Here is a 230,170-nt window from a genome sequence, read left to right as displayed (position 1 = left end):
CCCACGTCAAACACGGCCAGTTGCTGGCCAGGATCGACGACCGCATCTATGCCCAGCAGCTCGAACAGGCCAGGGCGCAGCTGCAGACCGCGCAGGCCAACCTGTCCAACTGGGACCAGCAGCGGCATAGCGCCGATGCCACCATCGCCGAACAACGCGCCGCACTGAGCAGCAATCAGGCCCAGCGCGACCGCACCCGCTCGGCGTATGCGCGCGCGCAGCAGCTGGCCGAGCAGAAACTGGTATCCGAACAGGATCGCGACACCGCCTTCGCCGCACGTGCGCAGGCCGATGCCGGCGTGGCACAGGCGCGTGCCGCCGTGCAGGCCGCCGAGGAGAACGCACGCAGCGTCACCGTCAATCGCGCCGCCCTGGAAGCGGCGGTGGCCAATGCGCAAGCGGCCGTGCAACTGGCGCAGATCAATCTGGACAACACGCGCATCCTGGCCCCGCGCGATGGCCAGCTCGGCCAGCTCGGCGTGCGCCAGGGCGCCTACGTCACCAATGGCACGCAGCTGATGTCGCTGGTGCCGGACACGTTGTGGATCGTGGCCAATTTCAAGGAAACCCAGATGGCCAAGATCCGCATCGGGCAACGCGCCAGCTTCACCGTGGATGCGTTGGACAATGCGCGTCTGCACGGCCGTGTGCAGGAAATCTCCCCGGCCGCCGGCTCGGAATTCAGCGTATTGCCGGCCGACAACGCCACCGGCAACTTCGTCAAGATCGCCCAGCGCATTCCGCTGCGCATCAGCGTCGATCCGGACCAGACGCTGGCACCGCGGCTACGCCCGGGCATGTCGGTGGTGGTGGCGATCGACACCGACAGCGCGGTCGACTGACGCGACACAGCCGCTATCATGCGGTGATGTCGTCCCTGTCCCCATCCTCGCTGCACTGGCAATGCCTGCGCTTCGACCAACTGAGCACCACGCAGTTGTACACGCTGCTGCGGCTGCGCTCGGATGTGTTCGTGGTGGAGCAGCAGTGCGCGTATCCGGAGCTGGATGGCAAGGACAGCCTGCCGGGTGTGCTGCATCTGCTCGGCAGCACCGACGACGGTGCGTTGGCCGCCTATCTGCGCGTGCTACCGCCCGGTGTGAGTTACCCCGAGCCGAGCATCGGCCGGGTAGTGATTGCCGCCACGCAGCGCGGCCACGGCTTCGCACATGCATTACTGCTGGAAGGCTTGCGGCTGGTGCACCGGCAGTGGCCCGCCAGCGCCGTGCAACTCGGCGCGCAGGCGCACCTGCAGGCGTTCTACGCCGCACACGGTTTCACGCCCTCGTCCGCACCGTATCTGGAAGACGGCATTCCCCACATCGACATGCTGCGTCGCGCCGACGCCGCCACCCAGGAGCCTGCATGATCACCACCCCCGACTACCGCGCACTGCTCGACACCGCCATTGCCGAAGCCCGCCAGGGCCTGGCCGAAGGCGGCATCCCGATCGGCGCGGCGCTGTACCACAACGACGGACGTCTGCTCGGTTGCGGCCACAACCGCCGCGTGCAGGAAAACGATCCCTCCGTGCACGGCGAGACCGATGCCTTCCGCAAGGCCGGCCGGCAACGCCGCTACAAGGACACCATCATGGTCACCACGCTGGCGCCGTGCTGGTACTGCAGCGGGCTGGTGCGCCAGTTCAATATCGGCACCGTGGTGGTCGGCGAGTCGGTCACCTTCCAGGGCGGCGTGGCCTGGCTGCGCGAGCACGGCGTCACTGTCATCGACCTGCAGAGCCAGGAATGCATCGACCTGCTGGGCGGCTATATCTCGGCCAACCCCGACGTGTGGAACGAGGATATCGGCGAGGACTGAGCGGTTTGGCTGCAGAGCGCTTGATCTGCGGCTTGGCTGCGAGGCCCTTGCCCGCCCACCATCGCAGGACACGCCGCAAGTACGTCCATGTAGGCTCTTACGCGGCATCCATGCCGCGTAAGGTCCCGCGACGGTGGGCGGGCAAGCACCAAGTCGAGATGGTCGGTGTGCTTGCTTAAGAGCAGCAAGGGCAGTGCGTGATGCACGCCGTGTCCCTGATGCGCCGGCTCGAAGTCCGACACACGTTCGGCAAACAGCTTTTCACGCGGCCACCGACCAACTCTCTAGTGCGGTGCCCTCGCCGTCAGAGGATATAGCGGCTCAGGTCGGGGTCCTGCACCAGTTCGCCGAGCTGCGCATCGACGTAGGCCGCATCGACCGTGACGCTCTGGCCGTCGCGATCCGGCGCCTCATAACTCAGCACATCGAGCAGACGCTCCAGCACTGTATGCAGGCGGCGCGCGCCGATGTTTTCCTGCCGCTCGTTGACCTGCGCGGCGATCTCGGCAAGGCGCTCCACCGCATCCGCGCCGAAGGTCAGGCGCACGCCCTCGGTCTGCAGCAGGGCTTCGTACTGCTTGATCAACGCCGCCTTTGGCTCGGTGAGGATGCGCACGAAATCGGCCTTGGTCAGCGCGGTCAATTCGACACGGATCGGGAAACGGCCCTGCAATTCGGGAATCAGATCGCTGGGCTTGGCCAGATGGAACGCGCCGGAGGCGATGAACAGGATATGGTCGGTCTTGACCGTGCCGTACTTGGTCGACACGTTGGAACCTTCCACCAGCGGCAACAGATCGCGCTGCACGCCTTCGCGACTGACATCGCCGCCGTTGGAGCCGGCTTCGCCACGCTTGGCGACCTTGTCGATCTCATCGATGAACACGATGCCGTGCTGCTCGCAGGCTTCGATCGCCGCCGCACGCACGTCGTCTTCGTTGACCAGCTTGCCGGCTTCTTCTTCGATCAGCAGCGGGCGCGCGGCCTTGATGGTGAGCTTGCGCTTCTGCGACTTGCCGCTGCCCAGGTTGGAAAACATCTGCCGCAGCTGCTGGCCCATTTCTTCCATGCCCGGCGGGGTCATGATGTCCATGCTGGCGTTGACCGCCACTTCCAGCTCGATCTCGCGCTCGTCCAGCTCGCCGCTGCGCAGCATGCGGCGGAACTTGATGCGGGTGTCGTTGTCCTGCGCCGAGGGCTCGTTGCGCGCCGCTTCCGGATCGAACCCGATCCCGGCCGCGCGGCGTGGCAGCAGCGCATCCAGGAGGCGGTCTTCGGCGCGTTCTTCGGCCTGGTTGCGCACGCGCACCTTGGCCTGTTCGCGATACAGCTTGACCGAGGTGTCGGCCAGGTCGCGAATGATCTGTTCCACATCCTTGCCGACATAGCCGACTTCGGTAAAGCGCGTGGCTTCCACCTTGACGAACGGCGCATTGGCCAAGGTGGCCAGACGCCGCGCGATCTCGGTCTTGCCGACGCCGGTCGGGCCGATCATCAGGATGTTCTTGGGCATCACCTCGTTGCGCAGCTCTTCGGGCAGCTGCATGCGGCGCCAGCGATTACGCAGCGCGATGGCAACCGCACGCTTGGCATCGTGCTGGCCAACGATATGACGGTCGAGCTCCTGCACGATTTCGCGCGGAGTCATGGTTGAGGTATCGGAATTTGGCATTGGGGATTGGGGATTCGTAAAAGCGGAGTAGGAACGATCGATGCGTGTCCGGGCGCAGGGAAAGGAGTGCTTTTGCGAATCCCCAATCCCAAATCCCGACTCACAGCTCTTCGACCACCACATTGCGATTGGTATAAATGCAGATATCGCCGGCGATGTTGATCGCTTCGGTGGCGATGGTCTTGGCATCGAGTTCGGTGTGCGCCAGCAGCGCGCGGGCAGCCGACAGGGCGTACGAACCGCCCGAGCCGATGGCGATGATGCCGTCTTCCGGTTCGATCACATCGCCGGTCCCGCTGATGATCAGCGAGGTTTCCTTGTCGGCGACCGCAAGCAGCGCCTCAAGCTTGCCCAGGCGGCGCTCGGTGCGCCAATCCTTGGCCAGCTCCACGGCGGCACGGGTCAGTTGCCCATGCTTGTCGAGCTTGGCTTCGAACAGCTCGAACAGGGTGAACGCATCGGCGGCGGCGCCGGCAAAACCGGCCAGCACCTGCCCCTCGCGGCCGAGCCGGCGCACCTTGCGCGCATTGCCCTTCATGACGGTGTGGCCGAGGGTGACCTGGCCATCGCCGGCAACGGCGACATGCCCACCACGCCGAACCGAAATGATGGTGGTGGCGTGAACGATGTTGGGGTTCTGGCTGGGGTCCATGGGTCCTCCGGGGGTTTCCAATGAGGTGGGGACGCCCCTGCCGGGTTCAAGCATGCTGCGCGCATGTGGCGCGGGCGGCTGATGCAGCGCGCTCAGACGGCAGACAGCATGCGTCTGCGCTCCCGGCACGCAGCGATTGAGCAGCCGCACACGAGAACGATTGGGAGCGTGGTGTGCGCTTCGGGATGAACCGGGTGATCGTCGCCGGCGCGGAGACGCTGCTGCGCAAACCTGTCACCGCAGTATGCGGCCGTCATATGCGCATCACTGCAAGAAACGCTCCGGCCCGAATAACCATGCAGGCCCGCGCATGGATCCGCGTACCTCTCCGAATGGGAGAGCGGCTCAAGAGCGGCGATTCGCACGCGGCGGTACTTCAGAGAAGTGGTTAACCGCCAAGCGCAACACACGCCGCGCCACTCACTCAGCAGCTTTCTTGCGCCTGGCGCGCGGATGCGCAGCGTCGTAGACCTTGGCCAGGTGCTGGAAATCCAGATGCGTATAGATCTGCGTGGTGGCGATGTCCGAATGGCCGAGCAATTCCTGCACGCCGCGCAGGTCGCCGGAGGATTCGAGGATGTGGCTGGCAAAGCTGTGCCGCAGCATGTGCGGATGCACGTCCTTGAACATGCCCTGGCGCACCGCCAGTTGCTTGATGCGGATCTGTACTGCACGCTGCGAAATCGCACCGCCGGCGCGGCCGGGGAATACATGGGTGTCGGCACGCCCGCCGCTGTCGCGCAGCCAGTCCCGCAGCGCGCCGATCGCATGCGAACCTACCGGCACCAGGCGCTGCTTGCCGCCCTTGCCGAGCACCATCACCAAGCCGCTGTCCAGATCCAGGTCGCGCCAGCGCAGCGCGCAGAGCTCGCTCAGGCGCAGCCCGGATGAATAGAACAGCTCCAGCAAGGCGCGATCGCGTAGGCCCAGCGGCGCGTCGGTGGGCACCTCGACCAAACGCACCGCTTCATCGGCATCCAGTACCTGCGGCAATTTACGCGGCGCCTTGGGCGCACGCAGCGCCGCCGCCGGACTTGCGGCAATGCGGCCATGCTTGAGCAACCAGGCGTAGTAACTGCGGCATGCCGACAGACGACGCTGCAGGCTCTTGGCCGACAACCCGCGTCGGTGCTCGGACGCAACGAACTGCCGCAACTGTGCGCTATCGAGCTGCGCCACATCGTCGATGGCCTGTTCGCCGGCCCAGCCCACCAACGCGGCAAGATCGCGCTGGTAGGCATCCAGCGTATGCGCCGACACCTGCCGCTCGACCTGCAGATATCCCAGGAAGTCGTCGACCGACGCCACCTCAGATTCCTCGCTGCCGCACCATCGGCGCGGCCATCCAGCGCAGGCTGCACGCATCGGCGCACCCTGCACGGCGCATCATGTGTCGAAGCGCTGCAAGGCTACGCCCAGGGACTCGCCCATCATGCGCAGGAACAAGGTGCCCATGCCGGGATAGAAACGGTTGGCGTCGCTGCTGCCGACCGCAATCAGGCCGATGCCGGGCAACGGCAGCAGCGCGGTAGATTGCACGTTGGCAGCCTGGTCGGCGTACAGCAGCGCGTGTTTTTCTGCCTGCAGGCGGCCGCAGATCGGCTCGCCGTCGCTCAGGCAATCGCGGAACGGGGCAAGCCGTGCATCGTCGGCGGCGATGATCTGCAGCCAGTCGGCCTCCAGGCCGGCGACCGGCTTGAGCAACACCAGCCGCACCAGTTCGCCATTGAAATCTTCCGCCAGCGAGGCGGCCATCGCCTTGAGCGTGTCGGCCGCGCTGGTCTGGCGCATCAGCGCCAGGGTCAGTTGATGCGTGCGTACCGCCAGGCGCTCGTTGTCCTGCGCATTGTGGCCAAGCTCGTGCAGGCGCCGCGACAGTTCGCGGTTCTTGTCGCGCAGCACTTCCAGCTGATAGGTGGCCAGCGAGGCGGTGGGGCCGTCGTCGCGCGGCACCAGCAGACTCACCGCCAGATCCGGGAACTGCTTGAGGAAGGTCGGGTGGCGCCGCAACCAGGTTGCCACTTCGTGCGCGCTGAATTTATCCGTGTTCTCGCTCATCAGTTCCACTCTCCATCGAAGACGAACACGGCCGGACCGGACATCACGACGTCCTGTTGTTCGCCGGCCCAACGGATGCGCAGCGCGCCGCCGGGCAAGGACACCTGCACGTCGCGCTCGACACGGCCACGCTGCATCAGCACCACCGCCGCCGCGCAGGCACCGCTGCCGCAGGCCAGGGTTTCGCCGACGCCGCGTTCGAACACACGCAGGCGCACATGCGTCGGGTCGACCACCTGCACAAAGCCGACGTTGACCGAATCGGGGAACGCGGCGTTCTGCTGCAACAGGCCGCCGACGCGTTCCACCGGCGCCGCCTCCACCCGCCCCACTTCCACCACGGCATGCGGGTTGCCCATCGACACCGCGCCAAAGCGCACGGTTTCGCCATGCACCGGCAGCGCGTATTCCTCGCGCGCATGCGCAAAGCCGGCCAGCGGGATCTGCGTGGGCTCGAACTGCGGCACGCCCATCGCCACCGCATAGGTGCCGGCGTCCAGACGCTGCACGCGGTGGGAGGTGAACGGGCTATCGATGACGAAGTCATCGCCCTGCGCGGTGCCGTCGCGCACCAGCCAGGCCGCCACACAGCGCGCGCCGTTGCCGCATTGGCGCGCGGCCGAGCCGTCGGAATTCCAGATGCCGTAGGCGGCCACCGCCTCGCTGCTGCGCGGGGTTTCGATGGTCAGGATCTGGTCGCAGCCCACCCCGAAATGGCGATCGGCCAGGCGTGCGGCCAGCGCAGCATCCGGCGGCGGCGTGCCGTCGCGCAGGTCCAGCAGCACGAAATCGTTGCCGGCGCCATGCATTTTGGTGAAACGCAGACGCCCGCTGTGGCCGTCAGCGCTCATTGCCGCTGCTAGCGGGCTGGTCGGTGGTGGGTGCGGGCTGCGTATCGGTGTTCACCGGCGCAGGCGCAGGCGAGGACTCATCCAGCGGTTGCGGCGCGTCCGGCGGCTGCAGCACGGGCTGGGCTTCCACCGGCACCGGCTTCTGCGGCATTACCAGCGGGCCCTTGTTGCCGCAGGCGGCAAGCAGGACAAAGGTCGCACCAATCAGTGCGAGACGAACAGACGGTCGGGACATGATGCTCATGGCCGAAGTATAGCCAGAACACCCTGACTGCCGTGCGCTCAGTGCGCGCTGGGCAGCGCGCGCGGTGGCGGCTCGGGGCGCAGCCACAGCCAGATCGCCACCACCGCCATGCTGCCGATCGACAGGCATTTGACCCAGAACACCGGCACGCACCACAGCATGATGCCGGCGCAGACGGTCATGGTGAGCGTGGCCATCCACTTGGCCTTGCGGCTGACCGCGCGATAGGTCTGCCACTCGACGATTGCCGGGCCGAAGCGCGGGTGCGAGAGCAGCCAGTTGTGCAGGCGCTCGGAGCCGTGCGAGGCCGCCCAGGCGGAAATCAAAATGAACACGGTCGTCGGCAGGCCTGGCACGAAGATACCGACGATGCCGGTCGCCAGGCTGGCGTAGGCCAGCAACCACCAGGCCCAGCGGAATCGAGTCGGTCGCGTCATGGGTAAATGATACGGCCAGCGGGCGCCGAGATGGTCCGGGCATCCCCTTCTCGCACCGGGAGAAGGGGCCCCAAACGGCGGATAAGGGGACGTCTGCACGCAGGATTGGGCGGGTTTTGCTTACCAATCCCCAATCCCGACTCCCCAATCCCCGCCCCTCAACTACTTGACCCCGAGCTGATCCAGCACAAACGCATACGACTCGGCGAGTTCGCGGTAACGGCGGAAGCGGCCGGACTTGCCGCCGTGGCCGGCTTCCATGTTGGTGCGGAAGACGATCGGCTGGGTGCCGGTGTTGTCGTCGCGCAGTTTGGCCACCCACTTGGCCGGCTCCCAGTACTGCACCTGCGAATCCCACAGACCGGTGCCGACGAACAGGGCCGGGTAGGCCTGCCTGGTCACGTTGTCGTACGGGGAGTAGGACAGCATGTAATCGTAATAGGCCTTCTTTTCCGGGTTGCCCCACTCGTCGTATTCGTTGGTGGTGAGCGGGATGCTGGCATCGAGCATGGTGGTGACCACGTCGACGAACGGCACCTGCGCGACCATCACGCGATAGTCCTGCGGGGCCATGTTGGCCACCGCGCCCATCAGCAACCCACCGGCGCTGCCGCCGGAGGCGGCAACGCGATCCTTGGCGGCATAGCCCTGTTCCACCAGGCCGCGGGTGACGTCGATGAAGTCGGTGAAGGTGTTCTTCTTGTGCAGCAGCTTGCCGTCGTCGTACCACTGGCGGCCCATTTCCTGGCCGCCGCGGATGTGCGCGATGGCATACACCACGCCACGGTCCAGCAGGCTGATCGCCGGCAGATTGAAGGCCGGGTCCATCGACATGCCGTAGCTGCCGTAGGCGTACTGGAACAACGCCGCAGTGCCGTCCTTCTTGAAGCCGCGCTTGTACACCAGCGACACCGGCACCTTGACGCCATCGCGCGCAGTTACCCAGACGCGCTCGGTGACGTACTTGCCGGCGTCGTAACCGATCACCGGCTGCTGCTTGAGCAGCTTGCGCTCGCCAGTCTGCGTATTGAGTTCGTACGTCGTTGCCGGCGTGGTCAGCGAGGTATAGCTGTAACGCAACCACGCGGTGTCCGGCTCGGAATTGACCGCCAGGCCCATCGAATACGCAGGCTCGTCCGCCTTGACGTACTCATGACTGCCATCACCCTTGAGCAGGCGTACGCGTTCCAGCCCGCCGGAGCGCTCTTCGATCGCGGTAAACCCGTCGAACAGCTCGAAGTTTTCGATATAGACCTTGTCATCGTGCGCCACCCAGTCGGTCCACTGCTTGCGCGTGGTCGCATCGGTGGGTGCGGTCACCAGCTTGAAATTCTTGGCGCCATCGGCATTGGTGCGGATCACCCAACGGCCATCGAAATGCTCGGGGTGATATTCGACATCGCGCTCGCGCTTGGCCAGCAGGGTGAACCGCTCGGGATTGTCGGCCGGCGCATAACGCGTCTCCGACGACACCGTGCTTTCCACGCCGATGGTGATGTACTTGTCGTCGCGGGTACGGCCGATGCCCATGTAGAAGCTGTCGTCCTTCTCCTCGTAGACCAGCACGTCGTCCTTGGAGGGCGTGCCCAGCACGTGTTTCTTCACCCGCACGGTGAGCAGCGTTTCCGGATCGTTTTCGACATAGAACAGGGTCTTGTTGTCGTCGGCCCAGACCACGTTGGCCGACACGCCTTCCACCGTATCGGGGTAGATCTCGCCGGTGTCCAGATTCTTGAAGCGGATCGTGTACTGGCGACGGCCCACCGCATCGTCGGCCCAGGCCAGGATGCGATTGTCCTGGCTGACTTCCGCATCGCCGACGCTGAAGTAGCCCTTGCCCTGCGCCATCTGGTTGACGTCGAGCAGGATCTGTTCCGGCGCGTCCATGCTGCCCTTGCGGCGCGCCTGGATCGGGTAGTCCTTGCCGGCCTCGAAGCGCGTGTAATACCAGTAGCCACGCTCGCGATACGGCACGCTGGCGTCGTCCTGCTTGATGCGCCCGACAATCTCGGTATACAGCGTGTCTTCCAGCGGCTTGAGCGGCGCCATCACCGTGTCGGTGTAGGCGTTCTCGGCGTTGAGGTAGGCCAGCATCGCCTTGTCCTCGCGCTTGTCGTCGCGCAGCCAGTAGTAGTCGTCGCTGCGGGTGGCGCCGAACGGGGCCTTGACCACATGCGGACGCTTGGCCACGTCTGGTGGCGACGGGAGAGCTGCGAAGGCGGAAGAAACAGATGTGGTCATCAGGCTGGCGATCAGAAGGGCGAGGACAGGCTTCATCAGATTGGGGTCCGTTGGATGAACGCAATGCCATCCCAGCACCCGAGTGTGGAAGAGCCCGGCCGGGAGCGTCATGTGCCCGAGGTCATGCTGCTCTATCCTCTTCGGTATGGACTCCCTACATTCGCATGCCCCCCGCTACAGCCGCCGCAGCCAGGACATCGCGCCGTTTCATGTGATGGCGCTATTGGCGCGCGCCAATGCGCTGGAACAGGCCGGCCACGATGTGATCCACCTGGAGATCGGCGAACCGGATTTCACCACCGCCGCACCGATCGTCGCGGCCGGACAGGCCGCACTGGCGGCCGGACACACCCGCTACACCGCCGCCCGCGGCCTGCCCGCGCTGCGCGCCGCCATCGCCGGGTTTTACGCGCAGCGGTACGGCTGCGCTATCGATCCGGAACGCATCCTGGTCACCCCTGGCGGCTCCGGCGCATTGCTGCTGGCCAGCAGCCTGTTGGTCGACCCGGACAAACACTGGCTGCTCGCCGACCCCGGCTATCCGTGCAACCGGCATTTCCTGCGCCTGGTCGAAGGCGCCGCGCAACTGGTGCCGGTCGGCGCAGACACCGATTACCAACTGACGCCAGGCCTGGTCGACGCCTGCTGGAACGCCGACAGCGTCGGCGCACTGGTCGCCTCGCCGGCAAATCCCACCGGCAGCGTGCTGTCGCGCGCGCAACTGGCCGGCTTGTCGCAGGCGCTGCATGCGCACGGCGGCCACCTGGTGGTGGACGAGATCTACCACGGCCTGACCTATGGCATGGACGCGCACAGCGTGCTGGAAGTGGACGACAGCGCCTTTGTGCTGAACAGTTTTTCCAAGTACTTCGGCATGACCGGTTGGCGCCTGGGCTGGCTGATCGCCCCGCCCAAGGCGGTGCCAGAACTGGAGAAACTCGCGCAAAACCTCTACATCAGCGCCTCGACCATTGCGCAGCACGCAGCGCTTGCATGTTTCACGCCAGAGAGCATCGCCATCTTCGAAGCACGCCGTGCCGAGTTCCAGCAGCGCCGCGACTATCTGCTGCCCGCGCTGCGCCAGCTTGGCTTCAACATCGCCGTCGAACCGCAGGGTGCGTTCTATCTGTACGCGGATATCAGCGCATTCTCGGACGATGCCCAGGCCTTCTGCGCACACTTCCTGGAGACCGAGCATGTCGCCTTCACTCCCGGTATCGACTTCGGCCACCACCGCGCCAATCAGCACGTCCGCATCGCCTATACGCAGAGCCTGCCGCGTCTTGAGCAGGCGGTGGAGCGGATTGCGCGTGGTTTGCAACGTCTTTGATCGAACCAGCGCCAGTGCGCACGGCGCCTCTCGTCGAGCAGCGCCTGGACGTGGCCGCAGGTTCACTGCCTCGATGTAAACAGCCATGACTGTGATTTGTCGCTGCTTTTGCACTGCTGTTTGTGGGCTTGCCTCGCCCTGCAGCGAACCAAGCGCCGCAGCCACGCGTGGCTGCATGGGCACCCTGCTGGGCCGTAGCCAGTGGCGTGCGCACGTACCCTCATCCGCCCTTCGGGCACCTTCTCCCGATGGGAGAAGGAACCAACAAAAAGCCCTGGACCATTCGGCCCAGGGCTTTCTTCAACGCAGCACCTGATCAAGACAACTCGAATTACCGAGCTGCCTTGGGTCGGCAACTCAATCCGCCAGCCGCTCCCACAGGAAGCTGTAGGCCAGCGCCGCCATATGCGCGGCCTGTGCGTTGTTGGCCGCGCCGCCGTGGCCGCCTTCGATGTTTTCGTAATAGGTCACGTCCTTGCCGGCCTCGATCATCTTGGCGGCCATCTTGCGCGCGTGGCCCGGATGTACGCGATCGTCGCGCGTGGAGGTCAGGAAGATCACCGGCGGATAGGTCTTGCCCGGGTCGAACAGGTGGTACGGCGAGAAGGTCTGGATGAACTTCCAGTCGTCGGTATCCGGGTTGCCGTACTCGGCCATCCACGAGGCACCGGCCAGCAGATGGCTGTAGCGCTTCATGTCCAGCAGCGGCACCTGCACCACCACCGCGCCGAACAGCTCCGGATACTGGGTCAGCATGTTGCCGGTCATCAGCCCGCCGTTGCTGCCGCCCTGCACACCCAGATGCCTGGTCGAGGTGATCTTGCGCGCGACCAGGTCCTTGGCCACCGCAGCCATGTCTTCATAGGCCTTGTGGCGGTTCTGCTTGAGCGCGGCTTGGTGCCAGCGCGGGCCGTATTCGCCACCGCCGCGAATGTTGGCCACCACGTAGACGCCGCCCTTCTCCAGCCAGGCGCGGCCCAGTCCGCCGGAATAATTGGGCGTCATCGAAATCTCGAAACCACCATAGCCGTACAGCAGGGTCGGCGCGCTGCCATCGAGCTTCAACGCCTTGGGGCGCACCAGGAAATACGGCACGCGGGTGCCGTCCTTGCTGGTGGCAAAGTGCTGCTCGATGCTGTCCTTGCCGGCATCGAAGAACGCCGGCATGGCCTTGAGCGGCTGCGGCGCGGTACCCACCTCCACCCACGACAAGGTGGTCGGGGTCAGGTAGTCGGTAACGGTCAACCACAGCGCGTCGCTGTCGTCGCTGTCCACCGCGCTGACGTCGACGGTGCCGAACGCCGGCGCACCGACGAAGGCGCTCTTCTTCCAGCCATCCTGCCCAGGCGTGATCACGCTCAGGCGGTTCTTGACGTCTTCCAGCACGTTCAACACCAGGTGCGAACGCGTCCAGGCGATACCTGCCAGCGAGGTGCTGTCGGTGGGCTCGAACAGCACATCGAAGCTGCGCTTGCCGGCCATGAAGTCGTCAAAGCGCGTCGCCAGCAGCGAGCCGGCCTTGTAGGTCTTGCCGGCCACGGTCCAGGGTTCGCGCAGTTCCAGGGTCAGCCATTGCCGCTTGACCGACTTGCTGGCCGAGTTGGGCGCATCCACCTTGACCAGCTTGCCGTCGGCACCCTTGAGATACAGCTCCTCGTTGTAGAAGGCCAGCGTGCGGCTGACGAAATCGCGCTCGAATCCGGGCGTGTCGTCGTGCATCGCGGCGATGTACATGTCAGTCGGCTTGCCCTCGTACACCACCGTGGCGGCGCTGAGCGGAGTGCCGCGCTTCCACTGCTTGGCGATGCGCGGATAGCCGGAGCTGGTCATCGTGCCGGCACCGAAATCGGTGAACACGTAGACGGTGTCCTGGTCGATCCAGCCCAGCCCGCCCTTGGATTCGGGGCGGAAGAAGCCGTCCTTGACCCACTGCTTGCCGGCCAGGTCGAACTCGCGGGTGACATCGGCATCGGCGCCGCCGCGCGACAGCGCGATCAGGCAGCGCTGGTAATTCGGGCGCAGGCAGTCGGCGCCGTGCCAGACCCAGTTCTCGCCTTCGGCCTTGTTGAGCGCATCCAGGTCCAGCACCGTTTCCCACTTGGGCGCCGGCTTGCGGTATTCGTCCAGCGTGGTGCGCCGCCACAGGCCGCGCTCGTGCTGCTTGTCCTTCCAGAAGTTGTAGTAGTACTCGCCGATCTTCTGCACGCCGGGAATCTTCGCGTCCGAATCCAGCACTTCGCGGATGCTGGTCTCCATCTGCTTGAAGGCCGGCGAGGCGGCCAGGCGCGCCTCGGTCTTGGCGTTCTGGGCCTTGACCCAGTCCAGCGACTTGGCGCCGGAAACATCTTCCAGCCAGGCGTAGGGATCGTTGGACACGGCGGTTTCCTCTGCAGAGACGGCGCCAGCGGTGATCAGACCGGCAACCAGGCAGATCGAGGCGAGTTTGGACATGAATGTTTCCGGGAGAACGAACGCCGGGAACGTAGCATAGCCCTCCGCCGCCCGACCCTGCCGAAGGTCAGGCCGCGCGCGCCTGTGCTGCCGCGCGCGAAGTGCCACGTCGGCGTTGCGCCTGCGGCCCGCGCCGACGTGGCGCACCGCGCCGCGCACCTGGCCGCATCAGGGCCGGCAACGCGAACCGGTGCAGGCTCCACCAGGCCAGCATCGGCATGCCGACCAGCCATAGCGGCAGCCAGCCGATCCACTCGCTGTGGCCGCGCGCGGCTGGCCACACCAGCACCAGGGCCAGGCCGGCCAGGGCGATCTGCCGGACCGGGCGCAGCACGCGCGGGTCGGGACGTTCGGAACGACGGGAAGGACGAATCGACATGGCGGCACTCCGTGGCAGGAAGGATCAGGACAGGCCGGCAGGATTGCCTGCGCCCATCTCACCGACTGCGACCTGGCGGCGAAAACCGGAGAGACCGCCTTGCCGGGTGCCGGCGCCGCAGTTCGACAACCACCGCCAGGCCACCAACCGGGTCCGCTTCCGCACCCGGACCCGGGCGCCCGGTTGCCGCGTCCGAGGCAGCCGCGTGCGCCAGACCCGACCGTTGACGCGAACTTGCCCCCTGCATGCGGTAGTGTGCTGCTCCAACTGCCCCTTTGTGATGTTGCGATGCGCCTGACCGTTACGATCGCCCTCGCTTTTCTGTTCGTCCTCGGCCTGCCCGTGGCATCCGCCAAGGACGCGCCTGCCAGCGAGCCGGCGGTCGATCTGTCCAAGATCATGGGCACCTGGTATGTGATCGCACGCATGCCCAACCCGGTCGAGCGCGGCCACGTCACCAGCCGCGACGAGTACACCCTGGTCGAAGACGGCAAGGTGGCGGTGCGCTATGTGTACCGCGAGGGCTTCGGCGAGCCGGAGAAGGAGGTCAACGCGCGTGCCTCGGTGGATGCCGAGAGCGGCAACCGTGACTGGCGGGTATGGTTCTACAAGGTCATACCGGCCAAGCAGCGCATCCTGGAGATCGCACCGGACGGCTCGTGGATGCTGATCTCCTACCCCGGCCGCGACCTGGCCTGGATCTTCGCGCGCAAGCCGGACATGAGCCGCGACCAGTACCGCAAGCTGGTCGACAAGATGCGCGACGACTATTCCATCTACACCGACAAGCTCAAGCGCGTGCCGCAGCTGCGCGAGCAGGTGGACCGCCTGGGCTTTGAAGTGCCTAACAAGCGCTGACATTGGCGGGCCGGTCGGTTACCCGGCCGGCGTCGAGTGTTCCAGCCGTCAGCCGACTGGATGCGCCGGTCGGGGAGACCAAGCGCGCGGCGTCGCGGCCGACACCGATCTCCACTTCATGTGCCGGCCTCCTGGCGCGGTATCCGGATGCAGCGCACAACACCGACGCGCGCAACCGGCGATGGCCATGTCAGCACGCCGTGGGGGCGCCGAATCAGCACCTCACTGCGCGCGGGCACCTGTCGCATGACGACTCGCACCCCGCGCTACGGCCCGGCCACGCTCAGTCGTAATTGCTCAAGGCCAACGACAGCAGCGCCTTGGCCTGCTCGCGCAGCGAGACCGGCTCGACGATCTCCGCGTCCGAGCCGTAATGCAGCACGTCCATCAGCAGTTCGCGCGAGTTGCTGTACGGCACTTTGAGCTCGTAACGGCCATCGGCCAGAAAGCGGCCCTGCTGCTTGGAGTGCCAGTGCTCGTCGGCGACCCAGCGCGCGGCCTTGGCACTGAACACGATGGTCGCCCAGCCCTTGGGCGCGCCGGAAAAAATGCCATAGCTGGCCGCCAGCTGCTCGTCCAGCTCGCTGTCGGGCACATCGCGCGGCACGCTCTCGAGCAGGCGTGCGTGATTAATACGGTCCACCGCAAAGCTGCGCACGCCATCGCGGCCGTGGTCCCAGGCGTCCAGGTACCAGTTGTCGCGGTAGTGGGTGATACGCTGCGGGGACACCGTGCGCTTGGTCGATTCGTCGGTGGAACGGGCGCGGTAGTCGAAGCTCAGCTGCTTGCGCTCCAGCACGCCGGAGGCCACGGTGCGGAAACTGGCTTCGTCCAGCTTGCGGCCGCGGTGCGGAATCACCCGCACCCGGTCCACCGGCCATTGCGACACGCCGGCCTGGGCGGCCAGCAGCCCTTCGATGCGTTGCTGCAGCGGCGCCAGCATCGAGGACAACACCCCGCCACCGGTGCGCGCCAGCAGTTGCTGGGAGGCCAGCAGCGCATGCAGCTCTTCCGAACTCAGCCACAGGCCGGGCAGTTCGAAGCGGTCGCTTTCGCCGGAGAGATAGCGGAACCCCGATTCGCCGTCGCCTTCCACCGGCGCCATCAGCGCATCGCGCAGAAACGCCAGGTCGCGGTACACGGTTGCGCGGGAACAGCTCAGCTCATCCTGCAGCCGCGCCACCGTGACCGGGTAGCGTGCCGATTTGAGCAAGCGATGCAGGGAGTTGATGCGTTCGTAGCGGTCCATGCGTCGATTATGTCCGAGTCTTTGCGTGGCAGGGTGAGCGTCGCTGTACACCGGCAATCATGCCTGGATCGGCGCCGCCACTGCGGGCGGGCGGGCCGCGGGCCTGCAGCGCGCGCAGGCCGGGCCTGGTTGCGATGCGCCAGTCGCTGCCGTTGCGCAAGCCGACGCCCGAACCCCTTCTGAAGCGCGGCGTTCACTTACTCATGACGCAGCCGCTCAGTCCGTTATCATGAAATCGCTTCCACCCTCTTTCGCCCCCTGTCCTCCAAAGCGAGCCGCCCATGTCCCGCCGTGCCCCGTTGTCTGCCCTGCTGCCGCTGTTGTTGATCACGCCCACCGTCTGGGCCCAGGCAGTCGCACCGGCCCCGGCGGACCCTGCCGCAGCCGTGATGCCGTCGCCGTGGGGTGGGAGCAGTGGCGAGCTCGGCTATGCCGCCGCCCACGGCAACAGCACCACCGACAGCCTCAATGGCCGGATCCGCCTGCGCTATACCGACGGCGACTGGATCCACAGCCTGGATGCCACCGCGCTGCGCTCCAGTTCCGAATACACCAACACCAACGACGACGGCAGCACCTCGCGCGAGCGCCAGACCACTGCCGAGCGTTACACCGGCAGCGCCGGCAGCGCGCTGCAGTTGGGCGAGCACCGCCAGCTCACCGCCACCGGCCGTTACGAACACGACGACTTTGCCACCTACGACCGCCTGGCCACCTTCGGTATCGGTTACGGCACGCGCCTGATCGATGCCGACCGGTTCTACCTGGATGCGCAGATCGGCCCGGGTATCCGGCGCGCGCACAACAGCGACGAAGACCGCAACGAGACCGGGCTGATCGGGCGCGGGCTGTTCGACCTCAAGTACACCGTCACCGACAACACCGACCTGATCAACACGCTGCTGGTGGAATCGGGTGAATACAACACCTACGCGCAGAACGATTTCGGCGTGCAGGTCAGCATGAACTCGCACTTCGCGCTCAAGGCCGCCTGGCAGATGCGCCACAACAGCGAGGTCAGCGACGGCGACAAGAAGACCGACACCCTGACCACGGTCAACCTGGTCTATACGTTCAAGTAAACACCCGCGAGCGGTAGGAGCGGACCTGGCCGCGACAGGCTTTCCCGGTAAAGCCTCTCGCGGCCGGGGCCGCTCCTACGAAGAGCGCAGCTTGCCGAAGAGGCCCCTGCGCGACGCGGCGGTCAATGGGCCCAGACATTCGACTACGCAACCGCGAGCGGTAGGAGCGGACCTGGCCGCGAGGGCGTTCCCGGGAGAGCCTCTCGCGGCCGGGGCCGCTCCTACGAGGAGCGGGGGTTGCGTGGGGGCGGGCATTGCGTGCGTCGCGGCCAGGTCTGGAGCTTGCGCCTGGGCGTCGATGTCGGTCGCGTTACACGTTGACGCGACGGCGCGTTACAGCTCGGCCAGCAGCTGCGCGGCGCCCTTGTCGAACAGGCCTTGCGCGACCAGGCGGCCGAGGGCCTCGGTGTCGTCAGCGCTGCCGTGCGCCTCGGCGTGGATCAGGCGTCCATCGCTGGCGCTGCCCACCATGCCCTGCAGGAACAGGCCCTGCCCTTCCCAACGCGCGAATGCCGCCACCGGCACATGGCAGCTGCCGTGCAGCGCGCGATTCATCGCCCGCTCCGCTTCCACGCAGGCGCGCGTGCGGCCGGCGTCCAGCACCGCCAACAGGCCATGGATGCGCGCATCGTCGCCACGGCACTCCACCGCCACCGCGCCCTGGGCCGGTGCCGGCAGCCAGTCCGGGACGTCCAGACGCGCGGTGATGCGCGCATCCAGTCCCAGCCGCTGCAGGCCGGCGCAGGCCAGCACGATGGCGTCGTAACCGCCGTTATCGAGCCTGGCCAGGCGGGTGTTGACGTTGCCGCGCAGGTCGATCAATTCCAGATCCGGGCGGGCCGCGCGCAGCTGCGCCTGACGTCGCAAGGAGGAGGTACCCACGCGGGCGCCCAACGGCAGCGCCTGCAGGTTGGCATAGAGATTGGACACCAATGCGTCGGCGGCATCGCCGCGCTCCATGATCGCCGGCAGCACGAAGGGCGCGTCCAGCTCCATCGGCACATCCTTGAGCGAATGCACCGCGCAATCGGCCTCGCCGCGCAGCATCGCCAGCTCCAGCTCCTTCAGGAACAGGCCCTTGCCGCCGATCGCGGCCAGCGAACGGTCCAGCACCTCGTCGCCGCGGGTGCTCATCGGCACCAGCGCGACCTCCAGCCCGGGGTGGTGCTGGCGCAGCGCGGCGGCGACGTGTTCGCTCTGCCAGAGGGCGAGCGGGCTCTTACGGGTAGCGATGCGGAGCGTGGTCATCGGGCCATTATCACGGACCGGGCGCGTAACTCCTACCTGGAGCGCACGCCGGCGCCCGCAGCACAGTGCCGCGACCGAGCAACGCACCTCAGCACACGTGACAGGTCACGCACTAACGCAATTGCTCGCGCAGGCTGGCCACGCAGCGGCGGCTCACTTCCAGCGGGTGCGGCACGTTGCGCAGCACCGCGTGCACCTGGCCATCGCCGCTGCGGCGCAGTTCCACCAGTTCGGCGCGCGCGACCAGGCAATTGCGGTGGATGCGCACCAGGCGGTCGGCGAATTCGTCTTCCAGCGATTTGAGCGACTCTTCGATCAGGTCCTCGCCGCGGGCGTGGTGGACGATGACGTACTTTTCCTCGGCCTGCAGGTAGCGGATGTCGCCGATGGCGATCAGCCGCAGGCTGCCACGCAGGCGTGCGCACAGATGCGTGCGCAACGGCGGCGGCGTGGCGCTGGGCGCCCGCCCGGCCAGGAAGGTGGCCACCTTTTCCAGTGCGGCGGCCAGGCGTTCGGGGCGCACCGGTTTCATCAGGTAGTCCAGCGCGGCGGCATCGAAGGCCGACAATGCGTGCTGGTCGTAGGCGGTGCAGAACACCACCGCCGGTTGCGGCTGGCTCTGGCGCAGCAGGCGCGCGGTTTCCAGGCCGTCGACGCCGGGCATGGCGATGTCCAGCAACACCAGGTCCGGATGCAGGTGATGGCACTGCTGCAGCACCTGCTGGCCGTTTTCGGCCTCGCCGATCACTTCGACATGCGGATGTTCGCCCAGCAGCAGGCGCAGGCGCTCGCGCGCCAGCGGCTCGTCATCGGCGATCAGCACCCGCACTTGCGTGGCCGTCATGGACATCCCCTTTCGCTGCAGCGACTCCCCCGTCACGACAGCGGCAATGTGATCTCACAGGCATAGTAGCCCTCGGCCCAGCTGGCCGCCATCCGTGCCCCGGCCCCGAACTGGAACGCCAGCCGGTGCGAGATGCTGGCCTGGGCATGCCCGGCCCCGGCCACCAGCGGCAACTGGGTGCCCGGCTGCGGGGCCGGATTGACGATACGGATCTGCAACTGGTTGCCGCGCTGGCGCAGCGACAGGTACAGCGTGCCGCCCTCGGGCATGCGCGAGACGCCGTGCAGCACGGCGTTTTCCACCAGCGGCTGCAGCACCAGGCGCGGCATCGGCAGCTCCCACGGCAACGGCTCCTGCCGGTGCCAGCGCACCTGCAGGCGCTCGCCCAGGCGCAGCGATTCGATCGCCAGGTAGCGTTCGGCCAGTTCGCATTCGGCACGCAGGCTGGACATGCCTTCGCCGGCACCGAGCGCGGCGCGGAACAGATCCGACAGGTCCAGCACCGCCTGCTCGGCCACCACCGGGTCGCGGCGCAGCAGGCTGGCGATGAGATTCATGCTGTTGAACAGGAAATGCGGACGGATGCGTGCCTGCAAGGCATCGGCCTGGGCACGCGCATTGGCCTGCACCTGCGCTTCCCAGCGGTCGCTGACGTAGAAGTAGCGCAATGCCAGCGCGGTGATCAGCACCACCGTCGCCGCGCTGCCCAGGGTGAAGCGCCAGAAGCCGACCAGGGGACCGAGCGGGGCCTGGTCGAGCGCCGCATACAGGGCGTGCACGATTCCGGCGCCGAGCATCGCCACCACCGCGGCGATCGACAGCGCGGCCAGCCCGCCCACCCGTGGCGGCAGCCGCGACAACGCCGGCCGCAGGACGCACAGCAGCACGCTGACCGCCAGCGCCAGCCATAGCGCCAGGCCGCTGGCAGAGACAAAGCGCGACAGGGTGATATTGCGCGCCGCACCGGCGTCGGGCACCAGGGTCACCACCAGCACCACCAGTTCGGCCAGGCCCAGCATGGCGCCCAACCGCGGCAGCCGGCACAGGTCCGGCATCCAGGCGGTCTGGGGCGCGTGCTGGGCCATGGCCTCAGGCGGCGGTGAAGCGCGCCTGCATCCAGGTGCGCAAGGCCTCGATTTCTTCCAGGCAGACCTGGTGGCCCATCGGGTAGGTGTGCCAGTCCAGTTCGAAACCGAGCGTGCGCAGGGTCTGCATGCTGGCCTGGCCGGCACCGAACGGCACCACCGGGTCGGCGGTGCCGTGGGCCATGAACACAGGTTGGCGGGCAGCGACCGGCTGCAGCTGGCTGGCGGCCGCCGCCGGCTCGGGCAGATAGGTGGACAGGGCGATCAACCCGGCCAGCGGTACGCTGCGCTGCAGTCCGACCGCCAGGGTCACCGCGCCGCCTTGCGAGAACCCGGCCAGCAGCATGCGCTCGGGGGCGATGCCGCGGGATTGCTCATGGGCGATCAATGCCTCGACCTGGGCCACCGATTCGGCGATGCCGGCCTTGTCGGCGCGTGTGGCGAAATCCATGCCGACGATGTCGTACCAGCCGCGCATGCGCACGCCGTTGTTGATGGTGATAGGGCGGATCGGCGCATGCGGAAACACGAAGCGCAGCGCCGGCCAGTCCGGGCGCACCAGTTCCGGCACCATCGGGGCGAAGTCGCTGCCATCGGCGCCCAGGCCGTGCAGCCACAGCACGGTCCATTGCGGGTTCGGTCCGGTCTCGCGTTCGATCACTTCCAGCATTGTGCAGCTCCGCTTGCGGGCCGAGCATTATGCCTTGCGCCATCGGTCAGACCGATCACGGGCCGGCCGAGCCGGACAGCCCGACCGCTCTCGCCGCTTGGTGCGCGCCGCTGCCCGGCGCGACAGACGCGCAGATCGCAACGCGCACCGATCCAGCCATGCGCCGCCTGCGCGCTCAGATCAGCGACGGCTCCAGCGCGGCGGCACGGCGCAGCTCGGCCGCACGCACCAGTACCTTGGGCGGATCGAGCTCTTCGGGAATGCAGAAGATGCCGGCGCGGCGCAGGGCCAGGCCGGTGCGGCGCAACGAGGTCACAGCCACGACCGGGATCGACACCGCCATGCCCACGATCACCGGTGCCATCCAGGCCGCCAGCGATGGCGACACCGTATAGGCCACCGCGCCCATGAACAGGCCGAACACGGTCAGCCCGCCGTAGCTGCGCAACAGCGCCGGCCACGACAGCTTGCCGTCGTCGCGCACCTGCGCATCCCAACCCGAATCCTTGCCGGCCAGTACCTCGAACACGCCGCGCGACTGCAGGTACATCACCACCGGCGCCATCAGCGCCGCCAGCACGGTTTCCAGCAGGATGCTCAGCAGCGCGCGGATGGCGCCGCCGCAGGCGCGCAACTCGCGCGGGTTGAGCAGCAGCGCGATATAGCCCAGCAGCTTGGGCGCCAGCAGCACGAACATGGTGCAGACGAAGATCCAGATCGCGTTGCCCTGGCTGCTGCCATGCCAGTAACGGGCGGGCGAGAACGGCAGGTCGCCGGCCAGATCGATCCCGCCACCGGCCAGCGGAATGCCGATGCCGATCAGCATCAGCAGGCCCCACATCGGCGCAGTGAAGTAGTGCCCGATGCCGATCAGCATGTGCATGCGGCTGATCCAGTGCAGGCCCTTGGCGCCCACCACCTTGGCGTGCTGCAGGTTGCCCTGGCACCAGCGACGGTCGCGGATCAGCAGGTCGGTCAGCGTGGGCGGGCCTTCCTCATAGCTGCCCTGCAGGTAGGGCACCATGTGCATGGCCCAGCCGCCACGCCGCATCAGCGCCGCCTCGACGAAGTCGTGGCTGAGCACATGCCCGCCGAACGGCTTGCGCCCGCGCAGCGACGGCAGGCCGGCGTGATCGGCGAAGGCCTGGGTGCGAATAATGGCGTTGTGGCCCCAGTAGTTGCTCTCGGCGCCATGCCACCAGGCCACGCCAAAGGCGATGATCGGCCCGTACACGCGCCCGCCGAACTGCTGCATGCGGGCGAACAGGGTCTGCCCGTTGACCACCGCCGGCAGGGTCTGGATCAAGCCCACGTCCGGGTTGTTTTCCATGCCGGCGACCAGCCGCACGATGGTGTCGCCGGTCATCACGCTGTCGGCGTCCAGGATCAGCATCTGCGGGTAGTTGCCGCCGAAACGGCGCACCCAGTCGGCGACATTGCCGGCCTTGCGCGCGGCATTGTCGGCGCGGCGGCGGTAGAAGATGCGCCCGTGTCCGTCGACGCGGTCGCACAGCTCGTTGTACACCAGTTCTTCGGCACGGCCGATGTGTTCGCGGGTGGTATCGCTGAGCACGAAGAAGTCGAAATGCTCCAGCTGGCCGGTTTCGGCCACCGATTCGTAGATCGCCTGCAGGCCGGCCAGCAGCCGGCGCGGGTCTTCGTTATAGGTGGGCATCAGCAACGCGGTGCGCGTGTGCAGGGTCGGCAGCGGCGCTTCCGGGTCGATGCCGAGCTTGCGTCCGGCGCGCGCCACCACGGTGACGAAACCGGCCACCGCGCTGGCGAAGGACATCGCGATCCAGGCAAACAGCAGCACGAACAGGCCGAGCAGGCAGCCTTCCAGCACGCTGAGGCCATCGGGCCACAACACGCTGAGCATCACCCACACCGCCACGGCGGTAGTAGCGAAGGTGCCGCCGATCAGATAGAAACGCCGCAAGCCGATGCCGACCGGCGCGGTGCGCTGATGCGGCACCTGCAGACGGCCTTCGCGCAGGGATTGCTCGGGCATGGCCAGCGGCGCTTCCGGTGGCAGCGTGGGCTGACCGGCGTCGAGGGCGGAAACGGGGAGAAGATCGGTTGGTGCGGGGGAAAGAGTCACAGTGCCGTCCATCAAGGCTGCCCGCCGCACGATCGCGGCAGTGTGGGCTGACGCGGGAGATCCCTACCCGCTACGCGTGGCGACGTCGCCGCATGCACCGCAGTCCGGGCGAGCCCGGCAGTGCGGGACCACGTCGCAGAATTGGCAGCTCTAAGACCACTCCGATGCACAAGCTCTCCTGGCTGCGACGATGACGTCGCGGCTCATCTTAAAGAATCGACCGTTAAAGGAAACGAAGGCCGCGCTGCAGTCTTCGCCCCACCCGACGAGGACCGCGCGGCAGACTACGCCGCAGCGACCGAACGCTACCCCAACAGATTGCAGCCTGGCACGCGTGCTGTCACGGGCGGCAAACCGCACTGTCATGTCAGACAACTGCAAGTGATGTGCCAGAGCCTGCAATCGGTTGCAGCGCCAGCCTGCCGGCGCGCGCGATCAAGGCGATGGGCTGAGCGCATCTAAGGCATTCTGTCGCGCGTCATGGTGGATCGGAATAAGCGATGTCGGGCTTGGCCCACGTCGGCGCAGTGCACGAAGGCTGCGTTGCGCCTGTAATCGCCGGCAAGGACACCGCACCGGGGAGTTGGTCGGTGGCCAGGTGAAGAGCTGTTGGTCGAGCGATGGATATCGGACGTTAGGCCGCATCGTTGAATGCATCGTGCATTGCTTGCACCGTGCCCACCGACCATCTCCGGTGGTCCTTGCCCGCCCACCGTCGCAGGCTCTTACGCTGCATGGATGCCGCGTAAGAGCCTACACGGACGTACTTGCGGCGTGTCCCGCGAGGGTGGGCGGGCAAGGGCCTTGCAGCCAAGGCGCAGATCAACTGCTCTGCGCCTTCGTCTCTCGCCCGTGAGTGAGCACTGGCCCAAGGGATCAACCCTGCTTTCAGCCGCTCTGCGAGCGACGCATGCGTGGCACCCGAGCGCGCGCAGACGCCCGCGGCCTCGGCCTTGAACTAGCCGACCAGACCTGCAAGCACCGGGCACATGGCTGTAGGCAGGAGGCGGCATGCGCACATGCCGCATCGAACAACAGCAGCGCCGCCTGACGGAAGCGCTGCCGCTGTATCGGCCGGTGTTACTTACGCGCAGCCTCGCTGGCGTCGCGGGTGGCGCGGAACTCCGAATCGTTGCTCCAGTTCGGCCACTGGCGCGAATCGGCCAGCTGCTGGCCCAGCGCGTACAGCACGCCCAGATCGCGCGCGGCGCCGGCGAAGGTCCAGTCCGGCTTCCACTCGTCGCCCTGCTGGTGATAGCGCTTAGCGGTGTAGTCGTCGGAGGCGGCCTTGCCCGCGGCCACGCCGCCCACTTCCCAATCCTGCCCGGCCGCATACGACAGCGCCGGCACGCCACGCTTGGCGAAGGAGAAATGGTCCGAGCGGAAGAAGTACCCCGCCTGCGGCTTGGGATCGGGCGTGTAGCGCAGCTTCCACTGGCCGGCGACGGTCTTGAGCTGATCGAGCAATTCGAGTTTTGCGGTGCCGTAGATGCCGAAATCGCGCGATGGTACGAACGGGCTCATGCCGTCCATGTTGATCACCGCCACGGTGGTGTCCAGCGGATACAGCGGCTTGGAGGCGTAGAACTCCGAGCCCAGCAGGCCCTTTTCTTCGGCGGTGACCGCCAGGAACACCACCGAGCGCTGCGGCTTGGGGCCGGCGGCAAAGCCGCGCGCCAGCTCCAGCAGTGCGGCGGTGCCGCTGGCGTTGTCCAGCGCGCCGTTGAAGATGGTGTCACCGCGTGCGTCCGGCTTGCCGACGCCGATGTGGTCCCAATGCGCGCTGTAGATCAGCGTCTCATCCGGATGCGTGCTGCCTGGCAGCCGTGCGACCACGTTGTGCGAGGTGATCACGTCGGATTTGACCTGGTAGCTGGCGCTCAGCCCCTGGCCCTTGAGTTCCACCGGCTTGAAGCCGCGCGTCTGTGCCTGCTTCTTCAAGGTGTCGAAATCCAGCCCGGCCTGCTTGAACAGGTCGGCGGCCAGATCGCGCTGGATCCAGCCTTCCAGGGTGGGATGCGCGGCACGCGGGTTGTCGCGCACCACGTCGAACATGGTGTTGGTGTTGGAGCTGGCCACGGTGTCCCAGCCATAGGAAGCGGGTGCGGTTTCGTGCACCACCAGCACGCCGAGCGCGCCCTGGCGGGCGCCTTCTTCGTACTTGTAGGTCCAGCGGCCGTAGTAGGTCATGCCGGCACCGTCGAAGGCGCCCTTGCCGGTTTCGAAATCCGGGTCGTTGATCAGCACTACCGCGATCTTGCCCTTCAGGTCCACGCCCTTGAAGTCGTCCCAGTCGCGCTCCGGCGCCTTGACGCCGTAGCCGACGAACACCAGCGGTGCGTTGGCGATGTCGACCTTGGACGAGCCGTCCAGCGCGGCGCGGATGGCGATCTGCTTGCCCTGGGTCAGCGCCTGCGGCTTGCCGGCGTGCTGCAGGGCGATGGTCGGCGTGCCGACGATATCGGCGCGGCGCAGCGGCACCGCCTGGGTCCAGGCGCGCTTGCCGTCGGTCAGATCGCCGCCCGGCTGCAGGCCGGCGTCGGCGAACTGTTTGCTCAGGTAGGCAATGGTCTTTTCCTCGCCGGCGGTGGCCGGGCCGCGGCCTTCATAGGCATCGGAGGCCAGCTCCTTGACGTCGCGCGAGATGCGCGCGCCATCGAAGCTCGGCGTCGCCGCCATCAGTGCGGTCGAGACCGCCATCGCCAGCATTCCCATTGCAACGCGTTTGGTAACAACTCGCTTCACTGCAGCACCCAGGTAGTGTCCGAACAGCCCTGGAGTGTAGCCACTGCGGCGTTCGATCGGCTATGCACGACGACAGGCGATGCCCGCCGTCGCGCCAGCGCCACTGCCGCTCAGAACAGGTCGACGCTGCCGACCTGCTGGGCGACCTGCTGCATCCTTCCGCTGGCCACCAGTTCGGCGTAGACCTCGGTGCGATTGCGGCCGTGCTGCTTTGCCCAGTACAGCGCCTTGTCGGCCTCGTCGAGCAGCTGGCTGATCAACTGGCCGTCAGTGAGCTCGACGATGCCGGTACTGAGCGTGACCTTGCCGACCTGCGGAAACACCTGCTCGGCCACCGCCATACGGAAGCGCTCGAACAGACTCACCGCGGTGTCGCGGTCCACGCCGCGCAATACGATCACGAACTCTTCCCCGCCGAAGCGGAACAGCAGATCGTCCTGGCGGAAGCAGCGCTGCATCAACTGCGCAACCAGCAACAGCACCTCGTCGCCGTACAGGTGGCCGAAGCTGTCGTTGACGCGCTTGAAGTGATCGATGTCCACGATCCCCAGCCACACGCCTTCGCTGGCCGCTGCATCCGCACCACCGGCGAACAGGCGCAGGATCACATCGTCGAAGGTCTTGCGGTTGCGCAGGCCGGTCAACGCATCGCGCTGGGCATCGTCGAGCAGGCTGCGGTAATTCTGGAAAAAGCGCGCAAAGCCCTGCAGCATCACCTGTTCGGCGGCGCCGGGTGCGCGCGAGCCGCCCACGCGCAGGCAGGTGCGGATGCCGCGTGCCTCCATCATCGGGTACACCAGCAGCGCGCGGCCGTCCTGCTGCAACTGCACCACATCGCCCGGCCCATGCAGATCGGCCAATTGCGCGCGCATCTGCGCGTCGTGGATGTCGGCCACCGTCAGCGACAGCCGGCCATCCTCGCGCAGCCGCGTTTCGGCCATGGTGCGGCCGTCCGGTGCGATACGCAGCAACGACAGTTCCTCGGACGCGCAGACCTCGCGCATGGTGCGCAGCAGACTCAGGTCGAGCAGATCGGCATCGCGGATGGCGGTCAGGTCCACCATGCGTTCCAGCAACGGTGCCGTGGTCATTGCCGCACCATCCCGCGGGCAGACGCAGGCCCGCAGCGCCGGTCACGGCACGCGGGCACACCTCTCGGGCTGGAACGCACTGGCATCACGACGGGTTACCGGCAGTCTCGATGCCGGTTCATCGGCGCTGAACGCGCGAACTTGAGTCCGCCCGCCGGCCGGCGCAGCGCACGGCCAGCCGGCGTACACGGATGTGCAGGCGCACAACCGGCCGGCGCACCAGCGCGCTTACGGCAGTGCGGACTCCAGCGCATCGTCGCCCAGCGCGTGCGCCTGCATCAGACGCCGGCTGCCGGCATTCAGCCCTTTGACCTGGACGTCCAGCCCATGATGACGCAGCCGCTGCACCACCTTGTCCAGCGCCGCCACCGCGGTGATGTCCCAGAAATGCGCGCGGCCGACGTCGATCACCACTGCGCGGCCAGGCACCTGGCGCGCGTCGAAGGCGTCGATGAACACGTCGGCCGAGGCGAAGAACACCTGCCCGCGCACGTGGTAGGTACGCACGCCGTCGTCGCCGTCGCTGTGCGTGATCTGCAGCAGCCCGGCCACCTTGAAGGTGAAGAACACCCCGCTCAATACCACGCCCACCGCCACCCCGGCGGCCAGATTGCGGGTGACCAGGGTCACCGCCACGGTGGCCAGCATCACCACGCTGGAGGTGCGCGGATGGGTGACCACGGTGCGCAGCGAACGCCAGTCGAAAGTCTCGGCCGAGACCATCACCATGATCGCCACCAGCGCGATCACCGGTACCTGCGAGACCCACGGCTTGAGCAGCACCATCAGGATCAGCAGGAACACCCCGGCGAACAGGGTGGAGAGACGGCCCCGCCCGCCGTATTTCACGTTGCCCACGGTCTGTCCGATCATGCCGCAGCCGGCAATGCCGCCGAACAGGCTAGCAGCGGTGTTGGCCAGACCCAGCCCGGTGCACTCGCGGTTCTTGTTGCTCGGGGTGTCGGTGAGTTCGTCGACCACGCGTGCGGTCATCAGCGATTCGAGCAGCCCCACCATCGCGATGGCCAGCGCCGGCAGGGCGATGATGCGCAAGGTCTCCAGCGTCAGCGGCACCGCCGGCCATTGCAGGACCGGCAGCGCGTTGGGCAGCTTGCCCAGATCGGCCACCGTCTCCAGCGGCAGGTGCAACGCTGAGCCCAGCCCCGTCAGCACCAGGATGCACAGCAGCGGCGAAGGGATTGCCGACACGCCCGGCAACGGCAGCCGCGGCAGGCCGTAGATGATGAGCAGGCCCAACGCCAACATGCCCCAGGTGGCCAGGTTGGCGTGCTGCAGATGCGGCAGCTGCGCGGCGAAGATCAGCACCGCCAGCGCGTTGACGAAGCCGGTGCGCACCGAGCTGCTGACAAAACGCATCAGCACGCCCAGCCGCAACAGACCGAACAGGATCTGCACCGCACCGGCCAGCAGCCCGGCCGCCAGCAGATAGGGCAAGCCGTGTGCGGCCACCAGCGGTGCGGCCACCAGGGCCACCGACCCGGCCGCAGCGGAAATCATCGCCGGGCGGCCGCCGAAGAACGCGATGACAATCCCGATCACGAACGACGCGAACAACCCCACTTGCGGGTCGACGCCAGCCACGAACGCAAAGGCGATCACTTCGGGAATCAGCGCAAAGGTAGCGACCGCACCGGCCATCAGTTCGCGCGCAGGCGAGGCGCGCCATTGCGCCAGTTCGGCACGCAGAAAGGACATTGGAAGACACTCCGGGGACAGAAAGGACAGCCTGCGGACAGGCGACAGCGGCGATAGTGTGCGCGAAAGCGACCCGGCCCGCAGCCTGCGTGTGACCGGTGCGGCAATGCGCCTTTCTGTGGTCCGGATCACGCCAAACGATGCGGCTGCGGACCAAGATGCCCCCCTCACCGGGTTCGGGTGTCGAGCCGGGTTCGCTAGGGAGATCACCATGTCCATTTTCAGGACTGCCAGTACGCTCGCACTGGCCACCGCGCTGGCGCTCGCCGCCGCACCGGCCTTCAGCTACTCCATCAGCAACAACAAGATTGTCGACGACAGCGGCAAGGTGGTCCAGCTCAAGGGCGTCAACGTGTTCGGCTTCGAGACCGGCAACTATGTCATGCACGGTCTGTGGGCACGCAACTGGAAGGACATGATCAACCAGATGCAGGGCCTGGGCTTCAACGCCGTGCGTCTGCCGTTCTGCCCGGCCACCCTGCGCAGCAGCACGATGCCGACCAGCATCGATTACAGCCTCAATGCCGATTTGCAGGGCCTGAGCTCGCTGCAGATCCTGGACAAGGTGATCAACGAATTCAACGCGCGCGGCATGTATGTGCTGCTGGATCACCACACCCCCGATTGCGCCGCCATCTCCGAGCTCTGGTACACCGGCTCGTATTCCGAAGCACAGTGGCTGGACGATCTGCGCTTTGTCGCCAACCGCTACAAGAACGTGCCCAGCGTGATCGGCCTGGACCTGAAGAACGAGCCGCACGGTGCCGCCACCTGGGGCACCGGCAACGCGGCCACCGACTGGAACAAGGCCGCCGAGCGCGGCTCGGCCGCGGTGCTGGCGGTGGCGCCGAAGTGGATCATCGCGGTGGAAGGCATCACCGACAATCCGGTCTGCTCGACCAACGGCGGCATCTTCTGGGGCGGCAACCTGCAGCCGCTGGCCTGCACGCCACTGAACATTCCGGCCAACCGGCTGCTGCTGGCGCCGCATGTGTACGGGCCGGACGTGTACGCGCAGGCGTACTTCAACGACAGCAATTTCCCCAACAACATGCCGGCGATCTGGGACCGCCACTTCGGCCAGTTCGCCGGCACATATGCGCTGCTGCTGGGCGAATTCGGCGGCAAGTACGGCGAAGGCGACGCACGCGACAAGGTCTGGCAGGACGCGCTGGTGAAGTACCTGCGCAGCAAGGGCATCAACGAGGGCTTCTACTGGTCGTGGAATCCCAACAGCGGCGACACCGGCGGCATCCTGCGCGACGACTGGACCAGCGTGCGCGAAGACAAGATGGCGCTGCTGCGGACGCTGTGGGGCACGGTGAGCAGCACCACGCCGACGCCTACTCCCACTCCGACGCCCACGCCAACTCCGACACCGACGCCGACGCCCAGCGGCAGCTTCAGCACCAAGGTGAGCGTGGACAGCCAGTGGAACGGTGGCTACTGCAACCGCGTGCAGGTCACCAACACCGGCACCGCCAGCGGCACCTGGGCGATCGCGCTGCCGGTCACCGGCACTGTCAACAACGCCTGGAACGTCACCTGGTCGCAGAGCGGCAGCACGCTCAAGGCCAGCGGGGTGGACTTCAACCGCACCCTGGCCGCCGGTGCGACGGCCGAATTCGGCTTCTGCGCGGCCGGCTGATGCAATAAGGCGGGCACGCGGTGCGTGTCCGCTATTACCTCGCAAGCTGCCGACAGTCTGCAAATCACCAATGTCGCGTCGCCCACCGATCGCTGCATCGATGCCCATGACCTTGTAGGAGCGCCCCCGGGCGCGATGAAGCATCATCGGTAACGCCCCATCGCGCCCGGGGGCGCTCCTACATTGCAGCTGCCGCAAGCGAACGCTGCCGCAATTAGCATTCAACCCGCATGTGAATCAGCCGCTATTCATGACATAGCGCCCTACGCGCGTTCTGGATGCCGTTGCCATGCCTGTTGTCTCCCTGTTGCGCCGTCACGTTGCCAATCTCCCGCTTACCCGCAAGTTCGTGCTGTTGTGCAGCTTGTTGACGGTGGGCGTGATCCTGCTGGCAGTGGCCGCGGCCCGCCTGCAATACCTGGACCTGATCGAGGCGCGCAAGCTCAGCGTCAAGACCGAGGTGGAGATGGGCCTGACCGTGATGCAGCACTACGCAGACAAGGCCAAGGCCGGCGAGCTGACGGTCGAACAGGCCAAGGAAGCTGCGCGCACCACGCTGGCCGACATGCGCACCAACGACGGGGTGGATTACTTCTTCATCGTCGACCCGCAGATGCGCATCCTGATGCATCCCAAGCGCGCCGTCGGCACCGACATGAGCGACTACAAGAGCGATGCCGGGCAGTACGTCTATCGCGACATCAAGACGGCGATCGAGCGCGGCGACGGCTTCAGTTACTACGACGCGCCCAAACCGGGCAAGCAGGAACAGCTGCCCAAGATCAGCTACGCCAAAACCTTTCCGGCCTGGAACTGGGTGTTGGTGATGGGCGTGTACGCCGAGGACATCCAGGTGCAGGCCTGGGGCTTCACCCGCACCCTGACCCTGATCGGCGGCGCCTTGGTGGCGATGGTAATCGGCCTGTGCTGGTTGATCGCCTCGGCGATGGCGGCACCGCTGCGGGCGGCATCGCGTACCGCAGAGGCGATCGCCTCGGGCCGCTTCGACAACGATATCCGGGTCGAGTCGCGCGACGAAACCGGCCAGCTGATGCACAGCATGCAGCAAATGCAGACCCAGTTGCAGCGCTTCAACGGCGAGATGCAGACCATGATCCGCCTGCAGCAGGGCGAGAACATCGCGCACCGCATTCCGGAGGATTTCCCCGGCGATTACGGCACCCTGGCGCATGGCGTGAACACGGTGGTGTTCGAGCATCTGGATGCCATCAACGAGGCGATGGACCTGATGGGCGAGTACGGCCGCGGCGATCTGCGCCGCGACATGCGTCGTCTGCCCGGCCAGCGCGCCGCGCTGCACGAAGCGCTGGACACGGTGAAAAGCAACCTGTCGGCGATCAACAGCGACATCGCACGCCTGGCCGACGCGGCCGCACGCGGCGATTTCTCCGCACGTGGCGAGCAGGCGCGCTACCAGTTCGCATTCGCCGAAATGGTGCAGGCATTGAACCGCCTGATGCAGCAGGCCGATGCAGGCCTGGACGATGTCGGCCGCATCATGGCCGCGATTGCCGATGGCGATCTGTCGCAGCGGGTGGAATCGCATTACGAAGGCGCATTCGGCCGCCTGGCCAATGCAGCCAACCGCACGGCGATCCAGCTGACCACCATCGTGCAGGGCATCCAGCACTCGGCCGAGATGATCAACACCGCCGCCGGCGAGATCGCCAGCGGCAATGCCGACCTGTCCACGCGTACCGAGCACCAGGCGGCGAACCTGGAAGAAACCGCCGCGTCGATGGAAGAACTCACCTCCACCGTGCGCCAGAACGCCGACAACGCGCGCCAGGCCAATCAGCTGGTCAAGGGCACCGGCGAAGTGGCCGAAAGCGGCGGCCGCGTGGTGCAGGAAGTGGTCAGCACCATGCAGGCGATCACGCAATCGTCGGCACGGATCTCCGACATCATCGGGGTGATCGACGGCATCGCGTTCCAGACCAACATCCTGGCCCTGAACGCGGCGGTGGAAGCGGCACGCGCCGGCGAGCAGGGTCGCGGATTTGCGGTGGTGGCCACCGAAGTGCGCGCGCTGGCGCAGCGTTCGGCCGGTGCGGCCAAGGAGATCAAGCAGCTGATCTCCGATTCGGTGGAAAAAGTGGCGCAGGGCTCGGACCTGGTGCAACAGGCCGGCAGCACGATGACCGAGGTGGTCAGCTCGGTGCAGCGGGTGACCGACATCATGGCCGAGATCACCGCCGCCAGCACCGAGCAAAGCGCAGGCATCGAGCAGGTCAGCACCACGGTGATGCAGCTGGATGAAATGACCCAGCAGAACGCGGCGCTGGTGGAAGAAGCCACCGCTGCGGCACGCAGCATGGAAGACCAGGCGGCGGATTTGACCCGCGCAGTGGCAGTGTTCCGGTTGGTGCCGGAGCAGGCTGCGCTGACGCAACGGCGCTCGGTGGTACAGGCGGCTTGATGGATGGATGTAGAGCGCCTCTCCCTGCGAGCGCGAAGGCACGGCATGCGCGCCACTGGCGCGCGTGACGCAAACGCGGGCTGGGGCGCGGAGCGGGGATTCGGGCAAGCGTGCCCGAAAGCCGCATCTGCATCAGAACAAGCGCGTCATCGAATCCAAAAAAGCTGACCAGACCGCAGATCAGCAGACAGCCGCACAACGTGCACGGCTCACAACCATGCATACCGACTATCCCGATGGGTCCTTGCCCGCCTACCGTCGCGGGACCTTACGCGGCATGGATGCCGCGTAAGCGCCTACAAGGACGTACTTGCGGCGTGTCCTGCGATGGTAGGCGGGCAAGGGCCCTGCAGCGACATCACAGATCCTCCGCGCTGCAACTGAGCTATCCGTATTGCAAGTCGGTCGAAGTGCAATGCTCTAGAGCAACCAAGACTTCGACTCGCGGCGGCGTTGAGACTTGATTAGGTGCTAGGTCAAACGTTCGGTGAGTTGAGCGCGCGGCGCCCTCACCGCTCGCGGGACACGCCGTGAATCCGTCCATGGAGGCTCCTTGGCGGCATCCATGCCGCCAAGGGTCCCGCAATCGGCAAGGACACCGCGCGAGAGAGCTGGTCGGCTGCTTTCTTGAAAAGCTCGCCGACTTGCACTGGGAAGATGACCCGACGCGCAATTATCCGAACAGCGCTTACAGCACATCGCTTGTGTCATGCACACCGACCATCTCAACTGGTCCTTGTCCGCCCACCGTCGCGGGACCTTACGCGGCATGGATGCCGCGTAAGAGCCTACACGGACGTACTTGCGGCGTGTCCTGCGATGGTGGGCGGGCAAGGGCCTTGCAGCCACGCTGCAGATCCGTCGCTTACAACTGAGCTATCCGTATTACCCACGTCGATCGAAGCGCACTGCCTAGAGCAACCAAGACTTAGACTCGTGGCGGCGTTGAGGCGTGATGCCTAATTCAAACGCTCAGTGGGTGTTGGGTAGGCCGTACCCTCATCCGCCCTGCGGGCGCCTTTTCCCGGCGGGAGAAGTGGTGTTGCTGCATGCGCTGCGTCAGCGCGCGGCGTCGCGTCCGGCGGTGGCACTGCCGTGGCGGGCGCGTTTGACGGCGTACATCGCTTCGTCTGCCGCGTGCATCAGGCTGGCAGCGTCGGCTTGCTGGCCGTGTTGCCAGGCGACGCCGATGCTGGACCGGATCGGCAGATGTTGCTCACCGAACATGGCACCCGCCGCCGATGCGGCGCGGATCCGGTCTGCCACGGCGGCACATTCGGTCTGCGGATCCTGCAGGTTGTCCAGCAGCACCACGAATTCGTCGCCGGCCAGGCGTGCTACCAGATAGCGGCCTTCGGCCGCCTGCTGCAGGCAGCGGCCGAAGGCGACCAGCACTGCGTCGCCGGCGCGGTGGCCGTGGACATCGTTGATGCGTTTGAAGCCGTCCAGATCCAGGAACATCACCGCGACCGCGCACTGCCGCTGTTGCGCCTGGGTCACCGCAACCTGCAGCGCCTCGGACCAGGCGTGGCGATTGGGCAGGCCGGTCAGGGCGTCGCGGGTCGCACGCTCGTGCATCAGCCGATGCAGGGTCTTGTGCGCGGTGACATCCTGCGCCATCAGGAAGAATCCCTGCGCCTGCGCCGCTGCGCCCTGCATTTCCGGCACCAGGGTGATTTCCACATCGCGCGGTGTCGCGCCACCACGCAGAACGTGTTCGAAGTGGGCCCGCTGCCCGGCGCTCACCTGCGCCAGCGCAGCGCGCGCCTCCGCACCGAGCTCCTCGCCCAGTACCTGGGTGATCGCGCAGCCGACCAGACTGGCCGGCTCCACGCCGAGCCAGTCGCGATGCGCCTGGTTGGCGAACAGGCAGCGCTGCGCGGCATCGTAATGTCCCACCAGGGTGGGGGTGGCATCACTGATCGCACGCAGCCGCGCTTCGCTTTCGGCCAGGCGCTCGGCGGCGACATGGCGTTCGGTGACGTCCTGGATCTGCGAGACGAAATGCACCGGCGCGCCGCTGCTGTCGCGCACCAGCGACACCGACAGCTGCGCCCAGATCACCGCGCCCTGCTGACTGATGTAGCGCTTGGCCAGGCTGTAACTGTCGCGCTTGCCGTCGATCAGTTCCTGCACCAGGCGCAGGTCCATGTCCAGATCGTCGGGGTGAGTGATGGTCTGGAAGGTGGTGCGCAACAGCTGCTCGCGCGGATATCCCAGGATGCTGCACAGCGACGGGTTAACGTCGCGCCAGTCGCCATCCAGCGAGACGATCGCCATGCCCTGCGGGGCGGTTTCGAACGCACCGCGGAAGTGCTCGGCCGCCAGCTGCGCGGCGGCCTGCGCCTGCAGCTCGGCGGTGACGTCGATGGCCATTGCCAGGTAGCCGGACAGCCCCTGCTGCGCGTCGTGGATGATGTTGAAGCACAGCCTGACGCGCCGCAGTCCGCCGTCCTTGCGCACCAGGGTCCAGATTTCTTCTTCGAGCAGGTCGCCTGCAGCGGCGGCGGCCAGCTTGATGTACGACGGCGGCGACAACGCCAGCGTGGCCATGTGCCGCTCCAGCTCGGCCGGCAGGTGGAACTGCGCCGGGCAGCGGCCCAACACCTCGTCGGCCGCGTAGCCCAGCAGGCGCTCGGCGCCGGGGTTGAACAATTCGATGCGCCCGTTCGGATCGAACGCGATGATCGCCACATCCTGCGAGGCGTCCACCAGCGACTGCAGGCGTGCGCGCTCGCCCGCCAGCGCAGCCGAGGCATCGCGCAACTGGGTGATGTCGTGCATCACGCATACCGCACCCAATGCCGCGCCCTGGTCGCTGACCACCGGGTCGGCATTGCACAGCACGCTGCGTGCCGGCTGGCCGGTGGCGCGGATCACCATCTCGGCATTGCGCACGTGCTCGCCGGCCCAGGCGCGCACCAGCGGGATGGCGTCGGTGGGCAGCAGCGCACTGCCGTCGGCGTTATAGAGATCGAAGTGCTGGGCCCATTGCGTCGGCGGCAACAGGCGCGGATCGGTGCCGTGCCATTGCCGTGCGGCGTGGTTGAACTCATGCAGCAGCCCGTCGCTGTCGCAGGACACCACGCCGTCGGGCATGGCTTCCAGCAAACGGCTCAGGGTCTGCCGCTGCGCCTGCGCAGCCAACCGGTCGCGACGCGCCTCCAGTTGACCGACGGCCTGCCGCGCCAGGCGGATCAGGCCTTGCTTCTGGTTTTCGTCGAGCAGCCGCGATTGGGTGCTGAGCGTGCACAAGGTGCCGTAGGCATAGCCCTCACGGCCGACCAGCGGCACGCCCGCATACGAGCGCACCCCTGGCGCGGCAGTGACCAGCGGGTTGCGCGCGAAGCGCGGATCGGCCGCCGCATCGGGCACTTCCAGCAGCTCGGTCCCCATCACCGTGTAGGAACAGAACGACATCGCGCGCGGGGTACCTTCCAGATCGGTGCCACAACGCGCCTTGAACCACTGGCGGTCGGCGTCCAGCAGCGACACCAGCGCCATCGGGGCGCCGGTGATGTGGGCCGCCAGCCAGGCGATATCGTCGAATTCGGCCTCCGGCTCGGTATCCAGCACCCCCAACCGACGCACCGCCTCCACGCGCAAGGCGTCGTCGGCGGGAATGGGTACGGGCGGCAACAGGACGGTCATGGCGTGATCGGCGGGCAACGTCTGGGCAAGGTAGGTCGCCCCAGGTAACGGCGAGGCGATGATCAACTTGAGCGCGTGCGCCGGGCCTGCTGGCGGGCCGGTGGTTGCCGCACCCCGCCCGCGCCGGCCCGGGCGTCCCGTCGCACGCCGCCCTGCCGGCAGCCGCACCGGCCCCCCTGCCGGACAGCATTTGCGACACCGCCGGGCAGCCACTACCCTCGGCCGATTGTCCTGCTCTGGAGTGTCACATGCTGCGTCCGCTGTCCCTGTTGATCGCCGGTGTGCTCGGCGTCGCTGCCGGTACCGTTGCTCCCGCCGTCGCTGCCGCCCCGGCCAGCCTGTCCAAGCCCGCGGCCAGCAGTGCCATTCCCGAGATCGGCTACACCCGCTTCACCCTGCCCAACGGCCTGACCGTGGTGGTGCACGAGGACCACAAGGCGCCGGTGGTGGCGGTGAGCATCTGGTACCACATCGGTTCCGGGGACGAGCCGGCCGGCAAGACCGGCTTTGCGCACCTGTTCGAGCACCTGATGTTCTCCGGCTCGGAGAACAACAAGGGCAGCTTCTTCGCGCCGCTGGAAAAGGTCGGCACCACCGACATGAACGGCACCACCTGGTTCGACCGCACCAACTATTTCGAGACCGTGCCGACCACCGCGCTGGACACCGCGCTGTGGCTGGAATCGGACCGCATGGGCCACCTGCTCGGCGCGATCGGCCAGGAAGAACTCGACACCCAGCGCGGCGTGGTGCAGAACGAGAAGCGCCAGGGCGAGAACCGCCCCTACGGCCGCGTGGACCAGAACATCCTGTCCAACCTGTTCCCGGCCAACCACCCGTACCAGCACGACACCATCGGCTCGATGGAAGATCTGGACGCGGCCTCGCTGGCCGACGTCAAACAGTGGTTCAACGACAACTACGGCGCTGCCAACACCACCCTGGTCCTGGCCGGCGACATCACCGTGGCGCAGGCGCGTGCCAAGGCGCTGCAGTATTTCGGCGACATCCCGTCCGGCAAGCCGGTGGCGCGCCAGCAGCCGTGGGTGACCCCGCTGGCCGCGCAGAAGCGTGGCGTGCAGCACGACCACGTCTCGCAGCCGCGCATCTACCGCACATGGGTTGCGCCGCAGCTGGGCAGCGATGCGGCGATCCAGCTGGACCTGGCCACCACCGTGCTCGGCGGCGGCAAGACCTCGCGGCTGTATCAGCGCCTGGTCTACCAGGACAATCTGGTCGATGACGTGTCGGCGGCGATCCAGCCGTTCGCGCTGTCCAGCCAGGTGCAGATCCAGGCCGACGTGAAGGACGGCGTGGACCCGGCCAAGGTCGAGGCGATCATCGACGAGGAGCTCAAGAAGTTCATCGCCCAGGGCCCGACCGCCGACGAGCTGCAGCGCGCGCAGGTGGCCTACCGCGCCGGCTTCGTGCGCGGGCTGGAAAAGGTCGGCGGCTTCGGTGGCAAGGCGGTGATCCTGGCCGAGGGCCAGGTCTACCGCGGCGACCCGGGCGCCTACAAGCAGGATCTGCAGCGCGGCCAGGCCGCCACCGTGGACAGCGTCAAGCAGACCGCCGCCACCTGGTTCGGCAAGGGCGACTATCTGCTCACCGTGCTGCCGGCCGGCAAGGACTTCGACCCCGCCGCCGAAGACAAGGCAGTGGTCGCGCGTGGCGAAGAACCCGGCAAGCCGGCGCCCAGGCTGCCGGCCGCCGGCAAATACAAAACCACCGCCTCCACGCTGGACCGCAGCAAGGGCGTGCCGCAGACCAGCCAGTTCCCCGACCTGAGCTTCCCGCAGCTGCAGCGCGGCAAGTTGAAGAACGGCGTCGAGGTGATCCTGGCCGAGCGCCACACCATCCCGGTCACCCAGGTGGAACTGCTGTTCGATGCCGGGTATGCGGCCGACCAGGGCAACAAGCTCGGTACCGCCAGCTTCAGCGCCGCGCTGATGAACGAGAGCACCGCCGCGCTGGATTCGGTGGAAGTGGCGCAGCGTCGCCAGCGCCTGGGCGCCATCACGGCGGTCGGCTGCGATCTGGACAGCTGCAGCGCCTCGCTGGATGCGCTCAACGACCAGTTGCAGCCGTCGCTGCAGCTGTTCTCCGACATCGTGCGCAACCCGGCCTTCAAGGCTGCCGACATCGAGCGCATCCGTGGCCAGTGGCTGGCCGGCATTGCGCAGGAGAAGACCCAGCCCAACAGCCTGGCGCTGCGTGCGCTGCCGCCCTTGCTGTTCGGCCAGAACCACCCCTACGGCATCCCGCTCACCGGCAGCGGCACCGAGGCGGCGATCAAGAGCCTCAACGCCCAGGACCTGCAGGCCTTCCACCGCCAGTGGCTGCGTCCGGACAACCTGCGCATCCTGGTGGCCGGCGATACCACGCTGGCGCAGATCATCCCGCAGCTGGATGCCGCCTTCGGTGACTGGAAGGCGCCTGCCACGCCGTTGCCGAAGAAGAACCTGGTCCAGGTCGCCGCGCAGCCCAAGCCGCGCGTGTACCTGATCAACCGCCCGGATGCGCCGCAGTCGGTGATTCTGGCCGGCCTGCTCGCACCGTCCACCAAGGCGCCGGACAACCTGGCGATCGGCGTGGCCAATGGCGCCTTCGGCGGCACCTTCACCTCGCGCCTGAACATGAACCTGCGCGAGAACAAGCGCTGGGCCTACGGCGCCGGTACCCGCATGCTGGATGCGCAGGGCCAGCGGCCGTACATGTTCTCCGCGCCGGTGCAGACCGACAAGACCGCCGAGTCGGCCAACGAGATCCTCAAGGAGGCCACTGCAATCATCGGCGACAAGCCGCTGACCACCGACGAGATCGAGAAGATCAAGAACCAGCGCATCCGCGCCCTGCCCGGCAGCTTCGAAACCACCGGCGCGGTGCTGGGTGCGATCGAAGGCATCGTGCAGTTCGACCGCCCCGACGATTATGTGCAGACGCTCAAGCCGCGACTGGAAGCGATCGACCAGCCGGCCGCGCAGAAGGCCATCAAGGAAATCATCGCGCCCAATGCGATGACCTGGGTGATCGTGGGCGACCTGAAGAAGATCGAAGCCCCGGTGCGTGCGCTCAAGCTGGGTGAGGTGCAGGTGCTGGACGTGGACGGCAAGCCGGTCAAGCGCTGAGGCTGGTCAGTCGCACACCGACGGCGCGGCTTTCGAGCCGCGCCGTTTCCAGATCCGCGTACGCAACGGTGCGTGCGCGTATGAGTCGCCGGTGCCTGCGTGCAATGCGCAGGCATCACACTTGGGTTTGAAATCTCGCGCCGGCGCTTCAGTCCGCCGGTTGCATGTCCCCTAGCCTGCGCAGCGCGGCGGGGATGCGGATCTGAATCCGCCCTGCAGGCTGTGCTCGGGCGCATGGCAAATCCACGCGGCGTTATCGATGGTGCCGGTATCGTGGCCTCTTTCTCGCTCGCGCTTGTCCGACTTACCCGATGAAGCAAATGCCCCCGGCTGACGAAGCCTCCCGCCAACAGGTCCTGGACGGCTATCGCATCGTCGACAGCCTGCCCGAGGACACTTACCAGGACGTCGTGCAGGTGGCGGCCTCGCTGTGCAACACGCCGATCGCACTGATGTCGCTGGTCGATCGCGACCGCCAATGGTTCAAGGCCCAGCTCGGTCTGGGCATGCAGCAGACCGACCGCAGCCAGGCAGTGTGCGATCACGCCATCCGCAGCCCCGAGCAATTGATGGAAGTGCGCGACCTCACCCAGGACAGCCGTTTTGCCGATGTCTCTGTGGTCACCGGCGAGACCGGCGCGCGCTTCTATGCCGGCATGCCGCTGGTCACCTCCGACGGGGTGGCGTTGGGCACCGTCTGTGTGCTCGACACCGAGCCGCGCACGCTCACCGACACTCAACGCACCGGGCTGCAGGCACTGGCGCGCGTCACCATGCGCCTGCTGGACGAGCGCAAGCGCGAGCTGCAGCTCGAGCGCGAGGCGATCCTGCAGCCGGTGGCACCGGCGGCCGCCGATGCCGGTTATTACCTGGTGATCCTGGAAGTGCAGGAACTGGCCGCGCTGGCCGAAAAACAGAGCGAGCGGCTCCTGGGCCGCGCCTTGCAACAGCTCGACCAGGCCCTGGCCGCGCAGGCGCAAGCCAACGGCGACAGCGTGGACCGCGTGACCGACAGCGCCGAATTCATCGCGGTACTGCGCGATCCCAATGCCGAGCAGAAGCTGCAGCGCCTGCGCGACATCGCCCAGCAGCAGCACGCGCACGGGCTCACGGTGCTGATCGGCCAGGCGCAGGCAACCCGTGGCGACGAGCCGATCGGGCAAGTGTTCCTGCGCGCGGAAGTCGCGCTGAGTGTCGAGAAAGACCGTTACCGCCAGAGTCTGGCGCAGGACGGCCTCAGCGCCTGATGCAGCGCGGGGCGACAGTCCGGCTGCCGGCTGATCCGCCGTTTCATGGACCTGCCCTCACAACTCCCGCTGCGCGCCTCCAACCGCGCTTGCGTCGCAGGCGCTCCGAGACACACGCGCGCTTGCCGCGAAAGCCGTGCTTTCTTACCCCGGCGGGAGGGGGCTCTAGTCCCGATACCTGACGAAGACTGCCTTACTTCTTCAATCAATCAGTTGCCAACGCCAGGTTTGGCTGCAGGGCCCTTGCCCGCCCACCATCGCAGGACACGCCGCAAGTACGTCCGTGTAGGCGCTTACGCGGCATCCATGCCGCGTAAGGTCCCGCGACGGTGGGCAGGCAAGGACCAGCCAAGATGGTCGGTGTGCATGGTTTTAAACGAGGCAACCAATCAACTGTCTGGTGCGGGACCCTTGGCGGCATGGATGCAGCCAAGGAGCCTCCATGGACGGACTCACGGCGTGTCCGCGAGCGGTGAGGGCACTGCGCAATCGACTCACTCGCGGTCACACGTCAACGCTGCGAGTGTGATCGATACGTTGCCGCCATCGGTACAGCCTTAGAGAGGTTTTGCCCGCCACTGCTGGTCAGCTGCACCCAACCGCAGCCACTGCCCCACTCACCCGATCGCACACTGCTTCAACTGGCGGTCCGCGTACCACAGCGCGCGACGGGCCAGATCGTAGGCGCTGTCGGCCTGGCGCGGCAGCATCTGTGCGGCCATCACCGGGTCGGCGCCGTTGTTCAAGGCGTGCTCGGCACGCTCCAGATCGCCCAGGTGCGTGCGCACCGGCGACAACAGGGATTTGCGTTTGGACGCATCGCAACGCGCGCTGCGCTGCTCCAGCGCGGCCAGCGCCTCGCGGATGCGGCGGCTGGCTTCGCCCTTGAGATCGGGCGGTGTCTCGTGCGCGATCGGCGCGGCCTTATAGGCATCGCCGGTCGCCTCGCTGCCCATCTCGGCCTGATTGCCCGCCAGCGCGGGGTTGAAGCGCACATCCGGCGGTGGTCGCGCCTTGGCCACCTGCGTCTGCGGCCCGTTGAGCATGTCGTTGAACTTCTTCATGCCGCGATTCATTTCCTGCATCGCCACATCGCCCAGCGTGCCGTCGCTCTTCCAGTCCTTGGCAAAGCGCGTGTCCTGGTATTGCACCGGATTGACCCGTTCCATCACGTTGCGCGCCTTGGCCTGCGCGCGTTCGTCGGCCATGCCCGGTGGCACCGCGGCGCCGGCTTGCGCTATCGGGTCGACCTGCGCATCGCGCGGCATGCGCAAGCGGCCTTCGCGGGTGTAGAGCTGGGCCGCCATCGATTCGCCAGCGGGCGCGTTGGCGGCCGCCACCTGCCGCTGCGGCGGTGGGGTGCGTGTCGGCGGTGGCGCACTGCGCGCGGATGAGGCCGCGGCAGGGGCCGCGCGCGGTGTGGAGTCGCGTTGCTGCGGCGGTGTCGCCGGCGCCGGCAGCGTCAACTGCGGGCGCGGCACGAAATACACCTGCAAACTGTCGTCGTGTCGCACCGTGTCGCGTGGCGGTGGCATATACAGCAACAGACAGGCAAGAAAGAACAGGATGGCGCCCGTGCATGCGACAGCGGCGACATGCGGGACAAGCGTTTCCTTCCTGCGGGTAATCACAATGCGGGAGACCGATGAGATGAGAGATGCGCACGCTGCACCGTGAACCCGGTGCAGGACGCGCAAATCTAGCGGGCGTGGCGTTTGCGCGCGTTTGAAATTCGTTGTTTGGGCCGCAGGCGCCAGCCGCCATTCACATTAGCGAGCGTGGCGGCCGACGCCCGCTGCTTGCCGACAGGCATTGCCCTGCCCTGGCGGCATGGATCCTGCAGGCTGTGGCGGCGGACGTTCGCCCTACATCCGGTCGATGCCGACTGGCCAGGGTGCCGGCCACACATGCTCAGCCATCCTCCGGGCGGTACAGCCGCTGGCAGACCTCGCAGAAAAACGCCCGTCGCCCGGCCTTGCCCAGGTGCTTTCGATACTGCAGCGGCGCGCCGTCACGCGGGCAGCTGGTTTTCGTATGCACCTGATAATGCTTCTTCAGCACGAAGGCCTTTTTCCAGGTGTAGAAGTCGAAGCTATAGTCGCGCGCCTGGGTGACCAGCTCGCCGAGCTTGCGCGCCGGCAATGCGCCCACCGTGCTTTCCGGATGCACACGGATGCGATGCAGCACTTCGTTCTTGATGATGTTGCCGACGCCGGCAAAGATGGTCTGGTCCAGCAACGCATCGGCGGCCAACATGCCGGGTGCGGCGCGCAACTTGCGCCGTGCCTGCGCGCCATCCCAGAGCGGGTTCATGACATCCGCCGTCCAGTCGTAGACCTCGTCCAGCGGGCGCTCGATGAACTGCACCGAGCAGGCGTAGAAATTCAACCGCTGGCCCTTGGAAAACTCCAGGCGCAGACGCGGCACCGCATTCGGCTTGTCCTCGTCGATGCGATAACTGCCGAACAACAGAAAGTGGATGCGCACGCTGAACTGCGCACACTCGATCAGGAAGTGCTTGCCCCAGCTGCGTAACGCCAGCACCTTTTGCTGCTCCAGCCGCGCGATGTCCTGCTTGCTGTTACCGGACACGCGCAGGATCTTGCGGCCGACAAACGCTTCGGTCTGCTCGCGCAGGATGACAAGGGAAGGACCTTCTGGCATGTGCCCAGTATCGAAGTCGTCAGTGAGTCGGCCGTGAGCGCAGTGCACACGCAACGCTGACACGCGCGCATGCATAGAGTGCTGCCCACCCGTCTTGCGTACACCTCATGCAGGCTCGTTCATCCATCACCCTGCCGCGCGTGCGCTGTGGCTGCGCAGGCTGGTCGATCCCGGCCGCCGACCGCGCCGCATTCGGCGATGGTGCCAGCGTCTTGCAGCGCTATGCCACACGTTTTGATGCGGTGGAAATCAACTCCTCGTTCCACCGCCCGCACCGTGCCAGTACCTATGCACGCTGGGCCGACAGCGTGCCGGAGGATTTCCGCTTTTCGGTCAAGCTGCCGCGCAGCATCAGCCACGATGCACGCCTGCAAGGTACCGGTGCATTGCTGGATGCCTTCCTTGCCCAGGCCGGTGCGCTGGGCACGCGACTGGGCTGCCTGCTGCTGCAACTGCCGCCCAGCGCTGTGTTCGATGCGCCGGTGGCGGCCAGGTTTTTCGCCATGCTGCGGCGGCGCTGGGACGGCGGCGTGGTGTGCGAACCGCGCCATGCCAGCTGGTTTCTCCCGCAGGCACAGGCGCTGCTGGCACGCCACCGCATCGCACGCTGCGCCGCCGATCCGGCGCCGGTGCCGGACGCCGCCACACCGGGTGCGACAGCCGGCCCGCAGTACTGGCGCTGGCATGGCGCAGCGCGCATCTACTACAGCAGCTACGACGACAGTGCGCTGCAGACACTGGCCGACGCGGTGCGCAACGCAGCGCACCCGCAGGCAGAACGCTGGGTGATCTTCGACAACACCGCCGCCGGGCTGGCGGTGCCCAACGCGCTGCAGCTGCAGCGTTTGTTGCAGACCGGTCGGCCGCGCCAAGGCTGACGCATAAGGACAGCAAGCCGCCTGGCTTTGTTCGGCGTGCCACCGGTGCGTCCACGCCGCTGCAATCGGTCAGGCGAGCAAGGCCGAGCTGCCGCCGGCCAGTCCCCACGCGCGCCGGCTGCCGTGCACTGGTAGTGCCGCCCACCCGCCGCGCACTGTGGCGCGCATCTTGCAGCGATGTCGGCAATCCGACGCGGTCCGCACGTGGCTCAAGCTGCCTCGATCCGGGCCGATAGGCCTGAATCGGCAACGCAACCCGCGCAACCACCTGCAGCACCGCGCCGGATCACCTTGCTGAATCCAGTCGTCTCCGTGCGAAGCCTGTCGGCCTGCCGACACCGTCGTCCGGCCCCGCCCGCCACTTCGGTCGTTTACCATGCCGCACGTCACTGCCCGTTCTGGAGATGCCATGAGTTCTGCCGCGCCCCCGTGCTGCACGTCGCTGCTTGGCCTGTCGCTGAGCATGTTCGTGGCGCCCTGCACGCTGACCGCCGCGCCCATGGACACTCCGGTCGTCAACGCACCGGCGGCCACACCGCCCACGCCCGACCTGGCCTACCCGGAGCTGTTCCAGGCGGTGCAGAGCGGCGAGCTGTTCGACGACCAGAAGCATTTCGTCGACTTCCTGCCGCTGCGCGACCCGGCGCTGATCAACGCCGACTATCTGGCGCAGCACGATCACCCCGGCTTTGACCTGCGCAAGTTCGTGGACGCCAATTTCGAAGAGTCGCCGCCGGTGCAGACCGACGCGATCCGCCAGGACACCGCGCTGCGCGAACACATCGACGAGCTGTGGCCCAAGCTGGTGCGCAGCCAGACCCACGTGCCGCCCTACAGCAGCCTGCTGGCGCTGCCGCATCCGTACGTGGTGCCGGGCGGGCGCTTCCGCGAGGTGTATTACTGGGATTCCTACTTCACCATGCTGGGCCTGGTGAAGAGCGGCGAGACCACGCTCAGCCGCCAGATGCTGGACAACTTCGCCTACCTGATCGACACCTACGGGCATATCCCCAACGGCAATCGCAGCTACTACCTCAGCCGCTCGCAGCCGCCGTTCTTCTCCTACATGGTGGAACTGCAGGCTGGCGTGGAAGGCGAAGCGGTCTACCAGCGCTACCTGCCGCAGCTGCAGAAGGAATACGCCTACTGGATGCAGGGCAGCGAAGACCTGCAGCCCGGCCAGGCCGCGCGCCATGTGGTGCGTCTGGCCGACGGCAGCCTGCTCAACCGCTACTGGGACGAGCGCGACACCCCGCGCCCGGAAGCCTGGCTGCACGACACCCGCACCGCCGCCGAGGCCGGCGACCGCCCGGCCGCCGAGGTCTACCGCGACCTGCGCGCCGGCGCCGAGAGCGGCTGGGACTACACCAGCCGCTGGCTGGCCGATGGGCAGAACCTGCGCACCATCCGCACCACCGCCATCGTGCCGATCGACCTGAACAGCCTGCTGTATCACCTGGAGCGCACCCTGGCCCAGGCCTGTGCGCAGCCGGGCGCCGAGTGCGCGCAGGACTATGCGGCGCTGGCACTACAGCGCAAGCAGGCCATCGATGCGCACCTGTGGAATGCGGCCGGTTACTACGCCGACTACGACTGGCAGACCCGCAAGCTCAGCGACCAGGTCACCGCCGCGGCGCTGTATCCGCTGTTCACCGGCCTGGCAACCGACGCGCACGCCAAACGCACCGCCAGCACCGTGCGCGCGCGCCTGCTGCGCCCCGGTGGCCTGGCCACCACCGCAGTGAAGACCGGCCAGCAGTGGGACGAGCCCAATGGCTGGGCACCGCTGCAATGGGTGGCGGTGGACGGCCTGCGCCGTTACGGCGAAGACGCGCTGGCGCGCACCATCGGCGAGCGCTTCCTCACCCAGGTGCAGGCGCTGTTCGCGCGCGAGCACAAGCTGGTCGAAAAATACGGCCTGGAAGCCGATGCGGCCGGCGGTGGCGGCGGCGAATACGCGCTGCAGGACGGCTTCGGCTGGACCAACGGCGTCACCTTGATGCTGTTGAACCTGTATCCGGACACCGCGACCAAGCCGGCGCCGGTCAAACGCGTGCGCAAGCCCGAAGCGGCCACGCGCTGAGCGTGCGCCAGCCGCTGCCGGGCATGCCCGGCGGCGCTGGCAGCCTCGCGGTTCTGGCAGTCGGCAACGCCAGCGGATCGCTGCAACAAACATCGCCTGATCGCTGCGCCAGTGCAGCGCGCAGCAGCGTGTTCGATTGATTGCTGCTACTGCACCACCGGCCATGCACTGCCGTCATAACCCAGCCGGTTGATGCCCAGGCGCGCGTCGCCGCGGTCGTCGTAGTAGTGGTAGACCAGGATGTCGCCGTCACCATCGCGGAACACCGATTGCCCGCCCGGCCCATGCATGCTGCCCAACCCGGACTGGATCACCGTGCCGCCACCGTTGCGCATGTCCACACCGGCGCGATCCAGGTACGGCCCGGTCACCGAGCGCGCACGCCCCACCGCAATCTTGTAGGTGCTGCTGGCGCCCTTGCAGCACGCATCGAACGACACGAACAGGTAGTACCAGCCATTGGCCTGCTGGATGAAAGGCGCCTCCACCGCGCCCGGGGACGGCCGGCTCGCCAGGCTGTAGCGCGTCGTGTTGCCGGACAGCTGCTTGCCGGTGCCGGGGTCGAGCTGGATCAGCTTGATCCCCGACCAGAACGAGCCGAACGCCAACCACCACTTGCCATTGCCATCCACCACCAGATTGCCGTCGATGGCGTTGTAGTCGTCGCTGCTCTTGGAGGTGTAGACGATACCTTGATCCTTCCACGAGCCAGGCTTGCCGGTGCTGCTGCTGGCAAGCGCAATCGCCGAGGTATTGGTGGCGAACTTGGAGGCGGTGTAATACATCAGATACTTGCCGCCGTGGAAGGACACATCCGGCGCCCACAACTGGTTGTCCGGGTTGTAGCTGCGTACCCAGCTCGGCATGCTGCTGAAGATCGCGCCCGCATTGCTGAACTTGGTGCGGTCGGTACTGGTGACCACACCCGTGGTGGCATAGATGTAGTAACGCCCATCGCTCAGCTTGAGCATCGACGGGTCGTGCACGATGGTGTCGCCGCTCACCACACCCGGCCCCACTGCCGCTTGCGCGGCTGCGCTATGCAAGCCAGTGGCAGCAGCGGCCAGGGCCAACAGCGACGCAATCGCGCCACCACGCAGCGACATTCCAGACCTGCCACCTTCCACTCGACTGCCACCCACAACGCGCATCGCCCCACTCCTTGAACAACGTAAAGACGTTTTCTGTAGGAGCAATCTAGCCCGGCAACAATGCCACGAATCCGACGCCGATCTCAGAAGCGTTGTGCAAACCGAGCGGTTGTTTTATTTGCGACGTGCCTTCGTGCCGAACTGTGTAACGCAGCTGGGATTGCATACGTCGGAACGTGGCGCGCACAGAGTCACTGCACCAGTGGCGTATCGGCGTCATCTCTTCATCGCAGTGCAGTGCGTCGATGCCAACCCGCATCCATGACGCTGCAAAAAGCTGCAGTACCACTTCGCCACCACGCATAGATCCTGATGGAGGGTCGCCTGGTTGTAGCAGTCATCGCGCGCGACGCGCTGACTGAGCACCATGTGCGCCGCAACATCGGCGCGCCATCTGTGCAGACGCACAGCGACGCGCACACCAGTATGCTTCGAAGATACAGGCCTGCCGCGTATCATGCGCACTCTTTCACCCTCCAGGACGGACCCATGGCCGTACGCACGCTCAACGAATTTCTCGCCCATTCCAAGGAAAAGGATGTCAGCCCCGATCCGTTCGAACTGGAAAATCCGCACCTGCTGGAGGTGCGCCTCGACGGCATGGTGTGGTCCAAGGCTGGCGCCATGGTCGCACGCACCGGTAACGTCAAGTTCACCCGCGAGGGATTGCTGGAACAGGGCCTGGGCAACCTGCTGAAGAAGGCGGTCAGCGGCGAAGGCATGCAGCTGATGAAGGCCGAAGGCCAGGGCCGGGTGTATCTGGCCGACCTCGGCAAGCTGGTGACCTTGTTGCGTTTGAATGGCGAAGCGATCTTCGTCAACGGTAACGACGTGCTGGCGTTCGAATCCGGCGTCGAGCACAAGATCACGATGATGCGCAAGGTGGCCGGCATGCTGTCCGGCGGCCTGTTCAACGTGCGCCTGAGCGGCCACGGCATCGTGGCGATCACTTCGCACTACGAGCCGCTGACCCTGCCGGTCACCGCCGCCAGCGGCCCGGTGTTCACCGACCCCAATGCCACCGTGGCCTGGTCGGGCACGCTGTCCCCGGAGTTGGTCACCGACGTGTCGATCGGCACGCTGTTTGGCCGCGGCTCGGGCGAAAGCCTGCAGATGCGTTTTGCCGGCGAAGGCTGGGTGGTGGTGCAGCCGTACGAGGAAGCCAGCTTCCAGGCCAAGGGCTGATCCAGGCCGCCCGGCAGCAATTAACAATGCGCATCGCCTGGTTGCACGCTGCGCAGCGGGGCAGTTTTCCGGTCACGGCGCAGTGCGCAGTGACAGCTGCGCATCCCAGCCCCCCCTGTAGGAGCGCCCCCGGGCGCGAGGGCCTTCCCGGTAACGCCGCGTCGTCCCGGTAACGCCGCATCGCGCCCTGGTGCGCTCCTACGGGTTTCCTGCAGTCTGCCGCGCGCTGCACAGCTACCGGGCTGCCCTAGCCTGGCATTGCGTAGTCACACCACCGTAGGCAACAGATGATTGCGTTGACGGCACCTCGTAGGAGCGCCCCTGGGCGCGAGGGCCTTCCCGGTAACGCCGCATCGTCCCGGTAACGCCCCATCGCGCCCAGGTGCGCTCCTACGAGTTTCCTGCAGTCTGCCGCGCGCTGCACAGCTACCGGGCTGCCCTAGCCTGGCATTGCTTAGTCACGCCACCGTAGGCAACAGATGATTGCGTTGACGGCACTCTGTAGGAGCGCCCCTGGGCGCGAGGGCTTTCCCGGTAACCCCGCATCGCGCCCTGGTGCGCTCCTACGGGGTCTCCTGCAGTCTGCCGCGCGCTGCGCAGCTACCGCGCTGCCCTAGCCTGGTATTGCGTAGTCACGCCACCATAGGCAACAGATGATTGCGTTGACGGCACCTCGTAGGAGCGCCCCCGGGCGCGAGGGCCTTCCCGGTAACGCCATATCGCGCCCAGGGGCGCTCCTACGCGTTCCGGCTCTGATGCATCACACCCAGCCGCGCTTGCGGAACCATGCCAGCGGCACCAGCATGCTCAGCACGATCACGCCCAGCGCCCAGTAATACGCGTCGTGCCACTTGAGCTCTGGCATGTAGGCGAAGTTCATGCCCCAGATGCCGACCAGCACGGTGGGCGGAATGCCGACCACCGAGGCCACCGCCATCACCTTCATCACGTTGTTCTGGTCCATGTTGATCATGCCCAGCACGCTGTCGAGCAGGAACTCGATGCGGTCGTCCATGTGCTGCTGGAACTCGCTCAAGGTGGTCAGGTCCTTGTGCAGCAAGCCGATGCGTTTGGCCGCATCGGCACCGAACCAGTCCGGCGCAGCGCCATCCAGATAGGTGACCAGGCGCAGCAGGCCTTGCCCGGCATTGTGCAGCCCGCCCAGACGCCGGCCCATGCCTCCGACCTGATGCAGCATGCGCTCCAGGTCCTTGGTTTTGTGCGGGTTGTCGAACACCTGCCGGGTGGTATCGGTGACCTCGGCTTCCAGCGATTCCAGCCGGTCTGCCAGGCGCCCCACCAACTGGTCGAAGATGCGCAGCAGCAGATCGTCGGCGCTATGGCAGGGCTCATGCGCAAGACGCGCGGCCACCGCATCCAGCGAACCCATGTGCTGCTCGCGAAGGGTCACCAGCATGGTCGGCGACAACGCAAAGCCCAGCGGCGCAGTCGGGCCATCGTCGTCCTGAAAGCGCGGCACGTTGAGAAACAGCACCTCGCCCTGGCGCCGCACCCGGCTGGAGAATTCGATCTCGCCGATGGCCGCACGATCCGGCAGCGCAAAGCCCACCTTGTCTGCGGCCTGCGCCAGTTCTTGCGCACTGGCCTGGCACAGGTCGACCCAGCACCCTTGCGTGTGCTGTGTTCCGGCAATCGGGTGCGTCGTGATCATGCGATGGGCCGTGGCGATGGATGGCGGCGAGCATCCCGTTCCACCCGATCCGCGTCAACGTCGCGCGCAAAACGCGCTTAGCTGCCAGTGGCCTTTATCGCAGCGCCGTGCAGCCACAGACGCCAAGGCCCCGCGGTGCGGGGCCTTGATGAGGTCTTCGGTGGATGTCTTGGCTGATATGCGCGCTCAGCCGCTGCGCGTCTGCTGCCGCTTCACCGCATAACCGATTGTCAAGATCAGGAACCACACCGGGCTGGCCAGCAAGGCCTGGCGCGTGTCGGCCTGCAAGGTCAACAGCACGATGACGAAGGCGAAGAACGCCAGGCACACGTAGCACATCAACACGCCACCGGGCATCTTGAACGCCGATGCCGCGTGCTGCTCGGGCCGCTTGCGCCGGTACGCGATGTAGGCGCACAGGATCAGCGACCATACGAACATGAAGAGCACCGCCGACAAGGTGGTGACCAACGTGAACGCAGTGACCAGGTTCGGGATCAGGTACACCAGCATCGCGCCCAGCAACAGGCACAGGCAGGAGAACAGCAGGCCACGTGCCGGCACCGCTGCACGCGAGAGCTTGGCAAAGCCCTTGGGCGCATGCTGCTCCTCGGCCAGGCCGTAGAGCATGCGGCTGGTGGAGAAGATGCCGCTGTTGGCCGACGAGGTGGCCGAGGTCAGCACCACGAAGTTGATCAGGCTCGCCGCCGCCGGCACGCCGGCCAGCACGAACAGCTCCACGAACGGGCTCTTGTCGGCCACCACCTGCCGCCACGGCGTCACCGCCATGATCGCGATCAGCGCCAGCACGTAGAAAATCAAAATGCGCACCGGGATCGAGTTGATCGCCTTGGGCAGGTTGCGGCGCGGGTCTGCGGTTTCCGCAGCGGTGGTGCCGACCAGCTCGATGCCGACGAAGGCGAACACCGCGATCTGGAACCCGGCAAAGAAGCCGCCAATGCCCATCGGGAACATGCCACCGTCGTTCCACAGGTTCGACAGCGAGGCCACATTGCCCGACGGCGAGCGGAAGCCCCAGGCCACCAGCCCGGCGCCGGTGAGGATCAAGGCGCAGATGGCGATGATCTTGATCAGCGCGAACCAGAACTCCATCTCGCCGAACAACCTGACCGTCACCAGGTTCAGGCTCAGCAGCAACAGCACGCACAGGATGGCCGGGATCCACGGCGCCAATCCGGGAAACCAGAACTGCGCATAGGCGGCGATCGCGATGACGTCGGCGATGGCGGTGATGATCCAGCAGAACCAGTACGTCCACCCGCAGAAGAACCCGGCCCACGGCCCGAGCAGATCGGTGGAGAAGTCGATGAACGACTTGTACTCCAGGTTGGACAGCAGCAGCTCGCCCATCGCGCGCATCACGAAGAACAGCATCGCGCCGATGATCAGATAGACGAACAGGATCGACGGGCCAGCCAGGCTGATCGTCTTGCCCGAGCCCATGAACAGCCCGGTGCCGATCGCGCCACCGATGGCGATCAGCTGCAGGTGGCGATTGGACAGGCTGCGTTGCAGATGATCGGGCGCGGACGGATCGGACATGGGGCACGGCACCGGCAAGTGAACAAGCCGTCAAAAATACGAGATCGCGGCAGCGCGCACCAGCGGTTTGCGCTGCGGCGCCGGGTAGGCCGCAGCGTGCGCAGGCGAACCGTGGTTGGCTTGCCCCATCGTGGTGCGCTGCATATCCGTGCGTCCACCGCTGCGTTCATTGAGGAACCACAGCCATCGGGGATGCGCGCAACGCATCGCCGGAGCAGTCATCGCCCTGCCTGGCACTGGTGCGTTGCAACGCTGTCCACTCGCACAGCACACGCACATGCACTACCAGGGCATGAGCACAGCCTTTCCACCACGTCCGCAGCATGCCTGCCGTTACGTCCGTCACCCGCGCAGCGCAGCATGACCACCGGCCGCTGTCGATGCATCAGCGCACACCGCCGACAACCGCGGCGCGGCATCCCGCACAAACCGCGATCCCCATTCCAGTGCGGCCGCTCGCCTGCCGCGGCTCCCACACTCCTGCCCGCTTCCTTGACCCGGCGCACGGACCGCAGATGACCATCGCTGGTCTCCTGCGCGGGCCATCCCTCAGGACACTCCCATGCGCTCTCATGCCCATCTGCTGCTTGGCCTGGCCTTGCTGACTCCCGTGACCGCACTGGCCGTGCAGGTCGACACACGCGGACACCTCACCGATGCGCGCGGCCAGGCGCTGCAGGTACGCGGCGTGACCTGGCCCGGCTTCGATCGCGCGGCGCTGGCGGCTACCGGACTGCGCAGCAATACGCTGCAGCAACTGCTGGATCAGATGCAGGCATCGGACATCAATACCGTGCGCGTGCCGATCTGTGCGGCAACCCTGCAAGCCAGGCCGGTGGCCGCCGCCGAGGTAGCCGGCGACCCCGCGCTGGCTGGCCTCACGTCCCTGCAGTTGCTCGACGCCGTGGTGCGCGCCAGCACCCAGCGTGGCATGCAGGTGCTGCTCGCCTTTGCCGATAGCGCTTGCGACGATGCATCGCCGCAGTTGGGTACGCAGCACGACGCCTGGATGGATGGCCTGGGCCTGCTTGCGCGCCGCTACGGCAGCACCGCTGGCGTGCTCGGGATCGACCTGGGCAGCAGCGGCTACCGCAATGCCAACTGGGCGGGCAATACGGCAGACACCGACTGGAACCGCATCGCTACGCGGGCAGCGGCCGCAGTGCTGAAGCAGGCGCCGGCCTGGGTGATCGGTGTGGAAGGCGTGGGCAACGACGCGCTCTGCAGCGATTCCGCACGCAAGGCCGCCGGCAGCAATCTGCAGCCGCTCGCCTGCGTGCCGCTGCGCATTCCGCGCGCACATCTGCTGCTGATGCCGAAGCTGGCCGGGCCGGATCGCGACGCGGCGGACGCGTTTGCAGCGGCCGACTTTCCGCGCAGCCTGCCGGCGAGCTGGCAGCGCGACTTCGGACAATTCTCCGCCGATCACGCGGTGCTGCCGGTGAGCCTGGGCGGCGGCCTGGGCGATGGCGATCCACGCGACCGGGCATGGCAACACGCATTGAGCGGGTATCTGCGCAACACCGGCATGCGCAGTGCCGTGCTCGGCAGTTGGGAGGTGGGCAATGCCAACAACGGTGGCCTGCTCGCCAATGATGGCAACCCGCGTGCCGACAAGCTGCAGGTCCTGCATCAGGCCTGGGGGCTGACGAGCGCCAGCGCCGCCACGCCATCGGCAAAGACGGCCGCTGCGGCGGATGCCAGCAAGGCCACTGGCTGGAACAGCACCTTCACCGGCACCGCGACCTATACCGGCTCCGGCTATTCCGGCGGTGCGGTGCTGCTGGATCCGATTCCGAGCAATGCCTTCATCACCGCGCTCAACCCCACCCAGATGAACTTCGGCGGGGTCAAGGCCGCACTGGCCGGCGCCTATCTGGAAGTGACCGGGCCCAAGGGCAAGACCGTCGTCTACGTCACCGACCTGTACCCGGAGGGCGCATCGGGCGGCCTGGATCTATCGCCCAACGCGTTCGCGGCCATCGGCGACACCGTGCAGGGGCGCATCCCGATCAGCTGGAAGATCGTGCGCGCGCCGACCACCGGCAACGTGCAATACCGTATCAAGGAAGGCAGCTCGCGCTGGTGGGCCGCGATCCAGGTGCGCAATCACGCCTACCCGGTGGTCAAGTTCGAAGTGAAACAGGGCAGCAGCTGGAAGAGCCTGCAGAAGATGGACTACAACCACTTCCTCGGCGAGCAGCTCGGCAACCAGCCCTTGTCCATTCGCATCACCGATATCCGTGGCAAGGCCATCCTGGACACGATTCCTGCGCTGCCGGAAGACGGCAACAAGCCGGCGTACTTCGAACCCGGGCATGTGCAGTTTCCTTGACGAGGGCATCGCGCCCTCGGCAATCTGGCTTTGGAGCATCCAACGGTGCTGAAAGAGTCTCAGTACCGGCTGCGCATACCCGGTGGCTACTCAATTGCTCTGTTAGCCGCTCTCACCCACCCGCATCAACCACCCGCAAGCCCGCCACCGACGCGGCCGGGCAATGCCTGGTCGTCGTCTTCTTCCAGATCGCCCACCTCCTCGCGCAAACCGCCTTGCTGCGGGGTCTGTTCTTCCAGCGGGATTTCGTCTTCATTGGTATCCGGATCGGGCGTGCCGTGTGCCGACAGCCCGGCAATGGCGGTGGTCATCGGACGCGCAGTGCGTGGATTGAGCTGCATGAGGTGACTCCGATCGGTTCGAGTGAAGCACCGACAGTGCGCATCGCAGCGCTACCGCACCGTGATCCCGGGCAGGATCGTGCTGACATGCCGTTGACGTCGGCCACACCGCATTGGCCACGACTATCATGGCCGCAATTTTCCGAGGCCACGTCATGCGCCATCGCATCTGCCTTGCGTTCCTGCTCAGCTGCGGCCTTGCGCACGCAGCCGCGCCCGAGCCTGCCTCACGCCTGGATGCGGTGCTGCAATCCGGCGTGCTGCGGGTCTGCACCACCGGCGACTATCGCCCCTACTCGTTGCTGCGTGCCGACGGGCAGTTCGAGGGCAGCGATATCGCCCTGGCGCAGTCGCTGGCCGGCAGCCTGGGCGCGCGCGTGGCGTTCGTCCGCACCAGCTGGCCGCAACTGATGCCCGACCTGCTCGCCGATCGCTGCGACATCGCGGTCGGTGGCATTTCGGTCACCTTGCAGCGGCAACGCCAGGCCAATTTCAGCGCGGTGCTGGATGTGGACGGCAAGATTCCGCTGGTGCGCTGCGCCGACCAGGCGCGTTACCGCAGCCTGGCGCAACTCAATCGCCCCGAGGTGCGTGTGATCGAACCGCCCGGCGGTACCAACGAGGCCTTCGCGCGCCAACAATTGCCGCGCGCGCACCTGCGCCTGTTCGCCGACAACACCACCATCTTCCAGGAGCTGCTGCAGCAGCGCGCGGACGTGATGATCACCGACGCCTCCGAAGCGCTCCACCAGCAGGCACGCCTGCCCGGCCTGTGCGCAATCGCACCGGAGCAGCCGCTGCAATACGGCGAAAAAGCCTTCCTGCTACCGCGCAACGACCAGCCCTGGAAAGCGTACGTCGACCAGTGGCTGCACCTGAGCAAGGCCAGCGGCGAGTACGCGCGCATCGTTGAAACCTGGCGCGCACCGCGCAAGGGATCCACTTCGCCCCCGTAAAAACCGGGATTGGGGAGTCGGGATTGGGGATTGGTAACGGCGTCAAAGCGTGTTGTCGCTGGTGTCACTTGCCGCTGCCAATCCCGAATCCCGATTCCCCAATCCCCGCTCTCAAACAATCTTCGTCCGCCGCCACCACCGCGACACCTGCTCCTCGCGGATCAGCGTGAACAGGCCCGCGCCCAGAATCAGTGCGATGCCGACCGCCATCGGCCAGTCCAGGTGGTCGTGGAACAGCAGGTAGCCGAAGGCGATCGCCCACAGCATCTGGCTGTATTGGGTGGGCGCAACCACGCTCACCGGCGCCATGCGCGTGGCATACATCAGGCAGATCGCTGCCAGGCCGGCAAGCAGGCCGTAGCCGGCCAACAACCCCCACTGAGACAGCGTGGGCCAGACAAAGGTCGGCAACATCATGATCCCGCCCATCACCAACGGGCCGATCACCCCGGCGCCGTACAAGGTCAGGCGTTTTTCGCTATGCCCGGCCATGCGCAGCGTGATGACCGAGATCGCACCGACCAGGCCACACACGATCGCAGCCACATGCCCGTGGGTGAGATGGCGAAAGCCCGGGCGCAGCACGATCAATACACCGATGAAGCCGACGATTACTGCCGACCAGCGCCGCCAGTGCACTTCTTCCTTGAGGAACACCACCGACAGCACGGTGACGAAGATCGGCATCAGGAAGATCAGCGCAAACGCCTCGGCCATCGGCAAGGTGGTGAACGCAATCACCGAGGTCAGATTGCCGATGGCACCGGTGAGCGCACGCAACAGCCACAGGCTGGGTTGCTTGGCCATCACCAGTTCGCGCAACCGGTCGTCCGGCTTCTTCAAAAATGGCACAGCCACCAGCATCAGCAGCGCACCGAGAAACAGCACTTCGTAGACCGGCAGCGTGCCTTCCAGCAGCTTCACGAACGCATCGCTGATCGAATAGGCCGCATAACAGGCAAACCCCAACAACACACCCTTCAGCATTGCCGATCCTCCACGGTTGGCGCCAATCGGACAACATGTCGATGGGGGCAAGCGCGCAGTATGCGGTGCGGCGTGCGTCAGAGGAATCGGCGCATGCATCCGGGCACGACGGCTCATGCATCACCACCGGCATACCATTGCAGACGGCCCGCCGCCCCACGTCGCTGCAGAGACCGCCGCTGCGCCGCCGCGCCATCATGCCGGCGGTGCGCTGGATGCGCATGCGTGATGGGGTCGGTTACGATGCCAGTCCATCCCTCGCACCAGCAGCGCGCGTGACGCGCGCCCACCAGACCAGCGACTCGTGCCCCACTACTCCGGCCCATTACTCATTTCCTCCGATGCCCAGGCGCTGCTTGCCGCGCGCGGCAGTGGTCTGACCCAATGGACCGGCTCGCTGGACCTGGGCCGCAGTACCGGCACCGCGCAGCTGGATGCGCAGACCTGGCAGTGGCGCGGCAGGGGCTACCCGTATCCGGGCAAATTCAAGGAGCGCACGCTGTACTTCTGGGACGGTGATGATTTCGCCCCGATCTCGCGTTTCAGCGGCGCGCTGATCAAGCTCGTTCCCACCGAATGGGGTGCGCCCACCTTCGAGATCGATGGCATCAAGATGCTGCCGTCGGCGCAGCTGTCGCCGTTCGACGATGCGCGCCGCAAGGTGGCGCTGGTCGACCCGCGCGGCAAGATCGTGCTGGATACCTGCGGTGGGCTGGGCTACTTCGCCGCCTGCTGCCTGGAAGCCGGGGTGGCGCAGCTGCACTCGTTCGAAAAGAATGCCGACGTGCTGTGGTTGCGCACGCTCAATCCCTGGTCGCCGGACCCGGACGATGCCGCCTACGGCGGACGCCTGCAGCTGACCCACGCCGATATCTCGCAGCACATCACCACGCTGGCGGACGATTCGGTCGATGCCATCCTGCACGACCCGCCGCGCTTCGGCATTGCCGGCGAACTGTATTCGCAGCTGTTCTACGACCAGCTGGCGCGGGTGCTGCGGCGTGGCGGGCGCCTGTTCCATTACACCGGCGCGCCCAACCGGCTCACCAGCGGGCGCGATGTGCCCAACGAAGTGAGCAAACGCCTGAGCAAGGCCGGCTTCAGCACGCAACTGGCGCTGGATGGTGTGCTGGCGACGCTGCCGGCACGGCGCTGATTGCAGGATGTTTGCCGCAACCGAAAACGCGCCGTCATTCGCCGCCAGCTGCCTGTCGACGCTGCACGCGAAACCGCAATGCAGCAGACAGATGCCGACCCGGGTGCTGGCCGTCGCTGTCTGACTGAAGTGCGGCCTGCGTGCCAGCCACGCCTGACCAGCAAACGGATCTGCGATACTGCAGCGCCCACGACAAGGACGTTGCATGCGCATCCGCTTTCCGACCTGGTTGCTCGCCGCGCTGTTGGTGATGACCGGCGCACACGCGCAGACCGCGCCGCAGACGTCGCCGCCGCCGCAGCCCATGTCCGAAGTCACCACCCGCCATCCGGTGATCACCGCGGTCCTTTCCGGGCGTACGATTCGCCTGGGCGAACACGCCGGCAAGTGCGCAATCCTGCGCGATGACGAAGTGCTCCCGCTGGGCATCGGCACACCGTGCTACTTCAGCACCAATCGCCAACACGGCGCCCAGGTGCACCACTTCCACGGCAGCGACATCGTGCTGGTGCAACATGCCCACCCCACCTCTGCGCCGGACTGGGATATCAAGCTGTACGGGGCGATCTGCGCGTTCGAAGCGCAGGCCGTGCGCGAAGTCGATGGCGTGCTGGAACCCGGCAGCGTCGCCACTTCCTGGCACTGTGACCCGACCATGGGAGGCGATCAGAAGCAGTTCGTCTACAGCTATGACACCTGGCCCAAGCGCGAGACGCAGCCGCCATCACGCAAGCAAAAGCAAAAGCAGACACAGCCCTGATGGCCACATGATGCGCAGGCATCGATCGGCGCAAACGGTTGCCACGGCCTTGTGACCCGACGGCTGATCAACCCCGTGTACCAAACAGCGGCTTGCCGCACGCCTGCGCAGCCGCGTCGTCGTCGACAGCACGGCACCGCAGTTGCGCATGCTGTGCAACCACCGCGCAGCTCATCGCCTGCCGCGTCGGTACGTCGTCCAGGCAACGTAGGTGAACCAGGCGATGAGCGCCAACGGCACACTGGTCAGCAACGCATCCCAGCAGACGGCGATCCAGAACCGCTGCGGGTCAGCATCCGCGTAGAAGATCCTGGTCGGCCGGCCGCGGATGACGCTGATATAGCGCCCCGTGACGATCGCCTCGAGCACCAGCCACAGCCGCATGCAACAGGCGATCGCCACGACAACGGCTCCCCCGCCGATGATCCATTCGTGGATCCGGGACGCTGCGGGAGCTGGCGCAGGTGGCGGTGATTTGGGCCGCTTCTTTTTCACGCAGGCATCGGTTCGATGGTGGCGGCGCAGTGTACGCGCAGCGCAACCGGCCGAGGCCATCCATCGCACGCATGCAACACCTGGTGGGCGCGCAGCGAGCGCATGACACGCACCTGCCGGCTGCATGCGGCCGCTATACTGATGGCGCAGCGCACTCGCTCAGAGTGAATGGAATGCTCCACGCTGCATTCGTCTCAGGGAAGATGGCCAGCAACAGTGCAACATGGATTGTCCGGGCGCTTCCTTGGGGTTTTTGCCGTCTTCGCCATGCAGTGGCAACAACGGCCTCGTACCAAGGATCTTTCGCTTTGAAGACGTTCACCACTTTCCTGCTTGTCTCTCTCAGTCTGCTGCTGTCCGCCTGCGGTGGAGGTACCACCACCGGCGCCTCCAAGCTCTCCTCCAGCGACTACCTGCTGCACAACATCTCGGTCTGGAATGGCGCGGTCACCATCATCGACCCGTGGGTGTCGGGCGATCGCGGGCAGAGCCTGGTGGCCGATGCCATCGCGCACAAGCCGCTGGACAGCTACAAGACCGCGCTGGGCAGCCAGCGCAAGGCACTGGCCGCCAACGCGCAGGCCAATACCGCCATGGCCGCGGGCGTGCCCGACAACGCCAAGGACCTGGACGGCAAGCTGTCGGCCTACCTCAAGCGTGCCGACGCGATGATGGCCGCGCTCGAACGCGTGGCGGCCCTGCCCAACGGCTACGGCAACGCCGAGCTGGCACCGTTGGCCAAGGATCTGGAAACCGTGTCCACCCAGCTCAACGCTGATATGGAAGCGCTGAATACCGCGCAGCGCGCGTACGCCAAGCAGCACAAGATTGCGATGCAGGAAGTCAGCCAATAAGCAGCGCAGCATTGGTTTCCCCTGCAGGCCGGCATGGTCTGCAGGGGCGATCGCAACACGCCGCTCAGCTGCTCAGACCGAACATCAACGAGCGATGCGTTGCCACGCCGGCCATTGCGCCGCTGGCAACCGCAAAGGCGATCGATGCCGCCGGGTTGGCCACATCGCCGCAGGCAGCGATACCCGGCACCGAGGTGGCCTGCATGGCATCCACCGCGATATGACGGCCCAGCGGCCCATCGCTGGTGCTGCATCCCAGCGATGCGACCAAGGCACTGAGTTCGGTCTGAGTGGTGATGAACAAGCCATCCAGCGCGCAGACCTGCCCATCGCGTAACACCAGCTCCAGCACGTCGCCATCGCCTTGCAGCGCCGCCACTGCACCGCCCACCACCTGCACGCCACGTGCCTGCAAGTGCGCGTGCTGCGCCTCGTCCAGCACCACAGCGTCGTTCAAGAACAGCTGTGTTGCGCCCCAGTCCGGCAGCATGGCCGCCTGATGCACCGCAAAGGCGGAGGTGGCGAGCACGCCGATGCGGCCCTGGCCCAGCTCATAGCCGTGACAGTACGGGCAGACGAACACCTGCGTGCCCCATCGCTCTGCCAGGCCGGCCAACGCCGGCAGACGATCGACCACCCCCATCGCCAAAACAAGGCGACGCGCGGTATGCGTGGAGCCATCGGCCAGCGTCACCTCGAAGGCTTCCGCCTCGCCGCGTAGCTGTATCACCTGGCCGTCGGCCCATTGCACGCTCGGATAGGCCAGCAGCTGCGCGCGTCCGGTCTCGGCAATCTGCGCAGGCGACGCACCGTCGCGGCCGAGAAACCCGTGTGAGGTGGTGGCAAAGCGATTGCGGCGCTGGCCGCTATCGATCACCAGGACCGCCCGCCGTGCACGCGCCAGCTGCAGCCCGGCCGACAGTCCGGCATAGCTGCCGCCAATGATGATCACGTCGTGCTGCATGTCCGCTCCCGGTTGAAATCCGCTTTATGTACTTTTCGATGTTACATGAAAAGACCGGCGATTCAACCGCGCTGTACTGACGTTGCTACCTGCTCGATGGTTGAAGGATTGCGTGTGCGACCGAGGGGTGATGCGCTGCCCGCTGTCGCGATTGTCGTGATCGGCTGCGATTCGCGTCATCGCCTGAAAGCAATGGGCAGTGCGGCGTGGCGGTGCTGCGCGGGTGCGCATATACGGCCACGTCAGGAAACGACAGCGTCCTGGCAACTGTGCCTGGCTAAGCGCGCCCTGTCTGCGATCGATGCCGACCGGCTGCCGCAAAGCGCATGCATACGCGCCGCACGGGACTGCAAGCGCAGGCACACCGCGCGCCTGCCATCCCGGCTGCACGCCATGTACAACGGCGTATGCAACAGCTGGTGTGCGTCAGCGCCTGCGTTTGCCTGTCGGCGAACCGGCGGGCAGCGCGGCCGCCGTGCACAGTGCATCGAACTCGTCCGCCAGCGTTGCCAGCGTCACCGTGCCCAGGCGCTGCAGCAACACGGTTTGTGCCTCGGCCAGCGCGTCGGCGATGGCTGCGTTGACCACGCGCTCCACGCCACACTGCGGGTTGGGGTGATCGGCGCCGATCGCAAACAGATGCGGGCCGCCCACTGCACGGTGCACGTCCAGCAATGTCACCTGGGTCAGGTCGCATGCGATATGCCAGCCACCGTTGTGGCCCTTGCTCGACTGCACGTAGCCGGCAGCGCGCAAGCCGGCCATGGTCCGACGCACCACCACCGCATTGGTCGACAGCATGCCGGCGATCTGCTCGGAGGTCATCGGCTGCTGGCTTCTGGCCATGTGCAACAGCACATGCAGCATGCGGGAAAGGCGGCTATCGGTTCGCACGCGGTCTCGGTTCGCTCAATCGACGGAAGGCAACGTGGCAGCGCCACCGCACGATTGTGCCGCAGCCCCGCGCAGATGTCGCAGCCGGTGCCGCGCAGCCGCGCATGCGGCAGTCAAACCACCGCCCATTGATCGCGCCCGGCGGTCTTGGCGGCATACAGCGCAAGATCGGCCTGCCCCAGCAGCACATCCAGGCCGCTCCCCGCAGTGACGCTCACCGCGCCCATGCAGAAGCGCACTGGCTGGTTGGCGGGCAGGCCGGCGATCTCGATCGCGGCCACCGCGTTGCGCAGCCGTGCGAACACCGCCGGAATCTCCTCTGCGCTGCAGCCCGGCAGCACCAGCAGGAACTCTTCGCCGCCCAGCCGGCCCAGCCGATCCTGCGTGCGCAGCGCCAACCTGGAGGCGCTGGCAAGCGCCTTGAGCACGGCATCGCCGGCGGCATGCCCATGCATGTCGTTGATCAGCTTGAAGTGGTCCAGATCGATCAATGCCAGCATGCACGGGACCTGCGAGCGCACCGCCTGCTCGACCTGCTGCTGCGCCTCGGCGCGAATGGCGCGGCGATTGGGCAGGCCGGTGAGTTCGTCGCGCATCGCCAACCGCGAGAGTTGCCTTCGATGGCGCGCACCGAAGGCCAGCACCACCAGCGCGCCCAGCAATAGCAGGCAGGCCGCGCAGAGCGCAATCCACAAGGCGCGTTGCCCGGCTTCGCGGGCCTGCAACGCCAGTTGCGCGGTCTCGCTGCGGCGGCGCAGCTCGGCGGTTTCCGCGCCACGGCGTGCATCTTCGTAACGCGCCTGAAGGCGCAGCATCACGGTATCGCGCTGGCGATCCAGGCTCTGCGCGCGCAGCGTGTTGGCGCGCTGCAGTTCCTGGTAGGCCTCGGCATGCCGCCCCTCCGCTGCCAGTGCCTGCGCAATGGCATCGAGCAGTCGCGCGCGCCGCACCAACGGCAGATTGGGGTCGTCCGCTGCCCGGGCCGCGATGATCTCCATGCCGAGGCTGCCGGACTTGAGCGCGGTCAATGCCTGCAACAACACCGCATGGCAGGCGGCCACGCGGCCGACATTGCCCTGGCGTTGCATCAACGGCAGCGCCTCGCGCGCCATTGCCAGTGCTGCAGCGGCATCGCCGGCGTCGATCAGCACCTCGCTGGCGCTAGTCAATGCCGCGGCCACGCCGGCCTGATCGCCCAGCTCGCGGCTGAGCGCCAGTGCGCGCCTGAAATGCAGCAGCGACGCGTCCGGCTGCTGCGCTGCCAGCGAGGTGCCGTATTCGTATTCGATCAGGCTGCGCTGGAAGCGTGCCGGCTGGCCGCGCAGGCGCGCCAGGGCGCGCAGCAGATAGTCTTCGGCGTCGTTGTCTTCTGCCGAACGACCACCCACGCGGCTGGCCAGCGAGCCCAGCTGGGTCAGGGCATCCAGCTCCAGGCTCAAGTTGTGTTCGCGCACCGCGCACTGGTAACTGGCCTGCGCCGCGTTCCAGGCCTCGTCGCTGCTGCCGGAGGCGAGCATGCTCCACATGTCGACCGCTTCGATCTCGCACAGCAGATCGTTACGCCCCAGCGCGCGCGCCTGCTGACGCAGCGCTTCCAGCCGCGCCAGCATGCCGCGGTTGGGGCTCTCGCGCACATCGCTGAGCGCCTGCACGATCGCCAGCCACAGCTGCGCCTGCGCCGCGTTGCCGCGCACCCGTTCCAGCATCGCATGCGCCTGGGCCAGGACTGTCTGGCGGCGCTCGGTCTCTTCCAGCGAAATCAGCACCCGCGCCTGCGCCAGCAAGGCCCAGAACTGCGCATCGGCGTCGCCATCGCTGCGGGCACGCTCGAACGCGGCCTGGGCGGCCTGCAGGGCGGCCCTGGGGTCGTCGATCGCGGCGGTCTCGATGCTCTTCCACGGCTGCGGCTGCGCCCACAGCATCGCGCTGAACAGCATTGCAGCCATCCCCACGGCCATGCGCCGCCAGCGTGGCGTCGCACTGCTCATCGACACCTCACGGCGACGATGAGCCACACCGCATGGCTGCCGTGCACAGCAAGCGCCGCCCGGCCCGCATCGGGTTTGCTGGTTGCTGCGGCACTCGAGCTCTCCCATGGTTGGCTGGCAGTGGAATCGGGGCGATGTCGGCGTCTGACTGACGCCACTTCGATGCAAAAACACGCGGTCATGATGACCGGCGAACACGGCAGGTCATGTGATCGCCACGCTATGCGTCAAGATCGATAGCGGCCTGCATGCAGCGGGCTTGAATCGGCCCGCAGATCGCATGACCGCGGCCTGCGGCCGTGCTCCTTGGCAAGCGCTGCGCCCCGGAGGGCGACCCGCGCCGTCGTGGCTGCTGCACATCGCCACATGCAACCACCCCGCGCCAGCCACGTAAACTGCGGCACGGCACCTGCCGCCGCCCCCCGGATCCTGGAGACGCCGTGACATCCCGCCTGCCCCGCCTGCTCACGCTGCTCGCCGTCGCCTTGCTGTCGGCCTGCGCCACCCAGGCGCCGCGTGCGCCACAGCGCTCCCCGGACGCGGTCAAGGCCGACATCGCGCGGCGCCTGCCGGCCACGCTGGGCGATCGCAACGGCTGGGCCGACGATGTCTACGTGGCGCTGTCCTCGCAGGGGCTGGACACCAGCGCTGAGCACATCTGCGCGGTGCTGGCGGTGACCGAGCAGGAGTCGACCTACCAGGCCAACCCGGTGGTACCCAATCTCGGCAAGATTTCGCGTGCCGAGATCGACCGCCGCGCCAGCGCGCATCACATCCCCGGCTTCATGGTCGATGCCGCCCTGCGCATCGACTCGCCCGACGGCCGCAGCTATGCCACGCGCATCGCAAGCGCGCGCACCGAGCAGGAGCTGAGCCGTATCTTCGAAGACTTCACCGGCAGCGTGCCGCTGGGCGCGCGTTTGTTCGACGGGCTCAACCCGGTGCATACCGCCGGGCCGATGCAGGTCAGCATCGCCTTTGCCGAGCAGCATGCCGAGCGCTACCCGTATCCGCCCGGCGACTCGATCCGCCACGAGGTGTTCAGCCGTCGCGGCGGGCTGTGGTTCGGCACCAGGCACCTGCTCGGGTATCCGGCCAGTTACGACGCCCTGCTGTACCGTTTTGCCGACTTCAATGCCGGCTGGTACGCCAGCCGCAATGCCGCCTTCCAGGCGGCGCTGAGCAGGGCCAGTGGCATCGCGCTGACCCTGGACGGCGACCTGCTGACACCGGGTGCCAGCCTGGATGCGCCCGGCGGCACCGAACGCGCCGCACGCGCCCTGGGCAGCCAGCTGGCGATGAGCGACCGGCAGCTACGCCGCGCCCTGGAAGCCGGCAACTCTGCCGATTTCGAAGACACCGCGCTGTATCGCCAGGTCTTCGCGCTGGCCGAGCGCAGTGCCGGCAAGCCGCTGCCGCGCGCGGTGCTGCCCGGCATCACGCTGGAAAGCCCCAAAATCACCCGCACCCTCACCACCGCCTGGTTCGCGCAACGCGTGAACGAGCGCTGGAAGCGCTGCATGGGCAAGTAAGCGACTGGCTTGCCGCGCTGCGAGCACTGCCTGCGCTGCGCACCGCCATCTCATTCCCCGCTCAGGCGACTGGTCAACACATCGCCGACAACAGGGCCATGTTCCACCTTGCCATCGCTGCCGCGTTGATAGTTGATGCCGACCCGACACGCGGCAGGGTGCATCTCCCAGACCCAGCCATACAGGGCGCGCCCGGTGTCTGGCGGCGAGCGCAGCGGCATGTTCATGCGCAGCCCATCGTCCTGGCCTCGGTCCAGTGTGCACATGACGGTGCCGGCGCCGTCGTCTTCAGCATCCGGGTCGACGTCGTCCACATGGGTGATGGTGGCGATGATCGCTTCGGCAGTCACCCGTTGCTGTAACGCGCGTGGAAGATCGGCAAGCGGGGGCGCAGCGCGTCCACCGGATGGCTCCTCGACAAATGCATCGCCCAACCCCACCTTGCGAAAGTAGTATTCGCTGCGACCCAGCGTTTTCGAGCCATCCATGGCCGTTGCCATGTCTGCCAGCTCGTCGGCGCGCAGCAGGAACATGTCGGTCCCCGAGCGCATGACCACCAGCTGCGCATCGTTGGCATCGCTACCACTGGAGTCGCTGCGCAACCGAATATCGAGCGTCACCTGTTCGTCGCCAATCTCGGTCTGCGTTACCGCGTAGCGGCCCGCATACGCACGCACATCGGTGCGTGCAAGGCTGCGATGATCGATTTTCCAAAACAGTAGGCGATACTGGCCGTTGGGCTCGAGCGCCAGCATGCGATGCCAATCGATATACGACGAAAGGTACACGCCGTGCAGGTCGTTGCCGGACTGTGGCGCGTTGAAGAGGCCCTCGAACATGGAGCGCTGCGCTGCGGGCAATGCCTCGCCATTGGTCGTAGGTGCATCGGCGACGATTGCAGGGCCGTCGACAGCATCGCGAAGCCGGGTGTGCAGCGCCAACGCATCGACCTTGTCGACCCGCAACATCTGCATCGAAAACAACATCTGATCGATCTCGTAGACCTCGCCCGCAGCCAGTGCGCCGCACTCTTTGCGCGCGGCGGCGAGCAGGGCCGATGGGATCAGGGAGTCGCAGAATTCCGCCTCGCACAGGGACTGGTTGAAGAAGTCGTCCAGGCTCCAGGTCAGGTCAGCGGCGGCTTTGGAGACCGGGTCCAGGTAGACCACGTCTTCGTCGGTGGCGGTCAGCTTGCGGTAGTACAGCAGCGCGCCGAAGGGGGTGAGCGAGATCGGAATACGCCGCACCGCATCGGGTGGCGAGACGATCCAGCGATCCAGCACCGGTTGCCATTGCCGGGGGTCGATCAGCGCGAGTTGCATGTCGCCATAGTGCCCCAGTCCTTTTTGGCGCCAGAGTTCAAGCAGGCTGGCGGGCAGCAGCGGCGCATATGCGGCAATCAGGTCCGCCGGGGCAGGCTGCGTCTTGCGCGGCGGGTGCGCCTTGATAAAGCGGGACAGTGCCAAGCGGCGGAACCATGACATCAGACGGCCTCCAGTCAACGTTACGTGCGTGCAGTAAACCCAAATCGTGCCGCATGGCCCTGTGTGGACGCCGGGAAGCGGAGTTCATGCCGGGACATTCCCGCAGTCAGTGGCTGGCCGAGCACCGGCGCGCGTGCAGTCCACGGGTGTGATCTCCCTCGATGGGCATCGCGCTCGACGAACCTCATCGGTCACGCTGTGGCGGTGCCGGACCGGGCGATGCGCTCGGCAACCGCTCCACCACAGGCCCGCCCCGCGTCGGCCGCCGAAACGCGTGCGGCCCGCCCCAGTCGACAATGGCGCGAACACGACTTCTGGCAGAGGCGCCCGGCCCCTCTGGCGGGTAGCATCGGACGGTCGCGCCGACCGCGTTGCGCGCTCCTTTCGTCCCGGAGAGTCTTTCATGCCCACCCCGTTGCCGTTGCGGCAGCTGTTCGCCGCCATCGCCCTGGCCACTCTGCCGGCACTCGCCAGCGCACAGACGCCTGCCGTGACCGAGGCCGACTACGCCCGCGCCGAGCGCCTCACCAGCTATCTGGCGCAACCGTTGGTCGATCACCAAGCCACCCGCATCGACTGGCTGGACGCCACCCACGTGGTCTATGTCGACCACGATGCCAAGGGCAACCAACTGTTGCAGCTGGACACCGCCACCGGCAAGAGCGCGCCGATCTTCAAGCAGTCCGCGCTGGTCGCCTCGCTCAATACGCTGCTCAAGACCGGCGACAAGCCGCTCAAGGCCGACACCTTCGCCCCGGTGGTCAAGCGCACCGCCGATGGCCGCTACCGCCTCAACGTGCGCGACACCGCCGTGGTCTGCGATGCGCGTGCGCGCTGCAGCAAGCTGTACGCAAAGGACAAGGCCGAGCCGGGCGTGCTGTCGCCGGACAAGCGCAGCGAAGCCTTCATCCGCAACTGGAACCTGTGGGTGCGCGATCTCGCCAGCGGCCAGGAGACCCAGCTCACCCGCGACGGCGTGGAAAACTTCGGCTACGCCACCGACAACGCCGGCTGGCAGCACAGCGACAACGCCATCGTTGCGTGGTCGCCGGACTCGCGCAAGATCGCCACCTTCCAGCAGGACCAGCGCAAGACCGGCGACATGTACCTGGTCAGCACCAAGCTCGGGCATCCGGAACTGCAGTCGTGGAAATACCCGCTGGCCGGCGACAAGGACGTGACCATGATCGAGCGCGTGGTCATCGACGTGCCCACGCGCAGCGTGCTGCGGCTGAAACTGCCGCCCGACCAGCACCGCTCCACCCTGTGCGATGACGTGAGCTGCTCGCCGGGCCTGTGGGACGATGTGAAGTGGGCGCCGGACGGCAAGACGCTGGCCTTCGTGTCCACCTCGCGCTTCCACAAGCAGGCCTGGTTGCGCATTGCCGATGTCGCCACCGGCGACGTGCGCACCGCCTTCGACGAAACCGCCAAGACCTATTACGAAAGCGGCCAGGTCGCCGCCAACTGGGCGTACCTGCCCGGCAGCAACGAGGCGGTGTGGTTTTCCGAGCGCAGCGATTGGGGCCAGCTGTATCTCTACGACCTGGCCACCGGCAAGCCCAAGCGCGCGATCACCACCGGCGAGGGCAACGTCACCGAACTGCTGCGCGTGGACCCGGTGACGCGCACCGCGTGGTTTGTCGGCGTCGGCCGCAGCCTGGGCGTGGACCCGTATTACCAGCAGCTGTGGAAGGTAAGCCTGGACGGTGGTGAGCCGGTGCTGCTCACGCCAGAAGTCGCCGACCACAGCATTGCGCTGGCACCCGATGGCGCCCGCTTTGTCGATACCTACTCCACCTCGGTCACGCCGCCGGTCACGCTGCTGCGCGATGCCGGCGACGGACGCACGGTCAGCACGATCGCCACTGCCGACATCAGCCGCCTCAAGGCGGCCGGCTGGGTGCCGCCGGAGCCGATCACGGTCAAGGCGCGCGATGGCAAGACCACGCTGTATGGCTTGATGTTCGAGCCCAGCAACTTCGACCCGGCGCGCAAGTACCCGATCATCGATTACGTCTATCCCGGCCCGCAGACCGGTTCGGTCCGCGGCCGCAGTTTCCTTGCCGGCCATGGCGACAATCAATCGCTGGCGGAGCTGGGTTTCATCGTGGTCGCCATCGACGGCATGGGCACACCGTGGCGCTCCAAGACCTTCCACGACACCTGGTACGCCAACATGGGCGACAACACCCTGCCCGACCAGGTGGCCGGCCTGAAGGAACTCGGCCAGCGCTATCCGTGGATCGACCTGGGCCGCGTCGGTATCTGGGGCCACTCCGGCGGCGGCAATGCATCCACCGCCGCGATGCTGCGCTACCCGGACTTCTTCAAAGTGGCCTGGTCGGAAAGCGGCAACCACGACAACCGCGGCTACGAGGACGACTGGGCCGAGAAGTATCACGGCGAGCACATCGTCAACAAGGACGGCAGCTCCAACTACGACGACCAGGCCAACGCCACCCACGCCAGCAAACTCAAGGGCAAGCTGATGCTGGTGCACGGCACCCTGGACGACAACGTGCCGCCGTATCTCACCCTGCTGGTGGCCGATGCCCTGATCAAGGCCAACAAGACCTTCGACATGCTGATGCTGCCCAACGCCAAGCACGGCTATGGCGAGCTCACCCCGTATGTCAGCCGTCGCCGTTGGGACTACTTCGTGCAACACCTGCTCGGCGCCACGCCACCGGCCGACTACCAGATGAAGCCGATGCCCAAGAACTGAGCGCACGCACGCAAGGCAGCCGGCGACCTGAAGGCCCCTGCCACGTAGGAGCGGCCCCGGCCGCGACACTCACCGATCGCTGCGCAGCTTGGCCGCACGTTCCATCCGGACAACGCCGGATGGAACCACCACCCGCCTACTTCGCCGTACTGCCACCCAACTGCGTGCTCAGGAACGCCAGCAAGCGGGTGTAGTATTCGCGACGATGCGGCTCGGTGTAGAAGCCGTGGCCTTCATTGGGGAAATACAGCGCCTCCACCGGCACGCCGGCGCCTTTCAGTGCGCGCTCCATGCGCTTGGTGTGTTCGATCGGCGCACGCTCGTCCTTGCCGCCTGCCGCCAGAAACACCGGCACCTTGATCTGCCTGGCCAGCATCACCGGCGAGCGTGCCGCCAGGGTGTCGCGGGCGCCCAGCCAGTCGCCGGTCCAGTTCTTGGCCCAGCGCGCGTAGCGCGCGGTGTCGCGCGCCATCATGTCCAGATCGTAGACGCCGACATAGCCGGCGGCGCAGCGATACAGGGCCGGCTCCTTCGCAACACCCATCAGCGCAGCGTAACCCCCGTAGCTGGCGCCGTAGAGACAGATGCGCGAGGCATCGGCCACGCCTTGCGCGATCGCCCAGCGGGTGGCGTCGGTGAGATCGTCCTGCATGCGCCCGCCCCACTCCCTGGCGCCGGCCTGGGTGAAGGCACGCCCGTAATTGGCCGAACCGCGGTAATTGACGCGCAGCACCGCGTAGCCCGCGGCGGCCAGCAGTTGCGCCTCGTCATCGAACTCCCATTTGTCGAAGACATCGAACGGCCCGCCGTGCGGCATCACGATCAACGGCAGCGGCGTGCCTGCCTCGGCATGCAGCGGCTGGGTCAGATAGCCGTGCAACTGCAGGCCATCGCGCGCCTGGAAACTTACCTGCCTGCTCGCCGGGACGGCATCGGGCGGGAACCACTCGCGGCGGCTGAACACGCGGTCGGCATGCTTGCTGACCGTATCGAACAGGTAATAGTCGCCGTTATTGCGATCGCTCCACACATACACCAGCACCAGACGACGGTCGCGGGTGGCCGAGGTGATGTAGACCGCGTTGCCGTCGAAGGCTTTTTCCAGACTGCGGTAGAGCCTGGCCGTCGGCGACTTCTCGTCGAAAAAGCGGTTGCGCACCCGGTCGCTCATGTAGGACGCGCCGATCGGCGTGGTGCCGTCCAGATCGCGCAGGATCCGGTAGGGGTCGACGGTGTCGTCGTGCAACAACGGCGTGGATTTGCCGCTGGCCGGGTCCCATCCCACCAGCACATCGGTGCCGCTCGCCTGTTCCACCTGCAGATAGGCCTGGCTGCCATCGGCCGCAAAACCGAGCGGAAATTCGCGATGCCCGCTGCTGGCGGCATCATTGACCAACCGCCACGGTGCGGCATCGTCGTCGCGGTAATACAGCTTGCTGACGTTGCTCACGTCGGCGCCGTTGGCAAAGCGGATGCGTCCCTGCTGATCGGTCACGAAGTTTGCGCGCCGCACCGGCGAGGTCGCCACGGTACTGCGCCGGCCGGTCTGGATGTCCAGCTTGTCGATGCGGATGTTCGGGTCGCCGACGAACGGGATCGTCGACACCAGGATGTTGCGCGGATCGCCCGGCAAGGTATCGAGCATGAACGTGCCTGGCTCCAGGTCCATCTTCAACTGCACGCCGTTGATATCCGGATTGGTGCCATAGGGGCTGGCCAACAGGCGGCCATTCTTGCCATCGGCGTCGATGGCATGCAGCTGGCCGATCGCCATCGGCTCGTCGCGCGACCCCAGCCGCTGCGCCATCGACACCACGATGCGGTCGTCGCTGGCCCACCAGAAATCGTCCACCACGCTATTGGCGCCACCGGTGACTTTCGCGGTGGCCACCTTGTCCTGACGCCGTACGATGCCCAGCACGGTGCGATCTTCCAGCGGCATGGTGAGTGCAAAATACTCACCCGTCGGCGAGATCTTGATCCGCTCGAACTGGTCGCTTTTGAGATAGGGCGTCAGATCCAGCGGTTGCGACGGCGTCTGCGCGCGAGCCGGCACTGTGATGGTCATTGCCACTGCCAGCGCGGCAGTCGCCACCCTCATCCAATAATGCATTGCGACACTCCGCCTCTTCCTTGGTCCGCCTATGGTGGCAAAGGCGGTTTGTGGAGTCCATCGTCTGGCGCGGTGCCATGCAAAGCACGCGGCATCAATGTTGCTTGGCCTGCGCCGACATGCTCAGGTACCGGCGCGTGCGCGCGGGCCCAACAGACCGATACGCCGGAACCACATTTCCAGCGGCACCGTCACCAGCGGCGGCAACGCGGCCAGCAGGCTCAGCGCCCACGCCCACCACGGCCAGCGCAAGCGCAGCGCGGCAAGCACGCTGACCGCCACATAGAACAGGAAGGCCGCGCCATGCAGGCGCCCGAACAGCCACACCACAAGCTCGGTGGTGTGCGTGCCGTACTTGAGCAACATGCCGAGCAGCAACCCGGCCCAGGTCAGCCCCTCGATAAAGGCGGCCACCGCAAACAGCCGGCCGATCGGCGACAACGCAGAAGAAGCACGCATGCAACACTCCAGACGGACAGGGATTGCCGCGACGCGATGGCGGCGGCGACGCCCGCTGGCAGTTGCATTCTACAGAGCGCATCGCGCATCGGCAGCCGGCCCGCGTTCCTGGCGATAATGGTGGCCCTTGCACCACCTGCCGGCCTCCCATGCGCACCCTCTTCTTGCTCGCCGTGCTTGCACTGGCACTGCTGCCCACCACCTCCATCGCCGTACAGCTGCAGGACGGCGACTTGCTGTTCGTCACCGCCGCCCGCACCGGCCTGAGCGGTGCCATCGACGATGCCACCGCCAGGCAGGATGCCCCCAGCTTCGATCATGTGGCACTGCTCGCCCATGACGGTACCGGACAGGTGCTGCTGCACGCAGACGAACAAGGCTCGCGGCAGCAGCCGCTGCAGGCATTCGTCGAAGAAGCCAACGCCAAGCATCGGCAGATCCATGTGTACCGGCTGACGGAAGAACAGCGCAATGCGATTCCCGGCGCCATCGCGCAGGCACGGCGCATGCTCGGCAAGCCTTACAACCAGACCTACGTGCAGGACGACAACAGCTACTACTGCTCGGACTTCATCGAACGCGCGTTTCGCGCCCAACACGTGTTCGTCCTGCAACCGATGAACTTCAAGAACCTGCAGACCGGCAAGATCTCGCAGTACTGGACCGACTTTTACCGCAGCAAGGGCATGGACGTGCCGCAAGGCCTGCCCGGCACCAACCCGAACGATATGGCGGCTGCTCCCGTGCTGGCGTATGTCGGTCGTTTGAATTGATGCGCGGGAATGCCGGCGACAACAGGCGCCTGCTTCGCCAATAAGCTAGTGCAGACGCTGCGCGCGAGACAGTATCCGTCGCTGCAGCTGGAGCTGGAGGTGCTCAACGACGAAGATCACCTGAGTGTCGCGCCGCGCGGCATCACCCATGGGCTGAAGTTCCTGTTGGGCACCAAGGCTCCCTGAGTGCAATGCCGCGCGCCTGGTTGCGCGACGCAAGCCGATACATTCCCGGCGGCGCATCGCAAGCGCATCCAGTGCCGTGTGGGCGCCGCCAATGCACGGCATGCACAAGCTCTTGCCAACGCCCATACATGCGCCGGCCTAGTGTGTGCACATCCATACAGCGTGCCGCACGCAGTGCATTCCGCCTGCGATTGTTGAGCACACGCAGAGGTGTACATGGCTTTGATTCATTCCATCCTGATGGGCGCCGTCGCCGGCATGCGCTCGATGACGCCGCTGGCGGCGGTGACCAATGCTGCGCGTACCGGCAAGCTTCCTGCCGACAACGGCGCACCGCCGCTGCTGGCCAATCCGCTGGCGTCGGCCGGCATGCTCGCGCTTGCCGGCGGCGAACTGGCAGGCGACAAGATGAAAACCGCGCCCGACCGCATCGTGCTGCCCGGCATGATCGCGCGCATCGCCACCGGCGTGATCGTCGGCGCGGCCCTGGCTCCGCGCCATCAGCGCGGCGTCGCCGCACTGCTGGGAGCGTCCACCGCAGTGGCGGCCGCCTACCTCACCTTCAACCTGCGCATGCGTGCGATCGACCGCTACGGGCAGACCAGCACCGGCGTGGTCGAAGACGCGATCACGGTAGGCGCGGCGACGTTGATCATGCGCGATGCGGCCAAGCACTAGCGCGACGTCCCTCACCTAAGCCTGTCGCCCACTGCAACCACAGGGCGTGCTATGGCGACGGTTGTTCCACCGTCGCCATAGCGAAGCGATGACCCAGTGCGCGGTCGCGCTGCGGCAGTCGCAGCGGTGCAAGTCTCACAGCCTACGCAGGCCGGTAGATCGCACAGAGCTTGTTGCCGTCCGGGTCGCGCACGTAGGCCAGCCACACCGGCCCCATGCGGCTCTCACGCACGCCCGGTGGATCTTCGATGGACACACCACCTGCCGCCACCGCAGCGTCATGGAATGCCTGCACCTGCTCGGGCGAGCCGCAGCTGAAGCCCACGGTGGCGCCGTTGCCGCTGGTCGCGGGCGCATCGTTGATCGGCTCGCTGACAACGAACGTGCTGCCGGCATGGCGATAGAACAGGCGCACATGACCAGACCCGGCTGGGTTAACCAGTGGCTCCGCCGCACCGAGGACGCCGCCGAGCACCGCATCGTAGAACTGCCTGGATCGCGCGATATCGTTCGATCCCACCATCACATGATTCAGCACGCATCACTCCTGTTCGTATCGAAGGCGCACAGCTTAGGGCAGCACGTGGATATCCGGCAGCATTCGGCGAATAGCTGCATCAGCCGCCACGCCCGTGCGGCGCCTGCAGATCCAGCACCGGCCCCAGCGGCACGATACCGGTGGGGTTGATCATGTCGTGACTCTGGTAGTAATGGTGCTTGATGTGCTGGAAATTCACCGTGTCTGCGATACCCTGCATCTGATACAGCTCACGCAGGTAGCCGGACAACTGCGGATAATCGGCAATGCGCCGCAGGTTGCATTTGAAATGGCCGACATATACCGCGTCGAAACGCACCAGCGTGGTGAACAGGCGCCAGTCCGCTTCGGTGAGCCGGTCGCCACACAGGTAGCGCTGCTGGCCAAGGCGCGCATCGAGCCAATCCAGGCTCTCGAATAGCGGTACCACCGCCTCTTCGTACGCAGCCTGCGTGGTGGCAAAGCCCGCCTTGTACACGCCATTGTTGACGGTGTCGTACACGCGCGCATTGATCGCATCGATCTGCTCGCGCAGCGGCGCCGGATAGAAATCGCCGGGCGCAGCGCCGACCGCATCGAAGGCGCTATTGAACATGCGGATGATGTCGGCCGACTCGTTGCTGACCACCGTGTTGCGCTCGCGATCCCATAGCACCGGCACGGTCACGCGCCCGGAATACTGCGGATCCGCCTTCAGATAGACCTCGTACAGATGCTGCGCCTGGTGGAGCGCATCGCCCACCACGCCCGGCCCTGGCGCAAACGTCCAGCCCTGCTTGCCCATCAGCCAGTGCACCACCGACACGTCGATCATCGACTCCAGGCCTTTCAGGCGCCGGAAGATCAATGTGCGATGCGCCCACGGGCAGGCCAGCGACACATACAGGTGATAGCGCCCGGGAGCGGCCTGAAAGCCACCGTCCCCATGCGGGCCGGGGCTGCCATCGCGCGTCACCCAATTGCGGAACTGCGATTGCGAGCGCTCGAAACGCCCACCGCTCTTGTCGGTGTCGTACCAACCGTCCTGCCACTTGCCATCGACCAACAGGCCCATGCTGCCTTCTCCGCTACCACAATAGGCCGCAACCCTAGCCCAGCCGGTCTGGAGAGTGCGTGAGCGGCCGTGGTGGCGTGAGCGGACGCGAGCAGCCAACAGCGTTTGCAGACCGAAGACCCAACGCTGCAAGGCAACAGGAGCCCCGCGTTGCCATCGGCCGGCAGCGCAGGCTACCTGGCAATCACCGACGTGCCGGAAGGCACCATGTAGCAGGCCTGCGCCTTCTTGCAGGCATCGGCATTGAGTTCGGCGATCTGGCTGGCCAGGTACTGCTCGGGCGTCAGGCCCATGCGGTTGCGGTATGCATTGTCGGCATCGGCCTTGGCGACCTGCTCCTGCTCGCGTTGCCGCTCTGCGGTCGTCGCCTCGACCAGCGTCTTGACACGCTGTTGCTGCGCAGCGGTGAGGTTCATCTGCTGCAACACGTCCGGATTGGGGCGCGCGCGTCCGAGCGTGATGTTCTGGATCTGGATCGGCAAGCCTTGTTGCTTGACCAGCGTACTGACGTTCTGGGTGACCGAATCGTCGATCTTCCTGGCGGTATCCGGATCGCTCATCATCTTGGTCATGTCGTAGCGCTTGACCTGATCGCGCACGATGGACGCGTACTGGCTGGCGACATTGTTCTTGAACCAGTCCTGCCCAAACCCGGACAGCAGCAAGGCCGGGGCGGTGATCCGGTACTGGATCTGGGTCGAGAAGTCCAACAGGATATTGTCGCTGGAGGAGAAATCGTCGAAGGCCACCTGCACGGTTTGCGGGGTGACATCCACATACGACGCAGAGGTGGTCAACCAGGTGTACGTGCGCCCGGGATCACGCACATCGTCCAGGCGGATGCCCCCCTTGCCAAAGAACAGCGGTTTATCCACCAGCACGGCCTGTTGCCCCGGATCGGGCGAGACCACCGTACACGCACAGAGCAAGCCGGCCAGCCCGAAAGCCAGCATGGAATTCTTCATCAATGTCCCCTTGAATGGACGGGCATGAGGCCCCTCCGGTGTGGTGAAAGATTATCCAATCCGGGATGCGATCGCACCCCGGCCTCCCGTATGACGGGCGGCAACACGCCGCTGCATGCAAACACGTGCACACAGGCCTTCCAGCCGCGTGCTGAGAGCTGAACCGGGCGCACGCCCTGCGCGGCGATTGGATGCATCCCCGGCAGCGACGCCCTCACCGTCGCAACCCATCCAGCCCTGTCATTGGCGCGCGCACCCAAGGATCGGCGAAAATAGCTGCGGTCCGGACGCTCCGGCCTGCGGCGGCAGCGGTCCAGGCCAGCGTGGCCGCTGACCCCCATCCATCGCGTCCACCGCGCCGCCCGCTGCATGCGCTCCGCCTTCTGTCGCTCTTTTCCGGATCCATCTTGAACACCAACGTCCCACCCCCGCCCGCCGACGACCTGCCCCTGACCGACCGCCTGCGCGCGGCGCTGGACCTGCTGGAGGCCATCGATGCCGACCGCAGCGTGCTCGACACGCTGCCCGAGGCCGACCGCGTGCGGCTGCACCAGGTGGTGGCCAGGGTCTATCACCCCGAGCCCAAGGCGCGGCGGCAGCTGCTCAAGCAGCGCGAGCGCGAGCGGCATCAGGAGAAGGTGCGCAAGGCCGAAGCGCTGCTCGAGCAGCGCGGCATCCGCGCGCTGCGGCGCAAACCGGTGTTCAGCACGCCCAACTTCTTCCCGCCGCATGCCGCCGGCCTGCACGACGCGCACAACGGCCAGAATGCCACTGCCGCACCGGAGCCCACGCATTCGCCGGAACTGCGCCACTGCTACGTCTGCAAGCAGAAGTTCACCCAGCTGCATCATTTCTATGACCAGATGTGCCCGGCCTGCGCCGAGCTGAACTACTTCAAGCGCACCGAAACCGCCGACCTGCGCGGACGCGTGGCGCTGCTGACCGGCGGACGGGTCAAGATCGGCTACCAGGCCGGTTTGAAGCTGCTGCGCGCCGGCGCGGAACTGATCGTCACCACGCGGTTTCCGCGCGATTCGGCCGCGCGCTATGCGCAGGAGCCGGACTTCAACGAATGGGGCCATCGCCTGCAGGTGTTCGGCCTGGATCTGCGCCACACCCCCAGCGTAGAAGCGTTCTGCAGCCAGCTGCTGGCCACCCGCGACCGGCTGGACTTCATCATCAACAACGCCTGCCAGACGGTGCGCCGCCCGCCGCAGTTCTACGCGCACATGATGGCCGGCGAGACCGCCGCGCTGCATGAGTTGCCGGAAACCGTACGCAACTTGGTCGGCCATTACGAGGGCCTGCGCACGCCCGAACTGCTGCGCGATGCCTCGGCAATGGCGCTGCCGGCGGTGCACGGCCGCGGCCTGGACGGCGCCGACGGCCTCACCCGTGCTGCCGAGTTGTCGCAGGTGGCGTTGCTGGACGATGAGCTGGTCGGCCAGCAGCACCTGTTCCCGGATGGACGCCTGGATCAGGACCTGCAGCAGGTGGATTTGCGCGGGCGCAACTCCTGGCGCCTGCTGATGGACGAAGTGCCCTCGGTGGAACTGCTGGAAACCCAGCTGGTCAACGCCATCGCGCCCTTCATCATCAACGCGCGGCTGAAGCCGCTGATGCTGCGCACGCCCGAGCGCGACAAGCACATTGTCAACGTCTCGGCGATGGAAGGGCAGTTCTACCGCAACTTCAAGACCACCCGGCATCCGCATACCAACATGGCCAAGGCCGCGTTGAACATGATGACGCGCACCTCGGCGGCCGATTACCAAAACGACGGCATCCACATGAACAGCGTCGACACCGGCTGGGTCACCGACGAGGATCCGGCGGACATCGCCGCGCTCAAGGTTCAGCAGGAACGCTTCCACCCGCCGCTGGACATCGTCGACGGCGCCGCGCGCATCGTCGACCCCATCATCCACGGCGCCAACACCGGCGAGCATGTGTGGGGGCAGTTCCTCAAGGACTATGCGCCGACGGATTGGTAAGGGCTTTCAGTCGGCAGGCGCCTGCACCGGCGCCTGCTGCGAATGTTGCCGCCATGTGCATAACGGCCGAGCTCCCTTGTCGCCCCATTGACTGCACCGCCGCTAGTGTCACGGTCAATCAACCGAGACGCCCACATGACAGAGCACGGCAAGCCCAATCCGATCATCGACACCCTCTCCAACGTCATCGGCGCCATCCGTGCCGACGACGACATGCACGACCTGGCCCAGGCCCACGATGCGCTCGAACCCAAGGCCATCGAGAAGCTGACGCCGGCCGAAGCCCGGCAGCAGCCGACCATTGCCGATGCGGTCAAGAAGCTCTTGTACGACCAGGGCAAGTCCGCCGACCCGGAGGCGCTGGTGCCCGGCGTCAAGCGCACCTCCCACACCCTGGAAACGCCCGCCGGCAATCTCCCGGCCTTCGTCTATACCCCACAGGGCGGCACCGCACTGCCGGTCATTGTCTATTTCCACGGCGGTGGCTGGGTGATCGCCAATGCCGAGGTCTATGACGGCGGCGCGCGCGGGCTCGCCAAGGAAACCGGCGCCATCGTGGTCTCGGTCGACTATCGCCAGGCGCCCGAACACAAGTTCCCCGCCGCCTGGGACGACGCGCTCGCCGCCTATGAGTGGGTGCTGGCAAACGCGGCAAGCATCGGCGGCAACCCGCAGCGCGTTGCCCTCGCAGGCGAGAGCGCCGGCGGCAACCTCGCCATCGCCACGGCCGTGGCCGCACGCGACAAGGGGTTGCCGCCACCGACGCATATCCTGGCGGTCTACCCGGTCGGGCAGACCGGCAGCCTGCACACCGAGTCCTACATCGAAAACGCCATCGCCAAGCCCCTGAACAAGGCCATGATCGAATGGTTCGTGGGGCACCTGATCCGCAGCGATGCCGACAAGGCAGATACCCGTCTGGACCTGGTCAACGCCAACCTGCGCGGCCTGGCACCGGTGACGATCATCAACGCCACCATCGACCCGCTGCGCAGCGATGGCGCCAAGCTGGAAGATGCGCTGAAGGACGCCAACGTACCGGTCGAGCGTGAAGTCTACACCGGCGTGACGCACGAGTTCTTCGGCTGCGCCGCAGTCGTTGCCAAGGCCAAGGCCGCACAGGAGTACGCAGGCAAGCGGCTGCGCGAGTCGTTCCGCTAAGCGACGCACAGCGTCTGGCACGACGGGCGTGCCACGCGATAGCAGGAACAGATAATGTCCACACGAGGGCCGCCCTGGCATGCCAGGCGGCCCTCCTTTTTGATCCTAGTTTGTGCGTTATCAAAACTATTACTGTCGGGACAGGGTGTTGGCTCCGAGCCTGCGTCGTAGGCAGCACGATGTGACAGGCCTGTGACTGAAAAGGACTACCGCGGCAACTCCTGCCGCAGCCATTGCATGTACGATCCGGCCAGGGGAGGAGTCGCGGTCAGACAAGGAGTTCACCATGCATGGGATCCACTCCAAAACTACCATCGCCTATACGCAGGTCAGGCACGCACTGCAATCCGGCCGGTATCGACCCGGTCAGCGCATCGATCCGACAACGTTGGCTGCCGAGTTCAAGGTCAGCCCCACGCCGGTACGCCTTGCGTTGCATCGCCTGGTCGGCGAAGGCCTGGTCATCGATCACGCACGCTATGGCTTGCAGGTGCCGCTGCTCACCGAAGTCGCACTGCGGGATCTTTACGACTGGATGGACCGCCTGCTGCGGATGGCCTGCGATATCGGCGTTGCATCGACACCGCACGCCGCTGGCGAGTTGGAGCCCACCACCGCACCTGCGGACGTGGTCAAGCAGACCTGGAAGCTCTTCGACGCCATCGCCCATGCCACGGCGCATTGGTCGCTGCATCATGCCGTCAGGCAGACCAACGACCGGTTGGCACCGGTGCGACGTGCCAAACATGGCCTGCTCGACTCTCTCGAAGAAGAACTGGCAGAGCTCACGCTGCACTGGCAGCAGCGCAACCTTGCCGCGTTGCAGACAGCGTTGCATGCCTATCACGTACGCCGCATCCAGGCCGTGCCGCGCATCGTGGCGGTCATGAATGAGCGCATCAATCAGGCTTCCAGCTTCGGCAACTGAGTGTCGTCAGCGCAGCACATCGCGGGATCTGCATGCTGCGCTGGCGAGCTGCCTGTGACGTGCGCCTGATGTGGCGTGAAAGGTGCGATGCGACGCCACCGGCCAGATTCGCGCGGCCATCTTCGATGACGGTCACACAGTGCATTTAATTATGACGGTGTTACGACTTAATCATTTGAAAATCAATACACCCGTTTCCTAACGTATCTGCGTCATGGATTCCCATGACACAACCAGGAGACAGCGATGAACATCAATGACACCACCCACAGCGATGCATCCAGCGAGATCACGGTGCTTGGCGTTGCCAGCACCGATACCAAAGGCGGCCCGCTCGCTGGTGAAGAAATCGGCGGCTTCAACGTGCCTGGCATTTCCGAGGAGTGAACCCGAGGCGTGCCTGAGTGCACGCCTCTCCCACCAGGAGTAGAGACCATGGATACCAGCAACAACGACGCGCACACCACGACGTTTGGTCAGGATCTCATCGTGCTTGGGATCGCAAGCCTGGACACGCAGGGCGGGCCACTGGCAGGCGAAGAAATGGGTGGCAGCACCACGCTGGGCATCAGCCAGGACTAGGCGCTGCCAACGCGCGGCGGTCGCCACTCGGCTTTACATGCCGGTGAGCAACTTCCCAGGCCACGGGGCGCACTGCAACGGTGCGCCCCTTCTCTCTCAAGGACAGCGCCATGCACCGCTACACATTGCGCAACGACCTAGCGTTCTGCCGCATCGGCGAGCGCCTGGTGTTCCTGGATGTCGGCAACGACCGCTACTTCCGCCTGCCCCATGCACTGGAGCACTCCCTGCTCGCCTACCTGGCGCATGACCAGGTGTCGGACCTGGAGATCAACGACCTTGTCGAACGGGGCTTGCTGGTGGAGCGGTCGCAAGCGACCGCCGGCCCGCAGCTTCCCGTCATGCCTGTTGCGCGTAGCGCGATGGAAATGCCTGTACCGGCGCGACGACCACAGCTGCTTGAAAAGCTCGAGGTGCTGGCACTTGTGCTGTCCACACGCCTGGCATTGAAGCGCACCCCGCTTGGCGGGGTACTTGGCAGCCTCTCCGCTGGAGCAAAGGGTCGGGGGATGCAGCAACGCTCACTCGCCGGACTCGAGCAACGGCTCACCGATGCAGCGTCCGTCTTCCAGCGCGCACGCGTGTGGGTGCCGGTCGAGATGCGCTGCCTGCTCGATTCAGTCGCATTGGCAAAATTCCTGCGTAGGCGCCAGCTCGACGCCCAGCTTGTCTTCGGGGTCGCACTCGATCCGTTTTCGGCCCATTGCTGGGTACAGACAGGCGATCTGGTCTTGAACGACACGGTCGGCAACGTCCACGCGCATACCCCCATCCGGGTGGTGTGATGTACCGCTACATCGCCTTGTTCAACCATGCGCAAGCACACCGCGATGGCGACCGCGCCGGTATCGATGCGTCGTTGCGCCAGATCGGGTTACAGCTACGGCAACGCACTGGGCACATCGACCTGTATGCCTCAGACGACACGCCCGTGCTCGACCTGCCTGGTGGTGGCGCACTGATCGGCCATGTCTTTTCGCAGCGCGACAACGCCCCCTTGCTGGACGGCGCATCGCTGCATGCATTGTCCACGCGGCATCTGATCGAAACGCAGTGGGGCGAGTACCTGCTGTTGCATGCACCGCGCGCGGACCCGAGCGCCATCACCGTGATGCGCGAGCCTTCCGGCGGCGTGGCATGCGTTTACGCGCTACAGCATGGCTTCATCACTTCAGATATTTCGATCGCCACGCATGCCGGTGTGTACACGCGTGAGATCGACTGGGACTCCATCGCCCATCATCTGCACTACCCGCACCTCAAGACCGAGCGCACCGGGCTTGTCGGCATACGCGAATTGCTGCCGGGCAGCCAGCTGTGTCTGCAGTCTAACCGCAGCCGTGTCGAGCAAGTCTGGAACCCCTGGGATTTCGTCGCAGCCTCTCGGCGCCGGCACGATCCCCTCGACGCACAGGCACAGCTGCGTCAGGCGGTCGCCTCCAGCGTCACGTGTTGGGCGCGGACCGATGCGTCCGTGCTGCTGGAACTCTCTGGCGGCCTGGACTCTTCCATCCTCGCCGCATGCCTGAAAGACACCGCCGCGCGCGTGGCGTGCTGCAATCTGGTCACGCCGGTGCCTGGCGCCGACGAGCGGCACTATGCCCGGCAGATGAGCGATCTGTTGAGCACCGAGCTGATCATGCGCACCCTGGGGTTCGACGCTGCACCGGTCGATTTCGCACCGCCGGCACATGCGGTCGCGCCCAGCACCTGGTTTCTGCAGCATGCCTCCAATGCGCTGAAAGAAGCGATCGGCACGCAGCTGGCCATCACCAGTTTCTTTTCCGGCGGCGGTGGCGACACCGTGTTCTGCAACACCAGAACCGCCGCGCCCGCCGCAGACGCCTTCCGTGCAGGCGGCCTGCGCGCCGGCTTCAGCGCAGTCCATGCACTTGCCGAACTGCACCAGTGCACGCTGTGGAAAGCAGGCAGGTTGACGATCAAGAAACTCCTCGCCAAGGCCGGACCGCCACGCAAGCCGGAGCGATCGTTCCTGCCAGGCACGCAGGCTGAGATTCCATTGCAATCGCATCCCTGGTTCGATGCCCCACCCGACAGCCTGCCCGGCGACCGCGAACGTATCGTCGATCTGGCCGGCACCCAGGTGTTCCGTGATGGACTGGCGCGCAGTGCATCTTGGCACCTGCGCATGCCGCTGCTCTCGCAACCGGTGGTGGAGGCCTGCCTGACAGTGCCGAGCTGGATGTGGATCGCTGGCGGCCGCAATCGCGCCGTCGCACGCGATGCGTTTGCGGATGTGCTGCCTGCGCAGATTCTGCATCGCCGCAGCAAAGGCACCTTCATGAACTACTCCGGCGCGGTCTATCGTCGGGGCAGGCAGCAGATCCGCGATTATCTGCTGCAGGGTCGGCTTGCAGGCCAGGGGCTGCTGGACGCCGATGCCCTGCGCTACCATTTCGACCACACAGTGGCCGACGGCGACCACAGCGTCATGCGCATCTTCGACCTGTGTGCGGTCGAGAACTGGGTCCGTCATCAGCGCTGAGGTTGCCTGCACTGCGTAGGTGCGTGGCGCCCGCCTGCCAACGTGCCACGCGTCAGCTGCGCCACACACGCTAGTCGCCACGCGACGGCAGTGCCGCCTTGATTGCGCGCCAGCGCGCATACTGCGCGGCCTTTTCCGGCGCAGCGTCCTGGTAGTCCTGCAACCAGAAGCGGAACCAATCAACGTTGCGCGCATATACGGCCAACTTGTGCTGCGGCTGGAACTTCTGGTGCGGCTCGTTCGCAAACACGTACAACTCGGCGCGTTGCGCACGCAGCAGGGGAATCAGGTAATCCAGCGCGTACAGATACTCCTGCTCGGAATGCTGGAACAGGATCGGCGCGCGAATCCGCTCCAGCTTGAACGCCGGCGACAACACTTTCCATCGCTCGGGTGTCTGCTCCGGTGCACCCAGGCCCCACATGTCGCGCAGCCCCTTGAGGAAGGGCTCGCCCTTCATGCTGCCGAACAGGTAGTACGACGGCGACACCACCGGGTTGGCTACCGAAGCGGCGGCGAGCAGGTTCGACTCAGTGGCCGTCCACAGGGTCACCGCACCGCCGAAGCTCAGCCCGCCCATGCCCACCCGCGTGCGATCGATGCCGGCCTGTGACGACAACAACGCCACTGCGCTTTCCACCGCCGCCAGCCCTTCGCCGTGCCGTTCCACCGCATCCATGGTGTAGCCGGGCAGCTGATTGATGCACAGCGCTGCGATGCCTGCCTGCGCCAACACGGCCAGCGGCCACTCATCGCCCACGCCACCGCGCACGAAGCCAGGGCAGCTGTAGTAGGTGACGAACAACGGCGGCTTGCCCGCGCCGGTACCGTGTGCCGCGAAGAACTGCCCGCTGTATCGCCGCCCACGTGCATCGCTCCACTGCAACAGCCGTGCAGGCGTTGCACGCGCCATGTCCGCTGCAAGCTCCGCATTTGGATCGAACAGCACCTGCCGCGTGCCATCGTCAAGGCCGATACGTTCCAGACGCGGCGGGCGATCGGCTTCGGCTGCCACGCACACCAGCGCAACGGCCGAGGCACCGCAGCGTGCCGCCGGGTCACGCCCGCCATTGATCAAACCGCGCCCCTGCACCACCAACCGCACCTGCCCGGTGGCCGGATTCCAGCGCCGGATGGATTGCGCCAGGCCCAATGCAGGATCGGTGATGGTGAAGAGCACCTCCGCATTCCCCGGGCGCCACTGCACTGCACTGATTGCCTTGTCCACGCAGGCCGCCGCGGTGCAGCGCACGGCCTTGCGGGCGTGTGCACCGGGCAGGACTGACAGCGCCACCTGCGGACGGAATAGCTGGCCCTTGCCATCACCCACACGCGACAGCACCGCCACCGCACCACCGGGCGCAGGCACGGACTGCCACACGTCACCGTCGACACCGTGCGTACTGACGGGCGATTCCTCCGCGGGCACCGGCGCATCCGCGAGTGGCCGCGTGGTTGCCGTGGCCAGGTCCAGCGCCAGCCAGTGCTCCGGCACATCCGCCGACAAGCCGGTGCGATCGAACCACACCGTGCCGAAGCGCTGCGTCGCCAGGCGTCCTTGCACATTGCCCGAGCGGAACAGGCCCTGCCCGAGCGGTACCGTCTCGTCGATCCGGATGCCTTGCGCATACTCGTCCTGTTCGGCCGCCATGACCTGCGCGCGCGTCGCACCGACGCGGTAACGCAGCACCCGCCCATCCGCGTCCAGCGAAAACTCCTGCACGTCGGCCGCATCGTGGGTCACCGCTTGCGCGCCGGAACCGTCCGCCGCCGCGCGCCACACCGCAATCACGTCATCGATCAACGCGCGGTAGTACAGCCAGCGCCCATCCGGCGACCACAGCACCTTTGCAGGCAAGGACCCGCCTGCCGAATCGCGCAAGGGCACGCCGCCATCGGCAATGCGTCTGGGCACAGCGTCCTGCAGGCCCTGCACGTACCAGACGCTGTCGTAGGTATTGCGCTGCACCGCTGCCTGCTCGGTGCGAAAGGCCACGCTGCGGCCATCCGGCGACAGTGTGGGGCTGCCGATATCCACCACCTCCAGCAATCGCTGGGACGATACCGTTTGCGCGTGTCCCACGCATGCACCTGCCGCTATCAGCACGCCTGCAAGCAGCAGGCGCCATGGTTTGTGATTCCTCACACACACACTCCTCTCAGCAACGCTCAAGGACCATCGCCAATACATCGGCTGCAGCAGGCAGCCCCACGCATCACCAGTGCTTGGACACCGACACGCTCACGAAGCGGCCAATCGCCGAATAGTTGGTGGAGTCGTACGGCGCCACGTACAGCGGCGAGGTCACCCGATACAACGGCGGATCGCGATCGAAGGCGTTGTCCACCGACGCACCGAACTCCAGCCCCGCCCACGCATCGCCGCGTGCGCCGGTGGCGTAGCGCAACGCCATATCGAATGTGGTGAACGATGCCGACTCCACCCCGTCGGCGCGGTTGCGCACCCCGCCGCGGTAGTTGCCGAACAGCGAGGCGGTAAACCCGCCCTGCTTCCACACCGCGCCCACGCGGCTGCTCAGCTTGGGCGGGTTGAACAGCGTGCCGGACAGATCGAACGTCGGTTGCGCGGGCAACGTCTGCTGCGTGCTGTCCAGCCAGCTCGCCGAGCCGCGCAAGGTCAGCGTGCCGCGCGCCAACGCCACCTGGTAGCTACCGCTCAGGTCCAGACCCTCGATGTCCTGCTGCGCCACGTTGGCGTACCGCGTGTAGATGATTGCCGCCACCCGGCTCGGGTCGTAGGCGACGCCGGCAAAATTGGAGAACCGGCTGGCGAGCGCGATCACATCGGCCTGCGCCTGCGGCGTCGGCGTGCGGTCCACGAAGGGTGCGTAGATCGGATTGCGCAACGCCTGGCTGGCATTGGCGATCGGCTGCAACACGCGGTTGCTGTAGTCCACCCCGAACCAGGTCAGCTCCGCCTCCAGGCCATCCAGCGCCTCGGGGTGCCAGGCCAGCGAGACCGAGCGGGTGATGGCGCGCTCCGGCTGCAGATCCTGGTTGCCGCCATCGGCCACCAGCACCGTCGTCCCGGCGGGAAAGCCCACCCCGCCGAACGCGCCCGGCTGGAACAGCCACGCCTCCTGCGCGTAGTTGCGCTCGAACAGCGTGGGCGCCTTGAACGACTTGCCCCACGAGGCCTTGAGCGTCACATCGCTGCCAGGCGCATACAGCACACCGAACTTGGGCGTCGTCACCCCGCCGAAGCTGCTGTAGTCCTCCCCGCGCACCGCCGCTGTCAGCGTCAGTCGCTGCACACCGGGCACGCCCTGTGCCGGGCCCACCACCGGCAGGTTCAGCTCCGCATAGGCAAAGCGCGCGCTTTCGCTGCCGTCGATCGTCTCCACGCCACTGACGTGGTTGACGTTACGGAACGTGTTGCTGCGATACCCCACCCCGGTGGCCAGGCGCGCATCGCCTGCCGGCAGCGCGAACAGCGGCCCTTCGGCGCCCAGCTCGTAACTGCGGCTGTCGTTGCAATAGCACAGGTCGGTCACGCTCACCGCACCGCTAGCCAGCGCCGTCTCCTGGCGGTATTGATCGTGCTTGCTGTTGCCGTCGGTGGCGCCCAATGTCAGCGTCCAGTCGTTGGGCAACCACACCACAAAGCTCGGTGACAGCAGCAGGCTGGTGGTGGTCGGAGTGACCCGGCTGTTGCGGCCACTGACAGCGTAAAAGTGCAGTTGGTCGCGTTCAGTGCGTAACGCATCCAGGCGCAATTCGGCGTTGTCGCCCAGCGCCTGGTAGGCACTCAGCAGCCCGCTGCGCAGGTCGCTGCCCGGATACAGCGTGGACGGGTCGGTGAGTTGAGTGGTGTAACTACGCTGACGGCTGTAGATGGGGTCTGCGGACGCGTCCTGATAGGTCGCGATCACTCCACCACTGCGCCAGGTGGTGCCGGCCGTAACGCTGTATTGCCGCGAGGTGAGCCCGCCTTGCGTGGCCCGCCCGAAGCGCGTGCCAACGCTCACCCCGTCGTAGTCGCGCTTGAGGATCACATTACCGACGCCACCCACCGCGTCCGACCCATAGATTGCCGACGCACCGTCGGCCACGATCTCCAACCGCTCCACTGCCTCCACCGGGATCGCGCTGAGGTCCACCGCCTGGGTGAATCCACCATAGGCCAGCCGGCGCCCATTGAGCAGGGTGAGCGTGGCATCGGCGCCCAACCCGCGCAGGTTGAGGCTCGCGCCGCCGGTCATGTTCTGGTTCGCATTGCCGGCCCCGGCCAGATTGCCGCTCAGCACGCCCGGATTCTGCCCGCCGGAGAAGTTCTGCGGCACGCTGCGGATCACCTCGCCCAGATCGCTGAAATCCTCTTCCTGGATGTGCGCCGCGCTGATCGAAATCACCGGCGACGGAACTGCACCGCCCTTGATGCGCGTGCCGGTGACTTCGATGGATTCCAACTCGGTCGCGGCGGTTTGTGCCGGCGCGGCCGCCGCAATCGCAGTCTCCGGCGAGCCGGGCCTGGGCGGCTCGCCTGCGTTCGGTGCCACGGCTGCCGGCGTTTTCTGCGCCGCTGCCGGAGGTTGCGTCGCCCCCTGCGATGTCGCTGCCCGTGCCCCCACCGCACCTGCCGCCCCGCTCGCCACGGCTAGCAGGGCGATGGAAATGGCGTTGCGTAACGTGCGTGTCTTCATGCTGCGTCCTTTGGCTTGCCTGGGTTGGCCCGCCGACGGCGCACTCCGGGGCGACCCGGCGCGCATCGCCAGCTGAGCAAGATCGGTCCTGCACCCGACTGCTGAAACGCGGGCACCGCAGCGCGGCGAGCAGCGACCAGTATCACTAACTGTTTGGTTTTCGAGCAATCATTGCGCACGCAAAATGACTCGGCACCCATCCGGGCCCGACACGTCATCGCTGTGTATGCAATTGCCCTTTCCCCACTACCTGCTACGCGTCCACTACGCCTGCATCGCCATCACCAGAGCATGCCGGCCGTGGCTACCTGCACAGGCGCATCACCGCGCTGCGCATCCGCTTCCACCGCTGGGGTTTGCACGCGTTGCACAGCCGTGCGTTCCTGCGCCGCAAGGTTGTGCAGCGACAGCAGCGAGACCACCGCCAAGGCCAGTCTGCTGCGTGCATGATCAAAACCGACACCGCTCCCCGATACTGCCCGTCGTGCTTGCATGTGCATCCTTCGCGTCCTGGGCGCGGCACCATCGCCATTGCGTCCCCCGACAACAAGTGATGTTGCGCAAGCGCAATGCCCTACCAGCAACGTGTGCAATATGCAGGCAGCGCTGCGACAGAGCGCACATTCAACGGCTTCTGCAACACGCAGTGCGGTTTGCTGAGTGCCGAGCGCTGAGTGCGCGCTACTGCACCAGCAGGTGATGCACCGCGTAGCCGATCGCGGCAACCAGCATCGCTGCCAGCAACAGCCAGGGCCAGCGACGACGCCGGGCAGAGGCCGGCGTCAGCAGTTCCAGATCGCGTGCAGTGGCGGCCTGCAACTCGGGGTCATCCAGCACTGCCGATGCGTGTTCGTCCACCTCGAGCAATTGCTGGTAGGCCGCACGATGGCGCGGATCGGCAGCCAGCCACGCCTCACGCGCAGCGCGCTCGGCAGCAGTCTCGCTGCCGTGTCGAACGAGATAGGCGGCCGCCTGCGCGTGGATGCGCCCGGACTCTGCACGCATGGCTGGTGACTCCCGACGGGCCGTCTGCTGCGGCCTCGCGCACGATGCTACCAGCATCTTCCGGCGACGCCAGCCAGCCGCCTTGCAGCCCGGTTACTGCGGCAACTCCCCCACCGCCGCGCGGCACGCGAGCAGCGCACGGCTGATGTGCTTCTCCACCATCTTGGTGGAGATCCCCATCTTCGCGGCGATCTGCGGATAGGTGAGCCCGTCGAACCGGCTGAGCTTGAACGCAAGCCGGCACTTCGGCGGCAGCTCGAGCAAGGTGCGCTTGAGCAGCACATCGAGTGTCTGGCGCGCATCGGCAATCTCGTCCACGCCGGCCTCGTCGGCGCTGATCGGTGCAACCTGGTCCAGCGACACGTGCTGCGCCGCCAGCCGCCGCTGACGCGAGCGCCGCTGCTCGATCACCAGGTTGTGCGCGATGCGGTACATCAGCAGCCGGCGGTCGCCGATGTTGGGCGCATCGCGGTACACCATCATCCGCGAGAAGGTCTCCTGCGCCAGGTCTGCAGCGGTCTCGGCATCGCGCGTACGGCGGCGCAGGTACACCAACAGCTCGGCATGCAGTGCGGCCAATGCCTGGTCGAACTCGGCGCGGAGACGGTCCCTCTCGGCGAGCGACGGCTGCCCGCGCGCCATGGGCGGCCCGTCACGCGAGCTCATCGTGATCGCCGCGCCTTCGGCCAAGTGCCGCTGCCCACCAACTTCCCCACGCATCCTGCGACACGACGCACCAGCGCAACGCGCGCGCGAGGGTCATGCAAGTGGATCTGAACATGAGCAGTGCAGCCGAAAGATGGAGAGTGGGTGGTGGGCGCCGCACCCCGAACCGCAGCCCCACCTCTTCCTCTATGACGGCAAGCGATGCTAACCCCCTACGTTTTGCGCGTCAGTCAGCCTCCGTCCACATCAACACACACGTGCTGCACACCTCAACCCTGTTACTTGCACCGGCGATACTGCATGACCGATTCGCCGTCAGAAATCACCAGATGCTTGCCCTTTCCAGATACGGGTCATCCGTTCTTCCGGCTGGTGCGAGATCCGACGTGGCGGACACGATCCAGACGTGAGGTTTGTAAGCAACAAGGCCGATTGCTACCGACGTCGTTCGGCACTCGTACGACGCATCGTCCGCCAAGTCTGGTTGCATCAACACCAAAGCCGTCACTCCATCCTTTGGCAAACGGGCCAGAAGCGCGGAATCGGTGTTCATTGCCCTTCATGAACTGAACTACCTGCCCGGTGCCACCCCCGCTACCCCGTGTTGTAGGGGCGCCGATCGGTGCTCGCGATAAGACTCATCGCGCTCCCCTCCTCGCTAGCAAGTGCGCTGCACCAGAGACGCATCTTCAGCCGTCGGTTGAAATGGTCACCTTTTCCCAATCGGCGATGGACGCTGCGAACGCAGCCAGCTTGGCTCGCACCAGCGTCAACGCATCGCTCCCCAGAAGCAAATGCGCCGGCGGATTTTCCGCGGCAATCACCTTCAGCATCGCGCGTGCTGCCTTCACCGGGTCGCCTGGCTGCTTGCCACTCTTTTCCTCGCGGGCCTGGCGGATGGGATCAAAGATGGCGTCGTAATCCGCGATGGATCGCGGCGCCCGCTGCATCGAACGCCCCGCCCAATCGGTGCGAAACGAACCCGGCGCCACCGCTGTCACCGCGATGCCTAGCGGACCAACTTCCTTGCCCAGCGTCTCGGAGATGCCTTCCAGCGCGAATTTGCTGCCGCAGTAGTATCCGATGCCGGGCATGGTGATGTGGCCGCCCATCGAGGTGATGTTGAGGATGTGGCCGCGGCGGCGCTGGCGCATGTACGGCAACACGGCCTTCATCATGGCGACGGCGCCGAATACGTTGACATCGAACTGGCGGCGCATCTCCTCGAGAGGCGACTCCTCCATGATGCCTTCGTGGCCGTAGCCAGCGTTGTTTACAAGGACGTCGACCGGGCCGACATTCTCCTCCACTTCGGCGATGACGCCGTCGATGGCGGCGAAGTCGGTGACGTCGAGGAGGCGGCCATGAACCTTCCCGGGAGCGAGGTCTTCAAAGACGCGTTTCGCCGCCGCGTTGCGAACGGTACCGATGACCACGTGGCCCTGGGCGACGGCTTGCCGGGCCAGGGCACGGCCCAAACCGCTACTGACACCGGTGATGAGGAGGGTCTTCGGGTTGCCCATGGGTGCTCCGTTGGTTGGTCTTGGAATGCATAATCCGCCACCATTGCCAGGTCGATAAGTCACAATTGGCTTTTATTCTTGCCTATTCCTATGGATGCTCCGAAGGCTCGCACGCTCAAACTTCTGCGCGAACTTGCACCCGACGAGGGCTATAACCTCACGGCGGTGCCGAGCGTCCGCATCCTCCGCTCCGACCGGGCGCTTGCCCGCACGCCCGTGCTTTACGACCCCGGCATCGTCATCGTGTGCCAGGGCCGCAAACGTGGCTACTTCGGCGACCAGCTCTACCTTTACGACGCGGACCAGTACCTCGCCGTCTCGGTGCCCGTGCCTTTCACGATGGAAACGGACGCCACGCCGGCCCACCCCCTGCTGGCCCTCTACCTCCATCTCGACTTCCCGCTCGCCGCGGAAGTGGCGGAACAGATCGACCGCAAAGGCCAGGACGACACTCTGCAGCCACCGCAGAGCATGATGTCCACGCCCGTGGACGACGCCATGCGCGATTCGGTCCTGCGCTTCCTCGAGGCCATGCAGAAGCCACTGGATGCCGCCGTCCTCGGCCCGGGACTGCTACGCGAGCTCTATTTCCGCGTATTGACGGGCGCGCAGGGCAGCGCCATGCGTAGTGCACTGGCCATGCGCGGCCAGTTCGGTCGCATCAGCCAGGCGCTACGTTTGATTCACGCCTCATATCCGCAGCCCCTGGACGTGGCGCGACTGGCGAGCGAAGCAGGCATGAGCGCGCCCAGCTTCCAGAGCCACTTCAAGGCGATCACGCAGGTCTCGCCCATGCAGTACGTGAAGTCGACGCGGCTGCACCAGGCGCGGTTGTTGATGGTGCGGCAATCGCTGACGGCGGAAGCGGCGAGCCATGCGGTGGGGTACACCAGCCCATCGCAGTTCAGTCGTGAGTTCCGGCGGTTGTTTGGTGCCACGCCGGCGGCCGAGGCGCGGAGGATGCGGGAGACGTTTGCAATTCCCGAGGCATTTGCGGATGCGGTGTACGTCTCTTCGCACTAGCTAAGGGAACCGAGGCAATTAAACCGCATGGCTTTTTCCGCTTGGAGGAGCGCGGAGACCGCACGTTGCCGGCCTGCGCACGCGCGGTATTTCAGCAGCGCTACGACCGCAAGGACTATCAAGCAGCGTTCTCTACACTGTCTCCCGTCCTGACGCAGTGCGGGCAGACGCCGGGATGGGACGAGGAGGGAAATATGCGCAACGACGTGGCAATCGTCCAAGACAAGACTGCCCCGTACGCGCCATGCCTGGAAACGCTGCGCTAACGGGGTCAGGTTCACTTCCTAGCCAAATTTCAGGCTACGGCCTCAGCTTTCGGGAGGGTTTCCTCGCTATCAGTACCAACGCCGGGCTGCGAGTCTTGTGCCATGGCCAGACTTCCACGCATCGACCTTCCCGGCATCCCGCAGCACATCGTGCAGCGCGGGAACAACCGGTTGCCCTGCTTTCTGGATGATGGCGATCGATTGCGCTATTTGCACCTGATGCATGAGGCCCTGCACACGACAGGCTGCCAGTTGCACGCTTACATCTTGATGGACAACCATGTGCACTTGCTAGTCACGCCACCTGATGCGGGACGGATCGGGCAACTGACCCAGCGGCCTGGACGAAACTACGTCGCAGCATTCGTCTTCATCTGCAGCAGCAGCGAGCCCTGGGCCACGACGCCTTCCGCGCAATGGTCGAAGCCAAGACCCACCGCTTTGCGGGCGTCAGGCCAGCCCATCGCCCACGCAGACCGAACACCGCCGACTGATAAGTTAACCTGACCCCGTTATTGGCTGCTCCGTTATTGGCTTGAGATGAAAAGTGCGCAGCAGCGCACGAACAGGCAGCGGAGCCGCGCCGGGCGGCACGGCTCCCGCCCGCGACCTTTCCCGCTCACGCGGTCGCCCGGACCACTGGCATGATGATGCCCGCACGTTGACCACTGACGTACAGGAGGCACGGATGTCACAACACGCTATCGAGGAGTTCATCGAACGCTGCGTCCAGCTGGTCGATCGCGGCAGCTTGAGTCGCACGCACAAGGCAGCGCTCATGCGTAGCCTGCTTGGGCTGCAGGCGCGTTACGACACCGGCCTGACCTGGTTCCGCGTGCACACCGAGCTCCTGCGCAATGGCGTACTGGTGCGTACGGCGGTCGAGGAGATCGACGATGCGACCCTGTGCGCGCAGGCCCTGGCCGCCGAAGCGCCCGGTTGGCTGGAGGACGCACAGGGCGAGGTCTATCTGCAATGGCAAGACCAGGCACGCGTGGTCTACCGCCGACCAGACACCGGCCACACGCTACCGCTGGCAGAAGTATTTGGGGACGTTCTCGATCTCGCCCACCAGGCCGATGACAGCGCGTTGTTCACCGATTGCTACGGCCTGTTGGTCAACGGCTGGCTGGACGAGACCTTCGACGCTGCCGACGGTATCGCCCCCACCCTGGACGGCCTGCTCGCTTCCGACACCTTGCGCGCCATCCGTGCGCTGGCCGCACTCCGCGCGCTCAAGCCTCGCCGTGGCGCACCCGAGGACCTGGCCGTGCCGCGGCTGGCCGACAGCGGCACCTCCGGTGAGATCGAGCGCGAGATGGGTCTGCGGTTTTTCCTGCAGCCCAAGCGCACGCCTGCGGCGTTACGCACTGCGCGTGACAAGGCCACACATCAGCGGGTGCGTCTGCGCGAGCTGCTCCCGCAACTGGTGGAGCAACACCTGGGCACATCGCTGCGCGCTGCTGGTTGGTCTGCTGTCACGGTTGAAGCGAGCCATCGTTGGCAATGGATCCGCGACCACGACGGCAGCCGTCAGTGTCTGTGGGCCAGCTATGACCCGACCCTGGGCGAGCTGATGGTCCAGGCGGGGCTGCAGCATGCCCGCCTGCTGGCCTGGCAGCAGCGCGCGGCGACCACGCAGCTGCATGACCTGCATTGCGTGGCTGATGCGGCCACCGTCCTGGGCAAGCAGGTCCTGGACAGCGCGGACGTGGGCGACTACGGCGGCTGGGCACTGAATCCATCTCACAGCGACGCCGTGCTGAGCGCTGCCCTGGCCCGTCTGGCGACGGCGCTGCCCGCACTGGATGTGCACTTCTTCAGCCGCATCACCGATCAGCTGGCCGGCCCCTGGTTCCAACGCTCCGCTGATACCTGGCTGCAGCTGCTGGAACACGGCGACGACAACGGCGTGGTGCCGCCCGAGGTGATATTCGCCAGCCCGGACAGCGTGCTGCTGGTATTCGTGTTCTTCCACCTGGAGTGCGGCGAACAGACACGTGCCAACGCACATGTCGAACAGTTGCGCCAGCGGCTGGCCGCACGCGCCCGTCCAACTGTCTGGCATCGCCAATGGCTGGCGCCATTTCTGCAGCAGTGGGAGCACGGGGCAGGCACTGCGCCCATGCCACCGCTGCTGCACCCGCTGCTGCTCGATCACCTGCGCGCAAACGATGGCGCCTGATTGCCGCACCACGCCGCCGATACGCGGCTGGCGCGGCTGGCGGCTCAGGCATGTGTACGGAGGCCTTGCAGGTCGACATCTTGCTGGCGCAAGCCGCGGCGCCGCGCAGGCAACGCGGTGCCGCATTCCAAGGCCTTGTCCGCTTGCAATGCCGGCAGCGCACAGGCATCGCGCACAGCCCCTCAATAGCGTAGCGCCTCCGCTGTGGGTGCCACCGGCGCAAACCGCGCCTTGCTGAAGTCATGCAGCAGCCGAGCCGCCTGCTCACCCTGCTCGGAATAGCGCCGGAAATCGCTTTTACACAGCCGATACAGGCAGCCCCCGCGCGCATATACCAGGTCGCCGCCATCCCAATCGGCCCAGTCGGTGCCGGGCAGGTCCACCAGCACGGCGCCGTCGCGATCCAGCACGCGATGATCCAGCGCATACCAGGCATCGTTCTGGCGCCCCACGGCACGCAACAGCGATTGCAGCCGACGCCCGCCACTGCCGTCCTTCTCCCACACGCGTGGGCGCGTGAAGCCGTAGAGCACGCCGCTTCGCAAACCGCCGCGTTCGCCCTCACCGCCGTCGAGCGTTCGCCAGCCAGCGCGCTGCCGCAGCATGCTGTCGATCGGCTCGTCTTCGCCACCGCCGGACCATTGCCCGAACGGCCGCACCGTCATCCCGTGCTTCAGACCGAAGCCGGTCGGCAGCGGAAACGGCTCGCGGCCTGCCTGCGGGCGATGATTCAACAGCAAGGTCTGCTCGTCCTCAAACGCACCACCGCCACCCCACGCATCCCCCTTGGGCCAGAGCGCCAGCGCGGTGAAGAACGGTGGGCGCGACAGCGCTGTCCAGGTTCCGAAATCGCCCTTGTGCTTGGCCGCGAAATACACCAACAGCCGCCCCGACGGCGACAGATCGCAACGCCGCTCGTAGATGCGGCCCTTGAACCACTGCCCGTGCTCGAACGTGTCCGTGCGCAAGTCCCAGCGGACCAGCTGTACCTGCTTGCTGGGCCCACGCCGGAAGATCACCCCGGTGCGTGCGTCCCGCGCCAGCAGGACATACAGCCGTGTGGCCGGGGTGAACCTGTCTTCCATCTGCGATGTCGATTGCATCTGCATCCTCCGTGGATTGACGCTGCTCCCGCACCGATGCAGTTCAGCCACATCTGGCTGCAGGCAGCACGTATCGCAGCCGCCGCACGGTGTCGTGCCGATTATCGAGCCCGGGCAACAGAGCGCAAGGTCTGCGCTGCAGGCATTCCGGCGTCGCGCCCTGGTGTGTCGCGCACACCTTGCCTGCTGCCGGGCACCGATCGCCTCGCGCGTTATCCTTCGCCCCGCAAGCAGCTGTCTCTTCCGCCTTCTGCGAGGAACCGCACCTGAGCAAGGTCACCCGTCGTCAATTTCTCGAAGCCGGCATCGTCGTCCTGGGCACAGCGGGCATGCTCGGCGCCTGCGCCACGCAGGACAGCGCCCTGCACACGCGCTGGAGCCAGTGGCAGGCGAAATGGCGCTGGATGGAAGCCATCGCGCGCAAGCGCCGTTGGCAGGTGACGCCGCTACGGATCGCCCCGCCTGCGACAGAACGCCAGCTGCTATCGCTCGAACGCCGTCACCGCCTGCCGATCCCCGCCCAACTGCGTCGCGTCCTGCGCGAGCTGTCGGCGGAGGTGAGCTTCGGCTGGTACGTGCCCTCGCATCTGCGCGCGATGGAACAGCAAGACCTGCCGTCGATGAGCTGCAATCGCGACACGGCGTGGAGCCTGACGCACATCGATACGATGGCCCTGCCCGTCTTCCTGGGCTGGAAGCAGGAGCTGGCCACGCGCGATCTGTCCGAGGCACCCAACAGTCCTGCACTGTGGGAACACCAGTTCGCTTTCTACAACCTCATCAACGGCGACTGGCTGACCATCGACACCACGCATGCGGATCCGGCCAGGCAACCGGTACGCTATTTCTCGCACGAACTGGAGATGCTGCACGGCCTGGCGCTGGCGCCGGACTTCTTCAGCTTCATCACCCAGATGTCGGCGCTAGGCATGGCCGGCACCGAATGGGCCTCGTGGATGCGCTTCGGCAACGGCCAGAAAGACGACACCTTCTACCTGGATGCCGGCAACCAGGGCTCAAAGGCGTGGCTGGCCTGGCTGCGACGCGACCCGGCGCAACCCGACCCCGATACGCCGCCGCTGCCGATCGTGGAGCGCAGCGCTGCCGATCGCGCATTGCTGGACGCCTCACGCGCCAATTCACTCGTCGGCGTCGAGGCCGCATTGCTGGCAGGCGCCGTCCCCGACTGCACGCCGGACAGCGACTGGCTGATGGAACACACCGCATCCGACCAGGAGTTTTCCACCGCCATCCATTACGCCACCCGGCACGACAACACGGCGATGATCGAGCGCCTGCTCAAGGCCGGCGCAACGCTCAATACACGGCTGCTGCCGCTCAATACCGCGGTCAAACACGGCACGCTAGCCACCGTGCGCTGGCTCATCGCGCACGGCGCACGCGTCAACGGCTGGGCCAATCAGCGCTACTGGCCGCTGCACGACCTGGTGGTCACCCGCGGGCCGATCGCCGCAATGACGCGCGCGCACTACCGCCAGCACCTGATCGACAGCATCAGCATCGGCAGCCTCGACTCACTGGATGGCATGATCGCCCAAGCCAAGGACGCACAGACCCGCGCGCGCTATCGCGCCGCCAAGCGCGCCCTGCAGCAGGCCAGCGAGGAGGCGGTGAAAGACGTCGACAGCAAGCTGCGCAACCACCTCAGTCTGCAGGACTATCTGGACATGCTGGAAGCGCTGCTGGACGCCGGCGCCGACCCGGACGCACGCTGGGACAACGGCACCACCATGCTCGGCTGGGGCGGCGTGGCCACCGCACGCGTGCTGCTGGCACACGGCGCCGATCCCAACGCACGCGACATCCACGGCACCACGCCGCTGCACACCGCCAGCACCGGCGAAAAGGTGCGCGTGCTGGTCGCCGGCGGCGCCGACATCAACGCGCAGGCCATCGCACAGAACACCGACGACTCGCAGCACTACACACCGCTGCAGTCGGCGCTGCTCTCCCACACGCTCGATGGCGACAGCCCCATCACCGCGCTGCTGGAACTGGGCGCGGACGCCACCCGCACCGACGCCGATGGCCGTTCGTCGCTGGCCTATTGCTTCCAGCCGGACCTGGTGCGCCTGATCATGAGCAAGGGGCTGGACCCGCTGGCCCTGCAACCGGGCCGGCAAACCCTGCTGCATAACCTCACCTCCCGTCACTGGCTACCGCGCCACACGTTTCCGAAGGAAGTGGCCTTTCTCGATTTTCTGCTGAGCCTGGGGATCGACATCAACGCGCGCGACGCCAGGGGCCGCACCCTGCTGCACTACGCCGCCGAACAGGAAAGCAACGATGAGAGCGCGCCCAACTACGCCCTCGTCCTGGCCCGGGGTGCCGACAAAACCATCAAGGACAACGATGGCAAGCGCGCCGTCGACCTGTTTGCCGCCTCGTTGCAGACGGTGCGGGCGGCATTGCGGTGATGCGCATCAAGGGTGATGTCGATGTCCATCGCTCCATCATCTCCGGGACACCACAGCAGACGCATGGACAGGAAACACAAAATCCCCGTTCTGACGCTGGCCTGCCTGACATCTATGGCACTTGCCACCACGCTATGCCTCGCGCAGCCGCCTGCCGGCTCGCCCGAATTCGCACCAACCTTGGACGACCCCGCAGCAAGCGTCGCCCTGGTGCCCGGCGAATACATCACCGAAAAGGGATGGGGGCATCTACTACTGACCAGGCACAAGCAATCGCTACGATTCTCTTTGGAAAGCACCACTGGCCAAGCCATGTGCTTCCTGGAAGGCGTGATTGATGGAAGACAAGGCATTGCCACAAGCGAGACGGGCCTCACGGATTGCCAAGTGCAATTCGCGAACACCGCCGAAGGTGTCAACGTGACCACCACCACGCCGGTCGAGTGCAAATCCTTGTGCGGCTACAACGGCGGTTTCGAAGCACCTTACCTGCGGGCCAAGGATGGTTGCAGCCGCAACGCCCTTGCCCGCACGCGCGCGGCTTTTCAGCAGCACTACGACCGCAAGGACTACAGGACGGCATTGACCACCCTGTCCCCGGTCCTGGCGCAATGCGGGCCTACACTGGAATGGGAAGAAGAGGGAGAGATCCGCAATGATCTGGCGATCACCCAGTACAAGAACGCGCTTTATGCGCAGTGTCTGGAAACGTTGAATGCCTATGCCGAAGATGCAGCGACAGACGACGACGCAGTGATGGAGAACTGGCCACCGGTCCTTGCGGACCGCTATCTGGCAATCGTACGCGCAGCGAGAACCAATCTTGCGTTATGCAGGAAAGCGCTGGCCAGGCAAAAGAACTAGAGCATTCACTATCAAATTCGACCAGCCACACGTGGTGCGCGGCTCAGCTTGTCCCGATGCCCACATACTCCTGCGCAACCGCATACCTGGCTTGCACAGACCCCCAGATTCGACCGCGGCTCAACCCAACTGCGCGCGCTACCCGCTGAAACTCGACAGGCCCTTGATAGCCCGGAGACTTCTTCTTGATCAGGATGCGATCGGATGGCGTGACACAGCTGTCCTCAAGGGAATTGCTCACATGTGCCTCATCCACGAAGAACTCTTCATAGGGCAACGGCAGCACGGATGTCTCTCCGTCGCGATCGAACTTCAGCAACAGACTGTCATCGCGCTCGAAGCACAGCGTCTTCCAAGGGAAATCGGTCAGCTTGCCGGCTTCGACCACCGCCGAGTCCTTGCCGGCCAGCAGCGCCACAACATGCTCAGAGAACTGTTCTTTTGAGATCGGTGGCTCGGTCATGGCGCATCCTGCAAAGGTGCCAACGACCACTGCGACCGATGCCGAAACGTAAGAACGGAAGATAGCGAATGACATACGGCGCGGCCCCTTCCTGCGGTAGAGCGCTGTTTAACCAGAAACGCAATGCACGTGCATCTTGGCAGGAGTAGCGACTTGCCTTCCTGATAAATTCCGGACCCAAGCAACTGAGCAAGTCGTTGACATCCTGATCGGGCAACTACATCAAATTTGAGTAGTCTCCGATCTGATTGCAGATCTCTGAGGGCGGATCATCCACCTTGACGACTCTTCGCAATCCCTTCTCCAACTCCCCCTCAGGGGCGACGACATGATAGACGAGATAGAACTCCTCTCGACTTTTCCAGAGGCTAAATGTCGACAGCTCAGAAAATCGAAGGACATGCCCATTCGAATAAGTTGCGTCAAAGCTGCATTCAGCATAAACACCGATTCCACAACTCGCAGCCAGATAGCGCAGCCCCTTTCGTCCACCGAGATCAAAATGATAAGACCGGCCGTTCTCGTCCTCCACGATCTGCGGCGTCACTCGCAGCGCCTGAGACGCGCTTGCGCTCTCCCAGTCCAGAACCTCTGCACAGAGTGACGGGCCGGAGGGCTTATCCATCCCAAATTGAGCAAATCTCCAGGTGCAACCCGTTGTAACGAGCAACCAGAACACGACGTAGATCAGCGAATTTTGCACAGGCACCTCTCAGCCTTCGTCGCACCCAGTGACAGCCGGTACCGACAGCATGGAATTTCTCAGCGCACCATTGACGGTCCGGCCTGGGTAACGGCTTGCTGCGACTGCTCCAGCGCCTGCTGCTGTTCGCGTGCCTGGGCCTGAGTCTGGTTAATTGCCTGCATGCGATCGAACGACTGATTCTCTGGTGCCTGCACGGCGTCCACCGTCGGCATGTGTGCGCGCTGGTGTGCCGGGTCGTTGAGGGCGCCCTGGACGACAAAGACCTTCTCGCCGCCGGCCAGCTGACCTGTTGGGTTGTTGAGCACAACATGATCCACCCGCGACAACCCTTCCTCTTTTGCCAGCGCAAGCAGGCTGGCAGTCATGCGCTGACTTGCGCCGTCCCACTCTTTGCCGTGCTGGGCATCGAGCTGCATCACACCACTTTTGATCTGCTGGTACAGCGCGTGGTCTGGGTGGCCTGGCTGTGAAGGCGTCTGCGACGGGGGACGTGGCGATTGTGGGTCGCGCTCTCGCAGCTCCTGCTCCAGCGACTGGGCAGAAATCGGCGAGACGTGCAGGTGAGTGTCCTTGCTGTGCTGGAAGAGCCCAGGGGTTGGCGGCTGCGTACTACTGTCCAGGTATGGCATGGGGCGGGTGTCGCTGCCCAGGTCAATGCCATTGTGCTCCAAAATTTCTTCTTTGAGTCCCAGGCGCTGCATGTCCAGGATCATTGGCTGCTCCGGCTCGCCGGGCTTTGACTTGTTGTAGTGTCGCTCGTAGATGGCGGCTGTGCCGACCACCCAAGGACCGTAATGGTTGACGTAGTCGGACTGGCCCGCATGACCGATACGGGTGTCCTTGACCGATTTGTCGAAGTAATTCACCCCCATTGCCTCGACATTACCCGCCGTGGGCGACAACGTCAGGTCGCTATTGAACGTCAGGTTTGCCTTGGGCGTGTAGACGCTTGGATAACCGCTGCGCGTGACGAAATCTCTGGCCCGACCATCCGCAAACAGGTACACATCTTCAAGCGTAGGATTAGGATTACGACTCTTGACCGCGCTCACGATAGCGTTCCATCCGGCTATTTCGGCCGTTGCTTCGTCCGCACGGTTACTGGCCAGCACCTTCTCGCCAGCAGCAGTGTAATCGTGCGTGCTACGGGCGATTTTTATTGCCTCTGTTTTGAACTGTTCCCGCGCAAGCGCAGCAGTGGGACTGTAAAGGCTATGCTGAATTTCATGTCCCAAGACGAAAGTCAAATCGCCTGCTGCTGCATGCTTGCCGTTGGCATCATTCACCAGCGCTGCAAGCGGCAGGTGAATTTCCTGATCGCGTGGATCATAGGTGCCTCCCGCATGCGGATCGTTTAACGGCGCGAAGCCTTTCAGCACCTTTTTCTGCACCGCCTCGTTGATCTGGCGGGTCAACTCGGGCGAATCGTTCAGGACCCGGTTGAAGTTGTCCAGATGCTCACGTGTGACACCTGGTTGCTGACCGAATGACGCCACCACAGCACTTGCTTCTTGGCTCAACATGTCCGCTCCTTGGACTAGCGAATTTGAACCCACTCGACGCACTGATGAGTGGTGCGCGCTAAAGGTTCGTCAGCCTCTCCACGCGGGAAGAGCTCTACGCGCATCCCTGGGCGTTGAAAGATATCGCTCATCCATCGCCCATCTTCGACAAGATTGCGTTGTCGCGAGAAACCCATTTTTTCGAGGTGCGCCGCAAATGCCTCGAAGTCGATCTGGCAGATATCCGACATAGACGGAGACACTTCTGGCGGATTAGGCAGGAACAGGAACTCGAACCATGCACCCTTTATTTCAGTTTTGTTGACACCAAACCCGTAGTTCCAGTTTCGGGTCAGCACTCCGCTGGCACCGAACCGCCCGGAACCATCACCGCGGTGCTGTACCGACTGGCCCATTGCCCGAGACACATGGTCGGCAGTGAACGATTCAATACTCGTGCTTGTGCGAATCAGCTCCAGTACCCGCTCCAATGCTTCCTGCGCGGTACGTGGTCCACCTTTGGAAGGATCTGCAGGTACGTGATCGGCTGAGGAACTCATGGCAGATGTCTCCGTGACGGGTGCCGGGGCTGGGGTGGCCGCCGTGTGGGCGCATGCGCCCAGAGCGAGGGTGGCGAGCAAGGCGTAGAGGGGGCGCGCGATCATGAAGCGTCCGTTGTGCGCTGGTGTGGCTGCGACGCTAGTGGCATCCGGCACCGAGGTCAATCGCAAGGGGTCTGGCAGCCGCACCATCATCGCCGCACACTGCGCGCCTTGGCCGGCACCTCCACCGGCGGCAACACCTCCATCAGCAGCTGCCCTTCGCTGGCGGTGATGCGCAGCTTGGTGCCGATGGCAAAGCCCAGTTGTTCCAGCCATAGGCCGCTGAGGCGGACGTGGGGCACGTGCTGGTCGCCGGCGTGGTCGTGGGCGCCGGGGTAATGGGTGTAGCTGACGGTGCATTGGCGCGGGCGGCGGGCGCGGCGGGGTGCGCGTAGCGTGCCGGGGCCTTGCGGGAAGGCGTCCGGGTCGGGCGGCAGCATCGGCGGCAGCTTGGTGCGGTCGGGTTCCACAACAACCCACTGCACCCGCTTGGGCGGCGTGGGGCGCGTGCGCGTGCGGGTAGGCCGTGCGCTGGCAGATGCCGTAGGTGGGCGGCGGCGTGTCATGGCGCCTCCGGGCGATGGCGGGTGGTGGATGCGGCAACGCGCTGCTGCAGCGCCACGGCCTTGCGTGCGAACCAGCGGCGCAAGGTGTGCGGCAACACAGCGGACTGGCAACTCAGCGGATGCGCGCAATGGGCGCTCGCCTGCTCGACAGCTGCGCGTACGGCGAGCTGGCGCAGCACCCCGCCTACATCTAACAGCAGGCAGTGAGCGGAAACTGGCAACAGATCAACCGACACAGATGCCGGCCTGGATGGTGCGGTAGACATGGCAACGCCCTCCTGGAACAACCCAAGAACCGTCGCCAACGGCGACGGGATGTCGGGAGGTTCGAAACCGCTAAGAGCCGGCGGGCGTATTCCCCTTGCGGGTGTTGTATTAGCCGCCCTCCCGACGCAGGCATTGCATCGGCTTGTCCCTGCAGGATGCAGGCACAAAAAACCCACCGGTTTGACGGAGGTGGGTACCGCTCTTAGAGGAGTTTCGACGCTCCTTAAGTTGGAGATTGCAACGCACGGATCGCGATGTCAACCATGATCATCTCTTCTTAAAACGGAGCCTAAAAATGCACCGACACACAACCTGCGCGCTCAGATATCTGGAGATCACAGGCGCCGATGTTGACCAAGCGCATCAAGAAAAAATGGCTTCCGTGCCGTCCCAACATTTCCATCTGGCCGTGTAGATCCGATACCTCTAATCTTTCTGCAACACTCAACGATGACAAGCATCATGGAAAGTAGCGATGTAGTACCGATCGTGCCCTTGACCTTCAAGGCATTAGAAGAACGCCTGCGCGCGCTACCAGAGTTTCCGGCCGACACTGCCAGCCCAAGCCGCCTCGTGCGCGGCGCCGCCATCGTTATGGCATTGGGAATCGCCCTGACCCTCATTGCTTCGTTCCTAAGCTTTACCAATGTTCCTCCCCAGTTGCTCAAGAAGGCAGCAACGGCTGGCTTCTGGGTTGCGCTGGTAGCGCCAGGCATCCTGATGCTAATTAGCATCTATGGGATTGTGAGTGATCTACGTCGATGGAAAGTAGATCAAGCAATGCGCACTGATCATCAGCTAGAGCAATTTATGCAGGAGGTGAGTTGGCTGAAAAGGTATCCAGCAGCAACCCTGCAAATAATGCTGGACCACGCTCGCTACAGCCATACACGCCGTGCGGGCCGCATTGCGCTATTGGCTGGAAGCATCGACAAGCTAGGCCTTCTGCCGGTTGCGGTATCGCTCTTCCTGGTTCTGCGCGCTGGTGGCAATCCTCTGGCGATGTCTCCGTTGACAGCAATGGTGGGTATTTTCCTGTTGTTCTTCTGGATGATCTGCTGGGTTGCCACGTCGGCCAGGGGTAAACTGCAGACCTATGAATACTTGCTCGACATGGCGCTAAAGGGCAAAGAGAGGGGCGTAATAGCAGCTGACGCATAGATTGGAGTCAGGCATGGCCAGGTTAGCTCGCCGCTGTAACTTCAGAGCTCCGCGAGCCCGTGGGGGCATACTTGCAACCGATCTCCACATGGATAACCATGCGTTTGATTGCGGTGGAGCTGTCAAATCATGCAAACGAATCCTCACGCCAACCTTTGTGCTCTAGCATTGCTAGCAGCTGCTAGTCTCTTCTTCGTATCAGGGTGCTCTGCCATGCAGCAAGACTCACGGCCCGGCTTCAATACTCAACAGTCTGCCGCGAAAGCAAGGCAGCAGCTTCAAGCCGCCAACCCGGTAGGCTCGCCCATTACGGCCGCGCAGAAAAACCTTGAGGATCTAGGATTTCACTGCCAAGCGCTGAACTCTCCTGGCGCAGGTTACAAAGCGTCAATGATGTGCACGCTTTCCCCTGTCGTGAAAGAAGCGCAGCCATCGGTGACAGCGCCAGCTGTGCCGGTTACCTGGATGGTGGGCTTTCATTCTGCTGACGGAATCTACTTGAGCAAACTGGTAGTGAATCGAGCTCCGCAAGATATTGAGCAATAAGTCATGGATGAGCAGAAGAAGGCAACAATTTTGGTGGGGGCAAGCGAGGTTGCTGGTGACCGCCGCCATCTTTACCTGCTCTTTCAGAAATCCGACGGCAGCCAGACGGTAGTACGTGGGGGACCCGACACTAGAGCCGAGGGAAATGACTTGGCAAACTTTGCCGAGAGCACAGTTCTTGGCTCGGAGAAGTTTGGGCATATTCGAGTTGAAGCAGCCCCTTACATTGCCCCTTATGAAATTGGGTACCGGCTCAAACAAGACGGCAACTACGAGCCAGTACCTTTGAACCAGTTGGATCCCTCCGAGCCGGCTCTTGCGAGGGATGCCAAGGGCAACATCGTGAAAGCGACGGTCACCGCACCAGACTGGCCCGCACCGGGCGAACGCCACGAGCGCATCGTTGCCTGGAGCGGTTCTGACCAGGAATTATCCACAAAACTTGAGTCTGCCCTGAAGGCTGGGGATCAGATCAATCACGCACAACTGGAATATTCCCCGCTGCAGAACAACAGCAACGGTGTTGTCAGCAACTTGCTGAAGGCCAGCGGCGTTCAACCTGTTCTGCCGAAGAACGCACAAGGTGAGACAGTCAACGCCCCGGATTTTGGGGAAGACCTTTATCAAGACGTCGGCGCGGCATCGGTACGCAGCGGATACAGGTTTGACGGCAAGCAGTGGTTCGATGCGGACGATCGTAGAATCGCGCCTCCTACGAGTGGGCAGCCATTGGTACCACAGGATCCGGCCGCGCCGTCGCGTGGATCATCGGATGGTTTCAAGCTCAGCGCGCAGGCTCCATCGCCTAGCGATCCCATGTTTGCTCAAATCCAGGATGGCGTACATCGGATCGATCATTCGCTGAATCGTGCTCCCGATGCGGCAAGTGACCGTATGACCTGGAGCCTGTATGCCCTTGCCAAAGAGCAGGGACTGGAACGTGTAGACAGCGTAGTGCTTGGCCAAGCGGGCACCCGGGCAGCCGCCGGCGAGTACGTTTTCCTGGTCCAGGGAGATCCATCCACCTCCGTGTACCACCGTGAGCAAATGCGCACGGCAGATGCGGTGGAGAGTTCGGTTGAACAAAGCCAAGCGCGCGTGCAGTCTGCCGAACAGACACGTGCACTCGCGATGAGTGCTGAAACTCAGGAACAGAATCAAAAGCAGGATGCACCAAGGCTGCAAGTCTGATTACCCTGGTCATAGCAGCCTTTCGACCAGCCTAGCAGAGACAACACGTAAGTATTCAGACACTTTGCAGGTAGCTCGCTTCCGGCGTTTGAGGTTAGCTTTTGGCTTGCCGAGATGGCAGGTGCTAACGTTTCTAGACGGATCCCAAACCTTGGCATCAACTTAGATATGAAAATTAGGCTCATTTTTGGGACAGCATTACTTTCTCTATCAATCTCGACTGCTTCTGCAGAAGTAAGTATGCGCTCTGATTACAGGAAGAGTGATGTGCAGCCGGTCAAAGTTGCGAAGCTGGGATCCAACTCGCTCCAAATCACCTATCGCATGCCGGCGGAAAGCCAATTTTATTCTCCCGGCGTTGATTTTTTAAGTGACCGCGGCGTCTTGCGCATTGCCATCCGCAGATGTGGCATTAGTGCTAGGTGCGACGTCATGGCGAAAGCTGTCATACCACCAGCCGAGCTTTGGATGCCGAAAGTCACCGTGCCCTATGCGGGCGAAGAGGTATTGGTGGTTTACGTGGATACAGAAGACAAATTCTCGCCTTAGTTTTAAAGTCTGTGCTGGCGGGTCAGTTCAACCTGCCCGCGTTAGTCTTAGCAGTAAAATGCATAACCGCAACATTCAGTCGGTCATGCAGCTACCTATCTCACTATTCACTCAAGCCGCCAGCGTTTTTCTGCACGGCCCAATGGGAGCGTTCACTCCATGGAAATCCTCTACTCGGGTACGGACAAGATACTTTGCGATTCGCTCACTTTGATGCTCACTGAATCTCGAATCGAGTACGAGACTAGCAGGCGCTTTTACAGAGTGCAGATAAATGATGGCGATGAAGTGCATCAGGTTTTGGTTCAGTGCAATGATTGGGACAGTGCAGCCCGACAGCTCGACATGCTTACCAAGAGGACGCAACACAAAGAGGCACCCGCGTCAGTGAATCCTGGATCACGTCTCCAGTACGCCGCAGTGATCATGATTGCTCTTGGAATCTCTGCCGGCCTTGCCGCTACAAAGCTACTCCATAGCGCCCCCAATCCTTGCCTATTCTTACCGCAGCCCCATGCTCCCACCCGATAGACGACTGGTGGACATGTCGTCGACGCCGGCAACGCAGCGATCAAGGTATCGGGCGCTAACGGGGTTAGGTTTACTTCCTACCCAAATTTCAGGCTACGGCCTCAGCTTTCGCCAGGGCTTCCTCGCTATCAGCACCAATGCCTTTCTGCGAGTCTTGCCAGGTGGCCAGACTTCCACGCATCGACCTTCCCGGTATCCCGCAGCACATCGTGCAGCGCGGGAACAACCGCTTGCCCTGCTTTCTGGATGATGGCGATCGATTGCGCTATCTGCACCTGATGCATGAGGCCTTGCACGCCACAGGCTGCCAGTTGCACGCTTACGTCTTGATGGACAACCATGTGCACTTGCTAGTCACGCCACCTGATGCGGGACGAATCGGGCAACTGATGCAGCGGCTTGGGCGAAACTACGTCGCATTGTTCAATGGCCGCCACAGGCGCACGGGTACGCTATGGGAAGGGCGGTACAAAGCGTGTCTTGTGGACAGTGCGGACTACGTCCTTCGCTGCTATCGCTACATTGAGCTCAATCCGGTGTGTGCTCGCCTGACTGACAACCCGGCAGCGTATCGTTGGTCCAGCTGCCCAGCCAACCTAGGCCAACGCAAGCACTCCGCACTGACACCGCATCCCTGTTGGCTTGCGCTTGGCAGCGACCCGATCGAGCGATCCAACGCCTACCGTGCTCTGCTCGATGAAGCCCTCTCCGACGAACTGCTCGCCAACATTCGTCTTCATCTACAGCAGCAGCGAGCCTTGGGCCACGACGCCTTCCGCGCAATGGTCGAAGCCAAGACCCACCGCTTTGCGGGCGTCAGGCCCGCTCATCGCCCACGCAGACCGAACACCGCCGACTGATGAGTTAACCTGACCCCGTTATTAGACCCCGTTATTACCCGATACGAGATCCCAAAATAACTGGGCCAAGCTGGATACCTCCCGAACTATCTAGTAGCTCAGATGGAACCCGTTGGCATGGCCGAGCAGAGTTCAGCGCTACAATTAAATATTTATCCACGACGCCATCTGCGACGGAATCGACCTTCCGAACCCGACCATCTTCTTTAAGCGTGATAAAGACGGGAGATGGATCACTTAGCTGCAATGTATGGAGCTCCCAGCGCAGGTGACCAAGGCACTCATTTGAATAGAGAATTCGCTTCATGCTAGCACCGGCACCCGCTTTCCATTGCGCATCAGACTTGGCGTTCTCCCGTCTTATTTCCTCCGTTTCCCGCTTACGCTCGGATGCAAGTCGCCGATCTTGCGAATTAGACGCGCGTAAAACTATCGTTAACTCGCGCTCATAGGAACTCTCAAACCCACGATAGGGAAGAGGGCTGGCGCGACGAATAGCTTCAACAGCGATGGAACGACCCAAATCGTTAAACTCACAGTTTGGCAGAACATCAACAGCCACGATCTCACCACCTGGAATCTGCAAAATACGCACAGCGCAACTTGAGCCAGACGATAGAATCGCACTTTGCGAATCGTTTTCCCACCACTTCTGGATCTGCCTGTTTATAGCAATGCCATAACTATTTTTTTCATGATTAATCTCGGCCGACGCAATTTCCGACGCCAACGAAAATACCAACAGAAGCAATGGAATTATTTTCTTCAAAGCATCATCCTTTAGTTATTGCCTTTAAGTTTAGCAGGTGCACACTATTGTCCATCAGCAGAAACGCTTGCACCTGCACAGCAAAACGCTCGCAGGCCATGCGTAGTAGCAGGCAGTAGTGATGCCGATCCTCATTGTCCAAGAAGATCTCTCACCGGTTCACGCCTCCCTGGACGACACGCATCGGAACGCCGGGTAGTTCCAGAGGCGGCTGACGCGGCATGGCCGAGCCTACCACTCAAGAAGAAGACCTCAGCCTGACGGCAGCGACACAGCCGCGCTGTCAGACATCGCCACGCGGGCCTGTACAACCGATTCGCTTAGTTACCTTCGCCCCCTTTTACCGCTTTTTGCCACCTCCCCTTTTGCCCGCCCTTTTGCGCGATAAGTTAACCTGACCCCGTTACTGGCTCGCTATCCACACCCACCTAGCCGATAGAAAAAATCAGGCCAACTAAGTTAACCTAATCCCATTCTTCTTCTCATTATTTTTCATTCTCTTCCGTTTTGGACGAAGGTACCTTTCCGCCGCAGCTCTATTGCGCGTCAATCATAAATAGTGAAAGATTGAACATGCGCACCCTACCCCCCTCGAAAATCTACCCACTCGCATGCAATCAAACCAGTTTTTGTAATACCAACTTGATAACAGGCTTCAACGCTATTAATACTTTCTTTTCTGACAGCCATGAACCGCTCCCTGACCCATATCGCACACCACTCACTTGAGCACTGGACAAGAATGGCCGAGTTAGAGTCCCGAATCGGATCTTTTAGTTTAATTAACGGCATCCTAAGAGCGCCATCCAAAGGAGCGGATATCTCCAGCCTCTTTGCAATACGACTAGCACTATCACGCCCCGCTTGCACGGAAATAAGTATTGGAACCGCGAGTATTACTACCATCAAAAAGAAATAGAGCAACAAATTCTGCACGAAAATTAAAAAACCGGCGAATGGGCGGACAGCAGCAATCCAGGCTCCCTTGTCACCAAGTCGCCAGGCCCGCGCCATTTTCACAGAATTCTCTACTTTCAACTTAATCTCTGGCACCAATATTTTATTGAAGAAGAAAAATGCAACTGCCAGGAAAGCAATGACAATTGTTGTCAAAAATACGGCACCTATCGGCCCGCCAGGCATCCAACCTAAAATATCAACTGCCAAGGAGAAAAAAACATAAAACCCCCAATAAATACGATCTTCGAATGAATATTGAATTAGTGATTCAGATAGCCCCAGGGCATCCCAATATGTTTCGCAATATACACGGCCCAACAGATACATGGTCGGCACCAGGATCGCTACATACTTGCCTATCAACTCTAGCAAATCACCTCCACGAGCGAGAAAGGATCTTTGAAATGGAAATTGATTATCTGCCACTGGTGGTACGCTCATATCATGCATGCTCGTAAATAATTCTTCCGGAAATATTCGCACAGGTGACATCACTCGACCAACAGCCCGAGCATCCTCATCTTCCTGATCCGATCAAACAGGATCTCAGATGGAGTCAGCCATCACTGGATCCGCGAGCTTTAAGCGACGGCCTCAACCTTCGGCATTTGCTTGCCACGCCACCTGAAAAAGGATGGATCGGGCAGCTGATCCGGCGGCTTGAGCGGGACTACGTGGTGCTGTTCAATGGCCGCCACGGGCGCACTAGTACGCCAAGGAAAGGGCATTGTGTACAGCGCTGACTACGTCCTTCGCTGCTACAGCTGCATTGAACTCAACCCAGTGCGTGCGTGCCTGACAGACGGCCCGGCGGCTTATCGCTGGTCCAGTTGCGCGGTCAATCTGTGCCAGCGCGGGCACTCTAGACTGACACCGCACCCCTGTTGACTTGGGCTTGCGCTTGGCAAACGACCCGGTTGGCAATCCAACGCCTACCGCGCCCTTCTCGATGAAGCCCTGTCCGACGAACTGCTCGCCAGCATCCTGCTTCATTTACAGCAGCAACGAGCTCTGGCCACGATGCCGTCCGCACGATGGTGGAAGCCAAGACTCGCCGCTTTTCGGGCGTCGGGCCCTCCCATCGGCTACGCAAGCCAAGCGCCGTTGATTGATATAAACCTAACCCCGGCCACTCATCGGGCGCTGAAGACCGTCAGCGCGGATCTACTGAAATGGCACAGGCCGTAGTGCGGGTGGTAGTTAGTTATCGCATTTCAAGTCGCCGGCGGACCCCAGCTCGACGGCGAAGTTCTCACGCAGCGAGACTACGGAGGCCGATAATTCACCTCACGCCCGGCTTGCCAGACTTGACGTATACATCAATAATTGCCTGCTACGATTACGGGTCATCTTCTCCACGTGAACACTCTGCATCAGCTCGGAACCCAGATCGCCGAGAGGCGTCGCCAGCTTGGCTTGAAGCAGATTGATGTGGCCAAGCAAAGCGGCGTTACAGCTGAGTCGCTCTCCCGCTTTGAGAGGGGTCGGCTTACTGAGTTTGGTAGCAGGAAGCTGATCGCGGTCCTTGCAGCAGTTGGCATGGAGATTTCTTTGGTCGAGGCGAAGCCTGGGCATAACCACAAGTGCGCACAGGAGCATCAACAATGAGCAGTACAAACGCTCCCGCTTGTTCCAACAGAATTACTGGAGTACTGAAATGAGATCGGTAGAGCTTTTCGCAGGCGCCGGCGGGTTGGCCATGGGTTGCGAGATCGCTGGTTTCGAGCACCTGGCCGTTGTGGAGTGGGACAAGTGGGCCTGCGACACCGTCCGCGAGAACCAAAAGCGCGACTACCCCCTGGTACGTGGCTGGAACTTGCATGAGGGCGACGTTCGGTCATTTGATTGGTCGTCAATCCCCCAGGACATCGAGCTTCTTGCAGGCGGCCCCCCGTGCCAGCCGTTCTCCATCGGCGGGAAGCACAAGGCTCATGAGGATAACCGGGATATGTTCCCGGCTACTGTTGAGATCATTAGACAGCTCCGTCCGAAGGCATTCATTGTGGAGAACGTCAAGGGTCTGACACGCGCAAAATTTGCTAACTACTTTCACTACATCCAGCTTCAGCTTGAGTTTCCGGATGTTCCACCCAGGAAGGACGAGGACTGGACAGATCATCTCGCACGGCTCCAAGTTGAACGTACCTCCGGCAAGCGCAAAGGCAAGGGACTCACATACAACGTCATTCCAACGCTGGTGAACGCTGCGAATTACGGCGTTCCGCAGAAGCGTGAGCGGGTGTTCCTTATTGGATTCCGAGATGACCTGGGCGTTGCGTGGTCGTTCCCTAATGAGACGCATAGCTATGACGCCCTGCTTCACGACCAGTGGGTAACAGGCGTTTACTGGAAGCGGCATGGGATTCGTCAGCCCAAGACACCTGCCAAGCTCGCTGCAAAAGTTGCGAAGCTTCAGCAATGTCGAACAACACCTCCGACATTGGCATGGCGAACCGTACGGGATGCGCTCCAAGGGTTACCCGACCCCGAGAGCCCCGAGGCGAAGAAGATTGCTAACCATGTGTTTCAGGCTGGCGCTCGCTCATATCCCGGGCATACAGGCAGTCCGCTCGACCTCCCTGCCAAGACTCTGAAGGCTGGCGGGCACGGAGTTCCAGGCGGCGAGAACATGCTTGTGAAGGACGGCGGCTTGGTTCGCTACTTCACCATTCGTGAGAGCGCTCGCATCCAAACCTTCCCTGATGGCTTCCAGTTCCACGGCAGCTGGTCAGAGACCATGCGTCAGCTAGGCAATGCGGTACCTGTCGTGCTTGGGCAAAGGGTAGCTTCTAGCGTGGCCGATCAGCTTGCGATTGCAGGCTTGGCTAAGATCGCCAAAAATGATGCATCAATGAGAAGAAAGCGCGCATGACCGGCAAAGTAATCCCGTTTAACCCGCTGGACAAAAAGAATCTTGGAGCCAGTGTCGCTGAGGCGCTTCTCACTAAGGAAGTTCATCCACTGGGCCAGCTGCCCCAGTTCGAGGGGGCTGGCATATATGCAATTTATTACACGGGTGAGTTTGAAGCCTACCAACAGGTTTCGAGGCTAAATGCCGATGGGAGCTTCATGCTCCCCATTTATGTCGGCAAGGCAATCCCTGCTGGCGCCCGTGTAGGCGGCAGCGTAGATGTACCTGCTGGCAAGGTGCTCTTCAAGCGCCTCAAAGAGCATGCCGATAGCATTCGTTCGGCTAGCAATCTTAGTATTGACGACTTCTTCTGTAGATTTCTTGTCGTTGATGACATATGGATCCCCCTGGGGGAGTCCCTGATCATCTCCCGCTTCACTCCGGTCTGGAACTCACTCATCGATGGATTTGGCAACCATAATCCTGGAAGAGGGAGACACGCGGGCATGCGGCCCCGTTGGGATGTTTTGCACCCTGGCCGAGAGTGGGCAGAGCGTTTGGCTGAAAGACCAGAATCGCAATTCAGGATTGCGGAAGATGCAGCCACTTATCTCCGAGTTCTACCGGCCTGTCTATCTGATAAGTTCATTGAAGCTGAAGGCGGATAACGCGTCACAAGAATTGAGCATCAGCCAAGTAGGCTTAATATTTTTTCTTAATGAATCCAACCTAAGCAAACAGCTAGGGCTGGGTTTTTCCTGTCCGCTCACCTGCCCTGATCATGGGCCCGACACACCACCCTCGTGCCAACCTCTGTTACAAGCCTCTAGCCTCTTACTGAACAACGTGTTGAATTTACACAGCTAGCTTGGTAAGCGTGCGGGGCCTTACCCAATGACAAGACCATAAAAAAGTAGAGCGCCGCACGAAGAATTTCATGCTGCACTGCTTATCTATACAAGTCCTAGCGAATTCTGACGATAGCGTTTCCTGGTCGAATCCAGAAACTCCAGATAATAAGCACGCCTTGCCCCACTCATTAAGTCAAATATCGAAGACTCGGAGACACTCAGCAACAAAATTATATCTTTAGACAAGTTATTCAGAATTTTGCTTATTTTTTTAGAATCAGTTGAAGTTAAAATTATTTGAGAAATGGTTTCCCTAAGAACTAAACTATTAGCTCGCGAGCTGTGCACTTCACCCGAAAGAACTGAAAAGTAGTTACTCAAATTCCCAACCGCAACTCTTAATTCGCAGCTGGTTAATTTCGTACTCTTACAATAGTCCCTAAGAGACTCCATCGTTAGAAAAAAACCAGCCCGCTCATGCAACCAGCCATACTCTACCAAGTGGCTTTTAAAATAGTGGTGCCTCCAAAAATTTTCCACTATGCTGCGCATATAAAAATTTGCAGCGCGCGCATCACCTAAAAATAAAACGTGCAGCAAATGAACTGCATCTGATCTTATTTCCTCAAGGAATATCCTTTGATTTTCAACCCTGCCTTCCGCGCCACTAACTAATTGCGACAAATGCAGTGCAAATCGGTGGGCGACGCGCAGCAATGACTCCGTTTTAGCCAGACTCTCTAGATGTTGATAAGGCCTGTAAAAATCTAATATTGACTTAAAATCTGCCTGACATTCTTTTTTTGCAACATTAGAAAATGCGACCATCACAACCCCCTAATTAGTCTAGACCAATTACTAATAAATCCACCACCAGACTGATTACTCAAAAACCCCTGCAAATTCTCGAGAGTTTCTTTTCGATCCATTTCTGGCAATTCATTAATATGACCTACTAATCTCCGAGAAAATCTATCTCGAGACTCCTTCGCCTTAATTTCAAATGGAAATGGCAACAATGACACCACATCATTAACCGTCGGAAATATCTCTTTTGATGCAAACACCTCTTGCAAAGAACTAGGATAGCGGGAAAAATTTGACCCGGCAGTCATAGGACTTGCACTTTTCACCTGTCTAACATGAGGAATCAGATCCTTTCGCGCTGAATTGCGTTCAGCACGATCATCTCTTCTGACAAGCATTAAAAGCGCTTGAGTTGCTCTAATGACAGGTTTATTTTCCTCATCTTCCGCAATTTTAAGAATCAAACTTAATTCGGCGACATCGAATTGAGAAGCCATATCGTAAAGCTTCGACATGAGTCGCAAATATTGATTTTGAGCTTTTGACTTATTTGTCATTATTTTGCCCTCTTTACGAACTCAGCCGCCATAGAATGCAGTTCAAACTTTAGCGCGTTTTTTGTTTTATGGAACTCTTGCAGTGGCAAACCTTCTTGAACAGCCTCAGCGACGCCAGTCGCAATTGGCAACTGCTCTTTGAAGACCTCTCCTGGATATGACAACCTCAACTGCGCTGCAGTTTTCGCCATCGCATCCGTTCCCCGCACTTGCGTCAGTACTAACCCTAAGCGCACAAGCGAATGCCCCGATCTGTTCTGGTAATCCTCAATAGCTCGTTCCAATAGAGGAAGACCCAATACCGAAAGAGGGTCTGGCTTTATGGGAACCAAATACATGTCGGAGGCAAGATAAGCGCTATAGCTAAACAACGAAGCGGTTGGCGGGCAGTCAATCAATATGTATTCATATTTTTCTTTTGCCTGCTGTAAAAATACTTTCAGCTTATTCTCGGTACCTCGTGGAGCTGCGTCCAGAGTCATTAGATCGAGAATTGAAGGCACTATATCCAGCGTCACTCCAGAATGAGTAATTGAAATAATGGTATCCTTCAGCGAAGGCGCAACAGGCTTGGCCCCGCTACGGAACCCACCGATACCACCTGGAACAGCAGCCTCAGGTTGAAAGACATCGAATACGGTTTTCCCTTTAGTAAGCCAATCGAAATACATATCGGTTGGGACTAGCCACTGCGTGGCGTTGAATTGCGGATCGATATCAACAAGCAGTACTTTGTGATTCTTCGCGAGCTCCCAAGCAAGGCCAACAGCTAGTGTCGTCTTCCCAACACCGCCCTTCATATTGATTAGCGAGACTATCTTACTCATAGCACCCTCAAGGTTTTTTTCAAGTCTACTAGTAGTTCAAATAAAAAGAGCGGCCACTTGGCCGCCCTTTTTGCTTTCACCCAAACAGCGTCAAGCTCTGTCTGGATTTAGCTTCTCCACATCGATCTTGTACTGCTTGATTGCCCGGGCCACATCCTTGCCCGTCATCTTGCCGTCCTTCGCCAGCGCGGCAATCGCCGCGTGCGCGATGTAGTAACGGTCGACCTCGAAGAACCGGCGCAGGTTGGCACGCGTATCCGAACGACCGAACCCATCCGTGCCGAGGACGGTGTAGGTCATCGGGACGAAGGCGCGGATCTGGTCGGCGAAGGCGCGTACGTAGTCGGTTGCGGCGATGGCCGGGCCCTGACGGCCTTCCAGCAGCTGGGTGACATACGGCTTGCGCTGTTCGGCCTCCGGGTGCAGGCGGTTCCAGCGTTCCACGGCGTAGCCGTCGCGGCGCACTTCGTTGAGGCTGGGGCAGGACCAGATGTCGGCGGTGACGCCGAAGTCCTTGTCCAGCAGCTCGGCCGCGGCAATGGCCTCGCGCAGGATGGTGCCGCTGCCCAGCAGCTGCACACGCAGCTCGCCCTTCTTGGGCTTGCCGGCGTCCTTGAGCAGGTACATGCCCTTGATGATGCCCTCGGCTGCGCCGTCCGGCATGCCGGGGTGGGCGTAGTTCTCGTTCATCAGGGTGATGTAGTAGTACTCGTCGATCTGGTCTTCCATCATCGCCTTCATGCCGTGCTGCATGATGACGGTGACTTCGAAGCCGAAGGTCGGGTCGTAGCTACGCACGTTCGGGATGGAGCCGGCGATGACCTGGCTGAAGCCGTCTTCGTGCTGCAGGCCTTCGCCGTTGAGCGTGGTGCGGCCGGCGGTGCCGCCGAGCAGGAAGCCACGCGTGCGCATGTCCGCTGCCTGCCAGGCGATGTCGCCCACGCGCTGGAAGCCGAACATGGAGTAGTAGATGTAGAACGGCAGCATCGGCACGTCGGACACCGAGTAGCTGGTGCCGGCGGCCATCCACGAGGCGATGGCGCCCGGCTCGCTGATGCCCTGCTGCAGCACCTGGCCGGTCTGGTCTTCGCGGTAGTACATCAGCTGGTCGGCATCGACCGGCTTGTACTTCTGGCCGAACGGGGCATAGATGCCGATCTGGCGGAACATGCCTTCCATACCGAACGTACGCGCCTCATCGGCCACGATCGGCACGATGCGCGGGCCCAGTTCCTTGTCGCGCAGGGCGATGTTGAGGCTCTGCACGAAGGACATGGTGGTGGAATAGCTGCGCTCGCCGCTGTCCTTGAGCAGGCGCTCGAACTTGTCGAGCGTGGGCGCGACGAAGGACTTGCTGGCCTTGGGACGGCGCGACGGCAGGAAGCCGCCCAGCACGTTGCGGCGCTCCTTCAGGTACTGCACTTCCGGGGAATCTTCGCCGGGGTGATAGAACGGCACCTGGCCGTCTTCCAGCTGGGCGTCGGTCACCGGGATGTTGAAGCGGTCGCGGAAGTGCTTGACCGCCGCGTCGTCCAGCTTCTTGGTCTGGTGGGTGGGGTTGAGCGCCTCACCGGCCGAGCCCATGCCGTAGCCCTTGACCGTCTTGGCCAGGATCACGGTGGGCATGCCCTTGGTGTTCACGGCCTGGTGGTAGGCGGCGTACACCTTGTGCGGGTCGTGGCCGCCACGGTTCAGGCGCCAGATGTCGTCGTCGGACAGGCCGGCGACCATGGCCGCGGTCTCCGGGTACTTGCCGAAGAAGTTGGCGCGCGTGTATGCGCCGCCGAAGGCCTTGCAGTTCTGGTATTCGCCGTCGACGGTTTCCATCATCAGCTTGCGCAGCACACCGTCGGTGTCCTTGGCCAGCAGTGCGTCCCAGTAGCCGCCCCAGAGCAGCTTGATGACGTTCCAGCCGCCGCCACGGAACACGCCTTCCAGCTCCTGGATGATCTTGCCGTTGCCGCGCACCGGGCCGTCCAGGCGCTGCAGGTTGCAGTTGACCACGAAGATCAGGTTGTCCAGGCCTTCGCGGCCGGCCAGCGCGATGGCGCCGAGGGTTTCCGGCTCGTCGCTCTCGCCGTCGCCGATGAAGCACCACACCTTGCGGTCGGACTTCTCGATCAGGCCACGGTTTTCCAGGTAGCGCATGAACTGCGCCTGGTAGATGGCGGCCAGCGGGCCCAGGCCCATCGACACGGTGGGGGTCTGCCAGAACTCGGGCATCAGCCACGGGTGCGGGTAGGAGGAGATGCCCTGGCCGTCCACTTCCATGCGGAAGTTGTCCAGCTGGGCTTCGCTGATGCGGCCTTCCAGGAAGGCGCGGGCGTAGACGCCCGGGGCACTATGGCCCTGGATGAACAGCAGATCGCCCGGGTGCTGGTCGCTGGGCGCGCGCCAGAAGTGGTTGAATCCCACGTCGTACAGCGTGGCGCTGGAGGCGAACGAGGCGATGTGGCCGCCCAGGTCGCCCGGCTTGCGGTTGGCCCGCACGACGGTGGCCATGGCGTTCCAGCGGATGATCGAGCGGATCTTCCACTCCAGCGCGGAGTCGCCGGGGTTCTTGGCCTCGTTGGCCGGTGCGATGGTGTTGACGTACTCGGTGGTGGGCGAGAACGGCAGGTAAGCGCCGGCGCGGCGGGTCTGTTCGACCATGCCTTCCAGCAGCTGATGGGCGCGCTCCGGGCCTTCGACGTCGATGACGGCCTTGATCGATTCGAGCCACTCCTGCGTCTCAAGCGGGTTCGGATCGTTGTGCAGCACTTCGTTCAACCAGTTCATTAGCGCTCCCGGGGGGACACACCCCGCGGGTGTGTCGACATCGTGAATTCGTGAACCCCCAAGTGTACCGCACGCACCTGTTGCCATTCCTCGCTACGGGTGCGTATGGAATGGGACGGTGTCGTGCGTGGGTGGGGTACCGATGCCGGCTGGTACGACGATCCGGTGCAGCGGGCGCTGCCGGTATACGACCAAAGGATAAGGGCCACCGGCCGGAATGGACCGACACGCCTGCCCCGTAGGAGCGCACCCGGGCGCGACGGGCGTCACCGGCAAAGCCCGGTCGCGCCCGGGTGCGCTCCTACGCCTGGGGGATGCACCTGGCGCCCTGTAGGAGCGCACCTGGGCGCGAGGGGCGTTACCGGTGAAGCCCGTCGCGCCCGGGTGCGCTCCTACGGCGGTCGGGTGGTCAGAACGCTTGTAGCGCTTCGGTCAGTTGGCCGTTGTTGTTGACTGCGCCCATGGTGTAGCCCTGCCAGCCGGGGTAGGCGTTGGGCTCCCAGTAGAAGATGCCGAGCACGCGCGATCCGATGGCGCTGCTGCGGCTGAGCAGGTTGGTGAGCATGGCGCGGGTGGTGGCGGCCTGCTGCCAGTCCATGCCGACCTCGGCCACGATCACGTCGCTGCCGTAGCGGGAGATCATGTCGCGCATGTTGGTGTCCAGGCGGCTGTTGTAGTCCTGCCAGCTGCCGACCGGCGGGTAATGCGACATGCCGATGACGTCCCACTTGCCGCCGGCCGAGCGCAGGTTGTCGAAGAACCAGCGGAAGTTGGCGTTGTCGTAGCCGTTGGCCAGGTGCACGATGACCTTGGCGTTGGGATACACCGCCTTGGTGGCGTTGTAGCCGCTGTTGATGAACTGGCCCAGCGTGGCGAAGTTGGGCGTCTTGCCCTCGTTCCACAGCATGCCGCTGTTGATCTCGTTGCCCACCTGCACCCAGCTGACCGTGATGCCGTTGTCCTTGAGGTATTTGAGGATGCCCTGGGTGTGGCTGTAGACATCGGTATTGAGCTGGGCGACGGAGTGGCCCGCCCAGGCGGCCGGCTTGGTCTGCTTGCCGGGGTCGGCCCAGCTGTCGCTGTAGTGGAAGTCGATCATGATGCGCATGCCCTGCGCGGCGGCGCGCTTGGCCTTGTCCAGGGTGTCGCGGCCATCGTTCCAGCCGCCGGACGGGTTGACCCACACGCGCAGGCGGATGGCGTTGCCGCCCACATCCTTGAACAGCTTGATGAAGTCGGTGGTGTTGCCGGCCGCATCGCGAAACACCTGCGGCGGGCTGGCCGCGGCCTGCTGGTTGAGCCAGCTGACATCGGCGCCCTTGGCGATGCCCTGCGCGCCGGCGCCGGCGCTAAGGCCACCCAGCAGCAGCACCAGCAGCAAACGGTGGTACCCCTTGCGAAAAACGTGCATGAACCCTCTCCCTTGATCGATGGATGTCGCGCCGCATGGCGCCCTGCCTGATCCCCCTGAATTCGCCGCATGCCTGTGGCGATACGGCGCTGCCCGCAGCGGCCAGACACGCCGCGAAACGGTGGCGATTGCAGCACGGCGGCGCAATGCGGTCGCGCTCGCTATAGCTGCTGCGTGGTTGCGGCATATCTCACGGCGGCAAACGCCTTGCGCCAGCGAACTGGCGATATTTTCGCCAGCGCATTGTTGTGCGGGTGCAACAGAAAACCGGCGCGATAGTGCGCAGCGGGTCTGCGATGGGCGATCGGTCGCTGAGGTGACAGGCGTGGTCGACTGTCAGGGCAGCACAAGTAGACCTGGGCTCGATGCGATGTGGTGCGGCGACGTGCTATGGGCCTCCCGGCACCGGGGCGCGTTGCTGGAAGCGCATACCATCGTCGTACGCACGCCGCTCACCGCGCGCAGCGGCAGCGGCTGCGGCTGCGGCTGCGCTGTGACTGCGGCTGCGTGGCTGTGGCTGTGGCTGTGGCTGTGGCTGTGGCTGACAGCTGATTCTGGAACGACACCCCTGGCTCGATCACCGTCACCGGCGCTGCGCGGCAAACTGCAATTCTCGACAGCAGCAGCCCGACGGGTGAAGACCGCCCGGCTTCCTGCTGCCCTGCCCGCTCGGCGTACTCGACACGCTCGCGTCCATGGATGGGCAGCGACCGAAACGAAAAACGCCGGGCAAGCCGGCGTTTTTCTTACACGCCACTCGATGGCGGCAGTTGGCAGATCGAAGCGCCGCCGCGTCAGCCCTGCGGATCGGCGCAGTCACCGCATCAAGCGCGACTCCCAGCGCATAGCGAGCGGCCGTCAGATGGTGCGGATGGCGCGCCCGGCACTGCAGTGAACCCTTGGTCCATGCCGATTCCGGGCAACGGCCGCGCCCACCTGACGGCTTCGCAGCCGTCTTGTCGGCTGCCCAACGCCACGCATGCATGAGCGCACTCAGCCCAGCGCGCGTGCGCCCTGCTGTTGCTGCTGGGTCTGGGTTTGCTGCTGCTCCAGCGCCAGCGACTGGCGTGCGGCATTGTCGGCCACGCGCTGGCTGCTCTGCTCCAGCGGGGTGTTCATGGCGGTCATGGTTTCCACGCTGACACGCAGCTGCGCGGGGTCGTCCACACGGCCCTGCACGGCGAAGGTGCGTGCGGCATCGGGGCTCATCATCACCGCGTCGATGCGCTGGCCGCCGGCGGCGTGCATTTCCGAGGCGAGCGAGCCGGACAACTGGGCGCTTTGCTGGTCGGGCGCGCGCCCTGCACGTGCGTCCTGCGCGTGCACGCCACGCTGCGCGTCCTGGAACAGGGCGTTGCCCACATGCCCCGGTTGGTCGATACGCAGCGAGGTGTGCTCGTTGCCGTGCTCGCGCGCGTCGCGCTTGGCAGGCTCGCCCGGAGCGAGCGGGCCGCGGATGGCGTCGATGGCGTCCTGGCCGAGGCCGCGCGCGCTGCGCGTCAGGATGGTGGTGCCGGTGCGCAGCCCGTCCACATCGCTGCGGTATTCGTCGATCATGCGCGCGTTCTTTTCGGCAAGCGGACGCGCGTTGGGGTCGGTGAGCGCCGAATGCTCGCCCAGGAAGTTGCCCAGCTTGTGCGCGCCCAGCGAACCGCCGGCCGCCACCAGCGGGTAGTCGGGAATCAGGAAATTGGCCTTGCTGTTGCTGTAGCCGGCGCCGCTCAACGTGGCGATTTCATCCGGCTTGGCGTAGATGCGCACCTGCCCGAAATGCGGCGAGGCCGCGCTGACCGGGTCCGACGCCATCACGTGGTTGATCACGCTGTTGCCGCCTTCGGGAATGCGGTAACTCAGGCTGGCTGCACCGTAGGCGTTGAAGGTTTCGCCCTTGAGGTCGTAGTGGTGCGCGGAGACCTGCGCAAGCGCACCGCCCAGGGAGTGGCCGGTGACGGTGACTTCGGGTTGGTGCCCGGTTCGCTTGCCGACGTCCTTGGCAATGTCCATCGCGTTTTTGGTCAGCGCGAGCGCGTCGGCTGCCTGCGGATTGGTCCGCGAGGTGACCATGGTCGCATCGGTGAGAATGTCCTTGACCGCGCCCTCGGTGCCGCGATGGGCGACCACGATGTCGCCGCTGCCTTCACGCCGGTAGATCGTGCCTTGATAGCCGGTGGCCTTGTTGTTGACGTGGTCGAGAACCGCATAACGCTGCCCCTCGACCACGACGATTTCTTCCTGACCTGGCGCGCGCCGGCCGACGGCGCGATCCTTGTAGACATCTTCCGACAAGCCCGCATAGTGCGGCGATGGGATGCTCATGGCGCAACTTCCTTGGCAGCCAATGTGATGGTGAAGAGATTGTCGCGGATTTCCGGCTTGAATTTGTCCGGGCTCAGCTCACCGGTGTCCGGAAAGCTCTTGGACTCCGAGCGCGGATACCCTTCCTTCCAGTAGTACTTCGTCTGTGGCTGCTGCGCAGTCACCGTCTTGCCTTCGATAAACGACAGGAAGCGGGTCTCTTCCTCTGCACCGGTGGCCTTCAGCAGCACGCTGGCACCGCTGAATTCCCAGTGGCAGACGCCGCGGCCGTAATAGTCCTCGTCCTGCATCAGGTCCAGATAGACGGTGCCGCAGTACTCGGTGTCGGAAATCTTCTTGAGTGCGAAGTCTTCCTGGCTGGTGATGCGCCCGGCGGTGCCGGTTTCGGGCTGGATCTTGCCGCATTCGGCTTCGTTGCTGACGTCGTACTGCGCCGCGCCCTGCACCAGGCCGAAGGCGCCGGGCGCCTTGTCCAGCGTCAGCGTGACCTCGTAGGCCTTGCGCGGGTTGGGATTCAACTTGGCAAGGCCGCGGCCACCGGCCTCGACGTCGGCTTCTGCGGCGGCCTCGGTTGCGGGGGATTGGGTCTGGGTCATGCTGGTCTCCGGGGCGTTACAGGCCGTAAGCAAAAGGGCCAGCAGGCTCGGGGTCAGAATCTGGCGCAAGGCCGGCCTCCATGGCGATAGGGGGAGTCAATCTAGTTTGCTTGACCCGCTGGGGTCAATTTACGGCAGCTGAGGATGAGGCGGCCGTGAGCCGGTTGCCGGCGGCCGCAAAACTGCCATGATCGGGGCCATCCGCCACCACGGAAGCGCGCCATCGCCACGGGTTCCACATCGCCAGCCGACAGCGTGGCCGTCACCCCGCGGGTGCACTGGCGGCACAGCCTGCGCATGCGCGTGTTGCTGGCCGCCACCGCGGTGCTGGTGGTGTTGCTGGCGTTGCTGGGCACGGTGTTCTACCTGGGCGCACGCGCCGAGCTGGTGGAGGCGGCGCGCACCGAGGTGGATGGCCTGACCGAGCAGACCGCACGCAGCCTGGCGGCGATGCTGGACTCGGTGCAGGTGAGCGGCCGCACGCTGGCGGCCAGCAGCAGCGCGGTGGGGCTGCAGCCGTTCAACCTGCGCGCGCTGCTGCTGGCCACGCTCAGCGGCGACCCGGATATCGGTGCGGCGCGATTGATCATCGAGCCGCGCACGCAGAAGGCGCGCGACACCGGGTTTGTCTGGTACGTGCATCGCGACGGCACGCGCGTGCTGGAGAAATCGGTGCAGGACCTGGGCTACGACTACCGCGCGATGCCGTGGTATCTGCGCACCCAGCGCGAAGGACGCGCGTGGTGGTCCGAGCCGTATATCAATACCAATGGCGGCAACGCGCTGTACACCAGCTACAACCTGCCGTTGCGCCGCCCGGGCGATGCGGTGGATGCCGCACCGGTGGGGATGGTCAGCGTGGACCTGCCGCTGCAGCACCTGCGCGAGATCATCGACCAGCTGCCGCGCGACATCGGCATCCAGCCGATGCTGCTGTCGCCCGAGGGCATGCTGGTGTTCAGCCCCGACCCAGCGCTCAACCTGCGTTACACGCTGGAGCGCTACGTGGCGCATTCGCGACCGGATCTGGCACCGTTGCAGCGCGCGGTGGCGGCGGGCCAGCCGATCTCGTTCGCGCACACCGCGCCGGATGGCGAGCGCTTTTTGACCCATAGCGCGGCGGTGGGGCGCAGCGGCTGGACCTTCGTGCTGTCCGCCTCGGAGGGCTATGTGCTGGCGGGCCTGAACTGGCTGGCCGCGTGGGTGGCGCTGGCGGCGTTGCTGGGCGCGGTGGTGTGGTGGTGGCTGATGGGGCGGATCACCCGCAAGCTGACGCGCCCGATCGAGGAATTGACCGATACCGCCGAGCACTTTCGCCGTGGCGAGTTCGCATACCCGCTGCAGCACATCGAACGCCGTGACGAGGTGGGCGTAATGGCGCGTGCGTTCGACAGCGCGCGCGATGCGATCCGCGACCACATCGCGCAGATCGGTGAGATGACCGCCGCGCGCGAGCGCATGCACAGCGAGCTGCAGATTGCGCGCGAGATCCAGCAGGCGATGCTGCCCTCCGGGCGCACCTTCGACCGCGCCAGTTCGCATCTGGAAACCTGCGCCTGGCTGGAACCGGCCAAGGCGGTGGGCGGCGACTTCTACCACTTCGTCGAGACCGAGCCGGGGCTGCTGTGGTTTGTGGTGGGCGATGTGTCCGACAAGGGCGTGCCGGCCGCCCTGTTCATGGCGCGCGCGGTGAGCGTGCTGGAAATCGCCGCGCGCCGGCATACGCGCCCGGACAGCATCCTGATCGCCGCCTCCACGCGGCTGGCCGAAAACAACGACACCTGCATGTTCGCCACGGTGCTGTGCGGGGTGATCAACGTGGTGAGCGGCGACTACTGGCTGGCCAGTGCCGGCCACGAGCCGCCGGTGCTGATCGACATCGACGGCAGCGCGCGGCCGTTGCCGCTGGACACCGGCGCGCCGCTGGGGATCGAGCCGCAGGTGGCCTACCCGGTGCTGCAGGGCCGCATGAGCGCCGGGCAGACGCTGCTGGGCTATACCGACGGGGTGACCGAGGCGATGGACGAGCAAGGGGCCAGCTATGGGCTGGAGCGCCTGCTCGGCGCCTTGCGGCCACGCCGCAGCGCGGCGGCGCAGTGCAAGGCGGTGATCGCCAACATCGCCCACTTCACCGGCCAGGCCGACCCGTACGACGACATCACCCTGCTGGCGATCCGGCTGCGCCAGGAGCATGCTGGGCGGGTCGCAGACGCTGGCCGGGACGCACCCGGAAAGGCAACGACCTGATGAAGCTCGACCTGGCCATCGCGCCCTCGCTGGCCCAGCTGGCCGGCGCCAACGACGCGCTGGAACACTCGCTCACGCTGGAAGGCCTGCACGCCGAGCGCATCGGCCAGGTACGGCTGATCGTGGAAGAGCTCGGCTGCAATGCGCTCACCCACGGCCAGTGCGCCGAGCAGCCGCTGCGCCTGCAACTGCAGCTGGACCCGCAGGCGCTGGTGCTGGAGATGCACGACCCCGGCAGCGCCTTCGACCCCAGCACCGCCGCGATGCCGGACCTGAGTGCCGAGCTCGACGAGCGCGCGATCGGTGGGCTGGGGCTGTTCCTGGTGCATCAGTTCGCCGATCACATCGACTACCGCCGCGATGGTGCATACAACGTGGTGCGCGTCACCCTGCTCCACCCGTACGCCCCCGTCCCCGAGGCACTGTCATGACCACGCTCGCCATTCAGATCGACCCGCCGCAGGACACCCGTCAACGCGTCATCCTGACCGGGCGCCTGGACACCCACACCTACCAGGATCTGGACGCGGCGCTGTCACCGCTGCTGGGCACCCTGATCACCACGCTGGTGCTGGACCTGACCGCGCTGGAATACATCTCCAGCGCCGGCATCCGCTGCATCTTCAAGGCGCGCAAGGCACTGGCCACGCGCCAGGGCAAGGTGCTGGTGACCAACCCGCAGCCGCAGATCCGCAAGGTCTTCGACATGGTCAAGGCAGTGCCGCTGAGCGATGTCTTCGCCTCCACCGAAGAGCTGGACGCCTACCTGGCGGCGATGCAGCGCAAGGTCATCGAACAGCATGCGCAAGGCGATACGCCGATCGTGCCGCATTTCGCCGAGGCCTGAGCGCGGCCAGCGCCGCACCGCGAACCGGCGCCGGCTGGATGTAGACGGCGCGCTCGGCGAAGGACACGCGTGGTACATGCCGATCCCCGGCATCGGACGCGCGCCTGCCTGGCGATGCGCGCAGTGGTTGTGCCGATCGCTTTGCGGCGCCACCTCGCCTGTGCGCACATCGGTGGCGTGTCTGCGTACGGCGCGTGTGCAGCAGTGGTTAGGCTATGACGCCCCGATCCCCGCGTTGCGATGCCCAAGCTGATCATCTTCGATTTCGACGGCACCCTGGCCGACTCGTTCGGTTTCTTTCTGAGCACGCAGCGCGTACTGGCCGAGCGGCACGGCTTCCGCGCCGCGCAAGCGCATGAAGTGGACGCCGCACGCCGCCTGAGCACCCGCCAGCTGCTCAAGCAGTCGGGCCTGAGCAGCTGGCGTATCCCGCTGGTGGCCGCCGACTTCATCCGCCTGATGCGCGCCGCCCCACCGATGGCCTTGTTCGACGGCATCGCCGAGGTGCTGCAGGCCCTGCACGCCCGCGGCACCTGCCTGGCCCTGGTGTCGTCCAACTCGGTGGAGAATGTGCAGCGCGCGCTGGGCGAGGAGCTGAGCGCGAAGTTCGCAGTGATCGACGGCGGTGCGCATCTGCTGGGCAAACAGCGCGCCTTGCGGCGCGTGTTGCGCAGCACCGGGCATACCGCAGCGCAGGCGGTGTACGTGGGCGATCAGGTCGCCGACTGGGAGGCGGCGCAAGCGGTGGGTCTGCCCTTTGCCGCCGTGGCCTGGGGCTATGCGTATCCGGAGGCGTTTGCGGGATTGGCGGGGGCGCGGTTGATCGAAGGCGTGGATGACTTGCTTGCGTTGGGCGGGGAGTAGGCGGCGGGGATTGGGATTCGCAAGAGCGAGAAGCTTTCCGGTGCTGCGTGCGCACGTACCCTCATCCGCCCTTCGGGCACCTTCTCCCGATGGAAGACGGGATGTGCGATCTCGGTGCGCGGGATGATGCGCCCGGACAGCGCCGACTGCTAGACCCCACCCACCCTCGGCAAGGGCGCCGGCACGTTCAACATGCCGCCCGCTGCCACGTACGCTGCCAAGGCCTGGCCCTGGCTCAGCAGATGCCCGTGCATCGTGCGCTCTGCGCCTTCGGCGTCGCCGCGGCGCACGCAGGCCATCAGCTCGCGGTGCTCGGCCAGCGACTGCGCCATGCGCCCGGGCGTCAACAGCTGCCGGCCGCGGTGCATCTTGAGGATGCGGTGCAGATCGTGGGTGACGCGGATCAACCACGGATTGCCGGCGTACTGCTGCACGGTCTCGTGGATCAGGTAATTGTTGCGGTAGTACTCGGCCAGGTCGCCAGCGGTGGCGGCGGCTTCCATCGCCGCGTGCAGCTCTTCCAGGCGTTGCACGCCGGCTGCGTCGATGCGCTTGACCGCATCGTGGGCGCAGCGGCCTTCCAGCATCGCCATCACCGGGAACAACTGGTTGAGGTCTTCCAGGGTCAGCCGCGTGACCCGGCTGCCGCGCCCGGCGTCCAGCTGCACCAGGCCTTCGGCGGCGAGCAGCTTGAGGCTCTCGCGCAGCGGGGTGCGGCTGATGCCGAGTTCCTCGGCCAGCGCCGGCTCGTCGATCCATTCGCCCGGCGGCAGCGCGTAGTCGTAGATCTTCTGGCGCAGGCGCTCGGCCACTTCCTCGTACAGCGGTACGCGCTTCTTGGCGTTGCGCGAATCAGGGGCGAGGGTCATGGCAGGCGGGTCGTCGATGCTGGCGTGGGGGCGCCCATTCTACCGGGGCGCCCCAATGCCCTGCCGGACGCGGGCCGGATCACAGCCAGCCCGGCACCACGAACAGCAGCCAGGCCACCAGCGGCCCCAGCAACACCACCAGCCCGCTGTAGACCAGGAAGCGGCGGAACAGCGCGTCGCGTTCTTCCTTGGCGGCAGAAGCCACCACCAACGCACCATTGGTGGAGAACGGGCTGACATCGACGATGGTGGACGACACCGCCAGCGCGCAGATCACCCCGGCCGCACCGAGCTGGCCCTGCATCAGGAACGGCACCGCCAGCGGGATGGTGGCGCCCAGCACCGCCGCCGACGAGGCGAATGCGGAAACGATGCCGCCGACGTAGCAGACCAGCAGCGCCCCCAGCAACGGCATGCCGATATGCGACACGCCGGTGCCGATGTAGTCCACCGCACCGGCCTTTTCCAGCACCGCCACATAGGTGACCACGCCGCTGATCAACAGCACCGTGGACCAGCTGATGCCGTCCACCGCGCCCTTCTGCGCGCTGGGCGAGATCAGCGCCAATGCCACCGCCACGGTGATCGAGACCAGGCCGACGTTGAGGTTGTAGACCAGCGCGGCGATGCCCAGGCCGAGCAGGCCGACCAGCGTGATCACCCGATCGCGCGTGATGGCGACCGCCTCCAGCGCGAGCGGATTGGTCGACAGGGTGCCGCCACCGGCGGCCACCAGCGAACCATGCCCTTCGATCGCGAACGGGCGCTTGGAAGCCTGGTCGTCGGCCACCGCCACATACTGCGCATCGGCCAGCGAGACCTCCTGCCGGCGCATCAGCTTGAGCCCGCCGAAGGCGCAGAAGCAGATGATCGCCATCATCAGATTAAAGCCAAGACTGGTGAGGAACACCGCCATCTCGGTGACGTCCAGCCCGGCCTTTTCCACCACCTTGTTGGTGATGCCGCCATACACGCTGATCGGCGAAAACCCGCCGCCCTGCGCGCCATGGATCACCAGCAGGCCCATCATCAAGGGATTGATGCGGTACTGCTTGGCAAAGCGCAGCGCCACCGGGCCGATGATGGCCACCGCCGCCGGCCCGAGCGCACCGAAGGCGGTGAGCAGGCCGGTGATGACGAACATCACCCAGGGAATGGCGACGATGCGCCCGCGCACCGCGCGCACCGCCCAGTGCACCAGCAGATCGATGGTGCCGTTCTTCTGCGCGATGGCGAACAGATAGGTGATGCCGACCAGGGTCAGGAACAGGTCGCCCGGAAAGCCGGCCAGCACCTCCTTGCCGTCCAGCCCCACCCACACGCCGCCGATGATGAAGGCCAGCGCGAAGGCCACCGCGCCCATGTTGATGGGCAATGCGGTGGCGACGATGAACATGATCACCAAGCCAAGAATCGTTGCAATTTGCGGGGTCATGCGCCCTCCCAGACACCTGATACGCGTACAGCACGGATGGCCACCCGCCACCCAAGGGTTACGCCGTGTGCACCACCTCGACCGTCATGCCGCGCGCTCGCATGCGGCGTTGACCCACTCGACCACCCCGTGGGTACTCTGAAATTCGTCGACCGATCGCGCTTCGCAGCCCGGCACGCGCTCGCGCGCCATGCGCGTCAATGCGCTACCGGGCCCCAGTTCGAGAAACACGCGCGCGCCGCGTTCGGCGGCCTGCACCAGCACCTCGGACCAGCGCACGGTCTGCGCGATCTGTGCGGCCAGCGTGTCCACCACCAGGGCCTGCGTGGTGACGGCACGCGCATCGATGCCGGCCAGCACACGCAGCCTGGGCGCCTGCACAGCCGCGTTGTTCAATTCGATGGCGAAGGCGTCGGCAGCCGCCCGCAACCACGGCGTATGCGCCGGCACGCTCACCGGCAACGGCGTGACGCGTGCCCCCTGCGCCTGCGCTGCATCGCCCAGTGCCTGCAGCGCCGCCTGCGGGCCACCGAGCACGGCGTGGTCGTCGCCATTGACGATGGCGATGGCCGCGCGATGCGTCCGGCACAGCACCTCCAGCGTGCGCAGCGGCAGGCCGAGTACCACCATCAAGCCGGCATGTTCCGGGCTGGCCGCATCCATCAGGCGCGCGCGGGTGGCAGCCAGTTGCAAGCAGGTGGCGATCTCCATGCCGCCGGCCACCGCATGCGCGGCCAGCTCGCCGACGCTGTAGCCCAGCACCAACACCGGCGTGGGCAGCTGCGCACGCAGCACCTGCCAGTGCGCCAGCGTGCCGGCGCAGACCAGCGGCTGTGCAATGGCATTGGTGTAGCGGGAGTTGTCAGCGGCCAGCGTTTGCGCCGAGGCGCCAAGCACCTTGCTCGCAGCAGCGATTACCTCGGCCGCGGCAGGCGCATCGGCAACCCGCGCGAACATCGCGGCGTGCTGCCCACCCTGGCCGGGACAGAGCACGGCCAGGCTCATTGGATGGCCTGCTTGCAGAAAATGCTGTGCCTTGTGCGAGCGTCGCCCTCATTGGCGCTGCGGGCATTTTGTTCCGTGACTAGGACAAGCACGCCGTTCACTGAGACAGTGCGAAGGGCCGCGCCGCCACACGCCGAGATGGACGTTGCCTTCGCAGGTGCCAGTGGTTGACACAGGCTCATGCCGTCTCCTGACAGTGCAGGAACCAGGCACAGGCCAGCAGATCGGCGCTGCCGCCCGGGCTCAGGCGACGCGCGACGAATTGCCTGCCGATGGCGTGCAGGCCCGCGCGCCACTGCAGGTGCGCGATGCCGCCATCGGCCAGAAACGCATGCGCCTGCGCCTTTGCGTAAGCCAGTCCGTCTTGCCCGCCGCGATGCAGCAGGTTGAGATCATCGACCTCGGCAACCAGGCGCATCAAGGTCTGCGCCAGTACGGCCTCGCGCGTGGCGCCGCTACGCAGTGCGCTACGCAGAGACGGCAGTGCGATCTCGCGCAGCAATGGATACCCGGCTGCGGCCTGTTCGCGCACGCCACTGATCCGGAACGCCGCACGCGCACGCTGGCCATTGCTGTGTGGATCCAGCGGCGCGGCCCGCAGCGCATCGCGCCAGACCTGCACCGCGGTGCAGACTGCTTCGCCGGTAGGGACATGCCCATGCACGGCACGCAAGCGCGCCGCCTGCGCAGTGAGCAGGCCCAGGCTGAAGATCGCACCGCGATGAGTGTTGATGCCGCCGGTGGCGCGCAGCATCGCCGCTTCGGCCGCGATGCCGAGCTGGCGCAATTGCTCGAACGGCGCGTTGTCGATACCGGCCTGTGCAACCGCGACGAAGTAGCCGCGCAGGGCGAACAGGCTGCGCAGGAATGTCGACGCGTCCATATCGGCATGGCTGCCGCTGTCGAACGGCGTGACCAAGCCGGGCTTGGGCGCACAGCCGAGTTCCGCATGCAGGGCGGCGACCGCCAGCCGCCCCAGCCGATGCGCCAGTGCGCTAGCGGTGCCGGCGTCGGGATGCAATGCGTGTTGTCGGGCTGCACTGTCTTGCAGCTCGCCATGCGTGCATGCAGCGCGCGATGACGCATGCACGCGGTTCGAACCAGCGCCTGCGCGCGCAAGGCGCAGTAGCGGCTGCGGCGGTACGTCGTGCGCCGCTGCCGGTGTCGGTGCGAGCGTCGATTCGTGATCGGCACGAATCAGGTGCGTCGATTGGCTGACCGCATCAACCAGGGATGGTGCGATGCCCGTTTGCTTGGCTCCTGTCACTGGCCGCTGCCGCTCCACCGCGTTGCCAGGCGTCACGGAACGCCTGGCATCGGCAGTGCGTTCGACCAGCGTGCTCATGCCGCGCTCCATACCGGAAACAGCCCGCTGCGCGGCAGCAAGCGGCAGCCGTTGGGGGACTTCACCAAGACCTGTTGCGCGCTGCCGGCGTATTCGCGCCAGTTCACCGCGGTGTCGTCGGGCAGCAGCAGTTCGCCGTCTGCGCGCAGCCCGTGGCGCTGTTCCCAGCGCTGCAGCACTGTCACCACGGCCTGCGCCTGCTCGGGTGTGGCGATGGACCACAGCAGGTCCAGATCCGATTGCGCATGCACATACGCAAGCCCGGTCAGGGCCTGCCATGCGAAGCTGCCGAAGACGCGCGGCTGCAGGGCGTTGGCATTGCACTGGGTCAGCAAGGCCTGCAGTGCAGGCTGCATCGCGGCGGGTGCGGCTGCGATCACCGCGTCCAGCGCCAATGGCGCGGTGCTGCGCGCGACCTCGTCCAGGCCGGCGCTCAATGCCAGGCGTTGCTTGCCTTCGTCTGGCGGCAGTGGCACGCCCAGCCGCAGGCTGCCGGGTGTCTCGCTGCCATCGCCACGCGCCACCACCGCCGGCAGACCCGCGGCAAACCACTGCTGCAGCCGTGGCTGTGCACCCGGCGTCAGCGCTTGCCAGCGCGCGCCGGGATGCAGCCACACCAGTGCGTGGCGGCCGGGCATGCTCAGGCCTCGCCCGCGGCCACGGCCGCAGCGACATCGCGCGCCAAGGTGCGCCCGCCACGCTGCGCGCCAAGTGCCCGGCGTTGATCGCCATCGCTGGGCGCGGCCAGGGCATCGAGCAGCGCCTGCGCCAGATCGCCATCCCAGAGCGACTCCACCGCGCCCATGCGCACGTAGTTCTCCACGCCAGGCGCAAACACCGGCGAGCTCTTGCTCAGCGCCTGCAAGGTGTCCACGCTCTGCTTGGTGACGCGCGCCATCGCGCGCAGATCCATCACGCGGATCTGCGCATCCGGCAATGCGTGGATGTGATCGGCCATCAGACCGAACGACAGAAAGCCGCCGCTGACCGATTCGCCATACACCAGCGTGACCAGCCGCGCGCCGCGCTTGCGGGCCAGATCCAGCGAGCGTGCCAGATGCGCGAAATAGCCGTTGATCCCGAGCAGTTCGTCGCGGCGCGCGAGCCGCTGCCCGGCGGTGTCGGCCAACATCACGATCGGCCGCTGGGGATGCGCGCGCGTGCTGGCCAACACGGTGGCGGCCAATGCCAGTGCGTGGTCTACGCCGACTTCCAGTTTGTTAGCGGTGCCGATCACGGTGACCTCGCCTGCAGCGGTCATCGCGCTGCCGGTCAGCACATCGTCATTGCGGGCGATGGTGTGACCGAGCGGGAATAGTTGATCCAGCAGTTGGCTCAGTTCCATGGAGTGCTCCGGTCGGCGGTGGCAGCGAGGAACGCTTCCGTCTCCAGCAACGGCAAACGCTGCGCATCGACGATGCCCTGGCGCTGCCAGATCTCCAGACCGTCGCGGCAATCGCCGTAGGCGGCGATGCGCGTGGCCAACTGTTGCTGTGCAAGTTCCAGCGCCTGCAATGCGGCCTCGCCTTCCGGCTCTGCCAGCTTGTCCAGCGCCTGCACGGCGGCCTCGGCGAATGCGGCGATGCGGTCGGCCACCAGCGTCTGCGCCTCGCCCAGCAGATAGCGGTGCTTGCCGCCGGTGACGCGCCACACCAGGGCGCGATCGCGCGCGTCGAACTCCTCCACACCGCGCACGGTTTCGATCACGTCCGGGCCGGACAGCGACAGGCGGCCTTCTTCGGACATGATCACCGCACTGCAGCAGCGCGCCACGATGCCCATGCCGCCGAAGGCGCCGTTACCGCTGCCGATCAAGGCCAGCACCGGCACGCCGGCGGCGCGCGTGTTCAAGGTGGCGCGCATGATTTCGGAGATGGCGATCAGGCCGGCGTTGGCTTCGTGCAGGCGCACGCCGCCGGTGTCGAGCAGCAACAGCACCGCCGCCGGCTGCGTGGCGGCGGCGCGTTCGAGCAGGCCGGTAAGCTTGGCACCGTGCACCTCGCCGACGCCGCCGCCCATGAAGGCACCTTGTTGCGCGGCGATCAGCACGTTACGCCCACGCAGCGTGCCTTCACCGACGACGATGCCGTCATCGAAGGCGCCGGGCGTGTCCAGCTGGGCCAGATGCGGGCTGATCAGACGACGGCGCGGACCGACGAATTCGCGGAAGCTGCCAGCATCCAGCACGCCCTCGATGCGCTCGCGCGCATCGGCCTCGTAATAGCTGCGCTCGGCCATGGGAATGGCGGTGCTCATACATATCTCCCAACGACAGGCGTAGGAGCGCACCTGGGCGCGACTGCAGCGTTACCGGGAACGCCCGTCGCGCCCTGGTGCGCTCCTACGGGATTGCTGCGGTCGGCACTATCGACAGTGGTGCTCCTAACGACGCGCGTAGGAGCGCACCTGGGCGCGACTGCAGCGTTACCGGGAATGCCCGTCGCGCCCTGGTGCGCTCCTACGGGATTGCTGCGGTCGGCACTATCGACAGTGGTGCTCCCAACGACGCGCGTAGGAGCGCACCTGGGCGCGACTGCAGCGTTACCGGGAACGCCCGTCGCGCCCTGGTGCGCTCCTACGGGATTGCTGCGGTCGGCACTAACGACAGTGGTGCTCCCCACGACGCGCGTAGGAGCGTACCTGGGCGCGACTGAAGCGTTACCGGGAACACCCGTCGCGCCCTGGTGCGCTCCTACGGGGTGAGAGGGGTGGCTCATGCGGCGGCTCCCTGCAGGACGTCCAGCGCCTGCTCCAGGCGCAGGCTCACCACCGCTGGCGTGGCGCCGACATCGTTGATGCTGATGCGCACATCGCGCAGCGGATGGCGCGCGGCGAAATCGTCCAGCACCGCCTGCCAGATGGTGCCGAACCCGCGCGCGGCGGTGAGGATCTCGATCTCCATCGCGCCGTCCAGCGGCACGCGCTCGACCAGCACTTCCAGGTTGCCGGAGGCGACCACGCCGACCAGCGCATGGTCCAGCCCGGCGCGTGCGCCATGCTGACCATCGAAGCGATACCGCAGGGTTTCCATGCTGTGCCCCTACCAGTTGCGAAAACGTTTCGGCGGGTCGTACAACCCACCGGACCAGCGCACCAGGTCCTTGACCGTGCGCGCGGCGAGCAGGTCGCGCGTGGCATCGCGTGGACGAATCCCTAAGTCTTCCGGCCGCTTGATGACGCCGCGATCGCGTAGGTTTTCCACCGCGCGCTTGTCGCGGCCCAGGCCGACAGCGGTGTAACCGGACACGCCACGGATGGCCTGCTCGCGCTCTTCGGCGCTGCGGCACAGCAACAGGTTGGCGATGCCTTCTTCGGTCAGCACGTGGCTGACGTCGTCGCCGTAGATCATCACCGGCGGCAGCGGCATGTTGGCGCGCTCGGCCAGCTCCCAGGCATCGAGCCTGTCGACGAAGGCCGGCGCCATGTGTTCGCGGAAGGTTTCCACCATCTGCACCACCAGCTTGCGTCCGCGCGGCATCTCGCCGGGGCGCGCCGCCTCGCGCCCGGCCTTGAGCCAGGCGTCGCTGGCGTGCCGGCGGCCGCGCGCGTCCGAGCCCATGTTGGGCGCGCCGCCGAAACCGGCGATGCGGTCGCGCGTGGCGGTGGAGCTGTTGCCCTGCAGATCGATCTGCAGGGTGGAGCCGATGAACATGTCGCAGGCATACAAGCCGGCGGTCTGCGACAACGCACGATTGGAGCGCATGCTGCCGTCGGCACCGGTAAAGAAGATGTCCGGGCGTGCGGCGATGTAGGCCTCCATGCCCAGTTCCGAACCGAACGAATGCACCGAGTGCACGAAGCCCGATTCGATCGCCGGGATCAGCGCCGGATGCGGATTGAGCGCCCAGTGCCGGCAGATCTTGCCCTTCAGCCCCAGCGATTCGGCATAGGTGGGCAGCAACAATTCGATCGCGGCGGTGTCGAAGCCGATGCCGTGGTTGAGCCGGTCCACGCCGTATTCGGCGTAGATGCCCTTGATCGCCATCATCGCCATCAGCACCTGGATCTCGGAGATCTGCGCCGGGTCGCGGGTGAACAGCGGTTCGATGTAGTTGGGCCTGGGCGCCTGGGTGACGAAGTCCACCCAGTCGGCCGGGATGTCCACGCGCGGCAGCGTGTCGACGATCTCGTTGACCTGCGCAATCACGATGCCGCCCTTGAACGCGGTGGCCTCCACGATCACCGGGGTGTCTTCGGTGTTCGGGCCGGTGTAGAGATTGCCGTGGCGGTCGGCGGCCTGCGCGGTGACCAGCGCGATGCGAGGGGTCAGGTCGATGAAGTAACGGCCGAACAATTCCAGGTAGGTGTGGATGGCGCCGATCTCGATGCGGCCCTCGCCGACCAGCCCGGCCAGGCGCGCGGCCTGCGGGCCGGAGAACGAGAAGTCCAGCCGCTTGGCGATGCCGCGCTCGAACACGTCCAGATGCGCGGGCAGCGACAACACCGATTGCACCATGTGCAGGTCGTGCACGCGCGCCGGGTCCACCTCGGTGAGGCAGCGCGCCAGGAAGTCGGCCTGCTTCTGGTTGTTGCCTTCCAGGCAGACGCGGTCGCCGGGTTCGATCACCGCCTCCAGCAGCGCCACCACATCGTCGGCGGCCACCACGCGCCCCTGCGGCGCCAGGGCTGCGGCGCGCTGCAGGCGCTGGCGCCGGCTTTCGGCCTGGGTGTCCCACTGTCGACTCATGCGTCTGCCTCACCGGGCCAAGCCCGTAATGTCGAAGTAATTACATCGTAATTATGGAGGCTGGCTGTGTCTAGCCGCGTTGCAGCATGGGCGGCAGGGATGTCCAGGCCGGTCAGCCGGGCGACAGGCAGGCGCTTGCGGACCAGCACACTTCGATATATCTTTTCGCCATACTTCGATATATCGAATGACGATGCGCTCCCACCACGACGACCTGCCGAGCGAGCTCGATCCATCCGCAGCGCCCAGTGCGACGCGCCGTGGTGGCGCCGGGCGCGCACGGCCGCTGGAACATGGCGACCTGCGCTTGCTGCTGCTGGCGCTGATTGAGCAACAGCCGCGCCATGGCTACGAATTGATGCGGCAGATCACTGCGCTGTTCAAAGGCCTGTACACGCCCAGCGCGGGCGCCATCTATCCGGCACTGGCGCAGCTCGAAGCCGATGGCTGGGTGCAGACCGCGCTGGACGAAGGGCGCAAGCGCTATCAGGTCACCGCCTCCGGTCGCACGTATGCGGCGCAGCACCGTGACGCGCTGGATGCGGCGCTGGCCCGTACCCACCGCCGCGCGCGCGAGCTGATCAAGGCACAGACTCCGGCGCCGATTCGCGAGGCCATCCACCGCATCAAGCACGGCCTGTTTGCGCGGCACGGGCAATGGACGGATGCAGAAACCACACGCATTGCCGCGCTACTCAACGCCGCCGCTGACGGCATGGAGCGCGACGACGGCTGAGTACGTCTATCGCCGTGATCCGAAGCCAACCGATGCCAGCTTGATTGCGCCTTGCGGCAGTGCCGTGCCATCGCGGTGTTTGCGTTGCGCGGCCTCAGTGGCATGCATGTGGCATGCATGCATTGCTGTCCCTGCGCTGTTCTGCGATTTGATCAGCGTGTCGCTGCACGACATCGACCTTGCTTGGTTGGCAGATGCACGCGGCTTCACCCGCACCCATCCCCCCTGCGGGGCACCTTCTCCCGATGGGAGAAGGGCGAGCAACAACCGCTGTTCTTTGCCAGCTCGCTGGCCAGATCGTCGCATCACCGTTTGCAGTCACTCCCCCGCCGCGCATCTGCGCGCCACATCCAGGAATCGCACTACATGGCCATCCACACCCACACCCAACTCCGCCGCGATCCGCGCCTGCGCTCCGTGCAGGTGGTGCGCTGCGAATCGCTGACGCCGCAGATGCGCCGCATCGTGTTTGGCGGCAGCGAGCTTGCCGGCTTTCAGAGCGAGGCACCGGACGATCACGTCAAGTTGTTCTTCCCTAATTCCGACGGCGCCTTCGTGCTGCCGACGATGACGCCGGACGGCCCGCGCTATGCCGAAGGCGCGCTGCCCTCGCCCGGCCGCGATTACACCCCGCGCGCATTCGATCCGCAAAGCGGCGAGCTGAGCATCGACTTCGTGCTGCACGGCGACGGCGTGGCCTCCAGCTGGGCGGCGCAGGCACAGCCCGGCGATACGCTGAAGATCGGCGGCCCGCGCGGCTCGTTCCTGGTTGCCGACGACTACGACCACTACGTACTGATCGGCGATGAAACCGCGCTGCCCGCGATCGGCCGCTGGCTGGAAGCGATGCCCGCCGACATGCATGCAGAGGTCTTTATCGAAATTGCCGATGCGGCCGAGCGCCAGGAGCTGCTCAGCGCCGCCGAGGTGGACGTGTACTGGCTGGAACGCAATGGCTTCGATGCCGCCAGCAGCACGTTGCTGGAAGACAGCCTGCGCGATTACGAGCCGCACGACGGCGACACGTTCTACTGGATCGGTACCGAATCCATGCGCGCGCGTGCGATGCGCAAATTTCTCGAAGAGCACATGGGCGTGGACAAGGACTCGGTGCGCGCGAAGGGCTACTGGAAGGCGAACCCTGCTGCAGAGTGAGGCGTTGGCGTGCGCCTTGTGGCGGGGCGGAGGGTGGAGCTGTCGCGGCCTGGGCCGCTCCTACAAAAGCCGGGGGGGTGTGGGTGCAGGTGCGCTTGTTTGGGCCTGCGCCACGCGCGCCGTGGCTGCGGTCAAGCGCTCAAGCAAAAGCCCGCCGATTGGCGGGCTTTTGCGTTCCGCACATCGGTACGATCGCTCGCACCGATGCATCGACTGCGCTGCGCCTTACTTGGCCGCAGCAGCGTCACCGGCCTTGGCCTGCAGGGCTTCGGTGGTGATGCGGATCTTCACTTCGTCGCTGACGTTCGGGGCGTACTGGCCCACGCCGAAGTCGGTGCGCTTGATGGTGGTGGTGGCGTCGAAGCCGGCTGCCGGCACCTTCTTCATCGGGTGCTCGCCGGCACCGTTGAGGGTGACGTCCAGCACGACCGGCTTGGTCTGATCCTTGATGGTCAGATCGCCGGTGACGGTCAGCTTGTTGGGGCCGGCCGCTTCGACCTTGGTGCTCTTGAAGGTGGCGGTCGGGAACTTGGCCGCGTCGAAGAAGTCACCGCTCTTCAGGTGCTCGTCGAACTTGGCGGTGAAGCTGTTCAGGCCCGACAGCGGCAGGGTGACCTGCACGGTGGACTTGGTCACGTCGGCCGCGTCGTACACCAGGGTGCCGTCGACATTGCCGAAATGCGCGCTCGGGTTGGAGAAGCCGAAGTGGCTCCACTGCGCGATCACATCGGTGTGGCTCGGATCCAGCGTGTAGGTGCCGGAGGCCACTTCCACGGCCGGCGCGGTCGAGGCGGCCGGCGCAGCAGCCGGGGCCGGGGTGGTGGCAGCGGCATCGGCCGGTGCGGTGGCGGCCGGGGTTTCAGCGGCCGGCGCGGCGGCGTTGTCGGCCGGCTTGGAGCAGGCGGCGATGGCCAGGGTCAGGGCGAGCGGCAGCAACAGTTTGTGGGTGGTCTTCATTGAAACTCCTTGAGATGAGGGACCGCATTGGATCAACGCGGATGGAACAGACGCAGACGGACGAGGACTGCAGGAAAATCGAAACGGGCGCCCGGGGCGGATTGCACAAGGCGCGGTCGTCAGGTGGTGCGGGTGGCGCGCCCCGAAGCCGGAGTGTACGTGGCTCCTGCCTGCCGGAGCGCCGGCTGCGCCCGCCCGACGGTGCTCGCAGCTGCGGTGCCCGCCGCTGTTACTCGATGCGTGCGGCTTCGTCGAAGCTCAGCCGCGGCAGCCGCGGGAACAGCCCGGCCGGATCGCCGTAGCCCAGATTGACCAGGAAGTTGGACTTGATCGGCGTGCCGGCGAAGAACGCCGCATCCACCTTGTCATTGTCGAAGCCGGACATCGGGCCGGCATCCAGACCCAGCGCACGTGCGGCCAGGATCAGGTAGGCGCCCTGCAGCGAGCTGTTACGGAACGCGCCGGATACGCGCATCTCGCGCGAGCCTTCGAACCAGCTCTTGGCGTCGGCATGCGGGAACAGGTAAGGCAGTTTTTCGTGAAATTGCTCATCGGAGCCGATGATCACCGTGACCGGCGCGGCCAGCGTCTTGGTGGCATTGGCCTCGGACAGTGCCGGCTTGAGCTTCTGCTTGCCCTCCGGCGTGGTCACGAACACGAAACGCGCCGGCGACCCGTTGGCGGCGGTCGGGCCCCACTTCAGCAGATCGTAGAGCTCGCGCAGCTGCGCCTCGCTCACCGGCTTGTCGAGAAAGGCGTTTTGCGTGCGGGCGGTGCGAAACAGCTGATCCAGCGCGGCAGCGTCGAGCAAGTCGGACATGGAGACTCCGGGAAGCAAGGGAATGGGCGACAGTAGGGTGCAGCACCGGCGCCAGCGTGAAGACCCGCAGTGTAGAGTGACGCGATTGCGGCAGCACACGCTCAATCTGAAACAAATCTATGTCGGATCTGAAACGATGGCGCTGACCTGGGCGGTCAGCGACGGCCGCGCCGGCAATGCACGCCAGGCCGAGGCCTTGGCGCAGGCGCTGCACTCCACGCCGGTTACGGCGCTGCATCTGCAGGCCCGCGCGCCATGGCGTTGGGCCGCACCGCGCCAATTGCCGGGCGCGCAGGCGGCGTTTGGATCCGGCTTCGCCCGGCAATTGCAGCAGCCGCCGGCGCTGGCGATCGGCTGCGGGCGCCAGGCCGCGCTGGCCACCCGGCTGCTGCGCACGCGCGGCAGCCAGGTGGTGCAACTGCTGGATCCGCGCCTGGACCCGCGCCACTGGGATCTGCTGGTCGTGCCCGAGCACGATGCGCTGCGTGGCGCCAACGTGCTCACCCTGCTCGGCAGCCTGCACCCGGTGGACGATGCCTGGCTGGCCGCCGGGCGCACCGACTTCGCCGCGCTCGGCGCGCTGCCCGGCCCGCGCGTGGCGCTGTTGATCGGTGGCCCCACCGCGCAGCTGCCCTGGACCACCGAAGCGCTTGCGGCACTGTGCACGCACCTGCGCGCGCAGGTGCTCGCCGCTGGCGGCAGCCTGCTGGTCACCACTTCACGGCGTACGCCGCACGAGGCGATCGGGATGCTGCGCAAGATGCATGCAGGGCTGCCAGGCCTGCTGTGGTGCGACGAGCGCGACGGGCCCAATCCGTACGCCGGCCTGCTGGGCTGGGCCGATGCGATCGTGGCCAGTGCCGACTCGGTCAACCTGCTCTCCGAAGCCTGCGCCACGCGGGTCCCGGTGGCAGCGGCGTTTGCCGGACAGGCGCAGGGACGAGTGGCGACGTATGTGCGGGCACTGCAGGCGCGTGGCCGTCTGTGCGATGCCGGCGATGTTTTCGCAACGCCGCCGCAACTTCACCCATTGCGCGAAACCCAGCGCATCGCCGCACTGGTGCGTGCGCGCCTGCACGTATGATGGTGCCGCCGCCGATGCCACGGGGCAGACACAAGGACGCTGCACTCCCCATGCAACTTGCACATAAACGGCGCGGTTGGTTTGCAACGGCGCTGTTGCTCGTCTCCCTGACCTGCGCACTCCCCGCCATCGCCGCGCCGGTGTGCACCCCGCACTATCCAACGCCCGCCACGCTGGCGGCGATGTTCGACATGGCCAGGTCCACCCAACAGGCGCTGGATGCAGTGGACGGTGCGCAGGTCGTGCTGCTGGCACGCGGCGGCCAGGATCTGAGCCGCTATGGGCTGAAACACAGCCATCTGGCCTTCGCGCTACGCGAGGACGATGGCACCTGGCGGGTGAAACACCTGCTCAATCACTGCAAGTCGGACAACTCCGCGCTGTATCACGAGGGCCTGAGCAACTTCATCGGCGAAACTGCCCTCGCTGCCGATCTGCGCGTCGGCGTGCCGGCACCGGTGCTGCAGCAGCAACTGCGCACGTTGCTGCAGGATCCGGCCACGCTGGCACATGCGCTGCACGAGGCGCGCTACAGCATGATCGCCTACCCGTTCTCCACCGATTATCAGAATTCCAACCAGTGGGTGCTCGAAGTGCTGGCGGCGGCGTTGGCGGCGACCAGCGCAGCAGAGGCGACAGCTGCACCGGTGAGCGATCGACGCAGCGCGCAAGCCTGGCTCAAACGCAATGGCTACCAACCTACGCGCCTGCATCTGGATCTGAGCAAGCGCATCGGCGCACGTTTCTTCGTCGCCAATGCCGCAGTGACCGACCATCCCGCCGGCGAGCGCATCTCCGGCAACTATTCGGTGATCACGGTCGAGTCGGTGTTCGATTTCCTGCAGCAGCAACACATGCTGCAGCAGGACCAAGCCATTCCACACAGCGTTGCCACGCACGGAGCATCTCCATGAACATCCCTCTTCGATCTGCCGGCCTCGGGCTGCTGCTGGCCATCTCGTTTGGCCAGCCGATGCAGGCCCATGCGGGCCTGACCACGATCACCCGTGGCGATGCCTCGGCGATGTCGGCGATCCTGGTGATCTCCGCGCCGTATTTCGTGTCGTTGGCGCTGGGCCATAGTGCGATCGCAGGCTCGGAAGCCTTGAGCGACGCATCGCACAAGGCCTCGGCCGGGCCATTGCCGCCGATGCGGGTGAAGTCGGTGGAAAAAAAGACTGACGGCGGCTGCCAGGTGCAGTTGCAGGATCCGGCAAACGCCGAGAACACCGCGCTGCTGCGCTGGCCGGCCCGCCAGGACGACCCGACTGCGGGCTTTCGCGTTGGCGAGACGGTGACCTTCCAGCCGAGCCCGGCTGGTGCCGGCTGGACGGTGCAGTCGCCACAAGGCCAGGCGCTGGCATTCGTGCCAACCGCGGAATCCGCCGCGCAGAACAGCAGCACCACCTGGTGATGCAGGGAAGCGGCTTGCAGACGCTGTCGGCCAGGATGGCGCGTCACTGACGCACCGTTTGCGGATACGGCGCTACGTGCGGTGCGTGCGGTACCTGCGGTGCGCGCAGAGGCATCTTCCACTGTCTGCCTAACTGCCTGCGCAATGGTTTGTTGATCACCGACGCGTACTGCCACGTGCCGATGCAGAGCCTTGGCGCACCGATGCGTGGCACGCACGCAGGTAATTGCCAGCGTGCTGATCGCGCCGTAATCGGCAACGCTGTACACGCAGATTGCCTGATGACCCGCCGGCATGCGCTCGAACGGCAGCGCGGCGCTCACGCATCGCGCGATTACGCGAGCACGAGCGATCCGCACCGCGTCACTCACCAATGCTGGCGGCCATGCGTTGACCGGCACACTGGTTGAACCAGCAGCTCGCGGCCGTGTCGTGCATACGCGTTGGTGCACTGGCCCACATACGCCAACACGCGGATAATCCGCGCTGTTCTGTCACTACCGCACCCTCATGTCCAGCACCGCGCCGACGCCGTTCACCCCACTCACCGCGCGCGCATTGGCGTGGGCAGTGCTGGCCATGGGCGCGGTGGTGCTGTTGTCCAACATCCTGGTGCAGTACCCGATCAACGATTGGCTGACCTGGGGTGCGTTCTCGTATCCGCTGGCGTTTCTGGTGAGCAACCTGATCAATCGCCGCTTTGGCCCGCGCGCGGCGCGCAAGGTCGCCTGGTGCGGGTTTGCGCTGGCGGTGGTGTTGTCGCTCTGGCTGGCCACCCCGCGCATCGCGGCGGCCTCGTGCACCGCCTTCATCGCTGCGCAGCTGCTGGATATCAGCGTGTTCGACCGGCTGCGCAGTGGCAATTGGTGGCGTGCGCCGATCGTGGCCACCACCTGCAGCGCCACGCTGGATACGACGATCTTCTGGAGCATCGCCTTTGCGGGCGCTGGCCTGCCATGGATCAGCTGGGCGGCCGGCGACCTGGCGGTGAAGCTGGGCATGGGCGTGTTCCTGCTCGGCCCGTTCCGCGCACTGCTGTGGCGCAGTACGCCGCGCCCGCAGGGCTGACCGGCTCGCCTGCGCACCGGCAATCAGGCCAACACCAGGCGCGGTGGAGGGATGCCACTGCAACGCACCTGCGTTTCTGCCGACCCTGCGCGCTGCACTCGTCTCACCTTGCAACGCCAGCTACCGGCCACTCAAGGCGGTAGCGTTGCCACGTCCTTGCCAAGCGGAAACTCCAGCCCTTGCGCGTGCGCAGTAGTGAAGATGCTGTGCCGTGCCTGCTCGATCGCGGGCGTTGGCGGGATCAGCCGCGGCCGGCGATCCAGGGTGCAACTCAGGCCCGCTTCCACCAAGGTGGCATGCGCCTGGTGCAGCGGTGCGGCACGCTCGGCCGGCAGCCATTGCGCCTTTAACAGCGCATCGATCAAGGCGGGCGTGGCGCAGGCCAGCAGCAGCGCCGGATGCTGTGCGGCCTGGCCGAGCACGCCGGCCTGCAGCACGAATTCCAGATCGACCAGGCCGCCGGCGCCCTGCTTGAGATCCAGCCGCCCCGCATCGCTGCGATCCAGTTCGCTGCGCATGCGCGCGCGCATCTTGCGCACGTCCTCGTGCAGCACGGCGGTATCGCGTACGCGTGTCAGCGTGTCGGCACGCACCTGCGCGAAGGCCGCGCACAGCGCCGCATCGCCGGCCACCGCACGTGCACGCACCAGCGCCTGATGCTCCCAGGTCCAGGCGCGCTCGCGCTGGTAGTCGCGGTAGCTGGCCAGCGATGACACCAACGCGCCCTTGCCACCATCCGGGCGCAGCCGCACATCGATCTCGTAGAGACGGCCGGCGCCGGTTTCGGCGGCCAGCAGTGTCATCACCTTCTGCGCCAGCCGCGCAAACCAGCGCCCGGCTTCCAGCGCTCGCTTGCCATCGGAGGCTTCCACCTCGCGTGGATGGTCGTAGAGGAACACCAGATCCAGGTCCGAGCCGAAGCCCAGTTCCAGGCCGCCCAGGCTGCCGTAGCCGATGATGGCGAATGCCCCGCCCGGCACCTGCCCGTGCGCGGCGATCAGTTCGCGGCGCGCCAGCTGCAGCACCGTCTGCACCACCGCTTCGGCCAACCAGGCCAGTTGCTGGGTGCTGTCCACTGCCTGCTGGCGGCCATCGAGCGTGGCCAGTGCGATGCGGAAGCTCAAGGCGAGCCGGCGTTCGTTGAGTTCGCGCAGCGCCGCTTCGGTGTCCTCGATCTGCAAGGTGTCCAGGCATGCAGCGTGCAACGCGTCGCGGTCGGGCAACGGACCGCTGATGCGGGTGTCGAGCAATTCGTCCAGCAACAGCGGATGCGCAGCCAGGCGCTCGGCCAGCAAGGCGCTGCGCGAGAGCACATCGACCAGGCGTGCGAGCGCGCTGGGTTGTTCGTCCAGCAAGGCCAGGTAACTGGTGCGGCGCAAGGTGGATTGCAGCAGGCCGAGCACGCGGCGCACGGCGGCATCCGGCTGGCTGGCGCGGGTGGCCGCATGCAGCAGCGCCGGCATGACGCGGTCCAGCCGCGCGCTTGCGGTATCGGAGAGCGCACGCACGCCGGAGGACTGCGCAAAATCGGCCAGCACCTGATGTGCGCCGGCTGGATCGTGCAATCCGATGCCGGCCAGCGGCGCGGCATCGCCTTCCGGCAGTGCGCGCCAGTAGTCGGCAAGCGCGTCGGGGGCGGTGGCGCGCACGCGCGGTGCCAGCAGCTCGGCGAATTCGGCGGCAACGCGCGCACGTTGCGGAGTGAGTGCCTGCAGCAGTGCCGGCCAATCCGCATAACCCAGGCCCAGCGCGATGCGTTCGCGATCCAGCGGGGCCTGCGGCAAGGCATGGGTCTGTGCATCGCGCAACATCTGCAGACGATTTTCGAGCCGGCGCAAGAAGCGATACGCCTCGGTCAATGCATGCCCGTTGTCCGCATCGATCTGGCCGGCCTCCACCAGCGCCTGCAAGGCAGGCAACAGGCGACGCTCGCGCAGGCTCGGCTCGCGCCCACCGCGAATCAGCTGCAGCGATTGCGCCAGGAACTCGATCTCGCGGATGCCGCCCGGCCCGCGCTTGATGTCGTCCAGACGATCGTGGCGGGCGACTTCGGCAGTGATCGCCGCCTTCATCTCGCGCAGGCCGTCCAGTGCGGTGAAGTCCAGATAGCGCCGGTAGACGAAGGGGCGCAGCGTCTCCAGCCAGGCTTCGCCGGCATCGATATCGCCGGCCACCGCGCGCGCCTTGAGCCAGGCATAGCGCTCCCAGTCGCGTCCTTCGCGCTGGAAGTACTGGTCCATGCCGGTGAACGACAAGGCCACGCGCCCGGCGGTACCGAACGGGCGCAGACGCAGATCCACGCGATGGCTGAATCCATCGGCGGTGGTCTCGTCGAGCAACTTGGCCAGCTGCTGGCCAAGCCGCGCAAAATATTCCTCCGCTGCCAACGGGCGGGCACCATCGGACTGGCCGCCCTGCGGATACGCATAGACCAGATCCACATCCGAGGAAAAATTCAGCTCGCCACCACCGAGCTTGCCCAGCCCGAACACCACCAGCCGCTGCACGCTGCCGTCTTCGGCAATCACCTGGCCGTGGCGGTCGCGGAATTGCTGCTCCAACGCCTGCAGCCCGCATTGCAGGCAGGTTTCGGCCAGGCGGGTGGCACCGGCCAGGGTGGCATCGACGCTGTCCAGATCGAGCACGTCGCGCCAGACCAGGCGTGTGGATTCGGCACTGCGGTAGCGCCGCAACTGCGCCGGCCAGGCCTGGGGCTGTGTGGGGTCGAGCACCGGCAGCGGCAACGGCGGTGGATCCGGCTGCGCCAGGTGCTGCAGCAAGGCCGGCTGACGCGCCAAGGTATCGAGCGCAAACTCGCTGGCAAGCGCAACCTGTTCGAGCCGCCGATCGAAGTCATCGCCCGGCCAGGGCTGGTCGGCCGGCACGGCATGACGGACACGCGCCACAGCCCGCTCGATCAGGGCGGTGAGCGCAGGAGACACGGATGAGTTAGGCAGCGACATGCGCCGATTCTGGCATCCCTGCGCGATGGCGGCACGTGTCTACGATTGATCCAGCGGTGTCTAGAGGCAGCAATGCAACTACCGGGTTTACCGCCGCGCTGCGTGTAGTCCCATCAGCATGCGGTCATGTTGGCGGGCGTGATGTCCTCACTGGCTGCGGGCTCCTTGGCCGTATGGATGCAGCCATGGAACTCCACGGATGATTTACGACGTGTCCCCGGAAGTGGTGAATGTATCGCGTGTTGAAACAGCGTCAGAGTTCGAAAGCCGGCTGTTTGCGCTCAGGCCGGATGAGGCGGTCAAGCAGAGGCGAAGCATGTGATCTGAGGCTTCCTTGCAGGGCCCTTGCCCGCCCACCATCGCAGGACACGCCGCAAGTACGCCCATGTAGGCGCTTACGCGACGGTGGACGGGCAAGGACCAGTCAAGCTGGTCGGTGTGTGTGGCCTTCAAACAACAACAAGCTACAGCACGTGCCAACCCACCACCCCGCATGCGACGCAGCCCAGCAGCACTGCCAGCCACGCACTCCAGCGCGGCGCGTACGCCAGGCCCAGCGCCACCCACAGCGCGGCCACGCTGGCAAACCCCAGCCACAACAAGGTGCCCACCGCTCCGCCCCAAGCGAGCACGCACAGCACCAGCGCGGCGATCAACAGACAGACAGCCATCGCACGCAACAACCATCGCTGCATGACCGGCGCAGTGCGGCGGCCGGTGAGCTGCTCGTAATGGCGATGCATCGCCACGGCCAGGGCCATCATTGCGGCATGGCAGAGCGCGGTGCCCAGCAGCGCGGTGATCAGCCCATCCATGGCGGATGTCCCAGCAACCAGCTCGCACCGCCCAGCACGGCGATACCCACGCCCAGCCAGCCCCACATGCGCAATGCACTGCGCGCACGAAACATCCACAGCACGACGACGGTGTAGATGGCGAAACTCAGCAAGGTCATGCTCAGCACCGAGACCGCAGGCGACACGCCGGCAAACCGCGACAGCAGCTGCGTCAGCACGCTGCAGCCGGTAGAGGTCAGCGCATAGCCGCCGACACTGGCAGCGAGCACGCGACCGGCAACCGACCAGCGGTAGCGCGTCACCGATGCGGTGCTTGAAGAACGCTTCACAACACATCCACCGCGGCAGTGGCACCGCGCCTGGCGCGTGTCGGCACCGGTCGCACGGCGCTGCGGTGCGCCCGATACGCTGCGTAAGCAAATGCAACGCCGAAGACGAGCGAGACCAGCTCGACCCCGGCGCGCTGCAGGTCGCCGACAACCAGGTACACGCCCAGATGCTGCCCGGTGGTGACCGCATTGAGCAGCGGCAAGCCGACACACAGCAGCGCGGTCATCGCCAGTTGCTCCACCCATGCGCGCGCGCGCGGGCGCAGCAGCGCATGCAGCAGCGTGGCCGCCCAGACCCACAGGAATGCGTGGATCTCGATCTGGCTGCGCCCGGCCTGCGCGATCGGCACCAGGCGGTTGGCATAAAAATACGCAATGCTCGCCAAGGCGGTTCCCGCAAGCGCGGCGACATTGAGCGCTTCCACCACCCGATAGATGCCGGCGGTGGCCGCGCCGAACTCCTGCTCGCTACGCCGACGCCGCTTGATCGAAAACAGCAAGGTGCCGGTGGCCATCATCAAGGTGCCGGCCAGGCCGCAGATGAAATACAGCCATTTGCTGGTCCAGCCGCCGAACCCCGCCACGTGCAAGGTCTTGACGACCTCTTCCACATCCTGCGCGTGCAGGTCCGTGCGTGCGGCATCCGCGTGCCGCTCCAGCAGCGCGCCACTGTTCGCGTCGAATACCACGCTATTGGCTGGGTTGAGCAGGCGCCGCGAGCTGCCGGTCGCGGCCACGCGCGCGATCACGCGCAGCTTGCTGCCGGGTTGATCGGGCCGCTCGATCACCAGCGTTTGCGCGGGCGCAGAGTTAAGCGAGTCTGCACGCTGCACCAGCTCCGGCAGATAGGCGGGCACGTTGTTGACTGCTGCTTCGTCTGCGCTGGTCGCAGGCACTGCCGGCGACAGGTCATCGGCGTAACGCGTGTAGGCGTCCTCGTCGCTGCCATACAGTGCGTGCAATGGCGCGGGCATGTAGCTGGTGTAGAAATACGCCAGGCCGGTGTAGACGATCATCAGCAGGAAGGGCAGCGTCAGCACCGCCGTGGCGTTGTGCGCGTCCAGCCACGAGCGCTGTCCCTTGCCCGGGCGGAAGGTGAAGAAATCCAGAAAGATCCGCTTGTGCACGATCACCCCGGATACCAGCGCGATCAGCCCGCACAGCGACACCCAGCCCACCAGCCAATAGCCGGGAATGCCGCCGTGCAAGGTGTAGTGGAAGCTCATGAAATGCCGGCCGCCTTCGGTCTGCCGGCCCCACGGAGACGGCAGCAACTCGCCGCTCCCGGGGTCCAGCGCTGCCTGATCCTGGCCCTCTGGTGTCCGCCAGAACAGCGTGAGCGCCTCACCCGGCTGCGCGGGCAAGGTAATCCGCCACAGGCGCGCCTGTGGCGCAAGCTGATGCAGCTGCGCCAGTGCACGCGGCACCAGCGCTGCTTCCGACAGGACCGTCTGCGTGCTCGCACTCGGCAAGGCCGGTGTGCCCTGCATCCAGCTGGTGATCGGATCGCGGAATACGCTGAGCGTGCCGGTCAGGAAGATCGCGCACAGCAACCAGCCACAGCTCAGGCCGCACCAGGTGTGCAGCCAGGCCATGCTTTGGCGAAAGCCTTCTTTCATCCGGCACGCGCCATGCGCCACCGCAGCGCTGGTGCCCGCATCACAGCGCGCCGCGCAGGGTCACCATCACGTTGCGCGGCTCGCCGTAATAGCGCCCGTTAACGAAGCTCGACAAGGTGTTGTAGTAGTGCTTGTCGAACACGTTGTTGAGATTGACCGCCACCGACCATTGCCGGTTGACCTGGTACCGCGCCAATGCATTCCAGACCGCACGCCCCTGGATCGGCGCGGTGGCAGTGCCGATCTGCCGATACGCCGCGCTCTGCGCGCTGACACCGCCACCGACGGTGACGTCCTGCAGCACGCCCGGCAGACGGTAGGTGGTCCATACCCGCAGCAGGTGCTTGGGCGTGTAGCTGTTGAAGGTCTGGCCCTGGCTGCTGACATCCTGCAGATAGGTGGTGCGGTTGAAGGTGTAACCGGCAAACACGTTCCAGTCGTGCAGCACCTCGCCGCTGACTTCGGCATCGAACCCGCGGCTGCGCACCTTGCCGCTGTCGATGTAGCAGAAATCGTTGTTGCGGCAGGTGGGGCTGGTGGTCAGGTCGGCCTGGGCGCGGTTTTTCTGCTCGATCTGGAACAGCGCAAACGCGCTGTTGATGCGTCCGTCCAGCCACTCACCCTTGATGCCAAGCTCGTAGTTGGCACCGGTCATCGGCTTGAGCATCTCGCCGGCTTCGGTCTGCGCGTTCTGCGGCTGGAAGATGTCCGCATAACTGGCGTAGGCCGACCAGGTCGGGCTCAAGGCGTACAACAGGCCGGCATACGGCGTGACCTGCCCGGTCTCGCGGGTGTGCTCGATCGATTGCGACGGCGACAGCCCGGTGGTGGTGGTGTTCCACAGGGTGTCGTGCCAGCTCACGCGGGTGCCGACGATGGCCCTCAACGGATCCGTCAGCTGCCAGCGCAGTGCGCCGTACAAGCCGAATTCGCGCGAGGTGCCATGCCGGGCCTCGCGTGCATTGGCGAAGATTTCCGCATCGCTGATCGCCCGCACATTGCGCTGCAGATTGAACACATTGAAGGTCTGGAAGTTGTTCTTGTTGCCGTAGACCGTATCCACGGTGGTCTCGGCGAAGTTGCTGCCGATCACCAACTCGTGCCTGCGCCCCAGTGCATTGAACTGCCCGATCACATTGGCGTCGAAGCCGAAGGCGTCCGCATCGGAAATGGTGCGCGCGGCCAGCAGCGCGCCGATGCCGTTGGCCGGATTGATCGCGCGGCTGGAGCTGGCATATTTCAGATCGTGCAGCTCGCGTACCTGCACCGCACTGAGCTTGAACACCCAGTCGGCATTGAAGCGATGGTCCAGGTCCAGATACAGCCCGCGATTGGACGAGGACTGCCGGTTCCATGCCGCACCCAGATTGGTCTGGCGTGGCAGGCCGATATCGCGGCCATCGCTGAAACTGGGCAGACCGCCGAAGAACGGCCGGCCTTCCACCTGTTCGTAGCTCACGCCCAGGCTGAGCTGGGTCTGCGGCGAGAACGTGTAGTCGAGCGTGCCGTAATAGGTGGGCGTGCGGCGCGTGACCCCATCAACGAACGAGCGCTGCTCCTGGTAGTCGATCACTCCACGCGCGCGCAATGCGCCATCGGCGCTGAGGTTGGCGCCGCCATCGATCAGCGCGCCGTAGCGATCCCAGCTGCCGCCCTGCACCATCACGCTGACGCCCGGCACATCCAGCGGGCGCTTGCGCACCAGGTTCACCGCGCCACCGGGATTGCCTGCGCCCTGCAGCAGGCCGGCCGCACCGCGCAGCACTTCGGCGCGATCGTAGATGCCCATGTTGGCGCTGTAGTTGCTTGCCCGGCCATACATGCCGCGATTGAGCGGCACGCCGTCGTACTGCACCGTGGTGATGTCGAACCCGCGCGAATAGATGTACTTGCCGCCCTGCGGGCTCTGCACGATGGTGATGCCGGTGGTGCTGGCCAGCGCGTCGTAGACCGAGGTGATGTTCTGCTCGTCCATCAACTGACGGGTGACCACGCTGATCGACTGCGGGATGTCCTTGAGCGCCTGCTCACCGCGGCCGATGCTGACCGCGCGCGCGGTATAGCTGCCGGTGCCGCTGGTGGCCGCACTGCGGTTGGCCTGCGCGGTGACCTTGACGGTGGGCAGCAGCCACGCGTCCACCTCGCTATTGTTCGCGCTCAGCTGCGGCGCGGCGCGCAACACGTAGCCGCCGGTCTGCAACGGCACGGCCTGCAAGCCGCTGCCAGCCAGCAGCGCAGCCAGGGCGGCCGGTGCGGTGTAGCTGCCATCCAGCCCGGCGGTGGTCTTGCCGTCGGTCTGCGCGGCGGTGAAGCTCAGCAACAGGTTGGCCGAACCGGCCAGTTCACGCAGCGCCGGCGCCAACGGGCCGGCGGGGATGCGGTAGGCCTGGCGTGCATCCTGCGTGGCAGGCGCGGTCTGGGCGATGGCATCGGGCATGCCCGCACACACGCCCAGGCTGCAGAGCGCAACCGCCACGGCCGTGCCCAGCGGCCGCTGCACGGCCTGCACCAGGGCGTTGCGCTGCAACGACGAAGAGGAAAGTTGGCCGCGGCGGCGGGCAGTGATCGACATGCTGTTCCCACAAAGGTTTGGTGTCGCACTGACACCGTCATTGGGGAGGTGCCACAACTGCGGCGATCGGGCAGCCCGGATGCAAACTTTTTTCGGCGAGGTGCCGGCTGGCGGCGCCTCAGCCCTGCCCGGCCGCCTGCACCGTCACCCAGTAACGGCTGCGCCGGCTCACCCGCACCGGCAGCACGCTGGGCAGCATTGCCAGGATGCGGTCGGTGTCGTCCAGCGGGAACACGCCGGAGACGCGCAGGCTGCCCACCTGCGGGTCGCAGCGCAGCAGCCCGGCGCGATAACGGTCGAGTTCGGCGATGAAGGCATCCAGACGCCACTCGTCGGCGATCAGCTGCCCGCGTACCCAGGCCGCGGCCTGTGCATCGACCGGCGCGATGGCGCCGAGCGCGTCGGCGGTAAACCGACACTGCTCCCCTGCCTGCACGCGCCCGACGGCCTGCGCGGCCGCATGTGGCCGCACCTCCACCGCGCTTTCCAGCACGCTCAGCCGGGTGGCGTGTTCGTCCTGGCGCACGCAAAAGCGCGTGCCCAATGCATGGATATCGCCCTGCGCGGTGCGCACCAGCAACGGCCGCGCGTCGTGACCCGCTCCCAGCGCATGCGCGGTGGTCACCATGATCTCGCCGGCCAGCAACTGCAGCAGCCGCTGCTGCGCATCGAACCGCACATCGATGGCGCTGCGCGTGTTGAGGGTGATGCGGCTGCCGTCCTGCAACTGCACCTCGCGGCGCTGGCCGGTCGCGGTGGCGTAATCGGCGGTGGCGCGCTGCCAGCGTTCGGTGCGCGAGGCCAGCACGCCGGTGGCCCCGGCTACCCCGCCCCACAGCAGCAGATTCAGCGCCTTGCGCCGGCCAGGCGATGCCTGGCCGTTGCTGCCCGCATACGGCGACAGGCTGCGATAGGCCGCCTGCGGGGTCAGCGTCTTCAGCCGCCCGGTCACCGCCTCGATATGCGCCCACGCCCGCGCGTGGTCCGGATGCGCATCGCGCCACTGTTGCCAGCGCTGCAGCTGCGCCTGGCTCGCGGTGCCGGACATCAGCACCGTCAGCCATTGCGCGGCCTGGTCGGCGACCTCGGCGCTGATCGGTTGCCCGCCGGCCAGCGGCGCGCGCTGGCCGGCAGCGGTGCGCGCACGGGGTGAGGCGGCATCAGCCATCCGTGCAGCTCACGCCGACAGGGCGAACAGGCAATGCCGGTTGGCACGCGTGAGGTATTGCTTGACCGAGCTGCTGGACACGCCCAGCCGCTGCGCGATCTGCGCGTAGCTCAGCTCCTGCAGATGCGCCAACAAAAAGGCTTCCTTCACCTTGGGCGGCAGACCATCCAGCGCCTGGTCCACCTGCTGCACCGCTTCCAGCGCCAGCAACTGCAGCTCCGGCGACGGCGCCAATTCCTCCGGCAGCGCAGCCAGCAGTTCCAGGTAGCTGGTTTCCAACAACTTGCGCCGCTGCCGGTGCGCCATCAGCCGGCGCGCGATGGTGGCCAGGAACGGGCGCGGCTCGCGGATCTCGTCGGCGGCGCCCGCGCTGATCACGCTGATGAAGGTGTCCTGCGCCAGGTCAGCAGCCACGAACGCATCGCCCAGCTTGCGCCGCAGCCAGCCCTGCAGCCAGCCATGGTGGTCGGTGTACAGGCGCTCCACCTGTTGATGAAGCGCGCCTTGCGTGACCGACACGATGACCTCCTGGACGGCTGGACCCAGGCGGCAAGGCGCCCGGCGATAAATGAGAATTGATCTCATTCTAGCGGAAGCCGGCGACGTATGCAGGCGCGGCCGCTGGCCACCCCCATCACGCGGATCGAGAACATGTAGGCGGTTGATGCTCAAAGCGACCCGGCAGTGGCCTGGGCAAGCCTTCAACAACTGGGGTTTTCGTGCGGTGAGCGGAGGCGAAGTGGCTTGACTGGCCAAACTTCAGGCAATAAAAAAGCCCGCTTGCAGCGAACTGCCAGCGGGCTTTGCTCCCTCCCCCACGTCGGGATGCAGGATCATAGTGCGCGCCCCGAACGCCACTTGCACGCTGCACTGCAAAACAACACCAGGCAGTACAGAACTGGCGCTTTTTCCTTCACACCGCACTGGCGCGCGACGACCTCAGCGCAGCAGATCGGGCTGGGCCTGGTACCACTCCGGTGCACGCAGCAGATGCCATTCCGGGGTCTGGCCGCGCAACCCCACCGCTGCGCTCAACATGCCCCAGCGCGCGAGCAGACTGCCGCTGCGTTGGCTGCCCTGCAAACGCAAGCGCGCATCCACCTGGAAGCGTTGGTTGCGCGCCTGCAAGCGATCGACGATGACGGTGTCGCCCTGCCAATGCACGCGCCCGGTCACCTGCGCCTGGCCTGCATCCACCAGCCGCAGGATCCAGTTCGGAATCGAACGGTCGCGCGCGTACAGCGCCATCAGGAACGCCAGATCGCGCACCTGGATGCGCACGCGTCCATCCACGCCGACCGGCTGGTGCCATTGCATGCGGGTGTCTTCCAGCACGATGCGCGCCCACCAGCCATCGCGGCGCTGACCATCCGGCCCGGTGAATCCGATATTGCGCAGCTGGATGGTGCTGGCGTCGAGGCGAAAGTTTTCCGCACGCAGATCGCCGCGTTGCAAGCGCAGATCCGCATCCACATCGCCACGCAGTGCCAGGCCGGCAAACTGCAGCCGCGCCGCACGCGCACCGATGCGCAAGCCACCCTTGCCGATACGCCCGCCGGGTTCGATCTGCAGATCGCCACTGAGCACACCGTTGCCGCCATCGAAACGCAGTTGCTGCTGCGGCAGATAGCGGTTGTAGGCACGCAGATCCGGCACGCGCGCATTGGCGAACACCAGATGCGCGCGCGTGGCGTCGCGCAGCGTGGCCAGGTTGCGTGCATCGGCGCGCGTCTGCAGGTCCAGACGCAGATCGCGGCCCTGCACGAACGGGCGCGTGGGCGCATCGCTGTGCGCAATGGAGAACTGCTGCATCTGCAAGGCAAGTGCCGGCAGCAGCTGCCCGTTCGCATCGGCGCTCACCCGCAGGTCGGCACTGGCCTGCCCATCGATCGCATGCCCCATCACGCCGACATGCGCACGCACGTGCGGCACCTGCAGGCGACTGCCGGTACCGAGCTGGCCGCGATCGATGCGCAGATCCGCATCCACCAGCCCGTCGCCTTCCAGCGTCAGCCAGTCCACGTCCGGGAACAGCGCCGGAATCCAGCTCAGCGAGGACAGTTGCCAGTGCAGGCGCGCATGCCCGGAGGTGCGCGGCAGCAGGCTGCGCATCGATTGCAGCGGCAGCTGCCGGCCCTGCACGCGCAGATCCGCATCCAGGGTCAGCCCGGCATCGGCCGGCTCGGGCATGCTCACCTGGCAGGCGCATGTCCTGATCCACCTGCAGTTGCGCTGCAAGCTCGCCCAGCAGGGCGGCCGGCGTGCGCATGCTGTCGTGCAGGGGTGCGCGCCATTGCAGCTGGCTGCCGGGCTGCAAGGCGCCACGTATCCAGCGCAACTGCCCATCCGCACGCCCCGTGCCGGCGCGTGTGGCGAGCGTGTGGCGCCCCTGGGCATTGCGTACGACATCCAGTGCCGCAGTGTCGCCATGCACGCTCACCTGCGCATCGGCAAGCTGCAGCATGGCCAGCCCACGTGCCTGCTCCGGCGCATGCCGCGCGATGCTGGCTTCGATGCGCAGCTGGCCGTTGCGCAGCACTTCGCTGTCACCCCAGCGCATGCGTGCGTTGTCGAAGCTCGCGCGCGAGGGAAACACTTCCATCGGCCCGCCGCGCAACTGCTTGAACAGGCCGAGCTGCAGCTGACCATCGCCTTCGATCCGCAGCTGACGCAGCGTCACTGCCTGCACCTGATCGGCGACGATGCGGTCGAACTGCAGGGTCCAGGCCGGAGCGGTCGATGCGGGACCTGCGGGTGCGCCAGCGGTATTGGCGACCCCAGAGGATGGCGGCACGCGGGCGGCTGCGCCGGTCGTCCGTGTGGGCGGCTGCGTGCCCGCCGCGAGGTCTGGGGTGCGTGTGGGTGGCTTGTCCTGCGCGGTCGTTGGCGGCGGCGTACCGGCTGCGTCAGCCGGCGCTGCGGCAGCGACTTGCGTGTTCGGCGCTGTCGCCGGTGCTGGCGTCGCCACGGTACCGGCTGTGGGTACAGCCGCCTGCATTCCGCCGCGCACCCCGTGCGCATGCAGCTCCGGCACCAGCAACTGCCGATGCAGCAACGGCAACAGCCGCACCTGCCCGCTCATGCGCTGCGCGCTGACGTTCCAGCGGGTGCGTGTGGAGCGGCCTTGCAACTCCACCTTCCACAGCGTCAGCCGGCCCGGCCACCAGGTCACTGCCGGGCCCCAGTGCATGGTGAACCGGTCCGGCTTGCGATTGAGCGCGGCCGGCCCGAGTGGCGTGTTGAGCAACAGGTTGCCGAGCAGCAGATAGCTTGCGTACACCACCAGGAACGCCAGCAACGGCCAACGCACCAGGCGGGGCAACCTTTGCCAGCGGGCCCGAACAGGCATCGTCATGACGGCAGGCTCCTGAAGACCGCGCACGCGGCGTGGCGCAGTGTGCCAAGGAAACCGTGAGCGCGGTGCGCAGCGGCGATTGCGGCTGGGCAACGGCAGGCTGCCCGGTGTGCAGTGGATGTCCTACACGCCAGGCAGTGCGCGCACGCCTCGTCGAAGACGGCAAAGCTGGCCGCATTACGCAAGCCTCAGACAACGAGCCGCTTACTTCGCCTTCGATACCGCCGGCAACAACCCCGGCTGCGCGTCGTACCACTCGCGCGCGCCGGCCAGATGCCACTGGCGCTGCTTGCCATCGAGTTCGATCCCGGCGCCCAGCACGCCCCAGCGCAGATACAGATCGCCGCGCCGCTGCTCATCGTTCAAGGCCAGCCTTGCACGCAGCGACAGCCGCGCATTCTCCGCATGCAGGTCGTCGATCAGCAGCTGCTGCTTGCGCCAACGTACCCTGCCGGTGGCGTCGAGCTCGCCCGAATCCAGCAAGCCCAGTACCCAGCGCGGATAGTCGGCACGTTGCGCAAACACCGACAGCAGCGGCGCGACATCGCGCATGCGGATCGCCGCATCGGCATCCACCTGGAACGGTGCGCTGGCCTGGATGGTGCCGGCGCCGACCTGCATCTGCCCCCACCAGTCGGCATCGCTGCTGTCGTCGCCCACACGCATATTGCGCAGGCGCACGCGCGTGCCGCTGAGGTCGAAGAACTTGTTCTTGAAATCGGCACGCTGCAGCTGCGCCTGCAATTCGGCATCGCCACGCATCTGCACGCCGGCCAGCGCCAGGTGCGCGCCCTGCCCGCGCAGGTTGGCGTGGCCGCTGCCCACATCGCCGGCGGCATTGAGCGCCACATCGCCGGTCAGGCTGCCGCTGCCGCCGAGCAGGCGCACGTTCTTGCCGGGCAGGTAACGGTTGTAGACGGTGAGATCGGGAACGCGCGCATCGCTGAAACGCAGCTGTGCCTTGAGCGTGTCGCGCAGGCGCGCCAGTTCGGCATCGCCATGCATGGCCAGCTGCAGATCGCGGCCGTCCAGCAGGACCTGCCTGGGCGCATCGCGCGGTGCGGCCTTGAAGGTGGGAATGCTCACCTCCAAATGCGCCTGCGGCGTGGCGGCATCGTCGATGCGTCCATGCGCCTTGGCGATACCGGCCAGCCGCGTATCGAACACCTGCGCCACCGCTTCCACACGCGGAATCTCCAGGCTGCTGCCGCTGGCGAGCCGGCCCTGCGCCAGCCGCAGGTCGGCCTCGACCAGGCCGCCGCCTGCGAGCTGGAACCAGGGCTTGCGCACGAACAGCTCGGCGATCCAGTTCAGCGATTCGAACTGCCAGCGTCCGCGCACCTGCCCGGACAGGCGCGGCAGTACCTGCGCAGGATCCTGGAAGGGAATGCTGCGCCCGGCGATGCGCAGATCGGCCTGCAGTTCGCTGCCCGTCTTCTCGTCGCGCGGCAGGCGTGCCTGCACACGGATGTCGCGCGCCACGTCCAGCTGCAGCGCCAGCATGCCGCGGTCGGTCGCGCCAACGCCGGCCATCAACGGCAGACGCCAGACCGCATGGCTGCCCTCCTGCAGGGTGCCGCGATCCAGCGTGATGTCGGCCTCCACCCGCGCCGCGGACGGCCCGCTGCGGATGTCCACATGCGGCGCGCCGGTGTCGATCTTCAACGCCACGGTCGCCGCCTTCAGCTGCAGGCGCGCATGGGTAATGCCGAGCTTGCGCAGGCCCGGGGCCTGGTCGCGGTAATGGCGCGGAAACTGGAATTGCGCATCCAGCTGCGCGCCATTGAACACCTGCACCCCGTCATAGCTGACCACCGCATCGCGAAAGCCCGCTTCGGAGGGAAACAGCTCCGACGGGCCGCCCTTGAGCTGCTTGAGGAAGCCGACGCTGCCGTGGCCCTGCCCGGCGATCAGCAGCTTGCCCAGGCGCGCACTGCGGATGCTATTGCTGGTGATCGCATCGAATCGCAGCGTCCAGCCCTGATCGCCGCGCGGCGGTGGCGGAATGGGCGTGTCGGAGGTTTCCACTTCCGCTTCCAGGCCGGTGGCATGCAGCCAGGGCAGGCGCACCTCGCGCCGCAACAGCGCAAGCAAGGCCACGCGCGCATTGGCGCGGTCGGCGTGAAACACGTACACGGTGCGGTTGGCCTGCCCGCGCATGCGCACGTTCCAGGCCATCACCTGCCCCGGAAACACGGTCAGTGCCGGGCCGGTCTGCATGGTGAATTTATGCGGCTGCCGGTTGGTGACGGCATCGAACAGCGGCGTGTTGAGAAACAGGTTGCCGGCCAGCAGATACAGCGCATACAGCGCCACCAGCACGACCACTGCGATGCGCCCTGGCCGGGGCCAGCGCTGGAAGCGGTCGCGAAGAGAGGACATGGGCGCAGGCAGAAGTCGAGTCTGTCGCCACTATCGCGGTTGCGCTGGCGGCGAGGCGTGAACATGGCCGCTGGCGCATCACCGTATCCGCTGCACGGCAGCTGGGGATGCGTTGACGGTGTACTACAGCGCAGCAGTGCACAGGGCTTGCCGGCCTGCGCTCACCAGGCGACCGCAGGCCTGCCGGCGGCAACGCCGACGCCAGACTGCAGATGCGGCAACGAAAGCGGACGCAGCGTCGATGTGTTGCCCCAACCGACCTGGCACGCAACAGCCCGCTTCGCACGCAGTTGCGGCCATCCGCACAGTTGCATTGCACCATGGTCGCAGCGCGGCCAGCGCATGCAGCGGCGATAATGGCAGTCCCCTGTCCCGCTGTGCCTCCATGTCCGACGAACGCATCCTGTACGCGCCGCTGCGCGAGCGCCTGGTTTCTGCCGAGGCCGCTGCCGCATTGATCCAGCCCGGCGAGACCGTGGCGATGAGCGGCTTCACCGGCTCCGGTTACCCCAAGGCGGTGCCGATGGCGTTGGCACAGCGCATCGAAGCGGCGCATCTGCAGGGCCAGCCATTCCAGATCAAGCTGATGACCGGCGCGTCCACCGCGCCGGAACTGGACGGCGCGCTGGCCAAGGCCGACGGCATCGCCATGCGCATGCCGTTCCAGTCCGACCCGGACGCGCGCCAACGCATCAACGCCGGCACGCTGGACTATATCGACATCCATCTCAGCCACGTCGCCCAGCACGTGTGGTTCGGCTTCTACGGGCAGATCGACACCGCCGTGGTGGAAGTCTCGGCGATCCGCGCGGACGGCAGCTTGGTGCCGTCCACCTCGATCGGCAACAACAAGACCTGGCTGGACCTGGCCAGCAAGGTGATCATCGAGGTCAACGATTGGCAGCCGGCCGGCCTGGATGGCATGCACGACGTGTACTACGGCACTGCGCTGCCGCCGCAGCGCAAGCCGATCCCGTTGATCCACGGCGACGACCGCATCGGCGAGCCCAGCCTGCGCTGCGACCCGGACAAGATCGTGGCAGTGGTGCGCACGCATGGCCCGGATCGCAACAGCCCGTTCGCTGCCGCCGACGACAGCAGCGAACGCATCGCCGAGCACCTGATCGCGTTCCTGCGCCACGAAGTGGACAAGGGCCGGTTGCCGGCCAGCCTGCTGCCGCTGCAATCGGGCGTGGGCAATATCCCCAATGCGGTGCTGGCGGGGCTTGCACGCAGCGGCTTCCGCGACCTGGAAGCGTTCACCGAAGTGATCCAGGACGGCATGCTCGCGCTGCTGCGCGATGGCGTGCTGCGCTATGCCTCGTGCACCGGTTTTGCGCTCAGCCCGGAAGGCAACGAGGAGTTCAAGCGCAATATCGATTTCTACCGGCAACGCATCATCATGCGCACGCAGGAGATTTCCAATCATCCGGAGCTGGTGCGTCGGCTCGGCTGCATCGGCATGAACGGCATGATCGAGGCCGACCTGTACGGCAACGTCAATTCCACCCACGTGATGGGCAGCCGCATCATGAACGGCATCGGCGGTTCCGGCGACTTTGCGCGCAACGGCTTCCTGTCGATCTTCCTGAGCCCCAGCATCGCCAAGGCCGGCAGCATCTCGTCGATCGTGCCGATGGTCAGCCATGTCGATCACACCGAACACGATGTCTCGGTGATCGTCACCGAACAAGGCCTGGCCGATCTGCGCGGCCTCACACCCAAGCAACGCGCACGCCAGTTGCTCGATCACTGCGTACACCCGCGCTACCGCGATGCGCTGGAAGATTATGTGGCGCGCGCCAATCGCGACAGCTATGGCAAGCACACCCCGCATCTGCTGACCGAGGCGTTGTCGTGGCATCAGCGCTGGTTGGAGACGGGGGATATGTTGGGGTGAGCGGTGATTCGGGAATCGGGAATCGGGAGTTGTAGCGCAGCGTGGCGGTGTTGCTAGAGGGATCGGAGCACGGCCGTCATGCCGGTGTTTAACGCTTCGCGAACTTCATTGCTGGCGTCGACATGCTGCGACATCGCGATGTCACGGATGTGGCGGATAACGTTCCTGCCCGCTCGCATTCGGCGGCAGGACGGCTCTCTCCCCCTCCTGCCGCTGGGCGCGACGGGTCACCACTGGGTGGTGTCCAATCCGTCGGGCCGGCTCCCTGCGCCGGCCCGGCGTTCTCGTTCTGGAGCGGCCATCAGCACGCGTGCGCTTGTGTTCATTGCCAGGCTGCTCGAGAGGGGCTTCTCCCTTCTCCCGGCGAGAGAAGGTGGCGCGTAGCGCCGGATGAGGGTCCGCGCGAAGCCTCGTGTTCTCGCCCCACCGCCTCGCCGATCACGCAGCTTCGGCAACCCGCCTTGCGCGACGTGCGCGTACGGCCGTCGCCAGGCGCTCGAGCACCTGCACCGAGGCGTCCCACCCCAGGCAGCCGTCGGTGATGCTCTGGCCGTAGGTCAGTGCGCAGCCGGGCACCAGTTCCTGGCGTCCGCCGACCAGGTGGCTTTCCACCATGACGCCGACGATGCGGGTCTCGCCACCTTCCAGTTGCGTGGCGATATCGTCGATGACCTTGGGCTGGTTCTCGGGATTCTTGCCGCTGTTGGCGTGGCTGGCGTCGATCATCAGCCGCGCCGGCAAGCCGGACGTGTTGAGCACCTGGCTGGCCGCTTCCACATTGGCCGCGTCGAAGTTGGGCTGCTTGCCGCCACGCAGGATCACGTGGCAATCCGGGTTGCCTGCGGTCGCGGCCACCGCAGTGTGGCCGTCCTTGGTCACGGCCAGGAAATGATGCGGGTGCGAGGCCGCACCCACCGCGTCCACCGCAATCTTGACGTCGCCGCCGGTGCCGTTCTTGAAGCCCACCGGGCACGACAGGCCCGAGGCCATTTCGCGATGCACCTGGCTTTCGGTGGTGCGCGCGCCGATCGCGCCCCAGGCCACCAGGTCGGCGATGTACTGTGGCGAGATGATGTCGAGGAATTCCACACCAGCCGGCAGGCCGAGGTTGTTGATGTCGCGCAACAGACCGCGCGCCACCCGCAGGCCCTTGTTGATCTGGAAGCTGCCATCCAGATCCGGATCGTTGATCAGGCCCTTCCAGCCGATGGTGGTGCGCGGCTTTTCGAAGTACACCCGCATCACGATCTCCAGCGCGTCGCCGAACTGCTCGCGCAGCGGGCGCAGGCGGTGTGCGTAGTCCATCGCCGCGACCGGATCGTGGATCGAGCAGGGCCCGATCACCACCGCCAGGCGGTCGTCACGGCCATGCAGGATCTCGTGCAGCGCGGCACGCGAATTGGTCACGGTCTCGGAGGCGCGCTCGTCGCAGGGCAGCAGCGACAGCAGCTGCGAGGGCGGGGCAAGGGCTTCGATCTTGCGGATACGCAGGTCATCGGTCACAGGCGGCATAACAGTGTCTCGGTGGGCGGTGTTGCATCAGGGAGCCAGGCGCGGCGGCAACAAAAAAGCCGCCAGTGTGCGCTGGCGGCTTTTCGGGAATGCTGCTGAAGATTTCTTCAGGGTGAGCGCAATCCGTCCTCCGCCAGCGGCATCGGAAAACCGTAGTACCAAAAGTAAAACTGGCTGCGGGGTGCGTTCATTGAGTGCATTGATACCACGCACGTTTAGCCGTTGCCACTGTTTCATCGGCAACGGAACGTTGCAGCGCTGCTCCCGCGGGGTGCCTGCAGGCCGCATGTGTCGCGCCGACCACCGCGGCGCACGACAAGCTGGGCGAACCGATGCACGGCATTACCACGCGCGCGCTGGCAGGCCGGGCTCGCGTACGGATTGCCTGCGCAGGTGGCATCGACCATGCATCGCACGCCACGGCGCTGTGCCGTGACGTGCGATGCGGCCACGACCTTCAATCAGAACGTAAACACATATTCCGCCGCCACTTCGCGGCCGATCGGGTTGAACAAGGTGGTGTTGTAGAAGCCGTAACCGTAGAAGCGCTCCTTGTTCTCGTAGCCCACTTCGTTGAACACGTTGTTGACGTAGAAGTTGACCTTGGCGTGGTCGGTGATCCTGTAGCCGGTGCTGAGGTTCCAATAGATCGCCGGGCCGACGCGGCCGAAGTAGCGCTTGCTGCTCTCGCCCAGATGCACGTTGGCGGTGTCGGTGACCACGCATGCGTCCGAGGCACTGGGTTGGTAGCCGTCGTCGAAGCGCTCGCAGGTGCCCCAGTTGACCGCGCGCATGGAGCCGAGCCGACGGAAGTACACCGTCCAGTCCCAGGCGCCGCCGTTGTCCCAATGCACGCTGCCGCGCACACGGCTGCGCACGCGTTCGTCGCGGCGGTTTTCATCGCTGTCGGTGCGGTAGATCTGCTCGCGATAGGCCAGCAGGTTGTTGTAGTCCAGCGACAACTGGAAGTTGCCCCAACCCGCCGTGGCAAGTCGATATTTCAGCGAGGCATCGATGCCGGAGGTTTCCATCTGCGCCAGGTTGATCGGGCCGCGCTCAATGCTGGCGATGGTGCCGTCGGCGTTGCGCAGCACGCGCGAGGTGATGGTGTCGCAATAGCCGGCGCCGCCGGGATTGTTCCAGGCGCCGCCGCTGATGGTGGTGCCGGTGCGGCAGCCGGCTTCGGCCGAGAGGATCTCGTCGCGGTCCAGATCCTTGATCATTTCCTCCAGCTCGATGCGGTAGTAATCCACGCTCAGCGACAGACCCTGCACGATGTCCCACACCACCCCGCCGGTGAACGAGCGGCCGGTTTCCGAGCGCAGATCCGGCGTGCCGCGACGGTTCACGTCCACGGTGTAGTAGATGTTGCTGTTCTCGTCGTTGCAGCCGCCGGTGAGATACGCGCCGGTGGCGATGCAGCGGTACTGGTCGATCACGGTCTGGTTGGTGGAGCTGGGTTCGCCGAGCACGTAATGCATATCCGGCGCGCGGAAGCTGGTGGCCAGCGTGCTGCGCAACAACAGGCTCTCGACCGGGCGCCATTCCAGACCCGCGCTCCAGGTGGTGTCGCTTTGGGTGCCGACATCGGTCGGAATCGCCGCCGAAGAACGGTAACTGCCGTAGCGATCGTAGCGGCCGGCGACATTGGCGCTCAACGTCGACAGCAGCGGAATCTGCAATTCCAGCCCGGCCGAACTGCGCATGCGCTCGCCGCCGCCACTGTCCACCACATCGACCGGATAGCACTCGTTGGCGCAGGGGTCGGGCGACAGCTGGTAGCCCTGCTTGGCGACTTCGGCCACGGTGGCGAAGCGGATCGGCCCGGCCCAGCCCTGCACCAGATCGCCGCTCAGGCTGAAGCTGGCCTGGTTCACCCACGAATACGCCGAGTTATGCGATTTGGCGACCAGCTCGTCGTACTCGCTCGAGGACAGCGGCGCATACAGGCGCGCCTGGTTGATCGCATGGATCGGCGTGCCGTCGGCGGCGGTGCCGGTGGGGCTGCCGAGGAAATAATCGGTGGCGCGGGCGGTGTCCACGGTGCGTACGTATTCGTCCACCGTGTAGCGCGAGCGGCCCACGCTCAGCTCCCAGTCGAAGCGGTCGGCCCACACGCCACGCAAGCCGGCGCTCAGGTCCCAGGACTGCTCCTTGTTGTAGTTGGCCAGCCGGTCCCAACCACCGGCCTCGCGCCGGGTGAGCTGCCGGATCGCATACAGCGAGCGGCCGGTGTCGGCGTCCTGGAACGGGCCCAGATACACGTACGGCGGGTCGTAGGTCCAGCGGCCGATGCTGCGGTTGGCCGACAGCGTGGCCCAGGCTTCGGTGTGCTCGCCGAACTTCCAGGTGCCGTAGAGATAGGCCGAATAGTCCTCGCTGCCGGTGACCAGCCCCCAGTCGCCGTAGTCGCGGGCCACGCCGCAGTAGTCGCCGGCGTTGGTGACCACCCCGGTGTTCTGGTTGTAGCTCAGCCGCTGCCCGTCGATGAACTCGCCGCCGAAGCGCGCGCAGGTGCCGGCGGGCGGCGCGAGGCGTTCGTTGGTGTTGGCATCGACCAGGCTCAGGCCGGTGAACGGGTTGAAGCCGTAGCGGCGGTTCTGCCCGGTCCAGTTGGAATAGGCCATGTCGTCGGAATCGTCCATCTCGGGGCGATCGCGCCCGCTCAACGGATCGCGCCGGGTGGCCTGCAGCGCGTAGGTCAGGCTCCAGTTCTCGCCGGTGCGCCCGCCGGCCCAGGATACGTCGAAGCTGTCGCGGCCGCCTTCGGTGGCAGTGCCGCCGCGCAGCCGTACCTGGTCGCCCTGGTAATCGCGCTTGAGGATCACGTTGACCACGCCGGCCACCGCGTCCGAGCCGTAGATCGCCGAGGCGCCGCCGGTCAGGATGTCGATGCGCTCCACCGCCGCAGACGGGATGTTGCTGTAGTTGGAAAAGTTGCTCTCGCCGCCGTACGGCAGCGGGTAGTCGGCCACGCGGTGGCCGTTGACCAGCAGCAGGGTGCGGCCCGGCCCGAGGTCGCGCAGGTTGATCGGCGAGGCGTTGGGCGTATGCGAGCCCCATTGCGTATCGGCCTCCACCGAGCCCTGCTGGTTCATGCTGTTGAGCACGTCGTAGACGGTAGCGAAGCCCTCCTGCTGGATCTGCTGCGCGGAGATGGTGACCACCGGTTGCGCGCCCTCGACCTGCGCGCGCTTGATGCGCGAGCCGGTGACGCTGACCGCGTCCAGCGTGGAGGTGGCGCGCGGTTGCTCCGGCTCGGCCTGCTGGGCCGCCGCCGACGGTGCGATGGCGGCGGTCAGGGCGAGGGACAAGGAAATCGACAAGGCAAGGCGATGACTGCGGCAGTTCATAAGATCCCCGGGAGAGGCCGGCATGACCGGCGTGGCGTTCCACTGCAACGACGCCTGCGAGCGATGCACCGCATCGCCGCCCCCTGTCCGATGGCCCCCCGACCGTTCGGCGCAAGCGCCTGCCCAGCGACGCTAGGTTGGCGCTGACATCGATGTCAACACACTGTCATGCAAGTGTGATGGGGTTCGCGATCCACGCGATGGCACGCACGTCGACACGGTTGGGGCCGCGAACCGATCGCGCGAACCGTGGCATCTGCGCAGCGTAGGGAGCGCACCCGGGCGCGATTGGGGCATTCCCGCTGAAGCCCATTCGCGCCCTGGGGCGCTCCTACGGGGTCATGGGGTTTGCGTGGCCATGCAAGCGCCGAGTTCGACAAGGTCGAGGCCGCTAACCGATTGCGCGAACCGGTGGCATCTGCGCCGCGTAGGAGCGCACCTGGGCGCGATTGGGGCATTCCCGGTGAAGCCCATTCGCGCCCTGGGGCGCTCCTACGGGGTCATGGGATTTGCGTGGTTATGCACGCGTGGGTTCGACACGGTCGGGTTCGCGAATCGTTGGCCGCATCGGTGCCCGGTAGGAGCGCACCCGGGCGCGACTGGGCATTCTCGGTGAAGCCCTTTCGCGCCCTGGGGCGCTCCTACGGGTCATGATGGGATCTGCGTGGTCACGCACGACCTCTTGCGGCATCCGCGACCGCAAAAAAAAACCCCGCCTTTCGGCGGGGTCCTTTTTTGCTGCAACAGCCGAGTGGCGTGGATCAGAAATCCATGCCGCCCATGCCGCCCACGCCACCGCCGGCCGGCATCGCCGGCTCGTCCTTCTTCGGTGCATCGGCCACCATCGCTTCGGTGGTGATCATCAGGCCGGCGATCGAGGCTGCGTTCTGCAGCGCCGAGCGGGTGACCTTGGTCGGATCCAGGATGCCGAACTCGACCATGTCGCCGAACTCGCCGTTGGCCGCGTTGTAACCGTAGTTGCCGGTGCCTTCCTTGACCTTGTTCAGGATCACGGACGGCTCTTCGCCGGCATTGGCCACGATTTCGCGCAGCGGGGCTTCCATCGCGCGCAGGGCGATCTGGATGCCGTGGGTCTGGTCTTCGTTGGCACCGGTCAGGTTACCGACGGCCACCAGCGCACGCACCAGGGCCACACCGCCGCCCGGGACCACGCCTTCTTCGACGGCTGCACGGGTGGCGTGCAGGGCGTCTTCGACGCGGGCCTTCTTTTCCTTCATTTCGATTTCGGTCGACGCGCCGACCTTGATCACTGCAACGCCACCGGCCAGCTTGGCCACGCGCTCCTGCAGCTTCTCGCGGTCGTAATCGGACGAGGTGTCTTCGATCTGGGTCTTGATCTGGCCAACGCGGGCTTCGATCGTGGCCGAGTCGCCGGCGCCGTCGATGATGGTGGTGTTCTCCTTGGAGACCTGCACCTTCTTCGCGCGGCCCAGGTCCTTGATCGTGGCCTTCTCCAGCGCCAGACCCACTTCCTCGGAGATCACGGTGCCGCCGGTCAGCACCGCCATGTCTTCCAGCATCGCCTTGCGACGGTCGCCGAAGCCCGGTGCCTTGACGGCCACGACCTTGACGATGCCACGGATGGTGTTGACCACCAGGGTGGCCAGCGCTTCGCCTTCGACTTCTTCAGCGACGATCAGCAACGGCTTGCCGGCCTTGGCCACGCCTTCCAGCACGGGCAGCAGGTCGCGCACGTTGGAGATCTTCTTGTCGTGCAGCAGGATGAACGGGTCGTCCAGGTCGGCCGACTGGCTCTGCTGATTGTTGATGAAGTACGGGGAGAGGTAGCCGCGATCGAACTGCATGCCCTCGACCACGTCCAGCTCGTTTTCCAGGCCCGAGCCTTCTTCAACGGTGATCACGCCTTCCTTGCCGACCTTCTGCATCGCTTCGGCAATGATGTTGCCAATCGATTCGTCCGAGTTGGCCGAGATGGTGCCGACCTGGGCAATCGCCTTGTCGTCGGTGGTGGGCTTGGAGATGTTCTTCAGCTCGACGACGGCAGCCTTGACGGCCTGGTCGATACCGCGCTTGAGGTCCATCGGGTTCATGCCGGCGGCCACAGCCTTGGCGCCTTCGCGGATCAGGGCCTGGGCCAGCACGGTGGCGGTGGTGGTGCCGTCGCCGGCGTTGTCGTTGGTCTTGGAAGCGACTTCCTTGACCATCTGCGCGCCCATGTTCTCGAACTTGTCAGCCAGTTCGATTTCCTTGGCGACGGAGACGCCGTCCTTGGTGATGGTCGGCGCGCCGAAGCTCTTTTCGAGCACGACGTTGCGGCCCTTCGGGCCCAGGGTGGCCTTGACGGCATTGGCTAGCACGTTGACGCCACGAACCATGCGGGTACGTGCGTCTTCACCGAAACGAATGTCTTTAGCAGCCATTTGTTGTAACTCCGGAATTTGAGATTGGGGATTGGGGATTGGCTAAAGCGGGGGTTCGGGGGAGATGCGGGATCAGCTGCGCCAAGCGCAGTGGCCAATCCCGAATCCCCACTCCCGAATCCCGCCGTCAACGGCTATCAGCCGATGACCGCCAGGATGTCGTCTTCGCGCAGCACCTTGTACTCGACGCCTTCGGACTTGTAGCTGCTGCCGGCGTACTGGCCGTAGATGACCTTGTCGCCGACCTTGACCACCGGCGCGCGCAGGCTGCCGTTGTCCAGGGGCTTGCCGGCGCCGATGGCGACGACTTCACCCTTGGTGGACTTTTCCTTGGCGGAGTCCGGGATCACGATGCCGCCGGCGGAAACTTCGTCGGCTTCGATCGGCTTGACTACAACGCGGTCGTGAAGCGGCTTGATGCTCATAGAGAAAGACCCTCTTAAGTGATTGATTGGTCTGGAAATTATCGGCGATGTTAGCACTCGTATGTGACGACTGCCAGCACAGCGCGCGGAAAAAACCCGACAGAGCGGGTGCGGGCCAGAGATTGTGCTGTGTGGCCAGCTTTCAAGGGCTGGGGGCAAAAAATTTTCGCCGGGCAGTTCCATGCCAGGGCCACGACGCGGCCGACACGACCTGGCGCGCATTGCCCCGCTGGCAACGGTCAGCCGGGTGGGAACCGGGCTGCGCGATCGCCAGCTGCGCCTGAGACCGGCTACCGAGCCACTGGCACGCCGGACGGTGCGCACCGAGCAGTCGCCGGAGCAGCCGCTCTAAAAATGGAACCAGGTTCCACCGATTGTCATGCGCACGTTTTACAGTCGGCCACGCATTCCCCGATCACAAGGAGCTGTCGATGAGGTTGCCATCCCCTGCCCGTGCTTTCCCCTTGCGCTGGTCCCCCAGCTGCACGCTTCCCCTGGCCTGTGCGCTCGTACTGGCCGTCCCCACCGCCCACGCGGCGGTGTTCATCAACGAACTGCATTACGACGACGCAGGCGCCTCCGGCGACAGCGGCGAAGGGGTGGAAGTGGTGGCCACCGCCGGCGAATCGCTGAGCGGCTACCGCATCTATCTGTACAACGGCAGCACACCGGGCGCGGCCACGGTCTACGCCAATACGGCGGTGCCGGCCGGCAGCCTGGTCAGCTGCGGCAGCCAGGTGCGCGTGGCCACGGTCGGCTACGCCAGCAACGGCGTGCAGAACGGGCCCAACGACGGCGTGGCGCTGGTCGACCCCAACGGGCAGCTGGTGCAGTTCCTCAGTTACGAAGGCGCCATCACCGCCAGCGGCGGCCCTGCCGCCGGCATCACCAGCCAGAACCTGCCGGTCAGCGAGAGCAACAGCAGCGCGGTCGGCAGTTCGCTGCAACTGACCGGCACCGGCAGCAGCGCGGCCAACTTCAGCTGGGCCAGCTCGTCGGCGCAGACCTTTGGCGCGTGCAACCGCGGCCAGAGCTTCAACGGCAGCGGCGGTGGCGGCGAGACCGGCGCGGCACCGACGATCACCAGCACCACCCCGACCCAGGGCGCGACCGGCTTTCCCGCCGCCGGCGACCTGAGCGTGGGCTTCAGCGAGGCGGTGACGCTGAGCAGCGGCGCCTTCGCACTGAGCTGCGCCAGCTCCGGCACGGTGGCGCTGAGCTACCCGACCAGCGGCACCCGCTTCAGCCTGTCCACCAACACCGCCTTGGTCGGTGGCGAGCGCTGCACCCTGGCGATCACCGCCAGCGCCATCCGCGATGCCAGCGGGCTGAGCCCGGCCGCCAACCAGTCGATCGCCTTCACCGTGGCCACCGCCAGCGGCGGCGGCACCGGTTACTACTCGCGGGTCAACACCGCCAATGCCAGCCAGTTGCGCTGTTCGCTGCACACCGTGATCAAGGGCCACACGGTCTATCCGTACAGCGGCTCGGGCACTAGCACCTGGACCATCCTGGAGATGGCCGACGAAGATCCCAACAACAGCGGCCGGATTCTGGACGCCTACCGCAACCGCAGCTACGCCAAGGGCAGCGACCGTGCCGGCACCGGGAGCGGGCTGACCTACAACCGCGAGCACACCTGGCCCAACTCGCTGGGCTTCGGCAGCGCCAGCGGCGACAAGGGGCTGCCGTATGCGCCCTACACCGACACCCACATGCTGTATCTCACCGACACCGCCTTCAACGCCGACCGCGGCAACAAGCCCTACGCGGCCTGCACCAGCAGCTGCGGCGAGCGGGTCACCGAGGTCAATGACGGCAGTGGCGGCGGCAGCGGGCGCTATCCGGGCAATTCCAACTGGGTGCGCACCCCGGATGGCAACGGCGGCACCTTCGAGGTATGGGGCAAGCGCAAGGGCGACATGGCGCGTGCGGTGATGTACATGGCGATCCGCTATGAAGGCGGCACCGACGCGGCCACCGGGCAGTCCGAGCCGGACCTGGAACTCACCGACGACCGTAGCAAGATCGTGCAGACCTCGGCCTCGCCGGCCTACATGGGCCTGTTGTCCACGCTGCTGGCCTGGCACCAGGCCGACCCGCCGGACGATGCCGAGCGGGCGCGCAACCAGGTGATCTTCAGCTTCCAGGGCAACCGCAACCCGTTCGTGGATCACCCCGAATGGGCGACCTCGAGCCTGTTCACCTCGGCCAAGCCGGCCAGCTGCCAGCTGGCCAATTGATCCGGCCCGGCCCGGCGCCCCAGGCGCCGGGCCGGGAGAAGGCCTGCAGCGGCAATCCACATGCCCGACCGCGCAGCAGGCGCGCGAGCCGTTGGCCTGCGTCATTCAACATCAGCGGGCAGGCGCAGGACCGGTATCGCCGCCCAGCCGCCAGGCTCAGCGAACTTGACGCCCTGTTCCGGAATCTGCGGTCGATCCCCCGCAAACAGGGGATTACACTGCGCGGTCACATGAGCGCCTCTTCCCTCCATCTGTTGTTCAGCACCTGTCCGGATGCCGACAGCGCCGAGCGCATTGCGCGCGTGCTGCTGGACGAGCGCCTGGCCGCCTGCGTCACCCAGCTGCCCGGCGTGCAGTCGCTGTACCGCTGGAACGGGGCGATCGAGCGCAGCCAGGAAGTGCAGTTGTTGATCAAGACCTGGGAAGACCGCCTGCCGGACGCCATCGCGCGGCTGCAGGCGCTGCATCCGTATGAACTGCCGGAGGCGATCGCGGTCCAAGCCAGCGCCGGGCTGCCGGCGTATCTCGATTGGGTCCGGGCTGAAACCCGCAAGGAATCCTGACGTCCATGAAGTCTCTGTCCCGCTGGATCGCCCGCTGCGCATTGCTGGCCGTACCCTTGCTCGCCGCGCCGCTGGCGCTGGTGGCGCCCCTGCCCGCGCAGGCCGCGGTCACCGAGGCCGACCTGCTGCCGGTGGATCAGGCCTTCACCCTGAGCGCCACCGCCGATAGCCGCGACAGCATCGCGCTGCGCTGGAATATCTCGCCGGGCTATTACCTGTATCGCCACCGCATCAGCGTCAAATCCGGGCAAGGCTTTGCCGCCGGCGAGCTGGCGCTGCCGGAAGGCGAGAGCAAGCACGACGAGTTCTTCGGCCAGGTGCAGACCTACCGCAAGCAGCTGCAGGCCAGGCTGGCCGGCAAGGCCGATGCCGGGTTGCAGACCGCCGTGCTGCAGGTGCAATACCAGGGCTGCGCCGACGCCGGCGTGTGCTACCCGCCGCAACGCCGCGAGCTGCGCGTGCGCCTGCCCGATGCCTCGGCTCCCGCCGCGACGTCCGCCACCCCGCGCGAAAACCTGGGCGCGCTGGTGCCTCGCGCACCGGCAGGCCCGCGGCTGTTCGGCAGCACCGGCCAGGCCGCCGGCGTGGACGCACTGCCGCTGCCGGCCGAGCAGGCCTTCACCTTCGAAGCCATCGTCGGCGACGGCAACAGCCTGCTGCTGCGCTTCACCCCCGCGCCGGGCTATTACATCTACCGCGACCGCACCTCGCTGGCGCTGGAAGGCGCCGGCGGCGTGCGTCCCGGGCTGCCGCGCTGGCCGCAGGGCAAGGCGCACCGCGATGAGCACTTCGGCGATGTGGTGGTGTATTTCGACCAGGCCGAAGTCACCTTGCCGCTGCTGCGCGAGCATGCCGAACCGGTCAAGGCGACCCTGGTGGCGACCTTCCAGGGCTGCCAGACCGACGGCATCTGCTACCCGCCGATGACCCGCCGGGTGGCGCTGGAGTTGCCTGCCGGCACGGTGTCGCCGCAGAACCAGGCGCAAGCGGCGCCGCTGATGATCTCGCCGCTGCCGGCCGGGCAGTTGCCTGCAGAACCGGCGCCGGCACCGACGCCCGCGGCGACTGCAGCGCCGGTCGCAGATGCCTCGGCCGACAATCCGCAGCGCACCCAGCCGCCGCACACCGACAAGGGCTTGCTGGCGATGCTGGTGCTGGCCCTGCTCGGCGGGCTGGTGTTGAACCTGATGCCCTGCGTGCTGCCGATCCTGTCGCTGAAGGTGCTGGGCCTGGCCCACAGCGGCGAGAGCCGCAGCCACGCGCGCAGCCATGCGATCTGGTATTCGCTGGGCGTGCTGGTGTCGTTTGCGGCGATCGGCGCGCTGGTGATCGGCCTGCGCGCGGCCGGCCAGGCGGCCGGCTGGGGCTTCCAGCTGCAGCAGCCGTGGTTCGTCGCGGCGCTGGCCTATCTGATGTTTGCGGTGGGCCTGAGCCTGTCGGGCGTGTTCACGCTGGGCAGCAATCTGGGCGGCATCGGCCAGTCGCTGGCAGCGCGCAATGGCCCACTGGGCGATTTCTTCACCGGCGTGCTGGCCTGCGTGGTGGCCAGCCCCTGCATCGCCCCGTTCATGGGCACCGCACTGGCGTATGCCTTCACCGCCCCGGCGCTGCTGGCGATGCTGGTGTTTCTGGCGCTGGGCCTGGGCCTGGCGCTGCCGTTCCTGCTGATCGGCTTCATCCCCTCGCTGGCGCGGCGCCTGCCCACGCCCGGCGCGTGGATGGAAACGCTCAAGCAGGTGCTGGCGTTCCCGATGTATCTCACTGCGATCTGGCTGCTGTGGGTGCTGGGCAAGCAGCGCGGCGTGGACGCGCTGGCGCTGATGCTGGTTGGCGCCACCCTGCTGGCACTGGGCCTGTTCTGCTTCGAGCGCAGCCGCTGGAAGAGCCATCGCATCGGCATGGGCCTGGCCGCGGTGATGCTGGTGCTGGCGATCGTGCCGGTGGTCGGGGTCACCCGCCTGCGCCTGCCGGCCGCCACTGCTGCCGAAGGCGTGGTGGCGTTCTCGCCGCAGCTGCTGGACCGCCTGCGCGCCGACAACCGCGTGGTGTTCGTCAACATGACCGCCGACTGGTGCGTGACCTGCAAGGCCAACGAGAAGAACGTGCTGAGCAGCGCCGACTTCCGCGACGCGTTGCGCCGCGTCGACGCGGTCTACATGAAAGGCGACTGGACCAATGTCGACCCCAGGATCAGCGCCTTCCTCGACCAGCACCAGGCCGTCGGCGTGCCGCTGTACGTGGTCTACGGCCCCGGCGCGCCGCCGGCGGTGCTGCCGACCGTGCTGACCAACGCGATCACCGAGGATGCGTTGCTGCGCGCGGCTAGGTGAGCCGGTCGGTCAGACCCGCGGGCCGGCACGCCGGCTCGAACGGCGGCCCGATGCATGGACGGCATGGGTCGATGATGAAGGGAGCGAGCGCCGATCGGCGCTGAAGTGGCTGGATGCCGGCGAACACCAGCCGGCGTTGCCGAGCACGCCGCTCGACAGCACGACAGATAGCAGGGGCCGGGACGCACGGCAGCGAACGCACCGCTTCCGCGAATGGACGCGCTGCACTACGCACCATGGCGATTCAGCAGATGGTCGGCATGCGATCGACAGACCGGCAAGGCTGGGCGACTGCCGCGAAACCGCAGCCCCACAGGGCCTGGCACACCAACGCAGCAGCGTTCCACCACGAAATTAAAACAATCGTTTAAAACAGACCTAACTTCGCCTATCTGGACAGCATCGGCGACATCGCGCAGACTTCCGGCCTTTCCGCTCTCCCGGATGTCATGGCCCACCTGCTGCTGTTGCACGGCCCCAACCTCAACCTGCTCGGCACCCGCGAGCCGGATGTCTACGGGCGCACCACGCTGGCGCAGATCGATGCGGCCCTGGTGGACCGTGCGCAGGCCGCCGGGCATGCGCTGGCCTGCCTGCAGTCCAATGCCGAGCACGTGCTGGTGGAGCGCATCCACGCCGCGCGCGAGGACGGCACCGCCTACATCCTGATCAACCCGGCCGCCTTCACCCATACCTCGGTGGCGCTGCGCGATGCGCTGCTGGGCGTGGGCTTGCCGTTCGTGGAAATCCATCTGTCCAACCCGCATGCGCGCGAGCCGTTCCGTCACCACAGCTATCTCAGCGACAAGGCCGACGGCGTGATCTGCGGCTTTGGCGCCGACAGCTACCGGCTGGCGCTGGAAGCGGTGATCGCGCGGCTGGAACGCGACGCATGACATCCCGCTCACCCACGCCGGCGCCCGCGCCGACGGCCTGACCCCCTTCCGCCGGCAGCCGCCGGCAACCTCCACCGATTCACCTCATGAGGCCCGTATGGATCTCCGCAAAATCAAGAAACTGATCGACCTGCTCGAAGAATCCAATCTCGCCGAAATCGAGATCAAGGAAGGCGAAGAAAGCGTGCGCCTGGCACGCGTGCCCAAGGGCACCACCGTGATGAGCGCGCCGGTGCAGCAGTACGCACCTGCCCCGCCCGCGCAGGCCCCGGCCGCCCCCAGCATGCCGATGCAGTCGCCCACCGAGGCCTCCACCGGCGGCGCCAAGCAGGCTGCCGCCCTGCCGGAAGGCCACGTGCTGCGCGCGCCGATGGTCGGCACCTTCTACACCTCGCCCTCGCCGGACAAGCCGGCCTTCGTCACCGTCGGCCAGCAGGTCAAGGCCGGCGAAACGCTGGCGATCATCGAGGCGATGAAGATGTTCAACCCGATCGAAGCCGACGTCTCCGGCACCATCGTGGCCATCGTCGGCGAAACCGGCCAGCCAGTGGAATTCGATCAGCCGTTGTTTGTGATTGGCTGAGCGGCGGGGATGGGAGAGTCGTGATTCGGGATTCGCAAGAGCGACCGCATGAGCGCCTGATGGTCTGGCGCGATGCGATGTCGCTTGTCGAAGCGATCTACCGCCTGAGCCACGACTTTCCTGATTCCGAACGTTTCGGACTGACGGCACAGATGCGGCGCGCTGCGATCAGCGTGCCCTCCAACATTGCCGAAGGCGCCGCGCGGCGTTCCACTGCCGAGTACCTGCGTTATCTGTCGATGGCGCGGGGTTCGCTGGCGGAACTGGATACGCAACTGCAGATTGCCGCACGGCTGCAGTTCGGTTCGCCCGATACGGCAACCCTGGATCTTTTGAATCGCACGTTTGCCAGGCTCAATGCATTGATCCGCACGCTGGACGAATCGCGCCATCTGCGCGAGCCCGGCGCCCTCTACGAATCACCACTCTCGAATCCCCAATCCCATGCTAGATAAAGTCGTCATCGCCAACCGAGGTGAAATCGCGCTGCGCATCCTGCGCGCGTGCCACACGCTCGGCATCCGCACGGTCGCGGTGCATTCCACGGTCGACCGCAACCTCAAGCACGTGGCCATGGCCGACGAGTCGGTGTGTATCGGCCCGGCCGCGTCCAGCGACAGTTACCTCAACATCCCGGCGTTGATCGCCGCGGCCGAGGTGACCGATGCGCAGGCCATCCATCCCGGCTACGGCTTCCTGTCGGAAAACGCCGACTTTGCCGAGCGCGTGGAAGAATCCGGCTTCATCTTCATCGGCCCCAAGGCCGACACCATCCGCCTGATGGGCGACAAGGTGGAGGCGATCCGCGCGATGAAGGCCGCCGGCGTGCCGTGCGTGCCCGGTTCGGGCGGCCCGCTGGGCGACGACATCGTCGCCAACACCAAGGTGGCGCGCGAGATCGGCTACCCGGTGATCATCAAGGCCGCCGGCGGCGGCGGCGGGCGCGGCATGCGCGTGGTGCATTCGGAGGCCGCGTTGAAGGCCGCCATCGAAACCACCAAGTCCGAAGCCAAGGCCGCCTTCAGCAACGATCAGGTCTACATGGAGAAGTTCCTGGAAAATCCGCGCCACGTGGAAATCCAGGTGCTGGCCGACGGCCAGGGCGGTGCGATCCATCTGGGCGAACGCGATTGCTCGATGCAGCGCCGCCACCAGAAGGTGGTGGAAGAAGCGCCGGCCCCGGGCATCACCGAAGAACTGCGCAACGAGATCGGCAAGGTCTGCGTGGATGCCTGCATCCGCATCGGCTATCGCGGCGCGGGTACCTTCGAGTTCCTGTTCGAAGACGGGCGTTTCTACTTCATCGAAATGAACACGCGCATCCAGGTGGAGCACCCGGTCACCGAGCGCATCACCGGCATCGATCTGGTCTGCGAGCAATTGCGCATCGCCGCCGGCCGCAAGCTGACCATCAAGCAGAGCGACATCGTGCTGCGTGGGCATGCGATCGAGTGCCGCATCAATGCCGAGGACCCGGAAACCTTCATGCCCAATCCGGGCCTGATCACCGCGTTCCATCCGCCCGGTGGCCCGGGCGTGCGTGTGGATACGCACATCTACGCCGGCTACAAGGTGCCGCCGAACTACGATTCGATGATCGGCAAGCTGATCGTGCATGGCCCCGATCGCGAGACCGCGATCGCACGCATGCGCGTGGCGCTGAGCGAGATGGTGGTGGACGGCATCAAGACCAACATCCCGCTGCAGCAGCGCATCATGCGCGACAAGGGCTTCCAGGCCGGTGGGCAGAACATCCACTATCTGGAAAAGCGCCTGGCCGAGCGCAAGAACAAGTCGATCGCGCTGGTCTGATCGCACCGGCCAGTGCAACGCACAACAAGCCCGGGAAACCGGGCTTGTTGCGTTGTTGCCCGGTGCATTGCGCAGGCCAGCCGACCTGTGCGTAGGAGCGCACCCGGGCGCGACCGCGCTTTATCGGTGAAACCTCGTCGCGCCCAGGTGCGCTTCTACGGGATCCTGGGTACTACCGGATCCGCGGCGCCGGCTGCTGGCTGCCCGGCACCGGCATGATGCCGCTGGAGGAGGCCGGGTCGACCACGGTCATGGTTTCGGTGGAGCCATCCGGCCACACCACCTGGAAGGTGGAGCCGGCCGGCAATGTCGAAAACGGCATCGCGCTGCTGGCGCGGTACACCGCGGCCACCTGGCTGGCGCCATGCCGTCGCTGCTGTTCGTCGGCGGCGACCGTGGTCGACTTGACCGACAGCGGCTGGTAGCGGTGATCGGCGGTGTCGATCATCACGATGCCCACGGCCGCGGCCGAATACGCCACGAACAGTGCAACCCAGAACCAGAACTTGGCGCCATGCGCCAGGCGACGGTAATTCATGACTGCGCTCCCGGCTCGGAGACCAAGCTATCGACCATCTCATCCACTCTGTCTGCTCCCTGCCGCGGCACCGCAGCATCGAATACGAACGACACGAAATCCTGTGCGCTGTTGCGCGAGCAGATGCCCGCGTTGGCGCAATAACTGGTGACCAGGGTGCTGTCTGCGCTGCAATCCAGCCCTAGTCGGCATGCAGCCACCTGCCAGGCCAGCTCGGCGAACTGATCGCCGGCCACGTAGCCGTCGAGGCTGTCATCGCCACTGGCGCGCGCGCCCATTGCCGGCGCCAGCGCCAGGTAGGCCTCCGGGTCGCGCGAGGCCAGCACGCGCTGCACCAGCGCGCGCTTGTAGCTGGGCGAGCGCTGCAGCGGCTCGCCTAGCGCCAGCAACGCCGCCTCGGCAGCCAGGTTGCCTGCACGCGCGGCTGCCTGCCGTTGCTGCGCCACCAGCCGCGGGCTCAGGCCGTCGCTGGGCGCAAAGCCGGCGCAGCGTTGCGCCACGCGCGTGCGCGCCGCATGCATCGCCACCACGCCGGGCGTGTGTTGCGCGGCGATCCAGGCGCTATCGGCGGCGTAACCGGCCGGGCTGGACGCATACGGCGCGCAGTAATCGTAGACGCGGCTCAGGCGCCAGCCCGCCTGCGCATTGCCGGCCCGCACCTGCTGCTGCAATTGCTGCGCATAGCGGTACAGGTCTGGCTGCGCGTCCACCGCATCGCGGTAGGGCAGTTGCAGGGCAGTGCCGCGTTCGGCGGGCGCGTGCGCCCGCGCTGCCGGCGCGCCGGTACGGGCATTGCTGGCAACCGCCGGCAGCGCGGCGGTGGGCGAATCGCCCGGTTGCGCGCGCACATGCCACCAGGCCGCCGCCGCGAGCGCGACGGGAGCCAGCAACAGCCAGAGATGGCGGGCACGAGCAAGCGGCATGGACAGCGGCGACCCTGCTGCGGAAAGCCCCGCAGCGACGGCGCGGAGTCTAGCACCCGCGCCCGCGCACGCTGGCGCGCAAGCGGACGCTGCCGAAGCGAACGGCGGACGGTGCATTGCATGAGGACGGTGATCTGCGCGGGTGTGGCGTGGGTGGCGCGCAGCGGGCGTCTGGTTGCCGGCGCGCCCGCGTGCTGCGCCGGCAGCGGCCGGCGCCACCGCGCCGCATGTGCGGAGTGCACCGATCAGGCGACGGCATCCGCCGTATCGCGCACGCGGTGCGCCTGCTTATCCGGCCCCCGTCGCGCAGGAGTCCGCCGGCATGAATGGTCTACGATGCACGCTTTCGAATTGCCCGACCGCCACGATGCCGTTTCTTGAACTGACCCTGCCCTGCTCCGACGCCACCCAGCCCCGTTACCAGAATGCGCTGGACGACATCGGCGCGCTGGCGGTGACGCTGCTCGACGCCAATGCCGACACCAGCAACGAGCGCGCCATTCTCGAGCCCGGCGTCGGCGAAACGCCGCTGTGGAACACCATGGTGCTGAACGCGCTGTTCGACGGCGACAGCGATGCGCTGGTGCTGCTCGCCGCGCTGGAAGCGTTCGACCCCGGGCTGGACTGGAGCCAGGTGGCGTTCCGCACGGTCGACGACAGCGACTGGGAACGCGCCTGGATGGATCAGTTCAAGCCGATGCAGTTCGGCGCGCGCACCTTCATCGTGCCGTGGAATCACGCGCTGCCCGAGGCCGCGCAAGCGCCCGACGCCGCGGTGATCCGTCTGGATCCGGGCCTGGCGTTCGGCTCGGGCACGCACCAGACCACCGCGCTATGCCTGCGCTGGCTGGACAGCCTGGCCGGCAGCGGCGAGCTGCAGGGCCGCAGCGTGCTGGATTTCGGCTGCGGCTCGGGCATTCTCGCCGTCGCCGCGCTGAAGCTGGGCGCGGCCAGCGCGGTGGGCGTGGACAACGATCCGCAGGCGCTGCTGGCCACTGCCGACAATGCCGAGCGCAATGCCTTGCAGGCGCAGCTGGCGGTGTACCTGCCGCAGGATGAGCCGGTGCAGACCTATCCGGTCGTGGTCGCCAACATCCTGGCCTCGGCGCTGGATGCGCTGGCCGACACCTTGTCCGCACGCGTGGCACCGGGCGGGCGGATTGCGCTGTCGGGCATCCTGCATGGTCAGGAAGACGAGTTACTGCAGCGCTACGCGCCCTGGTTCGAGCAACTGCGTTGCGAACGCGACGAAGACTGGATGCGCATCGACGGCGTACGCCGCCACTGACACCGCGTCGGGTCAGCGGTGTGGCCGGCCGGCGCGGATCTGCGCGGTGGTCACCGCATCGGCCACGCTGATGGCGCGCAGGCGGGTCACCGCCTGCCAGCCGGCACGCCGCAGCGCCGCGTTGCGCCACGGCCCGGCCTGATGGGCCAGCTGCACGCGCAGGCCCAGCTCGGCCAGCAGCAACGCCGCCCAGGCCGGCAGCGACCACGTGCGCGGGCCCAGACTGGCCAGGCCGCCGGCCAGCGCCAGCAAACCCACACTGAGCGCCAGCAGCCGCCAGTGCCGCTGGCGCAGCGCCCACCACCGCGGCGCCAGCCCGGCCGACCACTGCGGGCCGTCGGCCACGGCGGTCCACGCGTCCTGGCGTTGCCAGACCTGGTAACACGGCGCGCCCCGAAAGCGGGTGATCGCCGGATCCAGCGGCGAATGTGCCGGCCATGCCGCGGGCGGTGGCGCGGCGGGCGGCGTTGCCGGCGTGGTGGAACGGGCGGATTTGGGAGCGGCTGGCTCGACCATGAATGTCCTCCTTGAGTTCGCTGTGATCCCGTCATCATTGACGCCCGGACAGTATCGCAAACATATCGGCATATGAAAGGTATACGAACTATCCCTGATTGCTGCTAGGGCTATATCTCCCGGCCCGTTCCCCACTCACGGTGCCGTGTGAGCAAGTTGTACGAACGCGTCCGCGAAGCCCGCGCCCTGACCAAGCTGACCCAGGAAGGTTTGGCCGGCGAGCTGGGCGTGACCCGTAGCGCGGTGGCGCAGTGGGAGATGGCCGAAGGCACCGCGCCTTCGGTAGACAACCTGATCGGCCTGGCCAAGCGCAGCGGCATGGCGTTCGAATACCTGGCCACCGGCCGCGGTGAGCGCACCTTCGGCCCACCGGTGCCGACGATCGCCGAAGAACCCGCGCAGTACCGCCATCTGGACGAGCAGCAACGCGTGCTGCTGAACCGCTTCGACACGTTGGCGCCGCGCCAGCGCAGCGGCCTGCTCGATCTGTTGCTGGCCGAGGGCAAGACGCGGCGTCGGCGTTGAGTCGGGAATCGGGAATCGGGAATCGGGAATCGGGGGCAGGCTGCTGGGCGCTTCGTTTGTGAGGCAAGCTCGGTGTTGGTAGCTGGCTCAGTCGGAGTTGGATGACGTGGTGCCGGTCGTTGCGTTTGCTTGTTGGCTGGAATGCGTCTCTGCTGAAATGCGGCCTTGGGCTGCGGCAGGGTGGTCACAGCGGCGCGACGGTTGGCCAACCAACCGGATGCGTCCCCGCAGTCGATGGAAGCGGCATCTGCGCTTGCGGCTGCGGGCCGCACGCATGACGCACCCGGGTTCGCCCATTGGCGTGCGCGTGGTTGAATAGGGTTCTTCCCGCTGCACGCCTGCCGATGTCCGAGACTCCGCCACCGCGCCGCCCCCTGGCCACGTTCCTGCGTGCGACGCCGGCTGCCCCGTCGCTGATCCCGACCCCGGTGGTGCCTGCCGCCGACGCGTCGCTGCACGCGCCGCCGGTGCCGGCCGACGCACTGGTGCCGGCACCATTGGCCGAGCCGGTGGCCGCCCCGGCGGCGCCGCTCGTTCCGCCGCCGTCTGCGCCACCGGCGACGACGCCGCATAGCGACTCGATGCCAGTGGACGTCGTGCTGCCACCCGGCGATGCCGGCCAGGCCGCGGCAGATGCCGCCGAGCCGGACCGGTTGGCGTGGACCACCGCGACCACGCGTCAGCTGCCCGGCGATCCTGCCGAAGACACAGCGGCCGGTCCCGGCGACACCCTCAACGCGCTCGCCGGCACTGCCCCTGCACAGCCGGCCACCGCGCATCCGCGCGGCGTGGCGATAGGCGGCGTGGCAGGCACAGACCGGCAGCGTGAGCACGGCAACGCGTCTGCTCCCGCCTCCGACCTGGCCGCCCCGCCGGCACCCGGCACCGCTCCGGACACGGACGCCGAGCCCAGCGACAACGACGCGGACGCTGCCGACGCGGCGGCGCCCGCCCAGTTCCAGCCACTGCCAGCCCAGGCCGCGCCTGCATTCGCACGCCGCGGGCTGAGCCGGCCACGGCTGCGCGCCAGCGGCCGCCAATGGGCGTTGCTGGTCGGGCTGGTCGGCCTGCTGGCCTTGCAGATCGTCATCGCCGACCGTGCGCAGCTGGCCGCCGATGCGCGCTGGCGCCCGCTGGTCAGCGCCGCCTGTGCAGTGGCGCGCTGCACCCTGCCGGCCTGGCGCGAGCCGGGCGCGCTGACCTTGCTCAATCGCGAGGTGCGCCCGCTGCCCGGGGTGCCGGGCGTGCTGCAGATCCAGGCCAGCTTCCGCAACGAGGCGCGCTGGGCGCAGGCCTGGCCGTGGCTGCAGCTGTCGCTGTCCGACGCCGACGGGCGGGTGATCGGCACGCGCGTGCTGGCGCCGCAGGAGTATCTGGGCCAGCCGCCGGCCGCGCAGGACACGCTCGCGCCGGGCCAGGCGGTGCAGGTGGCGTTTCGCGTGCGCGAACCGGCCGCGAGCACGGCGGCCTTCAGTTTCGACTTCCGCTGAGCGGACCCGACCTGCGCCCACCGCCACACGGGCGTGGCGAGCGGGGAGGTCACGCGCTAGACTCACTCCCCCTCGCCGGCCACGCGTCCCGGCTTCGTGACACTGGGAAACCTCCTTTGAACGCAGCCCCCTCTCGTCCTGACACCAGTCGTGGCGCCCCGAAGTCGCCGCTGCGCGAACACGTGGCCCAGTCCGTCCGCCGTTACCTGCGCGACCTGGACGGCAGCGACGCCGACGACGTGTACGAAATCGTGCTGCGCGAGATGGAGATCCCGTTGTTCGTGGAAGTGCTCAACCACTGCGAAGGCAACCAGAGCCGCGCGGCGGCGATGCTGGGCATTCACCGCGCCACGCTGCGCAAGAAGCTGAAAGAGTACGGGCTGACGTAAGCCGGGAATCGGGAATCGGGATTGGGGAATCGTTAGAGCGTTGGGGTGTGCTGCGGGCTGGCAGTGCGCTGCGCTGGCACGCTTGGTGATGACGCGGCCGATGGACGATCTCGTTGCGTGTTGTGGAATGCGCAGCATGTTGATGTCGGGGCGGGCTGCCCAAAGTATTCGCTCTTGATCCCACGCCTCGGCGTAGGACTTCCGTCGCGCCCAGCGTGCCCTGTCTCGCGCGCGCTCTTCATCTGATCGGGCCAACCGCCGGGGATCCGGCGGTTGGCTGCAGTGCTGGATCGGCGATGCCGATCGCCTGGGCGAGTTGCCTGCTTAGCTCGGCAATTGCGTCACCGCTGCTTGATCCGCTGCCGGGGCCGGGCCGCTGCCATGGTCCGGCACGATGGTGGCGAGCGTGTCGAACGGATCGTCGAACTTCTCCACCACGTTCTTGTCGTCATCGATCTGATAGGCGGTGTCGGCCTCGACACCCTCTTCCCCGGTCTTGGCGATGATGTTGGTGTAGCGCTTGCCATCCCAGCAGCGGAAGATCAGCACCGAGTCCTCGCCACCGGTCAGGGTGGAGCCCAGGCTGCCGATCAATCTGCTGTTGGCGCCCGCCGTCAGGATGCTGTTCTTGCCAGCGGTCAACTTGCTGCGGTCGCCCGCCATCAGCGTGCAGTCATCGCCGGCGGTGAGCCTGCTGCGGTCCCCGGCGGTGAGGAAGCTGTTGCTGCCGGCCAGCAACTTGCTGCGATCGCCAGCGATCTGGGTGCTGTCGGCGCCAGCGATCAATTTGCTGCGGTCACCCGCGGTCTGCACGCTGCCCATGCCGGCGATCAACGTGCTGCGCGAGCCGGCCGTCTGCGAACTCAGCTTGCCGGCAATCAGCATGCTGCGGTGACCGGCAATCTGGGTACTTTCGTGTCCTGCGATCAGCGAGCTGCCATAGCTGGCGATCTGGTTGCTGCCGTAGCCGGCGGTCAGATAGCTGCGCACGCCACTGGTCAAGCTGCTGCCATAGCCGGCAATCAGCGAGCTGTCCTGCCCGGCGATTTCGGTGCTGCCGTAGCCTGCTGTCAGGGAGCTGTTGTCCTGCGCGGTCAGGGTGCTGCCATAGCCGGCAGTCAGCGTGCTGTCGCCACCGGCGGTCTGGCTGCTGCCGTAACCGGCGATCAGGGTGCTGGAAAACCCGGCGATTTCGGTACTGCCGTAGCCGGCGGTGAGCGAGCTGTTTTCCAGCGCGGTCAGCGTGCTGCCGTAACCGGCGGTCAGGGTGCTTTCGTAACCGGCGGTCTGCGTGCTGCCATAGCCGGAAATCAGGGTACTTTCGTAGCCGGCGGTGGAATTGCTGCCGTAACCGGCAGTCAGGATGCTGCCATGGCCGGCGGTTTGCGTACTGCCGTAACCGGTGGTGAGCCAGCTGATTTCCTGCGCCGTCTGGGTGCTGCCGTAGCCGGCGGTCAGCGTGCTTTCGTAACCGGCCGTCTGCGTGCTGCCATAGCCGGCAATCAACGAGCTCTGGAAGCTGGCAGTGGAGGTACTGCCGTAACCGGTGATCAACCAGCTGCTGCTCTGCGCGGTCTGGGTGCTGCCGTAACCGGCAGTCAGGGTGCTGTCGTAACCGGCGGTCTGGGTACTGCCATATCCTGCGATCAGCGAGCTGTCCGGGCCGGCCATGGAGGAACTGCCGTAGCCGGCGATCAGCGAACTGCTTTCCTGCGCGGTCTGGGTACTGCCATAGCCGGTGGTGAGAATGCTCTTGTAACCGGCGGTCTGCGTACTGCCGTAGCCGGCAATCAGCGTACTGTCATGCCCTGCCGTCGAGGTGCTGCCGTAACCGGTGGTGAGCGTGCTGCGCTCCTGCGCGGTCTGCGTGCTGCCGTAGCCGGCGGTGAGGATGCTCTTGAAGCCGGCCGTCTGGGTGCTGCCGTAGCCGGCGATCAACGAGCTGTCCGCGCCTGCGGTGGAAGAACTGCCATAGCCGGCAGTGAGCATGCTGCCCTCTTGCGCGGTCTGGGTGCTGCCATAGCCGGTGGTCAGGATGCTCTTGAAGCCGGCCGTCTGCGTGCTGCCGTAGCCGGCGATCAATGAACTGTCCGAACCGGCGGTGGAGGTGCTGCCATAGCCGGCAGTGAGGTCACTACCTTTCCGGGCAGTCTGCGTGCTGCCATATCCCGCCGTCAGGGAACTGTCGCCGCCCGAGGTTTGCGTACTGCCATAACCGGCAATCAGCGTGCTGTCGGCACCAGCCGTCGAGGTACTTCCATAGCCGGTGGTGAGGTCGCTGCCCTTGCGCGCGGTCTGCGTGCTGCCATAGCCGGCGGTGAGCGAGCTTTCCCCGCCCGAGGTCTGGGTGCTGCCGTAACCGGCAATCAAGGTGCTGTCGGCACCGGCCGTGGACGTACTGCCGTAGCCGGTGGTCAGGTCGCTGCCCTTGCGCGCCGTTTGCGTGCTGCCGTAGCCCGCAGTGAGCGAACTGTCACCGCCCGAGGTCTGCGTACTGCCATAGCCGGCGATCAGCGTGCTGTCGGCGCCGGCGGTGGAGGTGCTGCCATAGCCGGTGGTCAGGTCGCTGCCGCTGCGCGCCGTTTGCGTGCTGCCGTAACCGGCGGTGAGCGAGCTATCACCACCAGACGTCTGCGTGCTGCCATAGCCGGCGACCAGCGTGCTGTCGGCGCCGGCGGTGGAGGTACTGCCGTAACCGGTGGTCAGGTCGCTGCCGCTGCGCGCGGTCTGCGTACTGCCGTAGCCGGCGGTGAGTGAGCTGTCACCGCCAGAGGTTTGGGTGCTGCCGTACCCTGCAATCAAGGTGCTGTCGCCACCGGCCGTCGAGGTGCTGCCATAGCCGGCGGTCAGATCACTGCCTTTGCGCGCGGTCTGCGTGCTGCCGTAACCGGCAGTGAGCGAGCTGTCGCCGCCGGAGGTCTGGGTACTGCCATAACCGGCGATCAGCGTGCTGTCCGCACCGGCGGTGGAGGTACTGCCGTAACCCGCGGTGAGGTCGCTGCCGGTGCGGGCGGTTTGCGTGCTGCCGTAGCCCGCCGTCAGCGAGCTGTCGTTGCCCGAGGTCTGCGTGCTGCCATAACCGGCAATCAGGGAGCTGTCGGCACCTGCGGTGCCGGTGCTGCCGTAGCCGGCAGTGAGGTCACTGCCGTCCTGCGCGGTCTGCGTGCTGCCATAGCCGGCGGTCAGCGAGCTTTCTCCGCCCGAAGTCTGGGTGCTGCCATAGCCGGCAATCAACGAGCTGTCGGTGCCCGCGGTGCTGGTGCTGCCGTAGCCTGCGGTGAGGTCGCTGCCGTTCTGCGCGGTCTGGGTGCTGCCGTAACCGGCAGTCAACGAGCTGTCGCCGCCGGAAGTTTGCGTGCTGCCATAGCCGGCGATCAACGAGCTGTCTGCACCCGCGGTTTCCGTGCTGCCGTAGCCTGCAGTCAGATCGCTGCCATGGCGCGCGGTCTGGGTGCTGCCATAGCCGGCCGTCAGTGTGCTGCCGCCGCCTGCGGTCTGGGAACTACCGTAGCCGGCGACGATGGTGCTGTCGGATCCGGCCACGCCGGTGCTGCCATAGCCGGCGATCAACTCGCTGCCGTTACCCGCGGTTTCGGTACTTCCATAGCCTGCGATCAGCTGGCTCTGATCGGCGCCGGTGAGCGTGCTGCCGTAGGTGGCGATTTCGCGTGTGCGCAGGATCGCAGCTGTAGCTTGTGCGGTTTGTGGATCGATGCCGTGGGTCGCAACCGGCATTGGCGCGGTGGAATGTGCAGCGCTTTCGACGAGCGGTGCGGTGAATTGCGCCTGCGCTGCCTTGGGAATGAAATCCGCGGCAATGACCGGCGTTACCGGCGGCTCCGGCTGGGGCGGCGCGTGCTGCGCAATGCCCGCGGCAATGCACTGCATGGCACCGGCACGGCTGCCGGCGTAGACCACCTCGGCCCGGGGAAACTTGATCATCCCCTCCTCGCCCAGCCAGATGATGTCGGCGGTATCGACCATGCAGACCACCCAGTGCGCATCGGCATGCATGTTCAGATGCGCATTGGTTCCCTGTCCCCACAACAGGCCGGTCAGGCCGTTTTCCTGCTTGATGCTGGGTTGCCAATGCCGGCATTCGACACTGCCCGACTGCGGCCAGATCAGCCCGCAGTGATCGGACATGTTGTTGGTGCAGGTGCGTAATGCCAAGACTTTTTCGCGATTCATAAGGGTGATCTCATAGGAATGTTCCGAGCAGCTGCGCAAACCGGCATGCATGCCCTGGCCGACGAACGGGTGCGGAGCGTCCCGCCGTGAGGGCGAGACGGATCGGCCCATTGGCAAGGGCAGTACCGGCACTGCGACGGTTGGTCATCGACGAACGCCACAAGGCGCACGCGCGCTGCGGTGTCTTGCTTGAATCGCAGGGTCATGGACGGCCGTGACGGCAAGACGCAGCGGGGAGTGATGGCAAGGCTGGCTCCTGCGCGACAGCCGTTGCAGCAAGTAGCGACGGGACGCCTCGCCGAAAGCGTCGTTGCTGGTGAACCGGTTGAGTGAATCGATCAGCGAGCACAGATCGTCGGTCAGCCCGGCGCTGGCAACTGTCGCCGTAGCAGAAGACAGGTGCGCATGACCGAAGAACAGGCATGCATTCCACGCCCGAAGACAGGTCTTTTTGATCAATCTGCGACCGGCTCCGGATTGTGTTCGTCAGTGCACGACCGGAACCAAAAAGAGTTTTGCGCAATCATCGAATCCCGTCGCGGTGGCACACGTTCATGCCCCGCCACAGCGCATGCCGCGGCGGCCACCAGCAACGCCACCGCTGCCGCGAACGCCCGGTCGGCGTTGATGCCGCCGCGCGACAGCGCGCCCGCCATCGGCCGCAGCAGCGCCTGGCAGCGCCTTTTCAGCGCATGGATCGACGCCATTGCGGGCGCTCGGGTCCATTCAAGCGCCGGCGCGGCCTACAATATGGGCTGCTCCGCTTTGATATCCCCCACCGATGGCCTCTGATCTCCTGCCCGTGCGCCGGGCCCTGCTCTCCGTTTCCGACAAGACCGGCCTGATCGATCTGGCCCGCGCGCTGGCAGCGCGCAATGTCGCGCTGCTGTCCACCGGCGGCACCGCCAAGGCGATCCGCGAGGCGGGCCTGCCGGTCACCGACGTCGCCGAGCTGACCGGTTTCCCGGAGATGATGGACGGCCGCGTCAAGACCCTGCACCCGCTGGTGCACGGCGGCCTGCTCGGCCGCGCCGGCATCGACGAAGCGGTGATGGCCGAACACGGCATCGTGCCGATCGACCTGCTGGTGCTGAACCTGTATCCGTTCGAATCGGTGACCGCCAAGGCCGACTGCACGCTGGCCGATGCGGTGGAAAACATCGATATCGGCGGCCCGGCGATGCTGCGCAGCGCGGCGAAGAACTTCGCCCGCGTGGCGGTGGCCACCGACCCGGCGCAGTACGCCGAGCTGCTGGCCGAACTCGACGCCAACGACGGCCAGCTGTCGGCGGCCAGGCGCTTTGCGCTGTCGGTGGCCGCGTTCAACCGCGTGGCGCAGTACGACGCGGCGATCAGCAACTACCTGTCGGCGGTGGCCGACAGCACCGAAAACGTGCCCACGCGCAGCCCGTTCCCGGCGCAGATCAATTCCAACTTCGTCAAGGTGATGGACCTGCGCTACGGCGAGAACCCGCATCAGGCCGGCGCGTTCTACCGCGACCTGTACCCGGTGCCGGGCACGCTGGCCACCTTCCAGCAGTTGCAGGGCAAGGAACTGAGCTACAACAACCTGGCCGATGCTGACGCGGCGTGGGAATGCGTGCGCCAGTTCGATGCACCGGCCTGCGTGATCGTCAAGCACGCCAACCCCTGCGGTGTGGCGGTGGGCGCAGGCTGCGGCGATGCCTACGAGCTGGCCTATGCGACCGACCCGACCAGCGCCTTCGGCGGCATCCTGGCCTTCAACAAGACCCTGGATGCAGCGACTGCGAAAGCGATTCTGGATCGCCAGTTCGTCGAGGTGCTGATCGCGCCGGACTACGAGCCGGGCGCGCTCGACTATGCGACCAAGAAAGCCAACGTGCGCGTGCTCAAGATCCCGCACGGCAACGGCCTCAACAACTACGACACCAAGCGGATCGGCTCGGGCCTGCTGATGCAGTCGTCCGACAACCGCGGCATGTCGCTGGGCGAACTGAGCGTGGTCACCCAGCGCGCGCCCAGCGAGGCCGAACTGGGCGATCTGCTGTTCGCCTGGCGCGTGGCCAAGTACGTCAAATCCAACGCGATTGTCTACGCCAAGGACCACCGCACCATCGGTGTGGGCGCCGGGCAGATGAGCCGCGTGGTCAGCGCCAAGATCGCCGCGCTCAAGGCCGAAGAAGCCAAGCTCACGGTGGCCGGCTCGGTGATGGCGTCGGATGCGTTCTTCCCGTTCCGCGACGGCATCGATGCCGCCGCTGCGGCCGGCATCCAGGCGGTGATCCAGCCCGGCGGCTCGATGCGCGATGGCGAAGTGATCGCCGCCGCCGACGAACACGGCATCGCGATGGTGTTCACTGGCGTGCGGCATTTCAGGCACTGACGTGCCGGGATTCGGGAGTGGGGATTCGGGAGTGGCAACGTCGCTCTGGTCTCTCCTGTTTCCGGTCTCTGCCTTGCTTCAACCAATCCCCAATCACGACTCCCCAATCTCGGCACCTACATGAAAATCCTCGTCATCGGCTCCGGCGGCCGTGAACACGCCCTGGCCTGGAAGATCGCGCAGTCCGCGCAGGTGAGCGAAGTGCTGGTGGCACCCGGCAATGCCGGCACTGCGACCGAAGCCAAGTGCCGCAATGTCGCCATCAAGGTCGATGATCTGGATGGCCTGCTGGCGCTGGCGCAGCGCGAAGCCGTGGCGCTCACGGTGGTCGGCCCGGAAGTGCCGCTGGTGCTGGGCGTGGTCGACCGTTTCCACGCGCTGGGCCTGCGCATCTTCGGGCCCACCGCCAAGGCCGCGCAGCTGGAAGGCAGCAAGGCCTTCGCCAAGGATTTTCTGGCACGCCATGGCATTCCCACCGCGTATTACGCGGTGCACACCGAGGTGGACGCAGCGCTGGCCTACGTGCGTGAGAAAGGCGCGCCGATCGTGGTCAAGGCCGACGGCCTGGCCGCCGGCAAGGGCGTGATCGTGGCGATGACGCTGAGCGAGGCCGAAGACGCGGTCCGCGACATGCTCTCGGGCAACGCGTTCGGCGATGCCGGCGCGCGCGTGGTGATCGAGGAATTCCTCGATGGCGAAGAAGCCAGCTTCATCTCGATGGTCGACGGCACCCACGCCTTGCCGATGGCCACCAGCCAGGACCACAAGCGTGTCGGCGATGGCGACATCGGCCCCAATACCGGCGGCATGGGCGCGTACTCGCCGGCCCCGGTGGTCACGCCCGAGGTGCATGCACGCGTCATGCGCGAGGTGGTCGAGCCGACCGTGCAAGGCATGATCGCCGACGGCGTGCCGTTCACCGGCTTCCTGTACGCCGGGCTGATGATCGATGCGCATGGCGCGCCCAAGGTGATCGAGTTCAACGTGCGCTTCGGCGACCCGGAAACCCAGCCGGTGATGCTGCGCCTGCAGTCGGACCTGGTGGATCTGCTGGACGCCGCCATCGACGGCAAGCTCGACACCGCGCAGGCGCAGTGGGACCCGCGCCCATCGCTGGGCGTGGTCATCGCCGCCAGGCCGTATCCCGAAGCCCCGATCACCGGCGAGGTCATCAGCGGCCTGGACGCGGTGCCGGCCACCGCCAAGGTCTTCCATGCCGGCACCGCATTGAATGCAAACGGTGAGGTGGTCAGTGCCGGTGGCCGCGTGCTGTGCGTGGCCGCGCTGGGCGATAGCGTGCTGGAAGCGCAGCGCAATGCCTATGCAGGTCTGCAGCCGATCCACTGGGCCAGCGCCTTCCAGCGCAGCGACATCGGCTGGCGTGCGATCGCCCGCGAGCAGGGCGCACAGGCCTGAGCGGCCTGCCTAAGGCACTTGCGACAACGCGGCTACTGACAAAGAACTAGCCGCCCTCCACCCCGATGGCGCGTGCCTGCGGCAATAATGCCCGGGCACCTTGCCTTGCAGAGACTGTGGCCACTTCTTCCTTCGAAACCCGCCTGAGCCGCCTGTGGGCCCATGAAAAGGCCAGCTATGGCCTGCGTGTGTTCATCGCACTGGCGGTGGCAATGGGCGTGTGCTGGCACTGGCAGCAGCTCACCGCGGTGCCGGCGCTGTTCCTGGGCGCGATCGCCAGCGCCATCGCCGAGACCGACGACAACTGGCTGGGCCGCATCAAGTCGGTGCTGCTGTCGCTGCTGTGTTTCGCCGCCGCCGCCGCGGCGGTGGTACTGCTGTTTCCGTATCCGCTGGCGTTCGTGACCGGCATGGCGGTGGCGACCTTCTCGTTGACCCTGCTCGGCGCGCTGGGCGAGCGCTACGCCTCGATCGCGCAGGCCACCGTGGCCTTGTCGATCTACGCCATGATCGGCATGGACCAGCACGGCAGCCACGATCCGTCGATCGCCTGGCATGGCGCGATGCTGCTGCTGATCGGCGCCACCTGGTACGGCGTGCTGTCGATCCTGTGGACCCTGCTGTTCGCCAATCGCCCGGTACGCGAGCGGCTGTCGCGGCTGTTCTTCGAGCTGGGCCGTTATCTCAAGCTCAAGGCCGACCTGTTCGAACCGGTGCGGCAGAGCGACCTGCACGCACGCCGGCTGGCGCTGGCCGAGCAGAACGCCAAGGTGGTCGGCGCGCTCAACGCCGCCAAGACCGCGATCATGAGCCGCTTCGGCCGCTCGGGGCGGCCGGGCGTGCAATCGGGCCTGTATTTCCGCCTGTACTACATGGCGCAGGAATTCCATGAGCGCGCCAGTTCCTCGCACTATCCCTACGAAGCGCTGACCGACGCGTTCTTCCACAGCGACGTGCTGTACCGCTGCCAGCGCCTGCTCGCGCTGCAGGGCAAGGCCTGCGCCGCCTTGGGCGAGGCGATCCGCCTGCGCCATCCGTTCGATTACGGCGACAACAGCCGCCTGGCCACCGAAGACCTGCGGCAATCGCTGGACTACCTGCACGCGCGTGCCGACCCCGCACTGGCGCGTCTGCTCGGCGCGCTGGAATTGCTGGTGACCAACCTGCAGAGCATCGAGCGCAAGCTGTCGGAAGCGGCGCAATCCGATTCCACCAGCGACAACCTCGACACCCGCCTGCGCGACTCCTCGCCGCACACCCTGCGCGAAATGGCCGCGCGTCTGATGCAGCAACTCACGCCCGGCTCGGTGCTGTTCCGCCACGGCCTGCGCATGGCCATCGCGCTGGTGGTCGGCTACGCCATCATGCAGTCCATCCATGCCGACAACGGCTACTGGATCCTGCTCACCACCGCCTTCGTGTGCCGGCCCAATTACGGCGCCACCCGCCTGCGGCTGGTGCAGCGCATCGCCGGCACCCTGATCGGACTGGTCGCCACCTGGGCACTGATGCAGCTGTTCCCCGGCACCGAAGTGCAGCTGCTGCTGGCGCTGGCCGCCGCGCTGATCTTCTTCATCACCCGCACCGATCGCTACATGCTGGCCACCGCCGGCATCACCGTGATGGCGCTGTTCTGCTTCAACCTACTTGGCGATGGTTTCGTGCTGATCTGGCCACGCCTGATCGACACGCTGATCGGTTGCGCAATCGCCGCGGCCGCCTCGTTCCTGATCCTGCCGGACTGGCAGGGCCGCCGCCTCAACCAGGTGATGGCCACGGTGCTGGCCAGCTGCGCGCGCTATCTGGCCCAGGTGCTGGAGCAATACGCCAGCGGCATGCGCGACGACCTGCCCTACCGCATCGCGCGCCGCGACATGCACAACGCCGATGCCGCGTTGTCGGTGGCCTTGTCCAACATGCTGCGCGAACCGGGCCGCTATCGGCGCAACCTGGATGCCGGTTTCCGCTTCCTGGCGCTGTCCAACACCTTGCTCGGCTATCTGTCTGCGCTCGGCGCGCATCGCGCCGCACTCGATGGCGAACACGATCCCGCCATCGCGCAGGCCGGCGACTACCTGCAGCGCGCGCTGAGCGAAATCGCCACCGCCTTGCGCGAACGCCAGCCGCTGCCGGCGCACGACGAAAGCCAGGAAATCGCCACTGCCGAAGCGCTGGAGCAGCATGCCGTGCAACTGCCGCCCAAGCAGCGCCTGGTGCGCGACCAGCTGGCACTGACCCTGCGACTGCTGCCCAAACTGCGCGCCGCTGCCCTGGCGGTCACCACCGCGCCGGCAGAGGGCGCACCGCGTCTGGCGAGCAGCAAGGCCTAGCGCGTCGTCAGTGGGGCGCATGCACGCCGCGCAGCCACTGCCGCATCGATGTGGGCGGCGACGCCGACGTACCGCGGTGCGCGCGCAGGCCACTTGATCCGATGGCCGCGGCGCCGTTCCGGCAATGCACCTACTTCCAGTGCTTGCGCGCCACGCTCAGTCCCACCCAGCCCAATGCCGCCACCGCCAGCACCGCCCCACCGATCACCACACCGTTCCAGCCGGCCTGCGCATATGCCGCCGTGCCCAGCGTGGATCCCACCGCACCGCCGATGAAGTAGCAGGTGATGTAGGCCGAGGTGATGCGATTGCGCGCGTTCGGATTGCGCTGGTAGATCACGCTCTGGTTGGCGATGTGCACCCCTTGCACCGCGATATCCAGCAGCAGCACGCCGACGATCAGCAGCGCGATTGACTGCGGCGCAAACGCCAGCAATCCCCACGACAGCAGCAGCATCACCAGCCCGCCCCAGCTGACGCGGTCGCCATGGCCGTGATCGGACCAGTGACCGGAACGGTTGGCCGCCAGCGCGCCGGCCGCACCGATCAGGCCGAACAGCCCGATCACCGCCGTGCCATAGCCATACGCAGGCCCGGACAACAGGAACGCCAGCGTGGTCCAGAACATGCTGAAGCCGGCAAAGATCAGCCCGCCCAGCACCGCACGCGAGCGCAACACCGCATCGTCGCGCAGCAGCGTCAGCACCGAACCCACCAGCTGCGGATACGACAGCTGCGCATTGCCCGGGTGCCGCGGCAGCCCGCGCCACAGCAGCCAGGCGGTGACCAGCAACAGGCCGGAGGCGATCCAGTACACCGTATGCCAGCCGCCAACGCCGGCCAGCACCCCGGCCGCGGTGCGCGCCAGCAGGATGCCCAGCAACAGGCCGCTCATCACCGTGCCGATCACCCGCCCGCGCTCGTGCGGGGCGGCCAGGGTCGCGGCAAACGGCACCAGGATCTGCGCCGCCACCGAGCTGGCACCGGTGACGATCGTGCCGGCCAGCAACATGCCGAAACTATGCGAGGCGGCGCTCACCAGCAGGCCCAGCGCACTGAGCACGAACAGGCCGACGATCAGCCCGCGCCGCTCCAGCCGGTCGCCCAGCGGCACCAGCAACAGCAGCCCCGCCGCGTAGGCCAGCTGCGCAGCGGTCACCACCGCCCCGGCACTGCGCACCTGGATCCCGAACGCCTGCGCCAGCGTCTCCAGCAAGGGCTGGGCGTAGTAGTTGCTTGCCACCGCCAGCCCGGTGGCGGCGGCCATCAGCAGCACCAGTCGGCGCGGCAATGGCGGGTGGGCAATCGGTTCGACGGTCATGGCAGGTGCCTGCTGTAGGAATGGGCGCAGTGTGGGCAGCGACGCGGCATCTTTCCAATGTATTGTTTTCACCGTGTCCATCGCGTTTTGAGATCGCATGCTGACCCTGCGCCAACTGGAGTTCGCCGTGGCCGTGGCCGAGGAAGGCGGCTTCACCGCCGCCGCACGCCGGTGCAACACCGTGCAATCGGCGCTCAGCCACCAGGTCGCCAAGATCGAGGAATCCCTCGGTGCGCGCCTGTTCGAGCGCGGCACCCGCCAGGTGCGGCCCACCGCAGCCGGCGAGGTGTTTCTGCACAACGCCCGCGCCACCTTGCGCGCGGCCGAACGCCTGCACGAGGAAATGGCCCAGGCCCTGGGCACGGTGCGCGGCCGGCTCACGCTGGGGCAGATCTCCTCGCTCACCACCGTGCAGCTGCCGACGCTGCTGCGCGCCTTTCGCAGCGCGCATGCGCGGGTGGACGTGCACCTGCGCACCGCCATGAGCGAGGCCCTGCTGCACGACCTGGGCGAAGGCCGGCTGGATGTGGCCCTGGTCGGCGTCGGCCCGCAGGTCGCGGTGCCGGAACAGCGGCTGCTGCTGCACGAGGAAGCCCTGGCCTTGATCGTGGCGCCCACCCATCGCTTCGCCACGCGCAAGCGGGTGGCGCTGGCCGAGCTGGACGACGAACCGATGGCCGGGCTGATCGCCGGCGCCGGCGTGCGCGGCATCGTCGATGCGGCCTTCGCGCAGGCCGGCTTGCGGCAGCGCCAGCAATACGAGGTCACCCATGCCGATCTGATGCGCGAACTGGTCGCCGCCGACCTGGGCGTGGGCATCGTGCCGCAGACCATGGCCACGGCCATGCGCGGGGTGGTGACGGTTGCGCTGAAGGAGCGCTTCGGCTTTCTGACCTATGCGGTGTGGCGGCCCGATCCCACCCCGGCCGCACGGGCCTTCATGGCGCTGCTGCGCGCCCAGGCCGCGCGACGTGCGTCATCGGCACGCGCGCCGCGCTGAGCGCGTCTGCATGCACCAGCGCGCCGTGGAAGCCTGCTAGGCTGCGCGCGTTCGCAAAGGAAACTGCATGTCCGGTCACAGTCAGTTCGCCCTGCTCAGGCAGCGCCGCTTCTTGCCGTTCTTCGCCGTGCAGGCGTTGGGCGCGTTCAACGACAACGTCTATCGGCAGGCCATCATCGGCCTGTTGTTCTACCTGGGCATCGATGCGGCGCAGCGCACGCTCTACACCAATCTGGCGCCGGCACTGTTCATCCTGCCGTACTTCCTGTTCTCCGCGCTGGCCGGGCAGATCGCCGAAAAGCTGGAAAAGCAGAAACTCATCGTGATCACCACCACGATGGAGATTGCGATCATGTCGCTGGCAGCGGTGGGGTTTGTTACCGAGAACATGGTGATCCTGCTGGTTGCGCTGTTCTGCACCGGACTGCAGTCCACGCTGTTCGGGCCGGTGAAATATTCGATCCTGCCCTCGGTGCTGAAACCGGAGGAACTCACCGGCGGCAACGGCCTGGTCGAGATGGGCACCTCGATCTCGATCCTGTGCGGCATGATCTTCGGCGGGCTGATCTTCCAGATCGCCGGCAGCCACGGGCCGGTCGCCGCGGCCACCGCGGTGATCGCGATTGCCGTCACCGGCAACCTGGTCGCGCGGCTGGTGCCCAAGGTCGATGCCGGCGCGCCCGAGCTGAAGATCAACTGGAACCCCATCCCCGAATCGCGCGCCATCATGCGCCTGACCCGGCGCACGCCGGCGGTGCGCAACGCCGTGCTCGGGGTGTCGTGGTTCTGGTTCGTCGGCACCGTGCTGACCGCGCAGTTGCCCACCTACGCGCAGGTCAATCTTGGCGGGCAGCAGGATCTGTACGTGTTCGCGCTGGCGCTGTTTTCGATCGGCACCGGTGTCGGCTCGCTGCTGTGCGAGCGGCTGTCCGGACGCACCGTGGAAATCGGCCTGGTGCCGCTGGGCGCGTTCGGCATCAGCGCATTTCTGCTGGACCTGTACTTCGCGCGTCCCGGTGTTGCACCGGCCACCGATCTGTCGATCGGCCAGTTCGTGCAGCAGGCCGGCAGCGTGCGCCTGATCGTGGACCTGGTCGGCATCGGCCTGTTCACCGGCTTGTTCGTGGTGCCCTTGTTTGCGCTGATCCAGAGCCGCACGCCCAAGGCCGAACTCTCGCGCGTGATCGCCGGGCTCAATATCCAGAATTCGTTGTTCATCGTCACCGCCGCCATCATCGGCATCGCGCTGCAGCTGCCGCAGCTGGTGCTGTTCGGCGTGCGCATTCCGCTGCCGGGCCTGAGCATTCCGCAGGTGTTCCTGGCCCTGGCGCTGGCCAATACGCTGGTGGCGCTGTGGATCTTCACCCTGGTGCCCGAGTTCCTGATGCGCTTTCTCAGCTGGGTGCTGGTGAGCGTGCTGTACCGGCTGCGCACGCGCGACATCGACCGCCACGTGCCCGACGAAGGCGCCGCGTTGCTGGTCTGCAACCACGTCAGCTACATGGACGCGCTGATCCTGTCGGCGGTGATTCCGCGCCCGGTGCGCTTTGTCATGTACTACAAGATCTTCCGCATCCCGGTGATGCGCTGGATCTTCCGCACCGCCAAGGCGATCCCGATCGCCGGCGCACGCGAAGACCCCGCGCTGATGCAGCAGGCTTTCGACCGTATCGATGCGGCGCTGGCCGACGGCGAGCTGGTGTGCATCTTCCCCGAAGGCGCATTGACCAGGGATGGCGAGATTGCACCGTTCAAGTCGGGCGTGGAGAAGATCCTGCAACGCCGCCAGGTGCCGGTGATTCCGATGGCACTGCGTGGCATGTGGTCGAGCATGTGGAGCCGCCGCGACACCCGCCTGGGCCGCATGCGCGTGCCGCGCCGGATCCGCGCGCATATCGAAGTGGCCGCCGGCCCAGCGGTTCCCGGCGACGCGGCGACCGCCGCGCTGCTCGAACAGCAGGTCCGTGCACTGCGCCAGGATCAACCGTGACTGCGGCCAGCGCGGGCTTTGCGTCCGCCGCGTGCCGCGAGTAGCCTGTGCGCCATTGCACGCATTGCCGCCGCGCTCGCCTAGCGGGCGCGACAAGAAGGACCGGGGGAAGTCGTCGTACGCCACATCACCGTGTCAGACGCGTTCGCCGTGATCGGTGGACGCTGCCTGCGCGGCCCATCGCTGCCTTCCCCACGCGCTGCAACATCTCGCTGTTGTTTACCACCCAAGGAGCTTCACCATGAGTGCCATCCCACCGCCGATCCATCCCTCGCCCAGCGCCGCACCGGGCCCGATTCCCAATCACCTGATCTGGGCGATCGTCTCCACCGTACTCGGCTTCTGCCTGTGCTGCCCGGCCCTGATCACCGGCATCGTGGCGATCGTGTTCTCCAGCAAGGTCAACGGCCTGCTCAACCAGGGCGACATCGACGGCGCACGTCGCGCCTCCAACACCGCCAAGACCTGGTGCATCGTGACCAGCGTGCTGGCCGTCATCGGCCTGCTGATCAACATCGGCATGGTCGCCACCGGCGGCATGCAGGGCTACATGGACTACATGCAGCAGTTGCAGCACATGCAGTAATGGAACTGCGTCCACGCCACTGGCTTGGACTCGGGGCGGCCACCAGCGTGGCCGCCTTCGGCGTGAGCTTGTTGTATCGCTTCGATCCGAACGCGGGCAACAGCCCGTTCCCGCCCTGCGTGTTCCGTGCCGTGACCGGCTGCTACTGCCCCGGTTGCGGCATGACCCGCGCGCTGTATGCGCTGGTGCACTTCGATCTCCCCGGCGCCTTCGCCATGAACCCGGCCGCCGTGCTCGGCCTGTTCACCCTGCCCGGCCTGATCGCCTGGAAAGCGGGCTGGCGCGCGCGCTGGTTTGCACCGGTGGTGGCCGTCATGTCCGAGCCGAAGTTTTGGTTATGGGCGTTGCCGACGTATTGGGTTGCCAGGAATTTGCCTTGGTACCCGTTTACCTTGCTGGCACCGGGTTAGCAGGTCGCGAACAGCCGCGCGATCGAAATCAGGCTGCGCGCCTACCGCACCCAGCCGGCAATCACCAGCAACGCCAGCACCACCATCCACAGCAGCAGCACGCGCCAGACCAGGCTCATCGCATCGCGCACCTCCGGCAGCCGGCGCCAGACCGGCACCAGGCCCGAATCGGTGTAGTCGTGGGCTTCCTCGCGCAGCTCGGCGCTGACGCTGGCACGCGCCACCGCACCGAGAAAATGCGGCTCCAGCGACCAGCGGTTGCCATTCGCCTGCCGCCAGGCACGGAACACCGTGTCGAAATTGCCCACCAGCGCCATCGACACGGTGATCAACTGCGCCACCGGCCATTCCAGCGCGGCCAGCAGCCAGCGCGCGCCGGCCAGGTTGCGCGGCGGCAGCAGCACCGAGAGCGGGCTTTCCACCGCCAGCGCCGTCAGCCGATACAGCACTGCACCGAACGGCCCCAGCAGCAAAAACCACCACAGCACCGCAAACCAGCGCCGCAATCCATTGACCACCACCGCTTCCACCAGCGACGGCGCATCCTCGTGCACGCTGCCGCCGGCGGCCTGCAGCTGCGCGATCGAATCGCGGCGCGCGCCCGGTTCGTCGGCATCGATCACCGCTTCCACATCGCGGTCCAGATCGCGCGGCCCCCAAGTCCAGGCCAGCACCGCCACGCCGAACAGCAAGGCCCAGAAGCCGCGCCAGACATCGTCCAGCAGCCATTGCAGCAGCACCACCACCAGCAAGGCCGGCAACAGCGCCAGCACCACGCCATAGCGCCCCTGCCACGCACCGCGCCCGGCGGCATGGCTGTCCAGCCGGCGCAGCCACTGGCCGAACCATTCGAAACGCCGCAGCCGCGCCACCTGGGCAGGCGCCAGGTGGCCCAGCGCAAGTGCGACGACGACAGCAACCAGGGTGGTGAACATGGGTGGGCCTCCTCAGCCGAGTCTAGCCGAGCCGATGCAGGCGCACCCGATCCGCCTGCGCTGCAGCGCCCGCCCCGGCTCAGCCATGCGCGCGATGCCAATGCTCGATCAGCGCCCGCGCGATGGAAATGCGCGGCGGCAGCCCGATCTGGCCTTCGCCGGCCAATGCCGCGGTGACCTCGGCATGGCTGACCCAGCGCGCGTCTTCCAGCTCACCGGTGACCTGTGGCACCTCGCTTGCCGCAGCGCGTGCGGTGAAGCCCAGCATCAACGCACCCGGGAACGGCCACGGTTGCGCGCCCAGGTAGCGGCAGTCCTGCACCTGCACGCGGGTTTCCTCGAACACCTCGCGCGCCACGGTCTGCTCCAGTGACTCGCCGGGTTCGACAAAGCCGGCAATCACCGAATAACGCCCCGGCGCCCAGCTTGCCTGCCGCCCCAGCAGCAAGCGCGCGCCATCGCTGACCGCCACGATGATCGCCGGGTCCACGCGTGGGTAATGCTCGGTCTGACATTGCGTGCAATGGGCGATGAAGCCGGCACGGCGGAACGCGATCGCCCCGCCGCAGACGCCGCAGAAGCGCGTGCGCGACTGCCAGTGCAGCATCACGCGCGCGTAAGCGAACGCGGTAGAAATGTCTGCCGGCCAGTCGGCGGCGGCCTGGCGCAGGTCGATGCGCTGCGGCGCTTCCACACCGAGCACATCGGATGGCAGGCAGAACCAACCGACGTCATCGCGCAGCCCAAGAAAGATCGCCCCGTCCGGCCCGTCGCCAAGCGCGGCACCGTCCATCAGCAGCGGCTGGCCATCCGCATCGGCCAGCGCAGTGCCCTTGGCATCGAGCAGCAGCACGCGGCCTTGCGGCCACAGGCGCGCCAGCGCAGCGGGATCGTCACGCAACAGATCGCCACGATCCAGCGGCGCATGGGTGAAGGCAAAACCGGAGGTTGAAAAAGAAGACTCTGACATCGGCGCAAGCCTGCCGATAATCGGCATCGCCCGCAAGCAGCGCACCATCGATGCAGGCCCGGCCGGCGGCGCGCGTTCAGACGTCGACACCACCTGGCGCCCGCCGGGCGGTCATGAGCGCGTCACATTGCGCGCCACATCGCAGAGCAGGCCACGTGCGATCGACATGGTGTCGCAGCCATCCAGGTCCGAATCCTGGCATCTTCAGCCTTGTCGCCGGTGACAGCGACAAGGCTCCATCGCAGGGCGAGGCGTCCAGCGCCGATCCTGGACGCGCTGATCATCCAGCGCTGTCAGCGACACCCCATCCCGGCCTCAGCGCTGCTTGTCCAGCAGCTGATGCCGCACGGCGACGATGCACGGTTCGTTGGTGGTCAGATGCACGAACGCCGAGTTGTCGTTGGGGTCGCCACTGCCGATATCGACCAATGCTGCCTGGGTGCTGCCGCGACGCTTGAAAGCGGCAATCGCGGTCACCGCATTCTTCAGCGGAATGGTGGCGTCGTTGGACGAACCGCATAGCAGCGTCGGCGTCTGCGGCGCCCAGTCCAGCAGGTCGTTGCGTGCCAGATCCTTGCGGAACGGATTGGCGGGATTATTGGCAAAATCGCGATAGAACCCGGGCTGGAAGTACGCCTTGAGCTGGTCGATCCCGGGCAGCGTATCGCCCAGGACCAGATCGGTCAGGCCCAGCTTGCCGGGGAACAGCGCCTCGACCCGGGCCGCCCACGGATCCTGAAACACCTGCCCGGCCGCCAGATAGATATTGCGATACGTGTGCTGCATCGCGACGATCGCGTAGCTGCCCAGGATGATGCCGAAGCTGCTTTCGCCAACCGCGTTGCTCCCGCTCCAGCTGTCCACGAAGGTCTGCTCCAGCGCGTAGGGCCCGGAGATCGGCGCGCTGGCAACCAGATGAAACTCGCTGGACAGATGCGCTTCGATTTCCCGCTGGGTTGCCAGTGCGGCATGGCCGCCTTGCGAATACCCCGACAGCATGACCTTGCCGGACAACGGCGTCTTCAAGCGCTGCAACACGCTGCGTGCCGCGCGCAGGGCATCGATCGTCGCACTGGCCTCGGTCGCGCTATGCAGGTAGGGATGGAAGCCATAGCTGGATTGACCGAGCCCCAGATAATCGCTGCTGACCACCACATAGCCCTGACTGGCCAGACGTGTGACCAGCGGGTCGTCGCCCTTGGCGTCACGGATGTCCTTGGCCTGTTCCTCGTTGCGGATCGTCGCTGTCGACCGCCCCCAGCCCAGCAACGGATACGGCCCGCTGCAACGCTCGCCGCCTGGAATCAGCACCACGCCCGACGCAGTGGCCGGCTCGCCATCGACACCGACGGTGGCATAGGTGAACTCGGCCACGCGCACGTTGCATCTGGGCTGTTCGGCCTGCGGCTCGGAGGTGAGCAACGCGGCAATCGCATCCCGGGTGTAGCTGGTCAGGAAGTTGCTGCTGAGCAAGCTGCCGCGTGCGGGCGATGCCTGCGCGCTGGGTGCAAGCACTGCGCTGGCGATACCAAGCATGGCCAGCAGGCCCAGCGTCGAACGGGATCTGATCTGCAACATGGTGAGGCTTCTCTCGTGGATGACTGCAATGGGCAGGGGACTGGCGTGTCGAAGGATCGAGATCCGTTGCGCGATCAACGTCCGCGGGCTGGGCGGCGCGGTGACTGCGCCATGGGGTGGGATCGGCGCGGTGCGCGGTACGCTCGGTCAGCGCAGTGGCGACCGCCAGCGCGCGTCACGCAAGGCAAGACGCGATGCATGAATCAAAATCGGCATGTGCTGGCACCTGCGCTGGGCATGCGTGCAGTATCGCCATCGCCGCACGCGGCCCAGCTCGCGCGCACGAAGCTTGCGCGCGCATGGCGAACCCCGCAGCAGGCGAATGTTCACAGCGCGTTGGACATGTACATCGATAGCGCGGGGCGCTTCGCCAGTGCATCGGCGAGCATCTGCGCAGTGCATGGATCACATAGACCGGCGTTTGAAAATCCGCCCGGATGCGGTGTCGTTGACCCGCAACACGCGTCGCACCAAGAGTCATACAGCGCGCGCAAGCGACGCACAGCGCGAGGCCGTATCGACACACTCACGCGACTACCGCTATCACTGCACCATGTCAGACCTGAAAACGTCGCAGGCAGCAGGTTGCCCGCGACTCGACCGCAACATCACACACGAACAACCAGGCACCAGCAACCGCGTCGATTCAGACGCTGAAGCTGCTACCGCACCCACAGGTGGTCTTGGCGTTCGGATTGCGGATCACGAACTGCGCCCCGGTCAGGCTTTCGGTGTAGTCCACTTCGGCGCCCATCAGATACTGCAGACTCAGCGGGTCCACTAGCAGCGTCACCCCGTCGGTGGCCACGGCCAGGTCGTCCTCGGCGCGGTTCTCGTCGAACTCGAAGCCGTACTGGAAGCCGGAACAGCCGCCACCCTGGATGTAGACACGCAACGCCAGCTCGGCGTTGCCTTCTTCCTGGATCAGCTCACGCACCTTGCTGGCGGCAGCCACGGAAAAGTTCAGCGGCCGGTCGATGGACTGATAGTCCGGGGCCGGGGCGGCGGTGGGAAGCGAAACGAGCGTGCTCATGGCGTCAGCATGGGGGCCAGGCGGCCCCACTTCAAGCGCTGCTTGCCAAATCCGGCGCCCACTTCAGCTGCAGGCCACACCCTCAGGCGTCGGCAGTCTCGGCCTGCAAGGCCTTGACCGGTTCGGCGCGGCCGGCATCCGGCGCCGGCAACGCGGCGGTCGCGCCAGCGGTGGCGGCATGGATCAGGCGGCCGGTGAGCTGCGCGCCGGCGCTCATCTCCACCACCTGGTAATGCACATTGCCCTGCACCCGCGCGTTGGCGGCCAGTTCGACCCGCTCGGCGGCATGCACGTCGCCAGTCAGCTGGCCATTGATGATCACCACCGGCGCGCGCACCTCGCCCTCGATGCTGCCCTGCTCGGCCACCGTCAAGGTGGCGCTGGCGCCGTCTTCGGCAATCACCTTGCCCAGAATGCGGCCTTCCACATACAGCCCGCCGCTGAACATCAGGTCGCCGCGGATGACCACCTGCGGCCCGATCAAGGTGTCGACCACGGTCTGCGCACCACGGTTGGATTTGTTTCCGAACATCAGCTACTCCCCCGCGCCATTCCCGGCGACTTTCCAGTCGAATGTCTGATTGACCGGCGCCCCATCGCCGCTCAGGGAGATTTTGACACGTTGCGGAGTGAAATCCTTCGGCAGGATCACGCTGCCGTCCAATTGCTGGAAATAGCGGAACGAGTACGGCTGCCCGGCCGCATCCGGCTTCTGGTGCAGCTCGTTCCAGCTCACCGTGACCAGCTTGCCGGCACGCACGCCTTCCACCGCAAAGCGCAGCTGGCCCTGGCTGATCGCGCCGCGGTTGAGGTTCTGGGTCAGCACCACGCTGTAGTTCCAGGTGCCGCCGGCCTCGGCGGTGAATTGCACCGAGTGCGCGTTCAGCCCCTTGCGCTGCGCGGTGGAGCCCACCAGGCGCTCGTAGAACGCCACATCCGCGCGCAGTGCGGCGATCTGCTCGTCGCGCTCGGCCAGCGAGGCCTGCACCTCGGTATTGGCGGCGCGGCTGATCTTGTCGGACATCGCCAGGTTGACCTGACGCTGCTGCAGCTGCGCGATCTGCCGACGCTGCTGGGCCTGGTTGCGCTGCGCCTGCTGCAGCGCCGCCTCGGCCTGGACCAGACGCGGCGCGGCAGTGCGGCTGGCCATCCACCACGCCCCGCCCAGCGACGCCAGCCATACCAGCGCAATCACCAGCCATAACCAGCGGCCGCGGGAACGGCCACCGCCGGAGTCACGTTGGACGATCTGAACGCGTGCGGCTGGTCGCATGGGCATCGGGTCCGGACGGGCCGGCGCAGTCATGGGCGGCGTAGTGTGCCAGAGCGACACTGACCGTCGTGCTGGCGCTGGACCGGCGGTTATCCCAAAGTTCTGCGATAGTTCTGCAATTGTTTGCAGGGATCGACGACGCCATGAGCGAAGCCCATCTGTTCGTGATCGGCATCCTGCTGGCCTGGCTGGCCGGCATCCGTGTCTATCTCACCGTGTTCGGTGTCGGCCTGGCCGGCCTGCTCGGCTGGATCGAGCTGCCGCCCGCCCTGCACCCGGCACAGTCGTGGTGGGTGCTGGGCACCTCCGGTGCACTGGCGGTGGCCGAATTCTTCGCCGACAAGATTCCCGGCGTGGATTCGGGCTGGGATCTGCTGCAGACGCTGGCACGCGTGCCGGCCGGCGCCTTCCTGGCCGCGGCTACGCTGTCGCCGGACGGTGACCTGAGCACCGGCGTGCTGGCCGCCGGCGCCGGCGTGGCGCTGACCAGCCATACCCTCAAGGCCGGCACCCGCGCCCTGCTCAACACCTCGCCGGAACCGGCCAGCAACTGGGTCGCCTCGCTGGCCGAAGACACCATCACCACCACCGCGCTGGCGCTGGCACTGGCGCACCCGTGGCTGGCACTCAGTGTTGCGGTGGGCTCCAGCGTGCTGGCCACGCTGGTGGTGTGGTGGGTGTGGCGCCTGCTGTGGCGGGGCATGCGCCGGCTGGTCGCGCCGATGCGTTCCACCACCACGCCGGCTGCACGTCGCTCCCCGCTATCGTGAAGTTCATCGCATAATCATCGCGACTGCAGGGAGTATCGATGGCCGCCCGAGATCCGGTTCCTTTCACCCGTGACGACACCGCCACGCGCAATCGTCCATTGCGCGCAGAAACGCCGCCGGCCGACTATTGGCGCCGCTGGGCCGACGAGACCGCGGCGGCGTCCACCGTTGCCGAGCCGGTGAGCGCGGCCATCATTCCGGCGCCGGCGCTCGCTGCCGCACCCGCAATGATCCTGCCGATGGCCCCAGCGCAGTCCGCTGCACAAGGCAGCAGCGCGCACGCGACGGCCGCAGCGCCGACGCCAACGACCGCCTCAACCCCGCGCGAGGGCGATGACAACGCCGCCGCCGACGCGCCGTACCGCGTGCTGATCGTCGAGGACGACCGCTCGCAGGCGCTGTTTGCGCAGAGCGTGCTGCACGGCGCCGGCATGCATGCACAGGTGGAAATGACCGCCGCCAGCGTGCCGCAGGCGATCCAGGACTACCACCCGGATCTGATCCTGATGGACCTGCACATGCCCGAGCTGGACGGCATCCGCCTGACCACCCTGATCCGCCAGCAGCCCGGCCAGCAGTTGCTGCCGATCGTGTTCTTGACCGGCGACCCGGATCCGGAGCGTCAGTTCGAAGTGCTCGACAGCGGCGCCGACGATTTTCTGACCAAGCCGATCCGCCCACGCCACCTGATCGCCGCGGTGTCCAACCGCATCCGCCGCGCCCGCCAACAGGCGCTGCAGCAGGCCGGCGAACCGGTCAGCGTGCGCAGCAATCCGGAAACCGGCCTGCCGACGCGCGGCCATGTGATGGAACTGCTGGCCGATGCGCTGGCGCGCAAGCAGGCCGGCGGGCTGTTCTTCATCGAAATCGCCAGCGCGCTCGGCCTGCGTGAGCGCTACGGCTATGCCGCCTACGAGCGCCTGATGACCCAGGCCGGGCATCGCCTGGCCAGCGCCGCGCACCCGTATCCACTGGCGCGCTTGAACGACAACAGCTTCCTGCTGCTGGGCGTGGACATGCCCGAATCCAGCCTGGAGCAGCATGCGCTGGAGATCCGCCAGCGGCTGTCGGCGCATGCCTTCCCGGTGCGCGAGGAGGAGTCGGTGCACGTGCGCTGTGCCATCGGCGTGGCACCGCTGGGCCTGGGCTTCGACGACACCGGCAGCGCGCTGGAAGCGGTCGAGCGCACCGCGCTGCAGGCACGCCTGCGCAGCGACGGCGTGCAGGCCTATCTGGCCCCCAGCCAGGCCGAACAGCAGGAGCAACTGCGCCTGGTGGAAGGCCAGCTCGAACTGGCCTATCAACCGATCGTGGCGGTGGCCGGCGGCGACACCGCGCAATACCAGGTGCTGCTGCGGCTGCGCCAGGCCGACGGCACGCTGCTGTCGGCCGGCCAGGTGATTCCCGCCGCCGAAGCGGCCGGACGCATCGCCGATCTCGACCAGCAGGTCATGGATCACGCGCTCGGCCTGCTGCATCTATACCAGCACGCCCACCCGCCGCTGCGGCTGTTCGTGTCGCAGTCGCCGCGCACGCTGGCACGCGATGCCTTTGCCGACTGGCTGCTCAAGGCGCTGGTCGAGCGCGGCGTGGCCGGGCGATCGTTGATCGTCGACCTGCGCCTGGACGATGCCCTGATCCACGCGGTCACCGTGCAGCAGTTCTGCGCCAAATTGATGCCGGCCGGCGTGCAGTTCTGCCTGAGCCAGTTCGAGCCCGGCGACGAGGCCAACGCGCTGCTGGGCCAGTTGCCGCTGAGCTTCGTGCGCATGGCCAACCGCTTCGCCGATGCCCACGGCAACGCGGCAGTCCGCGACGAACTGCGCAGCGTGATCAATATCGCCCATCAGCGCGGCCTGCTGATCATCGGCCAACGCATCGAAGATCCGCAGGCGGCTGCGGCGATGTGGATGAGCGGCGTGGACTTCATCCAGGGCAACCTGGTGCAGACGGTCGGCAAGGAACTGGACTTCGACTTCACGAACGCGGTGCTCTGAGTGACAGCGCGGGCAGGAGGCCTTCGCGCCTGGAGCAGCCTGGCCACGCTGACCGCGCTGGTCGCTGCGCTGGGTGCCGGCCTGCAGTGGTCGGCCATCGACGGGCCGTGGCGCGCAGTGACGGCACTCTCTGCAGCACTGGCAGTGGTATTCGGTCTGGGCGCTGCCGTTGCCGGCTACCGCAGCGCGCGCGCGCAGTACGCCCTGTTGCAACGCCTGGAAGAAGCCGACCTCGCGCGTGAGCGCCTGCAGCAGGAACTGCAGCGTCACGGCGCGCTCGAACAGGAACTGTTGCGCGCCAAGCAGGCCGCCGAGGCCGCCACGCTGGCCAAGGGCGAATTCCTGGCCACCATGAGCCACGAGATCCGCACCCCGCTCAACGGCATCATTCCGATGCTGGAACTGATCTCCAGCGGCCAGCTCAGCCTGGACCAGCGCGACATGCTGCAGACCGCCACCGGCAGCTCGCTGCAGCTGCTGCGCATCGTCGACGACATCCTCGACTACTCCAAACTCGAAGCCAACAAGCTCGAACTGGAGATCACCACCTTCAACCTGCGCGAGCTGCTCGACGGCGTCGTGCAGCTGCTGCAGCGCACCGCTGAAGGCAAGCAGCTGCGCGTGGGGCTGGATATCGAACCGTCGGTGCGCCTGCTGGTGCGCGGCGACCCGATCCGCCTGCGCCAGGTGCTGGGCAACCTGATCGGCAATGCGATCAAGTTCACCGAGCGCGGCAGCGTCGACATCCAGCTGCGTCGCCTGGGCGAGACCCGCGCCCAGCATCTGCTGCGCTTCCAGGTGCGCGACACCGGCATCGGCATCGCCCCGGATCAGCAGGCACGCCTGTTCCGCTCATTCGCCCAGGCCGACGCCTCCACCACGCGCCTGTACGGCGGCACCGGCCTGGGGCTGGCGATCTGCAAGCGCATCATCGACCTGATGGGCGGCCGCATCGGCGTGGAGTCCGAGCCCGGGCGCGGCGCCACGTTCTGGTTCGAAATCCCGCTGCTCAAGGTCATCGGCGACCTGCAGCAGAACGCCGGCGCCGATGCCGCGCGAGTGATGGTGATCAGCTCCGACACCCGCCTGTTGCAGCGCCTCAAGCGCCTGCTGGACAGCTGGGGCGTATCGCACGTGCTGATGGAAACCACCCAGGAAGCGCTGGAGCGGGTGCGTCGCCACAGCGACAGCGAAGGCTTCCGCTGCGTCATCGCCGACCACGACACGCTGCGCTACAGCGCACGCGCCGTGCATCGCGCACTCGCGCGCCCGGACGACCTCAGCGGCGCACGCCTGATCTGGCTGTACGGCGACGAGCCGGTGCCGTCCGAGCTGCAGGACAATGCCACCCTGGTGCCGCGCCAGAGCCCGGACGAGACCCTGCGCTCGCTGGTGCTGCCGCCCGAGCCGAGGCCGGCCCACGCGGCCACGCTGGCCGCGGCGATGATTCCCGAGCCGATGGCGCCGGCGCTGGCCAACGCGCGCGATGTACGCATCCTGCTGGTGGAAGACAACCCGGTGAACCTGCTGGTCGCGCAGAAACTGCTGGCCGTGCTCGGCTTCGACGCCGATACCGCCACCGATGGCGAAGCCGCGCTGAGCAGCATGGAGTCCACCCGCTACGACATGGTCTTCATGGATTGCCAGATGCCGGTGCTGGACGGCTATGCCGCCACCCGCCGCTGGCGCGCGATGGAAACCGAGAGCGGCGGCCGCCCGATCCCGATCGTGGCGATGACCGCCAACGCCATGGCCGGCGATCGCGAACGCTGCCTGGCCGCCGGCATGGACGACTATCTGTCCAAACCGGTCGCCCGCGAGCAGCTCGACGCCTGCCTGCAGCGCTGGCTGCCGCGCCAACCGCTGCTGCCTGGCCCGGCCATCGGCAGCCAGGCAGCAGGCGATCCCGAAAGCGTCAGCGCCGCGCAGGCGCGCGCCCTGCCAATCCTGGACAACAGCGTGATCGATGAGCTGTACGAGGTGGCGGGCGCGGACACCATCACCATCCTGCAGCTGTTCCTGGAAGACGCACCCGGCATCATCGAGCGCCTGGAAACCGCAGCCACCAACCGCGACAGCATGCAGCTGCGCGATCTGGCGCATACGCTCAAATCCTCCAGCGCCAATGTCGGCGCCCAGGCGCTGGCCAATGCCGCGCGCCGGATCGAACTGGCCGCGCGCACCGGCACCATCGAACGCCCCTCGGTGATGGTGGCGCTGGTCATTGCCGAATACGCACGCGCCCGTCTGGCGCTGCTCGGCCAGGTCGCCCGCCTCCAGGCCAAGGCCCGCACAGCCGGCTGAACCGCGCAAGCCTGCAGCCGACGACAACAACCGCCAGGCAACACAGTCGAAGACATCCCGCGAAGAAAAATTCCGCCCTGCTCCGCCGCGGCGAAAAGGCAGGGCTTGCGCGCCACTGGCGTGCGTGCCCTGGAGCGCCCGCGTCGCAGACGCGGGCCCGGGAGCGCGGAGAGAGGTGGGGGTGAGGTGCGCGCAGCCAAATGCGGCCAGCCACAGCGACAGCACGACACCCATGCAGCGCCCGCAGCGCCTGCATGCTCCCCAGCAGTACAAGCGCCTACTGACTCACCCTATTGCGCTGATCCCGACACAACGCCGACCAGCACCGCGCTGAGCGCCCTCAGTCGTCCAGCTTGGTCAGCAGGTAATTCGGCTCGCCGATGCGCGCCACCAGATCCAGCTGCGTTTCCAGCCAGTCGATGTGCTCTTCTTCCGATTCCAGGATGTCCACCAGCAGCTGGCGGCTGACGTAGTCGTTGACGGTCTCCGCATAGGCCACGGCCTCGCGCAGCACGGCAACTGCCTCGCGCTCAAGCGCCAGATCGCAGCGGAACATCTCGGTGGGGTTCTCGCCGATGCGAAGCTTGCCCAGCGCCTGGAAATTCGGAAGTCCTTCGAGGAACAGGATGCGGTCGGACAGCTTGTCCGCATGCTTCATCTCGTCGATGGATTCCTTGTACTCATGCTCGGCCAGTTCTTTCAGGCCCCAGTTCTTCAGCATCTTGGCGTGCAGAAAGTACTGGTTGATCGCAGTGAGTTCGTTGTAGAGCACCTTGTTGAGGTACTCGATGACCTTGGTATCGCCCTTCATGCGATGTCTCCGAGACAGTGAGCCGGCCGCACTGTAGCGCGTTGCCGCGGCGCATGAAGGAACGCGAATCGTGATCAGTTGCGCGACGCCTGCCCGCCCGCAGGTGGCCGGCAGATGGCCTGTTGCACGTAACGTGCGCATCGATCATTCGCCGAACGATCGCGCGCTGTCGATCGAACGGCAACCGCAGGGTTACGACCTGACCGCATGATGGTCAGCCAGGAAGGCGACCTATCGATCGCGCCTTGGCGGCGCGACAGAACGACTGTAGAGCGAGCCAGACCGGCAACCTGCTCGCGGCAGTCCGTTACCGACAGTGCGCGAGCACAGCGGAAGGCGCTCAGGCAGCGCTGGCAAGCCCCAGCATGGGCAACGGCAGCGCACGGCTCGCATGGGCCTGGCTCAGCACGTCGCCCGCCATTTCCAGGCACGACCCACAGTTCGAACCACAGCCGGTGCGCATGGTCAGCTCGGCTAGGCTGGCGCAGCCATTCTCGGCCGCTTCGCGGATCTGGTGGTCGGTGACCCCATTACAGATGCAGACGTACACGGTATCGGTCGGGTGCTGGCGATCCGGAGAGGACCGGCGCTGATTGCACCGCAAACGAGAATAGGTGTCAATTCCAAACGTTAATCATTATTAATCCGTACCGCACGAGGCCCGCCCCGCTTGCGTGGACGCTTGCGCGGACTGTCGTGCCCGGCCGCGCTGCTGCCCGGCAACCAGGCCTCCAGCGCGCGCTCGGGCATCACCCCGACCGCCGCAGAGCCCGCGATGGTCTGCGCCAGCGGAGCCAGATGACGCAGCGCGCGCGCATAGACCCCACGCTTGAACATCACCACATGCTCGACCGGATACCAGAAATCCACCCAGCGCCAGTGGTCGAACTCCGGCGTGTCGGTGTGGTCGAGCTTGAGATGGGATTCGTGGCCGGTGAACTGCAGCAGGAACCAGACCTGCTTCTGGCCGATGCAGACCTGACGCTCATTGCGCCGCACTGCCCGGCTCGGCAGGCGATAGCGCAGCCATCCGGGGGTGGCACCGAGCAATTCGACATGCTCGGGCAACAACCCGGTTTCTTCGCGCAACTCGCGGTACATGGCTTCTACGGGTGTCTCATCGGTATTCATGCCACCTTGCGGGAACTGCCAGCCGTCCCTGCGCACACGTCGTGCCCAGAACACCTGACCATCCTCTCGCATCAGCACGATGCCGACGTTTGGCCGGAAACCGTCCGGATCGATCACGATGCGGACTCCTGAAAATCTACTGTCACCGACTCTGCCACGGCGACGGCCGGCTCACAAGCTGAAAACGAAATGCTTGACAACACGCGGGCGCTTGGTAAGAATTACCGGCTCCCTAGGCTATGTAGCTCAGCCGGTTAGAGCACAGCACTCATAATGCTGGGGTCGGTGGTTCGAGTCCACCCATAGCCACCAAGGTTTTCAGGCCCACCTGGGCATGCAATACTCTTGGTTCAACACGTTTTATTGCCCCGTCGCCAAGCGGTAAGGCACCTGACTCTGACTCAGGCATTCGGTGGTTCGAATCCATCCGGGGCAGCCAAACACGAAAGGTCCGATCTGACGATCGGGCCTTTTTTGTTGCCCGATTACTGCTTGCCGGCATTCGTGCAGCAAGCATTCCCGCCCCAAGGCCGAACAGCGATCACCGAAGGCGACACCCACCCTGGTCGAAAATGGATCCCGGGTCAGACAGGCACCAATAGTCAGGCACAGAGCCCGGCCACCGCGGCATCACCCCATGCCGCCGTGCGTAGGCGCAGCGGCCGGTACACACGAGATGACCAGCCAGCGTTTGCGAAAGTCACCAGACCTGGGCAAGGAAAAATCTGCCTCGACATAGCAGGCCACCGACTGCAGGCACCCACTGCGCAGGCCCCAAAACGACAAAAGCCCGGCATGGCCGGGCTTTTGAAGCAGGCGCCCCGGCGAACCGGGACGCAACAAACGCAATGGATCAGCGCTTGGAGAACTGGGTCGCGCGACGGGCCTTGTGCAGACCGACCTTCTTACGCTCGACTTCGCGGGCGTCACGGGTCATGAAGCCGGCCTTGCGCAGCTCGGACTTCAGGGTTTCGTCGTACTCGACCAGCGCACGGGCGATGCCCAGACGGATCGCACCGGCCTGGCCGGTGGTGCCGCCGCCGGAGGCGGTGACCAGGATGTCGAAGCTTTCGGTGTTCTTGGTGAGTTCCAGCGGCTGACGCACGATCATGCGTGCAGTCTCACGGCCAAAGAACTCGTCCAGCGGACGGTCGTTGACGGTGATGTTGCCGGTACCCTTGCGCAGGAACACGCGAGCGGTGGAGGACTTGCGGCGGCCAGTGCCGTAGTTTTGCGTGATAGCCATGATTAGATATCCAGAACTTGCGGCTGCTGGGCGGCGTGCGGATGCTCGGCACCCGAATAGACCTTGAGCTTGCGGTACATGGTGCGGCCCAGGGGGCCCTTCGGCAGCATGCCCTTGACGGCGATTTCGATCACGCGCTCCGGGTGGCGCTGCAGCGCCTGCTCCAGGCTCTCGGTCTTGAGGTTACCGATGTAGCCGGTGAAGCGGTGATACTTCTTGTCTTTCAGCTTGTTGCCCGTGACCACGATCTTTTCGGCATTGATCACCACGAGGTAATCGCCGGTATCGACGTGCGGGGTATAAACCGGCTTGTGCTTGCCGCGCAGGCGGCGGGCCAGTTCGGTGGACAGACGGCCGAGCGTCTTGCCGGCGGCGTCAACGAGATACCAGTCGCGCTGGACGGTCTCGGACTTGGCGGTGAACGTAGTCATGAGAAAACTCTTGAGTGGTCGGGCGGATTGCAGCGGCAATGACCGCTGGAACTTTGCCACGCGTTGTGAAGGCGAAACAGAAGAGGCGGGATTGTACGGGACGATACAAGGCCACGCAAGTCGCCTGCTGGCTGGAGCGCTGGCGGTTGGCAGCGGCTCGGTCCGGGGCCAGAATCGGCGCATGACCCAGATCTCCTCTTTCCGACTGCATGGCCCGCTCGACCGGCTGCTGGTCGAAGCCCAGCGCGCGCTGGACACGGTATTCGGCAATCCGCCCGCCGAGCGGCCCAACCCGGCCGCCGACACGCCCGACGTCGCACTGGAACCGGACCAGCGTCGCCACGCCGCCGGCTTGATGCGGATCAACCACGTCGGCGAAGTCTGCGCGCAAGGCCTGTATTTCGGACAGGCCGCGGTCGCCCGCGATGCCCAAACCCAGCACCATCTGCTCGAGGCGGCGCAGGAAGAAACCGACCATCTGGCCTGGTGCGCCGACCGCCTGCACGAGCTGGACAGCCGCCCCAGCCTGTTCAACCCGCTCTGGTACGCCGGCAGCTACGCGCTCGGCGCCCTGGCCGGATTGCGCGGCGACGACTGGAGCCTGGGCTTCGTGGTCGAAACCGAGCGCCAGGTCGAGGCCCATCTGGATGAACACCTGGAAACCCTCCCCGAGGGCGACCAGCGCAGCCGCGCGATCCTGCGCGTGATGAAGATCGACGAAGCCCGCCACGCCGACCAGGCCGAACAGGCCGGCGCGCGCACTCTCCCACCCCCGATCCCCAGCGCCATGGCCCTGGCCTCCAAGCTGATGAAAGCGGTGGCGTACCGGCTGTAGCCGGGGGGATTGGGGATTGGGGATTGGCGGCTGGCGACGCCCAGCAAACCGTGCCCCACACCTCGCAACACCCCGTTGGAGCAGAGCCCCCTTCTGTTAAGGGGGCGCGCCGAAGGCGGGGGGATAGGCTGCTACGAAGTGGGGCCCAAGGTTTGCGCAGCAAACCTTGGGGGGCAGGCCTGCGAAGCAGGACTGACCACGACTAGCCCACCAGCTTCAGCCCGATCACCCCGGCCACGATCAGGCCGATGCAGGCCAGACGCGACCACGACGCGCTGTCGCCGAACAGCGCGATGCCGGCGATGGTCACGCCCAGCGCGCCGATCCCGGTCCAGATCGCGTAACCGGTGCCGACCGGGATGGTCTTCAGTGCCTGGGTCAGGAACCACAGGCTGATGCCCGCCAGACCGATCGTCAGCACGGTCGGCCACAGGCGGGTGAAGCCGTCGCTGTACTTCAGGCCCATGGCAAAACCGATTTCGAACAGGCCGGCCAGCAGCAGATAGATCCAGGGCATCGCATTACTCCTCACTTGAAAAACGCACAAAAAAAAAGCGGCCCAGTGTTTGCACACTGGGCCGCCGTCGGCTGTGGAACGCGAGGTCATCGCGTGGCGGGCCGTCCCGCCTTGGTTCTTTCGCGCGCCTGCAGGCAGGTCGCGCAACAGCTCGCTCGCTGCGCTTACTCGCTCAGGTTGCGCCCGTGGAACAGTTCTTCGATCTCGCGCTTGAGCAGCGTTTCGATCTTCATGCGCTCCTTGAACGAGAGGTTCTTGGCGCGCTCCTCGAACAGGTACTGGTCCAGGTCGAAGTCCTTCAGGTGCATCTTGGTATGGAAGATGTTTTCCTGATAGACGTTGACATCGAACATCTCGTAGCGCGACTTCACGTTCTTGGCGAGGAAGTGCTGGATCGAGTTGATCTTGTGATCGATGTAGTGCTTCTTGCCCTTCACGTCGCGGGTGAAGCCACGGACGCGGTAATCCATGATCACGATGTCCGACTCCAGACTCTCGATCAGGTAGTTCAGCGCCTTCAACGGCGAGATCACGCCGCAGGTGGCGACGTCGATATCGGCGCGGAACGTGGCGATACCTTCCTGCGGATGCGTCTCGGGGTATGTATGGACAGTGATATGACTTTTGTCCATATGAGCGACCACGGCATCGGAGATCAACTCCTTGCCGGCCTGCTTCTTGTCGATGACGGGCTCTTCCGAGATCAGGATCGTGACCGATGCGCCCTGCGGATCGTAGTCCTGTCGTGCGATATTGAGGATGTTGGCGCCAATGATCTCGGCAACATCGGTCAGGATCTGCGTCAGACGATCGGCGTCGTACTGCTCATCGATGTATTCGATGTAGCGCTGACGCTCCTCTTCGGTACGCGCGTAACAGACGTCGTAGATGTTGAAGCTCAACGCCTTGGTGAGGTTGTTGAACCCCTGTAGCCTCAGGCGAGGCAACGGCTTGACCACGTCGGTCTGTCCTTATGGAAGGCGGGAAAGGAAACAATTATGAGCCAAAGATCCCAGCAACGAAATGCCGACGTTAAGAATGGTTTACCTTGCATGACTCATGCCGTTAAGCTTCAGGAATTACACGCGGAACTACCATGAGCCCAGGAAACACGACGGTTGTGACTACGACGGTACGTAACGCTACCCCTTCTCTGGCGCTGGACGCGGGCACGATCGAGCGTTTCCTGGCGCACAGCCATCGCAGGCGCTATCCGACCCGGACCGATGTGTTCCGGCCGGGAGACCCGGCTGGCACCCTCTATTACGTGATCAGTGGCTCGGTGAGCATCATTGCCGAGGAAGATGACGATCGTGAGTTGGTGCTGGGCTACTTCGGTAGCGGCGAGTTCGTCGGCGAGATGGGGTTGTTCATCGAATCCGATACCCGCGAGGTGATCTTGCGCACCCGCACCCAGTGCGAGCTGGCCGAGATCAGCTACGAGCGGCTGCAGCAGCTGTTCCAGACCAGTCTGTCGCCGGATGCGCCCCGCATCCTGTACGCGATTGGCGTTCAGCTGTCCAAGCGGTTGCTCGACACCACAAGGAAAGCCAGCCGCCTGGCGTTCCTGGACGTGACCGACCGCATCGTGCGCACCCTGCACGACCTGTCCAAGGAGCCGGAAGCGATGAGTCACCCGCAGGGCACCCAGCTGCGCGTATCGCGGCAGGAACTGGCACGTCTGGTGGGTTGTTCGCGCGAGATGGCCGGGCGCGTACTCAAGAAGCTGCAGGCCGACGGCCTGCTGCATGCACGCGGCAAGACCGTCGTGCTCTACGGCACCCGCTGATCGGTTGTGGTCGCGGCTGGTGCAGCACTGCACCGGCCGCAACTTGAACCGTATGCCGCACGGCATGCGGACTGATGCAGTCGGCGCGCGGCGCCGCCGCGTGCCATGCATTACTAGTTGCTTACCCTTCCCTGCTGCTCCGGCCGGCTTGGCGTGACCAATAAATCTTGGTGAACAGCCACTGGATGCGCGCGAATCAATCCGTGCCTCTGTGCGGTAGCTGCCAAGTTCGAATACCTGCCGTGCCCGCCAGGCTGCGCGCCGCTACCGGCGCCAGGCGCTACAGCGCCTTGCCACCGCGATCGCGACATCCCCAGTTGAGGATCGGCGTGCCGGCCGGCAGCACCTGCCGGAACAGCGCTTCGCGATTGGCCTTCGGATTGACCACCACCGGCGCGCGCGCGGCCTTCAACAGCGGCAGATCCGCGGTGCTGTCCGAATAGGCAATGGCGATGTCGGCGTAGCCGCGCTCGCGCAGCATGCGCATCTTCTCTTCGTTGTGGCAGTGACGTCGCGCGGTGACCGCGCCCAGACGCGGACCGACCAGGCTGCCGATCACCGGCACGTCCTGATGGGCGACAAAGCCGAGAATGGCGCGCGCCAGTTCCGGCGGCGCGCCGGTGGCCACCACCACGCGGTCGCCGGCAGCGCGGTGGTCGGTGAACACCTTCAAGGCGTGCGGCAACAGGCGCTGCCGGATCTGCGCTTCATGCTTGAGCACGTACGCATCGATGAAGCGGTTGAACTCGCGCGTGCGGTGCAGGCCGAAGGTGGCGATCCACACATACCCGGACACGCCGCGGCGGCGGGTCGGCAGCATCGCCACCATCGGGCCGAGGATCGGCGAGGCCAACAGCGCCACCAGCAAACGCAAGGGGTTGCGCTTGATCAGCCAGGCGAACAGATGGCTGCCGGAGTCGCCGTCATACAGCGTGTGGTCGAAATCGAAGACCACCAGCGGTGCGTCGTCGCGCGGTACGGGATACGCCTCAGTCATGCGCAAAGAATAGCTGACGCAGCGACTCGCCGGGTTCGGGCGCGCGCATGAAGGTCTCGCCGACCAGAAACGCGTTCACGCCGTGGCTGCGCATCAACTGCACATCGGCCGGAGTGACGATGCCGCTTTCGGTGACCAGGATGCGGTCGCGCGGCACGGCGGCACGCATGTCCAGCGTGGTCTGCAGCGTCACTTCGAAGGTGCGCAGATTGCGGTTGTTGATGCCCACCAGCGGTACCGGCACCTGCACCGCGCGCTCGAGCTCGTCGATGTCGTGCACTTCCACCAGCACGTCCAGGCCCAGCTGCATGGCCAGGCCGGAGAGCTCGGCCAGTTGCCCATCGTCCAGTGCCGAGACGATCAGCAGGATGCAATCGGCGCCGAGCACGCGCGCCTCGTAGACCTGGTAGGGGTCGACGGTGAAGTCCTTGCGCAGCACCGGCAGCGTGCAGGCCTCGCGCGCCTGGCGCAGATAGGCATCGGCGCCCTGGAAGAAGTCCACATCGGTCAACACCGACAGGCAGCTGGCGCCGCCGAATTCATAGCTGACCGCAATGTCGGCCGGGTGGAAGTCGGGCCGGATCACGCCCTTGGACGGGCTGGCCTTCTTCACCTCGGCGATCACCGCCGGCTCGCCGGCGGCGATGCTGGCCTGCATGGCGGCGGCAAACCCGCGCGTGAGCGGCAGGTCGGCGCTGCGCGCGATCAGCTCGGCCAGCGGCACGCGCGCACTGCGCTCGGCGATTTCTTCGGCCTTGCGGGCAAGGATGGTGTTGAGGATATCGCTCATCGTATCGGGTCCTGGCGGTCGGGCATTATCGGTCAAGACGGCCGCAACCGGCCGCCACGCGCCAGCCCCCAGCATGCCAGCGGTCATGATCAAGATGCCGCCGCATGCCTGCCGGTGCAGTGGGAGGGGTCAGGCCTGTGAGGCAATCTGCCGGGTGAAGGCGACATAGGCGTCCAGTCTTGCACGCGCCGAGCCATCGGCCAGGACCGCACGCGCACGCACGACGCCCTCGGCGATGCTGTCGGACACGCCTGCCACGTACAGCGCCGCACCGGCGTTGAGCGCGACGATGTCCAGCGCCGGGCCGGGCACATTGTCCAGCACCTGCAGCAGCATCGTGCGCGACTGCGCGGCATCGGCCACCTTGAGGTTGCGGCTGGCCGACATCGCAATGCCGAAATCCTCCGGATGCACTTCGTATTCGCGCACCTGGCCATCGCGCAGCTCGCCGACCAGGGTGCCGGCCCCCAGCGAAAGCTCGTCCATGCCATCGCGGCCCCACACCACCAGCGCACGCTCGGCACCGAGTTCCTGCAGCACGCGCGCCTGGATGCCGACCAGGTCCGGATGGAACACGCCCATCAGGATGTTCGGCGAGCCGGCCGGGTTGGTCAGCGGGCCGAGGATGTTGAAGATGGTGCGCACGCCCATTTCGCGGCGCACCGGCGCCACCACCTTCATGGCCGGATGATGCACCGGTGCATACATGAAGCCGATACCGGTCTGCGCCAGCGAGGCGGCGACCTGCTCGGGCTGCAGCTCGATCGCCGCGCCCAGCGCCTCCAGCGCGTCGGCACTGCCGGACTTGGACGAGACGCTGCGATTGCCGTGCTTGGCGACCTTGGCACCGCCGGCGGCGGCCACGAACATCGCGCAGGTGGAGATGTTGAAGGTATGCGAGCCATCGCCGCCGGTGCCGACGATGTCGACCATATGCCGGCGATCATCCACTTCCACGCGACGCGAGAACTCGCGCATCACCGTGGCTGCGCCGGCGATCTCGCCGATGGTTTCCTTCTTGACCCGCAACCCGGTGAGGATGGCCGCGACCATCATGTCCGAGACCTCGCCACGCATGATCTGGCGCATCAGCTCGACCATTTCGTCGTGGAAGATTTCGCGGTGTTCGATGGTGCGTTGCAGGGCTTCTTGCGGGGTGATGGGCATGGACGAGGACCGTGGCAAAACGTGGGAAAGATAGGCGGCAGCGAGCTTGGTCGATCAATGCTGGCGCTGCAGTCGCGCATGGCGGCAATGCCATGCAGCGACGCGGCGCGCAGCGCTCACTGGCCCGGGCGCCGCATGCGGAAGCGTGCCTGCGCCTGCACTTCGAAATAGTCGGCGGCGCCGCCGGCGCGCAGAATCGTCTGCACGGCTGCGGGATCGTAGATGCCGTCCTGCAACGCCGCGTGCGCCAGATGCACGCCGACCACTTCGCCCAGGACCAGCCAGGTTTCGATGGCCTGCCCGGCTGCGCTCTGCAGCGGCAATAGCTGGCTGAGCCGGCATTCGAAACTGACCGGACTGGCTGCCACGCGCGGGGCACCGATCAGCCGCGATGGCGCCATCTGCAACTCGGCCAGCACGAACTCGTCGACCTCCGCCGGCACCATCGCAGCACTGGCGTTCATTGCCTCGGCCAGTGGGCGCGTGGCCAGGTTCCAGCTGAACTCGCCGGTGGCTTCGATATTGCGCAGGCTGTCCTTGCGGCCGATGCTAGCGAAACCGACGATCGGCGGCACGTAGTTGAACGCATTGAAGAAGCTGTAAGGCGCCAGATTGGCGATGCCCTCGGCGCTGCGCGAGCCGATCCAGCCGATCGGCCGCGGACCGACGATGGCGTTGAACGGATCGTGCGGCAGCCCGTGGCCCTGGCCTGGTTCGTAGAAGTGGAAGCTGTCGCTGGCGGTGCTCATCGTGATCCGGATGCAGGTGTGAACGAAGCGAGGCGGGAAACCCGCCGCATGCTATCGCGTAGGTCATTGCAGGCATTGCGCGCATGGGTCGCTGGTGCATCGATGGCGCCGAAGACTGCATCGAGACTGACGAAGGTTACGGCGGCCCTTGCGACGTGCGCGCTGCGCATTTCGATCAACGCTGCAGGAAGTTTTTCAGCAAGGCCTGACCGTGCTGGGTCAGGATCGACTCGGGATGGAACTGCACGCCTTCGACCGGAAACTGGCGATGACGCAGGCCCATGATCTCTTCGATCGAGCCATCCGGATTCTCGGTCCAGGCGGTGACTTCCAGCGCGTCGGGCAAGGTGGTCTTGTCCACCACCAGCGAGTGGTAGCGGGTGGCTTCGTAGCTGTCCGGCAGGCCGGCGAACACGCCCTTGCCCTGGTGGCGGATCGGCGAGGTCTTGCCATGCATGATGTTGTCGGCGCGGATCACATCGCCGCCATAGACCTGCCCGATGCTTTGATGCCCCAGGCACACACCCAGGATCGGCGTGGTCTGGCCCAGCTGCTCGATCAGCTGCAGCGAGATACCGGCCTCGTTCGGGGTGCACGGGCCGGGCGAGATCACGATGCGCTCGGGCCTGAGCGCGGCGATCTGATCCACGCTCATCGCGTCGTTGCGCACCACCGTGACCTCGGCACCCAGCGCCTGCAGGTACTGCACGAGGTTGTAGGTAAAGCTGTCGTAGTTGTCGAGCATCAGTAACATTTCAGGCCTATCTCTTTGTTTTTAAAGGGCAACAGCCCGAAACAACCCGCCGATACCCGCCCTGATCCCTTTCAACCCGCCTGGATACCCAAGCGGCCGGGGAGCGAGCAACACCGAAGCATATCTTCGCACGGGCTCGCTCAGCGCTCCTGTGTGCGATCAACGCGATCAGCCATGCAGACGCGTCATCCACGCTGTCCCTCCCCGGACCACAGTGCTCCGACAGGTCCGGACCAGCTAGACAACTTGCACCTCACGCGCGGAACGCCGGCTGTCTCCAGCCTGGATCCAATGCTCGCCGCCATGCGTCCCTAACGATGCGTTCGGCGTGACGGCAGTTCGCATCCTCCGCTCCGGGCAAACTTGAAAGACGTGATGCTTCGAGAAATTGGCATGCGTGGAGGTGTTTCCAGACAACCGCGCTCAGCTGACCTCCATCACGCAAAGGCTTCCCATGGCTCTGTCGTTTCGTTCGCCGTCCCCCACGCTCATCGCTCTTTCCGCGTTGCTGGCAGCGCTGACGGCCTGCGACAGATCAACGCCGTCGGCGGTATCGGCGCCGCCCGCGGCAGCAACGCGGCCTGCAGCGGCGCCCGCGATAAACTGGCATGAGGGGAATGTAGAAAAAGCCCTGGAGGAGGCCAGGAACACCGGCAAACCACTCCTGTTGTACTGGGGCGCCATCTGGTGCCCACCGTGCAACCGGCTCAAGGCCACCACGTTCAAGGACCCGGGGTTCATCGCGCAGACGCGGCAATTCGTGGCAGTGCATCTGGACGCAGACCTGCAAGAAGCCCAGACCTGGGCCGAACGCTTCGGCGTCAGGGGGTATCCCACGGTCATCCTGCTACGCCCGGATCGCAGCGAAATCACCCGGCTGGTGGGCGACAGCAGTACCGCCCAGCTTGTCGATAGCCTGCGCGTTGCAGCTCAATCCACCGCGAGTACAAAGCAGATCCTGGAGCGGGCGCTCAACGCTCCACAAACGCTAAAGCCGGACGAGTGGACTCTTCTCGGCAATTACAGCTGGTTGCAGGACGACCAACTGGTCGATGCAAAGGCTGCGCCCGCCACCCTGGCTGCACTGGCGAAGGCGGCACCACAGCCGGCCTTGCAGCGTCGCTTCCAGCTGCTGGCAGTAGCTGTCACCAGGCAGAAGCCCGTCGTAAGCCCGGCGACGTACACGTTGCTGCAAACCGTGTTTTCCAACCCGTCAGAGGTGCGCAACAATCTTGATGTGCTGGTGCGTGGTGCTGCCACGCTGGTTGCTTCTGCGACCGACGATCCGGGCAAACGTGCCGCATTGTCCAGGGAGTTCAATCAGGCGTTGGCGCAGGCCTATGCCGATCCCACCTTGCCCATCGTTGATCGTTTGCGGACCGGGTATGCCGAGATCGACCTTGCTCGCCTGGCACAGGGACAGCCGACCAGAGCGGAAATGAATAAGCCGCAACCTCCGCTGCCTGCAGACGTGGTCACGACCGTGCACCAGCGCGTGCAGTGGGCGGTGACGGAAGCCAAGACCGATGAAGAGCGTCAGTCCACGATTACAAGTGCTGCCGGCTTGTTGGCGCTGGTGGGCGATAACAAGGGATCTGCGCAATTGATGCAGGCCGAGTTGACGCGTAGCAAGACACCGTCCTACTACATGCCCTACCTGGGTATCCTGGCCGAACAGCGCGGTGACACCAAGGCTGCGCTGTCATGGTTCAAGCAGGCCTACGATTCGAATGGTAGCCAGGGGACCGTGGTTGAGCGGGGCATGACCTATCTGGATGCGCTGGTCCGGCTCAGCCCGGAGGACGGTACAGGTATCGAGACGCTTGCAAGCCGAGTGATCGGCGATCTGGCGCGGCAATCCGATGGCTATCTCAAAGACAATCGCCAGCACTTCGAGGAAGTCGGCGCATCACTGAAGACCTGGAGCAAGCAGAGCCCGACAGGCAGCGCAGTCCTGACCCGCCTGCGCCAGAAGGCGCAGACACGTTGCGCCGACGGGAACAAGCCAGCCGCCTGCGCCGACTGGCTGGGGTGAGGCGGGGCATAGTCCTGATGCGCCTGCGAAGGTCGGCACAGGCACGCCCCGCGCAGGTGGTTCGCCCATCAGAAACGCAGCCAATGCCATCCCGTCCTATTCGGCCAGCTCACGCATGACCTTGATCAGGTCGGACTTGCCCTCGAAGCCGATACCCGGCAATTCCGGCATCACGATGTGTCCATCCTGGACCTTGACGCCATCCGGAAACCCGCCATATGGCTGGAACAGGTCCGGGTAACTCTCATTGCCGCCCAGACCCAGGCCTGCGGCGATGTTGAGCGACATCTGATGACCACCGTGCGGGATGCAACGTGCGGGCGACCAGCCGAACTGCTCCAGCACCTCCAGCGTGCGCAGATACTCGACCAGGCCGTACGACAGCGCGCAATCGAACTGCAGGTAATCGCGGTCCGGGCGCATGCCGCCGTAGCGCAGCAGGTTGCGTGCATCCTGGTGCGAGAACAGGTTTTCGCCGGTTGCCATCGGCCCCGGATAGAATTCGCTCAGGGCGGCTTGCAGCGCGTAGTCGAGCGGATCACCGACTTCCTCGTACCAGAACAGCGGATAGTCGCGCAGCATCTTGGCGTAGGCGATGCCAGTCTCCAGGTCGAAGCGCCCATTTGCATCCACCGCCAAGCGGGCCTGGCTGCCGATTTCCTCAAGCACCGACTCGATCCGGCCGCGGTCTTCGTCAATGGACGCGCCACCGATCTTCATCTTGACCACGTTGTAACCACGGTCCAGATAGCCGCGCATCTCCTTGCGCAAGGCACTGTTGTCCTTGCCCGGGTAATAGTAGCCACCGGCTGCATAGACGAAGACGCGCGGATTGGCTTGCCGGCCTTTCATCTGCGCCAGATAGCGGAACAGCGGCATGCCGGCGATCTTGGCGGTCGCATCCCAGATCGCCATATCCAGCGTGCCCACTGCGACGGAGCGCTCGCCGTGACCACCCGGCTTTTCGTTGGACATCATCGCCTTCCAGATCCTGGACGGATCCAGATTGTCGCCGGCGTCGTTGCACAGCGATGCACTGTCTGCCTCCAGGATGCGATCGCGAAAGCGCTCGCGTATCAGCCCGCCCTGTCCATAGCGCCCATTGGAGTTGAATCCGTAGCCGACGACCCGACGGCCGTCGCGCATCTGATCGGTGACCACCGCCACCAGACTGGCGGTCATCTTCGAAAAATCGATGTAGGCGTTACGGATCGGCGAGGAGATCGGCTTGGTGATTTCAACGACATCGATGATACGCATTGGGTGGTCTCCCGCAGGTTGGTGTGAGTTATGGATCGGTTGAAGAGGCTGCGACAGGCATGGGCTCGCCCGCTTGTTGACGACGCATGATTTCCCGGGTCTTGGACAGATCCAGCGCGCCATCCCACTTGGCAATGGCGAGCGTGGCGACACTGTTGCCGATCAGGTTGACCACCGCCCTGGCCTCGTTCATGAAGCGATCGACGCCCAGCAGAAGCACCAGCCCCGCAACAGGCACCGTGTCGATGGTGGAAAGCGTGGCGGCCAACGCAACGAAACCCGCGCCAGCGACACCGGCCGATCCTTTCGAGGTCAGCAACAACACCCCAAGCAAGGCAATCTGTTGGTAGACCGGCAGCGGCGTATTGGTCGCTTGCGCTACAAAGATGGCTGCCATGGTCAGGTAGATACAGGTGCCGTCCGCATTGAAGGTGTATCCGGTGGGCAGAACCAGGCCAACCGTCGATTTGCGCACGCCGGCCAGTTCGAGCTTCATCATCATGCGCGGCAGCACGGCTTCGGTGGAACAGGTTCCGAACGTGACAAGTATTTCGTCCTTGATGAACCGGAGAAGGTGCAAAAGTGGAAAGCCCGTCCACCGTGCGATCGCTCCCAGCACCACAAACACGAACAGTGCCGACGTCACGTAGACGGCCAGCATCAAATGCCCCAGCGACCACAGGGTGGCGAGGCCATACTTGCCGATCGTGAAAGCGATGCCCGCACCGGCGCCCAGTGGCGCGAGTCGCATCACCATGTTGATCATCTTGAACAGTGCCTGCAGCCCGTTATCGATGAGATCGACCAGGGGCTTTCCACGCTCGCCCAGCTGCAATAGCCCCACTGCAAACAACACCGATACCAGGATGACTTGCAGCATGCTGCCTTTGGCGAAGGCGTCCACCAGCGTGGTGGGAATGATGTTCAGCACAAAATCGATCATGCCAGCATCGTCTTTTGCGCGATCGACATACTGTCCGATCGCACTACTGTCGATCGAACCGGCATCGATGTTCATGCCCTCGCCGGGGCGGATGATGTTCACCACGACAAGACCAATCGCCAGCGCGAGTGTCGACACGACCTCGAAATAAATCAGCGCCTTGATGCCGGTTTTTCCGACCTCTCTGACGCTTCCCATCTTGGCGATCCCGACCACGACCGTTCCAAAGATGATCGGTGCCAGAAGCATCTTGATGAGCTTGATGAAACCCTCCGCAACAGGCTGCAAGACCACACCCAGATGCGGCCACACGTAGCCCACCAGACCGCCAATGACGATGGCGATCAGGACCTGCACGTAGAGTTGGCCAAGCACCTGTCTTATGCCACTTTGTTTCTGCATGATCGCCCGCTCCCGTCGACATGCGAACCCACCGGAATTGCCGCTTGCTGGACAACCTGCCTGTGGAGGCGTTGCAAGCTCGAGTCGGAGCGTAAGTGCCAGCGCCCAAACGCTGCCAATGCCTTTTTTATGCGCTTGATGCACAATCGGCATCATGGAACTGACATGGCTCGAAGACTGCTTGGCGTTGGCTGAGACCCTGAATTTCTCGCGCGCCGCACAACGTCGCTTTGTCACCCAGCCGGCCTTCAGTCGGCGCATTCATGCCCTCGAAGAATGGTTGGGCACGCCGCTGTTCACGCGCTCGCGCAAGGAAGTGCTGATGACGCCGGCCGGCGAAGCGTTCGTTCGCAAAGCATCCGGGTTGGTCTCGGGTATTTACGCTGCGCGGCAGGAAACACTGGAAGTGGCCGGGCGACACCGGCCTGCGTTAGCGTTCCTCGCCACCCATGTTCTTTCTTTCACGTTCTTTCCGGCATTTGTCAGGCGCATCGAATCAAACACCGGTATCGGTGCGTTTCAGCTGGTCTCCGACACGCTCAGGGCGTGCGAAAAATTGATGCTGCAAGGGGCAGCGCAATTCCTGCTCTGCCACCATCATCCGCGGATGCGTCTTGGGCTGGACACGGAACAGTTCGAGCGGGTTGTGGTCGGCAACGATGTGCTCCAGCCCTTCAGTGCAGCGAAGGAAAACGGCGACGGCAGTCCGCGTTGGTCGCTTGCCTCAACCGATGCAATGCCCTTGCTGTCCTACAGTGCAGATTCCGGCCTGGGCCGCATCATCGCCGGGCATCCAGCGTTCAAGGATGTGGAGCCGCGCCTGACACCTGCGCTCACTTCCGATCTTGCAGCGACCTTGCTGGCCATGTGCCGCTCTGGTGCCGGGATCGCGTGGCTGCCGCGCACACTGGTGGAAGAGGACCTCGCCAAAGGGCTGCTGGTCCATGCAGCGCCCGGCGACACGCACTGGGATATCGGCATGGAGATCTGCCTGATACGTCACACCGGCGGCTTACCCCGGCAAGCCGAAGACATGTGGGAAAAGCTCAAGCAAGGCAAGCTGGAGACCTAGCGGGTGCGGCATGCGCGCTGCTGCGCGCTTCGAATCCAGCGCTTGCCGCCACTATCCGCCTGCGGGCCGTCCTGGCGCTCCCGCGCACAATCCTTCCATCACCGTCTCCATGAGCCAGGCCAGGCGTGGCTGCCAGTTCTCGGTGGCGTCGATCTGCCAGATCCCTGCGATCGCCAGGAAAAACTTGTCCGTGGTGATCCCTGGACGAATCGTTCCGGCCTTCTCGTTGGCATCCAGCAGCAATTGGGCGGCAGCGATCACGGGGGCATAGCCTGCGTTGCCTGCGCACTCCTTCGCGTTGGCGACAACCCGAAGCGCATCCGCCAGGCCCGCCTTGGTAATGGCGTATTCGGCCAGACGGTTCATCCACTCGCGTAGCGCCTGCTCCGGCGGACGCGTCTTCAGCAATTGCTCGGCGAACCCGGTGACCTGCAGCATTTCATGGCGATAGACCTCTACCACCAAGGCCTCCCGCGTCGGGAAGTGGCGGTAGAAGGTCCCTTGCCCGACGCCCGCCTTCTTGGCGATTGCGCTCAGTGGCACATCGGCCGAGCGCACCAGCTCCGCAAGCGCCACGGACAGGATGCGCTCGCGGTTTTGCAGTGCATCGGACCGCGTTGGCTTTTCCACACCCTGCTCCTCACTGAAATTATTGACAAACGGACAGTTGTCCGCCAACGTTTCAGGGCAAGCGGACTGTTGTCCGTTTGGATTCTACCCCTTCCGTACCCAGGAAACATCCATGAAGAACAGCGGCAACACCATCCTCATTACCGGCTCGACCTCTGGCATCGGCCTCGGACTGGCGCTGCGGCTCCAGCAGGCTGGCAACATGGTCATCGTGTCAGGGCGAAAGAAAGCGCTGCTGGATCAGATCACTGCCGAGCATCCAGGCATCGAGGCAATCGAAATCGACGTTGCGGACGCGGACTCCATCGTCCAGGCCAGCCGCGTGGCGGCCGAGCGCTACCCCGCCTTGAATGTGGTGATCAACAATGCCGGCATCATGCCGAGCGAGAACGTCTTCAAGCCAGAGTCCTTGCAGGCTGCCGAAGAGGCGATTGCCATCAACCTGCTCGGCACCATCCGCATGACCTATGCATTCTTGCCGCAACTTGCCGGCAACAACGACAGCGTCATCATCAACGTCAGTTCCGCGCTGGGCTTTGTGCCGTTCCCGGCTGCAATGACCTACAGCGCCAGCAAGGCCGCGGTGCACTCGTTCACCGAAGCCTTGCGTGTGCAGCTGGCCGACAGCACCGTGCAAGTCGTGGAGCTGGTGCCTCCGGGCGTTCGCACCAAACTGTACGGCCAGGGCAACGACGAACATGCCATGCCCCTGGACGAATTCCTCGACGAAGCACTGGCGCTGCTGCATGCAGAAAACACGCCAAAGGAGATTGTCGTGGAACGCGCCAGGTTTCTTCGCGATGCGGCGGCCAATGGCAGCTACGACGAGATGCTGGGAATGCTTTCTACCGTCAAGTTCTAGGGCTGGCGCAGAACATCCAACTCGTCAGCACGGCGCCACCGCCGTGCTGACGCCGGTCATTCACCCGTGGCGCATGAATGGCTGCAAGGCTGCTACCGCGAGATGCGCAGGCATGTTCGCCGCGCGCATCCAGTGCTTCCAGGTGAGCGCCTTTGAGACCTTTGCAGCGCGCGGACCATACCGGTGCGATGTGCAACCGGCTGGATCCATTCGGGTTGGCACCCGCTCCTCGCGAGGGTTCTTCCGATCCCCTGGAAACGGATCTCAGCGCGGCGCGGTCACTGCCCGATTGCGCGCAACGATCGTCTCGTGACTTGGCGGTGCGTCGGCGCCAAAGAACTCGGCCATCAGTGCATCGCGATGACCCGGTGCATCACCCTTCACTGCGGCCTTGAGCGCTGACGCCAGCTCAGCGGTCGGAAGCTCGGTGCAATACGCAGGCGTGCCTGGCTGCTGCCGCCATGAATCTGCAAGATTTCCCGCGTCGACCGAGTCGAACCCGGCAGCGTCGAGCAGTTGCTGCGCGATCGCCTTGCCGGCCGGACTGTCGCCTGCCACCGGGATGGCGATCCGGTTCTGCGTGCTTGCGGGCTTGCCGCGCTCAGCCAGTGTCCTGGCGAGCACGGCGTTGAATGCCTTGATGATGGGCCGACCAAGCTGCTCGCTGGACCAGACACTTTCCAGCTTGCCGCCGTCGACTTCCGGGATACTGGTGCCGAGCTGCGGGTAGTAGTTCGAGGTATCGATCACCACCACCTCTGCGGGTACCGTGGAGAACAGGCCGGCAACCTCGGGGATCCGGGCGAACGGGATGGACAGCACGATCACCTCGACGTCCTTGACCGCCTCTTCAGCGGCGACAGGCTCGGCGCCGATCGTTTCTGCCAATTCGCGAATGCTGTCGGGGCCTTTTGAACCAGCCAGTTTGACGACATGCCCGGCCGCGACGAATTTGCGTGCCAGGGTGCCACCGATATTGCCTGCGCCAATGATGCCGATGTTCATGTGTGCTCCTTCCGATGTGTGTGACGTGCTGCGGCTCACGCAGTGATGCGTGGATCGCGCCCGTATTGGGCAGGTGCGCCCAGGTGGTCGCGCAGCGTGGTGCCCCGGTAATCGCGATGGAACAGACCGCGTTGCTGCAGGATCGGCACGACTCCATCGACAAAGGCATCGATGCCGTCGTCATTGATATCCGGTGAGATCCAGAAACCATCGGCCGCACCTGCCTCGAACCAGGCCTGCATGTGGTCGGCCGCCTCGACCGCCGGGCCCACAATCACCGGGTGATAGTCGATGACGCCATGGGCCAGGATGTCGCGCAGGCTCCAGCCCTCCCGCGCGATCTGCAGCGCCTTTGTCGAGCGAGGATCATGCGGCGACGGGCGTGCCGCAGCCAGTTGCGCGGGTGACAGAGGCCGCTCGAGTGCAGCAGGATCCAGACGTAGCCCGAGCATCTGTTGCAGGTAACCCAGCCGCTGAGGAAACGTCTGCGCGGTCAGTGCAATCCGGCGATCCAGTGCCGCACGGCGATCCTGCGCGATTGTCGTCATCAGCCCTGGAATGAACTTGATCTCGTTCGGGTCGCGGCCGGCCTGCTTGGCGGCGTTGCGGAAGGCGGTGCGTTGCGCGCGGGCATCTTCAATGCTGAAACACGCACCGATCACAGCACTGGCATAACGTCCGGCCAGCTCCAACGCATTGGGACTGCCGCCGGCATGGAAGATCACCGGCTGGCCCTGCTCGGAGGGTGGTATGTACAGCGGTCCGCGGGAGCCGACGAACTTGCCTTGCAGGTTGATCGGCGCAATTTGCCTGGCGTCGGCAAACCGGCCAGAGGCCTGGTCGTGCAGCCAGGCATCCTTCCCCCAACTGCCCCACAACGCCTGCACCAGTTGCACGAACTCGTGCGCACGTGCGTAACGATCCGCGCTGGGCGGAATTTTTCGCCCGTAGTCCGCGGCGACATCCTCGCCACTGGAGGTCACCGCATTCCAGCCGGCACGCCCGTGGCTCATGATGTCCAGCGCCTTGAATTGCCGCGCAAGATTGAACGGCTCGTTGAACGTCGTGGAGCCGGTGGCCACCAGACCGATACGCTCGGTGCCGCGCGCAACGGCAGCCAGGGTCATCATCACGTCCAGGTTGAAGTGAGGCGCTTCGTTGTCGATATCGGCCACCGCGCTCGGACCGTCAGGCAGGAAGATGAACTGGAATTTCCCACGCTCGGCGGCCTGCGCCTGACGCACGCGGGCATCGAAGCTGGTGTAGTTGGTCGGATCCACCCACGGCATGCGCCAGGCTCCCGGCTGAGACCCGTAGCCATTGCCCAGGTGCAGGCCAATGATCATCGTCTTGGAGTGGCTCATGCGTTCCTCGATCTGCAGTGGTGGTGCGTGCGTCCGGCGGTGGCAACCGGCGGAGACGGCGACGGCCGATCGCCGCCCGCAGTCTCGAAACCTCCCGGTTCAGAGTGCCCAGCAAAAAGGAGACACGCTCCGTTTGTGTCGGGAAATATATGGAGATACACTCCGGATATCAAGAGCCAGACTAACCGACCCATGTCCTCCGACGTTCAGCCACGCCCTCCCCGCGCCGATGCCCAACGCAACAGGACCCATATTCTCGAGGTCGCCGGCAACGCCTTTGCCGAGGAAGGCATCGACGTGTCGATGGACAGCATTGCCAAGCGCGCAGGCGTTGGCCCGGGGACCTTGTACCGGCACTTCCCCAGCCGCGACGCCCTGCTGGCAGCGCTACTGGAAACGCATTACGCCAACCTCGAGCAAGCACGCATGGCCATCAGGGCAGAAGAGCACGACCCGGGGCGTGCGCTGCAACGATGGATCGAGGCGTTGGGAAACTGGATGAATGCCTACGAAGGTCTTCCGGAGCCGCTACGGGCCGCATGGTCCCAGCCAAGT

The 230,170-nt window shown here is 65.6% G+C and carries 191 protein-coding genes, 2 tRNA genes, 1 other RNA gene and 4 pseudogenes (2 of these 198 running past the window's edge); 83 read left to right on the top strand and 115 right to left on the bottom strand.

All coding sequences use genetic code 11. From position 1 onward, the window contains the following. The 3 genes in view from AC1KVE_RS06245 to AC1KVE_RS06235 are tightly spaced (at most 26 nt apart) and all read left to right on the top strand, a layout consistent with a single transcriptional unit that may run on beyond the window. On the top strand, positions 1 to 842 hold the 3' portion of the coding sequence (locus AC1KVE_RS06245) for an HlyD family secretion protein (protein WP_184230195.1). The gene continues 247 nt to the left of window position 1, outside the view; only the last 842 of its 1,089 coding nucleotides appear in the window; its start codon lies beyond the left edge, outside the window; the stop codon is at positions 840 to 842. Positions 843 to 868: 26 nt separating this feature from the next. Then, the gene (locus AC1KVE_RS06240) at positions 869 to 1,369 is read left to right on the top strand and encodes a GNAT family N-acetyltransferase (protein ID WP_104556052.1); all 501 of its coding nucleotides are present in this window, start codon (positions 869 to 871) and stop codon (positions 1,367 to 1,369) included. Then, a complete protein-coding gene (locus AC1KVE_RS06235; RefSeq protein WP_024940233.1) occupies positions 1,366 to 1,821 on the top strand; it encodes a nucleoside deaminase in 456 nt (151 codons plus the stop codon). The genes AC1KVE_RS06240 and AC1KVE_RS06235 overlap by 4 nt, the downstream gene beginning before the upstream one ends. A 304-nt stretch (positions 1,822 to 2,125) precedes the next feature. On the opposite strand, the gene hslU is transcribed toward AC1KVE_RS06235, so the two are convergent. The 8 genes from hslU to AC1KVE_RS06195 form a co-directional block, all read right to left on the bottom strand. Continuing rightward, a complete protein-coding gene (gene hslU, locus AC1KVE_RS06230) occupies positions 2,126 to 3,493 on the bottom strand; it encodes an ATP-dependent protease ATPase subunit HslU (protein ID WP_024940232.1) in 1,368 nt (455 codons plus the stop codon). 100 nt (positions 3,494 to 3,593) lie between these two features. After that, on the bottom strand, positions 3,594 to 4,145 hold the full coding sequence (gene hslV / locus AC1KVE_RS06225) for an ATP-dependent protease subunit HslV (RefSeq protein ID WP_005997221.1): 552 nt from the start codon (positions 4,143 to 4,145) through the stop codon (positions 3,594 to 3,596). Between the two features lie 420 nt (positions 4,146 to 4,565). Then, complete coding sequence (xerC, locus tag AC1KVE_RS06220; RefSeq protein ID WP_102252849.1) at positions 4,566 to 5,453, bottom strand: tyrosine recombinase XerC; 888 nt, start codon at positions 5,451 to 5,453, stop codon at positions 4,566 to 4,568. Positions 5,454 to 5,531: 78 nt separating this feature from the next. Further along, on the bottom strand, positions 5,532 to 6,203 hold the full coding sequence (locus tag AC1KVE_RS06215; protein ID WP_024940230.1) for a DUF484 family protein: 672 nt from the start codon (positions 6,201 to 6,203) through the stop codon (positions 5,532 to 5,534). Further along, positions 6,203 to 7,054 carry a diaminopimelate epimerase gene (gene dapF / locus AC1KVE_RS06210; protein WP_481092196.1) on the bottom strand — a complete coding sequence of 284 codons (852 nt, stop codon included), beginning with the start codon at positions 7,052 to 7,054 and terminating at the stop codon, positions 6,203 to 6,205. Before dapF ends, AC1KVE_RS06215 begins: the two co-directional genes overlap by 1 nt. Beyond that, the gene (gene lptM, locus AC1KVE_RS06205) at positions 7,044 to 7,298 is read right to left on the bottom strand and encodes an LPS translocon maturation chaperone LptM (RefSeq protein WP_104571053.1); all 255 of its coding nucleotides are present in this window, start codon (positions 7,296 to 7,298) and stop codon (positions 7,044 to 7,046) included. The genes dapF and lptM overlap by 11 nt, the downstream gene beginning before the upstream one ends. A gap of 38 nt (positions 7,299 to 7,336) precedes the next feature. Next, positions 7,337 to 7,735 carry a YbaN family protein gene (locus tag AC1KVE_RS06200; RefSeq protein WP_026064608.1) on the bottom strand — a complete coding sequence of 133 codons (399 nt, stop codon included), beginning with the start codon at positions 7,733 to 7,735 and terminating at the stop codon, positions 7,337 to 7,339. 162 nt (positions 7,736 to 7,897) lie between these two features. Beyond that, entirely contained in the window at positions 7,898 to 10,012 is a 2,115-nt protein-coding gene (locus AC1KVE_RS06195; RefSeq protein ID WP_481092197.1) for a S9 family peptidase, read from the bottom strand. A 109-nt stretch (positions 10,013 to 10,121) separates the two neighbouring features. Between AC1KVE_RS06195 and AC1KVE_RS06190 the strand changes: the two genes are divergently transcribed. Continuing rightward, positions 10,122 to 11,306, top strand: coding sequence for a pyridoxal phosphate-dependent aminotransferase (locus AC1KVE_RS06190; protein ID WP_228911908.1), 1,185 nt, complete (start codon positions 10,122 to 10,124; stop codon positions 11,304 to 11,306). A gap of 357 nt (positions 11,307 to 11,663) precedes the next feature. On the opposite strand, the gene AC1KVE_RS06185 is transcribed toward AC1KVE_RS06190, so the two are convergent. Next, positions 11,664 to 13,757, bottom strand: a complete 2,094-nt coding sequence (locus AC1KVE_RS06185) for a prolyl oligopeptidase family serine peptidase (protein ID WP_481092198.1) — start codon at positions 13,755 to 13,757, stop codon at positions 11,664 to 11,666. 67 nt (positions 13,758 to 13,824) lie between these two features. After that, positions 13,825 to 14,136: a hypothetical protein gene (locus AC1KVE_RS06180; protein ID WP_481092199.1), complete on the bottom strand. Its 312-nt coding sequence runs from the start codon at positions 14,134 to 14,136 to the stop codon at positions 13,825 to 13,827. Positions 14,137 to 14,424: 288 nt separating this feature from the next. Here AC1KVE_RS06180 and AC1KVE_RS06175 point away from each other — a divergent pair, with 288 nt between their 5' ends. After that, entirely contained in the window at positions 14,425 to 14,994 is a 570-nt protein-coding gene (locus AC1KVE_RS06175; RefSeq protein ID WP_016903639.1) for a lipocalin family protein, read from the top strand. 283 nt (positions 14,995 to 15,277) lie between these two features. Here the strand turns inward: AC1KVE_RS06175 and AC1KVE_RS06170 are convergent, their stop codons facing one another. Beyond that, positions 15,278 to 16,243, bottom strand: a complete 966-nt coding sequence (locus tag AC1KVE_RS06170; RefSeq protein WP_024940221.1) for a helix-turn-helix transcriptional regulator — start codon at positions 16,241 to 16,243, stop codon at positions 15,278 to 15,280. A 281-nt stretch (positions 16,244 to 16,524) separates the two neighbouring features. On the opposite strand from AC1KVE_RS06170, the gene AC1KVE_RS06165 reads away from it, so the two are divergent. Continuing rightward, the gene (locus AC1KVE_RS06165; RefSeq protein WP_104569115.1) at positions 16,525 to 17,325 is read left to right on the top strand and encodes a DUF481 domain-containing protein; all 801 of its coding nucleotides are present in this window, start codon (positions 16,525 to 16,527) and stop codon (positions 17,323 to 17,325) included. Positions 17,326 to 17,658: 333 nt separating this feature from the next. Here the strand turns inward: AC1KVE_RS06165 and hemC are convergent, their stop codons facing one another. The 8 genes from hemC to AC1KVE_RS06125 all read right to left on the bottom strand — a co-directional run bounded on the left by hemC (position 17,659) and on the right by AC1KVE_RS06125 (position 28,825). Further along, positions 17,659 to 18,573: a hydroxymethylbilane synthase gene (gene hemC / locus AC1KVE_RS06160; RefSeq protein WP_065032133.1), complete on the bottom strand. Its 915-nt coding sequence runs from the start codon at positions 18,571 to 18,573 to the stop codon at positions 17,659 to 17,661. A 112-nt stretch (positions 18,574 to 18,685) separates the two neighbouring features. Next, positions 18,686 to 19,417 (bottom strand): LytR/AlgR family response regulator transcription factor, encoded by a 732-nt coding sequence (locus AC1KVE_RS06155; protein ID WP_016903806.1) that lies wholly within the window; start codon positions 19,415 to 19,417, stop codon positions 18,686 to 18,688. A 32-nt stretch (positions 19,418 to 19,449) separates the two neighbouring features. Continuing rightward, on the bottom strand, positions 19,450 to 20,502 hold the full coding sequence (locus AC1KVE_RS06150) for a sensor histidine kinase (protein WP_016903807.1): 1,053 nt from the start codon (positions 20,500 to 20,502) through the stop codon (positions 19,450 to 19,452). 4 nt (positions 20,503 to 20,506) lie between these two features. Continuing rightward, positions 20,507 to 21,172 carry an alpha/beta hydrolase gene (locus AC1KVE_RS06145; protein ID WP_024937791.1) on the bottom strand — a complete coding sequence of 222 codons (666 nt, stop codon included), beginning with the start codon at positions 21,170 to 21,172 and terminating at the stop codon, positions 20,507 to 20,509. Between the two features lie 175 nt (positions 21,173 to 21,347). Next, positions 21,348 to 23,285 (bottom strand): glucans biosynthesis glucosyltransferase MdoH, encoded by a 1,938-nt coding sequence (gene mdoH, locus AC1KVE_RS06140; protein WP_481092200.1) that lies wholly within the window; start codon positions 23,283 to 23,285, stop codon positions 21,348 to 21,350. A gap of 1,068 nt (positions 23,286 to 24,353) precedes the next feature. Beyond that, entirely contained in the window at positions 24,354 to 25,982 is a 1,629-nt protein-coding gene (locus AC1KVE_RS06135; RefSeq protein WP_024937793.1) for a M28 family metallopeptidase, read from the bottom strand. Positions 25,983 to 26,128: 146 nt separating this feature from the next. Continuing rightward, entirely contained in the window at positions 26,129 to 27,109 is a 981-nt protein-coding gene (locus AC1KVE_RS06130; RefSeq protein ID WP_054591945.1) for a GGDEF domain-containing protein, read from the bottom strand. Between the two features lie 228 nt (positions 27,110 to 27,337). Next, a complete protein-coding gene (locus AC1KVE_RS06125; RefSeq protein WP_184610144.1) occupies positions 27,338 to 28,825 on the bottom strand; it encodes a SulP family inorganic anion transporter in 1,488 nt (495 codons plus the stop codon). Between the two features lie 211 nt (positions 28,826 to 29,036). On the opposite strand from AC1KVE_RS06125, the gene AC1KVE_RS06120 reads away from it, so the two are divergent. Both AC1KVE_RS06120 and AC1KVE_RS06115 read left to right on the top strand, forming a co-directional pair. Beyond that, positions 29,037 to 30,473 (top strand): cellulase family glycosylhydrolase, encoded by a 1,437-nt coding sequence (locus AC1KVE_RS06120; protein WP_481092201.1) that lies wholly within the window; start codon positions 29,037 to 29,039, stop codon positions 30,471 to 30,473. A 307-nt stretch (positions 30,474 to 30,780) separates the two neighbouring features. Beyond that, positions 30,781 to 32,913 carry a methyl-accepting chemotaxis protein gene (locus AC1KVE_RS06115; RefSeq protein ID WP_179465000.1) on the top strand — a complete coding sequence of 711 codons (2,133 nt, stop codon included), beginning with the start codon at positions 30,781 to 30,783 and terminating at the stop codon, positions 32,911 to 32,913. A gap of 1,059 nt (positions 32,914 to 33,972) precedes the next feature. Here AC1KVE_RS06115 and AC1KVE_RS06110 read toward each other — a convergent pair. Continuing rightward, complete coding sequence (locus tag AC1KVE_RS06110; RefSeq protein WP_481092202.1) at positions 33,973 to 36,777, bottom strand: PAS domain S-box protein; 2,805 nt, start codon at positions 36,775 to 36,777, stop codon at positions 33,973 to 33,975. A 35-nt stretch (positions 36,778 to 36,812) separates the two neighbouring features. On the opposite strand from AC1KVE_RS06110, the gene AC1KVE_RS06105 reads away from it, so the two are divergent. Together AC1KVE_RS06105 and AC1KVE_RS06100 are read left to right on the top strand one after the other, a co-directional pair. After that, a complete protein-coding gene (locus AC1KVE_RS06105; RefSeq protein ID WP_481092203.1) occupies positions 36,813 to 39,692 on the top strand; it encodes a M16 family metallopeptidase in 2,880 nt (959 codons plus the stop codon). A gap of 311 nt (positions 39,693 to 40,003) precedes the next feature. Next, positions 40,004 to 40,939 carry a GAF domain-containing protein gene (locus AC1KVE_RS06100; RefSeq protein ID WP_184631526.1) on the top strand — a complete coding sequence of 312 codons (936 nt, stop codon included), beginning with the start codon at positions 40,004 to 40,006 and terminating at the stop codon, positions 40,937 to 40,939. 617 nt (positions 40,940 to 41,556) lie between these two features. Here the strand turns inward: AC1KVE_RS06100 and AC1KVE_RS06095 are convergent. Further along, complete coding sequence (locus AC1KVE_RS06095; protein WP_481092204.1) at positions 41,557 to 42,570, bottom strand: hypothetical protein; 1,014 nt, start codon at positions 42,568 to 42,570, stop codon at positions 41,557 to 41,559. Positions 42,571 to 42,850: 280 nt separating this feature from the next. Further along, positions 42,851 to 43,603 carry a DNA-formamidopyrimidine glycosylase family protein gene (locus AC1KVE_RS06090; RefSeq protein WP_102252437.1) on the bottom strand — a complete coding sequence of 251 codons (753 nt, stop codon included), beginning with the start codon at positions 43,601 to 43,603 and terminating at the stop codon, positions 42,851 to 42,853. A gap of 107 nt (positions 43,604 to 43,710) precedes the next feature. On the opposite strand from AC1KVE_RS06090, the gene AC1KVE_RS06085 reads away from it, so the two are divergent. Continuing rightward, complete coding sequence (locus tag AC1KVE_RS06085; RefSeq protein WP_481092205.1) at positions 43,711 to 44,481, top strand: DUF72 domain-containing protein; 771 nt, start codon at positions 43,711 to 43,713, stop codon at positions 44,479 to 44,481. Between the two features lie 409 nt (positions 44,482 to 44,890). After that, on the top strand, positions 44,891 to 46,564 hold the full coding sequence (treA, locus tag AC1KVE_RS06080) for an alpha,alpha-trehalase TreA (RefSeq protein ID WP_481092206.1): 1,674 nt from the start codon (positions 44,891 to 44,893) through the stop codon (positions 46,562 to 46,564). 146 nt (positions 46,565 to 46,710) lie between these two features. On the opposite strand, the gene AC1KVE_RS06075 is transcribed toward treA, so the two are convergent. Then, entirely contained in the window at positions 46,711 to 47,670 is a 960-nt protein-coding gene (locus AC1KVE_RS06075; protein ID WP_065032145.1) for an arabinan endo-1,5-alpha-L-arabinosidase, read from the bottom strand. A 534-nt stretch (positions 47,671 to 48,204) separates the two neighbouring features. On the opposite strand from AC1KVE_RS06075, the gene AC1KVE_RS06070 reads away from it, so the two are divergent. Further along, a complete protein-coding gene (locus tag AC1KVE_RS06070; protein ID WP_039523320.1) occupies positions 48,205 to 48,900 on the top strand; it encodes an AIM24 family protein in 696 nt (231 codons plus the stop codon). Between the two features lie 760 nt (positions 48,901 to 49,660). Here the strand turns inward: AC1KVE_RS06070 and AC1KVE_RS06065 are convergent. Together AC1KVE_RS06065 and cycA are read right to left on the bottom strand one after the other, a co-directional pair. Further along, positions 49,661 to 50,572 carry a CorA family divalent cation transporter gene (locus tag AC1KVE_RS06065; RefSeq protein ID WP_039523317.1) on the bottom strand — a complete coding sequence of 304 codons (912 nt, stop codon included), beginning with the start codon at positions 50,570 to 50,572 and terminating at the stop codon, positions 49,661 to 49,663. 186 nt (positions 50,573 to 50,758) lie between these two features. Next, positions 50,759 to 52,135 carry a D-serine/D-alanine/glycine transporter gene (cycA, locus tag AC1KVE_RS06060; RefSeq protein ID WP_104576603.1) on the bottom strand — a complete coding sequence of 459 codons (1,377 nt, stop codon included), beginning with the start codon at positions 52,133 to 52,135 and terminating at the stop codon, positions 50,759 to 50,761. 562 nt (positions 52,136 to 52,697) lie between these two features. On the opposite strand from cycA, the gene AC1KVE_RS06055 reads away from it, so the two are divergent. Further along, a complete protein-coding gene (locus tag AC1KVE_RS06055) occupies positions 52,698 to 54,470 on the top strand; it encodes an expansin EXLX1 family cellulose-binding protein (protein ID WP_481092207.1) in 1,773 nt (590 codons plus the stop codon). Between the two features lie 125 nt (positions 54,471 to 54,595). Here the strand turns inward: AC1KVE_RS06055 and AC1KVE_RS06050 are convergent, their stop codons facing one another. Further along, positions 54,596 to 54,811 (bottom strand): hypothetical protein, encoded by a 216-nt coding sequence (locus AC1KVE_RS06050; protein ID WP_024937810.1) that lies wholly within the window; start codon positions 54,809 to 54,811, stop codon positions 54,596 to 54,598. Positions 54,812 to 54,966: 155 nt separating this feature from the next. Between AC1KVE_RS06050 and AC1KVE_RS06045 the strand changes: the two genes are divergently transcribed. Beyond that, positions 54,967 to 55,767 carry a transporter substrate-binding domain-containing protein gene (locus AC1KVE_RS06045; protein WP_481092208.1) on the top strand — a complete coding sequence of 267 codons (801 nt, stop codon included), beginning with the start codon at positions 54,967 to 54,969 and terminating at the stop codon, positions 55,765 to 55,767. A gap of 111 nt (positions 55,768 to 55,878) precedes the next feature. Here the strand turns inward: AC1KVE_RS06045 and AC1KVE_RS06040 are convergent, their stop codons facing one another. Beyond that, on the bottom strand, positions 55,879 to 56,754 hold the full coding sequence (locus tag AC1KVE_RS06040) for a DMT family transporter (RefSeq protein WP_046345616.1): 876 nt from the start codon (positions 56,752 to 56,754) through the stop codon (positions 55,879 to 55,881). 253 nt (positions 56,755 to 57,007) lie between these two features. On the opposite strand from AC1KVE_RS06040, the gene AC1KVE_RS06035 reads away from it, so the two are divergent. Both AC1KVE_RS06035 and AC1KVE_RS06030 read left to right on the top strand, forming a co-directional pair. Next, positions 57,008 to 57,910 carry a class I SAM-dependent methyltransferase gene (locus AC1KVE_RS06035; protein WP_311539113.1) on the top strand — a complete coding sequence of 301 codons (903 nt, stop codon included), beginning with the start codon at positions 57,008 to 57,010 and terminating at the stop codon, positions 57,908 to 57,910. 205 nt (positions 57,911 to 58,115) lie between these two features. Further along, positions 58,116 to 58,670 (top strand): hypothetical protein, encoded by a 555-nt coding sequence (locus AC1KVE_RS06030; protein WP_481092209.1) that lies wholly within the window; start codon positions 58,116 to 58,118, stop codon positions 58,668 to 58,670. Positions 58,671 to 58,841: 171 nt separating this feature from the next. Here the strand turns inward: AC1KVE_RS06030 and AC1KVE_RS06025 are convergent, their stop codons facing one another. Then, positions 58,842 to 59,165: a hypothetical protein gene (locus AC1KVE_RS06025; RefSeq protein WP_230584020.1), complete on the bottom strand. Its 324-nt coding sequence runs from the start codon at positions 59,163 to 59,165 to the stop codon at positions 58,842 to 58,844. Between the two features lie 308 nt (positions 59,166 to 59,473). Here AC1KVE_RS06025 and AC1KVE_RS06020 point away from each other — a divergent pair, with 308 nt between their 5' ends. Further along, on the top strand, positions 59,474 to 60,019 hold the full coding sequence (locus AC1KVE_RS06020; protein WP_481092210.1) for a hypothetical protein: 546 nt from the start codon (positions 59,474 to 59,476) through the stop codon (positions 60,017 to 60,019). Between the two features lie 64 nt (positions 60,020 to 60,083). Here AC1KVE_RS06020 and AC1KVE_RS06015 read toward each other — a convergent pair whose 3' ends face one another. The 3 genes from AC1KVE_RS06015 to AC1KVE_RS06005 form a co-directional block, all read right to left on the bottom strand. Beyond that, complete coding sequence (locus AC1KVE_RS06015; RefSeq protein WP_481092211.1) at positions 60,084 to 60,983, bottom strand: NAD(P)/FAD-dependent oxidoreductase; 900 nt, start codon at positions 60,981 to 60,983, stop codon at positions 60,084 to 60,086. A gap of 426 nt (positions 60,984 to 61,409) precedes the next feature. Continuing rightward, positions 61,410 to 61,850, bottom strand: coding sequence for an Rrf2 family transcriptional regulator (locus AC1KVE_RS06010; protein ID WP_221202421.1), 441 nt, complete (start codon positions 61,848 to 61,850; stop codon positions 61,410 to 61,412). Positions 61,851 to 61,990: 140 nt separating this feature from the next. After that, positions 61,991 to 63,865, bottom strand: a complete 1,875-nt coding sequence (locus tag AC1KVE_RS06005) for a GGDEF domain-containing protein (protein WP_481093055.1) — start codon at positions 63,863 to 63,865, stop codon at positions 61,991 to 61,993. A gap of 440 nt (positions 63,866 to 64,305) precedes the next feature. On the opposite strand from AC1KVE_RS06005, the gene AC1KVE_RS06000 reads away from it, so the two are divergent. Continuing rightward, positions 64,306 to 65,397: a DUF1615 domain-containing protein gene (locus AC1KVE_RS06000; RefSeq protein ID WP_046345610.1), complete on the top strand. Its 1,092-nt coding sequence runs from the start codon at positions 64,306 to 64,308 to the stop codon at positions 65,395 to 65,397. Positions 65,398 to 65,447: 50 nt separating this feature from the next. On the opposite strand, the gene AC1KVE_RS05995 is transcribed toward AC1KVE_RS06000, so the two are convergent. Further along, positions 65,448 to 66,881, bottom strand: coding sequence for a GAD-like domain-containing protein (locus tag AC1KVE_RS05995; protein ID WP_481092985.1), 1,434 nt, complete (start codon positions 66,879 to 66,881; stop codon positions 65,448 to 65,450). 403 nt (positions 66,882 to 67,284) lie between these two features. Between AC1KVE_RS05995 and AC1KVE_RS05990 the strand changes: the two genes are divergently transcribed. Then, a complete protein-coding gene (locus tag AC1KVE_RS05990) occupies positions 67,285 to 69,609 on the top strand; it encodes a S9 family peptidase (RefSeq protein ID WP_481092984.1) in 2,325 nt (774 codons plus the stop codon). A gap of 136 nt (positions 69,610 to 69,745) precedes the next feature. On the opposite strand, the gene AC1KVE_RS05985 is transcribed toward AC1KVE_RS05990, so the two are convergent. Continuing rightward, positions 69,746 to 71,677, bottom strand: a complete 1,932-nt coding sequence (locus tag AC1KVE_RS05985) for an alpha/beta hydrolase family protein (protein ID WP_257998522.1) — start codon at positions 71,675 to 71,677, stop codon at positions 69,746 to 69,748. 168 nt (positions 71,678 to 71,845) lie between these two features. After that, the gene (locus AC1KVE_RS05980; protein WP_024937823.1) at positions 71,846 to 72,181 is read right to left on the bottom strand and encodes a DUF3817 domain-containing protein; all 336 of its coding nucleotides are present in this window, start codon (positions 72,179 to 72,181) and stop codon (positions 71,846 to 71,848) included. A gap of 149 nt (positions 72,182 to 72,330) precedes the next feature. Between AC1KVE_RS05980 and AC1KVE_RS05975 the strand changes: the two genes are divergently transcribed. The 3 genes and pseudogenes from AC1KVE_RS05975 to AC1KVE_RS05965 all read left to right on the top strand — a co-directional run bounded on the left by AC1KVE_RS05975 (position 72,331) and on the right by AC1KVE_RS05965 (position 73,818). After that, complete coding sequence (locus tag AC1KVE_RS05975; protein WP_115510376.1) at positions 72,331 to 72,954, top strand: YiiX/YebB-like N1pC/P60 family cysteine hydrolase; 624 nt, start codon at positions 72,331 to 72,333, stop codon at positions 72,952 to 72,954. Positions 72,955 to 72,999: 45 nt separating this feature from the next. After that, a pseudogene (locus AC1KVE_RS05970) lies at positions 73,000 to 73,140 on the top strand (alpha/beta hydrolase); the annotation flags it as partial. 216 nt (positions 73,141 to 73,356) lie between these two features. Then, positions 73,357 to 73,818: a membrane protein gene (locus AC1KVE_RS05965; RefSeq protein ID WP_024937826.1), complete on the top strand. Its 462-nt coding sequence runs from the start codon at positions 73,357 to 73,359 to the stop codon at positions 73,816 to 73,818. A gap of 142 nt (positions 73,819 to 73,960) precedes the next feature. Here AC1KVE_RS05965 and AC1KVE_RS05960 read toward each other — a convergent pair whose 3' ends face one another. The 3 genes from AC1KVE_RS05960 to AC1KVE_RS05950 form a co-directional block, all read right to left on the bottom strand. Beyond that, entirely contained in the window at positions 73,961 to 74,356 is a 396-nt protein-coding gene (locus AC1KVE_RS05960; protein ID WP_104575195.1) for a VOC family protein, read from the bottom strand. A gap of 79 nt (positions 74,357 to 74,435) precedes the next feature. Next, positions 74,436 to 75,410, bottom strand: a complete 975-nt coding sequence (locus tag AC1KVE_RS05955) for a glutathione S-transferase family protein (protein WP_481092983.1) — start codon at positions 75,408 to 75,410, stop codon at positions 74,436 to 74,438. 173 nt (positions 75,411 to 75,583) lie between these two features. After that, positions 75,584 to 76,363 (bottom strand): SPFH domain-containing protein, encoded by a 780-nt coding sequence (locus AC1KVE_RS05950; protein WP_184615932.1) that lies wholly within the window; start codon positions 76,361 to 76,363, stop codon positions 75,584 to 75,586. Between the two features lie 419 nt (positions 76,364 to 76,782). Here AC1KVE_RS05950 and AC1KVE_RS05945 point away from each other — a divergent pair, with 419 nt between their 5' ends. From AC1KVE_RS05945 to AC1KVE_RS05915, 7 genes are all read left to right on the top strand, one after another. Continuing rightward, positions 76,783 to 78,369, top strand: coding sequence for an SDR family NAD(P)-dependent oxidoreductase (locus AC1KVE_RS05945; RefSeq protein ID WP_481092982.1), 1,587 nt, complete (start codon positions 76,783 to 76,785; stop codon positions 78,367 to 78,369). A 135-nt stretch (positions 78,370 to 78,504) separates the two neighbouring features. Next, complete coding sequence (locus AC1KVE_RS05940) at positions 78,505 to 79,530, top strand: alpha/beta hydrolase (protein ID WP_481092981.1); 1,026 nt, start codon at positions 78,505 to 78,507, stop codon at positions 79,528 to 79,530. A 286-nt stretch (positions 79,531 to 79,816) separates the two neighbouring features. Further along, positions 79,817 to 80,458: a GntR family transcriptional regulator gene (locus tag AC1KVE_RS05935; protein ID WP_481092980.1), complete on the top strand. Its 642-nt coding sequence runs from the start codon at positions 79,817 to 79,819 to the stop codon at positions 80,456 to 80,458. Positions 80,459 to 80,704: 246 nt separating this feature from the next. Then, positions 80,705 to 80,845, top strand: a complete 141-nt coding sequence (locus tag AC1KVE_RS05930) for a lasso peptide xanthomonin 1 (RefSeq protein ID WP_016903879.1) — start codon at positions 80,705 to 80,707, stop codon at positions 80,843 to 80,845. Between the two features lie 48 nt (positions 80,846 to 80,893). After that, a complete protein-coding gene (locus AC1KVE_RS05925; protein ID WP_016903880.1) occupies positions 80,894 to 81,040 on the top strand; it encodes a benenodin family lasso peptide in 147 nt (48 codons plus the stop codon). Between the two features lie 110 nt (positions 81,041 to 81,150). Further along, a complete protein-coding gene (locus tag AC1KVE_RS05920; protein WP_481092979.1) occupies positions 81,151 to 81,825 on the top strand; it encodes a lasso peptide biosynthesis B2 protein in 675 nt (224 codons plus the stop codon). Then, on the top strand, positions 81,825 to 83,546 hold the full coding sequence (locus AC1KVE_RS05915; protein WP_481092978.1) for a lasso peptide isopeptide bond-forming cyclase: 1,722 nt from the start codon (positions 81,825 to 81,827) through the stop codon (positions 83,544 to 83,546). Before AC1KVE_RS05920 ends, AC1KVE_RS05915 begins: the two co-directional genes overlap by 1 nt. Positions 83,547 to 83,616: 70 nt before the next feature. Here the strand turns inward: AC1KVE_RS05915 and AC1KVE_RS05910 are convergent, their stop codons facing one another. The 6 genes from AC1KVE_RS05910 to AC1KVE_RS05885 form a co-directional block, all read right to left on the bottom strand. Beyond that, on the bottom strand, positions 83,617 to 85,629 hold the full coding sequence (locus AC1KVE_RS05910) for an Atxe2 family lasso peptide isopeptidase (RefSeq protein ID WP_481092977.1): 2,013 nt from the start codon (positions 85,627 to 85,629) through the stop codon (positions 83,617 to 83,619). Positions 85,630 to 85,762: 133 nt separating this feature from the next. Continuing rightward, a complete protein-coding gene (locus AC1KVE_RS05905) occupies positions 85,763 to 88,210 on the bottom strand; it encodes a TonB-dependent receptor plug domain-containing protein (protein WP_481092976.1) in 2,448 nt (815 codons plus the stop codon). A gap of 681 nt (positions 88,211 to 88,891) precedes the next feature. Further along, the gene (locus AC1KVE_RS05900; protein WP_481092975.1) at positions 88,892 to 89,215 is read right to left on the bottom strand and encodes a DUF4880 domain-containing protein; all 324 of its coding nucleotides are present in this window, start codon (positions 89,213 to 89,215) and stop codon (positions 88,892 to 88,894) included. A gap of 93 nt (positions 89,216 to 89,308) precedes the next feature. Next, positions 89,309 to 89,881, bottom strand: a complete 573-nt coding sequence (locus tag AC1KVE_RS05895) for an RNA polymerase sigma factor (RefSeq protein ID WP_226426886.1) — start codon at positions 89,879 to 89,881, stop codon at positions 89,309 to 89,311. Between the two features lie 322 nt (positions 89,882 to 90,203). Then, positions 90,204 to 90,434: a hypothetical protein gene (locus AC1KVE_RS05890; RefSeq protein ID WP_228911395.1), complete on the bottom strand. Its 231-nt coding sequence runs from the start codon at positions 90,432 to 90,434 to the stop codon at positions 90,204 to 90,206. Positions 90,435 to 90,570: 136 nt separating this feature from the next. Further along, positions 90,571 to 91,404: an oxidoreductase gene (locus AC1KVE_RS05885; RefSeq protein WP_104569134.1), complete on the bottom strand. Its 834-nt coding sequence runs from the start codon at positions 91,402 to 91,404 to the stop codon at positions 90,571 to 90,573. A 90-nt stretch (positions 91,405 to 91,494) separates the two neighbouring features. Between AC1KVE_RS05885 and AC1KVE_RS05880 the strand changes: the two genes are divergently transcribed. The 3 genes from AC1KVE_RS05880 to AC1KVE_RS05870 all read left to right on the top strand — a co-directional run bounded on the left by AC1KVE_RS05880 (position 91,495) and on the right by AC1KVE_RS05870 (position 94,878). Continuing rightward, positions 91,495 to 92,427 carry an AraC family transcriptional regulator gene (locus AC1KVE_RS05880; protein ID WP_349778135.1) on the top strand — a complete coding sequence of 311 codons (933 nt, stop codon included), beginning with the start codon at positions 91,495 to 91,497 and terminating at the stop codon, positions 92,425 to 92,427. Between the two features lie 368 nt (positions 92,428 to 92,795). Then, a complete protein-coding gene (locus AC1KVE_RS05875; protein WP_435012884.1) occupies positions 92,796 to 93,200 on the top strand; it encodes a transposase in 405 nt (134 codons plus the stop codon). Between the two features lie 181 nt (positions 93,201 to 93,381). Continuing rightward, positions 93,382 to 94,878 carry a hypothetical protein gene (locus tag AC1KVE_RS05870; protein ID WP_435012885.1) on the top strand — a complete coding sequence of 499 codons (1,497 nt, stop codon included), beginning with the start codon at positions 93,382 to 93,384 and terminating at the stop codon, positions 94,876 to 94,878. 182 nt (positions 94,879 to 95,060) lie between these two features. On the opposite strand, the gene AC1KVE_RS05865 is transcribed toward AC1KVE_RS05870, so the two are convergent. Further along, on the bottom strand, positions 95,061 to 95,981 hold the full coding sequence (locus AC1KVE_RS05865) for a hypothetical protein (protein WP_435012886.1): 921 nt from the start codon (positions 95,979 to 95,981) through the stop codon (positions 95,061 to 95,063). 329 nt (positions 95,982 to 96,310) lie between these two features. Between AC1KVE_RS05865 and AC1KVE_RS05860 the strand changes: the two genes are divergently transcribed. Further along, the gene (locus AC1KVE_RS05860) at positions 96,311 to 98,419 is read left to right on the top strand and encodes an ankyrin repeat domain-containing protein (protein WP_481092974.1); all 2,109 of its coding nucleotides are present in this window, start codon (positions 96,311 to 96,313) and stop codon (positions 98,417 to 98,419) included. 63 nt (positions 98,420 to 98,482) lie between these two features. Continuing rightward, entirely contained in the window at positions 98,483 to 99,283 is an 801-nt protein-coding gene (locus tag AC1KVE_RS05855) for a hypothetical protein (protein ID WP_435012888.1), read from the top strand. A 43-nt stretch (positions 99,284 to 99,326) separates the two neighbouring features. Here AC1KVE_RS05855 and AC1KVE_RS05850 read toward each other — a convergent pair whose 3' ends face one another. From AC1KVE_RS05850 to AC1KVE_RS05830, 5 genes are all read right to left on the bottom strand, one after another. Continuing rightward, positions 99,327 to 99,746 carry a hypothetical protein gene (locus AC1KVE_RS05850; protein WP_349778129.1) on the bottom strand — a complete coding sequence of 140 codons (420 nt, stop codon included), beginning with the start codon at positions 99,744 to 99,746 and terminating at the stop codon, positions 99,327 to 99,329. A gap of 217 nt (positions 99,747 to 99,963) precedes the next feature. Beyond that, complete coding sequence (locus tag AC1KVE_RS05845) at positions 99,964 to 100,449, bottom strand: hypothetical protein (protein ID WP_435012889.1); 486 nt, start codon at positions 100,447 to 100,449, stop codon at positions 99,964 to 99,966. A 59-nt stretch (positions 100,450 to 100,508) separates the two neighbouring features. Further along, positions 100,509 to 101,975 (bottom strand): XVIPCD domain-containing protein, encoded by a 1,467-nt coding sequence (locus AC1KVE_RS05840; protein WP_481092973.1) that lies wholly within the window; start codon positions 101,973 to 101,975, stop codon positions 100,509 to 100,511. A 14-nt stretch (positions 101,976 to 101,989) separates the two neighbouring features. Further along, positions 101,990 to 102,619 (bottom strand): hypothetical protein, encoded by a 630-nt coding sequence (locus tag AC1KVE_RS05835; protein WP_481092972.1) that lies wholly within the window; start codon positions 102,617 to 102,619, stop codon positions 101,990 to 101,992. Positions 102,620 to 102,705: 86 nt separating this feature from the next. Then, complete coding sequence (locus AC1KVE_RS05830) at positions 102,706 to 103,122, bottom strand: SymE family type I addiction module toxin (RefSeq protein WP_481092971.1); 417 nt, start codon at positions 103,120 to 103,122, stop codon at positions 102,706 to 102,708. Positions 103,123 to 103,851: 729 nt separating this feature from the next. Here AC1KVE_RS05830 and AC1KVE_RS05825 point away from each other — a divergent pair. From AC1KVE_RS05825 to AC1KVE_RS05805, 5 genes are all read left to right on the top strand, one after another. After that, positions 103,852 to 104,550 (top strand): hypothetical protein, encoded by a 699-nt coding sequence (locus AC1KVE_RS05825; RefSeq protein ID WP_481092970.1) that lies wholly within the window; start codon positions 103,852 to 103,854, stop codon positions 104,548 to 104,550. A 129-nt stretch (positions 104,551 to 104,679) separates the two neighbouring features. After that, positions 104,680 to 105,096: a hypothetical protein gene (locus AC1KVE_RS05820; protein ID WP_481092969.1), complete on the top strand. Its 417-nt coding sequence runs from the start codon at positions 104,680 to 104,682 to the stop codon at positions 105,094 to 105,096. Positions 105,097 to 105,099: 3 nt separating this feature from the next. Beyond that, the gene (locus tag AC1KVE_RS05815) at positions 105,100 to 106,287 is read left to right on the top strand and encodes an XVIPCD domain-containing protein (RefSeq protein WP_481092968.1); all 1,188 of its coding nucleotides are present in this window, start codon (positions 105,100 to 105,102) and stop codon (positions 106,285 to 106,287) included. Between the two features lie 168 nt (positions 106,288 to 106,455). Beyond that, positions 106,456 to 106,836: a hypothetical protein gene (locus tag AC1KVE_RS05810; protein ID WP_481092967.1), complete on the top strand. Its 381-nt coding sequence runs from the start codon at positions 106,456 to 106,458 to the stop codon at positions 106,834 to 106,836. Positions 106,837 to 107,528: 692 nt separating this feature from the next. After that, positions 107,529 to 108,227, top strand: a complete 699-nt coding sequence (locus tag AC1KVE_RS05805) for a transposase (RefSeq protein ID WP_481092966.1) — start codon at positions 107,529 to 107,531, stop codon at positions 108,225 to 108,227. A 34-nt stretch (positions 108,228 to 108,261) separates the two neighbouring features. Here AC1KVE_RS05805 and AC1KVE_RS05800 read toward each other — a convergent pair whose 3' ends face one another. Further along, entirely contained in the window at positions 108,262 to 108,996 is a 735-nt protein-coding gene (locus AC1KVE_RS05800) for a hypothetical protein (protein WP_481092965.1), read from the bottom strand. A gap of 582 nt (positions 108,997 to 109,578) precedes the next feature. Then, the gene (locus AC1KVE_RS05795; protein ID WP_481092964.1) at positions 109,579 to 110,397 is read right to left on the bottom strand and encodes a hypothetical protein; all 819 of its coding nucleotides are present in this window, start codon (positions 110,395 to 110,397) and stop codon (positions 109,579 to 109,581) included. A gap of 918 nt (positions 110,398 to 111,315) precedes the next feature. Between AC1KVE_RS05795 and AC1KVE_RS05790 the strand changes: the two genes are divergently transcribed. Genes AC1KVE_RS05790 through AC1KVE_RS05780 form a run of 3 tightly spaced genes read left to right on the top strand, consistent with a single transcriptional unit; the run spans position 111,316 to position 113,475 of the window. Next, complete coding sequence (locus AC1KVE_RS05790) at positions 111,316 to 111,564, top strand: XRE family transcriptional regulator (protein ID WP_481092963.1); 249 nt, start codon at positions 111,316 to 111,318, stop codon at positions 111,562 to 111,564. A 49-nt stretch (positions 111,565 to 111,613) separates the two neighbouring features. Beyond that, on the top strand, positions 111,614 to 112,828 hold the full coding sequence (locus AC1KVE_RS05785) for a DNA cytosine methyltransferase (protein WP_481092962.1): 1,215 nt from the start codon (positions 111,614 to 111,616) through the stop codon (positions 112,826 to 112,828). After that, positions 112,825 to 113,475: an Eco29kI family restriction endonuclease gene (locus AC1KVE_RS05780; RefSeq protein WP_481092961.1), complete on the top strand. Its 651-nt coding sequence runs from the start codon at positions 112,825 to 112,827 to the stop codon at positions 113,473 to 113,475. Before AC1KVE_RS05785 ends, AC1KVE_RS05780 begins: the two co-directional genes overlap by 4 nt. Before the next feature lie 285 nt (positions 113,476 to 113,760). Here AC1KVE_RS05780 and AC1KVE_RS05775 read toward each other — a convergent pair whose 3' ends face one another. The 8 genes from AC1KVE_RS05775 to AC1KVE_RS05740 form a co-directional block, all read right to left on the bottom strand. Beyond that, positions 113,761 to 114,486 (bottom strand): hypothetical protein, encoded by a 726-nt coding sequence (locus tag AC1KVE_RS05775; protein ID WP_481092524.1) that lies wholly within the window; start codon positions 114,484 to 114,486, stop codon positions 113,761 to 113,763. After that, on the bottom strand, positions 114,486 to 115,022 hold the full coding sequence (locus tag AC1KVE_RS05770) for a hypothetical protein (protein WP_481092525.1): 537 nt from the start codon (positions 115,020 to 115,022) through the stop codon (positions 114,486 to 114,488). The genes AC1KVE_RS05775 and AC1KVE_RS05770 overlap by 1 nt, the downstream gene beginning before the upstream one ends. Further along, positions 115,022 to 115,849, bottom strand: coding sequence for a ParA family protein (locus AC1KVE_RS05765; protein WP_481092526.1), 828 nt, complete (start codon positions 115,847 to 115,849; stop codon positions 115,022 to 115,024). Before AC1KVE_RS05765 ends, AC1KVE_RS05770 begins: the two co-directional genes overlap by 1 nt. Positions 115,850 to 115,939: 90 nt before the next feature. Beyond that, on the bottom strand, positions 115,940 to 118,627 hold the full coding sequence (gene aceE / locus AC1KVE_RS05760) for a pyruvate dehydrogenase (acetyl-transferring), homodimeric type (protein WP_481092527.1): 2,688 nt from the start codon (positions 118,625 to 118,627) through the stop codon (positions 115,940 to 115,942). A gap of 409 nt (positions 118,628 to 119,036) precedes the next feature. After that, positions 119,037 to 120,038 (bottom strand): arabinogalactan endo-1,4-beta-galactosidase, encoded by a 1,002-nt coding sequence (locus tag AC1KVE_RS05755; protein WP_102255631.1) that lies wholly within the window; start codon positions 120,036 to 120,038, stop codon positions 119,037 to 119,039. 832 nt (positions 120,039 to 120,870) lie between these two features. Then, positions 120,871 to 120,946, bottom strand: a non-coding RNA gene (locus AC1KVE_RS05750) — sX9 sRNA. Positions 120,947 to 121,031: 85 nt separating this feature from the next. Continuing rightward, entirely contained in the window at positions 121,032 to 122,354 is a 1,323-nt protein-coding gene (locus AC1KVE_RS05745; protein ID WP_184432263.1) for an XVIPCD domain-containing protein, read from the bottom strand. Further along, entirely contained in the window at positions 122,351 to 122,950 is a 600-nt protein-coding gene (locus tag AC1KVE_RS05740) for a hypothetical protein (protein WP_434982215.1), read from the bottom strand. The genes AC1KVE_RS05745 and AC1KVE_RS05740 overlap by 4 nt, the downstream gene beginning before the upstream one ends. Before the next feature lie 297 nt (positions 122,951 to 123,247). Between AC1KVE_RS05740 and AC1KVE_RS05735 the strand changes: the two genes are divergently transcribed. The 4 genes from AC1KVE_RS05735 to AC1KVE_RS05720 all read left to right on the top strand — a co-directional run bounded on the left by AC1KVE_RS05735 (position 123,248) and on the right by AC1KVE_RS05720 (position 126,908). Then, positions 123,248 to 125,197, top strand: coding sequence for a SpoIIE family protein phosphatase (locus AC1KVE_RS05735; RefSeq protein WP_481092557.1), 1,950 nt, complete (start codon positions 123,248 to 123,250; stop codon positions 125,195 to 125,197). After that, complete coding sequence (locus AC1KVE_RS05730; protein WP_039523217.1) at positions 125,197 to 125,628, top strand: ATP-binding protein; 432 nt, start codon at positions 125,197 to 125,199, stop codon at positions 125,626 to 125,628. The genes AC1KVE_RS05735 and AC1KVE_RS05730 overlap by 1 nt, the downstream gene beginning before the upstream one ends. Continuing rightward, positions 125,625 to 126,044, top strand: a complete 420-nt coding sequence (locus tag AC1KVE_RS05725; protein ID WP_005923815.1) for an STAS domain-containing protein — start codon at positions 125,625 to 125,627, stop codon at positions 126,042 to 126,044. The genes AC1KVE_RS05730 and AC1KVE_RS05725 overlap by 4 nt, the downstream gene beginning before the upstream one ends. Positions 126,045 to 126,284: 240 nt before the next feature. Continuing rightward, positions 126,285 to 126,908, top strand: a complete 624-nt coding sequence (locus AC1KVE_RS05720) for an HAD hydrolase-like protein (RefSeq protein ID WP_481092528.1) — start codon at positions 126,285 to 126,287, stop codon at positions 126,906 to 126,908. A 149-nt stretch (positions 126,909 to 127,057) separates the two neighbouring features. On the opposite strand, the gene AC1KVE_RS05715 is transcribed toward AC1KVE_RS05720, so the two are convergent. The 9 genes from AC1KVE_RS05715 to mdcA form a co-directional block, all read right to left on the bottom strand. Beyond that, a complete protein-coding gene (locus AC1KVE_RS05715) occupies positions 127,058 to 127,777 on the bottom strand; it encodes a GntR family transcriptional regulator (RefSeq protein WP_024937864.1) in 720 nt (239 codons plus the stop codon). A 79-nt stretch (positions 127,778 to 127,856) separates the two neighbouring features. Further along, the gene (locus AC1KVE_RS05710) at positions 127,857 to 129,212 is read right to left on the bottom strand and encodes an SLC13 family permease (protein ID WP_024937865.1); all 1,356 of its coding nucleotides are present in this window, start codon (positions 129,210 to 129,212) and stop codon (positions 127,857 to 127,859) included. 84 nt (positions 129,213 to 129,296) lie between these two features. Next, positions 129,297 to 130,217 carry a malonate decarboxylase subunit epsilon gene (mdcH, locus tag AC1KVE_RS05705; RefSeq protein WP_481092529.1) on the bottom strand — a complete coding sequence of 307 codons (921 nt, stop codon included), beginning with the start codon at positions 130,215 to 130,217 and terminating at the stop codon, positions 129,297 to 129,299. Between the two features lie 178 nt (positions 130,218 to 130,395). Next, positions 130,396 to 131,238, bottom strand: coding sequence for a triphosphoribosyl-dephospho-CoA synthase MdcB (mdcB, locus tag AC1KVE_RS05700; protein WP_481092530.1), 843 nt, complete (start codon positions 131,236 to 131,238; stop codon positions 130,396 to 130,398). Between the two features lie 320 nt (positions 131,239 to 131,558). Further along, positions 131,559 to 132,200, bottom strand: a complete 642-nt coding sequence (gene mdcG / locus AC1KVE_RS05695; RefSeq protein ID WP_481092531.1) for a malonate decarboxylase holo-[acyl-carrier-protein] synthase — start codon at positions 132,198 to 132,200, stop codon at positions 131,559 to 131,561. A 2-nt stretch (positions 132,201 to 132,202) separates the two neighbouring features. Beyond that, positions 132,203 to 132,907, bottom strand: coding sequence for a biotin-independent malonate decarboxylase subunit gamma (gene mdcE, locus AC1KVE_RS05690; protein WP_481092532.1), 705 nt, complete (start codon positions 132,905 to 132,907; stop codon positions 132,203 to 132,205). Next, positions 132,898 to 133,800 (bottom strand): biotin-independent malonate decarboxylase subunit beta, encoded by a 903-nt coding sequence (locus AC1KVE_RS05685; protein WP_228911428.1) that lies wholly within the window; start codon positions 133,798 to 133,800, stop codon positions 132,898 to 132,900. The genes mdcE and AC1KVE_RS05685 overlap by 10 nt, the downstream gene beginning before the upstream one ends. 475 nt (positions 133,801 to 134,275) lie before the next feature. Continuing rightward, a complete protein-coding gene (gene mdcC, locus AC1KVE_RS05680; protein WP_016902872.1) occupies positions 134,276 to 134,593 on the bottom strand; it encodes a malonate decarboxylase acyl carrier protein in 318 nt (105 codons plus the stop codon). A gap of 9 nt (positions 134,594 to 134,602) precedes the next feature. Continuing rightward, entirely contained in the window at positions 134,603 to 136,249 is a 1,647-nt protein-coding gene (mdcA, locus tag AC1KVE_RS05675; protein ID WP_024937871.1) for a malonate decarboxylase subunit alpha, read from the bottom strand. A 193-nt stretch (positions 136,250 to 136,442) separates the two neighbouring features. Here mdcA and AC1KVE_RS05670 point away from each other — a divergent pair, with 193 nt between their 5' ends. Beyond that, entirely contained in the window at positions 136,443 to 136,985 is a 543-nt protein-coding gene (locus AC1KVE_RS05670; RefSeq protein WP_102580392.1) for a PadR family transcriptional regulator, read from the top strand. 366 nt (positions 136,986 to 137,351) lie between these two features. Further along, a complete protein-coding gene (locus AC1KVE_RS05665) occupies positions 137,352 to 138,140 on the top strand; it encodes a siderophore-interacting protein (RefSeq protein ID WP_154831352.1) in 789 nt (262 codons plus the stop codon). Positions 138,141 to 138,365: 225 nt separating this feature from the next. Here the strand turns inward: AC1KVE_RS05665 and AC1KVE_RS05660 are convergent, their stop codons facing one another. Both AC1KVE_RS05660 and AC1KVE_RS05655 read right to left on the bottom strand, forming a co-directional pair. Further along, complete coding sequence (locus AC1KVE_RS05660) at positions 138,366 to 139,097, bottom strand: YceI family protein (protein ID WP_080716308.1); 732 nt, start codon at positions 139,095 to 139,097, stop codon at positions 138,366 to 138,368. A 229-nt stretch (positions 139,098 to 139,326) separates the two neighbouring features. After that, complete coding sequence (locus AC1KVE_RS05655; RefSeq protein ID WP_046345571.1) at positions 139,327 to 139,917, bottom strand: malonic semialdehyde reductase; 591 nt, start codon at positions 139,915 to 139,917, stop codon at positions 139,327 to 139,329. Positions 139,918 to 140,053: 136 nt separating this feature from the next. Here AC1KVE_RS05655 and AC1KVE_RS05650 point away from each other — a divergent pair, with 136 nt between their 5' ends. The 4 genes from AC1KVE_RS05650 (at position 140,054) to AC1KVE_RS05635 (ending at position 143,483) form a co-directional block, all read left to right on the top strand. Next, a complete protein-coding gene (locus AC1KVE_RS05650; RefSeq protein WP_435004457.1) occupies positions 140,054 to 141,001 on the top strand; it encodes a mitochondrial fission ELM1 family protein in 948 nt (315 codons plus the stop codon). Positions 141,002 to 141,051: 50 nt separating this feature from the next. Then, positions 141,052 to 141,915 carry a DUF2145 domain-containing protein gene (locus tag AC1KVE_RS05645; RefSeq protein WP_226426911.1) on the top strand — a complete coding sequence of 288 codons (864 nt, stop codon included), beginning with the start codon at positions 141,052 to 141,054 and terminating at the stop codon, positions 141,913 to 141,915. Next, a complete protein-coding gene (locus tag AC1KVE_RS05640) occupies positions 141,912 to 142,415 on the top strand; it encodes a hypothetical protein (RefSeq protein ID WP_016902864.1) in 504 nt (167 codons plus the stop codon). The genes AC1KVE_RS05645 and AC1KVE_RS05640 overlap by 4 nt, the downstream gene beginning before the upstream one ends. 510 nt (positions 142,416 to 142,925) lie before the next feature. Continuing rightward, a complete protein-coding gene (locus tag AC1KVE_RS05635) occupies positions 142,926 to 143,483 on the top strand; it encodes a VUT family protein (RefSeq protein WP_065032193.1) in 558 nt (185 codons plus the stop codon). Positions 143,484 to 143,614: 131 nt separating this feature from the next. Here AC1KVE_RS05635 and glnE read toward each other — a convergent pair whose 3' ends face one another. The 10 genes and pseudogenes from glnE to AC1KVE_RS05585 form a co-directional block, all read right to left on the bottom strand. Next, the gene (gene glnE, locus AC1KVE_RS05630) at positions 143,615 to 146,446 is read right to left on the bottom strand and encodes a bifunctional [glutamate--ammonia ligase]-adenylyl-L-tyrosine phosphorylase/[glutamate--ammonia-ligase] adenylyltransferase (RefSeq protein ID WP_481092533.1); all 2,832 of its coding nucleotides are present in this window, start codon (positions 146,444 to 146,446) and stop codon (positions 143,615 to 143,617) included. Between the two features lie 464 nt (positions 146,447 to 146,910). Then, a complete protein-coding gene (locus AC1KVE_RS05625; RefSeq protein WP_054591318.1) occupies positions 146,911 to 147,261 on the bottom strand; it encodes a DUF3325 domain-containing protein in 351 nt (116 codons plus the stop codon). Beyond that, on the bottom strand, positions 147,249 to 147,572 hold the full coding sequence (locus AC1KVE_RS05620; RefSeq protein WP_481092534.1) for a hypothetical protein: 324 nt from the start codon (positions 147,570 to 147,572) through the stop codon (positions 147,249 to 147,251). Before AC1KVE_RS05620 ends, AC1KVE_RS05625 begins: the two co-directional genes overlap by 13 nt. After that, a complete protein-coding gene (locus tag AC1KVE_RS05615; protein WP_481092535.1) occupies positions 147,569 to 149,167 on the bottom strand; it encodes a PepSY-associated TM helix domain-containing protein in 1,599 nt (532 codons plus the stop codon). The genes AC1KVE_RS05620 and AC1KVE_RS05615 overlap by 4 nt, the downstream gene beginning before the upstream one ends. Positions 149,168 to 149,231: 64 nt before the next feature. Then, positions 149,232 to 151,763, bottom strand: a complete 2,532-nt coding sequence (locus AC1KVE_RS05610; protein WP_481092536.1) for a TonB-dependent siderophore receptor — start codon at positions 151,761 to 151,763, stop codon at positions 149,232 to 149,234. 118 nt (positions 151,764 to 151,881) lie between these two features. Then, positions 151,882 to 152,931: a FecR domain-containing protein gene (locus AC1KVE_RS05605; protein ID WP_481092537.1), complete on the bottom strand. Its 1,050-nt coding sequence runs from the start codon at positions 152,929 to 152,931 to the stop codon at positions 151,882 to 151,884. A 9-nt stretch (positions 152,932 to 152,940) separates the two neighbouring features. After that, on the bottom strand, positions 152,941 to 153,450 hold the full coding sequence (locus AC1KVE_RS05600) for a sigma-70 family RNA polymerase sigma factor (RefSeq protein ID WP_016902856.1): 510 nt from the start codon (positions 153,448 to 153,450) through the stop codon (positions 152,941 to 152,943). Positions 153,451 to 153,870: 420 nt separating this feature from the next. Then, positions 153,871 to 155,794 (bottom strand): annotated as a pseudogene (locus AC1KVE_RS05595) (hypothetical protein); the annotation flags it as partial. Positions 155,795 to 155,877: 83 nt separating this feature from the next. Beyond that, positions 155,878 to 156,286 (bottom strand): annotated as a pseudogene (locus AC1KVE_RS05590) (hypothetical protein); the annotation flags it as partial. Positions 156,287 to 156,490: 204 nt separating this feature from the next. Further along, positions 156,491 to 158,668, bottom strand: a complete 2,178-nt coding sequence (locus AC1KVE_RS05585) for a translocation/assembly module TamB domain-containing protein (protein ID WP_481092538.1) — start codon at positions 158,666 to 158,668, stop codon at positions 156,491 to 156,493. Between the two features lie 385 nt (positions 158,669 to 159,053). Here AC1KVE_RS05585 and AC1KVE_RS05580 point away from each other — a divergent pair, with 385 nt between their 5' ends. After that, positions 159,054 to 160,568, top strand: coding sequence for an acetyl-CoA hydrolase/transferase family protein (locus tag AC1KVE_RS05580; protein ID WP_039523179.1), 1,515 nt, complete (start codon positions 159,054 to 159,056; stop codon positions 160,566 to 160,568). A gap of 438 nt (positions 160,569 to 161,006) precedes the next feature. Here AC1KVE_RS05580 and AC1KVE_RS05575 read toward each other — a convergent pair whose 3' ends face one another. The 5 genes from AC1KVE_RS05575 to AC1KVE_RS05555 all read right to left on the bottom strand — a co-directional run bounded on the left by AC1KVE_RS05575 (position 161,007) and on the right by AC1KVE_RS05555 (position 168,260). After that, entirely contained in the window at positions 161,007 to 162,080 is a 1,074-nt protein-coding gene (locus AC1KVE_RS05575) for a 3-deoxy-7-phosphoheptulonate synthase (RefSeq protein WP_046345560.1), read from the bottom strand. Positions 162,081 to 162,107: 27 nt separating this feature from the next. Continuing rightward, positions 162,108 to 162,317: a hypothetical protein gene (locus tag AC1KVE_RS05570; RefSeq protein ID WP_481092539.1), complete on the bottom strand. Its 210-nt coding sequence runs from the start codon at positions 162,315 to 162,317 to the stop codon at positions 162,108 to 162,110. Between the two features lie 224 nt (positions 162,318 to 162,541). Continuing rightward, positions 162,542 to 165,433 carry a TonB-dependent receptor plug domain-containing protein gene (locus AC1KVE_RS05565; RefSeq protein ID WP_481092540.1) on the bottom strand — a complete coding sequence of 964 codons (2,892 nt, stop codon included), beginning with the start codon at positions 165,431 to 165,433 and terminating at the stop codon, positions 162,542 to 162,544. Positions 165,434 to 166,194: 761 nt separating this feature from the next. Further along, a complete protein-coding gene (gene groL / locus AC1KVE_RS05560) occupies positions 166,195 to 167,835 on the bottom strand; it encodes a chaperonin GroEL (protein ID WP_481092541.1) in 1,641 nt (546 codons plus the stop codon). A gap of 137 nt (positions 167,836 to 167,972) precedes the next feature. Next, on the bottom strand, positions 167,973 to 168,260 hold the full coding sequence (locus tag AC1KVE_RS05555) for a co-chaperone GroES (RefSeq protein ID WP_003483210.1): 288 nt from the start codon (positions 168,258 to 168,260) through the stop codon (positions 167,973 to 167,975). 431 nt (positions 168,261 to 168,691) lie between these two features. Here AC1KVE_RS05555 and AC1KVE_RS05550 point away from each other — a divergent pair, with 431 nt between their 5' ends. From AC1KVE_RS05550 to accC, 7 genes are all read left to right on the top strand, one after another. Next, positions 168,692 to 170,503 carry an endonuclease gene (locus AC1KVE_RS05550; protein ID WP_184610032.1) on the top strand — a complete coding sequence of 604 codons (1,812 nt, stop codon included), beginning with the start codon at positions 168,692 to 168,694 and terminating at the stop codon, positions 170,501 to 170,503. A gap of 230 nt (positions 170,504 to 170,733) precedes the next feature. Then, positions 170,734 to 171,066, top strand: coding sequence for a divalent-cation tolerance protein CutA (gene cutA, locus AC1KVE_RS05545; protein WP_024940554.1), 333 nt, complete (start codon positions 170,734 to 170,736; stop codon positions 171,064 to 171,066). Between the two features lie 5 nt (positions 171,067 to 171,071). Next, on the top strand, positions 171,072 to 173,396 hold the full coding sequence (locus tag AC1KVE_RS05540; protein WP_481092542.1) for a protein-disulfide reductase DsbD family protein: 2,325 nt from the start codon (positions 171,072 to 171,074) through the stop codon (positions 173,394 to 173,396). Positions 173,397 to 173,845: 449 nt separating this feature from the next. Next, positions 173,846 to 174,292, top strand: a complete 447-nt coding sequence (aroQ, locus tag AC1KVE_RS05535) for a type II 3-dehydroquinate dehydratase (protein WP_039811529.1) — start codon at positions 173,846 to 173,848, stop codon at positions 174,290 to 174,292. A 97-nt stretch (positions 174,293 to 174,389) separates the two neighbouring features. Further along, positions 174,390 to 174,875: an acetyl-CoA carboxylase biotin carboxyl carrier protein gene (gene accB, locus AC1KVE_RS05530; protein WP_481092543.1), complete on the top strand. Its 486-nt coding sequence runs from the start codon at positions 174,390 to 174,392 to the stop codon at positions 174,873 to 174,875. 77 nt (positions 174,876 to 174,952) lie between these two features. Beyond that, positions 174,953 to 175,330, top strand: a complete 378-nt coding sequence (locus AC1KVE_RS05525) for a four helix bundle protein (RefSeq protein WP_241235786.1) — start codon at positions 174,953 to 174,955, stop codon at positions 175,328 to 175,330. Then, positions 175,320 to 176,687: an acetyl-CoA carboxylase biotin carboxylase subunit gene (gene accC / locus AC1KVE_RS05520; protein ID WP_016903366.1), complete on the top strand. Its 1,368-nt coding sequence runs from the start codon at positions 175,320 to 175,322 to the stop codon at positions 176,685 to 176,687. Before AC1KVE_RS05525 ends, accC begins: the two co-directional genes overlap by 11 nt. A 172-nt stretch (positions 176,688 to 176,859) precedes the next feature. On the opposite strand, the gene AC1KVE_RS05515 is transcribed toward accC, so the two are convergent. Then, positions 176,860 to 177,225, bottom strand: coding sequence for a hypothetical protein (locus AC1KVE_RS05515; RefSeq protein WP_481092544.1), 366 nt, complete (start codon positions 177,223 to 177,225; stop codon positions 176,860 to 176,862). Continuing rightward, a complete protein-coding gene (locus tag AC1KVE_RS05510) occupies positions 177,222 to 178,148 on the bottom strand; it encodes a hypothetical protein (protein ID WP_481092545.1) in 927 nt (308 codons plus the stop codon). Before AC1KVE_RS05510 ends, AC1KVE_RS05515 begins: the two co-directional genes overlap by 4 nt. Positions 178,149 to 178,515: 367 nt before the next feature. Here AC1KVE_RS05510 and prmA point away from each other — a divergent pair, with 367 nt between their 5' ends. Continuing rightward, a complete protein-coding gene (prmA, locus tag AC1KVE_RS05505; RefSeq protein WP_065048446.1) occupies positions 178,516 to 179,436 on the top strand; it encodes a 50S ribosomal protein L11 methyltransferase in 921 nt (306 codons plus the stop codon). Positions 179,437 to 179,448: 12 nt separating this feature from the next. Here the strand turns inward: prmA and AC1KVE_RS05500 are convergent, their stop codons facing one another. Beyond that, a complete protein-coding gene (locus AC1KVE_RS05500; RefSeq protein ID WP_434982190.1) occupies positions 179,449 to 179,952 on the bottom strand; it encodes a hypothetical protein in 504 nt (167 codons plus the stop codon). A 147-nt stretch (positions 179,953 to 180,099) separates the two neighbouring features. Between AC1KVE_RS05500 and AC1KVE_RS05495 the strand changes: the two genes are divergently transcribed. The 3 genes from AC1KVE_RS05495 to fis all read left to right on the top strand — a co-directional run bounded on the left by AC1KVE_RS05495 (position 180,100) and on the right by fis (position 182,356). Then, on the top strand, positions 180,100 to 180,477 hold the full coding sequence (locus AC1KVE_RS05495) for a helix-turn-helix transcriptional regulator (protein ID WP_054591306.1): 378 nt from the start codon (positions 180,100 to 180,102) through the stop codon (positions 180,475 to 180,477). 344 nt (positions 180,478 to 180,821) lie between these two features. Next, positions 180,822 to 181,967: a DUF3426 domain-containing protein gene (locus AC1KVE_RS05490; RefSeq protein ID WP_481092546.1), complete on the top strand. Its 1,146-nt coding sequence runs from the start codon at positions 180,822 to 180,824 to the stop codon at positions 181,965 to 181,967. Positions 181,968 to 182,083: 116 nt separating this feature from the next. Further along, a complete protein-coding gene (gene fis / locus AC1KVE_RS05485; RefSeq protein ID WP_002804983.1) occupies positions 182,084 to 182,356 on the top strand; it encodes a DNA-binding transcriptional regulator Fis in 273 nt (90 codons plus the stop codon). Between the two features lie 324 nt (positions 182,357 to 182,680). On the opposite strand, the gene AC1KVE_RS05480 is transcribed toward fis, so the two are convergent. From AC1KVE_RS05480 to AC1KVE_RS05470, 3 genes and pseudogenes are all read right to left on the bottom strand, one after another. After that, on the bottom strand, positions 182,681 to 186,547 hold the full coding sequence (locus tag AC1KVE_RS05480) for an Ice nucleation protein (protein WP_481092547.1): 3,867 nt from the start codon (positions 186,545 to 186,547) through the stop codon (positions 182,681 to 182,683). A gap of 144 nt (positions 186,548 to 186,691) precedes the next feature. Continuing rightward, entirely contained in the window at positions 186,692 to 187,006 is a 315-nt protein-coding gene (locus AC1KVE_RS05475; RefSeq protein WP_184381108.1) for a hypothetical protein, read from the bottom strand. Positions 187,007 to 187,125: 119 nt separating this feature from the next. After that, positions 187,126 to 187,254, bottom strand: a pseudogene (locus AC1KVE_RS05470) (CDP-alcohol phosphatidyltransferase family protein); the annotation flags it as partial. Positions 187,255 to 187,328: 74 nt separating this feature from the next. Between AC1KVE_RS05470 and purH the strand changes: the two are divergent. From purH to yccS, 3 genes are all read left to right on the top strand, one after another. Further along, a complete protein-coding gene (purH, locus tag AC1KVE_RS05465; RefSeq protein WP_046346203.1) occupies positions 187,329 to 188,912 on the top strand; it encodes a bifunctional phosphoribosylaminoimidazolecarboxamide formyltransferase/IMP cyclohydrolase in 1,584 nt (527 codons plus the stop codon). 120 nt (positions 188,913 to 189,032) lie between these two features. Continuing rightward, complete coding sequence (gene purD / locus AC1KVE_RS05460) at positions 189,033 to 190,328, top strand: phosphoribosylamine--glycine ligase (protein WP_054592421.1); 1,296 nt, start codon at positions 189,033 to 189,035, stop codon at positions 190,326 to 190,328. Between the two features lie 116 nt (positions 190,329 to 190,444). Further along, complete coding sequence (gene yccS / locus AC1KVE_RS05455) at positions 190,445 to 192,658, top strand: YccS family putative transporter (protein ID WP_046345550.1); 2,214 nt, start codon at positions 190,445 to 190,447, stop codon at positions 192,656 to 192,658. A 130-nt stretch (positions 192,659 to 192,788) separates the two neighbouring features. On the opposite strand, the gene AC1KVE_RS05450 is transcribed toward yccS, so the two are convergent. Continuing rightward, on the bottom strand, positions 192,789 to 193,979 hold the full coding sequence (locus AC1KVE_RS05450) for an MFS transporter (protein ID WP_016904528.1): 1,191 nt from the start codon (positions 193,977 to 193,979) through the stop codon (positions 192,789 to 192,791). A 97-nt stretch (positions 193,980 to 194,076) separates the two neighbouring features. Here AC1KVE_RS05450 and AC1KVE_RS05445 point away from each other — a divergent pair, with 97 nt between their 5' ends. The 4 genes from AC1KVE_RS05445 to AC1KVE_RS05430 all read left to right on the top strand — a co-directional run bounded on the left by AC1KVE_RS05445 (position 194,077) and on the right by AC1KVE_RS05430 (position 197,965). Further along, positions 194,077 to 194,979, top strand: coding sequence for a LysR family transcriptional regulator (locus tag AC1KVE_RS05445; RefSeq protein ID WP_046345548.1), 903 nt, complete (start codon positions 194,077 to 194,079; stop codon positions 194,977 to 194,979). Positions 194,980 to 195,046: 67 nt separating this feature from the next. Continuing rightward, positions 195,047 to 196,969: an MFS transporter gene (locus tag AC1KVE_RS05440; protein WP_046345547.1), complete on the top strand. Its 1,923-nt coding sequence runs from the start codon at positions 195,047 to 195,049 to the stop codon at positions 196,967 to 196,969. A gap of 241 nt (positions 196,970 to 197,210) precedes the next feature. Beyond that, positions 197,211 to 197,555, top strand: a complete 345-nt coding sequence (locus AC1KVE_RS05435) for a CD225/dispanin family protein (RefSeq protein WP_016902410.1) — start codon at positions 197,211 to 197,213, stop codon at positions 197,553 to 197,555. Continuing rightward, a complete protein-coding gene (locus AC1KVE_RS05430) occupies positions 197,555 to 197,965 on the top strand; it encodes a DUF2752 domain-containing protein (protein ID WP_184381102.1) in 411 nt (136 codons plus the stop codon). Before AC1KVE_RS05435 ends, AC1KVE_RS05430 begins: the two co-directional genes overlap by 1 nt. Before the next feature lie 41 nt (positions 197,966 to 198,006). Here the strand turns inward: AC1KVE_RS05430 and AC1KVE_RS05425 are convergent, their stop codons facing one another. The 6 genes from AC1KVE_RS05425 to AC1KVE_RS05400 all read right to left on the bottom strand — a co-directional run bounded on the left by AC1KVE_RS05425 (position 198,007) and on the right by AC1KVE_RS05400 (position 203,754). After that, positions 198,007 to 198,900, bottom strand: a complete 894-nt coding sequence (locus AC1KVE_RS05425; RefSeq protein ID WP_184381100.1) for a cobalamin biosynthesis protein — start codon at positions 198,898 to 198,900, stop codon at positions 198,007 to 198,009. Between the two features lie 79 nt (positions 198,901 to 198,979). Beyond that, a complete protein-coding gene (nudC, locus tag AC1KVE_RS05420; protein WP_184381098.1) occupies positions 198,980 to 199,870 on the bottom strand; it encodes an NAD(+) diphosphatase in 891 nt (296 codons plus the stop codon). 315 nt (positions 199,871 to 200,185) lie between these two features. Continuing rightward, on the bottom strand, positions 200,186 to 201,448 hold the full coding sequence (locus AC1KVE_RS05415) for a lipase family protein (RefSeq protein ID WP_046345545.1): 1,263 nt from the start codon (positions 201,446 to 201,448) through the stop codon (positions 200,186 to 200,188). Positions 201,449 to 202,094: 646 nt separating this feature from the next. Next, complete coding sequence (gene erpA / locus AC1KVE_RS05410; RefSeq protein ID WP_024938186.1) at positions 202,095 to 202,481, bottom strand: iron-sulfur cluster insertion protein ErpA; 387 nt, start codon at positions 202,479 to 202,481, stop codon at positions 202,095 to 202,097. Positions 202,482 to 202,563: 82 nt separating this feature from the next. After that, positions 202,564 to 203,013 carry a bactofilin family protein gene (locus tag AC1KVE_RS05405; protein ID WP_481092548.1) on the bottom strand — a complete coding sequence of 150 codons (450 nt, stop codon included), beginning with the start codon at positions 203,011 to 203,013 and terminating at the stop codon, positions 202,564 to 202,566. 3 nt (positions 203,014 to 203,016) lie between these two features. After that, complete coding sequence (locus AC1KVE_RS05400; protein WP_102255545.1) at positions 203,017 to 203,754, bottom strand: DUF6776 family protein; 738 nt, start codon at positions 203,752 to 203,754, stop codon at positions 203,017 to 203,019. Positions 203,755 to 203,897: 143 nt separating this feature from the next. Here AC1KVE_RS05400 and AC1KVE_RS05395 point away from each other — a divergent pair, with 143 nt between their 5' ends. The 3 genes from AC1KVE_RS05395 to AC1KVE_RS05385 are packed head-to-tail and all read left to right on the top strand — an operon-like array spanning position 203,898 to position 208,825. Next, positions 203,898 to 204,524: a DUF4126 domain-containing protein gene (locus AC1KVE_RS05395; protein ID WP_024938188.1), complete on the top strand. Its 627-nt coding sequence runs from the start codon at positions 203,898 to 203,900 to the stop codon at positions 204,522 to 204,524. A 38-nt stretch (positions 204,525 to 204,562) separates the two neighbouring features. Beyond that, positions 204,563 to 206,521 (top strand): EAL domain-containing protein, encoded by a 1,959-nt coding sequence (locus AC1KVE_RS05390; protein WP_481092549.1) that lies wholly within the window; start codon positions 204,563 to 204,565, stop codon positions 206,519 to 206,521. Positions 206,522 to 206,560: 39 nt separating this feature from the next. After that, complete coding sequence (locus tag AC1KVE_RS05385) at positions 206,561 to 208,825, top strand: ATP-binding protein (protein WP_166771808.1); 2,265 nt, start codon at positions 206,561 to 206,563, stop codon at positions 208,823 to 208,825. 340 nt (positions 208,826 to 209,165) lie between these two features. Here AC1KVE_RS05385 and bfr read toward each other — a convergent pair whose 3' ends face one another. The 3 genes from bfr to AC1KVE_RS05370 form a co-directional block, all read right to left on the bottom strand. Then, positions 209,166 to 209,636, bottom strand: a complete 471-nt coding sequence (gene bfr, locus AC1KVE_RS05380; RefSeq protein ID WP_005990707.1) for a bacterioferritin — start codon at positions 209,634 to 209,636, stop codon at positions 209,166 to 209,168. A 340-nt stretch (positions 209,637 to 209,976) separates the two neighbouring features. After that, on the bottom strand, positions 209,977 to 210,186 hold the full coding sequence (locus tag AC1KVE_RS05375; RefSeq protein ID WP_024938191.1) for a (2Fe-2S)-binding protein: 210 nt from the start codon (positions 210,184 to 210,186) through the stop codon (positions 209,977 to 209,979). An 80-nt stretch (positions 210,187 to 210,266) separates the two neighbouring features. Then, positions 210,267 to 210,884 carry an RNA pyrophosphohydrolase gene (locus AC1KVE_RS05370; protein WP_024938192.1) on the bottom strand — a complete coding sequence of 206 codons (618 nt, stop codon included), beginning with the start codon at positions 210,882 to 210,884 and terminating at the stop codon, positions 210,267 to 210,269. Between the two features lie 118 nt (positions 210,885 to 211,002). On the opposite strand from AC1KVE_RS05370, the gene AC1KVE_RS05365 reads away from it, so the two are divergent. Together AC1KVE_RS05365 and AC1KVE_RS05360 are read left to right on the top strand one after the other, a co-directional pair. Next, positions 211,003 to 211,079: transfer RNA gene (locus tag AC1KVE_RS05365), tRNA-Met, on the top strand. A 52-nt stretch (positions 211,080 to 211,131) separates the two neighbouring features. Further along, positions 211,132 to 211,206: transfer RNA gene (locus AC1KVE_RS05360), tRNA-Gln, on the top strand. 414 nt (positions 211,207 to 211,620) lie between these two features. Here the strand turns inward: AC1KVE_RS05360 and rpsI are convergent. Both rpsI and rplM read right to left on the bottom strand, forming a co-directional pair. Then, a complete protein-coding gene (gene rpsI / locus AC1KVE_RS05355; protein ID WP_016902423.1) occupies positions 211,621 to 212,013 on the bottom strand; it encodes a 30S ribosomal protein S9 in 393 nt (130 codons plus the stop codon). A gap of 2 nt (positions 212,014 to 212,015) precedes the next feature. Next, positions 212,016 to 212,444, bottom strand: a complete 429-nt coding sequence (gene rplM / locus AC1KVE_RS05350) for a 50S ribosomal protein L13 (RefSeq protein WP_003483082.1) — start codon at positions 212,442 to 212,444, stop codon at positions 212,016 to 212,018. A gap of 181 nt (positions 212,445 to 212,625) precedes the next feature. Here rplM and coq7 point away from each other — a divergent pair, with 181 nt between their 5' ends. Next, positions 212,626 to 213,279 carry a 2-polyprenyl-3-methyl-6-methoxy-1,4-benzoquinone monooxygenase gene (coq7, locus tag AC1KVE_RS05345; protein WP_184457376.1) on the top strand — a complete coding sequence of 218 codons (654 nt, stop codon included), beginning with the start codon at positions 212,626 to 212,628 and terminating at the stop codon, positions 213,277 to 213,279. Positions 213,280 to 213,481: 202 nt separating this feature from the next. Here the strand turns inward: coq7 and AC1KVE_RS05340 are convergent, their stop codons facing one another. Together AC1KVE_RS05340 and speD are read right to left on the bottom strand one after the other, a co-directional pair. Beyond that, entirely contained in the window at positions 213,482 to 213,796 is a 315-nt protein-coding gene (locus tag AC1KVE_RS05340; RefSeq protein WP_003483069.1) for a DMT family transporter, read from the bottom strand. 164 nt (positions 213,797 to 213,960) lie between these two features. Next, positions 213,961 to 214,755 carry an adenosylmethionine decarboxylase gene (gene speD, locus AC1KVE_RS05335; protein ID WP_005990692.1) on the bottom strand — a complete coding sequence of 265 codons (795 nt, stop codon included), beginning with the start codon at positions 214,753 to 214,755 and terminating at the stop codon, positions 213,961 to 213,963. Between the two features lie 137 nt (positions 214,756 to 214,892). Here speD and crp point away from each other — a divergent pair, with 137 nt between their 5' ends. Then, positions 214,893 to 215,585, top strand: coding sequence for a cAMP-activated global transcriptional regulator CRP (crp, locus tag AC1KVE_RS05330; protein WP_024938194.1), 693 nt, complete (start codon positions 214,893 to 214,895; stop codon positions 215,583 to 215,585). 280 nt (positions 215,586 to 215,865) lie between these two features. Here the strand turns inward: crp and AC1KVE_RS05325 are convergent, their stop codons facing one another. The 5 genes from AC1KVE_RS05325 to AC1KVE_RS05305 form a co-directional block, all read right to left on the bottom strand. After that, entirely contained in the window at positions 215,866 to 216,582 is a 717-nt protein-coding gene (locus AC1KVE_RS05325; protein WP_016902427.1) for a haloacid dehalogenase-like hydrolase, read from the bottom strand. Then, positions 216,575 to 217,447 (bottom strand): indole-3-glycerol phosphate synthase TrpC, encoded by an 873-nt coding sequence (trpC, locus tag AC1KVE_RS05320; protein WP_456362973.1) that lies wholly within the window; start codon positions 217,445 to 217,447, stop codon positions 216,575 to 216,577. Before trpC ends, AC1KVE_RS05325 begins: the two co-directional genes overlap by 8 nt. 54 nt (positions 217,448 to 217,501) lie before the next feature. After that, the gene (gene trpD, locus AC1KVE_RS05315) at positions 217,502 to 218,539 is read right to left on the bottom strand and encodes an anthranilate phosphoribosyltransferase (RefSeq protein WP_102255540.1); all 1,038 of its coding nucleotides are present in this window, start codon (positions 218,537 to 218,539) and stop codon (positions 217,502 to 217,504) included. 116 nt (positions 218,540 to 218,655) lie between these two features. Further along, positions 218,656 to 219,288: a flavin reductase family protein gene (locus AC1KVE_RS05310; protein ID WP_016902430.1), complete on the bottom strand. Its 633-nt coding sequence runs from the start codon at positions 219,286 to 219,288 to the stop codon at positions 218,656 to 218,658. A 175-nt stretch (positions 219,289 to 219,463) separates the two neighbouring features. Beyond that, positions 219,464 to 220,042, bottom strand: coding sequence for an anthranilate synthase component II (locus tag AC1KVE_RS05305; protein WP_016902431.1), 579 nt, complete (start codon positions 220,040 to 220,042; stop codon positions 219,464 to 219,466). A 454-nt stretch (positions 220,043 to 220,496) separates the two neighbouring features. Here AC1KVE_RS05305 and AC1KVE_RS05300 point away from each other — a divergent pair, with 454 nt between their 5' ends. Then, positions 220,497 to 222,077: a thioredoxin family protein gene (locus AC1KVE_RS05300; protein ID WP_226426935.1), complete on the top strand. Its 1,581-nt coding sequence runs from the start codon at positions 220,497 to 220,499 to the stop codon at positions 222,075 to 222,077. 96 nt (positions 222,078 to 222,173) lie between these two features. Here AC1KVE_RS05300 and AC1KVE_RS05295 read toward each other — a convergent pair whose 3' ends face one another. Together AC1KVE_RS05295 and dctA are read right to left on the bottom strand one after the other, a co-directional pair. After that, positions 222,174 to 223,337, bottom strand: a complete 1,164-nt coding sequence (locus tag AC1KVE_RS05295) for a mandelate racemase/muconate lactonizing enzyme family protein (protein WP_184457380.1) — start codon at positions 223,335 to 223,337, stop codon at positions 222,174 to 222,176. Positions 223,338 to 223,365: 28 nt separating this feature from the next. Continuing rightward, positions 223,366 to 224,682 (bottom strand): C4-dicarboxylate transporter DctA, encoded by a 1,317-nt coding sequence (gene dctA / locus AC1KVE_RS05290; protein ID WP_226426936.1) that lies wholly within the window; start codon positions 224,680 to 224,682, stop codon positions 223,366 to 223,368. Between the two features lie 154 nt (positions 224,683 to 224,836). Here dctA and AC1KVE_RS05285 point away from each other — a divergent pair, with 154 nt between their 5' ends. Further along, entirely contained in the window at positions 224,837 to 225,754 is a 918-nt protein-coding gene (locus AC1KVE_RS05285) for a LysR family transcriptional regulator (protein ID WP_051750189.1), read from the top strand. Between the two features lie 51 nt (positions 225,755 to 225,805). Here AC1KVE_RS05285 and AC1KVE_RS05280 read toward each other — a convergent pair whose 3' ends face one another. Then, positions 225,806 to 226,384 carry a TetR/AcrR family transcriptional regulator gene (locus AC1KVE_RS05280; RefSeq protein WP_039522468.1) on the bottom strand — a complete coding sequence of 193 codons (579 nt, stop codon included), beginning with the start codon at positions 226,382 to 226,384 and terminating at the stop codon, positions 225,806 to 225,808. A gap of 112 nt (positions 226,385 to 226,496) precedes the next feature. Here AC1KVE_RS05280 and AC1KVE_RS05275 point away from each other — a divergent pair, with 112 nt between their 5' ends. Then, positions 226,497 to 227,246, top strand: a complete 750-nt coding sequence (locus AC1KVE_RS05275) for an SDR family oxidoreductase (protein WP_184457386.1) — start codon at positions 226,497 to 226,499, stop codon at positions 227,244 to 227,246. Positions 227,247 to 227,510: 264 nt separating this feature from the next. On the opposite strand, the gene AC1KVE_RS05270 is transcribed toward AC1KVE_RS05275, so the two are convergent. Continuing rightward, positions 227,511 to 228,251 carry an NADPH-dependent F420 reductase gene (locus AC1KVE_RS05270; protein WP_184457388.1) on the bottom strand — a complete coding sequence of 247 codons (741 nt, stop codon included), beginning with the start codon at positions 228,249 to 228,251 and terminating at the stop codon, positions 227,511 to 227,513. A gap of 35 nt (positions 228,252 to 228,286) precedes the next feature. After that, positions 228,287 to 229,615, bottom strand: a complete 1,329-nt coding sequence (locus tag AC1KVE_RS05265; protein WP_481092550.1) for an NtaA/DmoA family FMN-dependent monooxygenase — start codon at positions 229,613 to 229,615, stop codon at positions 228,287 to 228,289. A gap of 135 nt (positions 229,616 to 229,750) precedes the next feature. Here AC1KVE_RS05265 and AC1KVE_RS05260 point away from each other — a divergent pair, with 135 nt between their 5' ends. After that, a protein-coding gene (locus AC1KVE_RS05260; RefSeq protein WP_311543050.1) for a TetR/AcrR family transcriptional regulator crosses the window boundary here: on the top strand, positions 229,751 to 230,170 show its 5' portion. The gene runs 222 nt beyond the window's last position; the window shows 420 of its 642 coding nt (coding positions 1–420); its start codon is at positions 229,751 to 229,753; its stop codon lies off the right edge, out of view.

The organism is Xanthomonas sp. NCPPB 2864 (assembly GCF_056675615.1).
Note: the sequence above shows the minus strand (reverse complement) of the source record. Positions and strands in the feature narration are given on the sequence as shown.

What these genes read in the sequence shown, in the direction of transcription:
- AC1KVE_RS05480 (WP_481092547.1), bottom strand. Translation starts at nt 186,547, where the DNA reads ATGAATCGCGAAAAAGTCTTGGCATTACGCACCTGCACCAACAACATG.
- trpD (WP_102255540.1), bottom strand. Translation starts at nt 218,539, where the DNA reads ATGCCCATCACCCCGCAAGAAGCCCTGCAACGCACCATCGAACACCGC.
- AC1KVE_RS05900 (WP_481092975.1), bottom strand. Translation starts at nt 89,215, where the DNA reads ATGCGTGCAGAGTCCGGGCGCATCCACGCGCAGGCGGCCGCCTATCTC.
- AC1KVE_RS06010 (WP_221202421.1), bottom strand. Translation starts at nt 61,850, where the DNA reads ATGCTGCATGTGCTGTTGCACATGGCCAGAAGCCAGCAGCCGATGACC.
- AC1KVE_RS05840 (WP_481092973.1), bottom strand. Translation starts at nt 101,975, where the DNA reads ATGTTGAGCCAAGAAGCAAGTGCTGTGGTGGCGTCATTCGGTCAGCAA.
- AC1KVE_RS06165 (WP_104569115.1), top strand. Translation starts at nt 16,525, where the DNA reads ATGTCCCGCCGTGCCCCGTTGTCTGCCCTGCTGCCGCTGTTGTTGATC.
- AC1KVE_RS06130 (WP_054591945.1), bottom strand. Translation starts at nt 27,109, where the DNA reads ATGACCACGGCACCGTTGCTGGAACGCATGGTGGACCTGACCGCCATC.
- AC1KVE_RS05340 (WP_003483069.1), bottom strand. Translation starts at nt 213,796, where the DNA reads ATGCCCTGGATCTATCTGCTGCTGGCCGGCCTGTTCGAAATCGGTTTT.
- rpsI (WP_016902423.1), bottom strand. Translation starts at nt 212,013, where the DNA reads ATGGCTATCACGCAAAACTACGGCACTGGCCGCCGCAAGTCCTCCACC.
- AC1KVE_RS05765 (WP_481092526.1), bottom strand. Translation starts at nt 115,849, where the DNA reads ATGAGTAAGATAGTCTCGCTAATCAATATGAAGGGCGGTGTTGGGAAG.
- AC1KVE_RS05780 (WP_481092961.1), top strand. Translation starts at nt 112,825, where the DNA reads ATGACCGGCAAAGTAATCCCGTTTAACCCGCTGGACAAAAAGAATCTT.
- AC1KVE_RS05990 (WP_481092984.1), top strand. Translation starts at nt 67,285, where the DNA reads ATGCCCACCCCGTTGCCGTTGCGGCAGCTGTTCGCCGCCATCGCCCTG.
- AC1KVE_RS05565 (WP_481092540.1), bottom strand. Translation starts at nt 165,433, where the DNA reads ATGAACTGCCGCAGTCATCGCCTTGCCTTGTCGATTTCCTTGTCCCTC.
- AC1KVE_RS05445 (WP_046345548.1), top strand. Translation starts at nt 194,077, where the DNA reads ATGCTGACCCTGCGCCAACTGGAGTTCGCCGTGGCCGTGGCCGAGGAA.
- mdcG (WP_481092531.1), bottom strand. Translation starts at nt 132,200, where the DNA reads ATGCCCGGCCGCCACGCACTGGTGTGGCTGCATCCCGGCGCGCGCTGG.
- AC1KVE_RS05955 (WP_481092983.1), bottom strand. Translation starts at nt 75,410, where the DNA reads ATGGGCCTGTTGGTCGATGGCAAGTGGCAGGACGGTTGGTACGACACC.
- AC1KVE_RS06005 (WP_481093055.1), bottom strand. Translation starts at nt 63,865, where the DNA reads ATGAGCAGTGCGACGCCACGCTGGCGGCGCATGGCCGTGGGGATGGCT.
- AC1KVE_RS05650 (WP_435004457.1), top strand. Translation starts at nt 140,054, where the DNA reads ATGGCGCTGACCTGGGCGGTCAGCGACGGCCGCGCCGGCAATGCACGC.
- AC1KVE_RS05925 (WP_016903880.1), top strand. Translation starts at nt 80,894, where the DNA reads ATGGATACCAGCAACAACGACGCGCACACCACGACGTTTGGTCAGGAT.
- AC1KVE_RS05860 (WP_481092974.1), top strand. Translation starts at nt 96,311, where the DNA reads ATGCTCGGCGCCTGCGCCACGCAGGACAGCGCCCTGCACACGCGCTGG.
- AC1KVE_RS06195 (WP_481092197.1), bottom strand. Translation starts at nt 10,012, where the DNA reads ATGAAGCCTGTCCTCGCCCTTCTGATCGCCAGCCTGATGACCACATCT.
- AC1KVE_RS05835 (WP_481092972.1), bottom strand. Translation starts at nt 102,619, where the DNA reads ATGATCGCGCGCCCCCTCTACGCCTTGCTCGCCACCCTCGCTCTGGGC.
- AC1KVE_RS06070 (WP_039523320.1), top strand. Translation starts at nt 48,205, where the DNA reads ATGGCCGTACGCACGCTCAACGAATTTCTCGCCCATTCCAAGGAAAAG.
- AC1KVE_RS05975 (WP_115510376.1), top strand. Translation starts at nt 72,331, where the DNA reads ATGCGCACCCTCTTCTTGCTCGCCGTGCTTGCACTGGCACTGCTGCCC.
- AC1KVE_RS05295 (WP_184457380.1), bottom strand. Translation starts at nt 223,337, where the DNA reads ATGCGTATCATCGATGTCGTTGAAATCACCAAGCCGATCTCCTCGCCG.
- AC1KVE_RS05965 (WP_024937826.1), top strand. Translation starts at nt 73,357, where the DNA reads ATGGCTTTGATTCATTCCATCCTGATGGGCGCCGTCGCCGGCATGCGC.
- AC1KVE_RS05830 (WP_481092971.1), bottom strand. Translation starts at nt 103,122, where the DNA reads ATGACACGCCGCCGCCCACCTACGGCATCTGCCAGCGCACGGCCTACC.
- AC1KVE_RS05725 (WP_005923815.1), top strand. Translation starts at nt 125,625, where the DNA reads ATGACCACGCTCGCCATTCAGATCGACCCGCCGCAGGACACCCGTCAA.
- hslU (WP_024940232.1), bottom strand. Translation starts at nt 3,493, where the DNA reads ATGCCAAATTCCGATACCTCAACCATGACTCCGCGCGAAATCGTGCAG.
- AC1KVE_RS05615 (WP_481092535.1), bottom strand. Translation starts at nt 149,167, where the DNA reads ATGGCCTGGCTGCACACCTGGTGCGGCCTGAGCTGTGGCTGGTTGCTG.
- AC1KVE_RS05270 (WP_184457388.1), bottom strand. Translation starts at nt 228,251, where the DNA reads ATGAACATCGGCATCATTGGCGCAGGCAATATCGGTGGCACCCTGGCA.
- AC1KVE_RS05300 (WP_226426935.1), top strand. Translation starts at nt 220,497, where the DNA reads ATGGCTCTGTCGTTTCGTTCGCCGTCCCCCACGCTCATCGCTCTTTCC.
- lptM (WP_104571053.1), bottom strand. Translation starts at nt 7,298, where the DNA reads ATGAGCATCATGTCCCGACCGTCTGTTCGTCTCGCACTGATTGGTGCG.
- AC1KVE_RS05655 (WP_046345571.1), bottom strand. Translation starts at nt 139,917, where the DNA reads ATGTCCGACTTGCTCGACGCTGCCGCGCTGGATCAGCTGTTTCGCACC.
- AC1KVE_RS05850 (WP_349778129.1), bottom strand. Translation starts at nt 99,746, where the DNA reads ATGACCGAGCCACCGATCTCAAAAGAACAGTTCTCTGAGCATGTTGTG.
- AC1KVE_RS05435 (WP_016902410.1), top strand. Translation starts at nt 197,211, where the DNA reads ATGAGTGCCATCCCACCGCCGATCCATCCCTCGCCCAGCGCCGCACCG.
- AC1KVE_RS05875 (WP_435012884.1), top strand. Translation starts at nt 92,796, where the DNA reads ATGGCCAGACTTCCACGCATCGACCTTCCCGGCATCCCGCAGCACATC.
- AC1KVE_RS06120 (WP_481092201.1), top strand. Translation starts at nt 29,037, where the DNA reads ATGTCCATTTTCAGGACTGCCAGTACGCTCGCACTGGCCACCGCGCTG.
- AC1KVE_RS05580 (WP_039523179.1), top strand. Translation starts at nt 159,054, where the DNA reads ATGTCCGACGAACGCATCCTGTACGCGCCGCTGCGCGAGCGCCTGGTT.
- AC1KVE_RS05730 (WP_039523217.1), top strand. Translation starts at nt 125,197, where the DNA reads ATGAAGCTCGACCTGGCCATCGCGCCCTCGCTGGCCCAGCTGGCCGGC.
- AC1KVE_RS05275 (WP_184457386.1), top strand. Translation starts at nt 226,497, where the DNA reads ATGAAGAACAGCGGCAACACCATCCTCATTACCGGCTCGACCTCTGGC.
- AC1KVE_RS05950 (WP_184615932.1), bottom strand. Translation starts at nt 76,363, where the DNA reads ATGCTGGCTTTCGGGCTGGCCGGCTTGCTCTGTGCGTGTACGGTGGTC.
- cutA (WP_024940554.1), top strand. Translation starts at nt 170,734, where the DNA reads ATGAGCGCCTCTTCCCTCCATCTGTTGTTCAGCACCTGTCCGGATGCC.
- AC1KVE_RS05905 (WP_481092976.1), bottom strand. Translation starts at nt 88,210, where the DNA reads ATGAAGACACGCACGTTACGCAACGCCATTTCCATCGCCCTGCTAGCC.
- AC1KVE_RS06150 (WP_016903807.1), bottom strand. Translation starts at nt 20,502, where the DNA reads ATGGCCCAGCACGCGCCCCAGACCGCCTGGATGCCGGACCTGTGCCGG.
- AC1KVE_RS05265 (WP_481092550.1), bottom strand. Translation starts at nt 229,615, where the DNA reads ATGAGCCACTCCAAGACGATGATCATTGGCCTGCACCTGGGCAATGGC.
- AC1KVE_RS06045 (WP_481092208.1), top strand. Translation starts at nt 54,967, where the DNA reads ATGCGCCATCGCATCTGCCTTGCGTTCCTGCTCAGCTGCGGCCTTGCG.
- AC1KVE_RS05415 (WP_046345545.1), bottom strand. Translation starts at nt 201,448, where the DNA reads ATGTTGCAGATCAGATCCCGTTCGACGCTGGGCCTGCTGGCCATGCTT.
- glnE (WP_481092533.1), bottom strand. Translation starts at nt 146,446, where the DNA reads ATGTCGCTGCCTAACTCATCCGTGTCTCCTGCGCTCACCGCCCTGATC.
- AC1KVE_RS06105 (WP_481092203.1), top strand. Translation starts at nt 36,813, where the DNA reads ATGCTGCGTCCGCTGTCCCTGTTGATCGCCGGTGTGCTCGGCGTCGCT.
- AC1KVE_RS05880 (WP_349778135.1), top strand. Translation starts at nt 91,495, where the DNA reads ATGGATGCTCCGAAGGCTCGCACGCTCAAACTTCTGCGCGAACTTGCA.
- AC1KVE_RS05755 (WP_102255631.1), bottom strand. Translation starts at nt 120,038, where the DNA reads ATGCACGTTTTTCGCAAGGGGTACCACCGTTTGCTGCTGGTGCTGCTG.
- AC1KVE_RS06030 (WP_481092209.1), top strand. Translation starts at nt 58,116, where the DNA reads ATGCGCATCCGCTTTCCGACCTGGTTGCTCGCCGCGCTGTTGGTGATG.
- AC1KVE_RS06235 (WP_024940233.1), top strand. Translation starts at nt 1,366, where the DNA reads ATGATCACCACCCCCGACTACCGCGCACTGCTCGACACCGCCATTGCC.
- AC1KVE_RS05395 (WP_024938188.1), top strand. Translation starts at nt 203,898, where the DNA reads ATGAGCGAAGCCCATCTGTTCGTGATCGGCATCCTGCTGGCCTGGCTG.
- AC1KVE_RS06085 (WP_481092205.1), top strand. Translation starts at nt 43,711, where the DNA reads ATGCAGGCTCGTTCATCCATCACCCTGCCGCGCGTGCGCTGTGGCTGC.
- AC1KVE_RS05645 (WP_226426911.1), top strand. Translation starts at nt 141,052, where the DNA reads ATGCAACTTGCACATAAACGGCGCGGTTGGTTTGCAACGGCGCTGTTG.
- AC1KVE_RS05940 (WP_481092981.1), top strand. Translation starts at nt 78,505, where the DNA reads ATGACAGAGCACGGCAAGCCCAATCCGATCATCGACACCCTCTCCAAC.
- AC1KVE_RS06240 (WP_104556052.1), top strand. Translation starts at nt 869, where the DNA reads ATGTCGTCCCTGTCCCCATCCTCGCTGCACTGGCAATGCCTGCGCTTC.
- AC1KVE_RS05895 (WP_226426886.1), bottom strand. Translation starts at nt 89,881, where the DNA reads ATGAGCTCGCGTGACGGGCCGCCCATGGCGCGCGGGCAGCCGTCGCTC.
- hslV (WP_005997221.1), bottom strand. Translation starts at nt 4,145, where the DNA reads ATGGACCCCAGCCAGAACCCCAACATCGTTCACGCCACCACCATCATT.
- trpC (WP_456362973.1), bottom strand. Translation starts at nt 217,447, where the DNA reads ATGCTGGGGGCTGGCGCGTGGCGGCCGGTTGCGGCCGTCTTGACCGAT.
- dctA (WP_226426936.1), bottom strand. Translation starts at nt 224,682, where the DNA reads ATGCAGAAACAAAGTGGCATAAGACAGGTGCTTGGCCAACTCTACGTG.
- AC1KVE_RS05770 (WP_481092525.1), bottom strand. Translation starts at nt 115,022, where the DNA reads ATGACAAATAAGTCAAAAGCTCAAAATCAATATTTGCGACTCATGTCG.
- AC1KVE_RS05305 (WP_016902431.1), bottom strand. Translation starts at nt 220,042, where the DNA reads ATGTTACTGATGCTCGACAACTACGACAGCTTTACCTACAACCTCGTG.
- AC1KVE_RS06185 (WP_481092198.1), bottom strand. Translation starts at nt 13,757, where the DNA reads ATGTCCAAACTCGCCTCGATCTGCCTGGTTGCCGGTCTGATCACCGCT.
- AC1KVE_RS05405 (WP_481092548.1), bottom strand. Translation starts at nt 203,013, where the DNA reads ATGTTCGGAAACAAATCCAACCGTGGTGCGCAGACCGTGGTCGACACC.
- AC1KVE_RS05440 (WP_046345547.1), top strand. Translation starts at nt 195,047, where the DNA reads ATGTCCGGTCACAGTCAGTTCGCCCTGCTCAGGCAGCGCCGCTTCTTG.
- AC1KVE_RS05870 (WP_435012885.1), top strand. Translation starts at nt 93,382, where the DNA reads ATGTCACAACACGCTATCGAGGAGTTCATCGAACGCTGCGTCCAGCTG.
- AC1KVE_RS05510 (WP_481092545.1), bottom strand. Translation starts at nt 178,148, where the DNA reads ATGCCGCTTGCTCGTGCCCGCCATCTCTGGCTGTTGCTGGCTCCCGTC.
- AC1KVE_RS05310 (WP_016902430.1), bottom strand. Translation starts at nt 219,288, where the DNA reads ATGAGCACCGCCAGCGACAGCTTCCACTTCTACGAACCAGGCCAGGGC.
- AC1KVE_RS05935 (WP_481092980.1), top strand. Translation starts at nt 79,817, where the DNA reads ATGCATGGGATCCACTCCAAAACTACCATCGCCTATACGCAGGTCAGG.
- AC1KVE_RS05400 (WP_102255545.1), bottom strand. Translation starts at nt 203,754, where the DNA reads ATGCGACCAGCCGCACGCGTTCAGATCGTCCAACGTGACTCCGGCGGT.
- AC1KVE_RS05825 (WP_481092970.1), top strand. Translation starts at nt 103,852, where the DNA reads ATGGAAAGTAGCGATGTAGTACCGATCGTGCCCTTGACCTTCAAGGCA.
- crp (WP_024938194.1), top strand. Translation starts at nt 214,893, where the DNA reads ATGAGCCCAGGAAACACGACGGTTGTGACTACGACGGTACGTAACGCT.
- AC1KVE_RS05865 (WP_435012886.1), bottom strand. Translation starts at nt 95,981, where the DNA reads ATGCAATCGACATCGCAGATGGAAGACAGGTTCACCCCGGCCACACGG.
- AC1KVE_RS05745 (WP_184432263.1), bottom strand. Translation starts at nt 122,354, where the DNA reads ATGAGCATCCCATCGCCGCACTATGCGGGCTTGTCGGAAGATGTCTAC.
- AC1KVE_RS05450 (WP_016904528.1), bottom strand. Translation starts at nt 193,979, where the DNA reads ATGACCGTCGAACCGATTGCCCACCCGCCATTGCCGCGCCGACTGGTG.
- prmA (WP_065048446.1), top strand. Translation starts at nt 178,516, where the DNA reads ATGCCGTTTCTTGAACTGACCCTGCCCTGCTCCGACGCCACCCAGCCC.
- AC1KVE_RS05555 (WP_003483210.1), bottom strand. Translation starts at nt 168,260, where the DNA reads ATGAGCATCAAGCCGCTTCACGACCGCGTTGTAGTCAAGCCGATCGAA.
- AC1KVE_RS05325 (WP_016902427.1), bottom strand. Translation starts at nt 216,582, where the DNA reads ATGACTGAGGCGTATCCCGTACCGCGCGACGACGCACCGCTGGTGGTC.
- accC (WP_016903366.1), top strand. Translation starts at nt 175,320, where the DNA reads ATGCTAGATAAAGTCGTCATCGCCAACCGAGGTGAAATCGCGCTGCGC.
- AC1KVE_RS05670 (WP_102580392.1), top strand. Translation starts at nt 136,443, where the DNA reads ATGCGCTCCCACCACGACGACCTGCCGAGCGAGCTCGATCCATCCGCA.
- AC1KVE_RS06190 (WP_228911908.1), top strand. Translation starts at nt 10,122, where the DNA reads ATGGACTCCCTACATTCGCATGCCCCCCGCTACAGCCGCCGCAGCCAG.
- mdcA (WP_024937871.1), bottom strand. Translation starts at nt 136,249, where the DNA reads ATGAGTCGACAGTGGGACACCCAGGCCGAAAGCCGGCGCCAGCGCCTG.
- AC1KVE_RS05285 (WP_051750189.1), top strand. Translation starts at nt 224,837, where the DNA reads ATGGAACTGACATGGCTCGAAGACTGCTTGGCGTTGGCTGAGACCCTG.
- mdcH (WP_481092529.1), bottom strand. Translation starts at nt 130,217, where the DNA reads ATGAGCCTGGCCGTGCTCTGTCCCGGCCAGGGTGGGCAGCACGCCGCG.
- AC1KVE_RS05640 (WP_016902864.1), top strand. Translation starts at nt 141,912, where the DNA reads ATGAACATCCCTCTTCGATCTGCCGGCCTCGGGCTGCTGCTGGCCATC.
- AC1KVE_RS05985 (WP_257998522.1), bottom strand. Translation starts at nt 71,677, where the DNA reads ATGACCATCACAGTGCCGGCTCGCGCGCAGACGCCGTCGCAACCGCTG.
- AC1KVE_RS05775 (WP_481092524.1), bottom strand. Translation starts at nt 114,486, where the DNA reads ATGGTCGCATTTTCTAATGTTGCAAAAAAAGAATGTCAGGCAGATTTT.
- AC1KVE_RS05735 (WP_481092557.1), top strand. Translation starts at nt 123,248, where the DNA reads ATGCGCGTGTTGCTGGCCGCCACCGCGGTGCTGGTGGTGTTGCTGGCG.
- AC1KVE_RS05930 (WP_016903879.1), top strand. Translation starts at nt 80,705, where the DNA reads ATGAACATCAATGACACCACCCACAGCGATGCATCCAGCGAGATCACG.
- AC1KVE_RS06055 (WP_481092207.1), top strand. Translation starts at nt 52,698, where the DNA reads ATGCGCTCTCATGCCCATCTGCTGCTTGGCCTGGCCTTGCTGACTCCC.
- AC1KVE_RS06215 (WP_024940230.1), bottom strand. Translation starts at nt 6,203, where the DNA reads ATGAGCGAGAACACGGATAAATTCAGCGCGCACGAAGTGGCAACCTGG.
- AC1KVE_RS06040 (WP_046345616.1), bottom strand. Translation starts at nt 56,754, where the DNA reads ATGCTGAAGGGTGTGTTGTTGGGGTTTGCCTGTTATGCGGCCTATTCG.
- dapF (WP_481092196.1), bottom strand. Translation starts at nt 7,054, where the DNA reads ATGAGCGCTGACGGCCACAGCGGGCGTCTGCGTTTCACCAAAATGCAT.
- AC1KVE_RS06180 (WP_481092199.1), bottom strand. Translation starts at nt 14,136, where the DNA reads ATGTCGATTCGTCCTTCCCGTCGTTCCGAACGTCCCGACCCGCGCGTG.
- mdcC (WP_016902872.1), bottom strand. Translation starts at nt 134,593, where the DNA reads ATGGAAACCCTGCGGTATCGCTTCGATGGTCAGCATGGCGCACGCGCC.
- AC1KVE_RS06170 (WP_024940221.1), bottom strand. Translation starts at nt 16,243, where the DNA reads ATGGACCGCTACGAACGCATCAACTCCCTGCATCGCTTGCTCAAATCG.
- AC1KVE_RS05720 (WP_481092528.1), top strand. Translation starts at nt 126,285, where the DNA reads ATGCCCAAGCTGATCATCTTCGATTTCGACGGCACCCTGGCCGACTCG.
- AC1KVE_RS05995 (WP_481092985.1), bottom strand. Translation starts at nt 66,881, where the DNA reads ATGTCATGGTTCCGCCGCTTGGCACTGTCCCGCTTTATCAAGGCGCAC.
- purH (WP_046346203.1), top strand. Translation starts at nt 187,329, where the DNA reads ATGGCCTCTGATCTCCTGCCCGTGCGCCGGGCCCTGCTCTCCGTTTCC.
- AC1KVE_RS06135 (WP_024937793.1), bottom strand. Translation starts at nt 25,982, where the DNA reads ATGCTGGCGATGGCGGTCTCGACCGCACTGATGGCGGCGACGCCGAGC.
- AC1KVE_RS05885 (WP_104569134.1), bottom strand. Translation starts at nt 91,404, where the DNA reads ATGGGCAACCCGAAGACCCTCCTCATCACCGGTGTCAGTAGCGGTTTG.
- AC1KVE_RS06175 (WP_016903639.1), top strand. Translation starts at nt 14,425, where the DNA reads ATGCGCCTGACCGTTACGATCGCCCTCGCTTTTCTGTTCGTCCTCGGC.
- AC1KVE_RS06200 (WP_026064608.1), bottom strand. Translation starts at nt 7,735, where the DNA reads ATGACGCGACCGACTCGATTCCGCTGGGCCTGGTGGTTGCTGGCCTAC.
- rplM (WP_003483082.1), bottom strand. Translation starts at nt 212,444, where the DNA reads ATGACTACGTTCACCGCCAAGTCCGAGACCGTCCAGCGCGACTGGTAT.
- AC1KVE_RS05815 (WP_481092968.1), top strand. Translation starts at nt 105,100, where the DNA reads ATGGATGAGCAGAAGAAGGCAACAATTTTGGTGGGGGCAAGCGAGGTT.
- AC1KVE_RS05665 (WP_154831352.1), top strand. Translation starts at nt 137,352, where the DNA reads ATGGCCATCCACACCCACACCCAACTCCGCCGCGATCCGCGCCTGCGC.
- AC1KVE_RS05785 (WP_481092962.1), top strand. Translation starts at nt 111,614, where the DNA reads ATGAGATCGGTAGAGCTTTTCGCAGGCGCCGGCGGGTTGGCCATGGGT.
- AC1KVE_RS06155 (WP_016903806.1), bottom strand. Translation starts at nt 19,417, where the DNA reads ATGACGGCCACGCAAGTGCGGGTGCTGATCGCCGATGACGAGCCGCTG.
- AC1KVE_RS06065 (WP_039523317.1), bottom strand. Translation starts at nt 50,572, where the DNA reads ATGATCACGACGCACCCGATTGCCGGAACACAGCACACGCAAGGGTGC.
- AC1KVE_RS05810 (WP_481092967.1), top strand. Translation starts at nt 106,456, where the DNA reads ATGAAAATTAGGCTCATTTTTGGGACAGCATTACTTTCTCTATCAATC.
- AC1KVE_RS05500 (WP_434982190.1), bottom strand. Translation starts at nt 179,952, where the DNA reads ATGGTCGAGCCAGCCGCTCCCAAATCCGCCCGTTCCACCACGCCGGCA.
- AC1KVE_RS05430 (WP_184381102.1), top strand. Translation starts at nt 197,555, where the DNA reads ATGGAACTGCGTCCACGCCACTGGCTTGGACTCGGGGCGGCCACCAGC.
- aroQ (WP_039811529.1), top strand. Translation starts at nt 173,846, where the DNA reads ATGGCCCACCTGCTGCTGTTGCACGGCCCCAACCTCAACCTGCTCGGC.
- AC1KVE_RS05740 (WP_434982215.1), bottom strand. Translation starts at nt 122,950, where the DNA reads ATGACCCAGACCCAATCCCCCGCAACCGAGGCCGCCGCAGAAGCCGAC.
- AC1KVE_RS05525 (WP_241235786.1), top strand. Translation starts at nt 174,953, where the DNA reads ATGTCGCTTGTCGAAGCGATCTACCGCCTGAGCCACGACTTTCCTGAT.
- bfr (WP_005990707.1), bottom strand. Translation starts at nt 209,636, where the DNA reads ATGAAGGGCGATACCAAGGTCATCGAGTACCTCAACAAGGTGCTCTAC.
- AC1KVE_RS05425 (WP_184381100.1), bottom strand. Translation starts at nt 198,900, where the DNA reads ATGTTCACCACCCTGGTTGCTGTCGTCGTCGCACTTGCGCTGGGCCAC.
- AC1KVE_RS05540 (WP_481092542.1), top strand. Translation starts at nt 171,072, where the DNA reads ATGAAGTCTCTGTCCCGCTGGATCGCCCGCTGCGCATTGCTGGCCGTA.
- AC1KVE_RS05570 (WP_481092539.1), bottom strand. Translation starts at nt 162,317, where the DNA reads ATGAAACAGTGGCAACGGCTAAACGTGCGTGGTATCAATGCACTCAAT.
- purD (WP_054592421.1), top strand. Translation starts at nt 189,033, where the DNA reads ATGAAAATCCTCGTCATCGGCTCCGGCGGCCGTGAACACGCCCTGGCC.
- hemC (WP_065032133.1), bottom strand. Translation starts at nt 18,573, where the DNA reads ATGACCACGCTCCGCATCGCTACCCGTAAGAGCCCGCTCGCCCTCTGG.
- AC1KVE_RS05515 (WP_481092544.1), bottom strand. Translation starts at nt 177,225, where the DNA reads ATGAATTACCGTCGCCTGGCGCATGGCGCCAAGTTCTGGTTCTGGGTT.
- coq7 (WP_184457376.1), top strand. Translation starts at nt 212,626, where the DNA reads ATGACCCAGATCTCCTCTTTCCGACTGCATGGCCCGCTCGACCGGCTG.
- groL (WP_481092541.1), bottom strand. Translation starts at nt 167,835, where the DNA reads ATGGCTGCTAAAGACATTCGTTTCGGTGAAGACGCACGTACCCGCATG.
- AC1KVE_RS06100 (WP_184631526.1), top strand. Translation starts at nt 40,004, where the DNA reads ATGAAGCAAATGCCCCCGGCTGACGAAGCCTCCCGCCAACAGGTCCTG.
- AC1KVE_RS06075 (WP_065032145.1), bottom strand. Translation starts at nt 47,670, where the DNA reads ATGTCGCTGCGTGGTGGCGCGATTGCGTCGCTGTTGGCCCTGGCCGCT.
- AC1KVE_RS06145 (WP_024937791.1), bottom strand. Translation starts at nt 21,172, where the DNA reads ATGCTGGAAGTGATCGAACGCGAGACCGGACCGAACCCGCAATGGACC.
- aceE (WP_481092527.1), bottom strand. Translation starts at nt 118,627, where the DNA reads ATGAACTGGTTGAACGAAGTGCTGCACAACGATCCGAACCCGCTTGAG.
- accB (WP_481092543.1), top strand. Translation starts at nt 174,390, where the DNA reads ATGGATCTCCGCAAAATCAAGAAACTGATCGACCTGCTCGAAGAATCC.
- AC1KVE_RS05820 (WP_481092969.1), top strand. Translation starts at nt 104,680, where the DNA reads ATGCAAACGAATCCTCACGCCAACCTTTGTGCTCTAGCATTGCTAGCA.
- AC1KVE_RS05890 (WP_228911395.1), bottom strand. Translation starts at nt 90,434, where the DNA reads ATGAACACCGATTCCGCGCTTCTGGCCCGTTTGCCAAAGGATGGAGTG.
- AC1KVE_RS05585 (WP_481092538.1), bottom strand. Translation starts at nt 158,668, where the DNA reads ATGTCCTCTCTTCGCGACCGCTTCCAGCGCTGGCCCCGGCCAGGGCGC.
- AC1KVE_RS05685 (WP_228911428.1), bottom strand. Translation starts at nt 133,800, where the DNA reads ATGGCCGAGCGCAGCTATTACGAGGCCGATGCGCGCGAGCGCATCGAG.
- AC1KVE_RS05920 (WP_481092979.1), top strand. Translation starts at nt 81,151, where the DNA reads ATGCACCGCTACACATTGCGCAACGACCTAGCGTTCTGCCGCATCGGC.
- AC1KVE_RS05660 (WP_080716308.1), bottom strand. Translation starts at nt 139,097, where the DNA reads ATGAAGACCACCCACAAACTGTTGCTGCCGCTCGCCCTGACCCTGGCC.
- AC1KVE_RS05980 (WP_024937823.1), bottom strand. Translation starts at nt 72,181, where the DNA reads ATGCGTGCTTCTTCTGCGTTGTCGCCGATCGGCCGGCTGTTTGCGGTG.
- AC1KVE_RS05490 (WP_481092546.1), top strand. Translation starts at nt 180,822, where the DNA reads ATGTCCGAGACTCCGCCACCGCGCCGCCCCCTGGCCACGTTCCTGCGT.
- AC1KVE_RS06015 (WP_481092211.1), bottom strand. Translation starts at nt 60,983, where the DNA reads ATGCAGCACGACGTGATCATCATTGGCGGCAGCTATGCCGGACTGTCG.
- AC1KVE_RS05610 (WP_481092536.1), bottom strand. Translation starts at nt 151,763, where the DNA reads ATGTCGATCACTGCCCGCCGCCGCGGCCAACTTTCCTCTTCGTCGTTG.
- mdoH (WP_481092200.1), bottom strand. Translation starts at nt 23,285, where the DNA reads ATGGACGGCACTGTGACTCTTTCCCCCGCACCAACCGATCTTCTCCCC.
- mdcE (WP_481092532.1), bottom strand. Translation starts at nt 132,907, where the DNA reads ATGGAACTGAGCCAACTGCTGGATCAACTATTCCCGCTCGGTCACACC.
- AC1KVE_RS05605 (WP_481092537.1), bottom strand. Translation starts at nt 152,931, where the DNA reads ATGGCTGATGCCGCCTCACCCCGTGCGCGCACCGCTGCCGGCCAGCGC.
- AC1KVE_RS06125 (WP_184610144.1), bottom strand. Translation starts at nt 28,825, where the DNA reads ATGTCCTTTCTGCGTGCCGAACTGGCGCAATGGCGCGCCTCGCCTGCG.
- AC1KVE_RS05390 (WP_481092549.1), top strand. Translation starts at nt 204,563, where the DNA reads ATGGCCGCCCGAGATCCGGTTCCTTTCACCCGTGACGACACCGCCACG.
- AC1KVE_RS06090 (WP_102252437.1), bottom strand. Translation starts at nt 43,603, where the DNA reads ATGCCAGAAGGTCCTTCCCTTGTCATCCTGCGCGAGCAGACCGAAGCG.
- AC1KVE_RS05795 (WP_481092964.1), bottom strand. Translation starts at nt 110,397, where the DNA reads ATGAGCGTACCACCAGTGGCAGATAATCAATTTCCATTTCAAAGATCC.
- AC1KVE_RS05715 (WP_024937864.1), bottom strand. Translation starts at nt 127,777, where the DNA reads ATGACCCTCGCCCCTGATTCGCGCAACGCCAAGAAGCGCGTACCGCTG.
- treA (WP_481092206.1), top strand. Translation starts at nt 44,891, where the DNA reads ATGAGTTCTGCCGCGCCCCCGTGCTGCACGTCGCTGCTTGGCCTGTCG.
- cycA (WP_104576603.1), bottom strand. Translation starts at nt 52,135, where the DNA reads ATGTCCGATCCGTCCGCGCCCGATCATCTGCAACGCAGCCTGTCCAAT.
- AC1KVE_RS05625 (WP_054591318.1), bottom strand. Translation starts at nt 147,261, where the DNA reads ATGGATGGGCTGATCACCGCGCTGCTGGGCACCGCGCTCTGCCATGCC.
- AC1KVE_RS05855 (WP_435012888.1), top strand. Translation starts at nt 98,483, where the DNA reads ATGGACAGGAAACACAAAATCCCCGTTCTGACGCTGGCCTGCCTGACA.
- AC1KVE_RS05710 (WP_024937865.1), bottom strand. Translation starts at nt 129,212, where the DNA reads ATGACCCCGCAAATTGCAACGATTCTTGGCTTGGTGATCATGTTCATC.
- AC1KVE_RS06050 (WP_024937810.1), bottom strand. Translation starts at nt 54,811, where the DNA reads ATGCAGCTCAATCCACGCACTGCGCGTCCGATGACCACCGCCATTGCC.
- AC1KVE_RS05575 (WP_046345560.1), bottom strand. Translation starts at nt 162,080, where the DNA reads ATGCCGCCTGTGACCGATGACCTGCGTATCCGCAAGATCGAAGCCCTT.
- AC1KVE_RS05915 (WP_481092978.1), top strand. Translation starts at nt 81,825, where the DNA reads ATGTACCGCTACATCGCCTTGTTCAACCATGCGCAAGCACACCGCGAT.
- erpA (WP_024938186.1), bottom strand. Translation starts at nt 202,481, where the DNA reads ATGAGCACGCTCGTTTCGCTTCCCACCGCCGCCCCGGCCCCGGACTAT.
- AC1KVE_RS05635 (WP_065032193.1), top strand. Translation starts at nt 142,926, where the DNA reads ATGTCCAGCACCGCGCCGACGCCGTTCACCCCACTCACCGCGCGCGCA.
- AC1KVE_RS05550 (WP_184610032.1), top strand. Translation starts at nt 168,692, where the DNA reads ATGAGGTTGCCATCCCCTGCCCGTGCTTTCCCCTTGCGCTGGTCCCCC.
- nudC (WP_184381098.1), bottom strand. Translation starts at nt 199,870, where the DNA reads ATGTCAGAGTCTTCTTTTTCAACCTCCGGTTTTGCCTTCACCCATGCG.